The sequence below is a fragment of the Nanhaiella sioensis genome (assembly GCF_046557775.1).
GTDB lineage: Bacteria > Bacillota > Bacilli > Bacillales > SM2101 > Nanhaiella > Nanhaiella sioensis.
Genome location: NZ_JBKAEG010000001.1, coordinates 1,902,974 through 2,133,659, shown reverse-complemented (window position 1 = coordinate 2,133,659; position 230,686 = coordinate 1,902,974). Strand labels below are relative to the sequence as shown.

Annotated in this window: 228 protein-coding genes, 18 tRNA genes, 9 rRNA genes, 1 pseudogene, 1 riboswitch and 2 other annotated features (2 of these 259 cut by a window edge); of the genes and pseudogenes, 219 read left to right on the top strand and 37 right to left on the bottom strand. The window is 36.8% G+C overall.

Annotated features, from left to right (window positions below):
- From V1503_RS10130 to salA, 120 genes are all read left to right on the top strand, one after another.
- Positions 1 to 821, top strand: partial view of a ribose-phosphate diphosphokinase gene (locus V1503_RS10130; protein ID WP_320259594.1) — the 3' portion only. It extends 127 nt beyond the left edge of the window; 821 of the gene's 948 nt are visible here — the last part of the coding sequence; its start codon lies off the left edge, out of view; its stop codon occupies positions 819 to 821.
- An 86-nt stretch (positions 822 to 907) separates the two neighbouring features.
- Complete coding sequence (locus V1503_RS10125) at positions 908 to 1,534, top strand: 50S ribosomal protein L25/general stress protein Ctc (protein ID WP_214484082.1); 627 nt, start codon at positions 908 to 910, stop codon at positions 1,532 to 1,534.
- 330 nt (positions 1,535 to 1,864) lie between these two features.
- Positions 1,865 to 2,422, top strand: coding sequence for an aminoacyl-tRNA hydrolase (pth, locus tag V1503_RS10120; RefSeq protein ID WP_410626648.1), 558 nt, complete (start codon positions 1,865 to 1,867; stop codon positions 2,420 to 2,422).
- Between the two features lie 69 nt (positions 2,423 to 2,491).
- On the top strand, positions 2,492 to 2,722 hold the full coding sequence (fin, locus tag V1503_RS10115; protein ID WP_214484080.1) for an anti-sigma-F factor Fin: 231 nt from the start codon (positions 2,492 to 2,494) through the stop codon (positions 2,720 to 2,722).
- A gap of 399 nt (positions 2,723 to 3,121) precedes the next feature.
- Positions 3,122 to 6,655, top strand: coding sequence for a transcription-repair coupling factor (gene mfd, locus V1503_RS10110; protein WP_320259597.1), 3,534 nt, complete (start codon positions 3,122 to 3,124; stop codon positions 6,653 to 6,655).
- A gap of 183 nt (positions 6,656 to 6,838) precedes the next feature.
- A complete protein-coding gene (spoVT, locus tag V1503_RS10105; protein WP_410626645.1) occupies positions 6,839 to 7,375 on the top strand; it encodes a stage V sporulation protein T in 537 nt (178 codons plus the stop codon).
- A 312-nt stretch (positions 7,376 to 7,687) separates the two neighbouring features.
- On the top strand, positions 7,688 to 9,307 hold the full coding sequence (locus tag V1503_RS10100; RefSeq protein WP_410626642.1) for a putative polysaccharide biosynthesis protein: 1,620 nt from the start codon (positions 7,688 to 7,690) through the stop codon (positions 9,305 to 9,307).
- Positions 9,307 to 10,773 carry a bifunctional methyltransferase/pyrophosphohydrolase YabN gene (gene yabN / locus V1503_RS10095; RefSeq protein WP_410629422.1) on the top strand — a complete coding sequence of 489 codons (1,467 nt, stop codon included), beginning with the start codon at positions 9,307 to 9,309 and terminating at the stop codon, positions 10,771 to 10,773. Before V1503_RS10100 ends, yabN begins: the two co-directional genes overlap by 1 nt.
- Before the next feature lie 127 nt (positions 10,774 to 10,900).
- Complete coding sequence (locus tag V1503_RS10090; RefSeq protein WP_214484113.1) at positions 10,901 to 11,167, top strand: RNA-binding S4 domain-containing protein; 267 nt, start codon at positions 10,901 to 10,903, stop codon at positions 11,165 to 11,167.
- 151 nt (positions 11,168 to 11,318) lie between these two features.
- The gene (gene yabP, locus V1503_RS10085; protein WP_214484075.1) at positions 11,319 to 11,624 is read left to right on the top strand and encodes a sporulation protein YabP; all 306 of its coding nucleotides are present in this window, start codon (positions 11,319 to 11,321) and stop codon (positions 11,622 to 11,624) included.
- Positions 11,621 to 12,271: a spore cortex biosynthesis protein YabQ gene (gene yabQ, locus V1503_RS10080; protein ID WP_320259600.1), complete on the top strand. Its 651-nt coding sequence runs from the start codon at positions 11,621 to 11,623 to the stop codon at positions 12,269 to 12,271. Before yabP ends, yabQ begins: the two co-directional genes overlap by 4 nt.
- Positions 12,272 to 12,273: 2 nt before the next feature.
- Entirely contained in the window at positions 12,274 to 12,645 is a 372-nt protein-coding gene (locus V1503_RS10075) for an FtsB family cell division protein (RefSeq protein WP_214484073.1), read from the top strand.
- A 90-nt stretch (positions 12,646 to 12,735) separates the two neighbouring features.
- The gene (locus V1503_RS10070) at positions 12,736 to 13,140 is read left to right on the top strand and encodes a S1 domain-containing RNA-binding protein (RefSeq protein ID WP_214484072.1); all 405 of its coding nucleotides are present in this window, start codon (positions 12,736 to 12,738) and stop codon (positions 13,138 to 13,140) included.
- A gap of 563 nt (positions 13,141 to 13,703) precedes the next feature.
- A tRNA-Met gene (locus V1503_RS10065) sits at positions 13,704 to 13,777 on the top strand.
- Positions 13,778 to 13,807: 30 nt separating this feature from the next.
- A tRNA-Glu gene (locus tag V1503_RS10060) sits at positions 13,808 to 13,879 on the top strand.
- A gap of 379 nt (positions 13,880 to 14,258) precedes the next feature.
- On the top strand, positions 14,259 to 16,733 hold the full coding sequence (gene spoIIE, locus V1503_RS10055) for a stage II sporulation protein E (RefSeq protein WP_410626638.1): 2,475 nt from the start codon (positions 14,259 to 14,261) through the stop codon (positions 16,731 to 16,733).
- A 68-nt stretch (positions 16,734 to 16,801) separates the two neighbouring features.
- The gene (locus tag V1503_RS10050) at positions 16,802 to 17,539 is read left to right on the top strand and encodes a vWA domain-containing protein (protein WP_214484070.1); all 738 of its coding nucleotides are present in this window, start codon (positions 16,802 to 16,804) and stop codon (positions 17,537 to 17,539) included.
- Positions 17,508 to 18,488 (top strand): serine/threonine protein kinase PrkT, encoded by a 981-nt coding sequence (gene prkT / locus V1503_RS10045; RefSeq protein WP_410626635.1) that lies wholly within the window; start codon positions 17,508 to 17,510, stop codon positions 18,486 to 18,488. The genes V1503_RS10050 and prkT overlap by 32 nt, the downstream gene beginning before the upstream one ends.
- Before the next feature lie 102 nt (positions 18,489 to 18,590).
- Positions 18,591 to 19,976: a tRNA lysidine(34) synthetase TilS gene (gene tilS, locus V1503_RS10040; protein WP_410626633.1), complete on the top strand. Its 1,386-nt coding sequence runs from the start codon at positions 18,591 to 18,593 to the stop codon at positions 19,974 to 19,976.
- A 21-nt stretch (positions 19,977 to 19,997) separates the two neighbouring features.
- Positions 19,998 to 20,540, top strand: coding sequence for a hypoxanthine phosphoribosyltransferase (gene hpt, locus V1503_RS10035; protein ID WP_214484068.1), 543 nt, complete (start codon positions 19,998 to 20,000; stop codon positions 20,538 to 20,540).
- Between the two features lie 105 nt (positions 20,541 to 20,645).
- Positions 20,646 to 22,577 (top strand): ATP-dependent zinc metalloprotease FtsH, encoded by a 1,932-nt coding sequence (gene ftsH, locus V1503_RS10030; RefSeq protein ID WP_410626630.1) that lies wholly within the window; start codon positions 20,646 to 20,648, stop codon positions 22,575 to 22,577.
- Between the two features lie 408 nt (positions 22,578 to 22,985).
- Positions 22,986 to 23,765, top strand: a complete 780-nt coding sequence (locus V1503_RS10025) for a type III pantothenate kinase (protein ID WP_214484111.1) — start codon at positions 22,986 to 22,988, stop codon at positions 23,763 to 23,765.
- Between the two features lie 69 nt (positions 23,766 to 23,834).
- Positions 23,835 to 24,713 (top strand): Hsp33 family molecular chaperone HslO, encoded by an 879-nt coding sequence (gene hslO, locus V1503_RS10020; RefSeq protein WP_410626627.1) that lies wholly within the window; start codon positions 23,835 to 23,837, stop codon positions 24,711 to 24,713.
- Between the two features lie 414 nt (positions 24,714 to 25,127).
- Positions 25,128 to 26,054 (top strand): peptidyl-prolyl cis-trans isomerase, encoded by a 927-nt coding sequence (locus tag V1503_RS10015; protein ID WP_410626625.1) that lies wholly within the window; start codon positions 25,128 to 25,130, stop codon positions 26,052 to 26,054.
- A 104-nt stretch (positions 26,055 to 26,158) separates the two neighbouring features.
- Positions 26,159 to 27,082, top strand: a complete 924-nt coding sequence (gene cysK, locus V1503_RS10010; protein ID WP_214484064.1) for a cysteine synthase A — start codon at positions 26,159 to 26,161, stop codon at positions 27,080 to 27,082.
- 350 nt (positions 27,083 to 27,432) lie between these two features.
- A complete protein-coding gene (trpE, locus tag V1503_RS10005) occupies positions 27,433 to 28,848 on the top strand; it encodes an anthranilate synthase component I (protein ID WP_410626623.1) in 1,416 nt (471 codons plus the stop codon).
- 78 nt (positions 28,849 to 28,926) lie between these two features.
- On the top strand, positions 28,927 to 29,505 hold the full coding sequence (gene pabA / locus V1503_RS10000) for an aminodeoxychorismate/anthranilate synthase component II (protein ID WP_410626621.1): 579 nt from the start codon (positions 28,927 to 28,929) through the stop codon (positions 29,503 to 29,505).
- Between the two features lie 7 nt (positions 29,506 to 29,512).
- Positions 29,513 to 30,382 carry an aminodeoxychorismate lyase gene (gene pabC / locus V1503_RS09995; RefSeq protein ID WP_410626619.1) on the top strand — a complete coding sequence of 290 codons (870 nt, stop codon included), beginning with the start codon at positions 29,513 to 29,515 and terminating at the stop codon, positions 30,380 to 30,382.
- A 74-nt stretch (positions 30,383 to 30,456) separates the two neighbouring features.
- Positions 30,457 to 31,233: a dihydropteroate synthase gene (gene folP / locus V1503_RS09990; RefSeq protein ID WP_320259616.1), complete on the top strand. Its 777-nt coding sequence runs from the start codon at positions 30,457 to 30,459 to the stop codon at positions 31,231 to 31,233.
- Positions 31,226 to 31,585, top strand: a complete 360-nt coding sequence (gene folB / locus V1503_RS09985; protein WP_410629421.1) for a dihydroneopterin aldolase — start codon at positions 31,226 to 31,228, stop codon at positions 31,583 to 31,585. The genes folP and folB overlap by 8 nt, the downstream gene beginning before the upstream one ends.
- Positions 31,586 to 32,113: a 2-amino-4-hydroxy-6-hydroxymethyldihydropteridine diphosphokinase gene (folK, locus tag V1503_RS09980; RefSeq protein ID WP_410626617.1), complete on the top strand. Its 528-nt coding sequence runs from the start codon at positions 31,586 to 31,588 to the stop codon at positions 32,111 to 32,113. It abuts the gene before it with no gap.
- Positions 32,065 to 32,277 (top strand): helix-turn-helix domain-containing protein, encoded by a 213-nt coding sequence (locus V1503_RS09975; RefSeq protein ID WP_214484059.1) that lies wholly within the window; start codon positions 32,065 to 32,067, stop codon positions 32,275 to 32,277. The genes folK and V1503_RS09975 overlap by 49 nt, the downstream gene beginning before the upstream one ends.
- A 43-nt stretch (positions 32,278 to 32,320) precedes the next feature.
- On the top strand, positions 32,321 to 33,322 hold the full coding sequence (gene dusB, locus V1503_RS09970; RefSeq protein WP_214484058.1) for a tRNA dihydrouridine synthase DusB: 1,002 nt from the start codon (positions 32,321 to 32,323) through the stop codon (positions 33,320 to 33,322).
- 462 nt (positions 33,323 to 33,784) lie between these two features.
- Positions 33,785 to 35,269: a lysine--tRNA ligase gene (gene lysS, locus V1503_RS09965; protein WP_214484057.1), complete on the top strand. Its 1,485-nt coding sequence runs from the start codon at positions 33,785 to 33,787 to the stop codon at positions 35,267 to 35,269.
- A 645-nt stretch (positions 35,270 to 35,914) separates the two neighbouring features.
- Positions 35,915 to 37,465: ribosomal RNA gene (locus V1503_RS09960) — 16S ribosomal RNA — on the top strand.
- 355 nt (positions 37,466 to 37,820) lie between these two features.
- A 23S ribosomal RNA gene (locus V1503_RS09955) occupies positions 37,821 to 40,751 on the top strand.
- 83 nt (positions 40,752 to 40,834) lie between these two features.
- Positions 40,835 to 40,950, top strand: a 5S ribosomal RNA gene (gene rrf / locus V1503_RS09950).
- A 9-nt stretch (positions 40,951 to 40,959) separates the two neighbouring features.
- Positions 40,960 to 41,035, top strand: a tRNA-Val gene (locus V1503_RS09945).
- A gap of 34 nt (positions 41,036 to 41,069) precedes the next feature.
- Positions 41,070 to 41,142: transfer RNA gene (locus V1503_RS09940), tRNA-Lys, on the top strand.
- A 9-nt stretch (positions 41,143 to 41,151) separates the two neighbouring features.
- Positions 41,152 to 41,234, top strand: a tRNA-Leu gene (locus tag V1503_RS09935).
- A 17-nt stretch (positions 41,235 to 41,251) separates the two neighbouring features.
- A tRNA-Gly gene (locus V1503_RS09930) sits at positions 41,252 to 41,326 on the top strand.
- 5 nt (positions 41,327 to 41,331) lie between these two features.
- Positions 41,332 to 41,420, top strand: a tRNA-Leu gene (locus tag V1503_RS09925).
- Positions 41,421 to 41,433: 13 nt separating this feature from the next.
- Positions 41,434 to 41,510 (top strand) — tRNA-Arg (locus V1503_RS09920).
- 11 nt (positions 41,511 to 41,521) lie between these two features.
- A tRNA-Pro gene (locus V1503_RS09915) sits at positions 41,522 to 41,598 on the top strand.
- Positions 41,599 to 41,612: 14 nt separating this feature from the next.
- Positions 41,613 to 41,688 (top strand) — tRNA-Ala (locus V1503_RS09910).
- A gap of 69 nt (positions 41,689 to 41,757) precedes the next feature.
- Positions 41,758 to 43,308, top strand: a 16S ribosomal RNA gene (locus V1503_RS09905).
- Positions 43,309 to 43,663: 355 nt separating this feature from the next.
- A 23S ribosomal RNA gene (locus V1503_RS09900) occupies positions 43,664 to 46,594 on the top strand.
- Between the two features lie 83 nt (positions 46,595 to 46,677).
- Positions 46,678 to 46,793: ribosomal RNA gene (gene rrf / locus V1503_RS09895) — 5S ribosomal RNA — on the top strand.
- Together the 16S, 23S and 5S rRNA genes with 8 tRNA genes alongside form the textbook arrangement of a ribosomal RNA operon.
- 413 nt (positions 46,794 to 47,206) lie before the next feature.
- Positions 47,207 to 47,668, top strand: a complete 462-nt coding sequence (locus tag V1503_RS09890) for a CtsR family transcriptional regulator (protein WP_320259576.1) — start codon at positions 47,207 to 47,209, stop codon at positions 47,666 to 47,668.
- Between the two features lie 53 nt (positions 47,669 to 47,721).
- Positions 47,722 to 48,270 carry a protein-arginine kinase activator protein McsA gene (gene mcsA / locus V1503_RS09885; RefSeq protein WP_320259575.1) on the top strand — a complete coding sequence of 183 codons (549 nt, stop codon included), beginning with the start codon at positions 47,722 to 47,724 and terminating at the stop codon, positions 48,268 to 48,270.
- Between the two features lie 2 nt (positions 48,271 to 48,272).
- Complete coding sequence (gene mcsB / locus V1503_RS09880) at positions 48,273 to 49,370, top strand: protein-arginine kinase McsB (protein ID WP_410626612.1); 1,098 nt, start codon at positions 48,273 to 48,275, stop codon at positions 49,368 to 49,370.
- The gene (clpC, locus tag V1503_RS09875) at positions 49,367 to 51,817 is read left to right on the top strand and encodes an ATP-dependent protease ATP-binding subunit ClpC (RefSeq protein ID WP_410626610.1); all 2,451 of its coding nucleotides are present in this window, start codon (positions 49,367 to 49,369) and stop codon (positions 51,815 to 51,817) included. Before mcsB ends, clpC begins: the two co-directional genes overlap by 4 nt.
- Positions 51,818 to 51,944: 127 nt before the next feature.
- Positions 51,945 to 53,321, top strand: coding sequence for a DNA repair protein RadA (radA, locus tag V1503_RS09870; protein ID WP_214483880.1), 1,377 nt, complete (start codon positions 51,945 to 51,947; stop codon positions 53,319 to 53,321).
- 7 nt (positions 53,322 to 53,328) lie between these two features.
- The gene (gene disA, locus V1503_RS09865; RefSeq protein ID WP_214483879.1) at positions 53,329 to 54,399 is read left to right on the top strand and encodes a DNA integrity scanning diadenylate cyclase DisA; all 1,071 of its coding nucleotides are present in this window, start codon (positions 53,329 to 53,331) and stop codon (positions 54,397 to 54,399) included.
- Between the two features lie 158 nt (positions 54,400 to 54,557).
- On the top strand, positions 54,558 to 55,649 hold the full coding sequence (locus V1503_RS09860) for a PIN/TRAM domain-containing protein (protein ID WP_320211110.1): 1,092 nt from the start codon (positions 54,558 to 54,560) through the stop codon (positions 55,647 to 55,649).
- A gap of 99 nt (positions 55,650 to 55,748) precedes the next feature.
- Complete coding sequence (gene ispD / locus V1503_RS09855; RefSeq protein WP_410629420.1) at positions 55,749 to 56,423, top strand: 2-C-methyl-D-erythritol 4-phosphate cytidylyltransferase; 675 nt, start codon at positions 55,749 to 55,751, stop codon at positions 56,421 to 56,423.
- Positions 56,424 to 56,475: 52 nt separating this feature from the next.
- Positions 56,476 to 56,952: a 2-C-methyl-D-erythritol 2,4-cyclodiphosphate synthase gene (ispF, locus tag V1503_RS09850; RefSeq protein ID WP_214483876.1), complete on the top strand. Its 477-nt coding sequence runs from the start codon at positions 56,476 to 56,478 to the stop codon at positions 56,950 to 56,952.
- Positions 56,953 to 57,038: 86 nt separating this feature from the next.
- The gene (gltX, locus tag V1503_RS09845) at positions 57,039 to 58,496 is read left to right on the top strand and encodes a glutamate--tRNA ligase (protein WP_410626605.1); all 1,458 of its coding nucleotides are present in this window, start codon (positions 57,039 to 57,041) and stop codon (positions 58,494 to 58,496) included.
- Positions 58,497 to 58,653: 157 nt separating this feature from the next.
- Positions 58,654 to 58,893: a binding site (T-box leader), on the top strand.
- A gap of 414 nt (positions 58,894 to 59,307) precedes the next feature.
- A complete protein-coding gene (gene epsC / locus V1503_RS09840) occupies positions 59,308 to 59,973 on the top strand; it encodes a serine O-acetyltransferase EpsC (RefSeq protein ID WP_410626603.1) in 666 nt (221 codons plus the stop codon).
- Positions 59,954 to 61,351, top strand: a complete 1,398-nt coding sequence (cysS, locus tag V1503_RS09835; protein ID WP_410626601.1) for a cysteine--tRNA ligase — start codon at positions 59,954 to 59,956, stop codon at positions 61,349 to 61,351. Before epsC ends, cysS begins: the two co-directional genes overlap by 20 nt.
- 5 nt (positions 61,352 to 61,356) lie before the next feature.
- Entirely contained in the window at positions 61,357 to 61,779 is a 423-nt protein-coding gene (locus V1503_RS09830; RefSeq protein WP_320259567.1) for a Mini-ribonuclease 3, read from the top strand.
- Positions 61,779 to 62,522: a 23S rRNA (guanosine(2251)-2'-O)-methyltransferase RlmB gene (rlmB, locus tag V1503_RS09825; protein ID WP_410626599.1), complete on the top strand. Its 744-nt coding sequence runs from the start codon at positions 61,779 to 61,781 to the stop codon at positions 62,520 to 62,522. Before V1503_RS09830 ends, rlmB begins: the two co-directional genes overlap by 1 nt.
- A gap of 5 nt (positions 62,523 to 62,527) precedes the next feature.
- A complete protein-coding gene (locus V1503_RS09820; RefSeq protein WP_214483871.1) occupies positions 62,528 to 63,037 on the top strand; it encodes an NYN domain-containing protein in 510 nt (169 codons plus the stop codon).
- A gap of 57 nt (positions 63,038 to 63,094) precedes the next feature.
- On the top strand, positions 63,095 to 63,751 hold the full coding sequence (gene sigH, locus V1503_RS09815) for an RNA polymerase sporulation sigma factor SigH (protein ID WP_214483885.1): 657 nt from the start codon (positions 63,095 to 63,097) through the stop codon (positions 63,749 to 63,751).
- Between the two features lie 88 nt (positions 63,752 to 63,839).
- Positions 63,840 to 63,989 carry a 50S ribosomal protein L33 gene (rpmG, locus tag V1503_RS09810; RefSeq protein WP_214483870.1) on the top strand — a complete coding sequence of 50 codons (150 nt, stop codon included), beginning with the start codon at positions 63,840 to 63,842 and terminating at the stop codon, positions 63,987 to 63,989.
- A gap of 48 nt (positions 63,990 to 64,037) precedes the next feature.
- Positions 64,038 to 64,220 carry a preprotein translocase subunit SecE gene (secE, locus tag V1503_RS09805; RefSeq protein WP_214483869.1) on the top strand — a complete coding sequence of 61 codons (183 nt, stop codon included), beginning with the start codon at positions 64,038 to 64,040 and terminating at the stop codon, positions 64,218 to 64,220.
- Positions 64,221 to 64,715: 495 nt separating this feature from the next.
- Positions 64,716 to 65,249 carry a transcription termination/antitermination protein NusG gene (nusG, locus tag V1503_RS09800; protein WP_214483868.1) on the top strand — a complete coding sequence of 178 codons (534 nt, stop codon included), beginning with the start codon at positions 64,716 to 64,718 and terminating at the stop codon, positions 65,247 to 65,249.
- A 319-nt stretch (positions 65,250 to 65,568) separates the two neighbouring features.
- Positions 65,569 to 65,994 (top strand): 50S ribosomal protein L11, encoded by a 426-nt coding sequence (gene rplK, locus V1503_RS09795; RefSeq protein ID WP_214483867.1) that lies wholly within the window; start codon positions 65,569 to 65,571, stop codon positions 65,992 to 65,994.
- A 110-nt stretch (positions 65,995 to 66,104) separates the two neighbouring features.
- Positions 66,105 to 66,806, top strand: coding sequence for a 50S ribosomal protein L1 (rplA, locus tag V1503_RS09790; RefSeq protein ID WP_410626595.1), 702 nt, complete (start codon positions 66,105 to 66,107; stop codon positions 66,804 to 66,806).
- Positions 66,807 to 66,862: 56 nt separating this feature from the next.
- Positions 66,863 to 67,017 (top strand) — a sequence feature (ribosomal protein L10 leader region).
- 67 nt (positions 67,018 to 67,084) lie between these two features.
- On the top strand, positions 67,085 to 67,585 hold the full coding sequence (rplJ, locus tag V1503_RS09785) for a 50S ribosomal protein L10 (RefSeq protein WP_214483865.1): 501 nt from the start codon (positions 67,085 to 67,087) through the stop codon (positions 67,583 to 67,585).
- A 59-nt stretch (positions 67,586 to 67,644) separates the two neighbouring features.
- Positions 67,645 to 68,010: a 50S ribosomal protein L7/L12 gene (gene rplL / locus V1503_RS09780; RefSeq protein ID WP_214483864.1), complete on the top strand. Its 366-nt coding sequence runs from the start codon at positions 67,645 to 67,647 to the stop codon at positions 68,008 to 68,010.
- A 300-nt stretch (positions 68,011 to 68,310) separates the two neighbouring features.
- Complete coding sequence (locus tag V1503_RS09775; protein ID WP_410626592.1) at positions 68,311 to 68,913, top strand: class I SAM-dependent methyltransferase; 603 nt, start codon at positions 68,311 to 68,313, stop codon at positions 68,911 to 68,913.
- Between the two features lie 256 nt (positions 68,914 to 69,169).
- The gene (rpoB, locus tag V1503_RS09770) at positions 69,170 to 72,730 is read left to right on the top strand and encodes a DNA-directed RNA polymerase subunit beta (protein WP_410626590.1); all 3,561 of its coding nucleotides are present in this window, start codon (positions 69,170 to 69,172) and stop codon (positions 72,728 to 72,730) included.
- Between the two features lie 202 nt (positions 72,731 to 72,932).
- Positions 72,933 to 76,535: a DNA-directed RNA polymerase subunit beta' gene (gene rpoC / locus V1503_RS09765; RefSeq protein ID WP_320259561.1), complete on the top strand. Its 3,603-nt coding sequence runs from the start codon at positions 72,933 to 72,935 to the stop codon at positions 76,533 to 76,535.
- Positions 76,536 to 76,660: 125 nt separating this feature from the next.
- Positions 76,661 to 76,909: a 50S ribosomal protein L7ae-like protein gene (locus V1503_RS09760; protein WP_410626587.1), complete on the top strand. Its 249-nt coding sequence runs from the start codon at positions 76,661 to 76,663 to the stop codon at positions 76,907 to 76,909.
- 104 nt (positions 76,910 to 77,013) lie between these two features.
- Positions 77,014 to 77,436 (top strand): 30S ribosomal protein S12, encoded by a 423-nt coding sequence (rpsL, locus tag V1503_RS09755; RefSeq protein WP_320211095.1) that lies wholly within the window; start codon positions 77,014 to 77,016, stop codon positions 77,434 to 77,436.
- A 38-nt stretch (positions 77,437 to 77,474) separates the two neighbouring features.
- On the top strand, positions 77,475 to 77,945 hold the full coding sequence (gene rpsG / locus V1503_RS09750) for a 30S ribosomal protein S7 (protein WP_214483859.1): 471 nt from the start codon (positions 77,475 to 77,477) through the stop codon (positions 77,943 to 77,945).
- A 121-nt stretch (positions 77,946 to 78,066) separates the two neighbouring features.
- Positions 78,067 to 80,145 (top strand): elongation factor G, encoded by a 2,079-nt coding sequence (gene fusA, locus V1503_RS09745; RefSeq protein ID WP_214483858.1) that lies wholly within the window; start codon positions 78,067 to 78,069, stop codon positions 80,143 to 80,145.
- A gap of 115 nt (positions 80,146 to 80,260) precedes the next feature.
- On the top strand, positions 80,261 to 81,448 hold the full coding sequence (gene tuf, locus V1503_RS09740; protein WP_410626584.1) for an elongation factor Tu: 1,188 nt from the start codon (positions 80,261 to 80,263) through the stop codon (positions 81,446 to 81,448).
- Positions 81,449 to 81,608: 160 nt separating this feature from the next.
- Positions 81,609 to 81,794, top strand: coding sequence for a hypothetical protein (locus tag V1503_RS09735; RefSeq protein WP_320211092.1), 186 nt, complete (start codon positions 81,609 to 81,611; stop codon positions 81,792 to 81,794).
- Between the two features lie 25 nt (positions 81,795 to 81,819).
- Entirely contained in the window at positions 81,820 to 82,128 is a 309-nt protein-coding gene (gene rpsJ, locus V1503_RS09730; protein WP_214483856.1) for a 30S ribosomal protein S10, read from the top strand.
- Between the two features lie 34 nt (positions 82,129 to 82,162).
- Positions 82,163 to 82,789 carry a 50S ribosomal protein L3 gene (gene rplC, locus V1503_RS09725; protein ID WP_214483855.1) on the top strand — a complete coding sequence of 209 codons (627 nt, stop codon included), beginning with the start codon at positions 82,163 to 82,165 and terminating at the stop codon, positions 82,787 to 82,789.
- Between the two features lie 27 nt (positions 82,790 to 82,816).
- Positions 82,817 to 83,440, top strand: coding sequence for a 50S ribosomal protein L4 (gene rplD / locus V1503_RS09720; RefSeq protein WP_410626580.1), 624 nt, complete (start codon positions 82,817 to 82,819; stop codon positions 83,438 to 83,440).
- Positions 83,440 to 83,727: a 50S ribosomal protein L23 gene (gene rplW / locus V1503_RS09715; RefSeq protein ID WP_214483853.1), complete on the top strand. Its 288-nt coding sequence runs from the start codon at positions 83,440 to 83,442 to the stop codon at positions 83,725 to 83,727. The genes rplD and rplW overlap by 1 nt, the downstream gene beginning before the upstream one ends.
- Before the next feature lie 27 nt (positions 83,728 to 83,754).
- On the top strand, positions 83,755 to 84,585 hold the full coding sequence (gene rplB, locus V1503_RS09710; RefSeq protein ID WP_214483852.1) for a 50S ribosomal protein L2: 831 nt from the start codon (positions 83,755 to 83,757) through the stop codon (positions 84,583 to 84,585).
- Between the two features lie 57 nt (positions 84,586 to 84,642).
- Entirely contained in the window at positions 84,643 to 84,921 is a 279-nt protein-coding gene (rpsS, locus tag V1503_RS09705) for a 30S ribosomal protein S19 (RefSeq protein WP_214483851.1), read from the top strand.
- A 17-nt stretch (positions 84,922 to 84,938) separates the two neighbouring features.
- Positions 84,939 to 85,280, top strand: coding sequence for a 50S ribosomal protein L22 (gene rplV, locus V1503_RS09700; protein WP_214483850.1), 342 nt, complete (start codon positions 84,939 to 84,941; stop codon positions 85,278 to 85,280).
- Positions 85,281 to 85,283: 3 nt separating this feature from the next.
- Entirely contained in the window at positions 85,284 to 85,940 is a 657-nt protein-coding gene (rpsC, locus tag V1503_RS09695; protein WP_214483849.1) for a 30S ribosomal protein S3, read from the top strand.
- A gap of 2 nt (positions 85,941 to 85,942) precedes the next feature.
- Complete coding sequence (gene rplP / locus V1503_RS09690) at positions 85,943 to 86,377, top strand: 50S ribosomal protein L16 (RefSeq protein ID WP_214483848.1); 435 nt, start codon at positions 85,943 to 85,945, stop codon at positions 86,375 to 86,377.
- Positions 86,367 to 86,570, top strand: coding sequence for a 50S ribosomal protein L29 (gene rpmC / locus V1503_RS09685; RefSeq protein WP_214483847.1), 204 nt, complete (start codon positions 86,367 to 86,369; stop codon positions 86,568 to 86,570). The genes rplP and rpmC overlap by 11 nt, the downstream gene beginning before the upstream one ends.
- 20 nt (positions 86,571 to 86,590) lie before the next feature.
- Positions 86,591 to 86,854: a 30S ribosomal protein S17 gene (gene rpsQ / locus V1503_RS09680; protein ID WP_410626574.1), complete on the top strand. Its 264-nt coding sequence runs from the start codon at positions 86,591 to 86,593 to the stop codon at positions 86,852 to 86,854.
- A 43-nt stretch (positions 86,855 to 86,897) separates the two neighbouring features.
- The gene (gene rplN, locus V1503_RS09675; protein WP_214483845.1) at positions 86,898 to 87,266 is read left to right on the top strand and encodes a 50S ribosomal protein L14; all 369 of its coding nucleotides are present in this window, start codon (positions 86,898 to 86,900) and stop codon (positions 87,264 to 87,266) included.
- Between the two features lie 40 nt (positions 87,267 to 87,306).
- On the top strand, positions 87,307 to 87,618 hold the full coding sequence (gene rplX, locus V1503_RS09670) for a 50S ribosomal protein L24 (protein ID WP_214483844.1): 312 nt from the start codon (positions 87,307 to 87,309) through the stop codon (positions 87,616 to 87,618).
- A gap of 25 nt (positions 87,619 to 87,643) precedes the next feature.
- Positions 87,644 to 88,183: a 50S ribosomal protein L5 gene (rplE, locus tag V1503_RS09665; RefSeq protein WP_214483843.1), complete on the top strand. Its 540-nt coding sequence runs from the start codon at positions 87,644 to 87,646 to the stop codon at positions 88,181 to 88,183.
- Positions 88,184 to 88,215: 32 nt separating this feature from the next.
- Complete coding sequence (locus V1503_RS09660; protein WP_214483842.1) at positions 88,216 to 88,401, top strand: type Z 30S ribosomal protein S14; 186 nt, start codon at positions 88,216 to 88,218, stop codon at positions 88,399 to 88,401.
- A 31-nt stretch (positions 88,402 to 88,432) separates the two neighbouring features.
- On the top strand, positions 88,433 to 88,831 hold the full coding sequence (gene rpsH / locus V1503_RS09655; protein WP_214483841.1) for a 30S ribosomal protein S8: 399 nt from the start codon (positions 88,433 to 88,435) through the stop codon (positions 88,829 to 88,831).
- Between the two features lie 29 nt (positions 88,832 to 88,860).
- Complete coding sequence (rplF, locus tag V1503_RS09650) at positions 88,861 to 89,397, top strand: 50S ribosomal protein L6 (protein WP_410626570.1); 537 nt, start codon at positions 88,861 to 88,863, stop codon at positions 89,395 to 89,397.
- A gap of 34 nt (positions 89,398 to 89,431) precedes the next feature.
- Positions 89,432 to 89,794, top strand: a complete 363-nt coding sequence (rplR, locus tag V1503_RS09645) for a 50S ribosomal protein L18 (protein WP_214483839.1) — start codon at positions 89,432 to 89,434, stop codon at positions 89,792 to 89,794.
- Between the two features lie 20 nt (positions 89,795 to 89,814).
- The gene (gene rpsE / locus V1503_RS09640; protein ID WP_214483838.1) at positions 89,815 to 90,315 is read left to right on the top strand and encodes a 30S ribosomal protein S5; all 501 of its coding nucleotides are present in this window, start codon (positions 89,815 to 89,817) and stop codon (positions 90,313 to 90,315) included.
- 13 nt (positions 90,316 to 90,328) lie between these two features.
- Positions 90,329 to 90,511, top strand: coding sequence for a 50S ribosomal protein L30 (rpmD, locus tag V1503_RS09635; protein ID WP_214483837.1), 183 nt, complete (start codon positions 90,329 to 90,331; stop codon positions 90,509 to 90,511).
- Between the two features lie 31 nt (positions 90,512 to 90,542).
- Positions 90,543 to 90,983 (top strand): 50S ribosomal protein L15, encoded by a 441-nt coding sequence (rplO, locus tag V1503_RS09630; protein ID WP_214483836.1) that lies wholly within the window; start codon positions 90,543 to 90,545, stop codon positions 90,981 to 90,983.
- Entirely contained in the window at positions 90,983 to 92,278 is a 1,296-nt protein-coding gene (secY, locus tag V1503_RS09625) for a preprotein translocase subunit SecY (protein ID WP_214483835.1), read from the top strand. Before rplO ends, secY begins: the two co-directional genes overlap by 1 nt.
- Before the next feature lie 49 nt (positions 92,279 to 92,327).
- Positions 92,328 to 92,981, top strand: coding sequence for an adenylate kinase (locus V1503_RS09620; protein ID WP_320259553.1), 654 nt, complete (start codon positions 92,328 to 92,330; stop codon positions 92,979 to 92,981).
- Positions 92,978 to 93,724, top strand: a complete 747-nt coding sequence (gene map, locus V1503_RS09615; RefSeq protein WP_320211084.1) for a type I methionyl aminopeptidase — start codon at positions 92,978 to 92,980, stop codon at positions 93,722 to 93,724. The genes V1503_RS09620 and map overlap by 4 nt, the downstream gene beginning before the upstream one ends.
- 16 nt (positions 93,725 to 93,740) lie before the next feature.
- Positions 93,741 to 94,076, top strand: a complete 336-nt coding sequence (locus tag V1503_RS09610; protein WP_214483833.1) for a KOW domain-containing RNA-binding protein — start codon at positions 93,741 to 93,743, stop codon at positions 94,074 to 94,076.
- A complete protein-coding gene (gene infA / locus V1503_RS09605; RefSeq protein ID WP_003348578.1) occupies positions 94,054 to 94,272 on the top strand; it encodes a translation initiation factor IF-1 in 219 nt (72 codons plus the stop codon). The genes V1503_RS09610 and infA overlap by 23 nt, the downstream gene beginning before the upstream one ends.
- Before the next feature lie 33 nt (positions 94,273 to 94,305).
- A complete protein-coding gene (rpmJ, locus tag V1503_RS09600; RefSeq protein ID WP_017473641.1) occupies positions 94,306 to 94,419 on the top strand; it encodes a 50S ribosomal protein L36 in 114 nt (37 codons plus the stop codon).
- Between the two features lie 21 nt (positions 94,420 to 94,440).
- Positions 94,441 to 94,806 (top strand): 30S ribosomal protein S13, encoded by a 366-nt coding sequence (gene rpsM / locus V1503_RS09595; RefSeq protein WP_214483832.1) that lies wholly within the window; start codon positions 94,441 to 94,443, stop codon positions 94,804 to 94,806.
- Positions 94,807 to 94,825: 19 nt separating this feature from the next.
- Positions 94,826 to 95,215 (top strand): 30S ribosomal protein S11, encoded by a 390-nt coding sequence (gene rpsK, locus V1503_RS09590; RefSeq protein WP_214483831.1) that lies wholly within the window; start codon positions 94,826 to 94,828, stop codon positions 95,213 to 95,215.
- 194 nt (positions 95,216 to 95,409) lie between these two features.
- A complete protein-coding gene (locus V1503_RS09585; protein WP_320211083.1) occupies positions 95,410 to 96,354 on the top strand; it encodes a DNA-directed RNA polymerase subunit alpha in 945 nt (314 codons plus the stop codon).
- A 75-nt stretch (positions 96,355 to 96,429) separates the two neighbouring features.
- The gene (rplQ, locus tag V1503_RS09580; protein WP_214483830.1) at positions 96,430 to 96,792 is read left to right on the top strand and encodes a 50S ribosomal protein L17; all 363 of its coding nucleotides are present in this window, start codon (positions 96,430 to 96,432) and stop codon (positions 96,790 to 96,792) included.
- 364 nt (positions 96,793 to 97,156) lie between these two features.
- Entirely contained in the window at positions 97,157 to 97,996 is an 840-nt protein-coding gene (locus V1503_RS09575; protein ID WP_410626560.1) for an energy-coupling factor ABC transporter ATP-binding protein, read from the top strand.
- A complete protein-coding gene (locus V1503_RS09570; protein ID WP_320259552.1) occupies positions 97,972 to 98,847 on the top strand; it encodes an energy-coupling factor ABC transporter ATP-binding protein in 876 nt (291 codons plus the stop codon). Before V1503_RS09575 ends, V1503_RS09570 begins: the two co-directional genes overlap by 25 nt.
- The gene (locus V1503_RS09565) at positions 98,837 to 99,634 is read left to right on the top strand and encodes an energy-coupling factor transporter transmembrane component T family protein (protein ID WP_320259551.1); all 798 of its coding nucleotides are present in this window, start codon (positions 98,837 to 98,839) and stop codon (positions 99,632 to 99,634) included. Before V1503_RS09570 ends, V1503_RS09565 begins: the two co-directional genes overlap by 11 nt.
- Before the next feature lie 19 nt (positions 99,635 to 99,653).
- Positions 99,654 to 100,403: a tRNA pseudouridine(38-40) synthase TruA gene (gene truA, locus V1503_RS09560; protein ID WP_320259550.1), complete on the top strand. Its 750-nt coding sequence runs from the start codon at positions 99,654 to 99,656 to the stop codon at positions 100,401 to 100,403.
- 148 nt (positions 100,404 to 100,551) lie between these two features.
- The gene (gene rplM / locus V1503_RS09555) at positions 100,552 to 100,989 is read left to right on the top strand and encodes a 50S ribosomal protein L13 (RefSeq protein WP_214483825.1); all 438 of its coding nucleotides are present in this window, start codon (positions 100,552 to 100,554) and stop codon (positions 100,987 to 100,989) included.
- A gap of 20 nt (positions 100,990 to 101,009) precedes the next feature.
- On the top strand, positions 101,010 to 101,402 hold the full coding sequence (rpsI, locus tag V1503_RS09550; protein ID WP_214483824.1) for a 30S ribosomal protein S9: 393 nt from the start codon (positions 101,010 to 101,012) through the stop codon (positions 101,400 to 101,402).
- A 708-nt stretch (positions 101,403 to 102,110) separates the two neighbouring features.
- Positions 102,111 to 102,554 carry a YbaK family protein gene (locus V1503_RS09545; protein WP_214483823.1) on the top strand — a complete coding sequence of 148 codons (444 nt, stop codon included), beginning with the start codon at positions 102,111 to 102,113 and terminating at the stop codon, positions 102,552 to 102,554.
- A 157-nt stretch (positions 102,555 to 102,711) separates the two neighbouring features.
- Positions 102,712 to 103,425, top strand: a complete 714-nt coding sequence (gene cwlD / locus V1503_RS09540) for an N-acetylmuramoyl-L-alanine amidase CwlD (RefSeq protein ID WP_214483822.1) — start codon at positions 102,712 to 102,714, stop codon at positions 103,423 to 103,425.
- Between the two features lie 99 nt (positions 103,426 to 103,524).
- The gene (salA, locus tag V1503_RS09535) at positions 103,525 to 104,580 is read left to right on the top strand and encodes an iron-sulfur carrier protein/transcriptional regulator SalA (protein ID WP_410626555.1); all 1,056 of its coding nucleotides are present in this window, start codon (positions 103,525 to 103,527) and stop codon (positions 104,578 to 104,580) included.
- A 100-nt stretch (positions 104,581 to 104,680) separates the two neighbouring features.
- On the opposite strand, the gene gerD is transcribed toward salA, so the two are convergent.
- Positions 104,681 to 105,310 (bottom strand): spore germination lipoprotein GerD, encoded by a 630-nt coding sequence (gene gerD / locus V1503_RS09530; RefSeq protein WP_320259547.1) that lies wholly within the window; start codon positions 105,308 to 105,310, stop codon positions 104,681 to 104,683.
- 145 nt (positions 105,311 to 105,455) lie between these two features.
- Between gerD and V1503_RS09525 the strand changes: the two genes are divergently transcribed.
- Entirely contained in the window at positions 105,456 to 106,052 is a 597-nt protein-coding gene (locus V1503_RS09525) for a KinB-signaling pathway activation protein (protein ID WP_410626552.1), read from the top strand.
- Positions 106,053 to 106,133: 81 nt separating this feature from the next.
- Here the strand turns inward: V1503_RS09525 and pdaB are convergent, their stop codons facing one another.
- Positions 106,134 to 106,895: a polysaccharide deacetylase family sporulation protein PdaB gene (pdaB, locus tag V1503_RS09520; protein ID WP_410626550.1), complete on the bottom strand. Its 762-nt coding sequence runs from the start codon at positions 106,893 to 106,895 to the stop codon at positions 106,134 to 106,136.
- Positions 106,896 to 107,190: 295 nt separating this feature from the next.
- Here pdaB and V1503_RS09515 point away from each other — a divergent pair, with 295 nt between their 5' ends.
- From V1503_RS09515 to V1503_RS09420, 20 genes are all read left to right on the top strand, one after another.
- On the top strand, positions 107,191 to 107,418 hold the full coding sequence (locus tag V1503_RS09515; protein ID WP_214483817.1) for a hypothetical protein: 228 nt from the start codon (positions 107,191 to 107,193) through the stop codon (positions 107,416 to 107,418).
- A 348-nt stretch (positions 107,419 to 107,766) separates the two neighbouring features.
- Positions 107,767 to 109,317 (top strand): 16S ribosomal RNA (locus V1503_RS09510).
- 355 nt (positions 109,318 to 109,672) lie between these two features.
- Positions 109,673 to 112,603: ribosomal RNA gene (locus V1503_RS09505) — 23S ribosomal RNA — on the top strand.
- 83 nt (positions 112,604 to 112,686) lie between these two features.
- Positions 112,687 to 112,802, top strand: a 5S ribosomal RNA gene (gene rrf, locus V1503_RS09500).
- 7 nt (positions 112,803 to 112,809) lie between these two features.
- Positions 112,810 to 112,884 (top strand) — tRNA-Asn (locus V1503_RS09495).
- A 1-nt stretch (position 112,885) separates the two neighbouring features.
- Positions 112,886 to 112,958: transfer RNA gene (locus V1503_RS09490), tRNA-Thr, on the top strand.
- A 16-nt stretch (positions 112,959 to 112,974) separates the two neighbouring features.
- Positions 112,975 to 113,049 (top strand) — tRNA-Glu (locus V1503_RS09485).
- Between the two features lies 1 nt (position 113,050).
- A tRNA-Val gene (locus tag V1503_RS09480) sits at positions 113,051 to 113,126 on the top strand.
- An 11-nt stretch (positions 113,127 to 113,137) separates the two neighbouring features.
- Positions 113,138 to 113,213, top strand: a tRNA-Thr gene (locus V1503_RS09475).
- Between the two features lie 13 nt (positions 113,214 to 113,226).
- Positions 113,227 to 113,311 (top strand) — tRNA-Tyr (locus tag V1503_RS09470).
- 17 nt (positions 113,312 to 113,328) lie between these two features.
- Positions 113,329 to 113,403 (top strand) — tRNA-Gln (locus V1503_RS09465).
- A 17-nt stretch (positions 113,404 to 113,420) separates the two neighbouring features.
- Positions 113,421 to 113,493, top strand: a tRNA-Lys gene (locus V1503_RS09460).
- A gap of 169 nt (positions 113,494 to 113,662) precedes the next feature.
- Positions 113,663 to 114,565 carry an arginase gene (rocF, locus tag V1503_RS09455; protein ID WP_214483942.1) on the top strand — a complete coding sequence of 301 codons (903 nt, stop codon included), beginning with the start codon at positions 113,663 to 113,665 and terminating at the stop codon, positions 114,563 to 114,565.
- Between the two features lie 296 nt (positions 114,566 to 114,861).
- A complete protein-coding gene (gene sigW / locus V1503_RS09450) occupies positions 114,862 to 115,425 on the top strand; it encodes an RNA polymerase sigma factor SigW (protein ID WP_214483887.1) in 564 nt (187 codons plus the stop codon).
- Between the two features lie 17 nt (positions 115,426 to 115,442).
- Entirely contained in the window at positions 115,443 to 116,069 is a 627-nt protein-coding gene (locus tag V1503_RS09445) for an anti-sigma factor family protein (protein ID WP_214483888.1), read from the top strand.
- Positions 116,070 to 116,481: 412 nt separating this feature from the next.
- A complete protein-coding gene (gene cdaA, locus V1503_RS09440) occupies positions 116,482 to 117,303 on the top strand; it encodes a diadenylate cyclase CdaA (protein WP_214483889.1) in 822 nt (273 codons plus the stop codon).
- The gene (locus tag V1503_RS09435) at positions 117,296 to 118,561 is read left to right on the top strand and encodes a CdaR family protein (RefSeq protein WP_410626546.1); all 1,266 of its coding nucleotides are present in this window, start codon (positions 117,296 to 117,298) and stop codon (positions 118,559 to 118,561) included. The genes cdaA and V1503_RS09435 overlap by 8 nt, the downstream gene beginning before the upstream one ends.
- A 43-nt stretch (positions 118,562 to 118,604) precedes the next feature.
- Positions 118,605 to 119,951, top strand: a complete 1,347-nt coding sequence (gene glmM, locus V1503_RS09430; RefSeq protein ID WP_410626544.1) for a phosphoglucosamine mutase — start codon at positions 118,605 to 118,607, stop codon at positions 119,949 to 119,951.
- 527 nt (positions 119,952 to 120,478) lie between these two features.
- Positions 120,479 to 122,281: a glutamine--fructose-6-phosphate transaminase (isomerizing) gene (glmS, locus tag V1503_RS09425; RefSeq protein WP_410626542.1), complete on the top strand. Its 1,803-nt coding sequence runs from the start codon at positions 120,479 to 120,481 to the stop codon at positions 122,279 to 122,281.
- 611 nt (positions 122,282 to 122,892) lie between these two features.
- Positions 122,893 to 123,249: a winged helix-turn-helix transcriptional regulator gene (locus V1503_RS09420; RefSeq protein WP_214483894.1), complete on the top strand. Its 357-nt coding sequence runs from the start codon at positions 122,893 to 122,895 to the stop codon at positions 123,247 to 123,249.
- Between the two features lie 48 nt (positions 123,250 to 123,297).
- Here V1503_RS09420 and V1503_RS09415 read toward each other — a convergent pair whose 3' ends face one another.
- From V1503_RS09415 to V1503_RS09405, 3 genes are all read right to left on the bottom strand, one after another.
- A complete protein-coding gene (locus tag V1503_RS09415) occupies positions 123,298 to 123,825 on the bottom strand; it encodes an NAD(P)H-dependent oxidoreductase (RefSeq protein WP_410626539.1) in 528 nt (175 codons plus the stop codon).
- 716 nt (positions 123,826 to 124,541) lie between these two features.
- A complete protein-coding gene (locus V1503_RS09410; protein WP_410626537.1) occupies positions 124,542 to 125,267 on the bottom strand; it encodes a hypothetical protein in 726 nt (241 codons plus the stop codon).
- 243 nt (positions 125,268 to 125,510) lie between these two features.
- A complete protein-coding gene (locus tag V1503_RS09405; protein ID WP_410629419.1) occupies positions 125,511 to 126,455 on the bottom strand; it encodes a BMQ_0737 family morphogenetic spore coat protein in 945 nt (314 codons plus the stop codon).
- Between the two features lie 210 nt (positions 126,456 to 126,665).
- Between V1503_RS09405 and V1503_RS09400 the strand changes: the two genes are divergently transcribed.
- The 5 genes from V1503_RS09400 (at position 126,666) to V1503_RS09380 (ending at position 131,207) form a co-directional block, all read left to right on the top strand.
- The gene (locus V1503_RS09400) at positions 126,666 to 127,037 is read left to right on the top strand and encodes an S-Ena type endospore appendage (protein WP_214483898.1); all 372 of its coding nucleotides are present in this window, start codon (positions 126,666 to 126,668) and stop codon (positions 127,035 to 127,037) included.
- 528 nt (positions 127,038 to 127,565) lie between these two features.
- The gene (locus V1503_RS09395) at positions 127,566 to 128,228 is read left to right on the top strand and encodes a DUF3967 domain-containing protein (protein WP_410626534.1); all 663 of its coding nucleotides are present in this window, start codon (positions 127,566 to 127,568) and stop codon (positions 128,226 to 128,228) included.
- 727 nt (positions 128,229 to 128,955) lie between these two features.
- Positions 128,956 to 129,462, top strand: coding sequence for a GNAT family N-acetyltransferase (locus V1503_RS09390; protein WP_410626532.1), 507 nt, complete (start codon positions 128,956 to 128,958; stop codon positions 129,460 to 129,462).
- A gap of 708 nt (positions 129,463 to 130,170) precedes the next feature.
- Positions 130,171 to 130,773, top strand: a complete 603-nt coding sequence (locus tag V1503_RS09385) for a TetR/AcrR family transcriptional regulator (protein ID WP_410626530.1) — start codon at positions 130,171 to 130,173, stop codon at positions 130,771 to 130,773.
- A gap of 11 nt (positions 130,774 to 130,784) precedes the next feature.
- Complete coding sequence (locus tag V1503_RS09380) at positions 130,785 to 131,207, top strand: DUF3995 domain-containing protein (protein ID WP_214483902.1); 423 nt, start codon at positions 130,785 to 130,787, stop codon at positions 131,205 to 131,207.
- Positions 131,208 to 131,544: 337 nt separating this feature from the next.
- Here V1503_RS09380 and V1503_RS09375 read toward each other — a convergent pair whose 3' ends face one another.
- From V1503_RS09375 to V1503_RS09320, 12 genes are all read right to left on the bottom strand, one after another.
- Entirely contained in the window at positions 131,545 to 132,894 is a 1,350-nt protein-coding gene (locus tag V1503_RS09375; RefSeq protein ID WP_410626525.1) for a sensor histidine kinase, read from the bottom strand.
- A gap of 20 nt (positions 132,895 to 132,914) precedes the next feature.
- The gene (locus V1503_RS09370) at positions 132,915 to 133,376 is read right to left on the bottom strand and encodes a GAF domain-containing protein (protein WP_214483904.1); all 462 of its coding nucleotides are present in this window, start codon (positions 133,374 to 133,376) and stop codon (positions 132,915 to 132,917) included.
- Positions 133,366 to 134,019, bottom strand: a complete 654-nt coding sequence (locus tag V1503_RS09365) for a response regulator transcription factor (protein ID WP_284730479.1) — start codon at positions 134,017 to 134,019, stop codon at positions 133,366 to 133,368. The genes V1503_RS09370 and V1503_RS09365 overlap by 11 nt, the downstream gene beginning before the upstream one ends.
- A 100-nt stretch (positions 134,020 to 134,119) precedes the next feature.
- On the bottom strand, positions 134,120 to 134,761 hold the full coding sequence (locus V1503_RS09360; RefSeq protein WP_410626522.1) for a sensor histidine kinase: 642 nt from the start codon (positions 134,759 to 134,761) through the stop codon (positions 134,120 to 134,122).
- A gap of 65 nt (positions 134,762 to 134,826) precedes the next feature.
- On the bottom strand, positions 134,827 to 136,137 hold the full coding sequence (locus V1503_RS09355; protein WP_410626520.1) for an MFS transporter: 1,311 nt from the start codon (positions 136,135 to 136,137) through the stop codon (positions 134,827 to 134,829).
- Position 136,138: 1 nt separating this feature from the next.
- Complete coding sequence (locus tag V1503_RS09350) at positions 136,139 to 136,417, bottom strand: hypothetical protein (protein ID WP_214483907.1); 279 nt, start codon at positions 136,415 to 136,417, stop codon at positions 136,139 to 136,141.
- On the bottom strand, positions 136,404 to 136,715 hold the full coding sequence (locus tag V1503_RS09345; RefSeq protein WP_214483944.1) for a hypothetical protein: 312 nt from the start codon (positions 136,713 to 136,715) through the stop codon (positions 136,404 to 136,406). Before V1503_RS09345 ends, V1503_RS09350 begins: the two co-directional genes overlap by 14 nt.
- On the bottom strand, positions 136,705 to 136,911 hold the full coding sequence (locus V1503_RS09340) for a hypothetical protein (RefSeq protein WP_214483908.1): 207 nt from the start codon (positions 136,909 to 136,911) through the stop codon (positions 136,705 to 136,707). The genes V1503_RS09345 and V1503_RS09340 overlap by 11 nt, the downstream gene beginning before the upstream one ends.
- On the bottom strand, positions 136,901 to 137,422 hold the full coding sequence (locus tag V1503_RS09335) for a Rieske (2Fe-2S) protein (RefSeq protein ID WP_214483909.1): 522 nt from the start codon (positions 137,420 to 137,422) through the stop codon (positions 136,901 to 136,903). The genes V1503_RS09340 and V1503_RS09335 overlap by 11 nt, the downstream gene beginning before the upstream one ends.
- A gap of 12 nt (positions 137,423 to 137,434) precedes the next feature.
- Positions 137,435 to 137,995: a 4Fe-4S dicluster domain-containing protein gene (locus V1503_RS09330; protein ID WP_320210679.1), complete on the bottom strand. Its 561-nt coding sequence runs from the start codon at positions 137,993 to 137,995 to the stop codon at positions 137,435 to 137,437.
- On the bottom strand, positions 137,996 to 140,164 hold the full coding sequence (locus V1503_RS09325) for a molybdopterin oxidoreductase family protein (protein WP_410626516.1): 2,169 nt from the start codon (positions 140,162 to 140,164) through the stop codon (positions 137,996 to 137,998). It abuts the gene before it with no gap.
- Positions 140,151 to 141,233 carry a hypothetical protein gene (locus V1503_RS09320; protein ID WP_410626514.1) on the bottom strand — a complete coding sequence of 361 codons (1,083 nt, stop codon included), beginning with the start codon at positions 141,231 to 141,233 and terminating at the stop codon, positions 140,151 to 140,153. The genes V1503_RS09325 and V1503_RS09320 overlap by 14 nt, the downstream gene beginning before the upstream one ends.
- 618 nt (positions 141,234 to 141,851) lie before the next feature.
- On the opposite strand from V1503_RS09320, the gene V1503_RS09315 reads away from it, so the two are divergent.
- A complete protein-coding gene (locus V1503_RS09315) occupies positions 141,852 to 142,145 on the top strand; it encodes a hypothetical protein (RefSeq protein ID WP_410626512.1) in 294 nt (97 codons plus the stop codon).
- Between the two features lie 342 nt (positions 142,146 to 142,487).
- Here the strand turns inward: V1503_RS09315 and V1503_RS09310 are convergent, their stop codons facing one another.
- The gene (locus V1503_RS09310; RefSeq protein WP_410626510.1) at positions 142,488 to 142,748 is read right to left on the bottom strand and encodes a YesK family protein; all 261 of its coding nucleotides are present in this window, start codon (positions 142,746 to 142,748) and stop codon (positions 142,488 to 142,490) included.
- A gap of 450 nt (positions 142,749 to 143,198) precedes the next feature.
- On the opposite strand from V1503_RS09310, the gene V1503_RS09305 reads away from it, so the two are divergent.
- The 4 genes from V1503_RS09305 to V1503_RS09290 all read left to right on the top strand — a co-directional run bounded on the left by V1503_RS09305 (position 143,199) and on the right by V1503_RS09290 (position 146,911).
- The gene (locus V1503_RS09305; protein WP_410626508.1) at positions 143,199 to 143,963 is read left to right on the top strand and encodes a polysaccharide deacetylase family protein; all 765 of its coding nucleotides are present in this window, start codon (positions 143,199 to 143,201) and stop codon (positions 143,961 to 143,963) included.
- A gap of 475 nt (positions 143,964 to 144,438) precedes the next feature.
- Positions 144,439 to 145,545 (top strand): flavin monoamine oxidase family protein, encoded by a 1,107-nt coding sequence (locus V1503_RS09300; protein WP_410626506.1) that lies wholly within the window; start codon positions 144,439 to 144,441, stop codon positions 145,543 to 145,545.
- A 242-nt stretch (positions 145,546 to 145,787) separates the two neighbouring features.
- The gene (locus V1503_RS09295) at positions 145,788 to 146,006 is read left to right on the top strand and encodes a hypothetical protein (protein WP_410626504.1); all 219 of its coding nucleotides are present in this window, start codon (positions 145,788 to 145,790) and stop codon (positions 146,004 to 146,006) included.
- Between the two features lie 551 nt (positions 146,007 to 146,557).
- Complete coding sequence (locus tag V1503_RS09290) at positions 146,558 to 146,911, top strand: VOC family protein (protein WP_214483918.1); 354 nt, start codon at positions 146,558 to 146,560, stop codon at positions 146,909 to 146,911.
- Positions 146,912 to 146,997: 86 nt separating this feature from the next.
- Here V1503_RS09290 and putP read toward each other — a convergent pair whose 3' ends face one another.
- The gene (gene putP, locus V1503_RS09285; RefSeq protein WP_410626501.1) at positions 146,998 to 148,446 is read right to left on the bottom strand and encodes a sodium/proline symporter PutP; all 1,449 of its coding nucleotides are present in this window, start codon (positions 148,444 to 148,446) and stop codon (positions 146,998 to 147,000) included.
- Between the two features lie 348 nt (positions 148,447 to 148,794).
- On the opposite strand from putP, the gene V1503_RS09280 reads away from it, so the two are divergent.
- Positions 148,795 to 149,817: a serine hydrolase domain-containing protein gene (locus V1503_RS09280; protein WP_410626499.1), complete on the top strand. Its 1,023-nt coding sequence runs from the start codon at positions 148,795 to 148,797 to the stop codon at positions 149,815 to 149,817.
- Positions 149,818 to 150,232: 415 nt separating this feature from the next.
- Here the strand turns inward: V1503_RS09280 and V1503_RS09275 are convergent, their stop codons facing one another.
- Both V1503_RS09275 and V1503_RS09270 read right to left on the bottom strand, forming a co-directional pair.
- Positions 150,233 to 150,658, bottom strand: coding sequence for a VOC family protein (locus tag V1503_RS09275; RefSeq protein ID WP_410626497.1), 426 nt, complete (start codon positions 150,656 to 150,658; stop codon positions 150,233 to 150,235).
- Positions 150,658 to 151,647: a helix-turn-helix transcriptional regulator gene (locus V1503_RS09270; protein ID WP_410626495.1), complete on the bottom strand. Its 990-nt coding sequence runs from the start codon at positions 151,645 to 151,647 to the stop codon at positions 150,658 to 150,660. The genes V1503_RS09275 and V1503_RS09270 overlap by 1 nt, the downstream gene beginning before the upstream one ends.
- Before the next feature lie 299 nt (positions 151,648 to 151,946).
- Here V1503_RS09270 and V1503_RS09265 point away from each other — a divergent pair, with 299 nt between their 5' ends.
- The 7 genes from V1503_RS09265 to V1503_RS09235 all read left to right on the top strand — a co-directional run bounded on the left by V1503_RS09265 (position 151,947) and on the right by V1503_RS09235 (position 157,726).
- Positions 151,947 to 152,990, top strand: coding sequence for a DUF1835 domain-containing protein (locus V1503_RS09265; RefSeq protein ID WP_410626493.1), 1,044 nt, complete (start codon positions 151,947 to 151,949; stop codon positions 152,988 to 152,990).
- Between the two features lie 121 nt (positions 152,991 to 153,111).
- Positions 153,112 to 153,540: a YhfM domain-containing protein gene (locus V1503_RS09260; RefSeq protein WP_410626491.1), complete on the top strand. Its 429-nt coding sequence runs from the start codon at positions 153,112 to 153,114 to the stop codon at positions 153,538 to 153,540.
- Positions 153,541 to 154,040: 500 nt separating this feature from the next.
- The gene (locus V1503_RS09255) at positions 154,041 to 154,808 is read left to right on the top strand and encodes a VOC family protein (RefSeq protein ID WP_410626489.1); all 768 of its coding nucleotides are present in this window, start codon (positions 154,041 to 154,043) and stop codon (positions 154,806 to 154,808) included.
- Positions 154,809 to 154,831: 23 nt separating this feature from the next.
- A complete protein-coding gene (locus tag V1503_RS09250) occupies positions 154,832 to 155,590 on the top strand; it encodes a helix-turn-helix domain-containing protein (RefSeq protein WP_410626487.1) in 759 nt (252 codons plus the stop codon).
- A gap of 61 nt (positions 155,591 to 155,651) precedes the next feature.
- Positions 155,652 to 156,449 carry a helix-turn-helix domain-containing protein gene (locus V1503_RS09245; RefSeq protein ID WP_410626485.1) on the top strand — a complete coding sequence of 266 codons (798 nt, stop codon included), beginning with the start codon at positions 155,652 to 155,654 and terminating at the stop codon, positions 156,447 to 156,449.
- Between the two features lie 205 nt (positions 156,450 to 156,654).
- A complete protein-coding gene (locus tag V1503_RS09240) occupies positions 156,655 to 157,017 on the top strand; it encodes a VOC family protein (protein WP_410626483.1) in 363 nt (120 codons plus the stop codon).
- 220 nt (positions 157,018 to 157,237) lie between these two features.
- Positions 157,238 to 157,726: an SRPBCC family protein gene (locus V1503_RS09235; protein ID WP_410626481.1), complete on the top strand. Its 489-nt coding sequence runs from the start codon at positions 157,238 to 157,240 to the stop codon at positions 157,724 to 157,726.
- 276 nt (positions 157,727 to 158,002) lie between these two features.
- On the opposite strand, the gene V1503_RS09230 is transcribed toward V1503_RS09235, so the two are convergent.
- A complete protein-coding gene (locus V1503_RS09230; protein WP_410626479.1) occupies positions 158,003 to 158,566 on the bottom strand; it encodes a hypothetical protein in 564 nt (187 codons plus the stop codon).
- Positions 158,567 to 158,668: 102 nt separating this feature from the next.
- Positions 158,669 to 159,241 (bottom strand): hypothetical protein, encoded by a 573-nt coding sequence (locus V1503_RS09225; protein WP_410626477.1) that lies wholly within the window; start codon positions 159,239 to 159,241, stop codon positions 158,669 to 158,671.
- Positions 159,242 to 159,761: 520 nt separating this feature from the next.
- On the opposite strand from V1503_RS09225, the gene V1503_RS09220 reads away from it, so the two are divergent.
- The 3 genes from V1503_RS09220 (at position 159,762) to V1503_RS09210 (ending at position 161,420) form a co-directional block, all read left to right on the top strand.
- Complete coding sequence (locus tag V1503_RS09220; RefSeq protein WP_410626475.1) at positions 159,762 to 160,403, top strand: class I SAM-dependent methyltransferase; 642 nt, start codon at positions 159,762 to 159,764, stop codon at positions 160,401 to 160,403.
- A gap of 55 nt (positions 160,404 to 160,458) precedes the next feature.
- A complete protein-coding gene (locus tag V1503_RS09215) occupies positions 160,459 to 160,929 on the top strand; it encodes a DinB family protein (protein ID WP_410626473.1) in 471 nt (156 codons plus the stop codon).
- Between the two features lie 188 nt (positions 160,930 to 161,117).
- Positions 161,118 to 161,420, top strand: a complete 303-nt coding sequence (locus tag V1503_RS09210) for an FtsW/RodA/SpoVE family cell cycle protein (RefSeq protein ID WP_410626471.1) — start codon at positions 161,118 to 161,120, stop codon at positions 161,418 to 161,420.
- Positions 161,421 to 161,563: 143 nt separating this feature from the next.
- Here the strand turns inward: V1503_RS09210 and V1503_RS09205 are convergent, their stop codons facing one another.
- Both V1503_RS09205 and V1503_RS09200 read right to left on the bottom strand, forming a co-directional pair.
- The gene (locus V1503_RS09205; RefSeq protein ID WP_410626469.1) at positions 161,564 to 162,367 is read right to left on the bottom strand and encodes an EcsC family protein; all 804 of its coding nucleotides are present in this window, start codon (positions 162,365 to 162,367) and stop codon (positions 161,564 to 161,566) included.
- Between the two features lie 303 nt (positions 162,368 to 162,670).
- Positions 162,671 to 163,804 (bottom strand): MFS transporter, encoded by a 1,134-nt coding sequence (locus tag V1503_RS09200; RefSeq protein WP_410626467.1) that lies wholly within the window; start codon positions 163,802 to 163,804, stop codon positions 162,671 to 162,673.
- A 164-nt stretch (positions 163,805 to 163,968) separates the two neighbouring features.
- Here V1503_RS09200 and V1503_RS09195 point away from each other — a divergent pair, with 164 nt between their 5' ends.
- The 20 genes and pseudogenes from V1503_RS09195 (at position 163,969) to V1503_RS09100 (ending at position 181,818) form a co-directional block, all read left to right on the top strand.
- On the top strand, positions 163,969 to 165,729 hold the full coding sequence (locus tag V1503_RS09195; protein ID WP_410626465.1) for an ABC transporter substrate-binding protein: 1,761 nt from the start codon (positions 163,969 to 163,971) through the stop codon (positions 165,727 to 165,729).
- Between the two features lie 50 nt (positions 165,730 to 165,779).
- Positions 165,780 to 166,277, top strand: a complete 498-nt coding sequence (locus V1503_RS09190) for a GNAT family N-acetyltransferase (RefSeq protein WP_410626463.1) — start codon at positions 165,780 to 165,782, stop codon at positions 166,275 to 166,277.
- A complete protein-coding gene (locus V1503_RS09185; RefSeq protein ID WP_410626461.1) occupies positions 166,267 to 166,779 on the top strand; it encodes a GNAT family N-acetyltransferase in 513 nt (170 codons plus the stop codon). Before V1503_RS09190 ends, V1503_RS09185 begins: the two co-directional genes overlap by 11 nt.
- A gap of 367 nt (positions 166,780 to 167,146) precedes the next feature.
- Positions 167,147 to 167,587 carry a LytTR family DNA-binding domain-containing protein gene (locus tag V1503_RS09180; protein WP_410626459.1) on the top strand — a complete coding sequence of 147 codons (441 nt, stop codon included), beginning with the start codon at positions 167,147 to 167,149 and terminating at the stop codon, positions 167,585 to 167,587.
- A 12-nt stretch (positions 167,588 to 167,599) separates the two neighbouring features.
- Positions 167,600 to 168,070 carry a DUF3021 domain-containing protein gene (locus V1503_RS09175; protein ID WP_410626457.1) on the top strand — a complete coding sequence of 157 codons (471 nt, stop codon included), beginning with the start codon at positions 167,600 to 167,602 and terminating at the stop codon, positions 168,068 to 168,070.
- Positions 168,071 to 168,793 (top strand): ABC transporter ATP-binding protein, encoded by a 723-nt coding sequence (locus tag V1503_RS09170; RefSeq protein WP_410626455.1) that lies wholly within the window; start codon positions 168,071 to 168,073, stop codon positions 168,791 to 168,793.
- Positions 168,794 to 168,796: 3 nt separating this feature from the next.
- A complete protein-coding gene (locus tag V1503_RS09165) occupies positions 168,797 to 169,522 on the top strand; it encodes an ABC transporter permease (RefSeq protein ID WP_410626453.1) in 726 nt (241 codons plus the stop codon).
- A 505-nt stretch (positions 169,523 to 170,027) separates the two neighbouring features.
- Positions 170,028 to 170,681, top strand: coding sequence for a FusB/FusC family EF-G-binding protein (locus V1503_RS09160; protein ID WP_410626451.1), 654 nt, complete (start codon positions 170,028 to 170,030; stop codon positions 170,679 to 170,681).
- A gap of 343 nt (positions 170,682 to 171,024) precedes the next feature.
- Positions 171,025 to 171,990, top strand: coding sequence for a Gfo/Idh/MocA family protein (locus V1503_RS09155; protein WP_410626449.1), 966 nt, complete (start codon positions 171,025 to 171,027; stop codon positions 171,988 to 171,990).
- A gap of 357 nt (positions 171,991 to 172,347) precedes the next feature.
- Positions 172,348 to 173,322 (top strand): annotated as a pseudogene (locus tag V1503_RS09150) (quinone oxidoreductase family protein).
- Positions 173,323 to 173,668: 346 nt separating this feature from the next.
- Positions 173,669 to 174,493, top strand: coding sequence for an MBL fold metallo-hydrolase (locus tag V1503_RS09145; protein WP_410626447.1), 825 nt, complete (start codon positions 173,669 to 173,671; stop codon positions 174,491 to 174,493).
- Positions 174,494 to 174,540: 47 nt separating this feature from the next.
- Positions 174,541 to 175,206 (top strand): HAD family hydrolase, encoded by a 666-nt coding sequence (locus tag V1503_RS09140; protein WP_410626445.1) that lies wholly within the window; start codon positions 174,541 to 174,543, stop codon positions 175,204 to 175,206.
- A gap of 346 nt (positions 175,207 to 175,552) precedes the next feature.
- Positions 175,553 to 176,260 (top strand): MBL fold metallo-hydrolase, encoded by a 708-nt coding sequence (locus V1503_RS09135; RefSeq protein WP_410626443.1) that lies wholly within the window; start codon positions 175,553 to 175,555, stop codon positions 176,258 to 176,260.
- Between the two features lie 24 nt (positions 176,261 to 176,284).
- The gene (locus tag V1503_RS09130) at positions 176,285 to 176,854 is read left to right on the top strand and encodes a TetR/AcrR family transcriptional regulator (protein WP_320259205.1); all 570 of its coding nucleotides are present in this window, start codon (positions 176,285 to 176,287) and stop codon (positions 176,852 to 176,854) included.
- Positions 176,855 to 177,086: 232 nt separating this feature from the next.
- Positions 177,087 to 177,977 (top strand): 5'-3' exonuclease, encoded by an 891-nt coding sequence (locus V1503_RS09125; protein ID WP_214484197.1) that lies wholly within the window; start codon positions 177,087 to 177,089, stop codon positions 177,975 to 177,977.
- A 280-nt stretch (positions 177,978 to 178,257) separates the two neighbouring features.
- A complete protein-coding gene (locus tag V1503_RS09120) occupies positions 178,258 to 178,725 on the top strand; it encodes an NUDIX hydrolase (RefSeq protein WP_320259204.1) in 468 nt (155 codons plus the stop codon).
- Between the two features lie 64 nt (positions 178,726 to 178,789).
- Entirely contained in the window at positions 178,790 to 179,254 is a 465-nt protein-coding gene (locus tag V1503_RS09115; RefSeq protein ID WP_214484195.1) for an NUDIX hydrolase, read from the top strand.
- A 414-nt stretch (positions 179,255 to 179,668) separates the two neighbouring features.
- The gene (locus V1503_RS09110; protein ID WP_410626439.1) at positions 179,669 to 179,845 is read left to right on the top strand and encodes a hypothetical protein; all 177 of its coding nucleotides are present in this window, start codon (positions 179,669 to 179,671) and stop codon (positions 179,843 to 179,845) included.
- 345 nt (positions 179,846 to 180,190) lie between these two features.
- The gene (locus V1503_RS09105) at positions 180,191 to 180,805 is read left to right on the top strand and encodes an HAD family hydrolase (RefSeq protein WP_320259201.1); all 615 of its coding nucleotides are present in this window, start codon (positions 180,191 to 180,193) and stop codon (positions 180,803 to 180,805) included.
- A 296-nt stretch (positions 180,806 to 181,101) separates the two neighbouring features.
- Positions 181,102 to 181,818 carry a YebC/PmpR family DNA-binding transcriptional regulator gene (locus tag V1503_RS09100; RefSeq protein WP_214484193.1) on the top strand — a complete coding sequence of 239 codons (717 nt, stop codon included), beginning with the start codon at positions 181,102 to 181,104 and terminating at the stop codon, positions 181,816 to 181,818.
- A gap of 36 nt (positions 181,819 to 181,854) precedes the next feature.
- On the opposite strand, the gene V1503_RS09095 is transcribed toward V1503_RS09100, so the two are convergent.
- Together V1503_RS09095 and V1503_RS09090 are read right to left on the bottom strand one after the other, a co-directional pair.
- On the bottom strand, positions 181,855 to 181,998 hold the full coding sequence (locus V1503_RS09095) for a hypothetical protein (protein ID WP_410629418.1): 144 nt from the start codon (positions 181,996 to 181,998) through the stop codon (positions 181,855 to 181,857).
- Positions 181,999 to 182,060: 62 nt separating this feature from the next.
- Positions 182,061 to 182,282 (bottom strand): hypothetical protein, encoded by a 222-nt coding sequence (locus V1503_RS09090; protein ID WP_410626437.1) that lies wholly within the window; start codon positions 182,280 to 182,282, stop codon positions 182,061 to 182,063.
- 218 nt (positions 182,283 to 182,500) lie between these two features.
- Between V1503_RS09090 and V1503_RS09085 the strand changes: the two genes are divergently transcribed.
- The 12 genes from V1503_RS09085 to V1503_RS09030 all read left to right on the top strand — a co-directional run bounded on the left by V1503_RS09085 (position 182,501) and on the right by V1503_RS09030 (position 192,686).
- Positions 182,501 to 182,908 (top strand): VOC family protein, encoded by a 408-nt coding sequence (locus V1503_RS09085; protein ID WP_320259199.1) that lies wholly within the window; start codon positions 182,501 to 182,503, stop codon positions 182,906 to 182,908.
- 326 nt (positions 182,909 to 183,234) lie between these two features.
- Positions 183,235 to 183,747, top strand: coding sequence for an NUDIX domain-containing protein (locus V1503_RS09080; RefSeq protein WP_410626434.1), 513 nt, complete (start codon positions 183,235 to 183,237; stop codon positions 183,745 to 183,747).
- A gap of 137 nt (positions 183,748 to 183,884) precedes the next feature.
- Positions 183,885 to 184,514: an NUDIX hydrolase gene (locus V1503_RS09075; protein ID WP_320259197.1), complete on the top strand. Its 630-nt coding sequence runs from the start codon at positions 183,885 to 183,887 to the stop codon at positions 184,512 to 184,514.
- Positions 184,515 to 184,930: 416 nt separating this feature from the next.
- Entirely contained in the window at positions 184,931 to 185,194 is a 264-nt protein-coding gene (locus V1503_RS09070; protein WP_250886799.1) for an ArsR/SmtB family transcription factor, read from the top strand.
- Positions 185,195 to 185,286: 92 nt separating this feature from the next.
- Positions 185,287 to 186,153, top strand: coding sequence for a permease (locus V1503_RS09065; protein ID WP_214484187.1), 867 nt, complete (start codon positions 185,287 to 185,289; stop codon positions 186,151 to 186,153).
- A 284-nt stretch (positions 186,154 to 186,437) separates the two neighbouring features.
- A complete protein-coding gene (locus tag V1503_RS09060) occupies positions 186,438 to 186,770 on the top strand; it encodes a PadR family transcriptional regulator (RefSeq protein ID WP_410626431.1) in 333 nt (110 codons plus the stop codon).
- 14 nt (positions 186,771 to 186,784) lie between these two features.
- The gene (locus tag V1503_RS09055; protein ID WP_410626429.1) at positions 186,785 to 187,456 is read left to right on the top strand and encodes a hypothetical protein; all 672 of its coding nucleotides are present in this window, start codon (positions 186,785 to 186,787) and stop codon (positions 187,454 to 187,456) included.
- Position 187,457: 1 nt separating this feature from the next.
- Entirely contained in the window at positions 187,458 to 188,024 is a 567-nt protein-coding gene (locus tag V1503_RS09050) for a DUF4825 domain-containing protein (RefSeq protein WP_410626428.1), read from the top strand.
- Between the two features lie 342 nt (positions 188,025 to 188,366).
- Positions 188,367 to 188,606 (top strand): transcriptional regulator SplA domain-containing protein, encoded by a 240-nt coding sequence (locus V1503_RS09045; protein ID WP_410626426.1) that lies wholly within the window; start codon positions 188,367 to 188,369, stop codon positions 188,604 to 188,606.
- 111 nt (positions 188,607 to 188,717) lie between these two features.
- Entirely contained in the window at positions 188,718 to 189,746 is a 1,029-nt protein-coding gene (gene splB / locus V1503_RS09040) for a spore photoproduct lyase (RefSeq protein ID WP_214484182.1), read from the top strand.
- A gap of 242 nt (positions 189,747 to 189,988) precedes the next feature.
- Positions 189,989 to 191,203: an NAD(P)/FAD-dependent oxidoreductase gene (locus V1503_RS09035; protein ID WP_410626424.1), complete on the top strand. Its 1,215-nt coding sequence runs from the start codon at positions 189,989 to 189,991 to the stop codon at positions 191,201 to 191,203.
- A 436-nt stretch (positions 191,204 to 191,639) separates the two neighbouring features.
- Positions 191,640 to 192,686 carry an ATP synthase beta subunit C-terminal domain-containing protein gene (locus tag V1503_RS09030; RefSeq protein WP_410626422.1) on the top strand — a complete coding sequence of 349 codons (1,047 nt, stop codon included), beginning with the start codon at positions 191,640 to 191,642 and terminating at the stop codon, positions 192,684 to 192,686.
- Between the two features lie 215 nt (positions 192,687 to 192,901).
- On the opposite strand, the gene V1503_RS09025 is transcribed toward V1503_RS09030, so the two are convergent.
- Positions 192,902 to 193,828: a manganese-dependent inorganic pyrophosphatase gene (locus V1503_RS09025; RefSeq protein WP_410626420.1), complete on the bottom strand. Its 927-nt coding sequence runs from the start codon at positions 193,826 to 193,828 to the stop codon at positions 192,902 to 192,904.
- A gap of 188 nt (positions 193,829 to 194,016) precedes the next feature.
- On the opposite strand from V1503_RS09025, the gene iadA reads away from it, so the two are divergent.
- From iadA to V1503_RS08985, 8 genes are all read left to right on the top strand, one after another.
- A complete protein-coding gene (gene iadA / locus V1503_RS09020) occupies positions 194,017 to 195,186 on the top strand; it encodes a beta-aspartyl-peptidase (protein ID WP_320259191.1) in 1,170 nt (389 codons plus the stop codon).
- Positions 195,187 to 195,463: 277 nt separating this feature from the next.
- Entirely contained in the window at positions 195,464 to 195,865 is a 402-nt protein-coding gene (locus tag V1503_RS09015; RefSeq protein WP_214484177.1) for a DsrE/DsrF/DrsH-like family protein, read from the top strand.
- A gap of 28 nt (positions 195,866 to 195,893) precedes the next feature.
- Positions 195,894 to 196,133 carry a sulfurtransferase TusA family protein gene (locus V1503_RS09010; RefSeq protein WP_250886796.1) on the top strand — a complete coding sequence of 80 codons (240 nt, stop codon included), beginning with the start codon at positions 195,894 to 195,896 and terminating at the stop codon, positions 196,131 to 196,133.
- A gap of 38 nt (positions 196,134 to 196,171) precedes the next feature.
- Positions 196,172 to 197,311, top strand: coding sequence for an NAD(P)/FAD-dependent oxidoreductase (locus V1503_RS09005; RefSeq protein ID WP_410626417.1), 1,140 nt, complete (start codon positions 196,172 to 196,174; stop codon positions 197,309 to 197,311).
- A 14-nt stretch (positions 197,312 to 197,325) separates the two neighbouring features.
- The gene (locus V1503_RS09000) at positions 197,326 to 197,892 is read left to right on the top strand and encodes a hypothetical protein (RefSeq protein WP_410626416.1); all 567 of its coding nucleotides are present in this window, start codon (positions 197,326 to 197,328) and stop codon (positions 197,890 to 197,892) included.
- A 215-nt stretch (positions 197,893 to 198,107) separates the two neighbouring features.
- On the top strand, positions 198,108 to 198,473 hold the full coding sequence (locus V1503_RS08995; protein WP_410626414.1) for a hypothetical protein: 366 nt from the start codon (positions 198,108 to 198,110) through the stop codon (positions 198,471 to 198,473).
- Entirely contained in the window at positions 198,422 to 199,231 is an 810-nt protein-coding gene (gene yidC, locus V1503_RS08990; protein WP_410626412.1) for a membrane protein insertase YidC, read from the top strand. The genes V1503_RS08995 and yidC overlap by 52 nt, the downstream gene beginning before the upstream one ends.
- A gap of 125 nt (positions 199,232 to 199,356) precedes the next feature.
- Entirely contained in the window at positions 199,357 to 200,070 is a 714-nt protein-coding gene (locus tag V1503_RS08985; protein ID WP_410626410.1) for a hypothetical protein, read from the top strand.
- Between the two features lie 199 nt (positions 200,071 to 200,269).
- On the opposite strand, the gene V1503_RS08980 is transcribed toward V1503_RS08985, so the two are convergent.
- Positions 200,270 to 200,557, bottom strand: coding sequence for a hypothetical protein (locus tag V1503_RS08980; RefSeq protein ID WP_410626408.1), 288 nt, complete (start codon positions 200,555 to 200,557; stop codon positions 200,270 to 200,272).
- Between the two features lie 331 nt (positions 200,558 to 200,888).
- Here V1503_RS08980 and V1503_RS08975 point away from each other — a divergent pair, with 331 nt between their 5' ends.
- The 3 genes from V1503_RS08975 to V1503_RS08965 all read left to right on the top strand — a co-directional run bounded on the left by V1503_RS08975 (position 200,889) and on the right by V1503_RS08965 (position 203,067).
- Entirely contained in the window at positions 200,889 to 201,509 is a 621-nt protein-coding gene (locus V1503_RS08975; protein WP_410626406.1) for a DJ-1/PfpI family protein, read from the top strand.
- Positions 201,510 to 201,661: 152 nt separating this feature from the next.
- Positions 201,662 to 202,099 carry a GNAT family N-acetyltransferase gene (locus tag V1503_RS08970; RefSeq protein WP_410626404.1) on the top strand — a complete coding sequence of 146 codons (438 nt, stop codon included), beginning with the start codon at positions 201,662 to 201,664 and terminating at the stop codon, positions 202,097 to 202,099.
- 269 nt (positions 202,100 to 202,368) lie between these two features.
- A complete protein-coding gene (locus V1503_RS08965) occupies positions 202,369 to 203,067 on the top strand; it encodes an aspartate/glutamate racemase family protein (RefSeq protein ID WP_410626402.1) in 699 nt (232 codons plus the stop codon).
- 211 nt (positions 203,068 to 203,278) lie between these two features.
- On the opposite strand, the gene V1503_RS08960 is transcribed toward V1503_RS08965, so the two are convergent.
- Positions 203,279 to 204,334, bottom strand: coding sequence for a beta-propeller fold lactonase family protein (locus V1503_RS08960; protein WP_410626400.1), 1,056 nt, complete (start codon positions 204,332 to 204,334; stop codon positions 203,279 to 203,281).
- A 376-nt stretch (positions 204,335 to 204,710) separates the two neighbouring features.
- Between V1503_RS08960 and V1503_RS08955 the strand changes: the two genes are divergently transcribed.
- On the top strand, positions 204,711 to 205,760 hold the full coding sequence (locus V1503_RS08955; RefSeq protein WP_214484167.1) for an acyltransferase family protein: 1,050 nt from the start codon (positions 204,711 to 204,713) through the stop codon (positions 205,758 to 205,760).
- A 99-nt stretch (positions 205,761 to 205,859) separates the two neighbouring features.
- On the opposite strand, the gene V1503_RS08950 is transcribed toward V1503_RS08955, so the two are convergent.
- The 3 genes from V1503_RS08950 to V1503_RS08940 form a co-directional block, all read right to left on the bottom strand.
- Positions 205,860 to 206,513 carry a class II aldolase/adducin family protein gene (locus tag V1503_RS08950; protein WP_320259179.1) on the bottom strand — a complete coding sequence of 218 codons (654 nt, stop codon included), beginning with the start codon at positions 206,511 to 206,513 and terminating at the stop codon, positions 205,860 to 205,862.
- Positions 206,513 to 207,745 (bottom strand): MFS transporter, encoded by a 1,233-nt coding sequence (locus V1503_RS08945; protein WP_320259178.1) that lies wholly within the window; start codon positions 207,743 to 207,745, stop codon positions 206,513 to 206,515. Before V1503_RS08945 ends, V1503_RS08950 begins: the two co-directional genes overlap by 1 nt.
- A 108-nt stretch (positions 207,746 to 207,853) precedes the next feature.
- Entirely contained in the window at positions 207,854 to 209,383 is a 1,530-nt protein-coding gene (locus tag V1503_RS08940; protein ID WP_410626396.1) for a xylulokinase, read from the bottom strand.
- Positions 209,384 to 210,036: 653 nt separating this feature from the next.
- Between V1503_RS08940 and V1503_RS08935 the strand changes: the two genes are divergently transcribed.
- The 3 genes from V1503_RS08935 to V1503_RS08925 all read left to right on the top strand — a co-directional run bounded on the left by V1503_RS08935 (position 210,037) and on the right by V1503_RS08925 (position 212,590).
- Positions 210,037 to 210,597 carry a TetR/AcrR family transcriptional regulator gene (locus V1503_RS08935; protein ID WP_214484163.1) on the top strand — a complete coding sequence of 187 codons (561 nt, stop codon included), beginning with the start codon at positions 210,037 to 210,039 and terminating at the stop codon, positions 210,595 to 210,597.
- A 14-nt stretch (positions 210,598 to 210,611) separates the two neighbouring features.
- The gene (locus tag V1503_RS08930) at positions 210,612 to 212,072 is read left to right on the top strand and encodes an aspartate aminotransferase family protein (RefSeq protein ID WP_410626394.1); all 1,461 of its coding nucleotides are present in this window, start codon (positions 210,612 to 210,614) and stop codon (positions 212,070 to 212,072) included.
- Between the two features lie 188 nt (positions 212,073 to 212,260).
- Positions 212,261 to 212,590 (top strand): group-specific protein, encoded by a 330-nt coding sequence (locus tag V1503_RS08925; protein ID WP_410626392.1) that lies wholly within the window; start codon positions 212,261 to 212,263, stop codon positions 212,588 to 212,590.
- Between the two features lie 107 nt (positions 212,591 to 212,697).
- Here the strand turns inward: V1503_RS08925 and tsaA are convergent, their stop codons facing one another.
- The gene (tsaA, locus tag V1503_RS08920) at positions 212,698 to 213,162 is read right to left on the bottom strand and encodes a tRNA (N6-threonylcarbamoyladenosine(37)-N6)-methyltransferase TrmO (protein ID WP_410626390.1); all 465 of its coding nucleotides are present in this window, start codon (positions 213,160 to 213,162) and stop codon (positions 212,698 to 212,700) included.
- Between the two features lie 345 nt (positions 213,163 to 213,507).
- On the opposite strand from tsaA, the gene V1503_RS08915 reads away from it, so the two are divergent.
- The 9 genes from V1503_RS08915 (at position 213,508) to V1503_RS08875 (ending at position 225,865) form a co-directional block, all read left to right on the top strand.
- Positions 213,508 to 214,734 (top strand): MFS transporter, encoded by a 1,227-nt coding sequence (locus V1503_RS08915; RefSeq protein WP_410626388.1) that lies wholly within the window; start codon positions 213,508 to 213,510, stop codon positions 214,732 to 214,734.
- An 89-nt stretch (positions 214,735 to 214,823) separates the two neighbouring features.
- Positions 214,824 to 216,038 carry an MFS transporter gene (locus V1503_RS08910; RefSeq protein WP_410626383.1) on the top strand — a complete coding sequence of 405 codons (1,215 nt, stop codon included), beginning with the start codon at positions 214,824 to 214,826 and terminating at the stop codon, positions 216,036 to 216,038.
- A gap of 333 nt (positions 216,039 to 216,371) precedes the next feature.
- Positions 216,372 to 216,551, top strand: coding sequence for an ATP-binding protein (locus tag V1503_RS08905; protein WP_410626381.1), 180 nt, complete (start codon positions 216,372 to 216,374; stop codon positions 216,549 to 216,551).
- A 692-nt stretch (positions 216,552 to 217,243) separates the two neighbouring features.
- A complete protein-coding gene (locus V1503_RS08900) occupies positions 217,244 to 218,563 on the top strand; it encodes an MFS transporter (protein WP_410626379.1) in 1,320 nt (439 codons plus the stop codon).
- Positions 218,564 to 218,580: 17 nt separating this feature from the next.
- Positions 218,581 to 218,871, top strand: a complete 291-nt coding sequence (locus tag V1503_RS08895; protein ID WP_410626377.1) for a glutaredoxin family protein — start codon at positions 218,581 to 218,583, stop codon at positions 218,869 to 218,871.
- Positions 218,872 to 218,939: 68 nt separating this feature from the next.
- Positions 218,940 to 221,363 (top strand): heavy metal translocating P-type ATPase, encoded by a 2,424-nt coding sequence (locus V1503_RS08890; protein ID WP_410626372.1) that lies wholly within the window; start codon positions 218,940 to 218,942, stop codon positions 221,361 to 221,363.
- A gap of 501 nt (positions 221,364 to 221,864) precedes the next feature.
- A complete protein-coding gene (locus V1503_RS08885; protein ID WP_410626370.1) occupies positions 221,865 to 223,361 on the top strand; it encodes a Vps62-related protein in 1,497 nt (498 codons plus the stop codon).
- A gap of 304 nt (positions 223,362 to 223,665) precedes the next feature.
- Positions 223,666 to 224,127, top strand: a complete 462-nt coding sequence (locus tag V1503_RS08880) for a MarR family winged helix-turn-helix transcriptional regulator (protein WP_214484406.1) — start codon at positions 223,666 to 223,668, stop codon at positions 224,125 to 224,127.
- A gap of 487 nt (positions 224,128 to 224,614) precedes the next feature.
- Positions 224,615 to 225,865 carry an MFS transporter gene (locus V1503_RS08875; protein WP_410626367.1) on the top strand — a complete coding sequence of 417 codons (1,251 nt, stop codon included), beginning with the start codon at positions 224,615 to 224,617 and terminating at the stop codon, positions 225,863 to 225,865.
- 107 nt (positions 225,866 to 225,972) lie between these two features.
- Here the strand turns inward: V1503_RS08875 and V1503_RS08870 are convergent, their stop codons facing one another.
- From V1503_RS08870 to V1503_RS08860, 3 genes are all read right to left on the bottom strand, one after another.
- Positions 225,973 to 226,539, bottom strand: coding sequence for a histidine phosphatase family protein (locus V1503_RS08870; RefSeq protein WP_410626365.1), 567 nt, complete (start codon positions 226,537 to 226,539; stop codon positions 225,973 to 225,975).
- Positions 226,540 to 226,946: 407 nt separating this feature from the next.
- Positions 226,947 to 228,239 carry an MFS transporter gene (locus tag V1503_RS08865; RefSeq protein ID WP_410626363.1) on the bottom strand — a complete coding sequence of 431 codons (1,293 nt, stop codon included), beginning with the start codon at positions 228,237 to 228,239 and terminating at the stop codon, positions 226,947 to 226,949.
- Between the two features lie 99 nt (positions 228,240 to 228,338).
- Complete coding sequence (locus V1503_RS08860; protein WP_410626361.1) at positions 228,339 to 229,586, bottom strand: MerR family transcriptional regulator; 1,248 nt, start codon at positions 229,584 to 229,586, stop codon at positions 228,339 to 228,341.
- Between the two features lie 150 nt (positions 229,587 to 229,736).
- Positions 229,737 to 229,935: riboswitch (cobalamin riboswitch) on the top strand.
- Between the two features lie 229 nt (positions 229,936 to 230,164).
- Between V1503_RS08860 and V1503_RS08855 the strand changes: the two genes are divergently transcribed.
- Positions 230,165 to 230,686, top strand: partial view of an energy-coupling factor ABC transporter permease gene (locus tag V1503_RS08855; protein ID WP_320259333.1) — the 5' portion only. The gene runs 252 nt beyond the window's last position; only the first 522 of its 774 coding nucleotides appear in the window; its start codon is at positions 230,165 to 230,167; its stop codon lies beyond the right edge, outside the window.

The window sequence follows — 230,686 nt, the reverse complement described above, 5'->3', positions numbered from 1 at the left end:
AAATACAGATTAATATCGAAGAAAGCATCAGAGGCTGTGACGTATATATTATTCAGTCAACAAGCTCACCAGTGAATCAGAATTTAATGGAATTATTAATTATGATTGATGCTTTAAAACGAGCGTCTGCAAAAACCATTAACATTGTTATGCCGTATTATGGATATGCACGTCAAGATAGAAAAGCTCGTTCTCGTGAGCCGATTACTGCTAAACTAGTTGCTAACCTCATAGAAACCGCTGGAGCAACACGTGTTATAACACTCGATTTACACGCTCCACAAATACAAGGTTTTTTCGATATTCCAATTGATCATTTAATGGGTGTACCGATTTTAGCAGATTATTTCAACAGTAAAGGTCTTGAGGATATAGTGATTGTTTCTCCTGATCACGGTGGTGTGACCCGTGCAAGGAAAATGGCCGATCGTTTGAAAGCACCTATCGCAATAATCGATAAACGTCGACCTAAACCGAATGTAGCTGAAGTAATGAATATTGTTGGTAATGTTCAAGGTAAAACTGCCATTTTAATTGATGACATTATTGACACAGCAGGAACGATTACATTGGCTGCAAATGCACTCGTTGAAAATGGTGCTTCATCGGTGTATGCATGCTGTACACATCCGGTTTTATCGGGTCCAGCTATTGAAAGAATACAGAATTCAAATATAAAAGAGTTAGTCGTTACCAATTCTATTGCATTACATGATGATATGAGAATCGAAAAAATTGTAGAGCTTTCTGTTGCTCCTCTAATTGCAGAAGCGATTGTCCGTGTCCATGAACAAGAATCAATAAGTGCTTTATTTGATTAATTATTATTATTAGGTTTATCTCTACCCGGTTTTGGGGAAAGTTACTCATAGGACGAGTACACAAACCAAACGGGTAGGTGAATAGAATGGCATTATTGCAAGCAAATGAGAGGCAAGATTTTAAACATTCATCAATTAGGAAATTGCGGGAGGAAGGTAAAATCCCTGCAGTTATTTATGGTGAGAATTATGAGAGTAAGGCGATCTTTATTCACGGGGCAGATTTTCTGAAAACGATAAAAGAAGCTGGTCGCAATGGTATTATTACGCTCTCACTTAATAATGATCAACATTCAGTGATGTTGCATGATATTCAAAAAGACCCATTAAAAAGTGACATAGTGCATGCGGATTTTCAGGTTGTTAATATGAAGTCAGAAGTTGAGGTTGATGTAAATATTCAACTCATTGGTGATGCAATTGGTGTCAAGGATGGCGGAGTACTCCAGCAACCGTTACACCAAGTCTCTGTAAGGGCGTTACCTGCTAATATCCCAACTTCCATTGATATAGATGTGTCTAACCTGGAAGTTGGTCAAACGATATCTATTGGTGACATTCAAACAGTAGATAAATTTGACATTAATCATGATATGAGTGAAGTAGTTGCATCAATTTTACCTCCAAAACAAGAAGATGAAATAAATAGTGGTGAAGAACAAGAAACTGGGCAACCTGATAATGTTGAAGGTAGAGAGACAGATGACGAGTAGGTATGCTTACGCATAAAGTGATTAGCCAAAATTGAGTTGAACTTGCTCGAGATTAAGAAAACTTTATCTAGGGTTTGTCGAAGTTGCTTAACCCCATCCTTCAAAAGCATCGTTGTGCTTTTTGTAGGCATGGGGTTCTAGTGCTTGTTGGATGTGTATGAGAAGCTAGTGTGGTCTATAATGTCTAGCTACTACAGTGCCTATCCACCCGAGACAGCTTTAAAAATTCATCCGAAGGAAGGCAAAAAGCTCCTTCGTGTGAATTACATGAGTGTTTGTCTAGATGAGTCTGGTGCTTGCGTTTTTTATTATACATATGGGGGAATCTTGATGAAATTAATTGTAGGTTTAGGAAACCCTGGTAGAGAATATGCTCTAACAAAACATAATGTAGGTTTCATGGTTATTGATCAATTATCGACACGATTTAATATCGATATAGATAAATCTAAGTTTTCAGGATTATATGGAACAGGTATGTATAATGGTGAAAAAGTAATATTATGTAAACCGCTTACATATATGAATTTATCAGGAGAATGTATTGGGCCGTTAATGGACTATTTCGATATACCTATTGAAGATCTATTGATTATCTATGATGACCTGGATTTGCCAACAGGAAAAATTCGTTTAAGAACAAAAGGAAGTGCTGGTGGACATAATGGAATTAAATCCACAGTTAATCATCTTGGCACTCAAGAGTTTAAAAGAGTACGTATAGGAATTGGGAGGCCAACGAATGGCATGGCAATTCCAAATTATGTTCTTACAAAATTTGTTGATGATGAAATTGAAAAGATAAATAATGCTATAAAGGTTTCAACAGATGTATGTGAAGATTGGATTTCATCACCTTTTTTACAAGTAATGAATAAGTATAATTAATCAATGAAATTGAATAACTTCCTAGGATTGCGTAAATACTATCACTAAAACCAATTGGGAGGATAACAAATGTCACTCCATTATTATTGCAGGCATTGTGGTATAAAAGTTGGTAGTATTGAAAGAGTATCACTATATACTGAAAGTTTAGGATTTCAATTACTTTCTGATCAGGAACGTCAAGAGATGTTATCCTACGAAGATAACGGTGATATCAAAGTATTAACAATTTGTGAGGATTGTCAAGAAGCATTAAACCGAAATCCAGATTTCCATCTATATGAAACATTTATTCAGTGAGAAGCTTTGGTCAAATACCAAAGTATTTTCCTGTTTAATGTTGATTATTTTGTAACATTAAGTTGTTTTCCGTAAGCAAATAAACATATCATACAAATAGAGTTCTGAATATATTATCTTTTTTTACGATAATAACGCATACAATTTGATCTAGCATAAAATAGTAACGTATGCAATAAAGAAGTTTTTTTATTTATTTTGGCTGTTTGCGCATTGATTGTAGTTTTTCGTACTAAGATATAAAGTTCGATGCGTTTTTTCTTCTCATTTACAGATGAAAGTCGCACTAACTTTAGCAATAGCAACAAAGTTTTAAAAAAATTCGTAAAAAGTGTAACGCATTTTATATAACTAGAATATTATTAAACCCTGCTAAGTCATTCGAGAGGAGGGGGTTGAATGTTAGGTATACAAGAGTATTTTTTATATAATGATGATTTGGCTTCAATTGTAAACGGCATTGATGAAGGGCTTAAAGAGCAGCTTGTAGCTGGATTATCAGGATCAGCTAGATCTTTATTTTTTGCTTCAATCTATAAAGATACAAATCGCCCGTTACTAATAGTGACACATAACCTCTTTCAAGCGCAGAAGATTTATGATGATTTACTAGGGTTGTTAAGTAGTGATCATGTATTTCTATACCCAGTGAATGAAACAATTGCGTCAGAGATAGGAACTGCTAGTCCAGAATTAAAAGGACAGCGTCTAGAGGTATTGGATTATTGGTGTTCATCAAAAAAAGGTATTGTCATAGCACCTGTTGCAGCTATAAAAAGGTTACTTCCCCCAAAAGAAGTTTGGGATAGCTATCAATTAAATTTCTCAGTAGGAAATGACATAGACATAGATCAATGCTTAAATAAAATTGTATTAATGGGTTACTCAAGAGCATCAATGGTTACAGCACCCGGAGAGTTCAGTGTTAGGGGTGGCATTATTGATATATACCCATTAACTGAAGAGTTTCCAATTAGAATAGAACTTTTTGATACTGAGATAGAGTCAATACGTACATTTGCAATTGATGATCAACGGTCATTGCAAAAGATAGAAAAAGTAACGATTGGTCCGTCAACTGAAATTCTAATAAGTAACGATAAAATCGATCACGTAATTAACTCAATAGAAGATAAACTTGGAGAAAGTTTGAAAAAAACAAAGGACAGTGATGTAAAAAAATTATTAGTGGAAAACATTACTGCTGAAATAGAACAATTAAAAAATGACCAACTTCCGAGTCAAGTATTTAAATATTTATCTCTTTTCTATGAAAAGCCTGCAAGTTTACTAGACTATGTACCTAATAACGGTCTTATTTTATTTGATGAAATGAGCCGTATCCAAGATATTACGACAACCTTAGATAAAGAAGAAGCTGAATGGTACACGAGCCTACTTTCCGAAGGTAAAATTATTCATGATTTACAGCTGTCTCATCATTTTTCTACTCTTATACAAAAGATAGACAAGCCGCTTATTTATTTTTCTTTGTTTTTAAGGCATGTTCAGCAAACAAGTCCACAAAATATTGTCAATATTACTTGTAAGCAAATGCAAAGTTTCTTTGGGCAAATGCATGTATTGAAAACCGAATTAGAAAGATGGAAAAAAGGAAATTATACTGTTGTAGTTTTGGCTCCGAATGAAGAAAGACAGAAGAAGATACAACATGTTCTTGAAGATTATGATTTGAATTTTGCTACAACTGATAGCAATGACAAAATAATAACAGGTACAAATCAAATTGTTATAGGGGATTTAAACACAGGTTTTGATTTGCCTTTACAAAAGCTAGTAGTTATTACTGAAGAAGAATTGTTTAAAAATAGGACGAAAAAAACGAAACCGAGACAGAAGCTATCCAATGCAGAAAGAATTAAGAGCTACTCAGAATTAAAGGTTGGCGATTATGTTGTTCACATTAATCACGGTATCGGTAAGTATATTGGAATTGAGACGCTAGAAATCAATGGTATACACAAAGATTATCTTCATATTGAGTATCAAGGTAGTGACAAGCTATACGTTCCTGTCGAACAAATAAATCAAGTGCAAAAATACGTTGGCTCAGAAGGTAAAGATCCAAAAGTGTATAAGCTTGGCGGAACAGAGTGGAAACGGGTTAAGAAAAAGGTTGAGTCCTCAGTACAAGATATTGCTGATGACTTAATTAAGCTATATGCAGAGCGAGAAGCGAGTAAAGGGTATAGCTATAGCCCTGATGGTGATATGCAGCGAGAGTTTGAGTCGGCTTTCCCATATGAAGAAACAGTAGATCAACTACGTTCAATTGGGGAAATTAAAAAAGACATGGAAAAAGAGCGCCCTATGGATCGGTTATTATGTGGAGATGTAGGGTACGGGAAGACAGAAGTAGCAATCAGAGCAGCATTTAAAGCAATTGTTGATGAAAAGCAGGTTGCTATCCTTGTGCCGACAACGATTTTAGCCCAGCAGCATTACGAAACTATTCAAGAAAGATTTCAAGATTATCCAATTAATATAGGTTTACTTAGCCGATTTAGATCTCGTAAGCAACAACTCGAAACAATTAAAGGCTTAAAAGATGGAACGATTGATTTAGTTGTAGGTACTCATCGAGTGTTGTCTAAAGATATTTCATTTCGTGATTTAGGGATGTTAATCATTGATGAAGAGCAACGGTTCGGTGTAACACATAAAGAGAAGATTAAGCAAATGAAAGCTAATATTGATGTATTAACTTTAACAGCAACACCTATTCCTAGAACGTTACATATGTCCATGTTAGGCGTCCGGGATTTGTCTGTAATTGAAACACCACCTGAGAATAGATTTCCAGTGCAAACTTATGTAGTTGAATATAATGGTGCACTCATTAGAGAGGCCATTGAAAGAGAACTATCTAGAGGTGGTCAAATATACTTTCTTTATAACCGTGTTGAAGATATTGAACGCAAAGCCGAGGAAATCTCTATGCTCGTTCCAGATGCACGAGTTGCGTATGCACATGGAAAAATGACTGAAAACGAGCTGGAATCTGTCATACTTAATTTCTTAGAAGGTGAAATCGATGTCCTTGTTAGTACAACCATCATTGAAACAGGTGTTGATATACCAAATGTTAATACGTTAATTGTATTTGACGCAGATAAAATGGGCTTATCACAATTGTATCAGCTTAGAGGAAGGGTCGGTCGTTCGAACCGTGTAGCTTATTCATATTTTACACATCGTAAAGACAAAGTCTTATCAGAAGTTGCTGAAAAAAGATTGCAAGCAATAAAAGAGTTTACAGAGCTAGGCTCTGGTTTTAAAATTGCCATGCGTGACTTGTCAATAAGAGGAGCAGGGAACTTGTTAGGGTCGCAACAACATGGATTTATTGACACTGTTGGATTTGATTTATATTCCCAAATGCTGAAAGAGGCAATTGACGCAAGAAGAGGAAATGAACCAACTGCAACAGATCCAGATATAGAAATAGACGTAGAGGTTGATGCATATATCCCTGACCAATACGTTTCTGATGGTCGACAAAAAATAGACATGTATAAACGCTTTAGAGCTATTACTACACTAGATGATTTAGAAGATCTTCAAGAGGACATGACAGACCGTTTTGGGGAATACCCAGATGAAGTATCTTATTTATTTCAAATTGCTGAAATTAAAGTTTACGCAATACAACAAAAGATACTATCAATTAAACAGGTGAAACATGAAGTAACAATATTATTTAGTGAAGAGCAGAGTGGTAATGTTGAGGTTCAAAGGTTAGTTCAGCTTACACAACAATATGGGCGATTGATTGGGTTAGGTATGGAAGGTAAACAATTAAAAGTTGTTTTCCACACAAAAGGTATTCCTGCTCAGCAATGGTTAGCATCAATGTACGATTTCCTAAAAAAACTGGCTGACGTTAAGGAAGAGCAATTAAAAACTGTATAAATAGGTTTATTTGTAATATTAATTGGCGATACTGTATGTTTGTTTTTATTTTTAAAAATTATGCTGTCTTTATGTATAGTTCTTTGTTTGAAGAGGATACTAATGTCAACAATGGTGATTTATACATGGACAACACTTTAATCACCATCATTTAATCATCAGATGAAAGTGAGGCATCTTTAGATGAAAGCAACTGGAATTGTTCGTCGAATTGATGATTTAGGCCGAGTGGTAATCCCTAAAGAAATACGGAGGACATTACGAATTAGAGAAGGTGACCCGCTAGAAATTTTTGTTGACCGCGATGGAGAAGTGATTTTAAAAAAATATTCTCCTATAAGCGAATTAGGTAACTTCGCTAAAGAGTATGCAGAGGCTTTATTTGACAGTTTAGGACATAATGTATTAATATGTGATCGAGATGTGTTTATAGCAGTAGCGGGAGGCTCCAAAAAGGACTATATTAATAAAAGTATTAGCAGGATGATTGAGAAATCTATGGAGGATCGTAATACTGTACTTAATACCGAAGAAAAAGAAATATCCTTGATAAGTGACCAAGAAGAACAATTGTCATCTTATGCTATAGGTCCAATCATTGCAAATGGAGATCCAATTGGAGCAGTTATAATTTTTTCAAAAGATACAGTGATTGGGGAAGTTGAGCAAAAAGCTGTTGATACAGCAGCAGGTTTTTTAGCAAGACAAATGGAACAATAAAACAAACAAAAGGCGGCAAACATGCGGCCTTTTCTTATTTATTGGCTGTTGTGTTAAGCACTAACAAATAACCGCGTTTATAAATCTTTTCTTCTTCTTTACTGTTATAGTTTTGCAATATAACAACAAAGAGTAAGAAAAGAGGCTATTTAGATGATGAATTTTTACGCTTCAAGCCCCTATCCTCTCGAGATTGCTTCTCGTTTTAATTAAAGTACCTTCATGTGATATGCTCTCATTGCTCTCAATATCATTGAAGCAGTGAAAGTAAAGCATGACTTTCTTCAATTTTTTTCTTGAAGGGGTGAGTTGGTGAACATCCATTCCGATTTGCAAAAAAAAATTTTTTTGCAAGGAACAGTTATATTATCTATTGCAGGTATCGTTACTAAGCTACTTAGTGCGGGATATCGGATACCTTTCCAAAATATTGTTGGAGATATCGGGTTTTATATATATCAGCAAATATACCCATTTTATGGAGTGTTTTTAACGTTATCAACCTATGGGTATCCAGTTATAATTTCTAAGCTACTAATAATTTCATTTGAACAGCAAGATTATAAAAGAGTTAAAAAAGTTGTTGTGGTCTCCTTTTTATCCTTACTTGTTGCAGGAATCGTTTTTTGTAGTGTGTTATATTTTTTTGCTAATAAGATAGCGATTATTATGGGTGACCCGGAATTAACTATATTGATTAAAGTTATTGCTTTTTCATTTTTATTAATGCCATTTATCTCAGTATTAAGAGGTTATTTTCAAGGACAGAAGAATATGGTTCCAACCGCTGTTTCACAAATGGTTGAACAATTTGTTAGAGTCATAACTATTCTAATATTTTCTATTCTCCTCGTATCACATGGGTATGGCATGTATGCTACCGGTGCTGGAGCACTTTTCGGATCGATCACAGGTGGATTAACAGCAATTGTAATTTTGTTAATATATTATAAGCAAAATAATCTATTACATACAGAGCGCCCGTTAATATTTAATAAAAAGGAAAATAAAGAAATAATAAGGGTGTTATTTACGCAAGGGGGACTTATTTGTATTAGTGGGATGATCCTTATCCTCTTTCAATTAGTGGACTCATTTACGTTATACTCATTATTAATCTCAAGTGATATGAGTGACGTTATCGCTAAAGGTGCAAAAGGAGTCTATGATCGTGGATGGCCACTTATTCAATTAGGAACTGTTGTATCAACATCAATCTCGCTATCTTTAATTCCAATCATTTCTAGTGCATATATTCGTCATAATTTACAATCTATTAAAGAGAAGGTTAATTTATCAATCAGAATTAGCATTGTTGCTGGTGTAGGCGCATCAGTTGGGTTAGCTTTTATTATTGAACCGACAAATATTATGCTTTTTCAAAATAATCAAGGGACAGATGTGTTAAGGATACAAGGTTTTACTATACTCTTTAGTTCACTTATCTTAACAACTTCATCTATTTTTCAAGGTATGAACAATTACATAATTCCTGCAATTAGTGTTGTCGTAGCGTTAATTTTAAAAGGGCTGTTAAATGTTCTACTTGTTCCTATTTTAGGAACAAAAGGGGCTGCATTTGCAACTATCATTTCACTATTGATAACTGTGTTATTTCAGTATTATTTATTGTATAGGAAATTGCGAGGGTCTATATGCAGAATCAAGGATGTTGTCAAGATACTAGAAGCAGCCATAGTAATGGGCATAGGTTTATATGTATATATTCATTTTACAAATCTATTGTTGGTATTTATTAATAATCGGCTTTTTTCGGCTTTGCAAGCAATTACTGCTGTAATGATCGGTATCATATTATTTCTCTTCGTCATTATTAAAAGACAAGTTTTTACCCAAAGTGAGCTGTCAATCATTCCTTATGGAAATAAGCTAGCCTATTTTAATAGAGCAAATAAGAAGTTAGGTGATTAATAATGAAGAAAATAACTGTAATAGGTTTAGGAGCTGGCGATTTAGAGCAATTACCTCTAGGAGTTTATCGATTGTTACAAAAGGCTGATCATATTTATATACGAACAAATGAGCACCCAGTCGTACAGGATCTTATGAAAGAAGGACTACATTTTAATTCTTTTGATAATGTATATGAAAATTACGATCAATTTGAAGAAGTATACGAAGAGATAGTAAATGTCTTAATTTCAGAAGCGCTGCATAAAGAGATATTATATGCTGTACCTGGTCATCCATTTGTGGCTGAGAGAACAGTTCAACTATTAGTGGACAAGTGTAGTAAGTATGGTATTGAAATTAATATTGCTGGAGGGCAAAGTTTTCTTGATTCAACATTCACATCATTGCAAATTGATCCGATTGAAGGGTTTCAGTTTCTAGATGCAACGTCACTACAAAGGCAACAAATTCAATATAATCAACATATTATTATATGCCAAATGTATGATCAATTTATTGCATCTGAGGTGAAGCTAACACTTATGGAGGATTTGCCTGATGATTATGAAGTAATGATCCTTACAGCTATTGGTAGCGAGGCTGAGGAAGTAAGAAAAGTACCATTATATGAATTGGATCGTCAGTCTACCATAAGTAATTTAACAAGTTTATATGTACCTCCTGTAAATGATGAGAAATTGCTTTATCATACATTTTCTTCATTACGTTCTGTTATCGCAATTCTTCGTGGGCCAGATGGTTGTCCATGGGATAAAAAGCAAACGCATCAATCATTAAAGAAATATATTCTTGAAGAAGCATATGAGCTTGTAGATGCGATTGACAATGATGATGTTTGGAATACAATTGAAGAGCTCGGAGATGTACTTCTACAAGTTATGTTACATGCTCAAATTGGAGATGATGACGGATTATTTAACATTGATGATGTGGTTAGAAGTATAACAGAAAAAATGATTCGACGTCATCCACATGTTTTTGCAGGGGAAAGAGTAGTTGATAGTGATGAAGTAGTCTATAATTGGGAACAAATTAAGCAAGATGAAAAAAAGGGAATGAAACACCCTGCATCATTACTTGAGGAGGTCCCAAAGAGCTTACCGGGCATATTAAGAGCTTATAAATACCAAAAAAAAGCAGCTCAGGTAGGGTTCGATTGGGATGATGTTAGTCCGATGTGGGATAAAGTGAGGGAAGAAATAGAAGAGTTTCAAGTTGAGGCATCCAATCACAACCAAAAGAATATGCTTACTGAGTTTGGTGATATTCTTTTTGCCCTTGTAAATATATCTCGTTATTATAAAATTGATCCGGAAGAAGCGATAACAAGTGCAAATAATAAATTTTTTAAGCGGTTCCGTTTTATTGAAAACACTGTGAGAGATGAGGGGAAAGAGATTGAATCCTTATCTTTAGAACAATTAGATGAAATTTGGACATCTGCAAAGAAAAAAGGATTATAATGAGAACACTAGGACTAGGTAAATACGCTTACCCTTCATGTGGTTTTGAAAACGAGTATTTATGTTATAAGCTATCGACTTAAAAAAACATATACGAAATCTATGATATATGAAAGAAGTGAAAAATATGAGACTAGATAAATTTCTTAAAGTTTCTCGCTTAATTAAAAGGAGAACACTAGCAAAAGAGGTTGCTGACAAAGGAAGAATTTCGATAAATGGTATCCAAGCAAAAGCAAGTTCAACTCTTAAAGTGGGGGATGAACTAACCATTCAATTTGGTCAGAAAGTTGTAACGGTAAAGGTAGAAAAACTTGTTGAGACAAGTCGTAAAGAAGAAGCTAATGACTTATACTCGATTGTAAAGGAAGAGAGAAAAGAGGAGCAAAGCTGAAAAAATTTACCGTTGACCAACTTAATGAACATACATTGAGCAACTGGTTGCGTAAGTTTTATAGGCTTGTTCTAAAATGATTGTCCCTAACATACATTGATATAAATGTTTGCTATGAAGCATGTCTTCAGCATAAAAGCGAGGGATGATCATGGATCAATATTATGAAGGTAGCTCAAATCAAAAAGGAACGATTAAAGAGCACGACTTAGTAATGAGAGGACGAAGAATTCTTGACATAACAGGTGTCAAACAGGTTGAAAGCTTCGATAATGAAGAATTTTTATTAGAAACTGTGATGGGATTTTTAGCTGTTCGTGGCCAAAATCTACAAATGAAAAACCTAGATGTTGATAAAGGGATTGTCTCGATTAAAGGGAAAATATTCGATATTGTATATTTAGATGAACAATATGGGGAGAAGGCTAAAGGTTTTTTTAGCAAGTTGTTCAAATGAGTTTAACGACTCAATTTTATACAATGATGTCTATGATTGGTATTGGGAGCTTTTTAGGAGCAGCTCTCGATACTTATGGACGCTTCTTACAGCGGTCGTACCGAGCAACATGGTTAGTTTTTATAAATGATATTATGTTTTGGTGTATGCAAGGCTTTATTATATTTTATGTTTTGTTACTCGTTAATGAAGGTGAACTTAGGTTTTATATCTTTATTGCTATTTTATGTGGTTATGCTGCCTATCGTAGTCTATTTCAATCGTTATTTTTAAGATTGCTGGAATTTGTAATTAAATTAGTAATTTCGACATATCAAATTGTAAAAAAGCTCGTTCACTATATTATCATAAAGCCAATTCAAATATTGTATCATTTTATTGCTATACTGGTTATAGGGCTTTTAAACGTATGCTATACGACTATTCGTTTTTTGGTAAAAGTACTTATTTATTTTGTACAAGTATTGTTTATCCCAGTGAAAAAGCTAGTAAAGTTTGTGTTTCAACTACTCCCTAGCTCTTGGAGAAAGTTTTGTGTAGTTTTTTTAAAAAAACTTGCAGGATATTTTAAAAAAATAAAGAATGTACAACATATCATAATAAAATGGTGGAAATCAATCCTAAGTTTTTTAAGGAGGAAGTTTTAGAGATGAGTGCGTTACGAAAGCAGAAGAAAGTTATAGAGCTGCAAACGTCATACTCTAGTCAGCATGAGAATAATCAACAGGTATTAACTAATAAGCGTCGCGGTTTAATGAGACGGTTAGCGGCTTTGTCATGTCTAGCTGTAGTTGCCGCCTTTTTTATTAGTTCTACACTCATCTCTCAATCGAAAATAATTGAAGAAAAGAACGTTGAAAAACAAAAACTGGAATATGAGTTAGCTGATTTGAAAAAAGAGCAATTGTATTTAGAAGGTGAAATTGTTAAGCTTAACGATGATGAGTATATAGGAAAAATTGCTCGGAGAGATTTTTTTCTATCACAAGAAGGCGAAGTTTTATTTAATACATCTGAGTGAAGTTGGTTAGTCTTGTTGACACTCAATTTTTAAATTATGTATAATAAAAAAAAATGATTTTTTTATTTTTTAAGGAGGAACACTTTTTTTATGTCGATTGAAGTAGGCAGCAAGTTACAAGGAAAAGTAACAGGTATTACAAATTTTGGTGCGTTCGTGGAGCTGCCAGAAGGCTCAACAGGTTTAGTACACATAAGCGAAGTTGCTGACAATTATGTGAAAGATATTAATGAACATCTAAAGGTTGGCGACGAAGTTGAAGTGAAGGTAATAAATGTTGAGAAAGATGGTAAAATTGGCTTATCAATTAAAAAAGCAAAGGAGTCACCGCGACCTCCTCGTAAAGGCAGTAATCGCCCTCCAAGGGATTTCCGTCCAAAAGAGAATTTTGAGCAGAAGATGGCCCGTTTCCTAAAAGAAAGTGAAGACCGATTATCATCTTTAAAACGGAACACAGAGTCAAAACGAGGTGGACGAGGAGCACGAAGAGGATAACTTGCTGCTGATCATTTTATAGTGCGTATTCAAAAAGGATAAAGAATGAGGCAGTATACCTTGCATTTTTAGAAGAGCTATTTTACTGATAACTAATAAAGATACTATGTTTCGAATTGTTAACGTAGAAACATACGATACGTATGTGTCCCGCAAAATAGTGGGAAACCCCCTAACAATCGCAAGTGGTATCTTATTCAAGTTTAGACAGTCATTTCTTCTTACTTTTTGAGCAGCCTCTTACAGATAGCCTGGCAGGTAACATGTACATCAAGCACCCACGGGTGCTTTTTTGTTAGGCTCTCTTCGTAAACTTTGTTGCTATTGAGAACAATTTAGGACAACAACAAATAAATTTATACAAAACGAAAAGCAACAACAAATGTGAAAACAGCTTAAGATTTCTTAGTAAACTTTGTTGCTATTGTTATTATATTTGGCTCTCTAACTTTTAGTTGACGTCATTCGTAATTTCTTAATAAATGATATGAAATGAGTTTTTAATGTAATTAAGGTATTGACTAAATTGTTATTCCTTAGTATCATATTCTTTGTCGTATTATGGCGGTGTAGCTCAGCTGGCTAGAGCGTACGGTTCATACCCGTGAGGTCGGGGGTTCGATCCCCTCCGCCGCTATTTATAAAATGTCATATTATCATTTTTTTTGGCCCGTTGGTCAAGTGGTTAAGACACCGCCCTTTCACGGCGGTAACACGGGTTCGAATCCCGTACGGGTCATCGTAAAAGTCAGTTCTTTGATGAACTGGCTTTTTTTATTAGCTTATTTGCGTCAACTTTGTCGCATGAAGTTTATGTGATTGGCATTGTTTTAAAGAGCCAGGATGTGAACAGCTCTAGTTGAATTGTGTTCAATAAAAAAACAAATCCAATTTAACGTTGAAAAGATAATGATGGGATAAATTATCTGAATATTCGATATTATTGTTGCTGGTTTTTAAAAAATAGGCTTAAATTCTTCAGATTATGTATGCTTATTGTATGTTATTAAGAATTGAGTCGAACACTTTTTTATATCTGCATGTTGTTTTGACAAAAAATATTCTGGCTTAGAAGTATAATAACAACCAACTATAAAAAAGTTGGGGAGTGAATAAGTATGGAAAAGACTGAACGGAATGTCATTGAACCTATTACGAACGTGAATTTCAAAAGTACAAGGCTATCGTTTGACAGCTGGATTCAAAAGAACAAGCAAAAACTATTAAAAATAATAATAAACAGAGGGGTTCTTATTGTTTTTATAGGCTTTTTACTTGGACGAGCATTAATATTAGCTGAAGTTACACCATTCGCATTACCTTTTTTTGCTGCCGTATATGTCGTTCAAAAAAATAGAATCTGGTTAGCCCTGCTGGCATTGCTTGTAGGTGGAATTAGTTTATCTTTTCAAACTTCCATATTCATTCTTGCATCAATAGTATTATTTCTATTTTTAAATAACATAACGAGAAGGTTTAGTAAAGATACACTAAAAGTAGTTCCATTCCTCGTGTTCTTATCCTTATGTATGTCCAAGCTCTCAATCTTGTATTTTATAAACAACGAAATTGATCTGTATAATTTGATGTTGGTTGGTGTTGAGTCAGGTCTAGGTTTTATACTAACGTTAATATTTCTACAAAGTGTTACGTTAGTTGCTTTTCGAAAACGAAAACAAACTTTAAAAACGGAAGAAATTATTTCCTTAATTATATTATTGGCTTCTATCATGACAGGTTTGATTGGTTGGTCTATATATGACTTATCAATTGAATATATTGCTTCAAGGTATTTTGTTCTTCTACTTGCATGTGCTGCAGGTGCCACGATTGGAACGACAGTTGGTGTGGTTACCGGGTTAATATTAAGCCTTGCAAACATCGGAAGTCTGTTTCAGATGAGCTTGCTTGCATTTTCTGGATTACTTGGAGGTTTACTAAAAGATGGCCGGAAAATAGGCGTATCAGTTGGACTTCTCATTGGTACTCTTTTATTAGGAATGTATAATGATGCTAATCAGCTTCAAATAAGTGTTATTGAATCTTTATTAGCCATTTTTATATTTCTATTAACTCCTCAATCACTCATTTCGCAAATCGCAAAATATATACCAGGAACAATCGAAAATATGTCTGAGCAACAACAGTATTTACAAAAAGTAAGAGATGTCACTGCAAGTCGTGTATCCCAATTTTCATCAGTTTTTCAAGCTTTATCTAGTAGTTTCGAAAATTACAATCAATCAGCTAATCATATGGATGAGGAAGTTGAAGTTGATTATGTTTTAAGTAATGTCACTTTGAGGACATGCCAATTGTGCTATAAAAAAGATCAATGTTGGACGAACAATCTTAATAAAACATATGATTATTTGAAGAATATTATGCATGAATATGAGCAATCCACATTGGAAGAGAATTATCATTTACAACGTGAGTGGAATAAGCATTGTATAAAACCAGATAAGGTTATAAATGTAATTAAGGATGAGTTGACATTATATTACGCCAATCAGAAGTTAAAAGAACAAATTAGAGAAAGTAGGAAGCTGGTTGCTGAACAGTTGTTAGGCGTATCCCAAGTGATGGGGGACTTTGCTAACGAGATTAAACGTGAAAGAGATAACCATCATGTGCAGGAGGAGCAAATACTAGATGCTGTGCAAGGTTTCGGGGTTGAGATAGGTCATGTCGAAATTTATTGTTTAGAACAAGGGAATATCGACATAGAAATGAGCATTCCATTTTGTAATGGGCGAGGGGAGAGCGAAAAGTTAATTGCACCTATGCTTTCTGATATTTTAAAGGAGACGATCATTGTTACAAAGGAGGAATGTGCAGCTTATCCTAATGGCTATTGCCAGGCAACATTTGGATCAGCAAAGACATACAAAGTTGATACAGGTGTTGCTCATGCAGCGAAAGGTGGAGGGTTAATATCCGGTGATAGTTACTCAACGATTGAATTAGGAGCAGGGAAATTTGCAATTGCAATTAGTGATGGAATGGGAAATGGCCAGAGAGCCCATTCTGAAAGTAATGAGACTCTGGAGTTGTTACAAAAAATTCTAAAGTCGGGGATAGAAGAAAAAGTAGCGATTAAATCTGTAAACTCTGTTCTTTCTTTAAGAACAACGGATGAGATATTTTCTACCCTTGACCTAGCCATGATTGATTTACAAGATGCGAGTGCAAAGTTTTTAAAAATTGGGTCATCACCTAGCTTTATTAAAAGAGGAGAGAAAGTTATTAGTATTTGTGCTAGTAACTTACCTATGGGAATTATTCAAGACTTTGAGGTAGATGTTGTTAGCGAGCAATTGAAAGCAGGAGATTTATTAATAATGATGAGTGACGGAATTTTTGAAGGTCCAAAGCATGTAGAAAATTACGATATTTGGATGAAGCGAAAAATAAAAGATTTACAAACGAAAGATCCTCAACATGTCGCAGATTTAATTATGGAGGAAGTGATCCGTACTCGTTCAGGAAACATTGACGATGATATGACGATCGTAGTAGCAAAGGTTGATCATAACACTCCTAAATGGGCTGCAATACCTGCTCATATGTATGAAAAGAAAGCGCAGTAAAGGTACGAAGTATAAAAACTTTTTATTCAGTCGAAGATGGTAATAACCATTTGAGGAGGGAATAAAAGGTGGATAAAGGTACTTTAAAACAAATATTACTTATTACTGATGGGTGCTCAAATCATGGAGAAGATCCTGTGGCTATGGCAACACTTGCTAAAGAGCAGGGGGTGACAGTTAACGTTATTGGCGTAATGGAAGAGGATAAAATAGATAATCGTGGACTTGCGGAGATAGAAGGCATTTCAATGGCAGGAGGTGGGGTTAGCGAGGTCGTCTATACTAGGCAATTGTCACATACTGTACAAATGGTAACTAGAAAGGCAATGACACAAACATTACAAGGAGTGGTAAACAAAGAATTACAGCACATACTTGGTTCCGGAACTTCAATGGAAGACTTATCACCTGAAAAACGTGGAGAAGTGATGGAGGTGGTGGATGAACTAGGAGAAACTGCTGAGTTAGAAGTTCTTATTCTTGTAGATACGAGCGCTAGTATGAAGCATAAATTACCAACCGTGAAAGAAGCATTGTTGGATTTATCGATTAGTTTAAATGCACGTATTGGCTCGAATCGCTTTTCAGTGTTATCATTTCCAGGCAAAAAGAAAGATGTCGAGAAAGTCCTGGATTGGAATCCACATTTAGATTCATTAACTAAAATATTTCCTAAGTTAACATCAGGAGGAATGACACCTACAGGGCCTGCCATTAGAGAGGCATTGACTTATTTTAAAAAGAAACGATCGTTAAGGAGCTTGATTTCTCGAGATGAACAACCTTTCGAAGAAACAGGCATGTAGTGTACCAGTTGGAACGGTCATTGTCGGTAAGTGGCATAAAAATAAATATAAGATTAAAAGTTTACTTGGTAAAGGTGCTACGGGATCAGTTTATTTATCAGAAAGTCCTACCGGTTTAGTCGCTGTTAAGATTAGTGATAGTAGCATGTCAATATCATCAGAAGTTAATGTACTTAAACATTTTTTGAAGGTCCAGAGGTCATACTTGGGACCTTCTTTGCTAGATGTTGACGATTGGGAGCGTCGTGGCTTTGAGTCTCCTACAGCTTTTTATGTGATGGAATATATAAAAGGAGAGGCATTATTACAATTTATTAAGAGGCGTGGTAATGAATGGATTGGCATATTATGTTTACAATTGTTAGCTGAACTTGACATACTTCATCGTGAAGGATGGGTCTTTGGCGATCTAAAGCCAGATAACCTGTTAGTGACAGCTCCTCCTCCGAAAATAAGGTTACTAGATGTGGGGGGGACGACACTAATAGGGAGATCCATAAAAGAATTTACTGAGTTTTTTGACCGTGGTTATTGGGGAAAGGGTTCTAGAAAAGCTGAACCATCGTATGATTTGTTTGCAGTAGCGATGATCATTATAAATATAGCCTATCCGAATAGATTTTCTAGAAGTAGGAATGGAGGGGATCAACTTAAGAATGCTATAACATCAAATGTATTATTAAGGAAGTATTCAACTGTTTTAGAAAATGCAATAGAAGGGAAATATAGTAGTGCGTCTAATATGAGGAAGGACCTATTATTTGTAATGAATCAGCAATATGTTTCCAATAAGCAAACCACGACCAATCAATCAACTAAGAGTAGCTCAATAAATAATAGAAGGAAAGGCGGAAAAAGGAGTAAGAAAAAGAGCTTTTTAGAATTTACATTATTATTTCTAGTAATAATTGTTGTCTATTGGCTATACATATATAGTCAGTTATTATGAATATGAGTTGCTAGACATCTTTTTTGCAGAAACTTATATAATCATGTACGATAAGGGGACAAGATTCTGTAGAACGAAGAGTAGTAGAGGGTTGAATTGCGGATGATAAATAAGCTAAATGATTTTATTAAACGTCATGAGTTAATTACAGAAAATTCAACGATCATTGTAGGTGTATCAGGAGGACCTGATTCCTTGGCGCTTCTTCACTTGCTTATTGGAATGAAAAGGAACCTCGGTTTAAGGTTAGTTGTAGCTCATGTTGATCATATGTTTCGTGGTAAGCAGTCCGAGAATGAGATGCGTTTTGTTGAACAACATTGTAGCTCACTAGGAATTATTTGTGAAGCAAAACAAATAAATGTGAGTGACTATAAACAAAAAAAGAAAATAAGTACCCAAGTAGCTGCGAGAGAATGCAGGTATCGTTTTTTTTCATCAATGATGAAAAAATATGAAGCTCAATATTTAGCTCTTGGTCATCATGGAGATGATCAAGTTGAGACTGTTTTAATGAAGCTAGTAAGGGGAAGTACAGGGATAGGCTATGCAGGTATTCCAATAAAGAGGCGATTTAGTATTGGTCATATTATTCGCCCCCTATTAAGCTTAAGTAGGGAAGAAATTGAACATTATTGTCAAAGCATTGGGTTAGAGCCCCGTCGAGATCCAAGTAACGATAAGGATGATTACACCCGTAATCGGATTCGACATCATGTACTACCTTATTTAAAACGAGAAAATGAACGAGTACATGAAAGAGTTCAACAATTTAGTGAGATGATGATAGAGGATCAAAATTATTTAAAGGAATTAACAGAAAATGAATTGAATAAAGTAGTGAAGAAGAAAGACAATACTATTATTATTAGTAGAGAGTCTTATCTTAAGTTACCTATTCCTTTACAAAGGAGAGGGATTCAACTAATATTAAAATATCTTTATCAGGAGGTTCCACCTTCTCTTTCCTCAATACATATTAACGACTTTCTAACAGCCCTGAATAATGATCATCCATCAGGAACATTACATTATCCAATGGGTTTAAAAGTTGTTAAATCCTATGATGATTTTATCTTTACATATGATGAAAGAGCAATAAAAGCATATAATTACGTTCATGAGGTTCCTAGTCAAATTGAATTGCCTAATGGTGACCTAATACTTAGTGAAATCATTGAGCAATTACCGAATGGATTAAATGGGAACCATTCAATTGTCATTGACATAAACAGTGTCGAGTTACCGCTAGTTATTCGTACGAGGAAACCTGGCGATAAGATGACATTAAAAGGAACTGACGGGACAAAAAAGATTAAAGATATTTTTATTGATCAAAAAATTCCTTTATATGAAAGGGATGAGTGGCCTGTTGTTGAGGACAGATATGGAAGAATCATTTGGTTACCCGGCTTAAAAAAGTCTTCTTTTGAGACTGAATTTAATGGAAATAAACAATATATTTTATTACAGTTTAAGAAGCACTGATCTTCTAGGAGGAAAGTAGTCATGAATCATGATATTCAAAAAGTATTAGTTACAGAAAAAGAAATTCAAGAAAAAGTAAATGAATTAGGTGAAGTTCTAACAAAAGATTATCAAGAGAAATTCCCACTAGCTATCGGCGTGTTAAAAGGTGCAATGCCTTTTATGGCTGACTTATTAAAAAGAGTTGACACATACCTTGAAATGGACTTTATGGATGTTTCTAGCTATGGTACATCAAGAGTATCATCTGGAGAGGTAAAAATATTAAAGGATTTAGACACATCTGTAGAAGGACGAGATATCTTAATTATCGAAGACATTATCGATAGTGGCTTAACTTTAAGCTATCTAGTGGAATTATTTCGTTATCGCAAGGCAAAATCAATTAAAATTGTTACGCTATTAGATAAACCTTCTGGACGCAAGTCTGATGTAGAAGCAGATTATGTAGGCTTTATTGTACCTGATGAATTTGTTGTAGGTTATGGCTTAGATTACCTTGAGAAATATCGCAATTTGCCATACATAGGGGTCCTTAAACCTGAAGTATACACGGAATCATAAATAATATTTTTAAAAAGCAAAATAATAACAGTAAATTAATTGTATTGGTATGTTTTTCTATGATACTATTGAGTATAGTTTTTTTACCGTGGGAGGAGGTAAGGAATGAATCGGATTTTTCGTAATACTATATTTTATTTATTAATTTTTCTTGTTGTTATTGGTATAGTTGGTGTTTTCAATAATACTAATCAAACAACTGAGGAAATGTCATATGATGTATTCATAGCTAATTTAGAGGACAATAATGTTAAATCTCTTGCAATACAACCTGCACGAGGGGTATATGAGATTAAAGGTCAATTAAGATCTTATGAGAGTGAAGAGCAGTATTTTATTACATACACACCAACACCTTTTTCAGAGGCAATGTTACAACGAATTGATACAATTGCAGCAGAAAATAGTGTAGTCGATTTTGTTCCAGCAAAAGAAACAAGTGGATGGGTTACGTTTTTCACTTCAATCATTCCATTTGTGATCATCATTATTTTATTTTTCTTCTTGCTGAACCAAGCTCAAGGCGGTGGAAGCCGTGTGATGAACTTTGGTAAAAGTAAAGCTAAACTTTATAATGAAGAAAAGAAAAAAGCAAAATTCAAAGATGTGGCTGGTGCTGATGAAGAGAAACAAGAGTTAGTTGAAGTTGTTGAGTTTTTGAAGGACCCTAGAAAATTTGCAGAACTAGGCGCTCGCATCCCAAAAGGTGTTTTACTAGTCGGCCCTCCGGGTACAGGTAAAACATTATTGGCTAGGGCTGTTGCCGGAGAAGCTGGCGTACCTTTCTTCTCCATAAGTGGTTCAGATTTCGTGGAAATGTTTGTTGGTGTCGGTGCATCTCGTGTTCGTGACTTATTTGAAAATGCGAAGAAAAATGCTCCGTGTATCATTTTCATTGATGAGATCGATGCCGTAGGACGTCAACGTGGTGCAGGCCTTGGTGGAGGTCATGACGAGCGTGAACAAACATTAAACCAATTGCTAGTTGAGATGGATGGCTTTGGTGCGAATGAAGGAATTATTATTATAGCAGCAACAAACCGCCCAGATATTTTGGATCCTGCATTACTTCGCCCAGGTCGCTTTGACCGTCAGATTACTGTCGATCGACCAGATGTTAATGGAAGAGAAGCAGTGTTAAAAGTACACGCACGCAATAAACCGCTAGCAGATTCTATTGATTTAAAAGCAATCGCTATGCGTACTCCTGGTTTTTCAGGTGCTGATTTAGAGAACTTATTAAATGAAGCTGCTTTAGTAGCGGCAAGACGCGATAAAAAGAAAATTGATATGCTCGATATGGATGAGGCTACAGACCGTGTAATTGCTGGACCGGCTAAAAAGAGCCGTGTCATCTCTGAAAAGGAACGGAAAATTGTTGCTTACCATGAAGCTGGACATACAATTATCGGTGTTGTACTGGATGAAGCAGATGTCGTACATAAAGTGACGATTGTTCCTAGAGGTCAAGCCGGTGGTTATGCAGTAATGCTACCAAAAGAAGATCGCTACTTTATGACTAAGCCTGAGTTGCTAGATAAAATTACTGGCTTATTAGGTGGACGTGTTGCTGAGGAAATCATTTTCGGTGAAGTGAGTACGGGTGCTCATAACGACTTCCAACGAGCAACTGGTATTGCAAGAAAAATGGTAACAGAATATGGTATGAGTGATAAGCTTGGACCATTACAATTTGGTCAGGCTCAAGGAGGTCAAGTGTTCTTAGGTCGCGATCTTCATAACGAGCAAAACTATAGTGATGCTATTGCACATGACATTGATATGGAGATACAAAGGTTTATTAAAGAATGTTATGAGAAAGCTAAAGACATTTTGACAGAAAACCGTGATAAGCTCGAACTAGTAGCAAAAACCTTACTTGATGTTGAAACACTTGATGCTGAACAAATCAAGTATTTAATAGACAATGGAAGATTACCTGATCGTATTGAAGAGAGCAGTTCTGATGACGTGAAAGTAAACATTAGCTCTAAAAAAGAAGAAACTCCATCTGATGATCAAGATCAACAAGATTAATTTAGCTTTGTGATCGATAAATAGTAAAGATGAAGGGTTAAGAAGATGTCTCGGTTTTTCGAGGCATCTTTTTTGAAGGCTCTTTTCGTATAATTTGTTGCATTTATACAAAATTACGACAGTAAAAAGAAGTCTTGTATAATCATCTTCATATTATAGAAGGAAAAATGCCACGAAACTATAGTTGTATCCGTGTTATATCTTAGAATGAAAAGCAACAATCATTGCGAAAACAGCCTTTTTGAATATGCTTTGGCTCTTCTGTTGTTGGCCAAATCCGATACGTATACTAGCATAAGCTGACACCATGCGCTTTTGTAACCATTTGTGGTATGATGAGGAATATGTTGTTATTTTTATGTAGTGATAGTTTGAAATAACAGTTATTTTGATAAAAGTGGTGATGAAATGATTTTTGTCTTAGATGTCGGGAATACTAATACCGTTTTAGGTGTTTATGAACAAAATGAGCTTAAGTATCATTGGCGGATTGAAACGAGTAGAAATAAAACTGAAGATGAATATGGCATGATTATCAAAGCGTTATTTAAGCACGTAGATTTAGATTTTTCAAACATTGACGGCATCATTATTTCTTCTGTCGTTCCACCAATTATGTTTGCATTGGAAAGAATGTGTCACAAGTATTTTAATATAAATCCGCTAATCGTTGGCCCAGGAATAAAAACAGGTTTAAATATAAAAATAGATAACCCAAGAGAAGTAGGGGCAGATCGAATCGTAAATGCAGTAGCGGGAATGCATTTATATGGTAGTCCACTTATCATTGTCGATTTTGGTACTGCAACAACTTATTGTTACATTAATGAGCAGAAACAATATATGGGTGGGGCTATAGCTCCTGGAATTGCAATTTCAACGGAGGCGCTATATTCCAAAGCAGCTAAGTTACCTAGAATAGAAATTGCGCATACAGATCATGTTATTGGGAAGAACACGGTATCTGCAATGCAATCTGGAATATTGTACGGGTATGTTGGTCAAGTAGAAGGAATTGTAAAGAAAATAAAAGCTCAAGCAAATGTTTTACCAACGGTTATCGCTACAGGTGGACTTGCATCATTAATTGCTGATGAGTCAACTGTTATAGATATTGTCGATCCGTTCTTAACGTTAAAAGGTTTACAACTGATTTATCAAAAGAATCAAGATTCTTATAAAAACTAATGATTTTTTATCATACTTATTGAATCAATTATTATATAGTTGCATCATGTGAAAGGGGTATTAACAACCATGTCAGATTATCTAGTAAAAGCCTTAGCTTATGATGGGCAAGTCAGAATATATTCAGTAAAGACAACAGAAACTGTCGGAGAAGCCCAGCGTCGTCAATATACATGGCCGACAGCCTCAGCCGCATTAGGAAGAACAATGACTGCGGGCGTAATGATGAGTGCGATGTTAAAAGGTGACGAAAAAATTACGATTAAAATAGATGCTGGTGGGCCAATTGGAGCAATTATCGTGGATAGCAATGCATATGGAGAAGTGAGAGGGTATGTATCCAATCCACAAACACACTTCGATCTAAATGAACATGGCAAGCTAGATGTGGCAAGAGCCGTAGGGACAAATGGTTTTTTAACAGTGGTGAAAGATATAGGGTTGCGTGAGAATTTTACTGGTTCAGTTCCGATTGTTTCTGGAGAGTTAGGTGAAGACTTTACATATTATTTTGTAACATCTGAGCAAACCCCATCATCTGTTGGAGTAGGTGTTCTAGTTAACCCTGATAATTCTATTCTTGCTGCAGGTGGGTTTATTATACAACTCATGCCTGGCACAGATGAGGATACGATCGCTGCAATAGAAGAAAGGTTAAATACAATAGAGCCTATATCTAAATTAATTGAAAAAGGGTTATCCCCTGAGCAAATTATATATGAACTAATAGATAAAGAACATGTGAAGATATTAGACAAACAACCAGTAACTTTTAAATGTAACTGTACAAAAGAAAGGTTTGCAAATGCAATTATTAGTTTAGGTCCTAACGAAATAGAAGAAATCATTGTGGAGGAAGGCCAAGCTGAAGCGCAATGCCATTTTTGTAATCAAAAGTATTTGTTTTCAAAAGAAGAACTTGAGGCTCTTAAAAAAGAAGCGATGTAATTGAGTAAGACTCTTTCTAAATAAAGGTTGGTGGGTTTTAAATATGGCTCTTTTCGTGAAATGTTGTTGTTAATAATACGAATCAAGACAGTACAATGAAGACTTGTATGAATCCGTGTTTATTAGTATGAATAACAACAATCATTGCAAAAGCTGCATAAACAATTGTCGTATTCTTTTTAATAATAGCTTCACGGTAACTTTGTTATAGCATAGTAAAATATTTTATTGTGGGACTAACATCATTTACAGATGATAAGATGTTAAGAATATTTGTTGTATACGTGTTTAATTCATAGAACGATAAACAAAAGGTAGATGTCTCGAAAGTTAGCTATACGGATGTCTTGTCTTGTTGTAAAAAAACCATAATGAATACGAAAATAACCTTTAGCAAAATGGAGTGGGTTAACATTGAGTAAAAAAGCGTTATGGATACTTGTTTTTGGCCTTGTAATTGTAAACTGTTTTACAATCTTCATTTTGATTGGTGACAAGCAAGATGTAGTTGATGTTACAAAGCCTGTTAATTTCAATGAAAAGATTATACAAACAGGATCAGAAGAAGTTATCGCATCTGTAGGAAATGAAGATATCTATAGACAACAGTGGCTTAATGAGTTAGAAGCTGAATATGGAAAAGCAACTTTACAAAATATGATCGATAGAAAAGTAATTGAACTATTAGCTGAAAAATATAATATACAAACAGATGAGGAGTCCGTTGAGAGAGAGTTAAAGATGATAAAAAAATATTCCTCACTTGCTAATGATGATTGGGATGACGAGAAATGGAGAGAACAAATCCGTTTCAGCATGTTGCTCGAACAACTACTAACAAAAGATGCAAACGTTCAAGAAGACGAAATAAGAGACCTTTATGAAAAAAACAAAGAATTATATCATATTGAAACAAAGTATCATCTATCACATATCGTTGTAAAAACAAGGGCAGAGGCAGAACAAGTCAATAATGAATTAACAGAGGGGTCCAGCTTTGATGTGCTAGCCATGGAGAAATCTGTTGATGCATTTACCGCTAATTCTGGAGGGGAACTAGGTGTCCTTTCATCTAATAGTAAATTAGTACCTAAAGAGTATTTTGAAACTGCTGAACAATTAAAACAACATGAATGGAGTCAGCCGATAAAAGTAGAAGGTGGTTTTGCAGTCGTTCTTTTACATGAGAAAATAGACGGAATTAACTACACCTTTGAAAGTATGAAGGACCAAATAAGAAGGCAAATAGCACTTGAACAAATGGATGGCCCGATATCTGCACAACCATTTTGGGATGAGGCAGAAGTATCCTGGTTTTATGGTAAAGATGCAAATAAATAAATCTTTTTAAATGAGACTTGAAAATAATTGACAATTTCTATAATTTCGAGTACATTTATTGTATACAAAACAAATCAAAATACTCGGAATTAAGAGGTGATAAAATGAAAATTGTTAATTCTGTTAATGAGTTAATTGGCCAAACACCAATTGTAAAGTTAAACCGCCTTGTCGAAGACAATTCTGCTGAAGTATATTTAAAGTTAGAATTTATGAATCCTGGGAGTAGTGTAAAGGATAGAATTGCTTTAGCAATGATTGAAGCAGCGGAAAAGGAAGGGTTACTAAAACAAGGTGATACAATCGTTGAACCAACAAGTGGTAATACAGGAATTGGTTTAGCGATGGTTGCAGCAGCCAAAGGCTATAAAGCAATCTTAGTAATGCCAGAAACAATGAGTTTAGAAAGAAGAAATTTACTAAAAGCTTACGGTGCTGAAATCGTGTTAACTCCTGGTAGTGAGGGGATGGGCGGAGCGATACGTAAGGCTGGTGAATTACGTGAAGATCACGGATACTTTATGCCACAGCAATTTAAAAATGAGGCGAACCCTGAAGTTCATAAGCTAACTACAGGAGTAGAAATAGTTGAACAAATGGGTGATCAATTAGATGCATTTGTTTCAGGGATAGGAACTGGCGGAACAATTACTGGAGCGGGTTCAGTATTAAAAGATAAATATCCAAATGTAAAAATTGTGGCTGTTGAACCATCAGATTCACCTGTTTTATCTGGAGGTAATCCAGGACCGCATAAAATTCAAGGTATCGGTGCAGGGTTCGTACCAGATATTTTAAATACGGATGTGTATGACGATATTTTGAAGATTACTACTGAAGAAGCATTTGAATATGCACGTCGTGCTGCTAAAGAGGAAGGTATTCTAGGTGGGATATCGTCGGGTGCAGCAATATGTGCGGCATTAAAAGTAGCGAAGCAGCTAGGCAAAGGAAAAAAAGTGTTAGCAATTATCCCAAGTAATGGTGAGAGATATTTGAGTACACCACTTTATCAATTTGAAGAATAGAACTTCATAAGAAATAATTTTTATAAAAACAGCCCCTAACGGAGCTGTTTTTTTATGTTGTTTTCGGATTAAGGAGTGTTTCATATTAAGACATAAAAACGTATAATTTTACGTTCGTACCATCTGTGACAGTTGTCCTTAATTGAATGACGAAATTAACGAGAAGAGCCTTTATTAAGAGGGAAGGTTCTAGCTATAGAGATTAACAGGGAAGATATATTAACTATTATGGTCTTCATAACTCTTTTTTTACATTCATTCGAAATTTTAGATGCTGGAAGGTGAACTCTTAGTGACATTCTTGTACAATAGGCTTATCAGTTTTAGTTTGGAGTAAGGAGTGTGACACAATGCAACAAAGAAGACCTGTAGCTAGGAAATTACCTATCAAAGAAGATGAGTGGTTTAAAAGATATAAATACTTATCAAAAGATGAACCGTATCACATGCTACTTGAAAGTGGCCGTGGGGGGCAATATAGCATAATTGGTCTTAGGCCGTTTGCAACAATTAAAGGAAAAAATAATCAGGTTGAAATTATAGAACATGGTCAACGCTCTACAATAGAAGGAGATCCACTTGTGGTTCTTAAGGAATGGATGAGGAAATATAAAACTGAACATGTACCTAGCTTACCAGATTTTCAGGGTGGTGCTATTGGCTATATAAGCTATGATTATGTTCGGCAAATTGAAAAACTACCTACAGTGGCTGCTGATGATTTACTTACCCCTGATATTTATTTTTTTATTTTTGATGACATTTTTGTTTATGATCATAATGAGAATATATTATGGCTAATGACGATTGATAACGGAGATGATGAAAAAACACAGAAACGTTTAGATCATTATGAGAGGATGTGGAGTGTAGAGATAAGTCATGAACTAAATTTCGCTTACCCTACACAAGAAAGTCAACATCAAAATGTATCAATGTCTGAAGAGGAATTTAAAGAAGCAGTAGAGAAGGTAAAGAATTATATTGCGCAAGGTGATGTCTTTCAGATAAATTTATCCGTACGGCAATCAAAATCAATTACAAAGCACCCTATTGACATTTATGAACAATTACGTGAGTTAAACCCATCCCCATATATGGCATATTTGGAAATGGGTGATGTTCAAATTGTTAGCGGTTCTCCAGAACTTCTGATTAAAAAAGATGGAGAAGTAGTGAGTACGCGTCCAATTGCAGGGACCCGTTCTCGTGGAACAACTCATGAAGAAGATGTTAAGCTTGCCAATGAGCTTATTCAAAATGAGAAGGAACGGGCTGAACATGTTATGCTCGTTGACTTGGAGCGGAATGACTTAGGGAGAGTTTGTCGATATGGAACGGTAGAAGTTGATGAATTTATGGTTATTGAGAAATATTCACATGTAATGCACATCGTCTCAAATGTGAAAGGGAAGTTAGATAAAAATAAGAATGCGTATGATTTAATTAGAGCTGTTTTCCCTGGTGGAACGATAACTGGGGCACCTAAAGTGAGGACGATGGAAATTATAGAAGAGTTAGAACCTGTACGTAGAGGAATGTATACAGGGTCAATTGGTTGGATAGGCTTCTCAGATAATATTGAATTAAACATAGTTATTAGAACAATGGTTGTAAAGGATGGTATTGCTCACATTCAAGCAGGCGCAGGTATTGTAATTGATTCAAATCCAAAATATGAGTATAAAGAGTCATTAAAAAAAGCTAAAGCACTGTGGAAGGCTATTGAATTATGTGAAGCTAAGAAAGTAAACTCATTAGAGTAAATTTGAACATTGAAGCTTGCTAACTTCTCACTAGAAGGGATGCAAAAGCTCTAAAAAAATATTGATGAGGTGACGATAATGATTTTAATGATCGATAATTATGATTCTTTTACGTATAACCTAGTACAATACTTAGGTGAATTAGGAGAAGAGTTGGTAGTAAAGCGTAACGATGAAATAACGGTAAAAGAAATTGAGGAGCTAAACCCAAACTTTATTATGATTTCCCCTGGGCCATGTAGCCCTAATGAAGCAGGTATAAGCCTGGAAACTATTCAATATTTTGCTGGGAAAATTCCGCTTTTCGGAGTGTGTTTAGGACATCAATCGATTGCTCAGGCATTTGGTGGCGATGTTGTAAGAGCTGATAAATTAATGCATGGAAAAACATCTCAAATTTTTCATAATCAAAAAACAATTTTTACAGATATTGAAAATCCTTTAACTGCAACTAGATATCATTCTTTAATTGTGAAAAGAGAGACTTTACCTGATTGTTTTGAAATTACATCTTGGACTGAAGAAGATGAGATTATGGCGATTAGACATAAAACCCTCCCTATTGAAGGTGTTCAATTTCATCCAGAGTCTATTATGACTGCTTTCGGTAAACGACTACTTAAAAATTTTATTGAGCAATATAGGGAAGTAAAATAATCAGTTTATGTATATATACTTAGACGGCAAAATTATAAAAAAAGAAGATGCGAAGATCTCTCCATTTGACCACGGGTATATGTATGGAATAGGTTTGTTTGAGACACTTGCAGTATATGATGGACACCCTTTTTTGTTGGATGACCATCTTTCAAGGTTAAATGAAGGGTTAAACAGTTTAGCGATAGATATAGAGCTGCATCGAGATGAGATTTTCTCAATCATTACTCGTTTACTTAACAAAAATAACCTTTCAAATGCTTACGTTAGATTGAATGTTTCAGCTGGAGTAGGAGATATCGGTTTGTCGGTTGAACATTATACAAAACCTACCGTCATTATATATATAAAACCACTGCAAGTACCAGTTGCTGAAAAAGCTGGTGTATTTCTAAAAACAAAGAGAAATACACCAGAAGGAAAAAGTCGTTTAAAGTCCCATCATTTTTTAAACAATGTTTTTGGGAAGAGAGAGGTAGGAGTAGATGCGACAAAGGAAGGGATATTTCTATCTCAAAAGGGATTTATTGCAGAGGGGATTGTGTCGAACGTTTTTTGGGTAAAGAACGATAAAATCTACACACCTTCTCTGGAAACAGGGATTTTGAACGGAGTTACAAGACAATTTGTAATGACTCTTGCAAAACATAATGGTTTGCATATTGATGAAGGGTTATTTAAACCGGATGAAATGCTAATGGCTGATGAGGTGTTTGTAACAAATTCGATTCAAGAATTGATACCGATATATAAAATAGAACATAGATATTTTCAGGGAAATAAGGGCATGGTTTTTAATACTTTGAAGAAGCAGTACAATGAAACGAAAAAATCGTTATGGAGTAGGGTTGACCTACACAGTTTTTGGAAGGAGTGAAACGAGTGAAAGGTCAACCTTTACAGTTATCATGTGGACCTTATCATCTAGATTTTACAAAGAAGACCTCTATTATGGGTATAGTCAATGCTACACCCGATTCATTTTCAGATGGGGGCAAATATAATTCGATCGAATTAGCTGTAAAGCATGCTGAGAGAATGACTTCTGAAGGTGCTGATATTATTGATATAGGTGGAGAATCTACACGCCCTGGGGCAAATAAAGTGTTGTTAGATGAAGAATTATCAAGAGTTATTCCAGTTGTAAAAGAAGTTGCTGCAAATGTGAATGTGGCGGTATCTATAGATACGTATAAGGCTGAAGTAGCTAAGCAGGCAATTGAGGCTGGTGCTCATATAATTAATGATGTTTGGGGTGCTAAGGCTGATCCAAAAATGGCCGAGGTAGCTGCACATTATCAAGTTCCAATTGTATTAATGCATAATCGGACTAACCGTAATTACCAAAACTTTATTGTTGATGTGCTTAATGATTTGAAAGAGAGTGTGTCTATCGTTAAGTCTGCCGGAGTGAAAGATGATAACATTATTTTAGATCCTGGTGTTGGTTTTGCAAAATCTTTTGAACAGAATCTTGAAATCATACGACATTTAGATGAGTTAAACAAGCTTGGATACCCTGTGTTATTAGGGACATCTCGAAAGTCTTTCATTGGACAAATTTTGGATTTGCCACCAGCTGAACGTGTAGAAGGTACAGGTGCAACTGTTTGTCTTGGTATAGAAAAAGGATGCCACATCGTAAGAGTTCATGATGTTATGCAAATTTCTAGAATGGCCATGATGATGGATGCTTTGATAGGGAAAGGTGTGAAGAACAATCGATAAAATAGTTGTCAATGAAATGATGTTTTATGGATATCATGGGGTATTTACTGAAGAAACAAAATTAGGACAGCGGTTTTTGGTAGATGTTGAGCTTCAACTGGACTTATCAAGTGCCGGTAAAACAGATCAGCTACAAAATACAGTTAACTATGGTGAAGTATATGAAATTTGCCAACGGATTGTGGAGGGAAAACCATATAAATTAATAGAAGCAGTGGGCGAAAGAATTACTGCAGATTTATTAGCAACATTCGTCCAAATAGAAGAATGTACTGTGAAAATAACAAAGCCTGGCCCGCCAATTCCGGGTTATTATAAAGATGTAGCAGTATTCATAACAAGGAGTCGCTAAATGACACGAGAAGCTTATATTGCACTAGGTTCTAATCAAGGTGATAGACAATTATATATGTTTAAGGCTATTAAAAGTTTACAATTGCATCCTCAAATTACTATAACGAAAGCTTCATCAATTTATGAGACAAACCCTGTTGGTTACACGGATCAAGATCAATTTTTGAATATGGTAATTAAAGTTAATACAGACCTTTCAGCACTTGATTTATTAACGATTTGTCAACATACAGAAGAACAATTAGGAAGAAAAAGGGAAATTAGATGGGGTCCTCGAACAATTGACCTTGACATTTTGTTATATAATCAAGAAAATATTGAAACAGAGCAACTTATTGTTCCACATCCACGAATGCTTGAAAGAGCATTCGTCATGGTACCATTGTTAGAGATCGATCAACATGTTGTCCTTGGAAAAGGTGTTGATTCATCGTCGGTTAATATCAACAAATTAATTGATAGAGAAGGGGTACATGTATGGAAACGGAGAATTGGGGAAGACGTATTCGAGCTTTTCGAAAGCTAAAGGGCTATACCCAACAAAGTTTTGCAAAAGATCTTGGGGTTTCAATAACTTTGTTAGGAGAGGTAGAGAGAGGGAATCGATTACCTAGCGAAGAGTTAGTGAAAGATATTTCGGATAAACTTGAGGTAAGTATAGGTGAGTTATCGCCTTTTAGTGACCTATAAGTCAATTATATAGATTAGAAGTATATAACAAGGAGGGACAGATATGCTGAAGATTGGTGATTTACAAATGAAAAACCCTGTTGTATTAGCGCCTATGGCTGGTGTATGTAACTCAGCCTTCAGGCTAACTGTAAAAGAATTTGGTGCAGGGCTTGTTTGTGCAGAAATGGTGAGCGATAAAGCCATTCTATATAAAAATGCAAAGACGTTAGGTATGCTCTATATTGATGAACGAGAGAAGCCGCTCAGCTTGCAAATATTTGGCGGAGAAAAAGAGACTCTTGTAGAAGCCGCGAAATTTGTAGAACAAAACACAACAGCCGATATTATTGATATTAATATGGGGTGTCCAGTTCCCAAAATTACAAAGTGTGATGCAGGTGCAAAATGGTTGCTTGATCCAGCTAAAATATATGAGATGGTTGCTGCTGTCGTTGATGCTGTACAAAAACCTGTCACTGTAAAAATGCGTATGGGTTGGGACGATGAACATATATTTGCAATTGAGAATGCAATGGCAGTTGAACGTGCTGGAGGAAAAGCTGTATCGTTACATGGAAGAACACGTGAGCAAATGTATGAGGGTAAGGCAAACTGGGATATCATTAAACAGGTAAAACAAGCAGTTAATATACCGATCATCGGAAATGGTGATGTTGAATCTCCGCAGGATGCAAAAGCGATGCTTGAGCAAACAGGCTGTGATGGGGTAATGATAGGACGAGCTGCATTAGGTAACCCTTGGATGATATACCGTACAGTCAAATATCTTGAAACGGGTGAATTAATTGAAGAACCTGGAATTCGAGAAAAGATAGATGTTTGTATTTTACACCTTGACCGACTAATTGCTCTAAAAAATGAGAACATAGCGGTGAAAGAAATGAGAAAGCATGCAGCATGGTATTTAAAAGGGATCAAAGGCAATGCTAGAGTAAGGAATGCTATAAATGATTGTCATAATAGAGCAGACTTAGTAAATCTACTAACAAAGTTCGTTGATGATGTGGAAAATAAACAGCAAAGTGTAGCGAAAGTTGTTTGACATCAAGTATAGCCTGGAATATAATAACCCCTAAAAGACGTTTATATACTGCCAGTCTATCGCTGGCAGTTTTTCTAAAGGAAGGAAAGCATCACCCTTTCACCTAGAAGGCACGAGCAACTTCAGGGGAAGGGTTCCAACACTTTTTAGAAACTAAATTCTTTAGACTTAACTCAATTTCAGATTAACTCGGCACTGTCGGGTTTTTCTTTTTAACAATGGCTGTTTTCGTATAGATTGTTGTTTTCTTTCTTAAATAGCAACACGTATGCAACTATCGGGATATCTTATCCGCCTTTAATATTTATAAAAAATCCCTAAACCCATTACTTGCTACTCTATTTTGGTAAAGATAACAACTGAGTTAACAAGAAGAGCCCTTGAATAAGTAACGCTTCTTTTGAACTAGAAGTATATAAAATCTCTTTTTTTGTTAGAAAAATAATATTGGAGTTGATTGGTATGAGTACAGAAGAATTGAATGATCAGTTAGTAGTCAGACGTGAAAAATTACATAAGCTAGAAGAAAACGGGATTGATCCGTTTGGAAAACGCTTTGAACGTACTCACTCCGCTAAAGAGTTGATTTCCACATTGGATCATTACTCTAAGGAAGAGTTAGAACAAAATGAAGTACACGTTAAAATAGCTGGTAGAATAATGACAAAACGAGGGAAGGGTAAAGCTGGTTTTGCGCATATTCAAGATTTGACAGATCAGATCCAAATATACGTTAGAAAAGATGCGATAGGTGATGCACCGTATGAGACTTTTACAATCGCAGATATTGGAGATATCATTGGAATTTCTGGCACTGTTTTTAAAACAAAAGTTGGGGAGCTTTCTATTAAAGCAACTTCATTTGAATTATTAACAAAATCACTTAGACCATTACCTGATAAATACCATGGTTTAAAAGATATAGAGCAAAGATATCGTCAGCGATATTTAGATTTAATTACTAACCCTAAGAGTAAGCAAACGTTCATATCTAGAAGCCAAATTATTCAATCGATGAGACGTTATTTAGATAACAATGGATATTTAGAGGTAGAAACTCCGATGATGCACTCAATCGCAGGCGGAGCTTCGGCAAAACCTTTTATTACTCACCATAATGCACTAGATATCCCTTTATATATGAGAATTGCAATTGAATTACATTTAAAGAGATTAATTGTTGGTGGCTTAGAAAAAGTTTATGAAATCGGTCGTGTATTTCGTAATGAGGGTGTATCTACTCGTCATAATCCAGAATTCACAATGCTCGAACTTTATGAGGCGTATGCAGATTTTGAAGACATTATGTCATTAACTGAAAATATGATTGCTCATATTGCAGAGGAAGTACTCGGATCTACAACTGTTATGTATGGTGATGATGAAGTAGAATTAAAGCCAAAATGGAAAAGGCTACACATGGTTGACGCAATAAAAGAATATGTTGGCGTAGACTTTTGGAAAGAAATGAGTGTTGAAGAAGCACGTGCTCATGCGAAAGAGCATGGTGTTGAAATAAATGATAATATGTTATATGGACATATTGTAAATGAATTCTTCGAACAAAAAATAGAGGATAAACTTATACAACCGACATTTATTTATGGTCATCCAGTAGAAATTTCTCCTCTAGCTAAGAAAAACGCACAAGATCCGCGTTTTACTGATCGTTTTGAGCTGTTTATCGTTGGTCGTGAACATGCCAACGCATTTACCGAACTGAATGATCCTATTGATCAAAGGCAACGTTTTGAAGCACAAATAAAAGAACGTGAGCAAGGTAATGATGAAGCGCATATGATGGATGAGGACTTTGTGGAGGCGTTGGAGTATGGAATGCCACCAACAGGGGGATTAGGTATTGGGATTGACAGATTAGTCATGTTGTTAACGAATGCTCCATCCATTAGAGATGTACTATTATTCCCGCAAATGAGAAATAAATAGTTAATTCCCCCTAAACTTGTCGTTTAGGGGGTTTTTTCATAATGTTGTTTTTCCTATAAAGATCAAGATGTGTATATAACTAAATTTTTTGGTATTCATCTTTTCTTCTATAAAGACTGGTTTCGCAGTGATTGTTGATTTTCTTCTAAGATATATGGACTTATAAATCTAGCGTTCGTAATATCTTGTCAACTTTTACAATTATTAAGCTCTTTTAAAAGCTCATCATTCTGTATGTTTTTAGTAAAAATAGTAACGAGGTTTACGTAACGAGCCTATATATTAAAAGATGACTGTTGTGCAAAACAACAGCTTTATATTCTAGTTTAGTAAAAATAGTAACAGCGTTTATAAACGGGATCTTAAAAATGTTATAGATGAAGATTTAACATTAATTAAGTTTCTTTAAAATTTTATTAAAAAAACTATTGATTGTTATTAAAATAGATGATATATTATTATTTGTCGCTAAGAAACAACGACAATTATTGATGAAAGTCGACGAAAAAAGATGTTGACTTAGACAAGATTCGATGTTATTATAATAAAGCTGCTCCAAGAAAAACGCAGCTACAATGTTCTTTGAAAACTAAACAAAACAAAAGCGTCAACGTTAATTTTTTTGAACAAATGAGCAATCAAACTTTATTGGAGAGTTTGATCCTGGCTCAGGACGAACGCTGGCGGCGTGCCTAATACATGCAAGTCGAGCGAACCAAAGGGAGCTTGCTCCCGGAGGTTAGCGGCGGACGGGTGAGTAACACGTGGGCAACCTACCTGTAAGATTGGGATAACTTCGGGAAACCGGAGCTAATACCGAATAACAATAAGAACCACATGGTTCTTATTTGAAAGATGGCTTCGGCTATCACTTACGGATGGGCCCGCGGCGCATTAGCTAGTTGGTGAGGTAACGGCTCACCAAGGCGACGATGCGTAGCCGACCTGAGAGGGTGATCGGCCACACTGGGACTGAGACACGGCCCAGACTCCTACGGGAGGCAGCAGTAGGGAATCTTCCGCAATGGACGAAAGTCTGACGGAGCAACGCCGCGTGAGTGAAGAAGGTTTTCGGATCGTAAAACTCTGTTGTTAGGGAAGAACAAGTATCGTTCGAATAGGGCGGTACCTTGACGGTACCTAACCAGAAAGCCACGGCTAACTACGTGCCAGCAGCCGCGGTAATACGTAGGTGGCAAGCGTTGTCCGGAATTATTGGGCGTAAAGCGCGCGCAGGCGGTTCCTTAAGTCTGATGTGAAAGCCCACGGCTCAACCGTGGAGGGTCATTGGAAACTGGGGAACTTGAGTGCAGAAGAGGAGAGTGGAATTCCACGTGTAGCGGTGAAATGCGTAGAGATGTGGAGGAACACCAGTGGCGAAGGCGACTCTCTGGTCTGTAACTGACGCTGAGGTGCGAAAGCGTGGGGAGCGAACAGGATTAGATACCCTGGTAGTCCACGCCGTAAACGATGAGTGCTAAGTGTTAGAGGGTTTCCGCCCTTTAGTGCTGCAGCTAACGCATTAAGCACTCCGCCTGGGGAGTACGACCGCAAGGTTGAAACTCAAAGGAATTGACGGGGGCCCGCACAAGCGGTGGAGCATGTGGTTTAATTCGAAGCAACGCGAAGAACCTTACCAGGTCTTGACATCCTCTGCCAACCCTAGAGATAGGGCGTTCCCCTTCGGGGGACAGAGTGACAGGTGGTGCATGGTTGTCGTCAGCTCGTGTCGTGAGATGTTGGGTTAAGTCCCGCAACGAGCGCAACCCTTGATCTTAGTTGCCAGCATTAAGTTGGGCACTCTAAGGTGACTGCCGGTGACAAACCGGAGGAAGGTGGGGATGACGTCAAATCATCATGCCCCTTATGACCTGGGCTACACACGTGCTACAATGGATGGTACAAAGGGCAGCAAAACCGCGAGGTTAAGCGAATCCCATAAAACCATTCTCAGTTCGGATTGCAGGCTGCAACTCGCCTGCATGAAGCCGGAATCGCTAGTAATCGCGGATCAGCATGCCGCGGTGAATACGTTCCCGGGCCTTGTACACACCGCCCGTCACACCACGAGAGTTTGTAACACCCGAAGTCGGTGGGGTAACCGTAAGGAGCCAGCCGCCTAAGGTGGGACAGATGATTGGGGTGAAGTCGTAACAAGGTAGCCGTATCGGAAGGTGCGGCTGGATCACCTCCTTTCTAAGGAAATATGTGAAGCTAGACTTCATATAAAAAGACGCTTTTGTTTTTGTTTAGTTTTGAGAGAACATTCTCTCAAAATGAAGAAGGTAAACAACAAGCTGACGAAGAAATTCGATGGCTATTTTTTACCGATGTTCCTTGAAAACTAGATAATAACGACACATTCATTGAAGAAAGTGAAAATCTTTTTTCATTATTTGATGACGGTTTGACCGTTGGTCAAATAAAAAAAGCAAATTAGCAACGAGAAGGTCGAGGAAGTAAAGTTCTGGAGCAGCGGAGTGTATCTTGCATACATGAGCAGTGGAAGAACGAAGCTGACGATGAGATTCGAAGTTGATCATTTGTTTAAGGTTAAGTTAGAAAGGGCGCACGGTGAATGCCTTGGCACTAGGAGCCGATGAAGGACGGGACTAACACCGAAATGCTTCGGGGAGCTGTAAGTAAGCATTGATCCGGAGATTTCCGAATGGGGAAACCCACTGTTCGTAATGGAGCAGTATCAATATCTGAATACATAGGGTATTGAAGGCAGACCCGGGGAACTGAAACATCTAAGTACCCGGAGGAAGAGAAAGCAAAAGCGATTTCCTGAGTAGCGGCGAGCGAAACGGAATAAGCCCAAACCAAGAGGCTTGCCTCTTGGGGTTGTAGGACACTCTATACGGAGTTACAAAGGAACGAAGTAGACGAAGCGATCTGGAAAGGTCCGTCGAAGAAGGTAACAACCCTGTAGTTGAAACTTCGTTCCCTCCAGAGTGGATCCTGAGTACGGCGGGACACGTGAAATCCCGTCGGAAGCTGGGAGGACCATCTCCCAAGGCTAAATACTCCCTAGTGACCGATAGTGAACCAGTACCGTGAGGGAAAGGTGAAAAGCACCCCGGAAGGGGAGTGAAAGAGATCCTGAAACCGTGTGCCTACAAGTAGTCAGAGCCCGTTAATGGGTGATGGCGTGCCTTTTGTAGAATGAACCGGCGAGTTACGATCCCGTGCAAGGTTAAGTTGAAGAGACGGAGCCGCAGCGAAAGCGAGTCTGAATAGGGCGAAATAGTACGTGGTCGTAGACCCGAAACCAAGTGATCTACCCATGTCCAGGGTGAAGTTCAGGTAACACTGAATGGAGGCCCGAACCCACGCACGTTGAAAAGTGCGGGGATGAGGTGTGGGTAGGGGTGAAATGCCAATCGAACTTGGAGATAGCTGGTTCTCTCCGAAATAGCTTTAGGGCTAGCCTCAAGTGAAGAGTCTTGGAGGTAGAGCACTGATTGGACTAGGGGCCCCCAACGGGTTACCGAATTCAGTCAAACTCCGAATGCCAAAGACTTATACTTGGGAGTCAGACTGCGAGTGATAAGATCCGTAGTCGAAAGGGAAACAGCCCAGACCACCAGCTAAGGTCCCAAAGTATACGTTAAGTGGAAAAGGATGTGGAGTTGCATAGACAACCAGGATGTTGGCTTAGAAGCAGCCACCATTTAAAGAGTGCGTAATAGCTCACTGGTCGAGTGACTCTGCGCCGAAAATGTACCGGGGCTAAACGTATCACCGAAGCTGTGGACTGTCCTTACGGACAGTGGTAGGAGAGCGTTCTAAGTGCAGCGAAGCTAGACCGAGAGGACTGGTGGAGCGCTTAGAAGTGAGAATGCCGGTATGAGTAGCGAAAGAGGGGTGAGAATCCCCTCCACCGAATGCCTAAGGTTTCCTGAGGAAGGCTCGTCCGCTCAGGGTAAGTCGGGACCTAAGCCGAGGCCGAAAGGCGTAGGCGATGGACAACAGGTTGAGATTCCTGTACCACCTCCTCACCATTTGAGCAATGGGGGGACGCAGAAGGATAGGGTAAGCGCACTGTTGGATATGTGCGTCCAAGCAGTTAGGCTGACAAGTAGGTAAATCCGCTTGTCATAAAGGCTGAGCTGTGATGGCGAGGGAAATATAGTACCGAAGTTCCTGATTCCACACTGCCAAGAAAAGCCTCTAGCGAGGTGAGAGGTGCCCGTACCGCAAACCGACACAGGTAGGCGAGGAGAGAATCCTAAGGTGAGCGAGAGAACTCTCGTTAAGGAACTCGGCAAAATGACCCCGTAACTTCGGGAGAAGGGGTGCTTTTTAGGGTGAATAGCCCTGAGAAGCCGCAGTGAAAAGGCCCAGGCGACTGTTTAGCAAAAACACAGGTCTCTGCGAAGCCGCAAGGCGAAGTATAGGGGCTGACACCTGCCCGGTGCTGGAAGGTTAAGAGGAGGGGTTATCCGTAAGGAGAAGCTCTGAATCGAAGCCCCAGTAAACGGCGGCCGTAACTATAACGGTCCTAAGGTAGCGAAATTCCTTGTCGGGTAAGTTCCGACCCGCACGAAAGGTGTAACGATCTGGGCACTGTCTCAACGAGAGACTCGGTGAAATTATAGTACCTGTGAAGATGCAGGTTACCCGCGACAGGACGGAAAGACCCCGTGGAGCTTTACTGTAGCCTGATATTGAATTTTGGTACAGCTTGTACAGGATAGGTAGGAGCCGTAGAAACCGGAGCGCTAGCTTCGGTGGAGGCGTCGGTGGGATACTACCCTGGCTGTATTGAAATTCTAACCTACGGAGCTAATCGCTTCGGGAGACAGTGTCAGGTGGGCAGTTTGACTGGGGCGGTCGCCTCCTAAAAAGTAACGGAGGCGCCCAAAGGTTCCCTCAGAATGGTTGGAAATCATTCGAAGAGTGCAAAGGCATAAGGGAGCTTGACTGCGAGACCTACAAGTCGAGCAGGGACGAAAGTCGGGCTTAGTGATCCGGTGGTTCCGCATGGAAGGGCCATCGCTCAACGGATAAAAGCTACCCCGGGGATAACAGGCTTATCTCCCCCAAGAGTCCACATCGACGGGGAGGTTTGGCACCTCGATGTCGGCTCATCGCATCCTGGGGCTGTAGTCGGTCCCAAGGGTTGGGCTGTTCGCCCATTAAAGCGGTACGCGAGCTGGGTTCAGAACGTCGTGAGACAGTTCGGTCCCTATCCGTCGTGGGCGTAGGAAATTTGAGAGGAGCTGTCCTTAGTACGAGAGGACCGGGATGGACACACCGCTGGTGTACCAGTTGTCCTGCCAAGGGCATAGCTGGGTAGCTATGTGTGGAAGGGATAAGTGCTGAAAGCATCTAAGCATGAAGCCCCCCTCAAGATGAGATTTCCCATAGCGTAAGCTAGTAAGATCCCTCGAAGATGACGAGGTTGATAGGTCTGAGGTGGAAGCGTGGTGACACGTGGAGCTGACAGATACTAATAGATCGAGGACTTAACCAAGTTAGAAATGCAGAGCAAGCTTTGTTCAATGAATGTCTATTATCTAGTTTTGAAGGAATATTAACTTATTCCTATATATTATGTCTGGTGGCGATGGCGAAGAGGTCACACCCGTTCCCATACCGAACACGGAAGTTAAGCTCTTCAGCGCCGATGGTAGTTGGGGGTTTCCCCCTGTGAGAGTAGGACGTTGCCAGGCTTATATATTGGAGGATTAGCTCAGCTGGGAGAGCACTTGCCTTACAAGCAAGGGGTCGGCGGTTCGATCCCGTCATCCTCCACCATTAATACTCGTAAGAGTATATTGTTAATGATCATGAGCCATTAGCTCAGTTGGTAGAGCATCTGACTTTTAATCAGAGGGTCAGAGGTTCGAGTCCTCTATGGCTCATCATTTTCCGCGGGTGTGGCGGAATTGGCAGACGCGCTAGACTTAGGATCTAGTGTCCTTGTGACGTGGGGGTTCAAGTCCCTTCACCCGCATTAATTAAATAAAGCTTGCGGAAGTAGTTCAGTGGTAGAACACCACCTTGCCAAGGTGGGGGTCGCGGGTTCGAATCCCGTCTTCCGCTCCAATGCTGCCGGGGTGGTGGAATTGGCAGACACACAGGACTTAAAATCCTGCGGTAGGTGACTACCGTGCCGGTTCAAGTCCGGCCCTCGGCACCATTTATATATATAAGCGCCCGTAGCTCAATTGGATAGAGCGTCTGACTACGGATCAGAAGGTTATGGGTTCGACTCCTTTCGGGCGCGCCATTAATAAATAACGGGAAGTAGCTCAGCTTGGTAGAGCACATGGTTTGGGACCATGGGGTCGCAGGTTCGAATCCTGTCTTCCCGACCACTTATAAAAATTAAGGGGCCTTAGCTCAGCTGGGAGAGCGCCTGCCTTGCACGCAGGAGGTCAGCGGTTCGATCCCGCTAGGCTCCACCATGTTCTTTGAAAACTAAACAAAACAAAAGCGTCAACGTTAATTTTTTTGAACAAATGAGCAATCAAACTTTATTGGAGAGTTTGATCCTGGCTCAGGACGAACGCTGGCGGCGTGCCTAATACATGCAAGTCGAGCGAACCAAAGGGAGCTTGCTCCCGGAGGTTAGCGGCGGACGGGTGAGTAACACGTGGGCAACCTACCTGTAAGATTGGGATAACTTCGGGAAACCGGAGCTAATACCGAATAACAATAAGAACCACATGGTTCTTATTTGAAAGATGGCTTCGGCTATCACTTACGGATGGGCCCGCGGCGCATTAGCTAGTTGGTGAGGTAACGGCTCACCAAGGCGACGATGCGTAGCCGACCTGAGAGGGTGATCGGCCACACTGGGACTGAGACACGGCCCAGACTCCTACGGGAGGCAGCAGTAGGGAATCTTCCGCAATGGACGAAAGTCTGACGGAGCAACGCCGCGTGAGTGAAGAAGGTTTTCGGATCGTAAAACTCTGTTGTTAGGGAAGAACAAGTATCGTTCGAATAGGGCGGTACCTTGACGGTACCTAACCAGAAAGCCACGGCTAACTACGTGCCAGCAGCCGCGGTAATACGTAGGTGGCAAGCGTTGTCCGGAATTATTGGGCGTAAAGCGCGCGCAGGCGGTTCCTTAAGTCTGATGTGAAAGCCCACGGCTCAACCGTGGAGGGTCATTGGAAACTGGGGAACTTGAGTGCAGAAGAGGAGAGTGGAATTCCACGTGTAGCGGTGAAATGCGTAGAGATGTGGAGGAACACCAGTGGCGAAGGCGACTCTCTGGTCTGTAACTGACGCTGAGGTGCGAAAGCGTGGGGAGCGAACAGGATTAGATACCCTGGTAGTCCACGCCGTAAACGATGAGTGCTAAGTGTTAGAGGGTTTCCGCCCTTTAGTGCTGCAGCTAACGCATTAAGCACTCCGCCTGGGGAGTACGACCGCAAGGTTGAAACTCAAAGGAATTGACGGGGGCCCGCACAAGCGGTGGAGCATGTGGTTTAATTCGAAGCAACGCGAAGAACCTTACCAGGTCTTGACATCCTCTGCCAACCCTAGAGATAGGGCGTTCCCCTTCGGGGGACAGAGTGACAGGTGGTGCATGGTTGTCGTCAGCTCGTGTCGTGAGATGTTGGGTTAAGTCCCGCAACGAGCGCAACCCTTGATCTTAGTTGCCAGCATTAAGTTGGGCACTCTAAGGTGACTGCCGGTGACAAACCGGAGGAAGGTGGGGATGACGTCAAATCATCATGCCCCTTATGACCTGGGCTACACACGTGCTACAATGGATGGTACAAAGGGCAGCAAAACCGCGAGGTTAAGCGAATCCCATAAAACCATTCTCAGTTCGGATTGCAGGCTGCAACTCGCCTGCATGAAGCCGGAATCGCTAGTAATCGCGGATCAGCATGCCGCGGTGAATACGTTCCCGGGCCTTGTACACACCGCCCGTCACACCACGAGAGTTTGTAACACCCGAAGTCGGTGGGGTAACCGTAAGGAGCCAGCCGCCTAAGGTGGGACAGATGATTGGGGTGAAGTCGTAACAAGGTAGCCGTATCGGAAGGTGCGGCTGGATCACCTCCTTTCTAAGGAAATATGTGAAGCTAGACTTCATATAAAAAGACGCTTTTGTTTTTGTTTAGTTTTGAGAGAACATTCTCTCAAAATGAAGAAGGTAAACAACAAGCTGACGAAGAAATTCGATGGCTATTTTTTACCGATGTTCCTTGAAAACTAGATAATAACGACACATTCATTGAAGAAAGTGAAAATCTTTTTTCATTATTTGATGACGGTTTGACCGTTGGTCAAATAAAAAAAGCAAATTAGCAACGAGAAGGTCGAGGAAGTAAAGTTCTGGAGCAGCGGAGTGTATCTTGCATACATGAGCAGTGGAAGAACGAAGCTGACGATGAGATTCGAAGTTGATCATTTGTTTAAGGTTAAGTTAGAAAGGGCGCACGGTGAATGCCTTGGCACTAGGAGCCGATGAAGGACGGGACTAACACCGAAATGCTTCGGGGAGCTGTAAGTAAGCATTGATCCGGAGATTTCCGAATGGGGAAACCCACTGTTCGTAATGGAGCAGTATCAATATCTGAATACATAGGGTATTGAAGGCAGACCCGGGGAACTGAAACATCTAAGTACCCGGAGGAAGAGAAAGCAAAAGCGATTTCCTGAGTAGCGGCGAGCGAAACGGAATAAGCCCAAACCAAGAGGCTTGCCTCTTGGGGTTGTAGGACACTCTATACGGAGTTACAAAGGAACGAAGTAGACGAAGCGATCTGGAAAGGTCCGTCGAAGAAGGTAACAACCCTGTAGTTGAAACTTCGTTCCCTCCAGAGTGGATCCTGAGTACGGCGGGACACGTGAAATCCCGTCGGAAGCTGGGAGGACCATCTCCCAAGGCTAAATACTCCCTAGTGACCGATAGTGAACCAGTACCGTGAGGGAAAGGTGAAAAGCACCCCGGAAGGGGAGTGAAAGAGATCCTGAAACCGTGTGCCTACAAGTAGTCAGAGCCCGTTAATGGGTGATGGCGTGCCTTTTGTAGAATGAACCGGCGAGTTACGATCCCGTGCAAGGTTAAGTTGAAGAGACGGAGCCGCAGCGAAAGCGAGTCTGAATAGGGCGAAATAGTACGTGGTCGTAGACCCGAAACCAAGTGATCTACCCATGTCCAGGGTGAAGTTCAGGTAACACTGAATGGAGGCCCGAACCCACGCACGTTGAAAAGTGCGGGGATGAGGTGTGGGTAGGGGTGAAATGCCAATCGAACTTGGAGATAGCTGGTTCTCTCCGAAATAGCTTTAGGGCTAGCCTCAAGTGAAGAGTCTTGGAGGTAGAGCACTGATTGGACTAGGGGCCCCCAACGGGTTACCGAATTCAGTCAAACTCCGAATGCCAAAGACTTATACTTGGGAGTCAGACTGCGAGTGATAAGATCCGTAGTCGAAAGGGAAACAGCCCAGACCACCAGCTAAGGTCCCAAAGTATACGTTAAGTGGAAAAGGATGTGGAGTTGCATAGACAACCAGGATGTTGGCTTAGAAGCAGCCACCATTTAAAGAGTGCGTAATAGCTCACTGGTCGAGTGACTCTGCGCCGAAAATGTACCGGGGCTAAACGTATCACCGAAGCTGTGGACTGTCCTTACGGACAGTGGTAGGAGAGCGTTCTAAGTGCAGCGAAGCTAGACCGAGAGGACTGGTGGAGCGCTTAGAAGTGAGAATGCCGGTATGAGTAGCGAAAGAGGGGTGAGAATCCCCTCCACCGAATGCCTAAGGTTTCCTGAGGAAGGCTCGTCCGCTCAGGGTAAGTCGGGACCTAAGCCGAGGCCGAAAGGCGTAGGCGATGGACAACAGGTTGAGATTCCTGTACCACCTCCTCACCATTTGAGCAATGGGGGGACGCAGAAGGATAGGGTAAGCGCACTGTTGGATATGTGCGTCCAAGCAGTTAGGCTGACAAGTAGGTAAATCCGCTTGTCATAAAGGCTGAGCTGTGATGGCGAGGGAAATATAGTACCGAAGTTCCTGATTCCACACTGCCAAGAAAAGCCTCTAGCGAGGTGAGAGGTGCCCGTACCGCAAACCGACACAGGTAGGCGAGGAGAGAATCCTAAGGTGAGCGAGAGAACTCTCGTTAAGGAACTCGGCAAAATGACCCCGTAACTTCGGGAGAAGGGGTGCTTTTTAGGGTGAATAGCCCTGAGAAGCCGCAGTGAAAAGGCCCAGGCGACTGTTTAGCAAAAACACAGGTCTCTGCGAAGCCGCAAGGCGAAGTATAGGGGCTGACACCTGCCCGGTGCTGGAAGGTTAAGAGGAGGGGTTATCCGTAAGGAGAAGCTCTGAATCGAAGCCCCAGTAAACGGCGGCCGTAACTATAACGGTCCTAAGGTAGCGAAATTCCTTGTCGGGTAAGTTCCGACCCGCACGAAAGGTGTAACGATCTGGGCACTGTCTCAACGAGAGACTCGGTGAAATTATAGTACCTGTGAAGATGCAGGTTACCCGCGACAGGACGGAAAGACCCCGTGGAGCTTTACTGTAGCCTGATATTGAATTTTGGTACAGCTTGTACAGGATAGGTAGGAGCCGTAGAAACCGGAGCGCTAGCTTCGGTGGAGGCGTCGGTGGGATACTACCCTGGCTGTATTGAAATTCTAACCTACGGAGCTAATCGCTTCGGGAGACAGTGTCAGGTGGGCAGTTTGACTGGGGCGGTCGCCTCCTAAAAAGTAACGGAGGCGCCCAAAGGTTCCCTCAGAATGGTTGGAAATCATTCGAAGAGTGCAAAGGCATAAGGGAGCTTGACTGCGAGACCTACAAGTCGAGCAGGGACGAAAGTCGGGCTTAGTGATCCGGTGGTTCCGCATGGAAGGGCCATCGCTCAACGGATAAAAGCTACCCCGGGGATAACAGGCTTATCTCCCCCAAGAGTCCACATCGACGGGGAGGTTTGGCACCTCGATGTCGGCTCATCGCATCCTGGGGCTGTAGTCGGTCCCAAGGGTTGGGCTGTTCGCCCATTAAAGCGGTACGCGAGCTGGGTTCAGAACGTCGTGAGACAGTTCGGTCCCTATCCGTCGTGGGCGTAGGAAATTTGAGAGGAGCTGTCCTTAGTACGAGAGGACCGGGATGGACACACCGCTGGTGTACCAGTTGTCCTGCCAAGGGCATAGCTGGGTAGCTATGTGTGGAAGGGATAAGTGCTGAAAGCATCTAAGCATGAAGCCCCCCTCAAGATGAGATTTCCCATAGCGTAAGCTAGTAAGATCCCTCGAAGATGACGAGGTTGATAGGTCTGAGGTGGAAGCGTGGTGACACGTGGAGCTGACAGATACTAATAGATCGAGGACTTAACCAAGTTAGAAATGCAGAGCAAGCTTTGTTCAATGAATGTCTATTATCTAGTTTTGAAGGAATATTAACTTATTCCTATATATTATGTCTGGTGGCGATGGCGAAGAGGTCACACCCGTTCCCATACCGAACACGGAAGTTAAGCTCTTCAGCGCCGATGGTAGTTGGGGGTTTCCCCCTGTGAGAGTAGGACGTTGCCAGGCAATACAAAAGTCAGAGGAAGATATAATCCTCTGGCTTTTTTCTATACAATTTTTTAGCTAATTTGCTTTTGCCTTAATTAATTGCATCAAGCTAGCGTTTATGACATCTTTTCTTTTAGTTGTTTTCGTATTAATCTGTTGCAATTTGTAATAAAAACTAAACACGAATATAACTAACGTTCGGAGCATCTTCTTGTATAAAGACTATAAAAAGCATTTCATATCCATCTGTTTTTATGAAAAGGCGTTAGGCTTTTCTTGTTTTGATTTATTAAATAAATGGCAAGGATATATTTGTAGTCTATGGTCGGGCTGTTAAATTAGCTAATTCGAGTCTCTTGCGCTTTTTTCCAATTCACTATATAGTAAATGTAAAGTCAAATATAGTCAAAGTCAATGAAAGGAGGGGTTGAATGAGAAATATATCTGATGTTATTGAACAATATTTGAAAAGCGTTCTAGAAATGAATGATCAAGATATTGTTGAAATAAAAAGAAATGAAGTAGCAGATAAATTTCAATGCGTACCATCTCAAATTAATTATGTGATAAATACACGTTTTACAATGGAACGTGGTTATATTGTAGAAAGTAAACGCGGTGGCGGTGGCTATATACGAATAATGAAAGTGCAGTCTCATGATGATACCCACTTAATTGAACAACTATTAACGTTAATTGGTCCAAGAATCTCTCAAACAATAGCTGAAAATATTATAGGTCGATTAATTGAAGAAGAGGTTATTACTGAAAGAGAAGCAAAAATCATGTTGAGTACTGTTGATCGATCAATCTTATATATTAGCCTTCCAGATAGAGATGAATTACGATCTAGAATACTCATTGCGATGTTGACATCACTAAAATACAATTAATGGTATGAGGATTTCAGATGATATTAATAATCTAGACAGGAGAGGTGAAGTCATTGATATGTCAAGAATGTAACAAGAGACCTGCAACGTTACACTTTACAAAAATTATCAACGGAGAAAAAGCTGAAACCCACGTTTGTGAGCATTGTGCACAGGAAAAAGGAGAAATGTTTATGCTTGCAAATAATCAAGGCTTTTCGATTAATAACTTAATAGCAGGGCTACTCAATATGGAACCTTCTCTACAAGAAAAACAACGTAATTCATTTCATCAAAATGAGGTTATTCAATGTGACAAATGTAAAATGACTTATACTCAATTTTTAAACATTGGTAAATTTGGATGCTCTGAATGTTATAAAACGTTTAAAAATCATTTAACTCCTATACTCAAGAGGTTTCATAGTGGAAACACAATTCATTCTGGAAAAATCCCGACAAGGATAGGTGGAAATATACACTTACGTAAGCAAATAGAACAATATAAACAAACACTTCAGGAGTATATAGTCAGTGAGGAGTTTGAAAAAGCAGCAGAAGTTCGTGATAAGGTTAGGGCTTTAGAACGAAGTTTAAGTCAGATAGACATGGGGGAGGGATAACTATGTCACTTCAGCGGTTTCTACAAAAAGCAATAAGCTCCTGGATGAGTGAGGATGGCCCTGAATCAGATATCGTACTTTCTAGTAGAATTAGACTTGCACGAAATATAGAAAATATATGGTTTCCTACTGTCATAACAAACGAAGAAGCGCATAAGATCATTCAATTATTTAAATTGGTATGTGAAGAAAAAGCGCCGGAATCTTTTGGGAAGCTAGAATTATTAGCGATGAATGAAATGCAACCTATTGAAAAAAGAGTACTAGTTGAAAAGCATCTCATTAGCCCTCAATTAGCCGAAGATGCGCCTTTTGGAGCTTGTATTTTATCAGAAAATGAAGAAGTAAGTATCATGATAAATGAAGAGGATCATATACGAATTCAATGTTTGTTTCCTGGGTTTCAGCTTAGTGCAGCTCTGGAAAAAGCTAATGAGTTGGATGATTGGATTGAAACACATGTAGACTATGCGTTTGATGAACAGAAAGGGTATTTGACTAGCTGTCCAACGAATGTTGGTACTGGATTAAGGGCATCGGTCATGATGCATTTGCCTGCACTTATATTAACCCAACAAATGAGTAGAATTATTCCAGCAATCAATCAACTTGGTCTAGTTGTTAGAGGAATATATGGTGAAGGTAGCGAAGCATTAGGTAATATATTTCAAATATCAAACCAAGTAACACTTGGAAAATCTGAAACTGATATTGTGAATGACCTAGAAAGTGTGGTGCAGCAACTCATTGCTCAAGAACGCTCTGCACGAGAAGCATTAGTAAAAACATCTGGTATTCAACTAGAAGACAGGGTATACCGCTCATATGGTACATTAGCACATAGTCGCGTTATGGAGACAAAAGAAGCAGCTAAATGTTTGTCTGACATTCGTTTAGGCATTGATATCGGATATATAAAAGATATATCGAGTAATATTTTAAATGAATTAATGATTGTAACACAGCCTGGATTTCTTCAGCAATATGCAGGCGGTCCATTAAGATCACATGAACGTGATATTCGTAGGGCAACATTGATTAGAGAAAGAATAAGCTTGGAAAAAAGCAATCAAAATGAGTTTGGAGGTCGAGAATTATGATGTTTGGTAGATTTACTGAGCGAGCACAAAAAGTTTTGGCATTGGCACAGGAAGAGGCAGTTCGTTTAGGTCATAATAACATAGGAACGGAGCATATTTTATTAGGTCTTATTCGCGAAGGTGAAGGGATTGCAGCTAAGGCGTTAGTTGCTCTTGGTTTGGAATCTAATAAGATTCAAGAAGAAGTTGAAAAGTTAATCGGTAAGGGTCAAGAAACAACTCAAACGATTCATTACACACCTCGTGCCAAAAAAGTAATAGAATTATCTATGGATGAGGCTAGAAAGCTAGGGCATTCTTATGTAGGAACGGAGCACATTTTACTGGGGCTCATCAGAGAAGGTGAAGGAGTTGCTGCTCGAGTTTTAAATAACTTAGGAGTAAGCTTAAATAAAGCACGTCAACAAGTGCTTCAGCTGTTAGGGAGTAATGAAACTTCATCAGGTCATCAAGGAGGAGCGGCTACGAATGCTAATACACCTACATTAGATAGTCTCGCACGAGACTTAACAGCCATTGCCCGAGAAGGAAGCTTAGATCCTGTCATTGGTAGAAGTAAAGAAATTCAGCGTGTAATTGAAGTTTTAAGTAGACGCACAAAGAACAACCCAGTCCTAATAGGAGAACCTGGAGTTGGTAAGACTGCAATTGCTGAGGGGTTAGCTCAACAAATTGTAAATAATGAAATACCAGAAATCCTACGTGATAAGCGTGTAATGACTTTAGACATGGGCACAGTGGTGGCAGGAACTAAATATCGCGGTGAATTTGAAGATAGACTGAAAAAGGTAATGGATGAAATTCGCCAAGCAGGTAATATCATATTATTTATCGATGAACTTCATACATTAATTGGTGCTGGTGGAGCGGAAGGAGCAATTGATGCTTCAAATATTCTAAAGCCATCATTAGCTAGAGGGGAGCTTCAATGTATTGGAGCTACAACTATAGATGAATATAGAAAATATATAGAAAAAGATGCTGCGTTAGAAAGACGTTTTCAGCCTATACAAGTAGATGAACCAACGAATGAGGAATCAATTCAAATCTTGAAAGGTTTACGTGATCGGTATGAAGCACATCACCGTGTATCAATCAGTGATGACTCAATCATTCAGGCGGTAAAATTATCCGACCGCTACATTTCAGATCGCTTTTTACCTGACAAAGCGATTGATTTAATAGATGAAGCAGGATCAAAAGTTCGTTTGCGGTCTTATACGACACCACCAAATTTAAAAGAGCTTGAACAAAAATTAGATGAAATAAGAAAAGAGAAGGATGCAGCAGTACAAAGTCAAGAGTTTGAGAAAGCAGCCTCTCTACGGGACACTGAACAACGCTTAAGAGAACAATTAGAGGAAACAAAGAAAAGCTGGAAGCAGAAACAAGGTCAAGAAAACTGTGAGGTAACAGTAGAAGACATTGCTAAAGTTGTTGCAAGCTGGACAGGAATTCCTGTATCAAAACTTGCTCAAACTGAAACAGATAAATTGTTAAATTTAGAGGAAATCCTGCATTCAAGAGTAATTGGGCAAGAAGAAGCTGTGAAAGCAGTTGCCAAGGCTGTACGTCGAGCGCGTGCTGGATTGAAAGATCCGAAAAGACCTATCGGTTCATTTGTTTTTTTAGGCCCTACCGGTGTTGGTAAAACTGAGCTAGCAAGAGCATTAGCTGAATCAATGTTTGGTGAAGAAGATGCCATGATCCGAATTGATATGTCTGAATATATGGAGAAGCACTCGACGTCAAGACTAGTTGGTTCACCGCCAGGTTATGTCGGTCATGATGAGGGTGGACAACTAACAGAAAAAGTTCGTCGTAAACCATACTCAGTTATTCTTCTAGATGAAGTTGAAAAAGCACATCCTGAAGTTTTTAATATTTTGCTTCAAGTGCTAGAAGACGGTAGGTTAACTGATTCAAAAGGCCGTACAGTAGATTTTCGGAACACAGTATTAATTATGACATCAAATGTTGGTGCAGATGCGCTAAGACGAAATAAGTTTGTTGGATTTAATGTACAGGATGAAAATCAAAATTATAAAGATATGAAGGGGAAAGTGATGGATGAGCTGAAAAAAGCATTTCGTCCGGAGTTTTTAAATCGTATCGATGAAATTATTGTTTTCCATTCTTTAGAGAAAAAACATCTTAAAGAAATCGTGACATTAATGACAGAACAATTAACAAAAAGATTAGTGGAGCAAGAAATTGCCCTGGAAATTACAGACGCAGCAAAGGAAAAGCTAGCAGAAGAAGGAAATGACCTAGAGTATGGAGCACGTCCTTTGCGCAGAGCGATTCAAAAGCATGTTGAAGATTTGCTTTCTGAAGAATTGCTCAAAGGAACGATTGCAAAAGGTCAGAAAGTTACGCTAGATGTTGTTGAGAATGAGTTTACTATTCGCTTTGCTGAAGAAATTAGTGAATTAAACCACTTATAAAATACGATAAGTAAGAAAAGAGGTATACGTCAGCATGCAAAGTCGTATACCTTTTCTTCTTTAGATCTATTTATATTGTCATAAAATATGATACACATAGGTATTTTAAATAGAGGAGCTTAACATAATGGCTAAAAGAAAAACAAAGTTTAGTTGTCAAACTTGTGGATATGAATCAGCAAAATGGATGGGAAAGTGTCCTGGGTGTAATGCGTGGAATACAATGGTAGAAGAAATTGAACAGACAAAATCTGCTCGGAAGGGATCGTTTTATGTAGCACCTACTTCCACCAGTACAAAACCTACAGCTATAACAAAAATAGAAACGACGAACGAGCCAAGAATGTATACGGATTTTATGGAATTTAATCGGGTGTTAGGTGGAGGTATTGTTAAAGGATCGCTTGTATTAATAGGTGGAGATCCTGGTATTGGAAAGTCAACATTGTTATTGCAAGTATCATCAAAATTAGCCCATTCTGAACATAAAGTATTATATATATCTGGAGAAGAATCAATAAAACAAACGAAGCTTCGTGCAGATCGACTAGAGGTTAATGGAGAGAATGTATTCGTGTTAGCTGAAACTGACTTAGAATATATATCAAAAGCCATTGAAGAGATGGAGCCATCATTTGTTGTTATTGATTCAATACAAACTATTTTTCACCCTGAGGTTACATCAGCTCCAGGCAGTGTCTCGCAAGTAAGAGAATGTACCGCTGAGCTTATGAAAATTGCAAAAACGAAAGGAATCGCCACTTTTATTGTTGGTCATGTTACGAAAGAAGGCTCAATTGCTGGGCCAAGGTTACTTGAACATATGGTGGATACAGTTCTTTATTTTGAAGGTGAACGTCATCATACGTATAGGATATTAAGAGCTGTTAAAAACCGCTTTGGATCAACAAATGAAATAGGAATCTTTGAAATGAAGGAACTAGGTCTAACTGAAGTTCAAAACCCATCTGAAATTTTTCTAGAGGAGCGTTCCAAAGGAGCAGCTGGATCTACAGTAGTAGCCTCTATGGAAGGAACAAGGCCCGTTCTCGTCGAAATACAAGCACTCATTTCACCAACAAGTTTTGGTAATCCACGAAGAATGGCAACGGGAATCGATCATAATAGAGTATCACTGCTTATGGCTGTATTAGAAAAGAGAGTGGGGCTATTGCTGCAAAATCAAGATGCATACTTAAAGGTTGCAGGAGGAGTCAAGTTAGATGAACCTGCAATTGATTTAGCTGTAGCCGTCAGTATCGCTTCAAGCTTTCGAGACGAACTATCAAACCCTACAGATGTAGTTATCGGAGAAGTTGGCTTAACTGGGGAAGTACGACGCGTTTCTAGAATTGAACAGCGAGTTCAGGAAGCTGCGAAACTTGGCTTTAAGAGGGTTATTTTGCCTGACAAAAACTTAGGAGGATGGACTGTTCCAGCTGGAATTGAGGTGATTGGAGTATCATCTGTTAATGAGACCTTACAACATGCATTGGGAGGGTAGATAGTTAATGGAGAGAGTGCATAGCGAGCAAATTGTAGCAGACATATTAAAGCTTATTGCCCCTGGAACCCCTATTCGGGAAGGGTTAGATAACGTATTGCGTGCAAAAACCGGTGGCTTAATCGTTGTTGGCTACAACGATAAAATGAAAAAATTGGTTGATGGCGGCTTTCAAATAAATTGTCAGTTCTCACCATCATATTTATATGAATTAGCTAAAATGGATGGTGCAATTATCTTAAATGAATTAGGGTCGAAAATTTTAATATCCAATGCACAATTAGTTCCAGATTCTTGTATTGTTGTATCTGAAACGGGCATGAGGCACCGTACTGCAGAGAGATTTGCGAAACAAACTGGGAGCTTAGTCATCGCTATCTCACAACGCCGTAATGTTATTACTTTATATAAAGCTGACTTTCGCTATGTATTAAAAGATATTGGTGTCATTTTGACGAAAGCAAACCAAGCTATGCAAACACTTGAGAAATATCACTCTGTTTTGAATCAAAGCATGACCAATTTAGGTGCTTTGGAATTTGAAGAGCAAGTAACTTTTTCGGAAGTATTACAAGTTCTACATCGTATTGAAATGGTGTTGAGAATTCAAAATGAGATCATCAGCTATGTCACTGAGTTAGGTTCTGAAGGAAGGTTAATACGTCTACAAATGAACGAATTAGTTGCCCATATTGAAGAGGAAGCAATTTTACTTATTAAAGATTATGCATGTGAAGCTAAGGAAGATATTGATGCAATTTTACTTAAAATACAAAAGCTTTCGAGCTCGGAGCTTCTTGATGATTATCTACTCTTAAAATTACTTGGGTATCCTCAAAATACAAATATAGATAAAGGTGTAATACCTCGAGGGTATCGAGCCTTATATAAAATACCACGTTTGCCATCAGTCGTTATAGAAAATTTAATAGAAACCTTCAAAAATATGAATCAAATCGTGAAAGCAAGTGTAGAACAATTAGATGAAGTAGAGGGGATTGGAGAAGTTCGAGCACGAAAAATTAAAGAAGGACTTAAAAGAATACAGCAGCAATTGTTAATTGATCGTCAAATATAGTAGTCATTTGCAATCATCACATAAAGGATGATATGCTAAGTGAAAGATGTCTTTATTTTACAAATATATTTCATCGCGGTTACAAATAGAAAAAATAATAGTAATAGTACGTTTCAATTATTGCAAACTGTTTATAATGTATAGAAGGAGGTGAAAGAATGTTAAAAAGAATTGTTCAATTATTTTTTCTCATTATCGGTGGGATATTAGGTATATTTTATATTCCATATGTATTACCTTTAATGAATATTGATAACATTGCATTGTTAAGAGAACATTACATGCTAGCCATATTAGGTGCACTTATTTTCTTTCTTGTTACATTTTGGTTAGTAGATTATATAGTAAATTTAATACGTTGGTTAGAGGAGACTGTTGTCAAGGCTCCAGCAACTGATGTAGTCTTTGGGAGTTTAGGGTTAATCTTTGGCCTTATTGTTGCTTTTTTTATTAATATCCCAATACAAAAATTCCAATTTTTATTATTCAATACCATTATACCTATATTTTTGACTCTGTTATTAGGTTATTTGGGCTTTCAAATAGGTTTTAAAAAGCGAGACGACCTTATTAACTTATTTTCAATATCTAACCGTAAAGGAACAAAAAAAGGCAATGAAGAAGATTTTGAGCTGTATGATAAAAAATTAAAAATATTGGATACAAGTGTTATTATCGATGGTCGTGTAGCGGATATATGTCAAACAGGCTTTTTAGAAGGAACGATCGTCATACCCCAATTTGTCCTAGAAGAACTTCAGCATATCGCGGATTCAGCGGATGTGTTAAAACGTAATAGGGGTAGAAGAGGGCTTGATATTTTAAATCGCATACAAAAGGAATTATCAAATAACGTTGAGATATATGAAGGTGATTTTGAAGATATACAGGAGGTTGATAGCAAGCTCGTAAAGCTCGCTAAAATTACTTCTGGAGTAGTAGTTACAAATGATTTTAACTTAAATAAAGTTTGTGAATTACAAAATGTAGCTGTGTTAAATATTAATGATTTGGCAAATGCCGTGAAACCGGTTGTTCTTCCAGGGGAAGAGATGAATGTCCAAGTAATTAAAGATGGGAAAGAACAAAATCAAGGCATTGCGTATCTTGATGACGGAACGATGATTGTTGTTGAAGATGGAAGAGATTATATAGGTAAAAATCTTGATGTGTTAGTTACGAGTGTACTACAGACTTCTGCTGGGAGAATGATCTTTGCTAAGCCGAAGTTGTTAGAAAGAGCATTATAAGATATAATACAGAGTTTATATAAATGATAAGGTTATAGGTGACGTGAACACGTTCCTTAACCTTTATCATGCCTATACAAATGTTAGGAGAGCAACATGATGTTATATAAGGTAGTCATTCCTGCAGCAGGACAGGGGAAAAGAATGAATGTAGGTATGAATAAACTGTTTATGTCATTACAGTCAACGCCAATCATAGCCCATACTTTAAAAGTTTTTGAAAATGACCCCCATTGCGTAGGAATTGTCCTAGTTATTAATTCACTAGATGAGCAATATATGAGGGAAATTGTAGAAGAGAACAACTTTTCGAAAATAGAAAAAATCGTGTATGGTGGAGATGAGCGGCAGCATAGTGTACATATGGGCTTAAAAGCAGTTCATAATGTTGATATTGTGCTCATTCACGATGGTGCAAGACCTTTTATTAAAACCGAGCATATTCATTCTTTGGTTAATACCGCATACAAAGACGGGGCGGCTGTTCTTGCAGTGCCTGTTAAAGATACTGTGAAGCGTGTTCTGGATTTGAAAGTGGAGGAAACATTTGAACGATCTAGCTTGTGGGCAGTGCAAACGCCACAAGCTTTTCGTATATCATTATTGGAAGAAGCGCATGAGCAAGCTATTAAAGATAAATATATTGGTACCGACGATGCCAGTTTAGTAGAACGACTAAATAAACAAGTAATGATCGTCGAAGGTGATTATCAAAATATCAAAATTACTACACCAGAGGATATCAAATTTGCACATGCTATTTTGGGTGAGTAGTTTAAACGATAAGCGAGTAACATAGAGAGATAAAGTAACGGGAGTGAAGGTAATGATTCGTATTGGGCAAGGTTTTGATGTTCATCAATTTGCTGATGATAGACCTCTAATATTAGGGGGAATTGAAATTCCCCACGTAAAAGGTTTGTTAGGACATTCAGATGCGGATGTACTATTACATACAATTGCAGATGCCAGTTTAGGGGCCATTGCAGCAGGGGATATTGGCAAACATTTTCCGGATACAGACCCACAATATAAAAATGCTGATTCATCACTACTACTTCAACACGTTTGGAAGCTAGTAAAGAATGAAGGTTATGAATTGGGCAATGTTGATTGTACGATTATTGCTCAACAACCAAAAATGTCCCCATATATTGACCAAATGAGGGGGAGAATTGCTGAACTTCTTGAGGCTTCTATTGACCAAGTAAATGTAAAAGCTACAACTACTGAAAAGCTTGGGTTTACAGGAAGAGAAGAAGGAATAGCTGCTCAAGTAGTTATTTTACTAAAAAAAAGGTAGCAACATAGACATGCTTTGTATACAATCATGTTTGGTGATAAAATAACGATAAAACTTTGCTATGTACAATTATGGGGGTAACAATTATGGTGAAAGATATAAGGGTTCGTTATGCGCCAAGTCCAACAGGACATTTACATATAGGGAATGCGCGTACGGCATTATTTAATTATTTATTTGCACGAAATAATGATGGCAAATTTATTATCCGAATTGAAGATACGGATAAAAAGCGTAACATTGTAGGTGGAGAAGAAAGTCAATTAAAATATTTATCTTGGCTAGGAATTGATTGGGATGAAAGTGTTGATGTAGGTGGGAATTATGGACCTTATCGTCAATCGGAAAGAAATGATATTTATCAGCAGTATTATAATGAACTATTAGAGAAAGATTTAGCATATAAATGTTATTGTACTGAGGAAGAACTAGAAAAAGAGCGAGAAGAGCAATCCTTAAATGGAGGCATGCCACAATATTCAGGGAAATGTCGTCATTTAACGGATGAGCAACGCAAGTCTTTAGAAGCCGAAGGTCGAAAACCTAGCATTCGTTTTAGCGTACCATCTGAAAAGACATACCGTTTTCAAGACATGGTAAAGGGTGAAGTGACTTTTGAATCACAAGATATTGGTGATTATGTCATTGTTAAGAAGGATGGTACCCCAACGTACAACTTTGCAGTAGCAGTTGATGATTATCTTATGAAAATTTCACATGTTTTACGTGGTGATGATCATATTTCAAATACACCAAAGCAAATGATGATTTATGAAGCTCTTGGATGGGAGTATCCTACATTTGGTCATATGACTTTAATTGTAAATGAGAGTAGGAAAAAGCTTAGTAAGCGGGACGAAGCGATTATTCAATTTATTGAGCAGTATGAAGAATTAGGTTATTTGCCAGAGGCTTTATTTAACTTTATTGCACTTCTAGGTTGGTCGCCAGGTGGTGAAGATGAAGTATTTACAAAGGAACAATTGATTGATATTTTTGATGCTAAGCGTTTATCAAAATCACCTGCTTTATTTGATAAACAAAAATTGACATGGATGAACAATCAGTATATAAAACATCTAAGTGCCGATGACATCGTAAACTTATCCTTGCCTCATTTAACTAAAGCTGGGCTCATAGAGGAAAACATGGATGAAGAAAATAGAGAGTGGGTTCGAAAATTAATTTTATTACACCAAGAAAAAATGAGCTACGGGGCAGAAATTATTGGTTTAACCGAAATGTTTTTTAAAGCAGATATCAAGTATGATGAGGAAGCAAAGGTAGTTTTATCAGAAGAGCAAGTAAATGAGGTACTTACTGGGTTTCTATCAGAGATTGAACAGCTTGAATCATTTAAAGCAGAGCACATTAAAGCAGCAATGAAATCTGTTCAAAAATCTACAGGACACAAAGGTAAAAAGCTCTTTATGCCGATTCGTGTTGCGACAACAGGTCAAACACATGGCCCGGACTTACCAATGGCAATTGAGTTACTCGGTAAGGAAAAAATTAAAGAGCGGATAAAAAGCTTAATTAGTTAACTTTTTTTTAACTTTGTAATATAGTAAAGATATATGAATCGATGTTTAAATTTGTAAGTAAGGCTATTATGCATAGATGTTGCTAAGTATTAAGGATTAAATATGTAAATTACAATATATATTTTGGGAAACAAGCTTTTTACAAAATGAATGATACGTAATTACGTTGACGAGGAAAAGTAAATGAGCGGTTAAAGATATTTAAGAGAGAACCATCATCGGCTGAAAGTGGTTCATATCCCCGCTTTTTGAAATGCACCTCTGAGTATTCTAGGTGAACTAATCTTTGATTAACTAGCTTAGGACGGATTCCCTTCCGTTAGAAGGGTTGAGTTGGGGTAGGCTTGCAAATTTGAGCTACCTAAACAGGGTGGAACCGCGTGAAAACGTCTCTGTGCATAGGCATAGAGGCGTTTTTTCGTATATGGATATGTACACGTATACAACTTATGTCCATCGTGTCTTTTCTTTTATATAGGCATTTTCGTAAAAAACTTAACAAGAATATTACTAAAGTTTGGTGCATCTTTTCTTCTATAAAACGATGACACTTACGCAAATTAATATCTTTATTTTCTAGTATAGGTACATTAGCAACGAAGTTTACGAAAAGAGCATTGTTAGAAATTCAACACCTTTATTGATGAGTTATGGAAAATATGGCCCTTACAGTCATTTCAACCAAAAAGCATTTGATAGTATTGGCATTCTATACATTCGAATTGTCTTCTTTCAACACATGGTGGGGATGATTGAGGCTCTTGCACTTTTCTTGTCTTTTGAACAAATAATAAGAATGGAGGGGAACACCGTGTTTAAAATGTTTAAAGAAGATATTGAGGTGATTTTTGAGCAAGATCCAGCTGCAAGAAGCTATATTGAGGTGATCCTTACTTATTCTGGGTTACATGCTATTTGGTCACATAGGATAGCTCACGGATTATTTAAGCGAAAACTGTTTTTTCTTGCTAGACTCATATCACAAATAAGCAGGTTTTTTACTGGAATTGAAATTCATCCTGGTGCTCAAATAGGAAGGCGCTTATTCATTGATCATGGCATGGGTGTTGTCATAGGTGAGACGTGTGAAATTGGAGATAATGTTACGATTTATCAAGGTGTTACGTTAGGAGGAACAGGTAAGGAAAAGGGTAAGAGACACCCGACTATTAAGGACAATGCACTTATCGCAGCAGGAGCAAAAGTATTAGGATCTATAACTATTGGAGAGAATTCAAAGATTGGGGGAGGCTCTGTTGTCTTACATGACGTTCCTGACAATTCTACAGCAGTTGGTATACCTGGAAGGATAGTTATAAAAAATGGTGTGCGAGTTAAAAAAGACTTTAATCATCGAGATTTACCAGACCCGATTGCCGATCGTATAAGAGAAATTGAATTAGAAATGAATGAATTACGAAATGAACTAGCAGAAATGAAAGAGAGGAAAATAGAACATGCCAATTCAAATTTATAATACACTTACTAGAGCAAAGGAATTATTCATACCTATTGAAGAAAATAAGGTTACAATGTATAAGTGTGGACCAACAGTATATAACTATATCCATATTGGAAATGCACGACCTGATATTATATATGATACAGTTAGGAGATATTTTGAATATCGCGGGTATGATGTGAAATATATTTCCAACTTTACTGATGTTGATGATAAGATTATAAAAGCTGCTAACGAGTTAGGTGAGGACGTACCTACTGTCTCTGAGAGGTTTATTCAAGCATATTTTGAAGACGTTTCCGCGTTAGGATGCAAAAAAGCAGATGCTCATCCACGAGTCACAGAAACGATGGATATTATTATTGACTTTATTCAAGCTTTGATTGACAAAGGTTATGCTTATGAATCAGGTGGAGATGTTTATTACAAAACGCGTGAATTCGACGGATACGGAAAATTATCTCATCAATCAATTGACGAACTGCGAGTGGGTGCTCGAATTGAAGTCGATGAGAAGAAAAACGATTCAATAGATTTTGTTCTTTGGAAAGCAGCCAAGGAAGGAGAGATTTCCTGGGAAAGCCCATGGGGCTTAGGTAGACCTGGTTGGCATATCGAATGTTCTGCAATGGTGCGAGAATATTTAGGAGATACAATAGATATTCATGCAGGAGGGCAAGACTTAATTTTTCCACATCATGAGAATGAGATAGCTCAATCAGAAGCTTTAACAGGAAAACAGCTTGCTAATTATTGGATGCATAATGGATATATCAATATAGATAACGAAAAGATGTCGAAATCATTAGGGAACTTTGTTTTGGTTCATGACATTATTAAAGAGCATGATCCACAAGTGTTGCGCTTTTTTATGCTATCTGTTCATTACCGCAATCCAATAAATTATAATATTGAATTACTTCAGAGTGCCAAAAGTAGCCTCGAGAGATTACGTACAGCATATGCGAATTTAAAACATCGGATGAATAGCAGTGCTAATCTAACTACGAATGATGATGAATGGATTCAAAATATTAGTCAATACAAAGAAAAATTTATTGAAGAGATGGATGATGATTTTAATACTGCCAATGCAATTACAGTATTATTCGACCTTTCTAAGACTGCAAATCTATATTTAATGGAAAAAAACACTTCCAATCAAGTTATTCAACAATTTGTATTGCTCTTTGAAGAAACCTTTACCGTGCTTGGACTCACATTAGAAAATAACGAGCTACTTGATGATGAAATAGAAGAACTGATTCAACAAAGAATAGATGCTAGAAAGAATAGGGATTTTGCATTATCTGATCAAATTCGAGATGAGTTAAAAGAACGAAATATTGTACTTGAAGACACAGCTCAAGGTACAAGATGGAGAAGAGGGTAAGGAAGATGTTACATTCACCTAATATTATTGATGTGAAACAGTTAAACAGTCTAGCTTTAGCATATATGGGTGATGCTGTATACGAAAGTCATGTGCGGCATCACCTATTACTAAAGGGTAATATTAGACCTAATCAGTTACACAATATTGCTAAAGCATATGTGTCAGCAAAAGCGCAAGCGAATGTTATACACTTCTTTCTCCAAAATGATATCCTTAGTATTGAAGAGCAAACAATCGTAAAAAGAGGGCGTAATGCAAAATCAGGTACCATTCCAAAAAATACAGATGTACAAACATATCGATATAGCACAGCGTTTGAAGCTTTATTAGGGTACCATTATTTAATGGGAAATGAAGATAGGTTTGAGGAGCTTGTAAGAGAATCTTTTCAATTTATTGAGAAACAAAAGAAAGGAGGTAAATGATGAATCAGGAATATATTATTGGCAAAAACCCTGTGTTAGAAGCGCTAAAATCAAAGCGTGAAATTAATAAGATTTGGATTGCTGAAGGATCACAAAGAGGGCAAATGCAACAGGTTGCTCAGCTTGCAAAGGATAAGCAAGTACCAGTTTCGTTTGTCCCAAAGAAAAAGATAGACCAAATGAATGATGGCAATCATCAAGGTGTTATTGCTCAAGTGGCTGCATACGAATACGCAAGCCTAGATGATCTATACCGTAAAGCAGAGGAAAAAGGAGAAATGCCCTTTTTTATCTTACTCGATGAAATTGAGGATCCACATAACCTCGGTTCTATCATGCGAACTGCAGATGCAGTTGGTGCTCATGGCATTATTATTCCGAAGAGAAGAGCGGTAGGATTAACTGCAACTGTTGCTAAAGCTTCAACCGGAGCGATAGAGTATATTCCAGTAGCTAAGGTGACTAATTTGTCTCGCACAATAGAAGAGCTTAAAGAAAATGGCATATGGATCATTGGTACAGATGCAAATGGTCAAGATGACTACAGGAGCATTGACGGAAATATGCCTTTAGGACTTGTCATTGGTAGTGAAGGAAAAGGGATCGGAAGACTTATTAAAGAAAAATGTGATTTTCTCATTAATCTTCCTATGCGTGGGAAGGTAACATCTTTAAATGCATCGGTTGCTGCTGGCTTACTAATGTATGAGGTTTACCGTAAACGAATCCCGTTAGGGGACTAACCTTTATGGATATCCTGATTGTTGATGGATACAACATTATAGGGGCATGGCCAAACTTAAGACCTTTAAGGGATAAAGATTTTAACTCAGCTCGCGATAACTTAATCAATCAGATGGCTGAATATCAAGCTTATACTGGTTATAGAGTAATCATTGTTTTTGATGCTCACCTCGTTAAAGGCATTGAAAAGAAATTAAAAAACCACAAAGTAGAGATCATATTCACACGTGAGAATGAAACTGCAGATGAACGCATAGAGAAGCTAGTGAAAGAACTTAATAATATTCAAACGCAAATTCATGTTGCAACATCGGATTATATGGAACAATGGACGATTTTTGGACAGGGTGCATTGAGAAAATCCGCACGAGAACTATACAATGAAATGACCGCTATTAAACAGCGAATTGAGAAGAAGGTCAAAGTGACACAACAAAAAAAGCCAAAGTCTAAAATACATCTTAGTGAAGAAGTTGCAGAAATTTTCGAAAAATGGAGACGTGGACAACGATGAGTGGTTGACGTTGAAAAAAATCGTGCTGTATAATATTTCTATATAACGGTCGGAGGGATCTGTGTGGTTTCGAACTTCAAAGGGAAGACAAGGGGAATATATGAGCAGTATGAGGATGAACATATTGTAGAATTAGTTCACAGTGGCAATAGTGAAGCGCTTGATTATTTGATCAATAAGTATAAAAACTTTGTCCGTGCAAAAGCGAGATCGTATTTCTTAATTGGAGCAGATCGAGAAGATATTGTCCAAGAAGGCATGATAGGCTTATATAAAGCAATACGTGATTTTAGAGAGGACAAGCTTACATCATTCAAGGCTTTTGCGGAATTATGTATAACGAGACAAATTATTACTGCTATTAAAACTGCTACTAGACAAAAACACATTCCGTTAAATTCCTATGTATCACTGGACAAGCCTATTTATGACGAGGAATCGGATCGAACACTAATGGACGTAATTTCTGGTACGAAGGTAATGAATCCAGAAGAACTCATTATAAATCAAGAAGAATATGATGATATTGAAGTGAAAATGTCAGAGCTATTAAGTGATTTAGAAAGAAAGGTTTTAGTTCTTTATTTAGATGGAAGGTCTTATCAGGAAATTTCCGAAGATCTAAATCGTCATGTGAAATCTATTGATAATGCACTACAAAGAGTAAAAAGAAAGCTTGAGCGTTATTTAGAGTTGAGAGAGATAAGCTTGTAGCTTTGCTCCATTTGTTAACAGTTGTTGACATAGAAAAGAATGGTATGATAATCTTTTAAGGACATGTATGTCTATGGTAGGTGTTATCATGAGTAAAAAAATAGTCCTTGCATGCAGTGAGTGTGGAAGTCGAAACTATATAACTATGAAAACTGATGCAAAAACAGAGAAAAGACTTGAAATAAATAAGTTTTGTAAAACTTGTAATACACATACAACCCATCAAGAAGCAAAATAATTTTTAACAACCTAGATTATATAAAAACCGGCGCTGGAGGTTACGTATATGAAACGTTTAACAACATTTTTGCGTGATGTTGTACGTGAAATGAAAAAAGTAAGTTGGCCTAAACAAAAGGAATTGACTCGCTATACTATTACGGTACTTTCAACTGTAGTATTTTTTGTGTTGTTTTTTGCTTTAACAGACCAAATTATTTCTTTTTTAATTGAATTAGTAGTTGAATAACAATTGCATTGTCATGGTATAATGATTGATAAAGTTAGTAGATGAAAAGCCCGGTAACGGGTTTTTTGATTTGGGAAGAAAAAATGTATTTATGGCAGACGCTTTAACAAGAAGACGGAGATAACCAGGTATATAACCTGCTGATGAATGTTTTACGTCTGAGAGTGCCTTTATGAAAATTGACGAAACGTTAACTCTTTAGGTGTAGGAATTTTAACCATCCCCATGAGGCCACTATACCTTATTACTAGAAGGCAAAAAAGCGCCTTCAAGTGAGGTGGCTCCAGTGCTTGTGTGGGATGAATGAGACGTTTGGTCTTTGCTGAATGACTAGCTTCAACAGCCGTCAGCTCGAGGTTATAACCGACTCGTCAATAAGGATAAAAAGCAATCTTATTGATGGTTCGCCATATGCTTGTCACCAGTGAGTGCGCTGTTTGCGCTTTCAGGTCTATTTTATTGTTGGGGAGGGAAGGACATAATAAGTCCTATCGAATGGAAAAGAATTGGTATGTTGTTCATACGTATTCAGGTTATGAAAACAAGGTAAAAGCAAATTTAGAAAAACGTGTTGAGTCAATGGGAATGCAAGATAAAATATTTAGAGTTGTAGTTCCTGAAGAAGAAGAAACAGATGTGAAGAACGGAAAAAAGAAAGTCGTTAAGAAAAAAGTATTCCCAGGATATGTGCTGGTAGAAATTATAATGACAGATGACTCTTGGTATGTTGTGCGAAACACACCTGGAGTAACAGGCTTTGTCGGATCATCAGGCTCTGGATCAAAACCAACTCCGTTGTTACCAGATGAAATTACTCATGTATTAAAAAGAATGGGTATGGAAGAAAAAGTCGTTGAGGTTGATTTTGAACTTAGTGAAACGGTAAAAGTGAAGGATGGTCCTTTTGCTAACTTTACAGGTAAAATTGAAGAGCTTGACGTTGATAAGAGTAAAGTTAAAGTCCTTGTAAATATGTTTGGACGTGAAACGCCAGTTGAACTAGACTTTGACCAAATAGAAAAAATATAACCAATTAAACTTGAAATGACACAAAAAAAGTGGTAATATTTCAAAGTCAGTATGTCTCAAAAAATATGGGGCTAGATGATAATATATCTTTATTATAGTGAGTGTTCAAAAAAGGATGAAGAAGTAATAGTGGGCTATGCTACTAAATTTCATGTACATATGCATCGTACATGAGAAGTGGTAAAGTATGCTGACTTAAGTCTCTTGACGGTTCCTTCTCTCAGACGATTTGGACATCCTCGAATAGATAATAAAGGTTTACGATGAGTGGGAGGGAATACCCTATTACCACATCACGGACTTTAAGGAGGTGTGTCTCGTGGCTAAAAAAGCAATAAAAGTTGTTAAGTTACAAATTCCTGCTGGTAAAGCAAATCCGGCACCACCGGTTGGACCAGCCTTAGGGCAAGCAGGTGTAAATATCATGGGATTCTGTAAGGAATTTAATGCTCGTACAGCTGATCAAGCTGGTTTAATTATACCGGTTGAAATTACAGTTTTCGAAGACCGTTCATTTACTTTTATTACTAAAACTCCACCTGCAGCAGTATTACTTAAAAAAGCTGCTGGAATTGAGTCTGGTTCAGGTGAACCAAACCGTAATAAAGTAGCGACTGTAAAACGTGACAAAGTACGCGAAATTGCTGAAACAAAAATGCCTGATTTAAATGCAGCAAATGTTGAATCAGCAATGCGAATGGTTGAAGGTACAGCCCGCAGTATGGGGATTGTTATTGAAGATTAATCGCGTGCGCATATAGGTGTTGGGAGGTTGCGGCTATGAGTGCATTCTCATTCGCAACCTTTATTCGTGGGAGGTTGTTCCGTTAAAACCACAAATAAGGAGGAAATACAATGGCTAAAAGAGGTAAAAAGTACGTAGAGGCTGCTAAATTAGTAGACCGTACAAAAGCTTACCCAGTGGGAGAAGCGATTGAACTAGTTAAGAAGACAAACACAACAAAATTTGACTCAACGGTTGAAGTTGCTTTCCGTTTAGGAGTTGACCCTAAGAAAGCAGATCAACAAATCCGTGGTGCTGTCGTACTACCACATGGTACTGGTAAAGTACAACGTGTGTTAGTTTTTGCAAAAGGTGAAAAAGCAAAAGAAGCAGAAGCAGCGGGTGCTGATTTTGTTGGTGATAGCGACTACATTAATAAAATCAATCAAGGTTGGTTTGATTTTGATGTGATCGTTGCAACTCCAGATATGATGGGTGAAGTAGGTAAATTAGGTCGAGTATTAGGACCTAAAGGTTTAATGCCTAACCCTAAAACAGGTACTGTAACATTTGATGTTGCAAAAGCTATTAATGAAATTAAAGCTGGTAAAGTAGAGTACCGTGTAGATAAGCAAGGTAACATTCATGTGCCAATTGGTAAAGTTTCCTTTGAAGAAGGGAAGTTAGAAGAAAACTTCACTACAATTTTTGACACAATGGTAAAAGTGAAACCTGCAGCAGCGAAAGGTACGTACATGAAAAATGTATCAGTAACTTCAACGATGGGACCTGGAATTAAAATTGACCCTTCAACAGTAACTGGTGCAAACTAATTAATAAATAATTTGACAAACAGGTTATGATTCTATATAATCATCCTTGTTGTTTAAATAGAATATAATTTATACCGTAGACAGTAGGTGCTCATAATGAGCTTAATTTCCCACCGAGGTGTTTTGTAAATATACAGTGTAATAACAGAATGTTAATTATTGTATATCAAACCTCCGTGTCTTATAGATGTGGAGGTTTTTTGCTGAAAGAGAAAGATAAATTTCGGCATACACCAAGCGGTATAAGTAACCAGAGAAAAATCATAGGAGGTGTAGGGATGAGTAACGCAGTTGAACAAAAACAGCAGATCGTTACGGAAATTGCTGATAAACTTCGTGGTAGTAAATCAACGGTAGTAGTAGACTATCGTGGTTTAACTGTTGCAGAAGTAACAGAACTTCGTAAGCAACTTCGTGAAGCAGGTGTTGAATTTAAAGTATATAAAAATACTTTAACACGTCGTGCAACAGAAGAAGCTGGTTTAGAGGGGTTGAACGAACATTTAACTGGACCAAATGCAATTGCTTTTGGTGTTGAAGATGTAGTAGCTCCTGCGAAAATTCTTAACAACTTTGCGAAGGACCATGAAGCACTTGAGATTAAAGCAGGTGTGATTGAAGGTAATATCGCATCAGTAGAAGACGTTAAAGCTCTTGCAGAACTTCCATCACGCGAAGGATTATTATCTATGTTGCTTAGCGTACTTCAAGCACCTATTCGCAATCTTGCTCTTGCAACAAAAGCTGTTGCAGATCAAAAAGAAGAACAAGGCGCATAATTTAAGTAAACAAATAGTATTTGTATAAAAAATTACAACTTTTCAAGGAGGAAATTATAATGACTAAAGAACAAATCATTGAAGCAGTTAAGGAAATGACTGTTTTAGAATTAAACGACTTAGTAAAAGCTATTGAAGAAGAATTTGGTGTAACTGCTGCTGCTCCTGTAGCTGTAGTAGGTGGAGCTGCTGGTGGAGACGCTGCTGCTGAAAAAACTGAATTTGATGTAGAACTTACAAGTGCTGGTTCACAAAAAATTAAAGTTATCAAAGCTGTTCGTGAAATCACTGGTCTTGGCTTAAAAGAAGCTAAAGAATTAGTTGATAACACTCCAAAAACACTTAAAGAAGGCGTTTCTAAAGACGAAGCTGAAGAACTTAAAGCGAAGCTTGAAGAAGTTGGAGCTGGCGTAGAAGTTAAGTAATTTTGTTGAATAATAAAAAAGCTCGCTAATAATATTAGCGAGCTTTTTTTAAGACTCATAATATTAGATATGCTGTTTGTTATTTTTAACATGCATTTGAGTATCTGATGGCTTTAGAGGAGAAAAGATGCCACGATCGTTAGTTATATTGGCTTTTAGCTCTTTTGACGAAAAGCAACAATTATTAAGAATGAAACTTTAAGATAAGATGCTGTGAATGGTTAATTTCTAAGGGTGTGAAACAATAATTCATGCGAAAGAAGTTAATGCAAAATCTTAAGAAGGACAGGGGGTCGTTTTTTGGGGGATCATTATTTTACAGATAAGCCTAAAGTGAATAGCAACCCACAAACTTGGAGTTATGAATTAAAGGGCTTTATGTTTTCTTTTATTACAGATAATGGTGTATTCTCGAAAAGTGAAGTTGACTTCGGTTCTAAATTATTAATACAACATTTTGAGCCTTCTGAAGCAGATGGTTCTATACTTGATATTGGCTGTGGTTACGGGCCGATTGGTCTTTCGATTGCAAAAGCATTTCACAAACAACGGGTGGAAATGGTTGATGTTAATGAACGGGCACTTGAGTTAGCTGAAAAAAATAAGCAATTGAATGGTGTTTCAAATGTAACCATTTATAAAAGTGATTTGTTTGAGGGTGTAAATCAACGGTGTTTTTCTGCGATATTATCAAATCCACCTATTCGAGCAGGGAAAAAAGTAGTTCATACGATATTAGAAAAAAGTATCGATTATTTAGATGATGGTGGAGAGCTATGGGTTGTTATTCAGAAAAAGCAAGGGGCTCCCTCAGCAGTTGAAAAGCTTAAAGCAATCTTCAGGGAAGTAGAGATAGTTACTAAGAAAAAAGGCTATTATATCATAAAAGCAAAAAAAAGTTGACGGTTATTTTTTGTTGTGTTAATATTATAAAATGCCAAATATGTATTTTTTCTAATATAATTGAAAAAAATATCATATTAGTTGTATATTGTTTAGTTTGAATGGAAAAACTAAAAAAATCAATAGTTCGTGAGTAAAATGTGGTTTTCTAAAAAGAAACCCTTTTATTTTTTGCCTTATGACTGATGATTTTTCAGTTCGTAAGACAAATATATATGCAGTAATAATAAAACGCTTGATTTGAGGGGTGAATCAGTTGACAGGTCAAGTAGTTCAGTTTGGACGACACCGCCAACGAAGAAGTTACGCTCGTATTAGTGAAGTATTAGAATTGCCAAATCTTATTGAAATTCAAACCTCTTCATATCAGTGGTTTCTTGATGAGGGTCTTAGAGAAATGTTTAGAGATATTTCTCCAATTGAAGATTTTACAGGTAACCTTTCACTTGAGTTTATTGATTATAGCTTGGGTGAGCCTAAGTACCCTGTAGCAGAATCGAAGGAACGCGATGTTACATATTCTGCTCCACTGCGCGTAAAAGTACGCTTAGTGAATAAAGAAACAGGTGAAGTGAAGGACCAGGATGTATTTATGGGAGATTTCCCGTTAATGACAGAAACAGGTACGTTTGTTATTAACGGTGCTGAGCGAGTAATTGTTTCTCAGCTTGTACGCTCACCTAGTGTTTATTACAGTGGCAAAGTTGATAAAAACGGTAAAAAGGGTTTTACAGCAACTGTAATTCCAAACCGAGGAGCATGGTTAGAATATGAAACTGATGCGAAGGACGTAGTATACGTGCGTATCGATCGTACTCGGAAGTTACCGGTTACGGTTCTTTTGCGTTCGTTAGGGTTTGGGTCTGATCAAGAAATCATCGATTTAATTGGTGATAACGAATATATCCGCAACACCCTTGAAAAAGACAACACCGAAAGTACTGAAAAAGCATTACTAGAAATATATGAACGTCTACGACCAGGTGAACCACCTACAGTAGAAAATGCAAAAAGCCTACTAGAGTCTCGTTTCTTCGATCCGAAGCGTTATGATCTAGCTAGTGTAGGACGCTATAAAATTAACAAGAAGTTGCATTTGAAAAATAGATTATTTAATCAGCGCTTAGCTGAAACACTTGTTGATTCTGAAACTGGTGAAATCATTGCTGAAAAAGGAACTTTGTTAGATCGTAGGACACTAGATCGCATACTTCCTCAGCTAATCGATGGAGCTGGGTTTAAAAGCTTCCATACAGTAGGTGGAGTAATAGAAGAAGAGATTTTACTGCAGTCTATTAAAATTTATGCACCTAGTGATGCAGATGGTGAGCAAGTAATTAATGTGATCGGCAATGCTTATATTGAGGAGTCTGTTAAGAATATTACTCAAGCTGACATTATTGCTTCTATTAGTTACTTCTTTAATCTATTACATCAAGTAGGAGATACGGATGATATTGACCATTTAGGTAATCGTCGTCTTCGCTCGGTTGGAGAATTACTCCAAAATCAATTCCGTATTGGGCTATCAAGAATGGAACGTGTTGTGCGTGAAAGAATGTCTATACAAGATACGAATACAATCACGCCACAACAACTTATTAATATAAGACCTGTTATCGCATCTATAAAAGAATTCTTTGGAAGCTCTCAGCTTTCTCAGTTTATGGATCAAACAAATCCGTTAGCTGAATTAACTCATAAGCGTAGATTATCAGCGCTTGGACCAGGTGGTCTGACCCGTGAACGTGCCGGGTTCGAGGTACGAGATGTTCACTACTCACATTACGGTCGGATGTGTCCTATTGAAACACCAGAGGGTCCGAACATCGGGCTAATCAACTCATTATCATCTTTTGCAAAGGTAAATCGATTTGGTTTTATAGAAACACCATATCGAAAAGTTGATCCTGAAACTGGTAAAGTGTCTAGCAAAATAGATTATCTTACTGCAGATGAAGAAGATAACTATGTAGTTGCACAGGCTAATTCTAGGTTAACAGAAGACGGGACTTTCGTAGATGATGATGTGTTTGCCCGTTTCCGTGGTGAAAATATCGTTGTTAAAAGTGAACGTGCAGACTATATGGATGTATCTCCTAAACAAGTTGTTTCTGCTGCAACAGCTTGTATACCGTTCTTAGAAAACGATGACTCTAACCGTGCATTGATGGGAGCGAACATGCAACGTCAAGCTGTACCGTTGATGCAACCTGAGGCACCAAGAGTTGGTACAGGTATGGAGTACGTATCTGGTAAGGATTCAGGGGCAGCTGTAATTTGTAAACATCCTGGAATAGTAGAGCGTGTTGAAGCGAAAGAGGTTTGGGTAAGAAGGTATGAAGAAGTAGACGGTCAAAAGATCAAAGGTAACCTTGATAAATATCGTTTATTAAAATTTATTCGTTCAAACCAAGGTACATGCTACAACCAACGTCCAATTGTAGCTGTTGGTAATGAAGTGAAAAAGGGAGAAATCCTTGCTGATGGACCTTCGATGGAGTTGGGAGAATTAGCGCTAGGTCGTAATGTACTTGTAGGATTTATGACTTGGGACGGCTATAACTATGAAGATGCGATCATCATGAGTGAACGACTAGTGAAAGATGATGTCTATACTTCAATTCATATCGAAGAATACGAATCAGAGTCACGTGATACAAAGCTTGGACCTGAAGAAATCACTCGTGATATTCCTAATGTTGGTGAAGATGCACTTCGTAACTTAGATGAACGAGGTATTATCCGTATTGGTGCTGAAGTGAAGGATGGAGATCTGTTAGTGGGTAAAGTAACGCCTAAAGGTGTAACGGAGCTTACTGCTGAAGAACGTTTACTCCATGCGATTTTTGGGGAAAAAGCTCGTGAAGTTCGTGATACTTCACTCCGTGTTCCTCATGGAGGAGAAGGAATTATCCTTGATGTAAAGGTGTTTAATCGCGAAGATGGCGATGAATTACCACCTGGAGTTAATCAGCTTGTTCGAGTATATATCGTTCAAAAACGTAAGATTTCTGAAGGTGACAAAATGGCAGGGCGCCACGGAAATAAAGGTGTAATTTCAAGAATTTTACCTGAAGAAGATATGCCATATTTACCAGATGGTACGCCGATTGATATTATGTTAAACCCATTAGGGGTTCCTTCTCGGATGAACATCGGTCAGGTATTAGAATTACATCTTGGGATGGCTGCTAGAAAACTCGGAATACATGTTGCGTCAGCGGTATTTGATGGTGCCCGTGAGGAAGACGTTTGGTCAACATTACAAGAGGCAGGTATGGCTCGTGATGCAAAAACAGTCTTGTATGATGGACGTACGGGAGAGCCATTTGACAATCGTGTATCAGTCGGTGTTATGTATATGATTAAACTAGCGCATATGGTTGATGATAAACTACACGCTCGTTCAACGGGTCCTTATTCACTAGTAACTCAACAACCTTTGGGTGGTAAAGCTCAATTCGGTGGTCAGAGGTTTGGTGAAATGGAGGTTTGGGCCCTTGAAGCATACGGTGCTGCTTATACACTACAAGAGATTCTAACTGTTAAGTCAGATGACGTCGTAGGTCGTGTGAAAACGTATGAATCTATTGTCAAAGGTGAAAATGTACCTGAACCTGGTGTTCCTGAGTCATTTAAAGTATTAATTAAAGAGCTACAAAGTTTAGGTATGGACGTTAAAATGCTCTCTAGCGATGAAAAAGAAATAGAAATGCGTGATACTGAAGATGATGATGATCAACAAAATGCTAGTGTATCTGTAGATGAAGAAGCCCCTGTAGAACAAGAGGTAGACGCAGTGGTGAAAGAATAAGACAAAGATAGTAAAAGCATTACTTTTTTCAAAGGGGATATCCCCTTTGAAATTCTATATTAATACGTGTTCAAAAAAGGACGGCGAAGACATCTTGTGTTAGTTAGTTTAACAGTTGTTCTTCACTAGTTTTTTGAGCATCTAGGTATAATTGAGTTTGGGTGTAAAGGGAAAACCTGAGACTAAAAGGGAGGTAGGCCCCTTGATAGACGTAAATAACTTTGAATATATGAAAATTGGACTCGCTTCACCAGATAAAATTCGCTCTTGGTCATTCGGTGAAGTAAAAAAACCTGAAACGATAAACTATCGTACTCTTAAACCAGAGAAGGACGGTTTATTTTGTGAACGCATATTTGGTCCTACAAAAGATTGGGAATGTCATTGTGGAAAATATAAACGTGTTCGTTATAAAGGTGTAGTTTGTGACCGATGTGGAGTAGAAGTTACGCGTGCTAAAGTTCGTCGTGAACGCATGGGACATATTGAACTCGCTGCACCGGTAACGCACATTTGGTATTTTAAGGGTATTCCAAGTCGCATGGGACTTGTATTAGATATGTCTCCTCGTGCACTAGAAGAGGTAATATATTTTGCGTCTTACGTAGTAACTGAATCAGGGGATACGCCGTTAGACAAGAAACAGTTACTCTCTGAGAAAGAATTTCGTGTGTATCGAGAAAAATATGGGCAAACATTCCAGGCTTCAATGGGAGCAGAAGCGATTAAAAAGCTTCTTCAGGATATTAATTTAGAAAAAGAAGTAGAAAGTTTAAAAGAGGAATTAAAAACAGCACAAGGCCAGCGTCGTACACGTGCAATTAAACGACTTGAAGTGCTTGAGGCATTTAGAAATTCAGGCAATCATCCATCGTGGATGATTTTGGATGTGTTACCTGTTATTCCACCTGAACTTCGTCCAATGGTACAGCTTGATGGTGGAAGATTTGCTACATCAGATTTAAACGATTTATATCGTCGTGTCATTAACAGAAACAATCGCTTGAAGAGATTGTTGGACCTTGGTGCACCTAGCATTATTGTACAAAACGAGAAACGAATGCTGCAAGAAGCTGTTGATGCACTTATAGATAATGGGAGACGTGGAAGACCTGTAACAGGTCCAGGAAATAGACCTCTGAAATCATTATCACATATGTTGAAAGGGAAGCAAGGGCGTTTCCGTCAAAACCTACTTGGAAAACGTGTTGATTACTCAGGGCGTTCTGTAATTGTCGTTGGACCAAATTTAAAAATGTATCAATGTGGTCTACCTAAAGAAATGGCAATAGAGCTTTTTAAACCATTTGTTATGAAAGAGCTAGTAGAAAAAGGTCTTGCTCATAATATTAAAAGTGCCAAACGCAAAATTGAGCGTTTACAGCCAGAAATTTGGGATGTATTAGAATCAGTTATTAAAGAACATCCAGTTTTACTAAATCGAGCACCAACATTGCATAGATTAGGTATTCAAGCATTTGAACCTACTTTGGTAGAAGGTCGAGCAATTCGTCTCCATCCGTTAGTTTGTACAGCATATAATGCTGACTTTGACGGTGACCAGATGGCAGTTCATGTACCTTTATCATCAGAAGCACAAGCTGAGGCACGTCTTCTTATGCTAGCAGCTCAAAATATCTTAAATCCTAAGGACGGAAAACCAGTCGTTACACCATCGCAGGATATGGTTTTAGGTAATTATTATTTAACGATGGAACGCGAAGGAGCCGTTGGAGAAGGAATGATATTTAATGATACTGATGAAGCACTTCTAGCGTATCAAAATGGCTATGTCCATCTTCATACGAGAGTAGCTGTAAATGCAGGTACATTAAATAATCCAAACTTCACGGAAGAACAAAATAATCAATTACTTATAACAACAGTAGGTAAGTTAGTTTTCAATGAAATTTTACCTAAGTCGTTTCCGTACATTAATGAGCCAACCAAGTCTAACTTAGAAGAAAAAACACCAGAGAAGTATTTTATTGAGAAGACGGTTGATGTTAAGGAAGAGATTAAAAAACGTCCAATCATTGATCCGTTCAAGAAGAAAATTCTTGGTAATGTCATTGCTGAAGTGTTTAAACGATTCAAGATCACCGAAACATCCAAAATGCTTGACCGCATGAAAGATTTAGGCTTTAAGTATTCTACAAAGGCTGGTATTACAGTAGGAGTATCAGACATTGTCGTGTTACCTGAAAAACAAGAAATATTAAATCAAGCTCAGAACAAAGTAGATACTGTCATAAAGCAATTCAGGCGCGGACTTATTACAGATGATGAGCGTTTTGATCGAGTGATATCTATTTGGAGCTCAGCTAAGGATGTTATTCAAGGGAAATTAATGGCGTCATTAAATAAGCGTAACCCAATCTTTATGATGAGTGATTCAGGTGCTCGTGGTAACGCATCTAACTTTACTCAGCTTGCAGGGATGCGCGGACTCATGGCCAACCCAGCTGGTAGAATTATTGAATTACCGATTAAATCAAGTTTCCGTGAAGGGCTGAACGTACAAGAGTACTTTATTTCTACACACGGTGCTCGTAAAGGTTTAGCAGATACAGCGTTAAAAACAGCTGACTCTGGATACTTAACTCGTCGTCTAGTTGATGTTGCCCAGGATGTTATTGTACGTGAAGACGACTGCGGCACGGACAGAGGATTGTTTATTCGTTCATTAATGGAAGGTACTGAAGTAATTGAGAAGCTTGAAGAGCGTTTGATTGGTAGATATGCTCGTAAAGCAATTAAACACCCAGAAACTGGGGAAGTGTTTGTTGCAGAAAATGAACAAATTGATGAAGATCTTTCGCGTGTAATAGTTGAGGCGGGTGTAGAAGAAGTTTGGATCCGTTCAGCATTCACATGTAATACTCGTCATGGTGTATGTAAGAAGTGTTATGGACGCAATTTAGCTACTGGCTCGGAAGTTGAAGTTGGGGAAGCTGTTGGTATTATTGCTGCTCAATCAATTGGAGAACCAGGAACACAGTTAACAATGCGTACATTCCATACAGGTGGGGTTGCAGGAGACGATATTACCCAAGGTCTCCCTCGTGTTCAAGAATTATTTGAAGCACGAAATCCAAAAGGTCAAGCGATTATTTCTGAAATCGATGGAACTGTCGTCGAAATCAAAGAAGCGCGTGATAGACAGCATGAAATTGTTATACGAAATGATGTAGAAACAAGAAATTATCTTGCACCATATAACGCAAGGTTGAAAGTAGCGGAAGGTTCGGTCATAGAGCGTGGCCAAGAGCTAACTGAAGGTTCAATCGATCCTAAAGAGTTGTTGAAAGTAAAAGATATGACTGCTGTTCAGGAGTACTTACTCAAAGAAGTTCAACGCGTATACCGTATGCAAGGTGTTGAGATTGGTGATAAACATATCGAAGTAATGGTAAGACAAATGCTTCGTAAAGTACGTGTCCATAATGCTGGTGATACAAATGTGTTACCTGGATCGTTACTAGATATTCACCAATTTACAGATGCAAATGAAAAAGTGCTATTAGAAGGTAAAACACCTGCAACTGGTCGTCCAGTACTATTAGGTATTACGAAAGCGTCATTAGAGACAGATTCTTTCTTATCAGCCGCTTCATTCCAAGAAACAACGCGTGTGTTAACGGATGCAGCTATTAAAGGTAAACGTGATGATTTACTTGGGTTGAAAGAAAATGTAATTATTGGTAAATTGGTTCCTGCTGGTACTGGAATGACACAGTATCGCAAAGCCACACCAGAATTACCATCGATTATTGAAGAAGAAGCTGCAGTAATTGTTGACTGAAGTTTATAGAGGAGTGTTTGTAACCTCCTCTATAAGCAAGTTTTTTTCTTGTTGACATTTGTTGAACAGAATGTTATTATAGCAAAGGTGTTTCAAATAACCTGTTACTTTGGAGGATATTAAAGTTGTCTTATGAAAAAGTATCACAGGCAACAAAGATTATTATAGGTACAAAGCAGACGGTTAAAGCTCTCAAATCGGAAGCTGTGAAAGAAGTGATCGTTGCTGCTGATGCTGATGAACGCATAATTAGTAAAATTATGTATGTAGCTAAAGCGAACGATGTGCCTATTAATAAAGTAGATTCAATGAAGCAGCTAGGTAGAGCTTGTGGAATTGAAGTGGGAGCAGCAACAGTTGCAATTATTTATTAAAACTGTTTTTGTGGAAATGTCATTTTCTACAAAAACTTTGTTTTTGTAAAAAAATGAACCACCTGGATGTGTGGTCTTAGCAACATACGGAAGGAGGAAACAAGATGCCTACTATTAATCAATTAGTACGCAAAGGTCGCGAGACGAAAGTTAAAAAATCAATGTCCCCTGCTTTGAATAAAGGGTACAATAGCTTCAAAAAGTCACAAACTAACGTTTCATCTCCACAAAAACGTGGTGTATGTACACGTGTAGGTACAATGACACCTAAGAAGCCGAACTCAGCACTTCGTAAATATGCTCGTGTTCGTTTAACGAATGGAATTGAAGTTACAGCATATATTCCTGGGATTGGACACAATCTACAAGAACATAGTGTTGTATTAATCCGTGGCGGACGTGTAAAAGACTTACCAGGGGTACGTTATCACATCGTTCGTGGTGCGTTAGATACTGCTGGTGTTGATAACCGCATGCAAAGTCGTTCTAAATATGGAACGAAAAGACCTAAAGCAGCAAAAAAATAACAACATAGTAAGAACAATGACTGAAAGGAGGAATATCAATGCCTCGTAAAGGACCCGTTGCAAAAAGAGACGTGTTACCAGATCCGATTTACAATTCAAAGCTAGTAACACGCTTAATTAATAAAATGATGGTTGATGGAAAAAGAGGAAAGTCTCAAGATATTCTTTACAAATCGTTTGAATTAGTAAAAGAACGTTCTGGTAAAGAAGCTATGGAAGTTTTTGAGCAAGCTCTTAAAAACATCATGCCAGTATTGGAAGTTAAAGCTCGCCGTGTTGGTGGATCTAACTATCAAGTACCAGTTGAGGTGCGCCCTGATCGTCGTACTACATTAGGACTTCGTTGGTTAGTAAACTATGCACGTCTTCGTGGAGAAAGAACGATGGAAGAGCGTTTAGCTAACGAAATTTTAGATGCAGCTAACAATACAGGTGCTGCAGTTAAAAAGCGTGAAGATACGCATAAAATGGCTGAAGCGAATAAAGCATTTGCTCATTATCGTTGGTAATCCAATAAACTGGATCGACCTAATAAAGAGCAATGTGAATCATTATAAGATCTCCATTGACTCTTTGATGGTCAACTAATAATTATAATACGATACTTTATAATGGAAGGAGAAAGACCCAATGGCAAGAGAGTTCTCCTTAGAAAAGACTCGAAATATCGGTATCATGGCACATATTGATGCTGGTAAAACAACAACAACTGAGCGTGTACTTTATTACACTGGTCGTATTCATAAAATCGGTGAAACTCATGAAGGTGCATCTCAAATGGACTGGATGGAGCAAGAACAAGAACGTGGTATTACTATTACTTCTGCTGCGACAACTGCACAGTGGGAAGGTCACCGCGTTAATATCATCGATACACCAGGACACGTAGACTTCACTGTTGAAGTTGAGCGTTCACTTCGTGTACTTGACGGAGCAGTAGCAGTTCTTGATGCTCAATCAGGCGTTGAGCCTCAAACTGAAACAGTTTGGCGTCAGGCGACTACTTACGGAGTTCCCCGAGTGGTGTTCGTTAATAAAATGGACAAAATCGGTGCAGACTTCTTATATTCTCTAAGCACTATTCACGATCGTTTACAAGCCAATGCAGCTGCAATTCAACTACCAATTGGAGCGGAAGATGAATTCCACGGTATTATTGATCTAGTTGAAATGAACGCTGTATTTTACGGGAATGATTTAGGAACTGATATAGAAGTTCGTGAGATTCCTGAAGAGTATAAGGATCAAGCAGAAGAATACCGTGAAAAGTTAGTTGAAGCGGTTGCTGAGCTTGATGAAGAGTTAATGGAAAAATACTTAGGCGGCGAAGAAATTACTAAAGAAGAGCTTAAAGCTGCAATCCGTCAAGGAACAGTTAATGTTGAGTTCTATCCAGTAATTTGTGGATCAGCTTTCAAAAACAAAGGTGTTCAATTAATGCTTGATGCAGTTGTTGATTATCTTCCATCACCATTAGATGTTCCGGCTATCAAAGGTACTCTTCCTGATACTAACGAAGAAGTTACTCGCCCTTCTAGTGACGATGAGCCATTCTCAGCACTTGCATTTAAAGTTATGACAGACCCATTTGTTGGTAAATTAACATTCTTCCGTGTTTACTCTGGAACGTTAGACGCGGGTTCATATGTACAAAACTCAACAAAAGGTAAACGTGAACGTGTAGGTCGTATTTTACAAATGCACGCAAACTCACGTGAAGAGATATCAAAAGTTTATGCTGGTGATATCGCAGCTGCAGTTGGACTAAAAGTTACAACTACAGGTGATACGTTGAGCGAAGAGAAAAATCAAGTTATTCTTGAGTCTATGGAATTCCCAGAGCCGGTAATTTCACTTTCGATCGAACCAAAATCAAAAGCTGACCAAGATAAAATGACAACAGCTCTTCAAAAACTCCAAGAAGAAGATCCAACGTTTAGAGCGCATACTGACCAAGAAACAGGCCAAGTAATTATCGAAGGTATGGGTGAATTACACCTAGACATTCTCGTTGATCGCATGCGTCGTGAGTTCAAGGTAGAAGCAAATGTAGGTGCTCCACAGGTTGCATATCGTGAAACTTTCCGTGCTGCTGCTAAAGTTGAAGGGAAATTCGCGCGTCAATCAGGTGGACGTGGACAATTCGGTCACGTTTGGATCGAGTTCGAACCAAACGAAGAAGGTAAGGGCTTTGAGTTTGAAAATAAAATCGTCGGTGGTGTAGTTCCACGTGAGTACATTCCAGCCGTTGGAGCTGGATTAGAAGATGCAATGGGCAATGGTGTACTTGCTGGGTATCCACTAGTTGATGTGAAAGCTGCTCTTGTAGATGGTTCTTATCATGATGTTGACTCATCTGAGATGGCCTTTAAAATCGCAGCATCTATGGCATTGAAAAATGCGATCTCTAAATGTAACCCAGTCATCCTTGAACCTATTATGAAGGTTGAAGTTGTAATGCCTGATGAGTACTTAGGAGACATCATGGGTGACGTTACATCACGTCGTGGTCGCGTTGAAGGTATGGAAGCTCGCGGTAACGCACAGGTCGTTCGTGCGATGGTTCCATTATCTGAAATGTTTGGGTATGCTACTGCATTGCGTTCTAATACGCAAGGACGTGGTACATTCTCAATGCACTTTGATCACTACGAAGAAGTACCAAAAGCAATTTCAGAAGAAATTATTAAGAAAAATAAAGGTGAATAATTGATTTATTCCATTTATTAAAGTATAACTACTTATGTAAGAAAGAAAGTAGTTCAAGATAGCAACTACTATCTTATATAAATTATGATATGTATATTAAGGAGGATAAATTATAATGGGTAAAGAAAAATTCGATCGTTCCAAAACACATGCGAATATCGGTACAATTGGTCACGTTGACCACGGTAAAACAACTTTAACTGCTGCAATAACAACTGTTCTTGCTAAAAAAGGTGGAGCAGAGGCACAAGCATATGATCAAATTGATGCAGCGCCAGAAGAGCGTGAGCGTGGAATCACAATCTCTACTGCACACGTTGAGTACGAAACTGACAGTCGTCACTATGCACACGTGGACTGCCCGGGACATGCTGACTATGTTAAAAATATGATCACTGGTGCGGCGCAAATGGATGGAGCTATCCTAGTTGTTTCAGCTTCTGATGGTCCAATGCCACAAACTCGTGAGCACATCCTTCTTTCTCGTCAGGTTGGTGTACCTTACATCGTTGTTTTCTTAAACAAATGTGATATGGTAGATGACGAAGAATTACTAGAATTAGTAGAAATGGAAGTACGTGACTTATTATCTGAGTATGACTTCCCTGGTGATGACATTCCTGTTATCCAAGGTTCAGCTCTTAAAGCTCTTGAAGGAGACGCTGCATACGAAGAAAAAATTCTTGAGTTAATGGCTGCAGTTGATGACTACATCCCAACTCCAGAGCGTGACACTGAAAAAGATTTCATGATGCCAGTTGAGGATGTATTCTCAATCACTGGTCGTGGTACAGTTGCTACTGGTCGTGTAGACCGCGGTAAATTAAATGTTGGTGATGAAATCGAAATCATCGGTTTAGCTGAAGAGTCAAGCAAAACTACAGTTACTGGTGTAGAAATGTTCCGTAAGCTTCTTGATTATGCTGAAGCTGGAGACAACATTGGTGCATTACTTCGTGGTGTATCACGTGAAGACATTGAGCGTGGGCAAGTTTTAGCTAAGCCTGGTTCAATTACTCCACACCAAAAATTTAAAGCTGAAGTTTACGTATTATCAAAAGAAGAAGGTGGACGTCATACTCCATTCTTCACAAACTACCGTCCTCAGTTCTACTTCCGTACAACTGATGTAACTGGTATCGTTAATCTTCCAGAAGGCGTAGAAATGGTTATGCCTGGAGATAACATTGAAATGACAGTTGAGCTTATCGCTCCTATCGCACTTGAAGAAGGTACTAAATTCTCTATTCGTGAGGGTGGACGTACTGTAGGTGCTGGAGTAGTAGCTACTATCACTGAGTAATAATAGAAAAGAAGCAGGTTTGCGTTTATACGTAGACCTGTTTTTTTATGGAATGGCACTTCGTCAAGCAACTTGAAGAACAAAAAGGCCCCTAAAAGAGCATTAACAAAAACTGCTAACAGTATGTTGTACTAGAGTAATTGAAAAGAGACTGTAAGGCGTGTATACTAAGTCGTGGGTTAAAAAAATTGATAGATTAAAATTTGCTATTGCATTAGGTGCAATTTTTTTATATAATAGTGAATGTTGGTCTTTGACTGCGATGATGTGGAAGGTTGCTGACACACCCGGCCGCTTTGCCATGGCGAGTGTGGGGAAATTTCCACGGAGAATGTCTATTAAATAAAATAGGCGATAAAGGAGGGAAAATAATGGCAAAAGAAAAAATTCGTATTCGATTAAAAGCTTACGATCACCGAATTCTTGATCAATCTGCAGAAAAAATCGTAGCAACAGCTAAGCGATCAGGTGCAAATGTCTCTGGTCCGATTCCGTTACCAACTGAAAAGTCTGTTTATACGATTCTTCGTGCTGTTCATAAGTATAAAGATTCTCGTGAGCAATTTGAAATGCGTACACATAAACGCTTAATTGATATCGTAAATCCTACTCCAAAAACAGTAGATTCACTAATGCGTTTAGACTTGCCGTCAGGTGTAGACATTGAAATTAAACTATAATAAATAATAAGTTAGATAACAGGAGGTGTGACGAATGACCAAAGGAATCTTAGGTAGAAAGATTGGTATGACACAAGTGTTCGTTGGAGATGTACTTGTACCAGTTACTGTAGTTGAGGCTTCACCTAACGTAGTTCTTCAGAAGAAAACTGAAGCAACAGATGGTTATGAAGCTATACAACTTGGTTTTGATAACAAGCGTGAAAAGCTTGCTAACAAACCAGCTAAAGGACATGTTGCAAAAGCGGATACTACGCCTAAGCGCTTCATCCGTGAATTCCGCGGGCTGAACGTTGAGGAATATGAAGTTGGTCAGGAAGTCAAAGTTGACGTCTTCTCTGAAGGCGATGTAGTAGATGTTACAGGTATTTCAAAGGGTAAAGGATTCCAAGGTGCAATTAAGCGCCACGGACAATCACGCGGCCCTATGTCACACGGTTCGCGCTATCACCGTCGTCCTGGTTCAATGGGACCTGTTGATCCAAACCGTGTATTCAAAGGAAAGCTTTTACCTGGACGTATGGGTGGAGAACGTATAACTGTTCAAAACTTAGAAGTTGTAAAAATTGATGCTGAACGTAACATTTTACTTATTAAAGGTAATGTCCCAGGACCAAAAAAAGGTCTTGTAACTATTAATAGTGCGGTTAAGGCACAGTAATTTTTGTAAGAAAGGAGGAATATACCAATGCCTAAAGTAACATTATATAGCCAAAATGGTTCTACAGTAGGTGAAGTAGAGCTTAATGAATCTGTATTTGGTATTGAGCCTAACAAGAGTGTATTATTCGATGCAGTTATTATGCAAAGAGCTTCCTTAAGACAAGGAACTCACAAAGTAAAAGGTCGTTCTGAAGTACGTGGCGGTGGACGTAAACCTTGGCGTCAAAAAGGTACTGGACGTGCTCGTCAAGGATCAATTCGTTCTCCACAATGGCGTGGTGGTGGAATAGTATTCGGACCTACACCTAGAAGCTACAGCTATAAGCTACCTAAGAAGGTACGTCGCTTAGCACTTAAATCAGCACTATCAACAAAAGTGCTTGAAAATGATATCGTTGTATTAGAGAGCCTAGCATTTGAAGCTCCTAAAACAAAAGAAATGGTAAACATTTTAAACAGTCTTTCTGCAGATCGCAAAGCGTTAATCGTAACTGCTGATCAAAATGAGTTCGTGACTCTTTCAGCGCGTAATATTCCTGGAGTAACAGTTATATCTGCTACAGGTGTGAACGTACTGGACTTATTAAACCACGATAAACTTGTGATCACTAAAGATGCGGTGGAAAAAGTAGAGGAGGTGCTTGCGTAATGAAAGAACCTCGTGATATTATTAAGCGCCCCGTTATTACAGAACGTTCTACAGATTTAATGGAAGAGAAAAAATATACGTTTGACGTTGATGTGAAAGCTAATAAAACTGAAGTCAAGGATGCTGTTGAGGCAATTTTTGATGTGAAAGTAGAAAAAGTAAACATCATGAACTACAAAGGTAAGTTCAAGCGTATGGGTCGTCATAGTGGTTATACTAATCGTCGCAGAAAAGCAATCGTGAAGTTAACTGCTGATAGCAAAGAAATCGAACTTTTTGAAGTATAAGTTTACTAGTGAAGGAGGGAAATAGAGATGGCGATTAAAAAGTATAAACCTACCTCAAACGGTCGTCGTGGTATGTCGGTATCTGATTTTGCAGAAATCACTACTGATACTCCCGAGAAGTCGTTATTGGCTCCTTTGAATAAAAAGGGTGGACGTAACAACCAAGGTAGATTAACAGTACGTCATCAAGGTGGCGGTCATAAGCGTCAATACCGCATCATTGATTTTAAACGCGACAAAGATGGTATACCAGGACGCGTTGCTACAATCGAATATGATCCAAATAGATCAGCTAATATTGCGTTAATAAACTATGTTGATGGTGAAAAGCGTTATATTCTAGCTCCGAAAAATTTAGAAGTGGGCATGGAAATCATGTCTGGTCCAGAAGCGGATATTAAAGTGGGTAATGCATTACCGTTAGTTAATATTCCTGTTGGTACAGTTATTCATAACATTGAACTTAAACCAGGTAGAGGTGGACAATTAGTACGTTCAGCTGGAACATCTGCTCAAGTTCTTGGTAAAGAAGGAAAATACGTTTTAGTACGTTTAACTTCAGGTGAAGTTCGTATGGTATTAGCTGCTTGCCGTGCTTCTATTGGTCAAGTTGGTAATGAACAACACGAACTTATTAATATCGGTAAAGCAGGTCGTTCTCGTTGGTTAGGTAAACGCCCAACTGTACGTGGATCTGTAATGAACCCGGTTGATCACCCACATGGTGGTGGTGAAGGTAGAGCTCCTATCGGACGTAAGTCACCAATGACACCTTGGGGTAAACCAACACTCGGTTATAAAACGCGCAAGAAAAATAAGAAGTCAGATAAATTCATCGTGCGTCGTCGTAAAAAATAACGGGGTTGTGCTACGGTTCACAGGAACCGTATGCCAATCGCGAAGGGAGGTTCACATATGGGACGCAGCTTAAAAAAAGGACCTTTTGTAGATGATCATTTAATGAAAAAAATCGAGGGCTTAAATGAAACCGATGGTAAGCGTGTGGTTAAAACATGGTCTCGTCGTTCAACGATTTTCCCTCAATTTATTGGTCATACAATTGCAGTTTATGATGGTCGAAAACATGTGCCTGTATATATAAGTGAAGACATGGTTGGTCACAAGCTTGGAGAGTTTGCACCAACTCGTACGTATAAAGGTCACGCTAGTGATGACAAGAAAACAAGACGTTAAGAGAGGAGGCATCCTAAATGCAAGCAAAAGCTGTTGCAAGAACAGTTCGAATTGCGCCTCGTAAAGCTCGCTTAGTAGCGGACTTAATTCGAGGAAAGCAAATTGGTGAAGCATTAGCAGTTTTACGCTTAACAAACAAAGCGGCTTCTCCAATAGTAGAAAAAGTATTAAAATCAGCTGTTGCAAACGCAGAACACAACTATGAGATGGATGTTAATAATTTAGTTGTTGAAGAAGCGTATGTGAACGAAGGCCCGACTATGAAACGTTTTCGCCCTCGTGCAATGGGACGTGCTAGTCAAATTAATAAACGTACGAGCCACATTACTGTAGTGGTATCAGAAAAGAAGGAGGGATAATCAGTGGGACAAAAAGTAAATCCAGTCGGTTTGCGTATAGGAGTCATCCGTGATTGGGAATCAAAGTGGTATGCTGATAAGGACTATGCAGACTTGTTGCATGAAGACCTTAAGGTTCGTGAATACATTACTAAAAGATTAAGTGACTCTGCTGTATCAAAAGTGGAAATTGAACGCGCGGCTAACCGTGTAAATATTTCAGTTCACACTGCAAAACCAGGAATGGTTATTGGTAAAGGTGGATCAGAAGTTGAAGCACTTCGTAAAGCGTTAAATGCGTTAACAGGTAAACGTGTCCACCTTAATATCGTAGAAATCAAGAGAGCTGATTTAGACGCTAAATTAGTAGCAGACAATATTGCTCGTCAATTAGAAAACCGTGTGTCCTTCCGTCGTGTGCAAAAGCAAGCAATTCAACGTGCTTTACGCGCTGGAGCAAAAGGGATCAAAACAATGGTATCTGGACGCTTAGGTGGTGCAGATATCGCTCGTGCAGAATATTACAGTGAGGGAACAGTTCCACTTCATACACTCCGTGCTGACATAGATTACGGTACAGCTGAAGCTGATACTACTTATGGTAAATTAGGCGTTAAAGTATGGATTTATCGTGGAGAGGTCCTTCCTACAAAGAAGAATAAAAAGGAAGGAGGAAAATAATCATGTTAATGCCAAAACGCGTTAAGTATCGTCGCGAACACCGCGGGAAAATGCGCGGTCGTGCAAAAGGCGGCACTGAAGTAAACTTCGGTGAGTTCGGCTTACAAGCGCTAGAAGCGTCTTGGATTACTAACCGCCAAATCGAGGCTGCTCGTATTGCGATGACACGTTATATGAAACGTGGCGGTAAAGTATGGATTAAAATATTCCCATCCAAGCCATATACAGCTAAACCTTTAGAAGTCCGAATGGGTTCCGGTAAGGGTGCTCCAGAGGGCTGGGTTGCTGTTGTAAAACCAGGTAAGATTATGTTTGAAATATCAGGTGTACCTGAAGAGGTAGCACGTGAAGCACTTCGTCTTGCATCACATAAACTTCCAGTAAAATGTAAGTTTGTAAAACGAGAAGAAATTGGTGGTGAATCTAATGAAAGCTAATGAAATTCGTGACCTTACCACTGCCGAAATTGAACAAAAAGTTAAGTCTTTAAAAGAAGAGTTATTCAATTTGCGTTTCCAGCTAGCGACTGGACAACTTGAAAATACAGCTCGTATACGCGAAGTACGTAAATCGATCGCTCGTATGAAAACTGTGATACGTGAAAGAGAGATCGGTGTGAATAATCGATAAATGAGGGGAGGTTTACTTAAATGAGTGAACGCAACCAACGTAAAGTATATACAGGTCGTGTTGTATCTGACAAAATGGATAAAACAATTACTGTATTAGTTGAAACATACAAAACTCATTCGCTATATGGTAAACGTGTTAAGTATTCGAAGAAATTCAAAGCACATGATGAGCAAAATGTTGCAAAAGTTGGCGATGTAGTTAAAGTAATGGAAACACGTCCACTATCTGCAACAAAACGTTTCCGTTTATTAGAAGTAGTTGAAAAAGCGGTAATTATATAATACAAGGTCGGATGAATTTTATATCCGAAGGGAGGTTTCGTGAATGATTCAACAAGAATCTCGGTTGAAAGTTGCTGATAATTCTGGGGCTCGTGAAGTGTTAACGATTAAAGTTCTAGGTGGCTCTGGACGTAAATATGCAAATATTGGTGATGTAATTGTTTGTACAGTGAAACAAGCAACACCAGGAGGCGTTGTCAAAAAAGGTGAAGTAGTTAGGGCTGTTGTTGTACGTTCAAAAAAAGGAGCGCGACGCCCAGACGGTTCATACATCCGTTTTGACGAAAATGCATGCGTGATTATCCGTGACGATAAAAGTCCACGTGGTACTCGTATTTTTGGGCCGGTAGCTCGTGAATTACGTGATAGCAACTTCATGAAAATTGTATCATTAGCTCCTGAAGTTCTTTAATTTGAAAAATGAAATGCCTTATCAAGGAGGTGCAGATAAGATGCATGTAAAAAAAGGTGATAAAGTACTTGTGATTTCAGGTAAGGATAAAGGTAAACAAGGAGTTATCCTTGCTGCATTCCCAAAGAAAAGTAGAGTTCTTGTGGAAGGTGTGAATATTGTGAAGAAGCATTCTAAACCTTCACAAGCTAATCCCCAAGGTGGGATTAACAGCCAAGAGGCACCTATCCATGTATCAAATGTTATGCCATTAGATCCAAAGTCGGGTGAACCTACGCGTGTTGGACATAAGCAAGTTGATGGCAAAAACGTACGCTATGCAAAAAAATCTGGTGAATTATTAGATAAATAATTAGTTGTAGAAAGGAGGTACTATTATGAACCGCCTAAAGGAAAAATATCAAAAAGAAATTACTCCTAGTGTTATGAGTAAGTTCAGTTATAAATCAGTTATGCAAACACCTCAACTTGAAAAAATAGTTGTAAATATGGGTGTTGGAGATGCAGTTGCAAATTCAAAGGCATTAGATAATGCTGTTGAAGAATTAACAACAATAACTGGTCAAAAGCCTGTAGTTACAAAAGCAAAGAAATCTATCGCTGGTTTCCGTCTTCGTGAAGGAATGCCAATTGGTGCGAAAGTAACTTTACGCGGTGAGCGTATGTATGAATTTTTAGATAAACTAGTGTCTGTTGCACTTCCACGTGTACGTGACTTCCGTGGTGTATCTAAAAAATCATTCGATGGTCGTGGTAACTATACATTAGGGATTAAAGAACAATTGATTTTCCCTGAAATTGAATATGATAAAGTTTCGAAAGTTCGTGGTATGGATATCGTTATCGTAACCACTGCAAATACTGATGAAGAAGCTCGTGAATTATTAACTCAAATGGGTATGCCGTTCCAAAAGTAATCAGTGCCATCTAAATATAAGGAGGCGAAAATGTGGCTAAAAAATCAATGGTCGTAAAACAAAAACGTGATCAAAAGTTTAAAGTGCGCGAGTACACACGTTGTGAACGATGTGGTCGTCCTCATTCAGTGCTAAGAAAATTTAAACTTTGCCGTATTTGTTTCCGTGAATTAGCATATAAGGGACATATCCCAGGTGTAAAAAAAGCAAGTTGGTAAAACCCAGATATGGGAAGGAGGTAAAAATATTATGGTGATGACAGATCCTATTGCAGATTTGCTTACTCGTATTCGCAATGCGAACATGGTACGTCACGACAAATTAGAGGTTCCTGCTTCAAACATGAAGAAAGATATCGCTGATATTTTAAAACGTGAAGGTTTTGTTCGTGATGTGGAATTTATTGAAGATAACAAACAAGGTATTCTCCGTATTTTCTTAAAGTATGGTGCAAATAATGAACGTGTAATTACTGGATTAAAACGTATTAGTAAACCTGGTTTACGCGTATACGCTAAAGCTGATGAGGTACCTCGTGTACTTAACGGTTTAGGTATTGCGATTGTGTCTACTTCTCAAGGTGTGTTAAGTGACAAAGAAGCTCGTCAAAAGCAAACAGGCGGAGAAGTACTAGCTTACGTTTGGTAAAAAGTTTTTTTAGAATGGAGGTGTAATTTATGTCACGCGTTGGTAAAAAACCAATTCTTATCCCTACAGGTGTAACAGTAACTGAGGAAAACAAAAACGTTATTGTTAAAGGACCGAAGGGTGAATTAACTCGTACAATCCATGCAGATATGGAATTAACAATAGAAGAGAACGCTGTAACAGTTGTTCGACCATCTGATTCAAAAGAGCACCGCTCATTACATGGAACGACTCGTAGCGTACTTGCTAATATGGTTGAAGGTGTTTCTAAGGGCTATGAAAGAGGACTAGAATTGATCGGGGTAGGTTACCGTGCACAAAAGCAAGGTAAAAAGCTAATCCTAAATGTTGGTTACTCTCATCCTGTTGAAATCGAACCTGAAGCAGGGATCGAAATAGATGTGCCTGCGAATACAAAAATTGTTATTAAAGGTACTGATAAAGAACGTGTTGGAGCTTTAGCTGCTAACATTCGTGATGTACGTCCACCAGAGCCTTATAAAGGTAAAGGAATTCGTTATGAAGGCGAATATGTACGTCGTAAGGAAGGTAAGACTGGTAAGTAATACCGCCTAGTGTATAAGAAAGGAGTGGCATAGTATGATTACAAAACCTGATAAGAATGCAGTTCGTAAAAAAAGACACGGACGTGTTCGTGCGAAAATTTCAGGAACAGCTGTACGCCCGCGTTTGAATGTGTTTCGTTCTAGCAAACACATATATGCGCAAGTAATCGATGATGTGAATGGTGTTACACTTGCAAGTGCATCTACTTTAGATAAAGAATTAAGCATTGAGTCAACAGGTAATGTTGACGCAGCGCAAAAAGTTGGCGAGTTAGTTGCTAAACGCGCGTCAGAAAAAGGTATTAAAGAAGTGGTTTTTGATCGTGGAGGATACCTATTCCATGGACGTATTAAAGCGTTAGCTGATTCAGCTCGTGAAAATGGCTTAGAATTTTAATTGTCAAAGGAGGGATACAGATGGTCCGTGTTGATCCAAGTAAACTAGAACTTGAAGAACGTGTTGTTACCGTAAACCGCGTAGCAAAGGTAGTGAAAGGTGGACGTCGTTTCCGTTTTGCTGCACTTGTTGTTGTTGGTGATAAAAACGGTCACGTTGGTTTTGGAACTGGTAAAGCTCAAGAGGTTCCAGAAGCTATTCGTAAAGCTATAGAAGATGCTAAGAAAAATCTTGTTACTGTACCTATGGTTGGTACAACAATTCCACATGAAGTTATCGGACGATTTGGCGCTGGAGAAATCTTGTTAAAGCCTGCTTCTGAAGGTACTGGAGTTATCGCAGGAGGTCCTGTACGTGCAGTATTAGAGTTAGCTGGTGTACATGACATCCTATCAAAATCTTTAGGTTCAAATACACCTATTAACATGATTCGTGCTACAATTAGTGGTATTCAGGATATGAAACGCGCTGAAGACGTTGCAAAGTTGCGTGGAAAATCAGTTGAAGAATTGTTAGGATAAGGGGGGAAATGAAATGTCAAAGAAATTAGCTATCACCCTCACAAGAAGTGTTATTGGCCGTTCTAAAGATCAAAAAGTTACTGTTCAAACTTTAGGTTTGAAAAAAATGCATCAAACGGTCGTACATGAAGATAATGCTGCAATTCGCGGCATGGTAAACAAAGTTGCACATTTAGTTACGGTAAAAGAACAATAATTTTAACATGAGTAAATAAGGAGGTGCCCTGATGAAACTTCATGAACTTAAACCAGCTGAAGGGTCTCGTAAAACTCGTAATCGTGTAGGACGTGGTATTGCTACTGGTAATGGTAAAACATCTGGTAGAGGCCAAAAAGGTCAAAAGTCTCGTTCTGGCGGTGGCGTACGTCCAGGATTCGAGGGTGGTCAAACACCTTTGTTTCAACGACTACCTAAACGTGGTTTTACGAACATTAACCGAAAAGAGTATGCGGTCGTTAATCTTGAAACATTAAACCGTTTTGAAGATGGTACGGAAGTAACACCTGAATTATTAATTGAAACAGGTGTAGTAAGTAAGCTTAAATCGGGTTTGAAAGTCCTTGCAAAAGGAAAAGTTGAGAAAAAGCTTACTGTTAAAGCTCACAAATTCTCTTCTGCTGCAAAAGAAGCAATTGAAGCTGCAGGCGGTAAAACTGAGGTGATTTAATGTTCCGAACAATCTCCAATTTTATGCGCGTTGGTGATATAAGAAAGAAAATAATATTCACCTTGTTAATGCTAGTTGTGTTTAGAATAGGGACGTTTATTCCTGTTCCCAACATCAATGCTGAAGTACTACAGGTTACAGGAGAAAACAATCTATTTGGAGTATTGAATACATTTGGTGGAGGAGCATTACAGAACTTTTCCATCTTTGCAATGGGAATTATGCCTTATATCACTGCTTCCATTATCATTCAATTACTTCAAATGGATGTTGTTCCAAAGTTTACTGAATGGTCAAAACAAGGTGAGGTTGGTCGTCGTAAATTAGCTCAGTTTACCCGCTACGGCACAATAGTTCTTGGATTTATTCAAGCTATTGGTATGTCCATTGGCTTTAACACTATGTCGAACGGGGCTTTAATTGAGAATCCTGGCATTCCAACTTATTTGTTAATAGCATTAGTATTGACGGCTGGAACTGCCTTTTTAATGTGGTTAGGTGAACAAATAACAGCTCACGGTGTTGGTAATGGAATTTCCATCCTCATCTTTGCTGGGATTGTGGCAGGCATTCCTAATATCGCTAACCAAGTGTATGCAACACAATTTGAAGGTGCTGGAGAACAGCTATTCTTACGTATCGTTACGGTAGTATTATTACTACTCGCGATCGTTGCAATCGTCGTTGGTGTTATTTTCATCCAACAAGCATTTCGAAAAATTCCAATTCAATATGCAAAACGCTTAGTGGGTCGTAGTCCAGTTGGAGGACAATCTACTCATTTACCTTTAAAAGTAAATGCTGCGGGTGTAATACCTGTTATCTTTGCAGTATCGTTTATTATTACACCACCAACAATTGCATCTTTCTTTGGACAAAACGATGTTACTATGTGGATTGAAAATACATTCAGGTATACCGAACCTGTTGGTATGACAATATATGTTGCATTAATTATTGCATTTACCTATTTCTATACGTTTGTTCAAGTTAATCCTGAGCAAATGGCAGAAAACCTTAAAAAACAAGGTGGGTATATTCCTGGAATTCGTCCAGGGATAAATACGCAAGAATATGTAACTCGGATACTATATCGTCTTACATTTGTAGGTTCTATTTTCTTAGCTGCAATTTCTGTTCTTCCTATTATTTTTATTAAATTTACAAGCCTTCCGGAATCAGTACAAATTGGTGGAACAAGCTTGCTCATCGTTGTTGGTGTTGCACTTGAGACAATGAAACAGCTTGAAAGCCAACTTGTAAAACGTCATTACAAAGGATTTATTAAGTCATGAGGTTTTGGGGTTCTCCCATTTCCTCATTGTTAGATGAGGGTGAACACATATGAATCTCGTATTAATGGGGCTCCCTGGTGCTGGTAAAGGTACGCAGGCAGAGCAAATTGTTAGCAAGTATAATATTCCTCACATATCAACAGGAGATATGTTCCGTGCTGCTATAAGTGAAGGAACTGAATTAGGCTTAAAAGCAAAGGCTTTTATGGATGAGGGCAAACTTGTTCCTGATGAAGTTACAATAGGTATTGTTCGTGAAAGATTAGGTAAAAATGATTGTAAAAATGGCTTCCTGTTAGATGGTTTCCCTCGAACAGTCGCTCAAGCAGAGGCGTTAGAACAATTGCTACATGCCATGAACAGTACGATAGATTTTGTTATCAATATAAATGTTGATAAATCTATACTATTAGATCGTTTAACAGGTAGAAGAATTTGCAAGAACTGTGGTTCCACATATCATCTAGTATTTAATCCACCACAACAAGAGGGCGTTTGCGACAAGTGTGGAGGAGAATTATATCAACGTGCTGATGATAATGAGGCTACTGTAGAAACTCGCCTAGAGGTAAACATTAAACAGTCAGAGCCTTTATTAAATTTCTATAAGCAAAAAGGTTATTTACAAAACATTGATGGACAACAAGCAATTGATAAAGTATTTGTAGATATAGATAAATTGCTTGGAGGCATATCTAAATGATTATTTGTAAGACCCCACGTGAGATAGAAATAATGCGTGAAGCAGGCCGTATCGTTGCTTTGACTCACAAGGAATTACAGAAACATATTAAACCTGGTATTACTACTAAGCAATTGGATACAATTGCTGAAGAGTTTATTCGGAAACATGATGCAATACCATCATTTAAGGGGTATAATGGTTTTCGCGGGAGTATATGTGCTTCAGTCAACGAAGAGTTAGTTCACGGTATTCCTGGTGATCGTGTCTTAAAAGATGGAGACATCATCAGCATAGACATTGGGGCTAAATACAATGGATATCACGGTGATTCTGCTTGGACATATCCAGTCGGGAATATTACTGAAGAAACACAGAGGCTCTTAGATGTGACTGAGAATTCATTATATGAGGGTTTAAAAGAAGCTAAGTCTCATGTAAGGTTATCAAACATCTCTCATGCGATCCAAACGTATGCTGAAGAAAATAATTTCTCAGTCGTTCGTGAGTATGTAGGCCACGGTGTTGGTCAAGATTTGCATGAAGATCCTCAAATACCACATTATGGTCCACCAAATAAAGGGCCGCGATTGAAACCAGGGATGGTATTGGCGATTGAGCCGATGATAAATGCAGGTAGTCGATATGTAAAAACGCTAGCAGATGACTGGACAGTTGTAACGGTTGATGGTAAAATGTGTGCACATTTTGAGCATACGATTGTTATTACAGAGACTGGTTATGAAATTTTAACAAAAGCCTAAGTGAAGGTGATAATAGTTGAACGATTCTGATTCGAGTCCGCGCATAGGTCAGTTTGTTTTAATCACTCAAGGCAGAGACGCTGGACAGTATGCAATAATTATAAAAAGTGTTGATGAGCGATTTGTTTTACTTGCGGATGGAGAAAAGCGAAAATATGATCGGCCAAAAAAGAAGAATATTCAACACCTTGAGTTTTTTGATTACGTATCTCCGGAAGTTCAGAACAGTATAAGTGAAACTGGTCGTGTGACAAACGGGAAATTGCGCTATGCATTAACAAAGTTTGTCAATGAGCAAGTTACTGATTTGAAGAAGGGAGAGCTTTTAGATGGCGAAAGACGATGTAATTGAAGTTGAAGGTACTGTCGTAGAAACATTACCAAATGCAATGTTTAAGGTAGAACTTGAAAACGGACATACAGTATTAGCACATGTTTCAGGTAAAATTCGTATGCATTTCATTCGAATCTTACCAGGAGATAAAGTTACTGTAGAATTATCACCATATGATTTAACTCGCGGACGGATTACGTACCGCTTTAAATAATTAAACTCCGTTATTACCAAGGAGGTTAGAACAGTGAAGGTAAGACCATCAGTTAAACCTATTTGTGAAAAATGTAAAGTTATTCGCAGAAATGGAAAAGTAATGGTTATTTGTGAAAACCCAAAACATAAACAAAAACAAGGATAAGCATAAGGAGGTGCACGTATAATGGCGCGTATTGCTGGTGTAGATATTCCTCGTGATAAACGTGTTGTAGTATCATTAACATATATTTTTGGTATTGGACGCACAAAAGCAGAGAAAATTCTAGCTGATGCAGGAGTTTCAGAAGATACTCGTGTGCGTGATTTAACTGAAGAAGAATTAGGGAAAATCCGTGATATCATCGACGGCTATAAAGTAGAGGGTGACCTTCGTCGTGAAGTATCATTAAATATTAAACGTCTAATCGAAATCGGTTCATATAGAGGAATTCGTCATCGTCGTGGATTACCAGTTCGAGGACAAAATTCTAAAAATAATGCTCGTACACGTAAAGGTCCACGTCGTACTGTAGCGAATAAGAAGAAATAGTAAAGGAGGTTCTTAAGAAATGGCACGTAAAACAAATACACGTAAACGTCGTGTGAAAAAGAATATTGAGTCTGGTATTGCACATATTCGTTCAACGTTTAATAATACAATCGTTACGATCACTGACGTTCATGGTAACGCGATTTCTTGGTCTAGCGCCGGTGCATTAGGTTTCAAAGGTTCTAAAAAATCTACTCCTTTTGCTGCTCAAATGGCTGCAGAAACGGCTGCTAAGACTTCTATAGAAAATGGCTTAAAAACACTTGAAGTAACTGTAAAAGGACCTGGAGCTGGACGTGAAGCTGCTATCCGTGCACTTCAAGCAGCAGGACTTGAAGTTACTGCAATTAAGGATGTTACACCTGTTCCACATAACGGATGTCGTCCACCAAAACGTCGCCGTGTATAATTTCTCTGTATAGATTTTGAATTCATGTCAATAATGGGTTATGATAAATCATTTTTATTGCGAAACAGATTAATTATTTTAGTTGTTGTGCACATTCGGGAACTTATTATTGGGGAATTTCGGTTAGACATCCATAGACAAACTAACATTAAATTGTCTAGCCGGGGTTTCGACGTTTTGAAGGAGGGTTTGTAATGATAGAAATTGAAAAACCAAAAATCGAAACGGTTGAGATCAGCGATGATGCCAAATACGGTAAATTCGTCATCGAGCCACTTGAGCGTGGATATGGTACAACTTTGGGTAACTCCTTACGTCGTATTCTATTATCCTCACTACCTGGTGCAGCTGTCACATCTATTCAAATAGATGGTGTACTGCATGAGTTCTCAACAATTGAAGGCGTCGTGGAAGATGTAACGTCTATTATTTTACACGTAAAGAAACTCGGATTGAAAATTTATTCAGACGAGGACAAGACGCTTGAAATTGATATACAAGGTGAAGGAGCTGTAACAGCTGCTGATATTACACATGATAGTGATGTGGAAATTCTTAACCCTGACCTTCATATCGCTACTTTAGCAAAAGATGGTCATTTGCGTATGAGATTAACCGCAAGACGTGGACGTGGATATACTTCAGCTGATGCAAATAAAAGTGAGGATCAACCAATAGGGGTGATTCCAATTGATTCGATTTTCACACCGGTATCTCGTGTTTCATATCAAGTTGAAAACACTCGTGTAGGTCAGTTGTCAAATTTTGATAAACTAACATTTGACGTATGGGCAGATGGAAGTACAGGTCCTAAAGAGGCTATTGCTCTTGGATCGAAAATTTTGACTGAGCACTTAAATATTTTTGTTGGTTTAACTGACGAAGCACAAAATGCTGAAATCATGGTTGAAAAAGAAGAAGACCAAAAAGAAAAAGTGCTTGAGATGACAATTGAAGAATTAGATCTTTCAGTTCGTTCTTATAATTGTTTAAAACGTGCAGGTATTAACACTGTACAAGAACTAGCTCATAAAACCGAAGAAGACATGATGAAAGTACGAAACCTAGGTCGTAAGTCTTTAGAAGAGGTTAAAGCAAAGCTTGATGAGTTAGGGTTGGGATTGCGAAAAGATGACTAGTTATGAGACTCTTAACTAGCCATTTTCATGTTTTCCTTACTGCTATGATAACACTCTAAAAAGGAGGGACATCTCATGTCATATCGTAAATTAGGACGTACAAGCGCTCAACGTAAAGCGTTACTACGTGATTTAACTACTGATTTAATTATCAATGAACGCATTCAAACAACAGAGACACGTGCAAAAGAATTACGTTCTCTTGTAGATAAAATGATAACTTTAGGTAAGCGTGGAGATTTACATGCTCGCCGTCAAGCTGCAGCATTTATTCGTAATGAAGTTGCGAATGAAGAAACAGGTGACGACGCTCTTCAAAAATTATTTGGCGATATTGCACCACGTTATGAAGAACGCCAAGGTGGTTACACTCGTATTATGAAAATGGGACCACGTCGTGGAGACGGAGCACCAATGGTTATTATTGAATTAGTTTAATACTACTGAATGTTCAAAAGGAGATTTTTGAACATCTTTGTATGAGTAAATGAGGGCAGGACAGTTTTAATGACTGAATCTATGCCCTTTTTTGCTATTGTTTTTATACTATCAATAAATGTCTAAACTATGATGCTTCATATTTTTCTCTTTATAATGATAGCAGGGGCCAACAAGGGGCATTACAATTACCCTTGAAAATTATTAGGCGGATTGAGGTAAATCGAGAGTCTACGCTTAACGAACTGTCCACCCTCAGTGCATATCTTCTTTAAGTCTCCTCATCTTACCATCAGAACTAATGATGCAATAAAGTTTTTTTTATTTCTTAGGAAATATGTCGAATAATAGAGGAGGAAAGGATATGGGGAATGAACTATTATCAGTCAAAGGTGTTTCCTTTCGTTATAATGACCAATCACATTATGCGTTAAAAGATATATCATTTTCACTTAAAAATGGTGAATGGTTAGCAATTGTAGGCCATAATGGTTCTGGAAAATCAACACTAGCGAGAATATTGAATGGGTTGTTAATACCAGAGTCTGGAGAAGTATCAGTGGCCGGTATCACACTTACAAATGAGTCGATTTGGGATGTTCGTAAGAAAATTGGTATGGTGTTCCAAAATCCAGACAACCAATTTGTTGGTACAACTGTCATTGATGATGTAGCTTTTGGGTTAGAAAATAATGGGGTAGAACGTTCGGAAATGGTAGATCGCGTGGAAGAAGCAATTAATAGAGTGAAAATGGAAGCGTTTGTTGATCAAGAGCCACATAATCTCTCCGGAGGACAGAAACAAAGAGTTGCAATTGCTGGTGTGTTAGCTGTGAGGCCTGATATTATTATTTTAGATGAAGCGACATCTATGCTTGATCCTAAAGGGAAAGAAGAAGTCTTGAGAACAATTAGAAAACTTAAAGATGAGCAAGTTATATCTGTCATTTCAATTACGCATGATTTGGATGAAGCAAGTAAAGCTGATCGTATATTGGTTATGAATAAGGGTAATATTTTCACGGAGGGACGACCCGAAGATATTTTTGCTTTAGAGAAGGAGCTCGTTAATATAGGTCTTGATCTTCCTTTCTCCGTTAGACTTAGTAAAAAAATGAGGCGAGCAGGTATTCCTTTGACAGTTGATCATTTAACAGATGAAGGATTGGTGGATGAATTATGGACATTACAATACAAAATGTAGAACATAAATATCATCAACATACGCCTCTTGAACGATTAGCACTTTACGATATTAATTTAGCTATTAATTCAGGAACTTTTCTAGCAATCATTGGACACACTGGTTCAGGAAAATCGACTTTGTTACAACATTTGAATGGGCTATTAAAACCGACAGTAGGAAGTTTAACCGTTGGTGATATGACAATCGACTCTGAGAAAAAGAATAAAAAGATAAAGAAGCTTAGACAAAAAGTTGGCATTGTATTTCAATTTCCTGAACATCAATTATTTGAGGAAACAGTAGAAAAAGATATATGTTTTGGTCCAACTAACTTTGGTGTTTCAGAGAAAGAAGCGAAGAAGAAGGCACAGGAAGCGTTGGAGTTAGTTGGATTACCAAGTGAATTTTTGCAAAGGTCACCCTTTGACTTAAGTGGTGGTCAAATGAGAAGAGTAGCAATTGCTGGAGTTTTAGCAATGGAACCAGAAGTTCTTGTGTTAGATGAGCCAACAGCTGGGTTAGATCCTAGAGGGCGTACAGAGATAATGGATATGTTCTATAAACTACATCAACAGAAGAAGATAACGACGGTATTGGTAACTCATAGCATGGAGGATGCAGCAAAGTATGCTGATGAGATTGTTGTCATGGATAATGGTACGATTAGAATGAAGGGGAAACCAGAAGAAGTATTTTCTCAGCCACAGGAGCTAGTCAAGCTAGGGTTAGATGTTCCGGAAGCATTAAAGTTCAAGATGAAGCTAGAAAGCAAATTTGGTATTCAGCTATCGTCCACATGCCTTACGATCGACGATGCACTAGAACAAGCACAATTGATTATGGGTAAGGTGAAGCAGCATGATGGATAAAATTATAATAGGTAGGTATGTACCAGGTTCTTCAATTGTCCATCAGTTGGACCCTCGGTCGAAATTATCATTAATATTTCTTTATGTCATAGTTGTTTTTTTAGCAAATAATGAGCTTACATATGGGATTTTATGTTTATATACAATAGGTATGATGTTGCTAACTCGAATACCTATTCGCTTTATTTTGAAAGGGCTAAAACTCATATTTTGGATTATTATTTTTACTTTCATATTACATATTTTTGTAACTAAGGAAGGTGCACTATTATTTAGTTTAGGATGGATTGAAATCTATGAAGAAGGCATCAGGCAAGGTGTATTTATCTCCCTGCGTTTTTTAAATTTGATTTTAATGACGTCTATGCTTACGTTAACGACAACACCAATAGAAATTACAGATGGGATGGAAAGTCTATTAAACCCATTCAAACGGTTTGGTTTGCCTGTTCATGAGATTGCTTTAATGATGTCTATATCACTTCGGTTTATACCGACATTAATGCAAGAAACAGAAAAAATAATTAAGGCTCAAACAGCTAGGGGAGCAGACTTCACAAGTGGACCAATAAAAGATCGAATAAAGTCAATTGTTCCTTTGTTAATTCCTCTGTTTATTAGCGCGTTTAAGAGAGCTGAAGATTTAGCAACAGCCATGGAGGCAAGAGGTTATCGTGGTGGTGAGGGTAGAACGAAATTTCATCAATTGCAGTGGCATAGTAGAGATACCATTGTAATTATTAGTCCTTTATTAGTATCTGTTTTGTTATTTTTATTAAGAAGTTAATGGAGAAGGTAGAAAAATCATGCAACGTTTAAAATGTACAATAGCCTATGATGGGTCACAATTTAATGGATTTCAAACTCAGACTCTACCAAATCAGCGGACCGTGCAAGGTTACCTTGAGAAAGCCTTAATGAAAATTCATAAGGGACATCATGTTGCAATCTATGCTTCAGGAAGAACAGATTCGGGTGTTCATGCTTATGGACAGGTCATCCATTTCGACTCACCATTAGATATTCCTGCGAACAGGTGGCCCGCTGCATTAAATTCGATTGTCCCTGGTGACATTGTTATTAAGGAAGTCGTGCAGGTAGACCCAACATTTCATGCGCGCTACGATGTAACTTCAAAGGAATATAGGTATAAAATACTAAGGTCAAAACAATATGATGTATTCACTAGAAAGTATGTATATCATTATCCATATCCCCTTGATCTTTCAGCTATGAAAATGGCGAAAGAATATTTAATTGGTACTCATGATTTTACAAGCTTTTGTTCAGCTAAAACAGCAAAAGAAGATAAAGTTCGAACAATTTATTATATAGATTTGTATGAAGAAAACGATGAGCTGATTTTGCACTTTAATGGGTCAGGATTTTTATATAATATGGTGAGAATTCTTGTCGGTACATTATTAAAAGTAGGTCAAGGAAAAATAAAGCCTCAGGATATAAAAACTATTTTAGAGCAAAAAAATCGGATGCTAGCGGGGCAAACGGCGCCATCTCATGGATTGTATTTATGGCAAGTGAATTATGACAACTAAACCTGGTGTAACATTTTCTTGACAATAGTCTCATAAAGATTTATTATATCATATGGTATGTATTTTAAAACCACGATTAGCCCCGGAAAAATCGTGTTGAATAATATATGTAACCAATCATGGATTTTTTTATTTAGGAGGGAAAATCATGCGTACAACTTTTATGGCAAAGCCAGCAGAAGTACAACGTAAATGGTACGTGGTTGATGCTGAAGGAAAGACTTTAGGTCGTCTTGCAAGCGAAATTGCATCGATTTTACGTGGTAAACATAAACCAACTTATACACCACATGTTGATACTGGTGATCATGTAATCATCATCAATGCAGAGAAAATTGAACTTACAGGTAAGAAATTAACTGACAAACTATATTACCGTCATAGTCAACATCCAGGCGGATTAAAAGTAAGAACTGCGCTTGAAATGCGTACGAACTATCCAGAAAGAATGCTAGAAGGCGCAATTCGTGGTATGTTACCAAAAGGCTCATTAGGTCGTCAAATGTTTAAAAAGTTACATGTATATGCTGGTAACGAACATCCACATCAAGCACAACAACCTGAAGTTTACGAACTTCGCGGATAATATTTTAGGAGGGTATTAATTTGGCACAGGTACAATATTATGGCACAGGCCGTCGTAAAAGCTCTGTTGCTCGTGTACGTTTAGTTCCTGGTGACGGACGTATCGTGATCAACGATCGTGATATTGAAAACTATATTCCATTTGCAGCATTAAGAGAAGTTGTAAAACAACCACTTGAAGCAACTGAAACTACAGGTGCTTATGACGTTTTAGTTAACGTTCATGGCGGTGGATATACTGGGCAAGCTGGTGCAATTCGTCACGGTATCGCACGTGCGTTACTACAAGCTGATCCAGAATTTCGCCCAACATTAAAGCGTGCTGGTTTATTAACTCGTGATGCTCGTATGAAAGAACGTAAAAAATACGGTCTTAAAGGCGCTCGTCGTGCACCACAGTTCTCAAAACGTTAATTTTATTTACGTTTCAAAGACTCTCAACCAAATTGGTTGGGGGTCTTTTTTATTGACTGTTTCTACTGATTATTGTTTTTTGAATTAAGTAATACATACACTGCTAGAGTGTATGACACCAATTACTTCTGTTGAAAAATCGATAATAACAACAAAGGTTACGATAAAAAAGCCTTTTGTTCAACTATTTTTAATTAACATACTCACTAAATGTTATGACTAACTAGTGTTCAGATGAATAAACCCTTAAAACGATGGGAATATCAAAAAAGTTCGATCACATGCAGTTTCGCCGCATGTCCTCAGGAAGTCATTCCACCTCTTTTCATTAAGACAAAAAACACTATCTAACGTTTGTCGTTGTCAAACAGCAGGGCATTCTTTTCTAATGGCTGTTTTGTGTTAATTGGTGTTTTTCGTTCATAGGTAGAAGCACGTATACACTAGCCTTCGTGGCACCTTTTCTTTAAACACATCAGTTACTTATATGTAAATGAAAAAAGCAACAAAGTTTACGAATAAAGCCTTTCGTACTACTTGATATACAGATATATGGAGCGCCTACTTTTAGCTAAAGAAGATCAGCAGTGCCTACTGAATGGGAGCATGTTATAAGAGATGTCCTCAACATTTCTTAATTGGTAAAGACAGTAACGTATGAAGCTTTTAGGGAAGTGTAAACTACTTTCAAAAGGGGTTGAATAAGAAATGAATGTTATAACAACTTTTGCTGCAAAGCAGAAGGAAAAGCAAGTCATTTACGAACGGAAAATGCTAAGAGAGCTATCTCTTGAAATTATAAAAAAACAAGTTGAACAAACTTTTAGTGATTTTTACAAGCTAGGTGTTGTGGCGATTAGTGCTATTGAGGATGGATGTGTTGACGTCGCTGTAGAATCATATTTGCTGGGAGCAAGCTATAGTCGATTTGGTTATTTTGGTGAACCTTTAGAAAAGGTAAAGCTAAGGTGTATAACAGAAGAAAAGTATTTAATTAATACTTTGTATGATTACGTTATATATTGGGGTAACGTGGATGATTTTAGTTTAATGAATGAATCAATGTATTACACATGCGAACATTTTGTTAGTTATTGGTTTAATGAAGGTTTTTATAAAGGGGAAAAACGGTATCGAATGAAATTGCACTAGCAAACGGTGATAGGTGTCTATAACATAAAAAAATAAGTTGATCATGTTCTTCTCTGCTCATCTTGCATTTTTAACGATAGGCATAAAGCTAGATGGTCTATTTTTACCTCTTGTCCCATATAGTGTTTACAAGGAAAAAGTGGGAGGCAGAGAAAAAGTGAAGAAAAAACTGAAATTTGCTGGATACTTAATAGGCTTTATTATCCTACTAATAATCGTTCAATACCAGTTTACAGAAAATGCTTCATGGAAATCGTGGAATTTACCTCTATCTGGTAAGATAATTATTTTAGATCCTGGCCACGGTGGCCCTGACGGAGGGGCAGTTGGTGGTGATGTGCTTGAGAAAGATGTAGCTTTAAAGGTTAGTATTTTATTGAAAGATCTTCTGCAGGAACAGGGTGCGCTCGTTATTTTGACCCGTGAAGATGATCACGACCTCGCATCTAGCGGTACAAAGGGCTATAGCAAAAGGAAGACTGAGGATTTGAAAAAAAGAGCAGAAATGATTAATGAGTCGCAAGGGGACTTATTTATCAGTGTTCACTTAAATGCGATACCTTCATCAAAATATAGGGGGGCACAAACGTTTTATAACCCCAATTATATTGAAAATAAGGAAATCGCAAGGTTTATACAAGATGAGTTTCGAACAACTCTAGAGAATACTACGAGAAAGGCTAAGGCAATTAGTGGTGTGTACTTATTGAAAAATGCAAATATACCTGGTTCCTTGGTCGAAGTAGGGTTTTTGTCTAATAGTGCTGAAAGGGATTTACTATCTGATGATATATATCAAGAAAAACTAGCATTTTCCATATATAAAGGGATTATTAGATATTTCTCTAACGAGGGGAAGGCTCCTGAGTAATAGTTAATTATTGTGAATTCTTTTAGCCGTCATATGTAATTATGGTATACTAACAGGTGAACGTATGAAAACGAATACACAAAAAGGACGGTGTAATAATTGATAACGAAAGATCAAGTAGTTGAGCTATTACGTCAATTAAAAGATCCATTTTTACATAAAACTTTTGAAGAAACCGGTGCTATCCAGGACATAAATATTAAAGAAGAGAAAGGGCATGTAAGTGTAAAAATTGCATTATCAAAGATTGGTACATCGGAGCAGTTGCAAATACAAGGACATATCGTACAAGTATTAAAGGATGCCGGTGCTAAATCTGTTGGGCTGCGTTTTTCAGAATTACCGAAGGACAAAACTGCCAAGTCGGAAAGCCCATCACCCTCTGAGGAAGGTAGTAATTCACCATTATCAACAGGTAGCAACACTAAGTTTATTGCGATTGCAAGTGGTAAAGGTGGGGTTGGGAAATCAACTGTTTCTGTTAATTTAGCTGTATCTTTAGCACGGATAGGGAAAAAAGTAGGCCTAGTTGATGCTGATATATATGGATTTAGTGTACCAGACATGATGGGTATTACAAAGAGACCAGTTGTTAGAGGCGAGAAAATCATTCCTGTTGAAAGATTAGGAGTAAAAGTGGTTTCAATGGGATTCTTTGTCGAAGATAATGCACCTATTATTTGGAGAGGCCCAATGTTAGGAAAGATGCTTAATAGCTTTTTTCAAGAGGTAGAATGGGGCGAGTTGGATTATCTATTGTTAGATTTACCTCCTGGAACAGGGGATGTTGCGTTAGATGTCCATGCTATGCTACCTTCTTGTAAGGAAATTATTGTGACAACACCACATCCTACTGCCGCTTTTGTAGCTGCTCGTGCAGGTGCTATGGCTCTGCGCACTGAGCATGAAGTTATTGGTGTCATTGAAAATATGTCTTATTTTGAAAGCAAGCTGACAGGGGAAAAGGAATATGTCTTTGGAAATGGCGGTGGCACGAAATTAGCGAAGGAGCTACAAACAGAACTGCTAGGACAACTCCCGTTACAGCAACCAGATTGGGATGATGATGATTTTGCACCTTCTATTTATGCTGAAGATCATCAACTTGGTAAAATTTATATGAACATGGCTGAAAGGGTTACATCGATTGTATAAATGGTCGTAAATTCTTATTAGACAGAGGGTCAACCCTACAATTTTTTGTAATTGTAAGGTAGACCCTTTTTATTTGCTTCCTTCAAACACTTGTAAGAGGTTACCCTCCCCCTCCATTACCTCCTGAATCATCTCCACCTTCTTCATTATCAGCGCTTTGTTCTTCATCGTCGCCCTTTTCACCGCTTTGTAATTCCTCCGCACCTTTTAATAGAATTTCTTGAATCTTAACTTTAAATAAGGGGCTTTCTATTGTTTCTGTTATTACCTTTTGTAGGTGAGTCCGATATTCTTTACCTTTAAGCACAGTTAAAGTTTGCTGTTCCATCTCTGGATTTTGAAATAGTTCTAGCATCATTCCTTGGTATTCAGGATCTTTCATTAATTCCTTTATTAATTTTTCCTGTTCTTCTTGCAGGCCCTTTGCAAAGCTTTCTGCAAATTCAGGATCTGATAGACTTTCTTTCCAAAAATCAGTAGCTTCTTTAGAAGTAAGTGATTTTTCAATTGCAGCTGTAACAATTGTTTGGTCCATAATTAATTGTTGCTTCATGCCGTCCTCAGACATAATGTCTTGAATCGCCTTTTTTCCTTCATCTGTCTTTAAAATATCAACAATCATTTTTTTTGATTGTTCATAATCCAATTCTTGTGCTTGTTCCTGCTGTCCGCACCCACTAGCTGTTAAAATTGTGACTATGATAAATAGGAGCAACACGTTTGTTTTCATTGCTCACTAACTCCTTTCAGGGTTGTCCTATACTTTAGGATAGTTTATCTACAAAAAATTATACGTTGTTAATACTGAAAATGTGGTATTTTCACCAGTCGATTGGTACAATCAGTAGGAGAATGTGTAATGGAGGAGTCTTGCTGTGAATAGTCGAAATTGGGTTCGTTTATTTATGTCGACCTTAGCTGTTGGAGGAATTAGCGCAGGTATTATAGGATTTATTGTAAAGTGGAGTGAATACAAAGAACTATTCTCTTCGTTTGAATTTATGGATATTGTATTGGCATTTATTTGGTTTGTTGGTGTAGGCCTTATATTTAGTGTTATTAGTCAAATGGGATTTTTTGCTTATTTAACGATCCATCGTTTTGGCTTAGGGATCTTTCGGTCGGTGAAGTTATGGAATGCAGTACAAATTGTATTAGTTGTATTTGTGTTATTTGATCTTATATATTTTAGATATAAATTGTTTGCAGATGAGGGAGATTCAATATTCTCGTACATCGTTGTAGCTTTAATCATTGCTATTGTAGGCATTGTTGTTGCATTGTTAAAAAAGCAACAAACAAATAAACAGGCATTTGTCCCAGCTATGTTTTTTATGATAGTCGTAACAATTATAGAGTTAATACCAGCGGTTCAAGCAAATGATGATAGTTGGTTATATTTGATGCTTTTTCCCCTATTGCTATGTAACATGTACCAGCTACTAATATTACCGAAATTAACTAATAGCTAATAATTGGTTTCAAAAAAATGAGTGGAGGTTTAACCCACTCATTTTTTTTCAAATAGAGAGGAATTTCTTATTCCCGTCATCTCAATTAATTTCTCCGCTTTTTGTATCTGTGTTTGTAATAAGTTCAGTCACTGTAACATTTTTGTATCCTTTCTTTTTTATAAATTGAATAATTGATGGAAGTGCCTCAGCCGTTTGACTGGCAGAGTCAGAGGCGTGAAGTAAAATAATGTCTCCACCATTAAGGTTTTTTGTAACATTTTTAGTTATTTCTTTCGTACCAGGCCGTAGCCAGTCTTGTGAATCTATGCTCCAATGTACAACAGTGTATCCAACTTCGGATGCGGTAGCAATCACTTCTTCATTTATATTCCCAGTAGGTGGTCGTAGTAGCGGGGCAGCTTTTACTTGTAATACCTTAAATACGTCCTTAGATTTTAAAATATCTGTTTTAATCTCACTAGCTTCTAGCTCTGAATAATCTTTATAACTATATCCTTTGCTGCCTATTTCATGTCCGTCTTCTGCAATTTGAGTTACGACTTCAGGATGTCGTTCAGCCCAATCTGCTAAAATGAAAAAAGTTGCATTCACTCTTTCTTTTTTTAATACCTCTAGGATGTTTAATATATGTTCGTCACCCCAATTGACATCAAATGTTAAAGCTATTTTCTCCCCTCGTTCATCTCCTTTATAAATAGCTCTAGGACCATCCTCAGTCGAAAAAACTGTATTATTTAGCGCGTTTTCAAGATAAAGAAAAATAGCTGTAAATAAAGCAGCAACAATAATTATTAGTGCTTGTTTTCCCTTTTTACCATTTACAACGACAAAGAAATTCACATAACCCCCTCCTCTTTTCTTACAGCTGGTTCGTATTCATTGTTGTTTTTTGTACTAAGAAATAAATATGTAACCTATTAAGATGCTTATCATCCTTTTTGCTAGAAAACGATACACGATCTAAAAACCTAATAACAACAAAGATTACGAAAAAAGCCTAGCTTACACGATTACTTGTCTACATACTATGCTCCCTAATAGAAGATATGAATAAAAGACTGACTACTAAAGAAAAAATTTCATAAAACTGTTTCACAGTGGAAATAACTAGAATAACTAATAGTGAGGTGACATTATGCTTGGACTTTTAGTAACAAAAAAGGAAATAAAAGAAATTGAATACTTAATAAAAAGAGAGTTAGAAGAATTACTACTTGATTTTCAAGATTCTCGAATTGACTATGTAGTTAAGCGTGCAATGGAAGAAAGATATCAAATATTGTTTCAACTATTTAGAAAGGTTGCAACACCGTCAGAGTGTAATCGGTATGTTCGCTCAAAAAAAGCATATTTTTCAGAATGATAAGTGATGATATAAAAGCATTGAAGACCTTTTGAAATATAAATAAATAGCGTTCATAGCCAATGTTTATTATTTAAATCTTGTTACGACATTTTGTTCTTTTAAAAAAGCAAAAAACATATTGACATCATAGTATGAGGGTGATATATTAATAAACGTCGCTGATAAACAACGCGATAACATAGATGACAGCATGAAAAAAACATTTAAAAAAATGTTGACATCAATAAAGAAAAATGTTAAATTAATAAAGTCGCTTCTGAGCGATAGCAACAAAAAATGTTCTTTGAAAACTAAACAAAGCAAAAGCGTCAACGTTAATTTTTTGAACAAATGAGCAATCAAACTTTATTGGAGAGTTTGATCCTGGCTCAGGACGAACGCTGGCGGCGTGCCTAATACATGCAAGTCGAGCGAACCAAAGGGAGCTTGCTCCCGGAGGTTAGCGGCGGACGGGTGAGTAACACGTGGGCAACCTACCTGTAAGATTGGGATAACTTCGGGAAACCGGAGCTAATACCGAATAACAATAAGAACCACATGGTTCTTATTTGAAAGATGGCTTCGGCTATCACTTACGGATGGGCCCGCGGCGCATTAGCTAGTTGGTGAGGTAACGGCTCACCAAGGCGACGATGCGTAGCCGACCTGAGAGGGTGATCGGCCACACTGGGACTGAGACACGGCCCAGACTCCTACGGGAGGCAGCAGTAGGGAATCTTCCGCAATGGACGAAAGTCTGACGGAGCAACGCCGCGTGAGTGAAGAAGGTTTTCGGATCGTAAAACTCTGTTGTTAGGGAAGAACAAGTATCGTTCGAATAGGGCGGTACCTTGACGGTACCTAACCAGAAAGCCACGGCTAACTACGTGCCAGCAGCCGCGGTAATACGTAGGTGGCAAGCGTTGTCCGGAATTATTGGGCGTAAAGCGCGCGCAGGCGGTTCCTTAAGTCTGATGTGAAAGCCCACGGCTCAACCGTGGAGGGTCATTGGAAACTGGGGAACTTGAGTGCAGAAGAGGAGAGTGGAATTCCACGTGTAGCGGTGAAATGCGTAGAGATGTGGAGGAACACCAGTGGCGAAGGCGACTCTCTGGTCTGTAACTGACGCTGAGGTGCGAAAGCGTGGGGAGCGAACAGGATTAGATACCCTGGTAGTCCACGCCGTAAACGATGAGTGCTAAGTGTTAGAGGGTTTCCGCCCTTTAGTGCTGCAGCTAACGCATTAAGCACTCCGCCTGGGGAGTACGACCGCAAGGTTGAAACTCAAAGGAATTGACGGGGGCCCGCACAAGCGGTGGAGCATGTGGTTTAATTCGAAGCAACGCGAAGAACCTTACCAGGTCTTGACATCCTCTGCCAACCCTAGAGATAGGGCGTTCCCCTTCGGGGGACAGAGTGACAGGTGGTGCATGGTTGTCGTCAGCTCGTGTCGTGAGATGTTGGGTTAAGTCCCGCAACGAGCGCAACCCTTGATCTTAGTTGCCAGCATTAAGTTGGGCACTCTAAGGTGACTGCCGGTGACAAACCGGAGGAAGGTGGGGATGACGTCAAATCATCATGCCCCTTATGACCTGGGCTACACACGTGCTACAATGGATGGTACAAAGGGCAGCAAAACCGCGAGGTTAAGCGAATCCCATAAAACCATTCTCAGTTCGGATTGCAGGCTGCAACTCGCCTGCATGAAGCCGGAATCGCTAGTAATCGCGGATCAGCATGCCGCGGTGAATACGTTCCCGGGCCTTGTACACACCGCCCGTCACACCACGAGAGTTTGTAACACCCGAAGTCGGTGGGGTAACCGTAAGGAGCCAGCCGCCTAAGGTGGGACAGATGATTGGGGTGAAGTCGTAACAAGGTAGCCGTATCGGAAGGTGCGGCTGGATCACCTCCTTTCTAAGGAAATATGTGAAGCTAGACTTCATATAAAAAGACGCTTTTGTTTTTGTTTAGTTTTGAGAGAACATTCTCTCAAAATGAAGAAGGTAAACAACAAGCTGACGAAGAAATTCGATGGCTATTTTTTACCGATGTTCCTTGAAAACTAGATAATAACGACACATTCATTGAAGAAAGTGAAAATCTTTTTTCATTATTTGATGACGGTTTGACCGTTGGTCAAATAAAAAAAGCAAATTAGCAACGAGAAGGTCGAGGAAGTAAAGTTCTGGAGCAGCGGAGTGTATCTTGCATACATGAGCAGTGGAAGAACGAAGCTGACGATGAGATTCGAAGTTGATCATTTGTTTAAGGTTAAGTTAGAAAGGGCGCACGGTGAATGCCTTGGCACTAGGAGCCGATGAAGGACGGGACTAACACCGAAATGCTTCGGGGAGCTGTAAGTAAGCATTGATCCGGAGATTTCCGAATGGGGAAACCCACTGTTCGTAATGGAGCAGTATCAATATCTGAATACATAGGGTATTGAAGGCAGACCCGGGGAACTGAAACATCTAAGTACCCGGAGGAAGAGAAAGCAAAAGCGATTTCCTGAGTAGCGGCGAGCGAAACGGAATAAGCCCAAACCAAGAGGCTTGCCTCTTGGGGTTGTAGGACACTCTATACGGAGTTACAAAGGAACGAAGTAGACGAAGCGATCTGGAAAGGTCCGTCGAAGAAGGTAACAACCCTGTAGTTGAAACTTCGTTCCCTCCAGAGTGGATCCTGAGTACGGCGGGACACGTGAAATCCCGTCGGAAGCTGGGAGGACCATCTCCCAAGGCTAAATACTCCCTAGTGACCGATAGTGAACCAGTACCGTGAGGGAAAGGTGAAAAGCACCCCGGAAGGGGAGTGAAAGAGATCCTGAAACCGTGTGCCTACAAGTAGTCAGAGCCCGTTAATGGGTGATGGCGTGCCTTTTGTAGAATGAACCGGCGAGTTACGATCCCGTGCAAGGTTAAGTTGAAGAGACGGAGCCGCAGCGAAAGCGAGTCTGAATAGGGCGAAATAGTACGTGGTCGTAGACCCGAAACCAAGTGATCTACCCATGTCCAGGGTGAAGTTCAGGTAACACTGAATGGAGGCCCGAACCCACGCACGTTGAAAAGTGCGGGGATGAGGTGTGGGTAGGGGTGAAATGCCAATCGAACTTGGAGATAGCTGGTTCTCTCCGAAATAGCTTTAGGGCTAGCCTCAAGTGAAGAGTCTTGGAGGTAGAGCACTGATTGGACTAGGGGCCCCCAACGGGTTACCGAATTCAGTCAAACTCCGAATGCCAAAGACTTATACTTGGGAGTCAGACTGCGAGTGATAAGATCCGTAGTCGAAAGGGAAACAGCCCAGACCACCAGCTAAGGTCCCAAAGTATACGTTAAGTGGAAAAGGATGTGGAGTTGCATAGACAACCAGGATGTTGGCTTAGAAGCAGCCACCATTTAAAGAGTGCGTAATAGCTCACTGGTCGAGTGACTCTGCGCCGAAAATGTACCGGGGCTAAACGTATCACCGAAGCTGTGGACTGTCCTTACGGACAGTGGTAGGAGAGCGTTCTAAGTGCAGCGAAGCTAGACCGAGAGGACTGGTGGAGCGCTTAGAAGTGAGAATGCCGGTATGAGTAGCGAAAGAGGGGTGAGAATCCCCTCCACCGAATGCCTAAGGTTTCCTGAGGAAGGCTCGTCCGCTCAGGGTAAGTCGGGACCTAAGCCGAGGCCGAAAGGCGTAGGCGATGGACAACAGGTTGAGATTCCTGTACCACCTCCTCACCATTTGAGCAATGGGGGGACGCAGAAGGATAGGGTAAGCGCACTGTTGGATATGTGCGTCCAAGCAGTTAGGCTGACAAGTAGGTAAATCCGCTTGTCATAAAGGCTGAGCTGTGATGGCGAGGGAAATATAGTACCGAAGTTCCTGATTCCACACTGCCAAGAAAAGCCTCTAGCGAGGTGAGAGGTGCCCGTACCGCAAACCGACACAGGTAGGCGAGGAGAGAATCCTAAGGTGAGCGAGAGAACTCTCGTTAAGGAACTCGGCAAAATGACCCCGTAACTTCGGGAGAAGGGGTGCTTTTTAGGGTGAATAGCCCTGAGAAGCCGCAGTGAAAAGGCCCAGGCGACTGTTTAGCAAAAACACAGGTCTCTGCGAAGCCGCAAGGCGAAGTATAGGGGCTGACACCTGCCCGGTGCTGGAAGGTTAAGAGGAGGGGTTATCCGTAAGGAGAAGCTCTGAATCGAAGCCCCAGTAAACGGCGGCCGTAACTATAACGGTCCTAAGGTAGCGAAATTCCTTGTCGGGTAAGTTCCGACCCGCACGAAAGGTGTAACGATCTGGGCACTGTCTCAACGAGAGACTCGGTGAAATTATAGTACCTGTGAAGATGCAGGTTACCCGCGACAGGACGGAAAGACCCCGTGGAGCTTTACTGTAGCCTGATATTGAATTTTGGTACAGCTTGTACAGGATAGGTAGGAGCCGTAGAAACCGGAGCGCTAGCTTCGGTGGAGGCGTCGGTGGGATACTACCCTGGCTGTATTGAAATTCTAACCTACGGAGCTAATCGCTTCGGGAGACAGTGTCAGGTGGGCAGTTTGACTGGGGCGGTCGCCTCCTAAAAAGTAACGGAGGCGCCCAAAGGTTCCCTCAGAATGGTTGGAAATCATTCGAAGAGTGCAAAGGCATAAGGGAGCTTGACTGCGAGACCTACAAGTCGAGCAGGGACGAAAGTCGGGCTTAGTGATCCGGTGGTTCCGCATGGAAGGGCCATCGCTCAACGGATAAAAGCTACCCCGGGGATAACAGGCTTATCTCCCCCAAGAGTCCACATCGACGGGGAGGTTTGGCACCTCGATGTCGGCTCATCGCATCCTGGGGCTGTAGTCGGTCCCAAGGGTTGGGCTGTTCGCCCATTAAAGCGGTACGCGAGCTGGGTTCAGAACGTCGTGAGACAGTTCGGTCCCTATCCGTCGTGGGCGTAGGAAATTTGAGAGGAGCTGTCCTTAGTACGAGAGGACCGGGATGGACACACCGCTGGTGTACCAGTTGTCCTGCCAAGGGCATAGCTGGGTAGCTATGTGTGGAAGGGATAAGTGCTGAAAGCATCTAAGCATGAAGCCCCCCTCAAGATGAGATTTCCCATAGCGTAAGCTAGTAAGATCCCTCGAAGATGACGAGGTTGATAGGTCTGAGGTGGAAGCGTGGTGACACGTGGAGCTGACAGATACTAATAGATCGAGGACTTAACCAAGTTAGAAATGCAGAGCAAGCTTTGTTCAATGAATGTCTATTATCTAGTTTTGAAGGAATATCAACTTATTCCTACATATAATGTCTGGTGGCGATAGCGAAGAGGTCACACCCGTTCCCATACCGAACACGGAAGTTAAGCTCTTCAGCGCCGATGGTAGTTGGGGGTTTCCCCCTGTGAGAGTAGGACGTTGCCAGGCTCATTGTTCCACAGTAGCTCAGTGGTAGAGCTATCGGCTGTTAACCGATCGGTCGCAGGTTCGAATCCTGCCTGTGGAGCCATGCTTCCATAGCTCAGCAGGTAGAGCACTTCCATGGTAAGGAAGAGGTCACCGGTTCAAGCCCGGTTGGGAGCTTACAATGAAAAGTATTGGCCCGTTGGTCAAGTGGTTAAGACACCGCCCTTTCACGGCGGTAACACGGGTTCGAATCCCGTACGGGTCACCACGGAGGATTAGCTCAGCTGGGAGAGCACTTGCCTTACAAGCAAGGGGTCGGCGGTTCGATCCCGTCATCCTCCACCATTAAATATTAAGCCGGTGTAGCTCAACTGGTAGAGCAACTGACTTGTAATCAGTAGGTTGGGGGTTCAAGTCCTCTCGCCGGCACCATCTATAAACATATGGAGGGGTAGCGAAGTGGCTAAACGCGGCGGACTGTAAATCCGCTCCCTGAGGGTTCGGCGGTTCGAATCCGTCCCCCTCCACCATGTTTTTTGAATAATAATGGGCTATAGCCAAGCGGTAAGGCAACGGACTTTGACTCCGTCATGCGCTGGTTCGAATCCAGCTAGCCCAGCCACTTTAGTTTTTTGTTTTGAGCCATTAGCTCAGTTGGTAGAGCATCTGACTTTTAATCAGAGGGTCGGAGGTTCGAGTCCTCCATGGCTCACTCTTAAGACGATATCTTTTTGATAGGTAAAAATACATACTACCAGAAACATCTAAATCATGTGATTTAGATGTTTTTTTGTATATATATACAAAATGTTGTTAAGTTGAATCATTGATGCTATTACAGATAAAATATAAGTATAGTCTAGAAGGGGGAAAATGTTGTGATGAAACAAGTATCAATAATTGGGGTACCTATGGATTTAGGACAAATGCGTAGAGGGGTAGATATGGGACCTAGCGCAATTCGTTACGCAGGTGTTACAGAAAGACTTGAGAATTTATCTTATGAAATAGAAGATTTAGGGGATATTGAAATTGGTAAACCTGAGAGAGCAAATGCTATCGTTGAAAATCATAAACTCCGAAACTTGAAAGCGGTTGCTGAAGCGAGTGAACGTTTAGCAGATAAAGTCCAGGGGGTAATTAAAGAAAAACGTTTTCCATTAGTTCTTGGTGGAGATCACAGTATTGCCATTGGAACATTAGCTGGAGTTGCGAAGAGTTATAATAATTTAGGTGTGATATGGTACGATGCTCATGGAGATCTAAACACAGAGGAAACCTCTCCGACAGGAAATATCCATGGAATGCCGTTAGCAACAAGTATGGGTATTGGTCATAAGACCTTAACAGAGATAGCAGGATATACTCCAAAGGTTAAACCTGAAAATATCGTTATTATTGGTGCAAGATCACTTGATGACGGAGAAAAAGAACTTATTAAAGAAAAAGGTATAACTGTTTATACAATGCATGAGATTGATCGTTTAGGTATGGCTAATGTTATGGAGCAGGCTATTAATTACCTTAAAGATCGTACTGATGGTGTACACTTGTCATTAGATTTAGATGGCTTGGATCCACATGATGCTCCAGGTGTAGGCACACCAGTAATTGGTGGGATAAGCTATCGTGAGAGCCATTTAGCAATGGAAATGTTAGCAGAAGCAAATATTATTACATCTGCTGAATTTGTTGAAGTAAACCCTATACTTGATGAAAGAAATACTACAGCTACTGTTGCAGTAGCATTAATTGGCTCGCTATTTGGAGAAAAACTACTTTAATGAATAGATGTATGGACTGTGTTTTTAGGTGGAGTGAAATCTCCACCTAATTTTATTAAGAAACACGTTGACTATAGATAATATAATATATTAGAAATGATTGCTTACTATAAACTCTCTCTTTATTACGAACTTTCCCTTCCTATATCATCGAATTTTGTAATCCTCATGGAAATTATACTATTTTAAACACACCCCTCCTTAATTTTGTTAAAATATTTATATGCATATTTTGAAACCTTTTATAAGTTAGAGACGTAAATAAGCTAGCCGCATGGAGCGGGGGTATGAATAATATGGAAACAATTGTAAAAAAAAGAATAAAACAAGTTATTAAAGGAGATCAAAACGCATTTGCAGAAATTGTAGAGATTTATAAAGATAAAGTATTTCAATTATGCTATAGAATGCTCGGAAATCGTCATGAGGCTGAGGATATTGCCCAAGAAGCTTTTATTCGTGCATATACAAATATTCAAAGCTTTAATCAAGATCTCAAATTCTCGACTTGGTTATACCGAATTGCTACAAATCTTTCAATTGATAGAATTAGGAAAAAGAAACCAGACTATTATTTAGATGCAGAAGTTTCTGGAACAGACGGGCTGACTATGTATTCTAATGTAGCTGCCGATGAAGCTTTGCCTGAAGAAGAGCTTGAGAGACTAGAATTACATGAAACGATCCAAGGCGAAATATTGAAGCTTCCAGAAAAATATCGTACAGTCATCGTATTGAAATATATTGATGAATTACCTTTGAAAGAAATTAGTAAAATATTGGATTTACCTATAGGTACGGTAAAGACACGGATTCATCGTGGTAGAGAAGCATTAAGAAACCAACTTCGAAATGTATAATGAAGGGGTGATTAAAAATGAAATGTCCTGAGAACATTGTTTATTTAATGCATGAATATTTAGATGAAGATATTTCACTAGAAGATAAAAACTTGTTAATTGATCATGTGAAAAGTTGTGAAGACTGTGAGGCGCACTTCCATGAACTTAAAAAATCAATTGCGCTCGTCCAAAGTATTTCACATGTAGAGGCACCTAGCAATTTCACAAATAACGTCATGCAAAGTTTGCCTAAAGAAAAACGATCAGCTGGCGCAAGGCGTTGGTTGAGAAATCATCCTTTTCTAACAGCGGCATCGCTTTTTATCGTCTTAATGGCAGGTAGTATTTTTTCAAACTGGACAGAGGATGACCAGTTTTCTGTATCTAAGCAACCGAATCTAATTATCCAAAACACTACTGTGACCGTTCCAGAAGGTGAAATAGTTGAAGGGCCAGTCATTGTAAAAAATGGTACGCTCAAAATAGAAGGGGAAATTAACGGTGATGCAACAGTGATTAATGGAGATCAGTATCTTGCTTCTGCTGGTAATGTTACGGGCGAAATTAAGGAAATTAATGAATTATTTGAATGGTTATGGTATCATCTAAAGGATATTGCAAAGGATACAGTAAATCTATTTGACCAAGATCAGTCAAAGTAGATACAGAATAATGAGGGTCATCTTAATAAAGATGCCCTTTTTTTCTAAGGTTGTTTTCGCAGTAATTGTTGGTTTGTGCAATAAGAGTTAAACGCGAATACCTCTAAGCGAGGAGCATCTTTTCTCCTCTAAAACCATGTAAACCATATAATATTCACCAGTTACTCAAATTAAAGTAGAAAAAGGAACAAGGTTTACGAAAAGAGCGTCTATTTTTTTATGAAATGAAGGCCCCATATAGCTTTTTTGTAAATTTCACGTTGGCTACAACGTTTGCGAAAAAACTTAATACTAATAATAATATATAATACATTATTTTAGGTTTAATTAGGTTTAGTATGATATATGCTATAATAGTCATATTTATATAGAAGAGTAAGTCAAGTACTTGAATAATGGAGGAAGTGTGAGAATGTCTTCAGAGGGTCTCTCAATCTTTAATTATCTAGGTATTATCGTCGATATTCTCGTTGTTTGGTATGTTATCTATAAGCTAATAATGGTCGTACGAGGAACGAGAGCTGTACAGCTTCTCAAAGGAATCACTGTTATTATAACCATTCACATATTAAGTCAGTATTTAGGCTTAAAAACGTTAGGATGGTTAATGAATCAAGTGATAACATGGGGATTTTTAGCTATCATTATTATTTTTCAGCCTGAGCTACGTCGTGCACTAGAACAATTAGGACGAGGTAGATTCTTTTCAAGAATTACGATTAATGAGGAAGAAGAACAAGCAAACTCGATTGAAGCCATTGTAAAAGCTACAGATTATATGGCAAAACGTCGTATTGGCGCTTTGATTACGATTGAGCGTGAAACAGGGATGAGCGATTATATTGAAACAGGAATACCACTTCATGCTAAGGTTTCTTCCGAATTGCTTATCAATATTTTTATCCCAAATACACCACTTCATGATGGCGCGGTCGTGTTACAAAATAATCAAGTGTCTGCAGCTGCGTGTTATTTACCATTGTCAGAAAGTCCATTTATATCTAAAGAGCTTGGAACGAGGCATCGAGCAGCGCTAGGTGTGAGTGAAGTAACGGATAGCCTTACGATCGTTGTTTCAGAAGAAACTGGTAGTGTTTCTCTAACTAAGAATGGTGAATTACATAGAGATTTAACACAAGATTCTTTTCGAGAACTTCTTACAAATGAACTAAAACCAACTCAAAACCAAGCTACTTCTACTCGTTGGCAATGGAGGTGGCAAAAAAATGGATAAGTTCATGAACAATCGGTGGTTTATGAGGATTATCGCCTTGTTATTGGCGTTGATGTTATATATGTCTGTCTATATTCAGGAACAGAAAGAGCAGAGTGATGGAAGCCTCACACTCCCTCTTTTTGATGATTCAACTGAAATATTAGAAGATATACCTGTTGAGGTTTTATATGATCAAGAGCGATTTGTTGTAACAGGTGCTCCTCAATCAGCTGATGTGAGATTAGAAGGGCCAACAAGCAAAGTTAAAACGATAATAGCACTAAGAAATATAAAAGTTTACGCTAACCTAGAAAACAAATCAGAGGGTAATTACTTAGTAACGCTTGAATATGAGAATGTGGATGATAAGGTAAACGTTACATTTGAACCCACATCCCGATATGAGGTAGCATTGCATGAAAAAGTAACGCAAGAATTCGCTATCAAGGTGGATTATAACGAATCTTTAGTAACAGAAGGGTATACTGTAGAGAACTTGGTACCTGAACCTACTATAGTCTCCATAACAGGAGCAAAAGAAGAGGTTGAAAGAACTGCAATCGTAAGAGCTTATATTGATTTACAGGATGTTATTGATGATGTAACGCTTGAATCATCAGTGACAGTACATGATAAAGACGGGCAACCATTAAATGTAGAGGTTGAACCAGCAAACATTAGTGTTGGGGTCTCTATTATAAGTCCAAATAAAGTAGTACCCCTTAATTTTATAGAAGAAGGAACATTACAAGGTATATACATCAAGAACATTGAAATGGTTCCGGATAAAGTAACAGTCTATGGACCGAAAAACGTCATTGATAGTATTACGAAAGATGATGTCATCGACATTCCTATCGATCTTAATAGTATAACTAAAGATGAAGAAATCATCATCCCTATTAAGGTACCTGAAGGAGCTACGAAAATAGACCCTGTAGAAGTGAAGGTTGCGATTGATGTAGAAGAAGAGGTTACAGAAACTTTTACCGATATACCGATCGTTTCTGAAGGGTTAGGAGAAGGCTTAGCACTAAGCTTTTCTGACCTAGAAAACGGAGCACTAGATATAACGGTAACAGGTAGAAAGAGCTCTATTGAAAATATAAGCAACAGTAATATTAAAGTAACGATTGATGTAGCAAATTTACCTGTAGGAGATTATGAAGTACCTGTTGAGGTGTCTATTTTAAATGAAGAAGGCATTGAACCAGTTGATATTTCTTTGGAAATACCTATAGAAAATGTGAAAGTTAATATATCTGGTATTGAGTAAACATATAAACGGTAATTGTCCTAAAAAGGAGCGAATAAAGGAAATGAGTAAATATTTTGGTACAGATGGAGTGCGCGGGGTTGCTAATAGTGAGTTGACGCCTGAATTAGCATTCAAAATTGGTCGTTTTGGAGGGTATGTCCTAACAAAGGATGAAGAACGTCCTAAAGTTCTTATCGGGAGAGACACCCGTATTTCTGGTCATATGCTTGAAGGGGCTCTTGTCGCAGGTCTACTATCAATTGGAGCTGAAGTGATGAGATTAGGAGTTATCTCTACACCAGGTATTGCTTACTTAACGAAAGCGCTAGGTTCTCAAGCAGGTGTAATGATTTCTGCCTCTCATAACCCTGTTCAAGATAATGGGATTAAATTCTTTGGTCCTGATGGATTTAAATTGTCAGATGAACAAGAAGCAGAGATAGAAGAATTGCTGGATCGACCTGAAGATGAGTTGCCACGTCCAATCGGAGGCGACTTAGGGCAAGTGAATGACTACTTTGAAGGTGGACAAAAATATTTACAGTTTTTAAAACAATCTGTTGATGAAGACTTTTCTGGCATACACGTCGCACTTGATTGTGCGCATGGTGCTACTTCATCATTAGCGCCGCATCTTTTTGCTGATTTAGAAGCAGATATATCAACGATGGGAACTTCACCAAATGGTGTGAATATTAATGATAACGTGGGCTCAACACATCCAGGAAGTTTGTCAGATCTCGTTAAAGAAAAAGGGGCTGACCTTGGTCTTGCATTTGATGGTGATGGAGATCGTTTAATTGCTATTGATGAGAACGGTGATATTGTTGATGGCGATCAAATTATGTTTATTTGTAGTAAATATTTGAAAGAGCAGGGACGCCTAAAGCATCAAACAGTCGTTTCTACTGTAATGAGTAATATTGGTTTCTATAAAGGATTAGAAGAAATTGAAGTACAAAGTATACAAACATCGGTAGGTGACCGTTATGTTGTCGAAGAAATGAAGAAAAATGGTTATAGCCTAGGTGGAGAACAATCAGGTCATATAATCTTTTTAGACTATAACACGACTGGTGATGGTTTATTAACAGGGATTCAGCTCGTTAACATTATGAGAGCAACACAAAAGCCATTGTCTCAACTAGCGAATGAAATGAAAAAGTTTCCTCAGCTACTAGTGAATGTGAGAGTTACTGATAAAAATAAAGTGCTAGAAAATGATAAAATCAAACAAGTGATCGAATCTGTTGAGCGTGAAATGAATGGAAATGGTCGAGTTCTGGTCCGTCCATCTGGTACTGAACCACTCATTCGTGTGATGGCAGAAGCATCGACAGAGGAATTGTGCCAAGAATATGTTGAACGCATTGTTGCTGTCGTGAAGGAAGAGACATCAGAGGTATAAGCTTGCTAAACGTTTGAAGAATATGTGTACAAGTTCGCTCTTAATAATAGCTGAAAACACCCTCACAAGAAATAGATATGTGAGGGTGTTTTAGTATGCTATCCTCTCATGGGCGCTTAACTAACACGTAATGTGTTTATCATGCATATTTTATAAATAGAGCAATAGCTTAAGATTAGAGGTCAGTGGTGAAAATATACAGTTAAATTTGACGATACGAATGGAAATCATGTAAGATATTAGGTATAGCTTTATTCAAGGACAGAAAGGTAGGGTAGGAAAACGACATATTTAAGCGCCTGAACTAAGTAAAGGACGAACAGCTTAGTTGACGAGGAGGAGGTTTATCGATTTATCGGCGGATACCTCCCGGTTGCACTGATTACGACCGCAAGCATATACGAAAACAAAGAGGTGACTTTTTGCACAAGCGTATGTGTATAATCAGCAAAAAAAACAACTTGGCAAGGGGGCGAGTAAGTCCCCATACTTCCTTGCCCCCTTATTATTAGGGAGGACGAAGAAACATGTGCGGAATTGTAGGATATATTGGTCAACAGGATGTAAAGGAAATTTTATTAAAAGGGCTTGAAAAACTCGAGTATCGTGGTTATGATTCAGCTGGAATAGCAGTTGTAAATGAATCTGGTGTACACGTATTTAAAGAAAAGGGACGAATTGCTACATTACGAGAAAATGTAGATAGTCACGTAGACTCATCGATGGGGATTGGCCATACAAGATGGGCTACACATGGTGTACCTAGTAAAACTAATGCACATCCTCATCAAAGTGCATCTGGTCGATTCACGTTAGTGCATAATGGTGTAATAGAAAACTACTTATTGTTAAAGAATGCATATTTACAGAATATTACTTTGCAAAGTGAGACAGATACAGAAGTTATTGTCCAAATGATTGAGCAATTTGTCGTTGAAGGTTTATCTGTAGAAGAAGCCTTTAGTAAAACAATGAGTGCACTGAAAGGTTCATATGCGATTACAATGATAGATGCAGAAAATGATGAGACGATTTATGTAGCCAAAAATAAAAGTCCATTATTAGTTGGAGTCGGTGACAACTTTAATGTTGTTGCAAGTGATGCAATGGCGATGTTACAAGTAACAGATCAGTTCATCGAATTAATGGATAAGGAAATTGTTATCGTTACGGCGCAGCAAATGGTTATTAAAAACTTACAAGGTGTCGTCAAAGAACGTGAGCCATTTACTGCAGAGCTTGATGCGAGTGATATAGAAAAGGGAACATACCCACACTATATGTTAAAAGAAATCGATGAACAGCCACTTGTTGTGCGCAAAATTATTCAACAATATCAAGATGACCGTGGAAAATTGGCTATTGATCATCATATTAGTGAGGCATTAGACGAAGCAGATCGCATTTATATTGTAGCTTGTGGCACGAGTTATCATGCCGGTTTAGTCGGAAAACAATTTATTGAAAGAATGGCTAAAGTACCAGTTGAGGTACACGTAGCAAGTGAATTTTCTTACAATATGCCACTGTTATCGAAAAAACCACTGTTTATTTTTATATCTCAAAGTGGTGAAACAGCCGATAGTCGAGCTGTCCTTGTCCAAGTGAAGGAACTTGGTCATAAAGCCTTAACGATTACAAATGTACCGGGATCTACACTATCACGTGAAGCGGATTACACATTATTGCTACATGCTGGACCTGAAATAGCAGTTGCATCAACAAAAGCATATACTGCCCAAATCGCTGTACTGGCGATATTAGCTGCAGTAACAGCTGAACGAAAAGGTGAACGCTTAGATTTTGACCTTGTGACAGAGCTTGGAATGGCTGCAAGTGCAATGGAAGTGCTATGTAATGAAAAAGAAGAATTTGAACAAATTGCACGTGAGTACTTGTCAACAACGAGAAACTGCTTCTTTATAGGTCGTTCAATAGACTATTATGTAGGACTTGAAGGTGCACTTAAGTTAAAAGAAATCTCATACATCCAAGCAGAAGGCTTTGCTGGCGGAGAGTTAAAGCATGGAACAATTGCCCTTATTGAAGACGGTACTCCTGTCATTGCACTTGCCACGCAAGACCTTGTCAACTTAAGTATTAGAGGAAACGTAAAAGAAGTCGTTGCACGTGGTGCTAATCCTTGTATTATCACTATGAAAGGTTTGGAGAGTGATGATGACCGTTTTGTCATCCCTACTGTTCACGAGCTACTCACACCACTCGTATCAGTCATTCCTTTACAACTTATTTCTTATTACGCGGCCCTACACCGCGACTGCGACGTTGACAAACCTAGAAACCTTGCCAAATCAGTAACTGTTGAGTAGGATTGATTAAATTTTAGAAAAGAGTTTTCAAATTACAGCTTAGCTTTATTAGTATAATATTGAATGGTCGAATTCGAACAATGATTTTATAATAAAAAACTGGTTAGTTATAGTGCTAACCAGTTTTTTTGCATATATTTGAAAATGTAATCAAACAAGTCTATGTTTTAGCGCGTTTGTGAAACAAAAAGTAAAAGGGATGGTACAGTAATGGGCATGTGGAGAATGTATTATCCTTATTTTTAGACTTTTTACTATTTAGATCTTGATTATTTTTACTACAACTGAATTTTTTCCGACTCTTTTAATCATTGATAAAAACAGCAGGTGAAAAGGCCATATCAATACTTAAATTGCCATTCAAGCTCCAGAGACTGGACTTTAGTATCATTTATCTACGTGAAAAAAGTAAACAAATAAAGAGCCAAGCAAAGCTTGATCAATCGGTTGTTGCTGAAGAGGGGTTATAAGCCCTTAAATAGCTTAGCATTGTAAATCCACATGTTCGGGACTGAACCCCTATTTGATGAATAATGAATAATGACTATGATATATTATTAAATATAGCTACTTAGAGGATGTACTATTTGATCAGAAGGAGGATATAAGTTGTGAGTGAAACATGCGTTCCAACTGGTGTTGAGTTAAAAAGTACTGATTTTGGTTATACACTGTCCTTGATAGGCGGTAAATATAAAATGATTATTATGTATTGGCTTTTTGAAAATAAAGTTATGCGTCATAATGAGTTGAAAAGGTGTATTGCTACAATTCCATTTAAAACGTTAAGTGTCATGTTGAAAGAGCTTGAAAGAGATGATCTCATTATACGAAAAGAGTTTCCCCAAATACCTCCAAAAGTTGAGTATTCATTATCTGAACGAGGACTTTCCCTCATTCCGTTATTAGATATGATGTGCGAGTGGGGAGAGAAAAATCGTTTGTCAGTCTCCGAAGTTGGCAAGTAGGAGTTATAACAAAAAAGTATTCTCTGAATTAGAGAATACTCTTTTTTGTTATAGTGCCTTAAGAAATTCTAGATAATCATGCGCACTTTGTTCAATTTCACTCTTGGATGGTTCATATTCTGCGCCATAAAATGCAAAGAACGAACGATAATCTGCTTTGCAATATAAAGCAGTTGTTTTAAATGGAACTAAAATCTGATCAAGTGTGAATTGATATCTTCCATTATCACTGTAATCTTCATTTCTTATTCCGGCAGATACAGCAAGAGCAAGCTTACGACCTTGTAAATTATCTCCTCCTGGACCAAAGGCCCATCCGTGAGCTAAAACATCGTCCATCCATTGTTTAAGAAGAGGTGGGCAATTAAACCAAAAGATAGGGAACTGAAAAATAAGATTTCCATGAGATTCAACCAATTTTTGTTCTTTTTCTACATCTATTTTCCCATGAGGATAAACTTTATATATCTCATGGATAGTATATTGTTCAGGGTGTTTTTTTAATTCTTCAACCCATCTATTATTAACAACGGATGTTTCTATATTTGGGTGTGCTATGACAACAAGAGTCTTCATGTCATCCTCCTAAATTTTATTTATTTTAACCTCGGAATTTATTATAAACTCAACAGCACATATATGTAAGTACGCACAATTAGTACAGGTACTTACCTAAAGGTAAGTATTATTGATCTTACCTTCTTTGTGAGAGAGGTGGTTTTTCAAAACGGAAGTCACCCTCAAGGTAAATACCAATTTATGTTTGTTTGAATCTCCTACATGATAAGACATCACACCTAGATTGTGACACCATATGATTGTTCCATCTTTTAGTATTACAAAATGATACCCAATTCTAGGCCATTCCAACTCAGCCTTGACCTAGTGTTGGATTAAATCATAAAAAGATAAGCTTTATTAGTATAATATTGAACGATTGAAGTCGAACAATAATTTTGTAATAAAAAACTGGTTAGTTATATTGCTAACCAGTTTTTTGCATGTATTTGAGAATGTTATTAAACATATCTTTTTTCTATTAGATAGATCATACTAAAATCCACAAACTTATTTAAATTTCATATAATTATTAAAATTATTAATCGGCTAGAAAAATTTGTTCTCAATTATAAAGAATGAACATCCTTTCGAATGCATAAATCCGTTGTGTATGCTAAAAAGAAAAGATAATGTATTTCTTGTACTCTTATTAATTAGAAGGAGACAATTCACCAATAAATTAACTAATGGAGAACATGAGGTTTATTATAAGATATATATAGAAACAAAGCTTATTTAGATTTGTTTGAACCTAATAACGTACATATTGTGTATACCAAATTAACAACCTCATCAGAAGCGTTATTTACATTAATCTCCACTACATCTTCAAAGGGGACAGTTATTCCTTGGTCACTATTTACCATGATAGGTATTGTAACTCCTGTTTGAAGTTCAAAATTTAAAGTGATCAGTTCTGAAACACCTCTTAACGAGATCATTCCTGTTTTGCCTATATTATTCGGTGAGTTTTGGTAAATGATGTCTGGTTGCATTTGATTAGGTTCTATTTGAGTACTTAGAACTGGATCAGTTTGGGAGCACAATATTTCACAACAATTATCTTTTGCATCTAGCAATGTGCAAATTTGATATGAGTATTCTCCAGAAAATTCTTCTATTGTACTTGCTTGAATTCTTATCAGATCTTCAAAAGATATTGATTGAATTTCCCCTGGGTTTATGGTGATATCTGGAGGTGAGGGTCCGACATGAGGTACTAAGGTTAAATTTATAGGTCCGTTTCCTCCATTAGGGATGTTATGGAATGTAAGCATCCCTGTTTTACCAATATTATCTGGGATTGCTTCATAAATAACTCGCATTGTACCACTCGGTATAGTGCCGGTAATATTTGGAGAGTTAATATCTCCTTGAGAACATAGTTGTTTACAACATTTTGTTTCTTTTTTTGTGCAGCATGAAAATCCTGTGTAGCCTGAGACTATTGGTTTCATTTTATCATCTACCTTAAAATTATATTTTAATACATTATTTTATGGAATCCTTAACAAGAAAAGTGTGTATGTTTGTCCTAATTTTAATCATGATATTGGTACATTTCAAAGAATTACAGAACTTCATACATGTATGTTAAGTAGGAGAAGAATAATATAATATCTTTATATTTACTATTAATCTATAAAGTGGTTTCTGAATCAATTCAGACAGTCAATAGAATAAAGAACTATTTGCCCCCACTAAAAAAACGGGCAAGCTGGGGGCTCGGGTTCAACTTGACAAATTTCTTCCGGTATCACATTATCTCGCGGATTACATTTCTCAGCTAGTATTTTTAGTTTGACCGCTCCTGTTACTTTTATGTTTTGGCAAATATCAAGTCTTATAAATACCTCAAAACAGTTAGGTAGTTTTAAAGATGGAACAAGGAAAGCTTCACACATAACATCATCAATTTTACAGTCAACGGTTGTGCCAACAGGTGCACATAATAAAAAGGTTTCAATTTCACAAAATGGGAATACTTTACAAGTGCTTTCCTCTCCCTTTTTATTAAAAATTACAACTGTTACAAAGCCTTGTTTTAAAACAACTACTTTTTGTAATGTAGTTGTTTTCCCATTAGCAAGTTTGACGATTACTTCTTTTCTATTTTTAGGGTCGGAAAGTTCTTTACACTTAATAAAACAGGAACTGTGTGGCTCTAGTCGTTTTCCATAACTGTCTGAAATAGAACATTTTACGTTTTTAATGTCGATTTCGTCATCAGTAGGTTTGTGCTTAATATTTAATTTCAGCTCACCTTTACAAACTCCTTGTTCCCCTGTTTCATTGCGACAAAGAACTTCAATTGACTTCATATCAGCAAATGTTGCACAAAATTCTTGTCCCTCATTAATAGTATTAATTTCTTCTCCATTTACGAACACTACTAATTCACCGTCACAACCACTTTGGAAAAAGATAGAGAAATTACCCGTCACATTTTCCACTCCGATGCTCTTCCAGACTGTAAAGGGGCTGTCACTATTACATGGAACACTGAAATCACAGCATACACAATCTTCAAAGAGGTTGTCTTTAATATCAATCGCTTCTTTAATCGTTATTTTAAGCAAGGGAGTAATCCAATCGAATACTTTGTTGGCTTCTATACAGTGTTTTAGTTGATTATTAAAAGACATCGACACAATGTGTTCTCACCTCTCTTTTCAAATTTTTCTTAGAGTTTAACAATAATTTATGTTATGTAAATTTTTCACTCTACGTGCTGAATATATAACCCATATCACTTTGCTAACAAAATAAGGGCCTCATCAGTTAGAAATATACCTATACCAAAAGCTGTATAACTGCATTAACTATTATAAATAATGGTTGAGGGGGTGAAATTTGTGTCATGTTCATGTAAAGATAAAAAAGGTGTTCACAAAGATTGTTGTTTTTCATGCTGTTCTACAAGTGAATTTTTTCAAGATCAATCCTGTTGTAACTTCACATTAACAGCTAATGCAGTTCAAGAAGTTTATGTAACGAATGTATTGGTTACAGCTACTGGAACTATCTCAATCACTGCAGGTCAAGTTGCAACATTTATAGTAATGTTCAGAAGAGGTGCAACTGTCGTTGACTCAGTAAACGTATTCGCTGACAGCTGTGTCGCGTTCACCGTAACTGATTTTGATAATATTCAAGTTACTGCACCAGCACTTGATAATCCTGCTTCTGGTGAAATTTGCATTACTCCTAGATATAAACTTCGTTAGTAGAACATAATAAATTCGTTCATTGATAATGCTTGAGGGCTCTACCATAAAGTTTTAAATTTTTCCGATACTACGTAAAAATGAATTTAAGTTTATCCCGATACTATTCAACGTTATTTCTATATTTGTGTTTAAACCTCTTATTGTAGTTAAAGCACTCAAATATGGGTGCTTTTATAATTTATATTCATTTTCCATTTGTTTTGTTAAGGCTCTTTTCGTAAACTTTGTTGCTATTTTTATTAAAAATGGACAGTTTGACGAGTTTTAGGAGTGCTCAATAATTGTTTAAGTAGTAAAGATGCCACGAATGCTATATGTTTACGAGCTTATATCTTTGAACGATAAGCAACAATCAATGCGAAAACAGCCTTTGTTAAATACAACACCAAAACTCTTGATAATTGAATTTATAAAATCAGGAAATGAATGATACATACACACATATACAGTTAATTGAGAATACACACACGTCTATACATACTAATTTCAATCCTCATAATATAAAGAAAAAATGAGGTGAAAATGATGTATAACGATGAAAAAGATAACGTTTGTAACAGCTATAAGATCATACCGCCACCACCACAAGGAAAACAGGGGCCAGAAGGACCACGTGGGCAACAGGGATCACAAGGGCTGCAAGGAGAACAAGGACCTCAAGGAGAACAAGGACCGCAAGGAGAACAAGGACCGCAAGGAGAACAAGGACTGCAAGGAGAACAAGGACTGCAAGGAGAACAAGGACTGCAAGGGGAACAAGGACTGCAAGGAGAACAAGGACTACAAGGAGAACAAGGACCGCAAGGAGAACAAGGACCGCAAGGGGAACAAGGACTGCAAGGAGAACAAGGACTGCAAGGGGAACAAGGACTGCAAGGAGAACAAGGACTGCAAGGAGAACAAGGACCGCAAGGGGAACAGGGGCCACAGGGGAATAATGCGGGCAGTCAGGTTGTCCTTTTGCAATCATTATTGGCAACAAAGAGCAATATCGAAGCGGTTGTGGAAAAGGAAGTCTCCAAAATAAGTGATTTATACAACGTTATGAAGTTTGAAGAACAGCAGAAACTATTAGACGAAACATTAAAGATGATTGATGAAAAGCTAATGGTGTTGTTGAGTCAAAGTATGGAAGCAAAGAAACAAGTCGCAGCCAAGAAAAAAAAGTGGTGGAAATTTTGGTCATAATTATTTTATAATTGCACATTAAATCCTCATAAATCCGAGTCTACAGTAAACATTTTAAGATAATGAGGAGCACTTTTTCATCCTAATTATCTCATGCCTTCCTATGTTAACTATGGGGTGTGTATGTGACGATTATTGACTAATGCTTTTAAATGAAATTATCTTTTCTTTTATGAACTATGCTATGTTATAGATAAAAATAAATAAATTAGAGCAAGCAATTGAGAAGCCGGAGCTACAATCCCATCCAGTCGTAAACTTTGTACCCTGTCCTAGAAATTGTGGGCAGGGGAAGATTAGAGATAATTAATCCAAATGTTGTTATAAATTCTGTGCTAAACTTTGTTTTTTTCGCTTACATTATAGGACATGATGTGTATTTAAATAATTTGTATAGAATGCTAGTTATGTTCATGCTTAGTTCTTATTACGAAAGGCAACAAGTAATGCTAAGCCTTTTTATATAATGCAGTTACTTCTTCTAAGTAATTGTCGCGTGCTGGTACGAAAGTACATACGTATTGTACTTTACTCAAAAGTAAACGCCGAAATAGCCTATGATATGAGTGTTTCCTTAATCAATATAATGTGTATCTCATAAGCAAAGAACCTTGTAGAAAAAAAGTAAACCGAAAAAGAAGTGACTCCCAAGTTGCATGACGTCATAAGTTAGGTCGAAATGTTATACTATTTAATAGAAATCGAGATCATAAACGAGGTGATTCGAGTGAAAGTAATCGAAACTGATAGATTAATTCTTCGGTGGGTAGAATACAGTGATGATGCATTTATCCTATCATTATTGAATGAGCCTGGATGGCTTCAATATATAGGAGATAAGGGAATTAAGACATTGGATGATGCGAAAAATTATATTGCATCTGGACCTCGAGCGATGTATGAACGAGAGGGTTTTGGCCTTTTCTTGACAGAGACGAAGGAAGATCACACTCCGATTGGTTTATGTGGGCTGATTAAGAGGGTCGGTCTTGAGGATGTGGATATTGGTTTCGCATTTTTGGCTGACTATCAATCTAAAGGATATGCGTATGAGGCAGCTAGAGGGACTGTGGAATTTGCTAAAGGACTGAACTTAAACCGTCTTGTAGCAATCACCTCGAAAGATAACTATTCGTCTGCCAAATTATTAGAGAAGCTTGGTATGGAGCTTGAAGGGTATATGACACTTCCAAATGATACTGAAGAGCTTAAATTATTTGCTTTAAATATATAAGACTACCATGACTCATTAGAAAATGTTATTTATGTGATTGTTTTGGCCTTGGTAGGTGTTAGAAAATATCCTCTTTACTAAGTACGAATGATGGATTACTCTATGAAAGCCTTTAAACACAGTAGAGGAATGGTCAGAAAAAATATATATGATTACTGGGTATGATAAGCAATTTCTTATTGAAGCATTAGAAATATATAAAGGTTTATCTGAGTTAAACTCTCGGTGATCTTATTAAAAAAGTGGCGCTTTTTTCTATAAAAAGCGTCTTTCTTTATGATTTGTCCGAGATTGTTGAGTAACCATACTAGCAGTCTCAGTGTTGGTTGTTAAGTTAATGATTAAGTCATTCAAGAGCTGATCATTCATTTTAGTTCATTATTGACTGAACAGTATTCATAATTGGTGAAGAATAAAACTGCACATATTAGCAATGTTATTCATTGTGAAGGAAGTGACCATTGATCTAGATGAACTTTTTTCCGACAAAAACCTCATTAGGTGGTAAACAATGATATCATTGAGCAGCGGTTGAAAAAAATCACGTGTAAGGGTCTAACAATTACGTAAACGGATGAGGAAAAAGAAGTGTTTGGAGTTGAATGTGAGATCATTAAATGTATTTATTTGTAATTTAAAGGAGTATGTGTTAATATGACTATAGTCATAAATTGACCATGGTCAATTTAATAGAGAGGAGGAAAATCTATGTTACGAGAAGAGCGAAAAAAAGAATTAAAAAAACAGATATTCCTTAAATCAATTGAATTGTTTAAGGAATATGGGTATGACAATGTGACAGTTGAAAATATTGCTTCTTCATGTGGAATCGCTAAAGGAACATTTTTTAATTACTTTCCGAAGAAGGAACACGTTTTATTGTATTTGGGTCATTCTCAGAATGATTTACTTCAAGAGATCATAAAAAAACATCAGGATTTAAAAATTAAAAAAAAGCTTCTACTTATTTTTAAGGAAGTATTATCCGTCTATTTGGAAAATACTGATCTCCTAAAGCTTACGCTATCTGAAACCATTAGATCAGCATTAAAGGATGAAACAAGGAATATTGGATTTTTTAAAGAAAGCTTAGCTGAATTGCTTGAAGACGCTATAACAAACGACATGTTACCTACACATTTTTCCTCAAAGACGATTGCCTCAGTACTAATAGGAATCTATTTTAATACTTTAATTAGTTGGTCTGTTAATGAAGGCCAAAGTAACGATATCTTTACTATTTTCCAAGATCAGTTTGAAGTGGTTTGGCAAGGAATTGATGGAGGCTCGAATTACGAAAACCTACATTAGGAGGTAATATGGTGCAGCTATTGTTTATTTACTTACCGGTAACGATTTTAGGTTTAGTTAGTTTGTTGCATTTTTATTGGCTTTTTGGTGGTACATGGGGATTTCAAGCTTCATTACCAGAAAAAACAGAGGGAGGCACATTGTTTACCCCTCGATGGTTTGAAACCCTCATTGTTGCAGTCGGGTTAATTTGTGTGGGGGTTATATTATTAGGTCAAAATGAACTCATTCCATTTTGGGAGTTAAATTCTGGGGTGAAATGGGCGAGTATCATTCTTACATTCATTTTTTTGATTAGAGCAATAGGTGATTTTAAATATTTGGGGTTCTTTAAGAGAGTGAAAAATACAACCTTTTCAAAGTACGATACAATATTATACTCCCCTCTTTGCTTGTATTTAGGAATTTCTTTCATGATTTCATGGCTACTATAATGTTTGAGATACTAAGTGAAGTAAGGGGATGTGTATGTTTATTAAGAAGCAATAAATTGATATGGGCCTTTCAAGAAGAAGGATGTCATTTTATAAGGTTGTTTTCACACTAATCATAAACACGATCGTGGCATGGCTTCTTCTTTATGGTAATGACAACAAGAAACAAAAGGTTACAAAAACAGTTTTAGTAGAGGTTTAATAAATACATTAGCAGTGCATTTAGATCATTTTTTTAAAGCAATTTTTCTTTTGGCTGCTTAACTTTGTTTCAATCAACATATACATTAAATAAACAAAGGGGTTTTATGACGTTATTACATTAAAGTGTTGGGGGTCAGACCCCCAGCGGAATTTCTAAGACAACTGTCGTTCCTTTGCCTTCGGTGGAATGTATTCGAATAGAACCTCCAGCGGCTTTTGCTCTTTCCTTCATACTGAACAGTCCTACTCCACGCGAAATATTATCAATATTAAAACCTTTACCTTTGTCTTCAATGACTACACGGATTTCTTCATCCATTTCTCTAATGGTAACAGTTGCGTCTTCGGTATGAGCATATTTTCTAATGTTCGTAAGTGCTTCCTGAATAATTCTATAAATAGTGATTTCTTTGTTTGAGTTTAGTCGATAATTTAAAAAACAATCAAAATGGACGCTAATTTGATAGTATTCTGTATAACGGACTAAATACGATCTAATGGCAGGGATGAGACCTAAATCATCCAGAACAGATGGACGCAATTCCCAAGAAATATCACGAAGCTCTTCAATAATTTCAGTCGCTTCATCTTGAAGTTGGTCAAGAAGTGGGTGGTTTATTTCTTCCTTCAGCCTATTTATCGTTATGAGGTGGCTATATAAATTTTGTCCTATGCCATCATGAAGCTCTCGTGATAGGCGTTTCCTTTCATCTTCCTGTATATCAATGATTTTTGTCATCATTTTTTTAAGCTCTTCTTCAGCATTTTTTCTTTGAGTCACCTCATGGCGAATGGCTAAATGCTGATAAGGTATCCCATCCTCATTTAAGAACGGTACAATAGTAGTATCCACCCAATAATACGTACCATCCTTCGCTTTGTTTTTTAATTCGCCTTTCCAAACATGACCTGAGGAAATTGTTGTCCAAAGCTCTTTAAAAAACTCTTTGGAATGATGGCCAGAATTAATAATTTTATGATCTTTCCCAAGAAGCTCGTCCCTTGAGTATTTTGAGATCTTACAAAATTGATCATTAACATAGTTAATGATACCTCTTTGGTCAGTGATCGCGACAATGGAGGAGGCATCGAGTGCAAATTTAAGGTCAACAAGTTCATTCAATTGGTAGCTTTGTTGCTCGTTTAATCTCGACCTATCTTTTACAGTGTATAAGTTCATGAGGAAGAATAACTCGTTATGTAGTTTAAAAGAGCTTATTTTAATAAAAAGTGAAAATGTGTGACCATCACGGTGTCTCCCGTATTGGTGTATGATCTTACCTTCACGATTTTCATTTATAACTAAGTCAGGAAGTATGTATGACAGCGTCTTTCCGATTAATTCTTTTGCCTTATAACCAAAATTGTTACATCCGTGCTGGTTTATATATGAGATGATGCCAGAACCATTAAGGAGAATGGTAGCATCTCTTGAACCAGGATCAATCTTAGTAGGATCAAGTGAAAGATGATTCCTGTCCATATTATTGGCCTCCAGTTGCATTAAATTAGTCTGTTTAATTTCTCTTCCAATATTTTCGCTGTTTCTCTAACTGTTGCTTGTTCGGGTTCATTTATAGCTCTTTTTTCCCTGTTACCTGCCAATATGACTCCTTTAGGGATGTTATTTAAAAAAATCGGGACAGCATACGCAAAAAGAATATTTTCAGCAAGCATAATAGGATACTCAAGCGCCTTTCCCAATATTTTTTCTGGGAAATTTTCTATATACATGGGCCTACCTGTAGAGATCACTCTCCCAGCTATCCCTTTGCCAAACCTAAGTGTTATGCGTTTATATTTATCGTTGCTGTTTCCAGCAGCATAATGCCATTTTATGTTGGGCCCTTCAGTATTTTGCAGGGCTAAGCCAATAAAATCGCATTTTAATTGTAATAATAATTTTTCACATACTTGATTAATCTGCTCATCGCAGGCTGCCAACCTACTTACTTTATATTCCATAGCCTAATAACCCCTTTTTTAATGCATAAGCTACAAGCTCTGGACGAGTTTTCATTTTAAGTTTTTCCATCAGATTTCCTTTATGCGTTTCCACAGTTTTAACACTGATGACCAATTTTTCACCAATATCCTTATTAGAAAAGCCTTTAGCAATCAATGTAAGGACCTCTTTTTCTCTATTTGATAATAAGTTAAAAGTGTCGGCATTTCCATCTTTCACATTTCCGAGATATTCTTCCATCAATCGTTTCGTAGCATTAGGGTGCAAATAGGCGTCGCCAATCGCAACAGAGCGAATAGCAGCAACCAACTCATCATGTGGCGCACTTTTTAAAATACAGCCTGATGCACCTGCTTGGATAGCTCTGAATAAATATTCTTCGTCATCATGCATTGTCAAAATGAGAATGGCTATATTAGGCATAAGCTTTTTTAATTCTGATGTCGCGGATAAACCATCTTTACCATGGGGCATACTTAAGTCCATAACGACAACATCTGGATTAAGTTCAAGCGCCTGTTGAATGCCCTCATTCCCTTCAGAAGCCTCACCAACAACCTGCATATCCCCTTGGTTGTTTAATAGCATTTTTAATCCCATTCGTACGACAGCATGGTCATCGCATAGCAAAATTGTAATCAATCCCGCTCCCCCTTACTAATGTTTGCACTTATATTATAATCATTATGTTAAAAAAGAAACAAGGGAATATGCTATGCACACCCCTTGCCTATATGTTTCTCTATAACGGAAGGGTGATGTCTATTGAAGTCCCTTCTCCTATATTAGAAGTAATGGTGCACGTGCCTCCGATTAACACTAATCGTTCGATCATAGCTGCAAGACCTGTGGATTTTTTCATGCCGGTGTTCACATCAAAGCCTTTGCCAGAATCGTGAATGTTTATTTTTAACACCTTAGGTTTCCACATGAAAGTAATATGAGCTTTCATTACATCTGCGTACCTTGCTATATTAGCTAAGGCTTCCTGACACACTCGAAATAGCGTAATGTTCGTTCGTTCATCCATTCTCATTTCATCACCTTCGCTTACTACCTCAACAATAACTCCATATGTTGAAGTATAAAGCTTTAAGTAGCTTTTCAAAGCAGGCAGTAAGCCAAGAGTAGGAAGGGTAGGTGGATGCAATTCGACAGCAAGAATACGCATTTCATTTATTGTTTTTTCTAGCATTTGCGTCATATCATCAATATATTCTTTCATTCCTTGTTGATCTATTGCCGTTCTTAAAAATTCCATACTCGTATATAAGCTATAGAGGTTTTGACTCACTCCTTCATGCAATTCTAGAGCAATTCGTTTAATTTCATCCTCTTGAGACTGAATAATATATGATGAAACATTCTTTTGCTTTTTAGGCATGTCTTTCATGCACCCCCCTTATTTCTTTAACATGTAAAGTATGATTGCAGCACACCAGGTCTTATTTATGATGCTTTTGCAACTTCTTTATCTTTTGAGTGTACCTTTCGCTGATAGTAATACCAGTTTAATACTAATGAAACGACATACAATCCAATAAAGATATAAAAAGCATTGACTGGTGTTCCTGTTGATTCAACAGACCACCCAAATAGTTTTGGAATAAAGAATGAACCATATGCTGCAAATGCAGCCGTAATTCCTAAAACAGGAGCTGCTTCTTTAACAGGGAAGATACCAGGTATCATTTGGAACGTTGATCCAGAACCGATTCCAGATGCAATAAATAACAGTAGGAATGATGCAAGGAAACCAGAGAAAACTTCCATATTTGTAAAATAGATTACACCTAAAGATCCAGAGATCATTGATATAAAAACCCAAGCGGTAACAATTGCTCCTCCGAATTTATCAGACATCCATCCCCCAACTGGTCTTGCTGCTGCAGCAAGAAATGCACCTAGGAAAGCGACAGATAGATATTCTGGGAATTGAGCTTTTAATAGTAAAGGAAAAGCTGCTGCATAACCGATAAATGAACCGAATGTTGCTACGTAAAGAACGGTCATAACCCATGTATGCTTGCGTTTAAGAACAACAAATTGATCTGACACAGATTGTTTTGCAGTAGGAATATTATCCATTCCGAAATATGCAACAATGGTCAATATGACGATAGGTACAACCCAGATAAATGCAGCATTGTGTAGCCATATTACTTCACCGTTTGTGAGTTGTTGCCCTTTTCCTAAAAACGCTAAAGATCCAGTTGCAATAATAAGTGGTGTTACAAATTGTACTACAGACACACCCATATTACCTAATCCACCATTAATGCCTAAAGCTGTTCCCTTTTCTTTCTTAGGGAAGAAGAAGCTCATATTAGCAGAGCTTGATGAAAAATTCCCGCCACCAAGTCCACAAAGTGCTGCTAGCAATAGCATAACTGAATATGGAGTTTCGGGATTTTGAACCGCGAACCCAATTCCGATTGCAGGAATTGCAAGGATTGCTGTTGAGAATACTGTCCAGTTACGTCCACCGAATGTTCCTACCGCAAAAGTATAAAAGAATCGTAATGTTGCGCCTACAAGTCCAGGAACTGCAGCTAGTGTAAATAGCTGCTCAGCCGTAAAGTTAAAACCGATATCATTTAAGCGTACAGCTACTACTGACCAAATTTGCCATACAATAAAAGCCATCATTAATGTTGGAACTGATATCCACAAATTTCTTGTCGCATGTTTTTTTCCTTCTTGTTGCCAAAACTTGTCATCTTCTGGGTTCCACTGGGTAATTCGTTTGTTCTTACTCATGTTAGGCACTCACCTTTCTAATTACGTAATATAATTCTTGCTCTGAATCAAAAGCTTTCCATTCATTATCGTGTTTGTTTACATGTGAACTTAACGGGACTGCAAAGAAGTTCATATGATCAAAATAAATGCGCAAATGAGTCTCATCTGGACACAAAGCTGTTTTTTGAATGATTCTAGGTACAAAGGGAGCTTTGTCATCATCTTGATCACCGAAAATAGCTACCTCCACATTTTGTAGGACAAAAGAATTCAAGTCGTTTTTGTTAACGAGTTCCACAAGTGCTGCACCCTTTCTTAGGAGGATATATATACATTTTGTATCCTTGTAAATATTCCCAAAATTGGTCGCGAGCGTGGTCTTCGATATAATGGATTGTTTCTTCTTCAGATTTCCATCTGCTCATACCCTTAACCTCTGCTACGACGATATCGATGCCTTGCTCGTTCTTTTCTTCAAGATACCAGTTTAAGTTAACCTCATTGAATAGCTCGGTTAGCATAGGCTCAACAACAGCTATAAAGTTGCCAGTTGACTTCCTTACGAAACAAAAATCAATATAAGTTTCACTGTTCATCACACTCACGCCTCACGTTAATCGTCTTTTTATAAGCTAGTATTGCTAAGGGGAATGATACAAAATTTAAACCGGCAAAAATCAACACATTCACGTAGTTTTCATAATAGTATTGATGAACCATATACTGGGTAAAGACAATATTTAACAATAAAATAGCGCTTAAGATGATTACACCTATATAGCTACGTTTCATAACGCTTCACCCTTTCTGCATAAATTGCACCGTTTTCAACTTTGACCTTTATTTCAGGCAGAGGTCTTCTTGGAGGTCCTGCAGTAGGTGCACCTGTTTCAACATCAAATTTGCCATGATGGCAAGGACAAATCATTTCACCTTCCTCCTTCACCCAGAAAACTGGGCAGCGTAAATGTGTGCATGCATTCTGATATGCAACATATTTGTTTTCTGCCAAGCGAATCAAAATGGCGTCATCATGCTCACTAGGGAACTTGAATTCTACTGCATCACCAATTGGTAAGTTGCTTACGTCAGTTATTTTCTTAAGTGGATATTCTTTGTCTCCTAGACCCATTAATTCTTTAGCTGCTACTGCTCCCCATGGAAGGGAAGACACTGCGAATACACCTGCAGCTCCAACCAATGTTTTCATAAACCCGCGTCTGTCCAGTCTTCTTTCATTATTCCGCTCTATATTATGAGTATAATTATCTTCATTAAAGGGAATTTTGTTGTTATCAGACATCCCTCATCCCTCCTAATATAACTTTGTAATGCCTTGCAAGATCCCAGGAAGATTTACTTTCACGTTTGTTTCACCTTCTAGGTATGGCATGCTTGTAACCCATTTGTCGTTATCTAGGTTAAACTGCTTCTTTTTGTTTGCAATTTCTTCTTCTGTCAGCCATTGAAGTGTGTTGGAAGGGCATACGCTAGCACACATAGGTGGAATGCCGTCTTTTGTCCGATCTATACATAAATCGCATTTATACATTAAGTTCTGTTCTGTATCAAATTTCGGTATGCCATAAGGACATGCGATTGTACAGTTTTGACAGCCGATGCATTTCTCAACAAGTGCTGATAATACTGCCCCTGTTTCATGTATTTGGATAGCCTGGGCTGGACAGCTTCTTGCACATGCTGGATTTTCGCAGTGTAGACACATAAGAGGCATCGTCTGCCGGTTAACAAGAGGGTTAACATCATAAACGTAGTTCCTGTTACGTTCTTCATGCCCACCACATTGCGTACATGCAGCGAGGCATGAACGGCACCCTATACAGTTTTCAAGTTCTAAGTACAGCCTCTTTTTCATTTATTGCACCTTCTTTATTTCGACTTTTTCCAATTGTGCAGCACACGCCTTAAATTCTGGCATACGGGACATAGGATCTAGTGCTGCAATTGTTAATAGGTTAATAGAATCCTCGTTACCAAAGTGATACGGAACAAAAACGGTATCCTTTCGAATCGCTTCTGTTATTTTAACTTTATAAATTGCTTCGCCTCTTCTAGTAAACAAGCGGACTTGTTCCTCATGGTCCATATTGTATTTAGCTGCTGTTTCCGGATGAATCTCCACAAATGGCTCTGGGCACATGTCATGCAGGAACGATATTCTCCTTGTTTGGTTTCCTGATAGATAGTGATAGACAACTCGTCCAGTTGTTAAACGAAGAGGATATTTATCACATGGCTCCTCTGCAGGAGGACGATAAGGAAGTGCACATATCTTTGCTTTTCCATCTGGATGATAGAATTTCTTATCTAAAAACATATGTGGAGTACCCTCATCATGCTCATCCTTACAAGGCCAAAACACTCCATCCTGCTTATCGATTTTGTCCCATGTTGCACCATAGTAGTCTGCATTACCACCTTTTGTTGCCAATCTGAACTCATCTGCAATAGCTTTAGCTGTTGTCAAATGAGAGAAATATTTACCACGTCCTAGGCGTTCAGCAAGTTCAACTTGTATTTGCCAATCAGGCTTCGATTCTCCTACAGGCTCCTGAGCTTTATTAATCTTGATAATACGCCCTTCAATATTAGTAACTGTTCCTTCATCCTCTGACCAAGTGACTGCAGGAAGAACGACATCGGCAAATTGTGCTGATTCTGATAGATAGAAATCCGCACAAACCATAAAGTCTAAATTCTTTAATGTTTTGCGAACATAATTTAGATTTGGTGCAGAAACTGCCGGATTAGAGCAGAGGAGGTACAAACCTCGAATCGTTTTCTCCTCCATCAGCTCGAACATTTCATAAGCTGATACACCAGCTTGTGGCATTTCATCAGGTGTAATATTCCAAACCTTGCATATTTCTTTCACATGTTCAGGGTTAGTAATCTTACGGTATCCTGGAAGCAAATCTGATTTCTGTCCATGCTCCCTGCCACCTTGACCGTTCCCTTGCCCTGTAAAAGTTGCGACACCTGACTTCGGACGGCCAATTTTCCCTGTAACAAGCGCCATATTTGTATAACCAGAAACATTATCTACCCCTTTGTGTTGCTGTTCCACTCCACGGGCAAACATAACAACTGCATTTGGTGCCTTACCGTACAGCTCTGCTGCACGAATGATTTTTTCAGGTGCTACACCTGTCAGCATGCTCGTGTATTCTGGTGTGTAATCTTTCACAAGTTCCTTCGTTTCTTTAAAGCCATTTGTATGGTTATTGATAAAATCTTCATCTATATAGCCCAATTGGATTAGCTGATTTACAATGCCATTAGCAAGTGCCAGGTCAGTACCAGGCTGTAGATCTAGGTGAAGGTCAGCTCTTCTTGCAATCGGTGTTTCACGCGGGTCAACTACAATGATATAGCCGCCTCTTTCTTGCACGTTCCAAATCCTAAACATAGATGTTGGGTGACATTCAGCAGTATTGCTTCCAGCGATAAATAAGCAGTCTGTTTCATGGATATCTGTCCATGGAAGCGTAGAGCCTCTATCAACACCAAATGTACGGAGGAACCCTCCAGCTGCACTTGACATACAAAAGCGACCGTTATAATCGATATAGCGCGTTCCGAGAGCTACCCGAGCGAATTTCCCTGTTAAATAACACTTTTCATTTGTCATGGACACGCCACTGAATACCGATAAAGTATCTTTACCATACTCTTTTTGAAGCTCTATGAATTTCTTTGAAATCAGCTCATACGCTTCATCCCAGCTAGCTTCGCGAAAACCTTCCGTAGTACCTTTGAGTGCAGCATTATCACGGATCAACGGCTTTAACAAGCGGTCTTTATGATTTGTTTGCTGATAGGCTGTTACACCTTTTGGGCACATTTTTCCGACCGTAACTGGCCAATCATAACGAGGTTCAACCCCAATTATTTTATTTGTTTGGGTATTAACACGTAGATTCATCCCGCATTGCATACCACAATAACTGCAATGTGTTTTGACTAATGTTTCATTTGGATGGTATACATTCTCAACTTCCTTATAAAACTTATCCCTTTGCATTCTGGTTTGCCTCCTTGACCTTCACTTCATGGGTAGGGAACCCTGAAAATTGTGAAATCCGATACTTTCTTCTGCATGGAAGACACAATTCTGCTAGATGATGACCTTCCTTCGTTGTGAATTGAATATCATTCACGTTAAGCACATCGACGACATCTTGCGATTGTTCTGATGACACAAATTGATCTCCACAAACTTTACATTCTTTCATCGATTGCTCAGCATAATGCTCTCTATAGTTTCTTGCGAGAACACTCATTGGACGGAAAGGAATGTGTGCTAGCTTACCGAATGGTAGATAGATTAACGTAATAATGACTGACCACTGATGAATTAATGACATTGCTGGCTGTCCAGCACCGTCTAAAAAGATGTTCATAAACGTTAGAGATAAGCCTGTTATGCTCACAAGAAGTAGCATGTATAGAGGCATGAAGTCATAAAGGAATTTCTGCTCTGCTCTTGCTTGCATATTTTTTAGGCGACGGTACAATGCCATACATACGCCCGTAATGACCATAACCGCAGTGATGTTTAGTGCATTGTAAGAAAGGTTTGCGATGATGCCCTCAGCAGGGACAGTCATTACTTTTATGCCGAACGCAATAATGTTATAGAAGCCATTGTCATCCATCGTAAAATACATCCATCCAAAAACGAGAGGAAAGGTGACGAGGCAAGATAGAATACATCCCCATCCAATTAACACATGTTGAGTCCATCGGTAAATTCCCCTATTCCAGATGAAATTGTATGTTGCAAGATGATCAACGGAAGTTTTTGGTGTAGACTTTCTAAATAACAATTTCAGCCCTTTTTTCAAAATGATCTTTGTTGGTGGACGTTCTCCCCAAGCAATAAATCGATAGAAGAAGCCTCCTAGAAAGACGATTGTTCCAACCATATATCCATAGAGGTTCAAATCTATATGTGTAAACATCCTAGTCCCTATGAAAGATAAAATTGCAAGTGCTGTTACTGATAAGAACATTGACTTAGCAAAGTTCGATGCAAACGCATTGTTTAGATGGCTTCCTGTTTTTTGATTGACTGCAGCTTTTGCTTGCATGTAAACTCCTCCTTATTCACGAACAATTACCATAATTCAATTGTAAATGAGGGAAAGGAGATTACATATCGGGGAACTTCTCTATTCGAAGAGGGAAATTCCCCTATTTTTCTAAATAAGTATCTGTTAAGCAAAACGAATCGTTTGCCAAAAGGATAGTAAAGAGAAGGAGGTTAGGGGAGTGTACAAGTAATGACATTGTAAAAATGCCATCACCCTATGGAGATTTACTTTTGCGGTTTGCATTTGGATTGTTATTTTTCGGACTATTAATCATGCCATTGTTCCAATTGTTTTGTTATATTTCTTCATATAAATAAGACCTTTCAGTAAAATAGCAAAATCGGTGAAACCTTTGTAGCAAGAAAACGTATTACTTTTTAAAGGATTTTATAATAAAAATGGACAGTGTGATGAGTTTTAAGAGATCTCAATGATTATAAAAGTAAAAAAGTACGAAATCTAGAAGTATAAGTACTTATATCTTAGAACGACAAGGAACAATCAATGCAAAAACAGCTTATTTACTTAAGTATGGTGCAATTATATGAGGTCCTTCAGGTGGGGGGCTACAGTATCTAATACAAACTAAAGTGTAATACTCATGGAGGAGACTGTATGATTACAGCGATTTTAACAGTAATTTTTATGATTCCTATATATGCTTTGCTAATTTGGACTTATATTTCTCCTGAGGAAAGTATGTTATTTGGAAATAGATGGATGTACAAGGAAGAACCAGAGCTTTCAGAAGAAGTGATTCGCTATAGGAAATTTGTATCTCTTATGATTATGATTGGACTACCTATTGCAATAATTAGTTTTATGTTTGAGCTCTATTTCCTCAGATTCATCTCCATTATTGGATTAGCTATTACTTTCATGTTCGGGATATTAAAAATATTTAAATGAAATGAGATGTATAAACGATTAGATGCAGTAGCTTAGGAAGCTGCTGTTTTTTTGATGTTTATGAATTTATAGTGTGAAAAATATCTTAAATGTAAGTATGGGCCGGTTAATTTTGCTAGTATGATGAGGGACGGTTTAACCCCGCTAAAATTGAGAACCTTCTATTGAAGGTTCTTCATTAATATCTTTAGTTGCAACTTATGCTTCATTAGAACAGCTAGACTAGATTTCAGTGCTAGATTGTTTGTATATATAGAGGGAATATTTCTTGTATGATAGACAGCAACCTTACAAAAACAGCTATGATGAGAAATTAAAATGCGTATAGTTAGCTACTGTTTGTTAATGTATCGTCGCTTTCTTAAACTTTGCAATGAATGTTCCTATTACGGAGCCAAAAAACACACTAATAAACATAAAGAACAAGCCCATAGCATCCCAGCCATTAAGAGTAAAAAAACTAATTATCGCGAATGCCAAAGTAATAACGGATAAAACTGTTCCTGGTAACCAGTACAATGTTGGCTTCCGCTTGCTAAGCATGGTAGAAGAAAATCCAACGGTAATCATAACTGCAACAAAAGAATAAAAAAAGATTTGCACAAATTCACCTGCTTTCCTTTTTATAGGAACGTGTTTAGCTTCCTTACCCATCAGTCTTGCAATTTCGCTACATCACCAGAAAATGAATGATGAAGTGAGCATCTATTACTATTCTTATGCAGATCGTTGCTAATTTTATTAACAGAAAGAATACCGATAAGTGTCTTTAAATTACTGTAGCTGTTTTCGAATTAATTGTTACTTTTCATTCTAAGATTTAAGAACATATCACCCTAGCGTTCATCGCATCTTTTCTACTAATATACAATAATTGAAGTTTCATAAATACTCTTCATACTGTCCATTATTTAAAAAATAGCAACAAAGTGGTCTTAGTAAAAATAGTTACAAAAAGATTGTTTATATAGTTGAAAATATATTTTTTGTACGAGGATAATTGGTCTGTTAATTGTGGAAGAATATAGATAATAACAAGGGAGGAGAAGGATAGTGAATCAACATTATACAAAGAAGCTTTGTATTAAACCATTTTTTACGTTAAACATCGTCGTTATATTTTTCAGGGTTTTCATGATTCTTTTCATTCTACTTTCTTGTTTATTCTATGCGGTTAATCCTGTAAAAGCTGAGCATGATGATACAGAGGAAACTACATCGAAAAGTAAGGTGGCGTATATAACTATAGATGATGGCCCTTCGGAATATACTGAGCAGTTTTTAGATCTTTTTGATAAATATAATGTAAAAGTAACCTTCTTTATGCTCGATGGCTATATGAGACAATATCCAAACATTGTTAAAGAAGTAATAAAGAAAGGTCACAGTATCGGCCTTCATGGTGTGACCCATGATGCTCGTCATGTATATGCATCATTGGAAAATGTTATTAATGAAATGGAGAAAGAACGAATAACCCTCCAAACAATAACCGGTATTGATACTACATTAATTCGTACGCCATATGGAAGTAAACCTTTTTTTGAGGAAGGGTGGAAGGAAACGATTCAAGATATCGGCTATCAAATATGGGATTGGAATATAGATAGCGAAGATTGGGTTACCCAAGATGAAAGAATGGTTGAAAACGTTATTAATGATGTCAAGAAACTTGAGCTAAAGAATGAACAACCCGTTATTTTATTTCATGATACAAAAGCTACAAGTGAACATATAGAAGCAGTAATTGTTTATCTGCTTGATCAAGGATATGATATACGCTCCATTGATGATTCCATACCACCATTCACTTGGTGATATGGAATCAGCCATGTTGTTATACTTTTTGCTGAGCGTACGCTAAACTAAATATTCAAATGAATTCTAAACGTTTAGCTTAGGGTTGGTTGATGGCTGTAATCATTTCTGTTGAAAATTTACCTATTAGTAGATAAAATATATTAATAGTAAATAAAGCTTCATTTGAATGAAAGCTATAGATTACATGTTTGTGAATGAAATTATACAAATAACTCTTTTCTAGTACACATAGTTGCTGTGTTTACTAAAATTAGCTTAAAAGAGCTTTTACGGTTTTCATAGTGTTACAGAAGAAAGGTACAACGAGTACTGAGGTATATTTATTTCATAGTACGAAAACCAAGAAACGTATGAGACGGTTAGCCTGATCTTGTTGGTAATTAAGGTTTTTTGGGCACGATGGTTCAACATATAATTCTAGGGCTTTTAATATTATTTCCTGTGAAAAGTTTAGGAATGGAGGTAAAAGAAGATGAACGATCCTATCATAATTGTGGGTGCTGGCTTAAGCGGTCTACGTGCTGCGTCTTTATTAATTGAGCAAGGTATCAATTGTAGGGTTTTGGAAAGTAGAGGGAGAATTGGAGGTAGAGTTTTAAGTAGTTTGGGTTTAGGTAGTCGGGGTCTTGATAAGTTTGATTTGGGGCCGACATGGTTCTGGCCGCACTATGAGCAGGTTATAACTAGGCTTGTTAAAGAGCTTGGATTACATACATTTCATCAGCACATCAAAGGAGATAATCTTTTGGAAAGGTTTAAGAATGAACCAGCACAGAGATATTTGTTACCTGAAGGGGCTGTTGAGAGGTCGACCCGCTTCAAAGGTGGAGTACAATCTCTCATTGATGCCGTGGCAGCTACGCTACCTCCAGGGACAATCGAGATGAACACGCGTGTAACGACAATTCGACGGGAAGATGAAGAAAAAATTACTGTTGAAGCGCTCGTAGGAAACAAAAAGATATATTTTCGCCCAAGAGCTGTCATTCTTGCATTGCCCCCAAGACTTGTAGCAAATCATATTGATTTTTCACCTTCTCTTTCACCTGAACTTATGGGAAACCTCCTTAATAAGCCTACGTGGATGGGAGGACAGGCAAAGGTGATTGCGGTTTATGACCGACCTTTTTGGAGAGAACATGGACTTTCTGGTCAAGTTACGAGCTGGATTGGTCCCTTGCAGGAAATACATGATGCGTCACCTCAATCGGGTTCAGGGGCACTCTTTGGTTTTTTTAGGATCCCTGCGAAAATGCGCCAAGGACTAGGGGAGGAAAAGGTATTCAAACTAGTCGTGGAGCAGTTGACTCGGCTATTTGGAGCATCAGCGAATAAGCCAGTAGATTTGCTATATAAGGATTGGTCAACTGATAATGAGACGGCGGTAGCAGAGGACATCACTTCACTTTGCGATTTTCCAAGGTATGGTCCTCCGACAGGAATTCGTGCGTGGGAAAAGAAGTTATTTTTTGCTGGTACAGAAACTGATTCAGAGTTTGGGGGACATCTTGAAGGCGCCCTACGATCAGCTGAGCGTGTGGTGTCTGAAATTAATGAAATATACAAAGCTCCCTTATAACCCTCTATAATCTATACTTTCTCATTTCAACATAGCACAGTAAGCCATGATCTGTGCTTTTTGTATTAAAGATTTTAAAATAATGATGATGGTTCTTAAGAAATTCTTCATTTTTATTATACTTTAGATTTAAGATTTAGCTTGTACAATATGTAGTAAGTAAAGCAAATGATTAGAATCATAGAGCAATAATAATATGTAGCAAATCAAGCTAATCCCAAATTTACAAGGAGGAATAAGTCATGGAAACTGCCAAACAATATATGGTATCGCCATCAGACCCATTTCGTAGATATGCACAGGATTTAGGGATTGATTATACAAACAAAACAGTAGATGAGATTGAAGACTTGATTGTTGAGACATTAGCTGATCTTGAAGAATCGAAAAAAGTATTCCGGCTTGTTCATTTCTTTAAAATGATCAGGTTTCGTTTTCATACGCTGGTTTTAAGAACTTAATCTCATGTTACAATTTTTCATGTATCATTCTTATAATTTTAATAAAAATATTGACATAAGAAACAACAAATCCCTCTTTCCAAGCTTACCAAAACGTTTGACGGCTTCTCTTCTAAAAATCTAGCCTTTCATCACCCACTTTTCTTTATTACTGTAATTTGATTATAAGAGCCATTTTCTCTTTTAAAACAGGCTGTTCTCGCATGATCGTTGTTCTTATTCTACTGGTAGAGGGCTTCGCAACAATAAAAATTACGTAGAAGGAACAAGTAGTTAAAGTAAGTATAAATTACTATAATATTATTCGTAGTCATTGTTGATAGTATTTGTTTAATACTAAAAAATATATTGTAAAAATTCTTATTATTTGAAATAATTGTATTTATGGTATCTTAACCTAGAGGGTGATTAAGCGTTATTTTCGCATTAATTGATATTTTTCGTGGTACTGTAAAATCAAAGCTATAAAGTCTATCTTATTTCTTTTGATTTAGGAACAATAGCAACTACGTTTAAAAAATGAGTCTTTTAAAAAAGTAGGAGGTATGGTTATGAGTATTCCTGTTTTAAATGAAATTGGGACCGTTTTTATACCAGTAAGTAATATAGAAAATGCACGTGATTGGTATTGTGACATTTTAGGTTTAACTGTAGACGGAGAAGTACAATTTGGCCATATATATGTAATACCTATGAAAGGTTCAGGTATTGTATTAGACAGTAAAATATTTTCAGAGGATAATATTTTTACAACGCCTTTATTCCATTTTAATACTGAAGATATTGAGGCAGCTTATACATATATGAAACAAAAAGGGGTTCAGTTAACTTCTGAAATTGAACATAATCATTATTTTAATTTCAAAGATCCTGACGGAAATCACTTAATGATTTGTAAGTGTTAATTTTATGAAAATATTTCTCTAGAGGTTAAATGAAAAACTACTCCCTTAGGATATGAGAGTAGTTTTTTAATATTTTATACGATAATTCATTTTACTTGTTCAAATTCGTTTTCAATTTCTTTAGAGGGCTTTTCTCCTACTAAACTTACGATCACAATGGCTAATGACGCAAAAATAAATCCTGGTACAATTTCGTAAAGATCAAACAGGCCACCTTCAGCATTTTTCCAAAGCATAACAGTCAGTGCCCCTACAAACAACCCAGCAACTGCTCCACTTCCATTCATCCGCTTCCAAAATAGCGAAAAGAGGATTACTGGACCGAATGCAGCACCAAAGCCTGCCCAAGCGTAGCTTACTAGCTCTAGTACTGAGCTCTCAGGATTTGAGGCTAGAAGGATGGCAATAATAGCGATGATTACAACAGATAATCGACTAATCCACACTAACTCACGATCGCCAGCTTGCTTTTTGTACAACGATTTATAAAAGTCTTCAACGACTGCGCTTGATGATACGAGTAACTGAGAGTCAATTGTACTCATAATTGCAGCTAATATTGCAGCTAATAAAAACCCAGAAACCCAAGGATCAAATAATACTTGCGTAAATTCGATAAATACAATTTCGGGATTTGCTAAAGACACATCTGCAAAATAGGCAATTCCGACAAAGCCGGTAAAAACTGCACCTAACGCAGCTAGTATCATCCAAGTCATCCCTATTAACCTAGCTGTGGGAATATCTTTTACTGACTTTATAGCCATAAATCTTGCTAAAATATGTGGCTGTCCGAAATACCCAAGTCCCCAAGCTAATAAGGAAACAACTCCAATAAAGGTTGTATTGGCAGCAGCATCTAAATATGTTGGATCAATCGATGCTACTCGGTCTATCGTTTCACCGATCCCCCCCATTTCGGTGATGGCCACTATAGGGACAATAACCAAAGCAAGAAACATTAAAATACCTTGCACAAAATCTGTCCAACTAACAGCAAGAAAACCACCTAAAAATGTATATGAAACAATGACGAGTGCACCAATCCATAAAGCAGAGCTATAAGATAAACCGAATGAGTTTTCAAACAAAATGGCTCCGCCAACCATTCCTGAAGATATGTATAAGGTGAAAAATATGAGGATGACAACAGCAGACGTGATGCGTAAAATCTTTGATCGATCTTTGAAGCGGTTTTCTAAGAAATCTGGAATCGTAATTGAGTTGTTGGATATTTCAGTATAGGCTCTAAGTCGCCGTGCCACGAATTGCCAATTTAAATAGGCACCGATGGCTAATCCTACTGTAATCCATAGCGCATTCATACCTGAAATGTAGGCTGATCCAGGTAAACCTAATAACAACCAGCTACTCATATCAGAAGCCCCAGCGCTAAGTGCCGTTACTCCTGGACCTAAATTTCTCCCACCTAATACATAATCTGATAAGTTTTTTGTTAAACGGTAGGAGATAAAACCGATAACGAGCATTAAAATGAGATATACAATGAAAGTAATAAGAGTTGCTTCATGCATTATGAATTTCTCCTTTCAAGTAGATAAGTCAAAAAAGATAATGCGATTAACAAAGGCATACTAAATAGTAATAGATAGGATGTAATTGATAAGCTTGCCATTGATTACCCTCCTTATGTGCTATGTAAAATTATGCTACCACGGTATTGAATGCGCTTTCAATAAGCTTGAACAATATTAGGAGTATATTAACGAAATAGTAAGTATCTGGTATTAATAATGATTATATATCATCTAAATAGCGTCTTATCGACATATAAAAGCGTTTATCGTAATTTTTGGATATTTACACCAACATATAATACTGGTGTAATAAAGGGATATTTTATTGAAAGCAGGGAATCAAGTATGAACATTGATAAAAAAATCACTAACCAGTTCAACTCTTTGCTCACTCATGTGAGAAATTCCTCCAATAATGTAAATTGTACAGGTTCAAGTGTGATGGTTATTCACAAGAATAAAATGGTTTTAGAAAAATATTGGGGTAAGCATTCAAAAGCTCCGACTGCAAGACTAATTCAAGAAGATTCTCAATTTCATGTCGCATCTGTGCGAAAATGCTATATTGGTTTTGCTGTCGCGTATGCAGTCTATCACGGGTTCATAAAATCAATAGATGATGAAGTGACAAAGTACCTTCCAATGAAGACTTCAAAGTCATTACAGCACACTTTGATAAGACATTTGCTTACACATACACATGGTTTAATGGAAACTGTTAACGGGACGATCGTTAGAGAATTTCTACCGGGTGAAAATTGGGCTTATCGAAATATAGGGGTAAATTTATTAACGCAAATTGTCAAAAATACTACAGGAAAAACAGTTGCTCAAATTCTTAATGAACAAGTGTTCCGTCCTTTAGAACTAAATGAAACAGGGTGGTATGGAGAATATAATGACAAGTTAGTAGAAGTAATTAGAGATAGTGACAGACATTGGTCATCTCACAAAAGTGAAGACGGCGACAAAATGAATATGTATGTATCTACGAGAGAGCTTGCATATTGGGGGTATATTCATTTAAAGCAAGGTGAAATAAATGGGAAACAGCTAATTGATAAAGAGCTTTTGAGGTTAGCTACATCCCTTCAAAGTCCAAAATTAATACATGATGACCTTCCGCAGAACGGCTTTTTATGGTTTGTTAAAGATTTGCCCGCAAAAAAGACAGAGATTGGAGCACTTGTTCCACAAGGGTCGTATCAGATTTTAGGATACACAAATGTTGCCGTGTTGGTTATTCCTAAATATGATACTGTAGCAGTCCGTATGTTTAATAGTTTTGGTTCATCCCCTGGGAACGACTACTTAGCGGATATTAGGTCTTTCGGTGATACAGTAATGAAGTGCTTAGGTGAAGGCTAGTAAAGCTATTGTTGTGAAGCAATAATGGCAAGGAGTACTTGGGCATGATGAAAGAGGGTGAGGTATCGATATGGTGGAAACAATGAAAGATTAAAAGAGAGAAACGGTTTAGTTGAATGTTTGATAGCAGGATAGCTTAGAGGGAAATTCGATCAATAACTTATATTTTGTAAGACTGTTTACGCAGTAGGTGTTGTTTTTGTACTAATTTTCTCTGACAGAACTTATTGAATGAAAGTGCAACAAATGTAGTTCGAAAAGCTTTTTAAAGGTTTATAAGCTTTTCGACATAAGTGCTAAACACGTTCTGCATCTTTTTATCAGTCACAAATATAAGTGAAAAAACAACATAGTTTACGAAAAGAGTCTTATAAAAAACCATGTGGGGTAGGCTCTCCACATGGTAATCCTTTAACTATGCGTTTTCACTTCTTTCTCCAAATCCTATTAAATTCCCGTTACAGTCTTTGATATGGAATTCTTCCATACCGTACCAAGTTGTGTATAAGTCTTTTACAACTTCAACTTTTGTTTTGATTTCTTCGTAGAATTCTTTCACTCCCTCTATTTCTAAATAAAAGCAGGCAGATGTCCCAAATGTTATGTCTTTAAATGCAGGCACATCTTCTGCCATACTTTCTGGTGTTTGAAACATAAGCTGTATTTGATCCTTGCTCATAATGGAAAAAACATAGTCTTTATCTTCATTTATTTGATTGTCGGTATTTTGATTACGATCTACGATCATCTCGATCTGAAAACCTAAAACATCTCGATAGAATATTATGGATTGGTTAATATTTTTTACAATAAAGTTTGTTGTAAATTTTTTTAGTTTCATTAGATTTGCTCCTTTAAATTAATTTCTGATGTATCATTCTCAATGGGATTCTTTTTAGCTGAATAACGATGACACATGTTCTGTCCAAGCTGGAAAATTTCATTTCGCATAGCTTCAGGTTCTATCACATGAGCATTTAATCCGAGAGAGAAAAAGTAGTTCACAGTATAATTCCACTCTGTTGCTGGGCACATGTAATCAATTTCCCATTCGTTGTCTGTGATGTTTTTTACTAGATGTCCGATATGAGGGTCTTGCTCCAATTGTAATGCACCTTGATAAGTTAACTTTGCAATAACTCGTATAGGAGGGGCAGGTCTTGTTGTGTCCTTTCCACTAGGTTTTTGACTAGGTGTCATGTTATCTGTTGATTCAATGACTTCAATGTTGTCCATGCGATCAACTCTAAAAATGCGATCTTCTTGATGCAAATGAGAGTAGGCTTCGCAATACCAAAATCCGTGAGCAGTGTATACTCTTTTAGGGAGGATTTCGACCCAGCGGTGATGATTTTTGGATCTATATTTTATGTTCAACCACTGTGAGTTTACCGTATATTCTAGCAATGACATTAACAAAGGGGTTTTATAATTTCTATTAGGAACTTCTAATTCGACATGATTAAGAATCGGGTCTATTTGTTCCAATGTTTCATCAGGTATGATTGCTTTAATTTTATCCAGTGCTGTCCATCGTTCTTGATTAAAAGGAGTGTCTTGTATTTTGGTCATTGCACGAAGAGCGAATAGTATAGCTAACCCTTCTTTTACATCAAATTGTAGTGGTGGTAGCTGATAGCCATCCATTAAATGAAAACCTCCACTAGGACCAGTCATAGAATATAGAGGGATGCCGATTTCGGATAATGCTTGCATGTCTCGTAAGATGGTTCTTTTTGATACTTCAAATTTATCTGCTAAAGATTGTGCAGTTTCTGATTTATGCTGTAATGCAATGAGTATTGCCATCAGCCTGTCAGCCCTTTTCACATGGTGTCACCTCCTTAACAAGTATCTAAAGACATTATAACAATGAATTAGTGACACTATGTTTGTCACCAATTATAAAAAACTTGAAAGAGATTTTTTATGGGTCAAATATAAGGTTTTATAGGTCAACTTTCGCATTAATTGGGTCAGTTTTGAATATATACAGGTCAAATTCGTATATTATTAGGTCAAAATCTAATAGATATCGGACAATCTACAAAATTCTACCAAAATGTTTGTGTAACTTTGAAAGGAGATATTCTTCTTACATAGAATAGCTTTACTTAAGGGGCGATGAAATGATGTTAGAGCTAAAAAACATGATAGAAAACCTACCAGAAAATGAAGCAAAATCATTTTTGTATTTAATGTTGCGTAGAATTGAATTGGAAAAAGAACCAAGCAATGAAGAGGCACAGCATCTCATAAAATATCTTCAACAGACTATTGATGACTTTATTCGAATAAAAAGAGAACAATCTATAGATTATAAAGAGTTTGAAAAAGTACATATCGTCTTTGGTGTCTCTGCTGGAGGTAGTCTTAAAAATGGGTTGAAAAATTTAGACAAACATCATACTGAGAAGATTATCTCTTTCCGAGACACTTTCTCTGTAGGTCCATTAACGGATTTAGGGGATTCTAGCGGTGTAGGCAATAGATATCACTGGTTAGAAAATCATTTAATATTAGAAGATGGGGAAATAGAGAAAGATATTATACGCTTTAAAGATACAATACGCGAGTTGAATGCAATTCCTATACATATTCCTATCGTTATTTGGGCTGGAGAAAATGCTCATGAACAAACTGGATTAAGATTTGTTTTGCACTTGTTAAAAGATAAGCGTAACCCTATATTTTGTATAAATTCTTCCTTATCTTATATAGACTTATATAAAAATCATGAAATTAATTATAAGCCATTGCATACAGGAGAACTTGATGCTGATAAATTGTTAGATATTTATGAGAAGAATAATGAGCTTCAGCCTATTTCTAAAGAAGAACGAATACAGCTCGTAGAAGAATGGGTAGGTTTATCAACGACTCAAGAAGTACTAAGAATATGGGAACAAGGCAAAATACTTAGTGTTAATGAAGATTATTATGATGAATATATTATTAATACCGCAAAAGAATTACATCAAAAACAACAACATACTAATTTCTTGAAGTGTGCACGAGTGATAGGTCATGTAATGGGTCATTTAGAGCAATACCACGGTGATTTGTTCTTTGAATATCGAGTGAGACATTTAATCATGAATGGTGTGTTTGAGATTCAAGGTGTACCTAAAGCAATGAGGTTTTATAGTGTGAAATTACGTGAAATTTCTTAAAGGACTGTTAATAAAAAATCCAATTCCTTCGAGCGGAATTGGATTTTTTCTAGTTAACTTTAATTTGTAACGTTTGATGATGAATATCGTCTATAAAAAATAAAAGATAGGAGGCAATGAAATGACCTTTCATAGATATACGTTGTTTTCTGTTTTGATATTCACCTTTGCTTTAATAGGTTGTAGCGAATCACAAAGAAACGAACAACCCAACGCTTCGATTGTAACATTAGATGGCAGAACGATTTCAAGTGTATTAGTCACCATTACGAACAATGTGAACAAACCACAAATTTATTACACATCAGAAAATATCATTGCTATTCAAACATTTGTGGCAGCAATTAAAGGTGCAAATAGAATGCCTGGTATAGTTAATGTTAGTCATTCTGACTATGTGGTTTCATTAAATTTTGAAGATGAATCGACTGAGCAATATTTTTTATGGCTAGATTCAGATAGTGGATCTATTATGAATCGAGCAGACACACATACATTGTATACATTACCTCTCCATGCTATAGAAGAGCTAAACGAATATATTAAGTAGAATTTTTGATATCTTACCTTTATCTATAAAAGAAGGACTTATTGAAAAAAAGTAGAAAATTTATGATGGAGACTTCATTACTTGGACTCGCACAAAATTGAGAGATGATTTGCCAACCTGTTAGAGAGATAGTATCTCTTCTACAAGATCGTTTATAAAGTACATTGACCTTAAACCAACTTCAACCTTTATGATATATTTCAATAAGAGATAAAAATTTCTAATATTGTATGTGGAATAGGCTTATTTCGTAAACTATGGTTGCTACTTTTACTAAAAATGGACAATATGAATAGTTATTTTGTGAACTCAATAATTTTAAAAGTATGCCACGAGCACTAGATGTATTGCTAATAGCTATGTACGAAAAACCTATAATCTACCCATTCTTTCTCTTATGAAAATGTCTTTTTTGAAAGAGGTGCTCAATATGTTATGTTCATCTATTGGTTGGGACGGTGGTTTCATTATGGTCGATTCTGATAAATTTGAAGAGGGCGTTGAATGGTATACGCAGTATATGGGGGGGGGAATGTATCGACCAATTCCAAACTCATGTAGGAAAAAAAGCATTCTTTCGTCTTCCTATTCGTGATCATTTTGAACAAATTACATTGAAATCGTTTGAATCAAATACAGAGCATTTTCAAAAGGATGCTCAAAATGAAGGTCATGCTCGGCTAACATTCGATGTTGAAGATATTAATAAGACGCTGGATTATTTTCAAACAAACAACATTGTTGTTTCTGGTGTAATGAAATTCGCTATTGGGATAAAAACATTTGATATAAGCGCTTTTAATGGCGCGAGATTAACAGCTATACATAACCCCGAGCTTGAAGGAGAGTATCCTCATGCTAGGTTAATTAAATTTGGAACTGCAATATCTACTATTATAGGAGTTTCTAATCTTGAGTTATCAGCAAACTGGTATATAGATAATTTTGGAATGGAAATAATAACTAGCTTTCCAGATACTCGAGGGGTCCTTATGCACGCTTTTACTTCATCATGGAATGAGAAGAGAGAACGAATACCAATATTATTAGAAGAAATGATAGACAGTGATTTTGAACATTCTAACCCATCTGTAAGAGTTTATTTTGATTTAAAACAAAAGAACATGTTCTTCAACACGTATGAATTGTTTAAAGAAAGAGGAGTAATAACGTCCCAAATTGCTGGGGATCCAAATATGTGGGCTGGTTTTCATGTGTATGATCCAGATGGTAACCGCATAAATCTGTGGACGTATCAGATGAGCTAACTTTAATTGGGATGTGAATATAGATGAAGATAAACGATTTTGCACAAAAAACAGGTATACCATCTAGTACTTTACGTTTTTATGATCGGAAACAAGTTCTTGTCCCTGAAGAAAGATTAGCTAACGGATACCGTATGTATACGGAAAATCAAATTAAGCAAGCTCAGTTTATACATTCACTTCGACAGGCAGATGTTTCTATCACTGATATCCAACTATACTTAACAGCTGATCATGAAACGAAATCAAAGCTTGTTAGGGGTTGGAGAGAAAATATCGAATCAAAGCTTTCTGCATTACATATTGCACAAAAGTATTTAGGAGGCTTTCATCCCGAAAATGAAGGCATTTACTTAGTTAAATGGAATGAACCTAGAGATTTTATATGGTTTACACATACTGTTGAACGCAAAATGAACCCATTTCACGCATTTATTGAGTCTGATCGACATAAAGCTCTACAACTTGGCTTGACGATTATGCCTGAAATTTACATAAGAACACATGAAACAAATAACACTCAAATGACAGGAGAAATTGGCTTCCAAATTAAGAGTTATTATAATGAAGTAAGCGAAGAAGGAATTAATTTCGAATCTTATCCACCTACGCTTTTCACTACGATCAAGTATCCTATTCATAATGAGTATATTTGTTTTCATTATATGAAAGTTATCCAGCAGTATGGGTTTATTCCTAAGGGTCAAAAAATGGAGCGTTACGAAAGTGAGGATGCAACATATTTTCAGTTAATGATACCTGTAATGCATTCTGTCAACTAGAAGAAATGATGTGATGTAGAAAACTCATACTAAAAAAAGAAAAATAGATTTTTTAAAGCAGGTGAACAACTTGACAAGAAATGGTGATCATGTCAAAGCTGTTGTCCAAGCGGTAGAATATATGAAAAAAAACTTAGATAAAGAGATTACGACTGAAGAATTAGCGTCACTTGTAGGCTATAGCTCTTTCCATTTTTCAAGGTTTTTTAAAGAAGTGACAGGAATATCACCTCGTCATTATTTGTCTGCGCTACGCATTGAGGCGGGTAAGCAAATGCTTGTCAGACATTCCTCTCCATCTATTATCAAGACGATGATGTCCATAGGTTTTAGCAGCCTAGGAAGCTTTAGTGCAAAATTCAAACAATTTGTAGGTTTACCACCGAAGCAGTTTCAGGTAACTACAAACGACTTATATCATTTTGTTAATCAATACACAGAAGGAGAAAATTCAGTTATTCAATACTTTCATCCACCAGTTCTAACGTGTCATATAGAAGCACCAGCGCAATTTAAAGGATTCATATTTGTTGGCTTATTTCCTCGACCGATCCCTGATGAAAGACCAGCTATTGGAACTGCATTTACCCAAAAACAATCGAGTTGTATATTTTCTCAAATCCCTACTGGGACCTATTATGCTCTTGCTGCAGGTATACCGCTAAGTATGAATCCTAAAGATTATTTCTTGCTAGAACATTCTTTCCGTGGGATGTACGATGATCCGATTCACGTTACAGGTACTACAGATAAGGAGATACACATTAAGTTAAGGAGCCCTTTGCCGTTCGATCCACCGATCTTAATCAACTTACCACAATTATTATTAGAACAGGTACAAAAGGTGCGGAAAAAATGACTGTAATCACTTGAAAAGGATGTGCATATCAACACGTTTATTCATAGACTTTATCTACTTATGATGAGGGGGGCATACTCCATCACCCTCTACTGCACAAGATAAAGAATACCTTGTCTGTAGTTACAATAAAAAGCAAACTAGGAGAAATTTTAGCTCTGTATTATTGTTAAAATAAGGATGTGAACAATAAGGAGGTCATGTTATGTTAAATAAAGTATGTGTCATTACGGTTAAAGTAGACAATATGCAAGAAGCAATTCACTTTTATACAAAGATGTTGGACTTTAAAGTGTCTGAGCATTATGGTGACAAAATAGTTAGTTTAGTACAAGATGAAGTACCGATTGTTCTAGAGGAAACAGGGATGAAAAATACCGCATCAAACCAAAATGTGCTATTTGGTATTATATCAGAGGATCTTGATAACGATTTGACGGAGTTAAAGTCCAAAGGGGTAAGGCTCCTATTCAGTGAACCTAAACCATGCCCGCCGGGTCGTTACCTTGTCATAGAGGATCCAGCAGGAAATCAAATTGAACTTGTTGAGTTTTCAAACTTTAATTGATTATATTTGTGCATTCAGAAAGGTCAAGGAATTTTGTTTTCCATGAGCTTCACAATTCAACCTTTTTATTTTCCTGAAGCAAGTGTACGTTATGATTAGAAAAACAACAATCTATGCGAAGACAGGCTAAACTAAATTCAATGGTGCTTGAGGGTATAGTATTACATGAAATTCTCGCAATCAATAAAATAAATTCCATATTTATAAGGAGAGGGTTTTGTTGAAAACATCTACAGGAAAAAGTATCTTGAAAAAGGATGTTCTTATTAATGCTTCATTAAATCTTGTGTGGCATGCATGGACGAATTCCGATAGAGTTTCTAAATGGTTTGCACCAATAACCGTTGTTGAACCTAAGGAAGGTGGGGCATTTGAGTTATATTTTGACCCTGAAAATGTTGAAGGTATGAATACGAAAGGTTGCAGAATAAAAAGGTTTGTTCCAACAAAGCAATTAGAATTCACTTGGAAAGGTCCTGATCAGTTTGCTTCCATTATGAACAACCAAGATGATCTTACACTTGTAAATGTTCTTTTTGAAGAAGAGGAAGAAAAAACTAAGGTTACACTTGAGCATTTTGGATGGGGATTCGGAGCAGCTTGGGAAGAAGCATTTAAATGGCATGAGGTGGCATGGCATGGGGCACTCGTAAGTCTGAAATCTGCATTAGAGAAGGGTGAAGGCGAACTTTGTTGTCAGCCAGAATAAGCGTATATAAATAGTAAAGTATGATCTTGCTAGTCTTCTTTTATAATCATTTGAATGTTACATAATATAAGAAAAGATGCAATTTGGAATATTATAGCGAATGATTAGATAGAAGGGGATTTAACTTCGGCATTAATTTTCTTTACTACGTTAGAGATTTACGAACGAAATTAAGATTAGGTGATGACATTGTATAGAGTAATTCATAATGTACCTGTAAGAGCGTTGCCTCATAAGCTATTTGGCTTATGAGACAGCACCTTAAATGTCCCAACATTATTTGCTATTGTTAATGAACTCTACTACAACACCGTTACCTCTTAATATATGGTTGATCATTTGACCGTTGTGGATATAAACCCTATCACGGAATTCATTTACATCACCATTGCTATATTTAAATTCTATCACTCTTTTTCCATTTTCTTTCAAAATTAAATTAGCAGTTTCAACATCTTCCCATTTGTATAGTTTCTCTTTTGTAGAGGTGGTTTGATTGACTACGATACCATCATTTGTCATATAAAGATAATCATTCATACCAAAGAAGATCAAGATTGCAGATATAACAGTTACAATCAGCATCATACTGTTTGTAATAAGCTTCTTCACCTTTTTACTTGATAAAAAAACATAAAGCATCAAGGCTAGCCCTATAAGGCCTAAAGCTATTCCGGTTAGAAAGTATGCTGATAGGTTCGGCGCAAAATACCATGAATATTCCAAACCTTCAACAAACAATGATTGAAAAATCCGAATAATGAAAAAAGGAGCTAGCCAGCAAGATAATAATAAAATGACTCCTATTGAAAATAGTATAGTGTGTTTAGATGAATACATATTATCCCCCTTTTCAAAGCTATAAAAAATTTACCATTTTTCTACTATTTTTGCAATATAGTAGTGAAATTCATAATGAGAAAAGTAGAAAGCAAGGACGAACTATTTACTATCATTTTCATTACTGACTCCGATTGCTACTTCATGTTTCTTTAAAATTTCATTAATAATCTTCATATTATTTTTGTAAACTGTATCCTGAAGCTCAAGCTCTACTCCGTTCGTGTATGTAAGCTTAATAACCTTATGACCATTACCAATGCCAATAAAAGAAGCAGCTTCAATATCCTCCCATCTATATAACTCTTCTTTTAATGAAAATTTATCATTTAATAATACCCCATCAGTCGTCATATATAAGTAACTATGCAAACTAAAGTACATTAAAATGATTGAGGCAGTAGTAAAGATAACTAGTACTGTTCTTGCAACTATCTTATTGACTAATTTACTTACTAAAAAGACATAAATGAGTAGCCCCACTCCAATCAGTACAAATCCTATGACTAGCATGATGTACCCTGAAGTAAGAGGAGTAAAATACCAAGAATAGTTTAAATTGTCAGCAACACCAAATAACCTTTGGAAAAAATAAAGATAAACAGGAGCGATTATACTAGATAAAGTGAACATCAACCCTATTGCAAACATCAAATTGTGCCTTTCCGAAAACATACTATCCCTCCAATTTGTAGTAATTACGTTGAAATATAGGTTATTAAACAACCATATGATTATAAATATTATGTATTGCTGATTATTTTTACGGAACTAAATAGAAAAAGTTACATAATATTAAAAAAATTACAATATTTTTAACAAAATAAAAGAGCAATAGTATATTCACCAATAGTCTGTGCTGAGTGACATTATCCGTATACAATAATATTCCATAGCATCTTTTCGTTTAAACAAACATTGATTGTTGCTTTCGATCTAATATATAAACACATATAAACATAGCGTTTATGGCATTTTTTCTACTTTTATAATTAATGATCATTCATACAAAAACATTTTATTGTAAATTTTTCAGATAAAAATAACCAAAACAAAACAATGGGCAGCTGTTCTAATTTGAGAAAAAAGCAGCAAGTTAAGAACTTAAATAAAATCAAAATTAAAGAGATAGCTGTATTGAAATAACCTTATTGTTATGTTAAAATAAACCAATTTGTGTAAAGGGGGAATTCAATTGAACTTATATTATAGTAATCGTGCTCAAGAGTATGAAAGGGTATATTATAGAAATGATGAAGTACGGCAGAAGGAGCAAGCGGCGATTCGTGAATCGATGAGTACACTATTTGTAAACAAACATGTGCTAGAAGTTGCGTGTGGAACGGGTTATTGGACGCAGTTTGTTGCTCATGATGCATCCCATATTACTGCTATTGACTTTTCCGATGAAGTATTAGAGATAGCAGTAGAAAAAAATCTACCATCTAATAAAGTTCTGTTTCAGCAGGCAAATGCGTACGAGTTGAATAAAGTTCAAGGAAATTTTAATGCGAGTTTTGCTAACTTTTGGTTCTCTCATATTCCTAAAAATCAGATTGAAAAATTCTTAAAGCAACTTCATGCACGAGTTGGTACAGGGGCACAAATTTTTATGGCAGATAATGTGTATATTGAATCGATTGGTGGATCCTTAATTGAAAAAGCAGGTAGTAAAGATACATATAAATTAAGAACATTAGAAAACGGTTCACAATATGAAGTAATTAAGAATTATTATAACGAAGCTGAATTGCGTGAAATTTTTACACCTTATGCTAGAAATTTAGACATAACGATTGGTCAATGTTTTTGGTGGATATCTTATCTAGTAAAATAACACGTAGTTACTAATATATAGACACTCAATTAAGGGAGTCAGTTGAGGTGAGGTTATGAATCTATTTTGTGAAAGTGCCTTTAGGCAAATAAATGTTCTTGCTCAATCAATATGTGACATAATTGACAAGCTAGAGGATAATAATTTAGCAAGAAGACCTACTGAAAATAAACATTCAATCGGTGAACTACTGAAACATATCGCAATGATTTGTGAGGCTGATTTACATATTTCAGATGAAAAGAAGATAGAAGAAATGGAAAGTTATTATTCATCAAAAGTAATTAGTAGTAAAGAGGAAATTAAACAGGAGTTAATGAATAACGTTCAGTTATTGCAAGAAAGGTACGCATTTTATAGTGAGAAAGAATTAATGCAGATGACTACTTCATACTGGGGAGTTACATATACCCGTTTTGATTGGTTATTAGAAATTGTCGCTCACCTATATCACCATAGAGGACAACTACATGCGATATTAGTTCATTATTACAAACAAGATCCAAATATTAATTTGTTTGAATAAATTGTTTTTTAGGCACCTTGTGTGCTTTTTTTATTATCGGTCCCAAAAACTATTTGAAAACTTTATTTGTTCATTAGAGAGTATTGGTCAAATGCTGGTTGGCTTGGTCAGATAAATGAAAGTGGTAAAGAGTTTGTACCGTTTGCACACACTGATTTTGCCTTTTTAGATGTAGCATAGGAGTTTGGGTGGATAATTGCTATTATACTAGGATTATACTTTCGTTCTTGATTTCAAGAATGGTCGCTGTTTACGATAAAATATCGGACAAATTTGGAAGAATGCTAGTCGTGGGTGACATTTCTATCTTTACTGTTCAAGCTGTCTATAATATTTCTATGGTGCTAGTTTTTTTACCTTTAACTAGTATCCCATTGCCATTTATAAGCTATGGTTTAATGCCCACTGTACTAAATACAACGGTTGTAGGTATTGTACTGAGTGTGTATCGAAGGAAAGATTTAATCTTTGTAACAGCGACATTGAAGTAAATTTAGTAAACCAATCAATAAGGAATTTTTATTTTTAATTGTAAAAAAATATTTGTTCAAAAGTTTAAGGAAACAGTGATTATGATACGAAATTACTATTAATATAGAAGGAAGCCGTTGAGCTACTTTACGCTCTCCGGCCGTTATTCTGATTCAATTAATTGTAAACGTTTAAGGATCGCCCTTTTTCTATACATCATTACTCCTGCCTCAGCTATATCATTTACTGCAGAGCGGTTAATAAATGCACCAATTAACAGTCCAGCAATTGGTATTATTTGAAAAAGTTTTTTCCAGCCAATTTGATCCCGATAGGAAAATACGACCTCTCTCCACCCTTGAAGCTCTGCTGCAACCTCTCTTTTTGACTCATTTTGATCGGACTCGAACATGGTAAGCTGCTGTAATATTGCCTTTTTACCAACAATATCAGAGGAAATGAATTGTAATACTTTCACGATGAAAATTCTTTCATTTTTATCTGTTGGGTCAAATCCATAACAAATAGCTATGTCTTGAAGAGTTTTCAGTTGGATGCCGAGTAAAATGGGTATATCAATAGTAAGAGTGAAAATACCTCCAACTCCAGTGCTTGCCCCTTGGAAGGTGGCCACTTTTTTGCGATTTAAAGATAGCTTGGCAGCAGCTTCATCCATGCTAGCAATTGGCAGATTATCTACATCTTTTAAAGTGTTGATTTGTTGATTTGGATAGTAATTTTTCACGGCAGAAATGGAGCTCAAATATCTGCCTCCTGACTGGATGTATGTGCCTAGTTCATCAAGGATTACGCCAACTTTGTTTTGTATGAACTTTGGAGTGAATCTGTCAATCAGTTTGAAAGGAAGCCGTCCGAGCTTTTCCCAAAACCATAAGTCGCTCTGGTCTTTTTCCCAATCCTGACAATTCTTTAACTCATTTTTTAAATGCTCTATCGTTTCGTTCATTATTAGCGCCCTTTCATAGAATGTGGTAGTAGAAATACGTATTAAAATAATAAAGGTTTCACAAATATTAATAATATCTTTGTGAATATAGTGATAACATAAACATTTCCACTTTTGGAGCGACTATATGAGGAATAGGTGGAAGATATAAATTCCACCTGATAGAACTAGTTGTAAATACAAAGTCTATGTGCAATACACTGCTGTTTAGACTAGCTTTCGAAAAGAATGAAAATAAAGCCTTATAAACATAATTAGGATAATTAGTGTTGAGAAAACAAATAAAATTCTTACTGAAAACCACTATGCCCACAAACCTGCAATGAATAAACCAAGAGGTAGTGTAAGTTTCATAAGCATTGATGACGTTCCTGAAACACGACCTAATAGGTGATTAGGTGTAAATTCTTGTCGGATTGTAAAATATACAATATTACTCATTGTAATTGCAAACGTGCGGATGGCTAGTGAAATTCCAATTGCCCACCATGTTGGAGCAACTATAAGTGCCCCCATTGCACATGCATCAATGAGTAAACAAAATGTAAAAATGTTTCCTCTTCCAAATTGTTTACGAATGTGGTTAATAATCGCAGCACCTAGTAACCCTCCAATAGCAGAAATGCTAAACATTAACCCGACTTGAGCAGATGTAGCTCCTAGTTGATATTTTACATAAAAAATAAGTACCCCTGTTATAAGACTCGCTGCGAAATTTACAAATAGTATGGTAATCGTTGGTGTTAATAACGTCTTATTAAAGAACAGTTCATCAATACCTTCTTTTATATCACGTAACATTGAATTATGCGGTTTTGTAGTGTGGTTATCTGCAGGCAAACGGATGAACTGTACACAAATGTATAGTATGAATAAACATACCATGTATACCATCAAAGTTGAGGTGTAAGAAAATACTAGTAGAGCAGCACCTGCTAATCCAGGACCGATCATTTGGATAAAAGTATTAACGAAAGTCATTTGTGCATTTGCAGAAGTTAATTGTTCCTTTGTAACAATTTGTGGTAAAACTGAATGGTTAGCATTTCCAAATGTATATCCTGCCGAAGAAAGAATAAATCCTAGTATGTATAAATGCCAGATGGCCAACTGATCGGTCATGAGTAGTAAGATAATTCCAGTGATTGATGCAACTTGTATAAAACTCGTCCAGGCCATCATTTTTTTGCGATTAAATCGATCTACAAACACGCCCACAATCATCCCAATAAAAATATTTGGGAAAAACTCTATCGCACGCATAGTACTCATCGCTAGTGCTGATTGACTTATATCATAAATGAGCAATGGGATTGTAATAATATACATTTGCATGCCGAAATTTGAAATCATTGAACCAAACCAAATAAGTAGAAAATTTTTATTTCTCCATAATGTAAATGGTGCGCTCCGCTGTTGTGCGGTTTGAACAGCCATTCATATCCCCCTTATCGTTTAATAGTAGTTGAGGGGTTCGACCCCTTTCTTACGCAGTGCTGTTGTCCTCTTTTTTAAACACGCATTAGTAGTGTAAAATATAAAAAGGTGAATAAAAAGTGAGATGTTTACATTAAACTGTTCACCTTTTATTGGGGGAAAAGATGAAATACTTTGATTATTTAATAAAACTTACTGAACACTTTAAACCTGGAGTTGGGAATGAAACAACCATCTTTGACATATCTGAGCTTTTAACTTGTTCAGAACGTCATGTGAAAACGATTGTTCAGTATTTAAATGACGAAGGTTACATTAAATGGAAAGTCCAGAGAGGGAGAGGAAAGAAGCCAACAATTACGATTATTTATTCTAAGGAGCAGCTTTGTCTTAATTACGCAAAACAAAAAATTCAACAAGGTCAATATCAACAAGCCTTTCGTATTGTGGAAAGTTTAGGTGATTCTTCACGAACTGATATCCAAGAGTGGTTTATAAAGCATGTAGGCTTTTCACGACTACAAAAAAGAAATAAAGCTGGTGAAAATCTAGATATTCTGACATACCCTTTTTATGAAACGGATTTATCGATGGATCCACTACATATTCAATCCCGTCACGATTCCCATATGGTACAACAAATTTTTGATAGGCTGGTAGAATATGATCCAAATACATGTCAACTAATGCCAAGTATTGCCCATAGCTGGGAAAGTGTTGATGGAAAGCTATGGACCTTTTATTTACACAAAGGGATAAAGTTTCATCATGGTAGAGCGTTAACAAGTGAGGATGTAAAATTAACTTTTAGTAGGTACCCGAAAGAGGATATCCTTATGGCTAACATGGAATGGATAGAAATAATTGACAAGGATGTTATCCAGTTTCAATTAAAGAATGTTGATTATTTATTTCCGCGTCATTTATCGGGAATGAGATTCTCCATTGTACCTCTAGAAGTGGTTAAAAATAATCATGAGAACTTCCGTCGATTTCCGATCGGAAGCGGACCTTATAAAATTACGCAACACAATGAAAATAACATTCGGTTAGAGGTATTTGCTAAATATTTTGGAGTTAGGCCGTGGTTAGATAGAATAGAAATTATTAAAACACCAACGCCATTTAAAGGGGAAGAGGGAATTCAGTTACTATTACATTCTTTAGACGAATCATGGGAGCAAGTAAAAATGCTAGAAAAAGGAGCAACCTTTATTGCATTTAACTGTAAGAAAAATGGACCATTGAGAGATCAAGATTTTCGTGAGGTAATCAGTAGCTCGTTAAATCAGCAGGATTATTTAGCCGAAAAAGAAAATAGACGAGCTGCGTGTAGTTTTGTAACTGATCGGTCTATTGAAAACAGTGTTACTGGTGTTAAGAATTGTAGCATGGTAAGTGATACAGAAATAATACTGAAGATTGGAGTGCAGCAAATTCGAGATGGAGTAAACTTTGAAGAGGAAGCCAAGATCCTACAAAAGCAATTACTTAAAGTAAATATCACTTCACATATTGAACTAGTAGATTTTCATTGTTTTAGCGGATATGAAGAGTTTCAAGATTTTGATCTATTTGTCGGAGGGATTGCACTTGCAGATGACCAGCTATTATCAGTAATTACTGCACTTCAATCACAAGTCATAAATATTTATCACTTTCTAAATCAACCAATGAGACAATACGTTGACCGACAGGTTTCCTACATAAAACAATTAACAGATGAAACTGCCCGATGGAAAACGTACTTTCAAACAGAAGAGTATTTGAAAGGAAACTACGCTATCTATTTTTTATATCATCGTTATCATACAGTGTACAAGTCTAAAAACAGCCGATATGTAAATTTAGAACTCGATAGTAACGGAAGAGTCGATTATCGGAAGGTATGGAAGAGAACTGGTCAACTTGGGAATCCAACATAGGTCATGGTACTACATAATTTAAGTTATATTTTATTCAAAGGGGAATAACATTGATTCGAAGTTATAAGCTTGAAGATATCAATTATATTATTAGTACTCATTACGAGATTTATCATAAGGAATTCCATTATGATGAATCATTTAAAGAATTTATTCAGAAAAAAGTTTGGGATATCGTCAATAGATCCCATGTTAGAGAAAATATATGGGTAGTAGAAAAAGAGGGAGATCTGAAAGGTTCAGTTTGTATTAATCAGTTTGATAGCGAAATTGCTCAGCTAGGTTTATTTCTTATAGACCCCCTTTCAAGAGGTTTAGGTATAGGTAGTCAACTAATAAAGACAGCCATCACATTCTCTACAGAAAAAAAGTATAAGAAAATAATTTTGTGGACAAATAGTGACTTAATAGCTGCAAGAAATCTATATAAAAAGTTTGGATTTGAAATAGTAGAAACACAAGAAGTTTTTTTATCTAACATTGCTATGGTTGAGGAACGTTGGGAGCTAATACTGAATAGTGAGGGGGAGAGAAAAGGTGAAAATTAGAAAAGCAGTTTTAAAAGATGTAAAGTCTATTGCAAAAGTACATGTAGACAGTTGGAAGACTACATACAAGCATATTGTACCAGACGAGTATTTAAACAAGTTATCCTACAAAAGTCGGGAACAACTATGGGAAGAGATTGTCCCAAGTAGAAATGTATATGTAGCGGAAAATAATCAAGGTCAAATTGTTGGCTTTGCAAATGGTGGAAGGGAAAGGTCAAGACAGTATGATGGCTACGAGGGAGAGTTATATGCCATCTATCTGTTACAAGAATATCAAGGATGTGGCATAGGGAAACAACTTATAATGCCAATTATCGAACATCTAAAACAATTAAAGATACATAGTATGGTTGTGTTCGTCTTGGAAGATAATAGCGCGTGTCAATTCTATGAAGCTCTTGGTGGTAAAAAAATGGACTCGTTGGAAATTGTAATAGCCGGGAAGAAGCTGAATGAAGTCGTTTATGGTTGGAGTGACATAAGTTATATTCTCTCATAGATTTTATGTCGAGTTAGGCGCGCTTCAATCAGCTGAGCGAGCTGTGTCTGATATGAACGAGATTTAGAAGTCAGTTATTATATTATCAATCCTAAAAAGTACAGTCAAAGATGGCTGTGCTTTTTTAAAAGGTAAGAAAATATAGAAATAATTTTTTGTTCTTTCACTGTATGAGAACTCTATGTCCAGCTTCAGCGTCTATCTCTTTGAGGTCACTTCGCAAATTTACCCGAAGGCATTTGGGCTGTTTAAATTTAATAATGCGATTATGACCAGTTATTATGCAAAAACAACCGATTATCGAAATTCCATTTACAGGATGATGGATAGTTTTTATAGTTATATTGAGTGAAAGGGATGTGGTGAAATGAAATTGGAAGTTTCGATAGATCCATCTTATAAAGAGCCGAAAGTCATTATCCTAACTGACAAAATGACAGATGAAATAGCTGATATTATGAAGCGACTTTCAGAAACAAAATTGGATTCATTAGCTGTATTTTCTGATAAGGGGGTTGAAGTTATTGAATGCCAAGACATTATCAGAGTTTATGCAGAGAAACAAAGGGTATTTCTCCAAACTGAAGCTGGCATCTATATTGTTCGTTCAAGGATATATGAACTAGAGGATATGCTAGATAGTAAGATTTTCGTACGCATCTCAAATTCAGAGATTGTTAACATAAAAATGATAATGAATATGGATATTAGCATGACTGGAACAATTGGTGTGTTATTAAAAGGCGATATCAAAACATATGCTTCGCGACGCTACGTATCAAAAATTAAGAAAAGGTTCGGAATATGAGGTGAACACAAAGTGAAAAAAATACTTAGTAGAATTGTTGGTGGTTTTGTCATTGGTGTAGTAATTGGACAAATCGTACAGGTTACAATTTCTTTCAAACTAGGCCATGGAGAATATATCCCGGTTTTGGACCATTTTAGCTCCTACTTTAATAAGGAGATAGTAGCTGTCATCTTGCAAATACTGTTAACAGGTATTATCGGTGTAGCATTTGCAATAAGTTCACTCATCTTTGACATAGCCAAGTGGAGTTTACTTAAACAGTATATCGTACACTTTTGTATCACAGCACTAGTATGGGTACCAATAGTAATGCTCATTTGGACACCAAGAACAACCTTAAGCACAATGATTTTCTTAATAAACTTTTTAGGGACATATGTTATTACTTGGGTTATTCAATACGTCATTTCGAAAAAGGATATTAAACAAATTAATGCTGCAATTCAATTAAAGCAGTTAGAAAAGGAGGGAAATGATTAAATGTCCATTCAAATAAAAAATCTATCGAAAATATTTAAGGATGTTGCTGCAGTCGACAATCTTTCTTTAACAATTAAGGAAGGGGAGTTTTTTGCACTGTTAGGACAAAATGCTGCTGGGAAAACAACAACGATCAAAATGCTAAGTTGCTTAAGTACTCCAACGAGTGGTGATGCACTAATGTTTAAAGATAGTATTGTCAAAAACTCTACAGCAGTGAAACAAAAAATCAACATTTCACCGCAAGAAACTGCAGTAGCCCCAAATTTATCAATAAAGGAAAATTTAGAATTTATTGCGCAAATCTATGGCAGCGATAAAAAAGAGGCTGAACAAAAAACTGTGGAATTAATGAAGAAATTTGGACTTTTGGAGCGAGCAAGAAATAGAGCAAAAACATTATCAGGCGGGTTACAACGTCGATTAAGTATTGCAATGGCACTCATTACAAATCCGCAAATTATCTTTTTAGATGAGCCGACACTTGGACTTGATGTTCGTTCTAGACGTGACCTGTGGAATCTTTTACTAGACTTAAAAGGAAAAATTACAATTGTGTTAACGACGCATTATCTCGAAGAAGTAGAAGCACTTGCTGACCGTGTAGGCATTATGCATGGAGGAGTGTTGCATGAAGTTGGAACGATCGAGGAGCTACAAGAAAAAACAAAGCAATCTACTTTAGAAGATATTTTCCTTACACTTACTTTAGAGGGGGTATAAAGAATGAGATATTTAGCATTCGCTTCACGTAATCGTAAGGAGCTATTACGGGACCCTTCAACACTCCTAGTAGGAATAATTCTCCCAATTATTATTATGGGGCTTTTTTCAATGATGCAGAAAAATATGCCTTTCGAGCTTTATAGCATAGAAAGCTTAACACCAGGTGTAATTGTTTTCAGTTTTTCTTTTATTACGTTATTTTTAGGGATGCTGATTGGAAAGGATAAAAGCAGTTCGTTCTTAATGCGGATTTTTGCTTCACCTATGTCAGCATCTGAATATATTATTGGATATGCTCTTCCCCACATCCCTATTGCGATTCTTCAAATTATTATGAGCTTCATATTAGCATTCTTCTTAGGTTTGTCCTTTAATGTGCACGTATTTGGCACCATTATCTTACTTATTATTATAGCTATGCTTTATGTTGGATTCGGTCTACTATTTGGCACTTACTTTTCTGACAAGCAAGTTGGTGCAATTTTTGCGATCTTTGTTAACTTTACAACATGGTTAAGTGGTACTTGGTTTGAGCTAGATATGATTGGTGGAGTATTTAAAACGATCGGTTATACATTACCATTTGTGCATGCAGTCGAAGCTACACGACATGCTTTAGCAGGCGAGTACGTTGAGCTAGTTATACCATTATTATGGGTAGTAGGATACACGACAATTATCTTCCTAATTGCTATATGGGGTTTTAAGCAAAAAATGAAAGGTTAACCATCATATACTCATTATCATGGTAGAAAAAGGATTTCTGTCCGTTCGTGGTATAAGTTTGTTTTCTACAAAAGTGGAGCATTTAACATTCAACTTTAATTACTATATAACAGATTGGTGGTCATGGTTTAGGTTCATGGAATAGTATCTTAACCCACTGGAGTTTTAACGCAGTCAAATCTTTATTCCTTTGATATAATACCAAATAGTAGAGAGATTTGTATGATCGAGTAAAAGTTTTTAAGAATGATGTATGAAGACTGAATTTTATATATAATGAACAATTAAGGGGGTGGATGAAAAATGGCAAACGAATTATGCTTGCCAAAGTTAAAGATATCCCATGCAAAGCCTGCGGCTGGGGGCGATTCTTTGCATGGGTGGACATTGAGGTAACTAGAGTGTTCAAAGCTTAAGCAACCTCTTTACGTCGCCCGTATAAGCTCGTTCCTAAATGTGGTTTTGCACCTTCATTTTATTTTTAAAATAAGGAGCGGAAGATATTATGAGTAAACCATTTATTAGGAACCATCAATATAATCTAATTAAGAGACAAGTAAGCATTATTCAACATGCTTTAAAGACTACAGCTGATCTAAATGTAATGGAAGTAGCGAAATATAGTGCGCTATCTAAAGTTCTTGATGCTATTTCTCATACGACGGATTCACAAGATCAAATGTTAAGGAAAATGACTGATTTAGAAACAGCTGGGGAGTTTCAACAGTATATAAATGCATTAGAGCCATTGCTGTTAGAATTTCCACAAGTGACTAAAAAACAATTAACAAAACTATTCTCAAAAAATAAAAAACTTAAGCTACCTGATTTAGCAAGTATAGATTTTCAATTCTTGACCTATCTAGGTTGGCTTGATATATCAAAAAATAAACTGTTTATCGTTTATGAACTAGACAATGAACTAATGGGTATAGAAGGTAACTTTACTATAACCAACAAAAAGGATATATGCTCGTTATGTAAAGGATTCAGCAAGGTTGTGTTCGTTTCAGCAATATCTAAAACAAAACCTAAAAATGCTTCACCTGATTATTATAAATCTTATGGAAACTATATGTGTATGAACAGTGAAGAGTGTAATCAGAACATAACAGATGTATCAAATTTAGAAAGCTTTATTCGAAATGTAAGAGGTTAACCTCCAATGTATTTGAAACCACGGGAAAAGTGAGGAAGGTGTTATGGATGCTCACCGACCGTGCTGTGGAAAGTGAGCATCAAGGGGCAGAAATCTTCTGCCCTTTCGTATCTTTTAGCTAAAGGCTGTCTTCGCATAAGTTGTTGTTGTTCGTACAAAAATTAAAAATGAATACAACTAGCTTTCGTGGCATCTTTTCTTTTTTTAAAACGATAACTGTTCCGTTAAACAACATCTTTACCTTCAAATTTAGGAACAATTGCAACAAAGCTTCCGAAACGAAAGCCTTACTAAATAGCAACAAAGTTAACGAAAAAGCCCTAATAAAACAACGAGACAGAAGGTGACGGTTTTGAGTGAAAAAATAAAAGTAGGTTTAATTGGCATGGGAGCGATCGGTGAAAGAGTGTTACGACAATTTCAACAGCATAATGAAATTGATATTGCGGCGCTTTGTGATCGAAACGCAGATAGTTTAAATAAATTTAAGGATGAATTGCCAAATGTATCTCTATACTTGGATCATTTAGATATGCTTAAGGATGAAAGTATTCAGTTAATTTATGTGGGGGTTCCTCCTAAATTCCATCATAAAATAGCAATAGATGTAATAAGAAACGGCCGACACCTGCTATGCGAAAAGCCGCTTGCAAATTCTACTGAAGAAGCATTGGAAATGGTAGAAGAGGCTGAAAAAGCTAATATTGTGCATGCCATGAATTTTCCAATGGTATATAGTCAGGAATTCCAAGTATTCAAAAATAAGATCATGAATGGTGAGCTCGGGTCAGTAAAAAAAATTGAGCTTAACTTGCACTTTACGGAGTGGCCTCGAAAATGGCAGCAAAACGAATGGATTTCTAGTAGGGAACAAGGGGGATTTATTCGAGAAGTTGCTCCTCATTTTATTCAAATCATACACGACGTTTTCGGGGAAATGAGCATTGTACGATCAAGTGTTGAATATCCTGAAAATGAAGACTTGTGTGAAACAAGCTTTATCAGCTCTATGAAGCTTTCAGGTGGAATTCCCGTTCTATTTAACGGGTTAGCAGGTATTGGTCAAAAGGAGCATCTTTCTCTAAAAGTTTTCGGAGACCAAGGAACATTGGAAATTGAAAATTGGGGAATCCTTTCAGAAACTAGAGCTGATGACAATGGAAGTATCATTCCAGTTGATAGTGTTGACAAAGAAAACGTAGTGGACGAACTGGTGAAGGCGATCAAAGGCGATTCAGCTAAGCTCGTATCTTTTAAGGAAGGTTATGCAGTTCAAAAGGTGTTAGATGAAATTTTATTGGCGAAGTAGAGGCACTATTGTGTCTCTTTTTTTTTTATGCCAGATATAGCATATCTACATGGTTAAAGTCGATCATCGCGGTGCATATCGACAAACCACTATGGAGCATCTTCTACAATAGTTAGTGAAGAATTCATTAGTGCTTGAATACACACCTAATAAAGATAGCAAAGAACGAGGAAACCACCCTGAAAACCGGTTCAGACTCCCACAATATATACCCTGTCTCTTTTTTTTCATAAAAAAACGTATAATAATTAATTCTTATCCGCTGTAATAACATATTGCTATTATAGATTTTTTATAGTGTAAGATAAAATAATTGATGTGGTATTCTATGGAAATTGATTATAGAGGTGGATAGAAATGAGGAGTATTGTTATTAATCAATTTGGTGGTCCTAAAGTACTTGAATTAACAGACGTTGAAATTCCTGTCGCAGGTCCACATGAAGTATTAATTCGCGTAGAGAAAACGAGTGTTAATTTTGCAGATATAAAAAAAGGAAAGGGAACAAAGGTCATGGAAGCTTTCCATTATCGATCGGTTTGGATGTAGCAGGAAACGGTGGAAGCTGTTGGGGATGAAGTTGAGAGGATATTTGTTGGCCAAAGAGTGATCGCGTTTCCTTCAAATGGCTCCTATGCTGATTACGTGGTGGCTAAAGAATTATTAACCTTTGTTCTTCATGAAGATATTGATTTTTCAACAGCTGCAGCTTGCCCAACAGTTTCAATCTTAGCGTATAAGCTACCTCATGATATTGCTAGGGTTCGAAAAGAGGAGACGGTCCTTATACATGCGGCCGCGGGAGGAGTAGCGACAACTGCTATTCAATTGGCAAAGTTACTAGGTGCAGGCAAAGTGATTGGTACGGTTAGCAATGAGGCTAAATTTTCAGTTGTGAGAGAATCTGGGGCTGATGAGGTCATGTTATATGATGGGTTTTCAAACAAAGTAAAAGAGCTTACGAATGGGACAGGTGTAGATATTGTTTTAGATTCTATCGCAGGTCGGATTACTGAACAAAGTTTAGCATGCTTAGCGAAGTATGGCAGGCTGATCCAATTTGGAAATTCCAGTGGTGAAGTAGGACATTTTCAAACAAGTGAGCTTCACTCAAGTTGTAGATCTGTACTAGGGTTCAGTTTAGGTACCACACGAAAGGAAAGGCCTCAGTTGTTAGAACAAGCATCTAAGCAAATCATAAGATATTTATCAAACAAACAATTAACGATGAAAATTGGCAAAGAGTTTCCTTTACAAGAAGCAAGGAAAGCCCATGAATATATTGAATCAAGAGAGAATATAGGAAAGATACTATTAACCGTCAGAGGATAACCTTATAATAGTAAGAGATTGTCAATTGTTGCATTTGTTTTGGTACTAGCTTACAAGCATAGGGGTTTATTAATAGAGTATTTTCTCATTAATTTTAGACTGTTTTCGCACCGATTGTTGCTTTTAGTCCTAAGAAATAAGTACGTACAAATCAAGTCGTTCTCATTAAACATATAGTCAAAGTTTATTTGCTGCTGTCCTAAGTTAGTCTCAATACAACAAAGTTTACAAAAGGAGCCATAATTATATTGTATTAAGAGCGATGTACAAATCAATTTGAGTGTTCGTTTAAAACAATGACTATCAGATAAACGTATAGGAAGATAGATTAACGAGGGGGAGTTAGATGATAATATATAAAAATCAATATATTACAGTGTTTCAAAGTTCATTATTTCAAACGACATCAACAGTTATTGAACTTCCAGAATTTGTATTAGTTGTTGACCCGACATGGTTACCAGCTGAGGTAGAACAAATAAAAGAATATGTTTATCGAAATAAAGGCGATCGAAAGTTATATCTATTATTTACTCACTCGGACTGGGACCATATTATCGGATATGGGGCTTTTCCTGATGCAACGATCATTGCTAGTTTTGAGCTAGTAAACAAAGACCATAAGGAAAAGGTACGTATTCTTGAACAAATCTATTCTTTTGATGATAGGAACTACATTGAGAGAGGGTATGAAATTACTTATCCGAAAGTTAACCACGTCATTCAAGTGGATGGAGAGCAATTGACTATAGAAGGTACAACACTTACTTTTTATAAAGCGCAAGGTCATACTGATTGTGGATTATTCACAGTTATTGAACCTCTAGGCATTTTTCTAGCAGGTGATTATCTTTCAGATTGCGAATTCCCTCTCATATACCATAGCAGTAAAGCGTATGAACTCACGCTAAATAAAATAGACGGAATTTTAGAGCAGCACGATATCAAATTAATGATTCCAGGGCATGGGGCTGTAACTGAAGATAAGTCCATTATCAAACAAAGAAAACTAGAATCAATGACGTACATAAAACAGCTTAGAGCGTTGCTCCAGGAAAACAACAAGGAACAAATTGAAAAAATGATTGAGAAATATCGCTTTCCAAGAATGATGAAAGATTTCCATAAGGAAAACCAACAATTATTAAGTAGAGAGCTAGGAATCTCATAACGTTAACAGCATAGAACAAATACAGTGTGCTAAGAAAGGACTTGAACATGGGTAATTACAAAGTAATTCTTTTTGATTTAGATGGAACACTTTCAGATCCTAAAATAGGCATAACCAAATCAGTTCAATATGCATTGAAGAACATGAATATTGTTGAGAATGATCTCGATAAGCTTGAATGCTTTATTGGTCCACCTTTACAAGTTTCTTTTGCAGATTATTATCATTTTGATGAGGAGAAAATTGAACGAGCAATTGAATTATATAGAGAGAGGTTCAAGGACAAGGGGATGTTTGAGAATGTCCTATATCCAAATGTTCCTCGCCTGTTAAGTCAACTTAAGGAACAAAATTATAAGTTAGTTGTAGCAACCTCAAAGCCAACAGTATTTGCAGAAAAGATAATCAACTACTTCCATATAGAACAGTTTTTCGACCTAGTAGTTGGTAGCAATCTTGATGGATCAAGGGCATCAAAAACAGAAATTATTCAGCACGTTTTAGATGAGTACAACGAAAATGAGCTGAATGATTTTATTATGATTGGTGACCGTAAGCATGATATTATCGGCGCGAATAATACCGGAATTGATTCCATAGGCGTCACATATGGTTACGGCTCATTTGAAGAACTGAGTATTGTTAAACCTACTTACATTGCAAATAATGTTGAAAAGATTAGGGAGATTTTTTTAGCGAATAAAGTTATATAAAACTCTTTCAAAAAGGTAAGACTCATCGGATATATGGAGTCCTACCTTTTTTAAAATTATTTTCTTTATGTCGGAAATATTGCTCTAAATGACTGGAGATTATAGAGCTAATATGCTCATTTTATTAAAGGCTCTTTTCGAAAATTTGTTGCTATTGTTATCAATTTAGTACCAAAAAAGTGGTTTTATATTGTTAGTCATCAATGTACAGAAGAGAAGGTGCCAACTAGTTGAGTATGGTTTATTTATAAAACAGCCATATTAAATATTAATGTTTGACAAAACTAATAACGTTAGTTATTATAAAACTAATATTATTAGTTTATGAATATGAGGTGAGAATGAAATGAGGAAAAAGCAAGAAAAATATTTATATCAGTTGACGTTTTTACCCCGTTTAATGCCTGTGAATAGCTATCTTGTCGAGGAAGATGATGAATTGACATTAATTGATGCAGCTTTGCCATACAGTGCCAAGGAGATTTTGCGTACAGCTGAATCAATTGGTAAACCCATTACAAAAATATGTTTAACCCATGCCCATGATGACCATGTTGGTGCTTTAGATAACTTGAAAAATAAACTCCCAAATGCCAAGGTTTATATCTCAAGTCGTGATGCTAAACTATTAGCTGGAGACAAATCTTTACACGCTGATGAACCAAACACTCCTATTCGAGGTGGAGTTCCTAAAGGTATTCAGACAAAACCAGATGTGCTACTTAACGAAGGAGATGTAATTGGTTCATTACTAACAATTTCAACTCCTGGGCATACTCCAGGGTCCCTGACCTTCTTAGATACGCGTTCAAACACATTAATTGCTGGAGATACATTTCAAATAAGGGGAGGAATAGCTGTTGCTGGACAATTAAGAGTTTTGTTCCCCTTCCTCGCAATGGCAACATGGAACAAAGAACAAGCACTTCAAAGTGCAAAGAAGCTAATGAAGTATAAGCCAGCACTACTAGCAGTCGGTCACGGAAATCTACTAAATAATCCCGCCTCAGCAATGAATCATGCTATTCAAGAAGCTGAAAGAAAGATTGGCTAATTCAATTGACAAAGGAGAAAGAGCATGTCACCTAGAACAGGTTTAGATTTACAAACAATATTACAAGCTGCAGCAGAGATTGCAAATGAACAAGGGCTTGAAGCAGTAACATTAGCTATATTAGCAAAGAAGCTGAACATTCGTCCTCCTTCATTATATAACCATATTGATGGGTTACCTGGATTAAGAAAACAGCTAGCCATTTTTGGACTTGAGAAACTTCATAATGAACTGACAAGTGCTGTAATAGGGATCGCAGGGGAAGATGCTGTACATTCATTAGCGAAAGCCTACGTGAACTTTGCTCGTTCTAACCGTGGATTATATGAAGCAACATTAATGGCACCTGATGCATCTGATGAAGCAGCGCAAAAGGCAAGCCGTAACATCGTTAACCTTGTGTTAGCTGTCCTGCAAACTTTTCGATTAGAGGATGAAGCCGCTCTTCATACCGTTAGAGGCTTAAGGAGCATCTTACATGGATTCTCTTCATTAGAGCAGCATGCTGGGTTTGGTTTGAATCTGAGCCTTGATGATAGCCTATATTATATCGTAAGCACATATCTTAATGGTATTAACAAAATGCAGAAATAACAGTGATAGATGATTAGGCTTGGTTGTATGGAGTATGGAGGGGGACTCTATGTTTTGTCATACCAATGCCGAAAAATTTTTTATCCATTCAAGGTGAATTCTTCGTCTGATACGTAATGATTGAGTTAAAAAGTCTCTGGATTTTCCAACATCTTAGCAAGTTATATGCAACATCGTTATGATAAAATGATAGGAAGTAAGTGCTGTTACTGAAAGGGTGTATGACGATAAAATGGAAAACCATAGTTTACTTTTAATAGATGGATTCAATATATTAAGCAGGTGTTACTTTGCAACTTCCTATGGTAGGGATGAGGATCAGCTTGCAAAAAATAGCCAAGGATTATACATTAACGCGTTACGAGTCAAGTTTAATAAAATCTTTGCGTTAATTGAAGATCTACGAGCGACACATGTAGCAATCGTATGGGATGTAAAGCGTGATGAAGTCATTAGGCGTGACATGTTTGAAGATTATAAAGCGACGAGAGGCGAACTCCCAGACCCTCTCATTCAGCAATTCGAAACGTCAAAAATAATACTTGATAAAATTGGGATTTCTCAAATTTCTGTAGATCGCTATGAAGCAGATGATGTAATAGGCGCTTTAGCAACAAAATGGAGTCGTGAGCATCAAAAGCAGTGCTATATATACAGTAATGATCGTGACTTATTACAATTATTAGATCAAAATATTTCGCAAGTTATTGCAATTAAATCTAAAGGTGATACCATTTACAGATTACAAGACTTTCATAATGAATACGAAATATCTCCAAGTCAATGGGTTGATGTGAAGGCACTATTAGGGGACAAAAGTGATAACATTCCCGGCGTCACTGGTGTTGGTGAAAAAGCAGCACTTCCTTTAGTGAAAATGTATGATGGCATAGATAAACTATATGAACAAATTGATGACTTAGATAAGTCCTTCAACCGATATAAGAAAAAATTAATTGCAGGCAAGGAAATGGCTTTTTTAAGTAAGAAGTTAGCTGAAATTATTGTCGATATACCACAAATCAATGAATTTGAGATTTCTGAACTTCTCCTTCAATTAGAAGAAGAAATAATTCACGAAGAGTTTGAAAAATATGGATTGAAAGCAAAGGTTAAAAGATAAGTAGAAAAACTGTTGCAATAGCATACTTGTAAGAAAGCACATGAGATGTAATAAATTTTCATGTGTTTTTATTTTTATTTGGCTCTTTTTGGTAACTTTGTTGTAGAACAGTAAAATGAGGTGATATGTGCCATAGAGAGTTAAAGGTACCATGAGTACTTTTTGGTGTGTCTTTATTTCTTAGTATGAAAACCAACCTCTTTGTTATTAAATCTAGTATTAAAATATGATATAATTACTAATATTTAGAAAATTAGTACCATGTTAGAGGAGAAAAAATATGGGCTATATCATGGATTTGAGAAAGTTAGTAGGTAATTGTCCTCTGATTATGGTAGGTGCATGTGTCATTCTTTTAGATAAAAGTAATAGAGTATTATTACAATTGCGCAAAGATAATCGACGTTGGGGGTTGCCAGGAGGCTCTTCAGAGATGGGAGAAACGCTAGAAGAAGTGGCAAGGCGTGAGCTGTTTGAAGAAACAGGGTTAACAGCAAATTCTCTTAAGCTATTTAATGTTTTTTCAGGTGAAGAATTTTATTATAAATATCCAAATGGTGACGAAGTATATAATGTAGTTTCAGTATTTATATGTACTTCATATGATGGAGTGTGTAAGAAGGATGTAAGTGAAGTAGCTGATCTACAATTTTTTCATCTTAATGAACTTCCGGAAAAAATAAATCCACCTGATTATCCCATTATAAAGGAGTATTTGCAAAAAGAAGCTCTTTATAAAGGAGAATAACAATTTAAAAATTTTATGAAGTAACATCAATTATGCATACAACACAAAGGAAAGTTAATCGCAGATGAATTATATTAAGGATATGAGAAAGCTCATCGGTCACCAAACTCTTTTTACCGTTGGCTGTGGAGTAATTATCGAAGATGGAGAAAGAATTTTACTGCAGCATCGAACTGATGAGGATAATTGGTGTATCCCTGGTGGGGTTATGGAAATAGGAGAGTCGTTTGAACAAACAGCTAAAAGAGAAACGTTTGAAGAAACCGGCTTACAAGTAGAGAAATTAGATTTATTCGGTATATATTCAGGTGAAGCATGTTTCGTTAAATATCCTAATGGTGATGAAGTTTATAGCGTGCAACTCATCTTTAAAACGAGCTGTTATAAAGGAGAATTAAAGCAAATGGATATTGAAAGTCGGGAGCATAGATTCTTTTTGAAAGAAGAGCTGCCCCAAAATTTAAATCCACGTCAAAAAGCTTTTATTCTCGATTGGGCGGAGAAAAAGCAGTTACCTGTTATTAGTTGATTTTGATACTTTTGAATATAGAAAACGCCTTAGCCTCATTGTGTTTAACGAATGGGGTTTTGTGTGATTATGATCCTTCTAAACAGTCATGTAATCGATTTGTCAGCTTATTTAGTTAAGGGTGTAATAAACAATAAACAGAAAACCCAATATATCCGATGGCTGTTAGAAATAACATAAATGTCCCGATGTAATCCTCTTATTACACCACCTGCAAAATATCCTAAAGGGCATAAAGTACCTAACAGTGACGACAGAAAGGAAAATCCAGTTCCAATAAAGTGTTCGGGTAGATTTATTCGTATGCATGTTTGGATATAGCCCAAGCAAACCTAAACAAAACATAAGGAATGATAAGTCTCTTAATTGTGGTTATAGATAATAACCAGAGAGCACCTGGAAATATAGAAACGATTGGAAAGACTCAGTTTAAGTGGAAATTTATTTTGTATACTAGATAAGGTAGTGCCAGCTATTATACCAATTGATATAGATGTTAACCATAACCCGTACTTTGCTAAGTTAGAGGAAACGACTGGAAACATTGAAATTCCCATCGTTGCCATAACTGCTCCTTTTAATTATATTTAATGGTAATTATTTCATAAATTTAATAAAATTTCTATTTATGCATTGAATAATAAACGAAAGTATTGTAGAATAATAATTGGATTTTTTAATAGAAGGGTAGGGTAGAATGATTGGTGTGAAATAGCGCCTGGACTAGGTAAGGTAACTCTAGTTGACGAGGAGGAGGTTTATCGATTTTTCGGCGGATACCTCCCGGTTGCTTCGACTACAACCGTAATCATATACGAAAACAAAGAGGTGACTTTTTGGACAATCGTATGTGTGTAATCGACAAAAAATATTAACTTGCAAGGGGACGAGAGCAGTCCTCTATAATTCTTGTCCCTTTGTATTGGAGGGCATTATATGGATAGCATTATTTTTGATTTGGACGGTACACTTTGGGATTCTAGTCGTGAGATTTTAACTTGTTGGAATGATGTATTAGCCAGGTATGATGAAGTTAATTACAGTATAACAGTAGACGATTTAACTGGCACGATGGGCTTGCAATCGAAGGAGATTGGGGAGAAGCTATTCCCTCATCTTGGGGCAAGTTTGCAACAACGAATATTAGCAGATTGCTGTCAAGTTGAATGTAACCACTTAGCAAATCATGGTGGGGTACTATATGACCGTGTGGAAGAAGTCCTTAGTGAGTTATCTCAAACTTACAAATTGTTTATCGTTAGTAATTGTCAAGACGGCTATATCGAAGCATTTTACAAATATCATAAGCTAGATAAGTATTTTATTGATTATGAAAATCCTGGAAGAACTGGGCTATCAAAAGGTGAAAATATCAAGCTGGTCATCAACAGAAATCAATTAGTAGACCCGATTTATGTAGGTGATACTGAAGGTGACCGAACAGCAGCGAAGTTTGCGGGAATACCGTTTGTATTTGCTAAATATGGGTTTGGTGAAGTTACTCAATACGATTATAGTATCGATACATTTGATGCAATAAAGGAACTATGAAATGTTTCTTACTAATGATATAGTCTGCTGAAATCAATTTTGATTCAGCAGGCTTTTTCACAGCTAATTTAATCTAATTTAGTATTGAGCAATGCCAATAATTCTTCAATATGTAATCAAAAATCACTTACTTAATTATGCTATAATCAATATAAGTGCTAAATTGGATGTTACTGCAAATAATTAAAACTAATTTAAGTGGTAAGAATGTCTGTGTAAAATTATTGACTTCTATCATTTAAAGAGCTTAATTAGTTATATTGTATAGATTCAAACATGAAAGAGAGTGAAAAGAAATGGGTCGTAAGTGGAACAATATTAAAGAAAAAAAAGCATCAAAGGATGCGAATACGAGTCGTATCTATGCTAAGTTTGGTCGAGAAATTTATGTGGCTGCCAAGCAGGGTGAACCAGATCCTGAAGCAAACCAAACTTTAAAATTTGTTCTAGAGCGTGCAAAAACCTACAATGTGCCGAAAGCCATTATTGAACGTGCCATTGAAAAAGCTAAAGGTGGTTCTGATGAAAACTATGATGAACTTCGTTATGAAGGTTTCGGACCAAATGGATCTATGGTCATTGTAGATGCTTTAACGAATAACGTAAACCGCACTGCATCAGATGTACGAGCTGCCTTCGGTAAAAATGGTGGTAATATGGGTGTCAGTGGGTCAGTTGCATATATGTTTGATGCAACAGCTGTTATTGGTTTAGAAGGTAAAACAGCTGATGAGGTACTCGAACTATTAATGGAAGCTGATTTAGATGTTCGTGACATATTAGAAGAAGATAACGCTGTTATCATTTATGGAGAACCTGATCAATTTCATACAATACAAGAAGCTTGTACAAATGCAGGTATCACTGAATTTTCAGTAGCTGAAATTACAATGCTTGCACAAAACGAGGTAGAACTTCCACAAGATGCACAGGTGCAATTCGAGAAGTTAATAGATGTATTAGAAGACTTAGAAGATGTTCAACAAGTTTATCACAACGTTGACATTAAATAACAAAGGGGGACAGACCCCCTTTTTTGCTTTGACGTGTTAACGTTGAGGGGACAGACCCCTTGTTATTTCATCCATTGATTTGTCATTGTTTATTTGCATAGAAAGTGTGATCGTGTAGTCATTTGGATCTTTTAAAATGAGTTCACGTGCATTCCATGGTTGGTCAATGGGACCTTCAATTACTTTAGTATTCGCTGCTAAAGCTCTTTCGAAAAATTGATGAACATCCTCTACTGATAGGTTTACAACGATACCCTATTACTGCACTTATCTTGGCTATTATCCTTCAGCAACAAAATATCTTGATACTTTTCACCACGAATATGAGCCATAATTGTGTTACCATCCTTATCTGGTAGCTCGAATATTGAGTTAAAGTTGATAACCTCGTTGTACCATTTCAGTGAATCATCCATGTTTTTTACTGAAAGTTTGACGAATAATGGCATTGGATAATATTCCATGTTACTTCCTCCTTTGACTAATGATAATTCAAAGATACGCCATCACGTTACGTGAGGGTCAAGAAGTTAAAAGTAACTTAGTATCATCTCTTCAATGATTATTTCTTCCCTAAACAATATTTACATCCTTCAAATTAGTAGTCGATAAAATAGTTGAAGACTTATTGTATGGTATCGTACTATTTAAATATATTAATAATTTTAAGGGGGCTTTTAAATTGATTAAAGGGATAGGTCACACCGCTTATACTGTTAAGAATATGGAAAAATCGCTCCATTTTTACTGTGATATTTTGGGGTTTCAAAAGTTATTTGAATTAAAGAATAGTGATGATGAACCTTGGATTGTTTATTTAAAAATAAGGGAAGGGCAGTTTATTGAGTTATTTTATGGTGGTAAAAAAACGAATGAAGTAGATGGAAGTACAATTGGTTATGCTCATTTATGTTTAGAAGTTACTGACATCCATGAAATTGCAAATCATTTAAAGAAAAATGGCTTAAAATTAGATGTAGAGCCTTTGCAAGGGTTAGATTTGAACTTTCAATGTTGGGTTAAGGATCCCGATGGTAATGCAATTGAATTTATGCAAATGAACCCTGATTCGCCACAAATGAAGAATTAAGCTGTGTAGTTATTTTTTATTACAATGTTTTTTTTCGTAAACTTTGTTGCTAATTTAATTAAAAATGGACTGTATGATGAGTTTTATAAGAGCTCAACCATTGTAAAAGTAGCAAATGTGCCACGAATGCTAGATGTATATGCTTAATGAAAAACAACAATCAATGCGAAAACAGCCTTACATATTGACGCAAAATGGAGATTTCATCCCATCGAGGTTGATTTTAAAGAAGAAAAGATGTCGCAAACATTAGTTATATACATATTTAACTTTAGTACGAAACAGTCAATACGAGAATTACCTTTTAAATAGAGAAGGGTGAGCTTTTGAAACTACGGCAAATGGCAGTGGCTTTTCTAATCAATGAGGAGCAACAAGTGTTATTTCTTCAAAAAAAGCCAAAAGACACATTTCTAGCAGGCTTGTTAGTGCCAATTGGTGGCCATATTGAAGGAGAAGAAATATGTGATCCTAAATCTGCCTGTATAAGGGAGATAGCAGAAGAAACAGGTCTATCTAGTAGTTGCATAGATAACTTAACTTTGCGATACATTGTTCATCGATTGAGTGAAACTAAAGAAATAAGGATACAATATGTGTTTTTTGGCAATGTGTCTAAAGACTCTAAGTTAATCGATAGCGATGAAGGGTCATTATGTTGGACAAATTATAATGAAATTTCTAACATTAATGTCTCAGTGACAACTAAAGAGATTGCTAAGCACTATGAAAAAACTGCAAAACTATCAAAGAACGTATATGTAGGTTCAATGAAATCATTAAATGGAGATCCGGTAGTCACATGGGGGTTGTTAGAAGACTGGGAAAAACCTCGTTAACTTAACAGATCAAAGGTAGGGAACGATAGTAATAGAATTATAGCTATTTAAATGGCTGAAAGTTAATTTGCAGTCGAAAAAGTAGTAGGAAGTTCACTTAGTCAACTCAAAAAATTTATACATAAGCGGGAGTAAATATGGAAAAAGAATTAATTAAGGTCTTTGACGAGTCCCAAAATGAATGTGGTGTAGCTACTAGAGATGAAGTACATAAATTTGGTTATTGGCACGAAACATTTCATTGCTGGTTTATTAGTAAAGATAATGGAAAAGATTATATTTATTTTCAAAAACGGAGTGCAATTAAAAAGGACTATCCTAACCTTTTAGACATTACAGCTGCTGGACATATATTAGCTAATGAAACGATGAGCGATGGAGTGAGAGAAGTTCATGAAGAGCTTGGTATTCAAGTAACGATGGAAGAACTTGTTTCATTAGGAATCTTCAAATATTGTGTGATTCATGAACAATTAGTCGATAAGGAAATAGCAAATGTTTTCCTATTCGATTATAAAAGTAATATGGAAAACTTCAAACTACAAAAGGAAGAAGTATCAGGAATTGTGAAAGCCGATTTTAATCACTTCAGTGAACTGTGGTTAGGAGGTAGAACACATTTAAACATAGTTGGATTTGAAATTGATGAGAATGGGAGAAGATTGCCTATAGATCAAATTGTGAGTAAAGCCGAATTTGTGCCACATGAGCAGGTGTATTATGAAAGTATTATTTCGAAAATAAATAAATACATCAAAAAAAATTGATTTAATCATTGACATTTAATAACATCGCATATATGATGATTATATCAAAAAAAATTGTTTTAATAAGTCCTTAGTAAATTTTTTGTATATAGATGGCTGTTTTCGGATTAATTGTTGCTTTTCGTAATAAAGCTAAGCATAAATAAAACTAATTTTCGGTTGCACCTTTTCTTCTCTAAAGACTATAACAATTATATTAAGTAGAAACTTAAATACAAGTGAAAAAAAGCAATAAAGTTTACGAACAGAAAGACAACGCTTATCATCGTCATATAGAAGAAAAGGTGCTAGCAGTATAAGAGTTGATGAAAAACAATAAGCAATATTTAGAACAATATATAAAAGGGAGTGGTAATGTGGAGAACATTATTCCATTAAATGATATATCAGCAGAACGAACATTTGAGACTTATGAAATGAAGTTTAAAGCACTTGCGGACAAAAAAAGGTTACAAATTATGAATATTTTAACGCAAAAAGGGGGTATGTGTGTATGTGATTTAGCCCCATTAGTAAATATGACTCAATCTAAATTATCATATCATCTGAAAATATTATATGATGCAAACATTTTAACAAGAGAAACGAGAGGAACATGGAGCTACTATGAGCTAAATATGGAAGAAGTCAACCATTTGCTTTCTGAGGAACTATGTTGCTTATTTAGGCCAAAATCTTAATTTTTTTAGACTATTAATCAACTTTTTTTGATTAATATATCAATTTTTTTTGATTTATATAAATATATAAGCCAATTATAAGGAGGAAGAAAATGTGGATTAATACATTACATAGCTTTTTGTATATTGCATTAGAATTAACAGTTTTATTTGTCGTAATTTCGTTTGTCATTAGTTTATTACAAGGCTTTATTCCATACGAAAAAATTGAGAAAAAGTTAATAGGAAAAAACAAAATAATCGCAGCTTTTTCAGCAGTCATATTTGCATTTATAACACCGTTTTGTTCATGCTCGACAATTCCAATTGTAGTTAATATGTTAAAGAAAAAATTACCTTTTGGGATCGTAATGATCTTCTTATTTTCTTCTCCTGTTCTTGACCCGACTATTTTAACGGTGATGGGAGTTATTCTAGGTTGGAAGGTAACGATTATTTATACAATCGTCACAACAATGATCTCGATTATTATTGGATTTATTCTTGAGGCACTAGGTTTTGAAAAGTATGTCAAAAATGTTGTGATGTCTGGGTATGAGGAACGACAGAAAAAATTTAACTTTAAACTAGCAATAAAGGAAACAATTGATCTTATGAAAAATGTATACCCATACCTTATTATTGGTGCTGCAATTGGTGCAGTAATTCATGGTCTTGTACCTACAGAATGGATTTCTAGTGCATTTGGTAATGAACACTGGTGGTTAATTCCTATTGCAGCTATCGTTGGAATACCGTTATATATAAGGCTTTCTAGCATGATTCCTATTTCACAAATATTAATAATGAAAGGGATGGCGTTAGGTCCAGTAATGGCAATGATGATCAGTTCAGCAGGAGCCAGCTTACCAGAAGTCATTTTATTAAAAACAATCTTTAAAAAAGAGCTAGTTACAACGTTTGTACTATCTGTAGTCATTATGTCAACCATTTCAGGCTTTATTTTCTATATGATCTAACAATTCAGGTAGGAGTATCCGAGTAAGGAGGTGAAGTCGGTGTTACGTTTAATAAATAAATTGATAAAGAGTGATAAAGCTGAATCAAACTGCTGTACTGTAAAGATTAAAGAAGCTAGTGACAACAAAATACAACAAGCTAAGTAATATGACATACCACATATAAACGTGTGGTATTTTTTTATTGGAATCCATTTACAATTTATAGAAATTGTATTATTATTACTTATAATAAAGTACTACGTTATACATAGTAATATTGTTGTAATTGCGAGGTGAGTGCAATGAGTGAGATAAGCATTAGTCGAGAGTTGATTCGTGGAAATATTGATACGATTATTCTTTGCGTACTGTTGGAACACGATAATTATGGTTACGAAATAATAAAAGCAATTGCAAAGAAAAGTAATGGAACATACGAATTGAAGGAAACTTCATTATATACAAGTTTGAAAAGACTGGAATCACAGAAGCTAATTCAATCTTATTGGGGAAATGAAAGCCAAGGGGGGAGAAGGAAGTATTATAAGATAACCTCATTGGGAGCAGAAACTTATCGAAAGAACCTTAGCGCTTGGAAAACTGCAAAAACGCTAATTGATCAATTAATTGAGTGAAAGGAGGCGTCAAGGTGAATGATTTAGAAAAGCATGTAAACCGCTTATTTAAAGGGTATGTGGAAAGTGCACAAATTAGAGAATTGAAGGATGAAATATTAAGTAATCTAGAAGCGAAAGTAACAGATCTTACTAACGATGGTATAGCTTATTATCAAGCAGTTAAACTTGCGACACAAAATATTGACAGTATCCAAATGTTAATTGGAGATCACAAGGATGTTTTTACAAATCAATATAAAACTGAAATGCTCCAGTACGGTTTGTTGTATGTCATTATCTCTTGGATCGTCACGATACCTATGAGTATTGTTGGAATGGGTAAGCTACTGTCGACTGTTTTGCTCATTTCCTTGTTCATCATCGGGATATTGTTCTTACTATTCAGTAGTATGAAAGATGAGGCTTTCATTAATAAAGTATCAAGATTCAATTTAAAATCAGCATTTTTATATAAAAAAATTGTTTGGAATATATGGATATTATTTATAGTTGTTTGCTCAATAAGTACAATTGGCATGCAGTTTGGAAGTGATATTTGGTTTGGGAGATCTATTGATATTAATGGACCATACCAATTTATAATTTTAGTTATCAGCCTTGTATTACCGGTCGTTTCAATTATTATCCCTTTACTTTTCAGTAAAGCCGTAAAGCTTATTCAAAAATATGAAGTAGGTGGCTGAAATGAATGTTAGAAGCAAATTAATTATATTGTTATTAATTTCAGGGTTAGGGCTGTATGGAGTAGTTAATGTGATCGTATTGCCAAAAATAAATGCAAATGAAAAACAATATGCCATAGAACAACAAGACCCACTAACACATGACTTTGACCGTATTCTAAGTTATAAAAATCAATACATGGGAAATGCTGCGAATCTGGGTATGCTTTTTGATCACTTACCATTAAACGATATTCAAAGAACTTATCAATCGTATCCAGAGTTACTTACTTTTGAAATTATCTATCAGGAAAAAATATTAAATAGTAACAAAGAAAATGTTGAAAGAGCTTTTATTTACAATGCGACAGCTGCTTTTACGCTCATTGATAACTTAGAAGGTTTATATTTTTCACTTGATGATGAAAGATATAAAGTTTCACGTACAAGTCTTGAGCAATGGTATGGGATAGATTTGAGAAGTTTAACGCATAAAAGTATATGGGAAGAAAAAATCCAAAACAGGTTAGTTCATAATAATAATATTAAAGAAGGAATAACAACGGTATTTGAAAGAGAAACATATTGATTGTTCTTATACTCATGAGAAGTGTTGATTAAAGCCGAATAGTAAGCTTTAACAGAAAAAGCAAGTCGATTCCATTAGTGAAGGAATCGACTTGTTTTGTTTTATGCATTAATTACTACTTCATAATTTGGTAATAATGATCTTTCTCTCATAATTATTATTGATTCATATGAATGGAATACAAACTGGTTCATAGTTTTCATTGCAAAACAATAAGCAAAGCAATTTTGTAACTTTCTGATGGTGGTATTGCCTACAAAAAAGTGATAACACCTTGTTTAAAGGATAATACATAGATTCAGCATGGAAGGAAACGATATTGTTTAAAAGGAGGTTAACTGTATGGACAACAAACATGTTAAAGCAGGAGATCAGGTGTATGTGATATATCGCAACCCTCATACCCCAAATGTAGCAAATATTGAGCAAGCTGAAATAGTAGAACATCCAGAAAATAACAATGATGTTGCACTTTTTCTTCATGAATCTTTTCATTTAATTGACGAGGATGATGCAGTTTATCCTACGTATGAAGAAGCAGAAAAAGCGTTCAATAATATATTTGATTACGAACAAGACTAAACTAACATGACTATTGGATTTACGGTAGGTTATAACATTAATTATTCATGGGACTGAGACTTATATTTTATGAAGTTACAATTCGGACATTACGATAAGGAAGTGAAATATATGGTAAAGCCCTTTATGCCACAGCTTGTCTACTATGAACCTAATGCTATAACTTACAAGCTTGGTGAAGAGCTTTTAGATAAATTTAACGACTTAGGCGTCGAAATAAGAAAAACGACCTCTCATAATCAAGTAAGGAATATACCAGGTGAAGGTCATTTGCAACAATATCGTAACGCTAAATCAACGTTAGTGATAGGTGTTAGAAAAACGTTAAAATTTGATTCATCAAAGCCTTCGGCTGAATATGCACTTCCTTTGGCGACTGGATGTATGGGACATTGTCATTATTGTTATTTACAAACGACAATGGGAAGCAAACCTTATATTAGAACGTATGTCAATGTAGAAGAAATTCTTGATCAAGCTCATCAATATATGGTTGAGCGTTCACCAGAGGAGACAAGATTTGAAGCCTCTTGTACTTCAGATATTGTAGGGATCGATCACTTAACACATACTTTAAAACGAACAATAGAGTATTTTGGACAAAGTGATTTAGGTAAATTACGGTTCGTCACAAAATTCTCCCACGTAGATCATTTGTTAACTGCTAACCATAACGGAAAAACTCGCTTCCGCTTTAGTATCAATGCAGATTATGTCATAAAAAATTTTGAACCAGGTACGTCGCCATTATCAGATCGAATTGATGCAGCTAAAAAAGTTGTAGATGCAGGGTATCCATTAGGTTTTATTGTAGCCCCTATTTACTTGCATGAAGGGTGGAAAGAGGGATATCGAAATTTATTCATCAAACTAGATGAACAGCTACCAAAAACACAAAGAGATGATATTACCTTTGAGATGATTCAACATAGATTTACGAAGCCAGCTAAACGTGTGATCGAAAAAAACTATCCAAAATCAAAGCTCAAAATGGAGGAAGAAGATAGAAGGTATAAATGGGGGAGGTATGGAATCGGAAAATATATCTATCAAAAAGATGAAGAGGCAGAACTTAAAGATACATTGGAAAGTTATGTAGATCAATTTTTTCCAGAAGCAAAAATTGAGTATTTTACTTAAGCTGTTTTCTGATGGATAAATGTAGAACCTTAACTAGCAATAAAACATGAGAGTTACAATAAGTCTTCGGTGTTGATCTAGCTTGCAATATTACTTTTATGCCATGGGCCTTTTCTTAAAAAGTTTGATAAAGTCTTGCTTTTTCCGTAGCATTTCTGGTACCTTCTCTCTTTTAAAACTGACAATTGTAGTAAAGAAGCCTACGAAAAGAGCCTAAGAAAATATATATGAGGAGCTATTTTATGGACTTGCAAAGTGGTAAATTTTATTGGCCGACAACTTATAACAATCCTCCATCATATCCTGTGTTAGAAGAAGACATCAATTGTGATGTTCTTATTATAGGTGGAGGGAGTTCTGGTGCACAATGTGCTTATTTACTCAGTGAAACTGATTTAAAGGTGGCTGTTGTCGATAGAAGACAAATTGGACAAGGCAGTACAGCTGTAAACACTGCTTTAATACAATATTTGGGAGATAAAATGTTATTCGAACTAGTCAATAGTTTTGGTGAACAATCGGCTATTTTACATACAAAATTATGTGAAGAAGCAATGAATGACATCGAAAAAGCTGCAATGCAAATGAAAATAGACCCGGAATTCAACCGTAGAGATAGCCTTTATTATGCTAGTGATGAAGAAGGAGTAAAAAAGTTAAACAAAGAATATCACTTTCTTCATAAACATCACTTTCATGTCGATCTATTAACTGAAAGTCAGATTAGTGAGCGGTATCCTTTTGCTAAGAAGTTAGCTTTGCATATTTATGATGATGGGGAAATTAATCCTTATAAATATACACATGGTCTGCTAATGGAGTCTCAACAGAGAGGAGTTCAAATATATGAGCGAACTAGAATTAACGGTCATAAGTTAGATAACGGTTCAACAACTTTTTTTACAGCAAATAAACATGCTATTAGGGCAAAACATGTGATTATTGCTGCTGGATATGAAGGATTAGAATTTAAAAAAGAAAAAAATGGGTACTTAACTAGTTCCTATGCTATCGTAACTAATCCTGTAGATGACTTTTCAGGCTGGTATAACAAAACATTGATTTGGGAAACTGCTCGCCCTTACATTTATATGCGGACAACACCTGACGGTCGAATAATTATTGGAGGCTTGGACGAGAATGCCCACTATGCTAATGATCGTGATTCGAAAATTATTCATAAAAAGAAGAAATTAGTAGAGGAATTCAATAAATTGTTCCCAAACATAGCAGTTAATCCAGATTATTATTTAGGTGCTTTTTATGGTGGCACCCGTGATGGATTACCTATGATTGGACAATATGAAGAATTCCCAAGCTGTTATTTTATATATGCATATGGTGATAACGGAATGGTTTATAGCGGAGTGCTAGCAAACATATTAAGAGATGTCATAACAAAGGGCTCACATCCAGCGATGGAGCTGTATGGAAAACATCGAGCTTCATCTATGTAGACTGTTGTAAATAAGGGCATAAGTGCATCTAGTTTTAATTATTTTGTCTGAAGTGTCAGGAATGTTTAAGCTAACTAAGAGCTGTGTAGTAAAAGGGTTCGTATGCTACACAGCTCAATTGTTTTGTGAAGGCTGTTTTCGCACTAATTGTTGCTTTACGTAATTAGAGATAAATACGATTATAACTAACGTTCGTGGCATCTTTTCTTCTGTCAACGATGCAAACAGTATAATACTATTTTTTTATGATACTAATTTGCACAATAGAGAAAAGTTTGGGAAAAGAGCCTTTGTAAATGACATAGGGCAATATGATATTATGCGTTGAAAATTATACATTACATAATCTAAACGAAAAATAAATTACTCTTAAGAGTAATTTATAGTTGCTTTTAAATGGAATAAATATTACTATATAAAGTAAGGAGGTGTTATTATGGAAAATTTAAGACTAAATGTCGCTTTATTGCGTAGAAGAGTTCCGAATTTAACGAGTGCTGCAAAATCTGTAGGTTTACGGCCAGCTACTGTCTCTAATTTATGTACCGGAAAAATTCCTGTAGGGCGTTCTGAAGTTCGTACGTTGGTTGCACTTGCATCATTGGCAGAATGTAGTTTAGACGAATTAATATTAAGAGGGGAGAAGGTTAACATGGTTGAAACGGGAATAAAAGCATTAGATTTGTTTGCACCGTTAACGAAAGGGGGAACTGTCGGTTTAGTAGCCCGTCCTGGAATGGGGCAGCTAGTCGTCATTGCTGAAATGCTCGAGCGACTAAAAAAAGAAGGCTATTATTCAATTATGTTAAAACCAGAAGGCGAGCACCCAGAAATAAATGATATCGAAAAGATTGTGGATCTCGTAATAAATTCAATCGATGATGCTTATGAAAAGATGGTTAGCATAGGGAAAACGAAAGAAATTACTTTTGTATCAGACCGCTCTCATGTTATTTCAGGTGAAATACATCGTTTGCAAGAACGACTACACGATGTAGGTGTAGAATCAGTAACTACTTTCCTTGTTGATCTAAAGGGTGAGGCAGTCGATGAAGACTTACCGTATGGTCCTTTAGAAACATTATGGCAATTTGACGCTGACCTTGCAGCAAGGCGTAAGTTTCCAGCAGTGAACCCCATTTTTTCAACATCCTCAGTTCTTGAAGGAGCACATATTGATCCAACCCACCTTACGATTCAACAGCGTGCAAGAAAATTATTACGTCGCTACCGTGAATTGCGTTCAATAGTAAATATTAAAGGAGAAAAAAGCCTACCAGCCTTTGAAGTACAGACGTATAAGAGAGGACAACGACTTGAGGCGTATTTAACTCAACCATTCTATGTTGCTGAGTCTTATAGTGGACAGAAAGGAATGACGGTAAGTCTTCAGGATACGTTAAGTGATGTTAGAAAGATACTAGATGGATCATTTGATTCAGTTGACGTTGAGAAGATGAACTATGTAGGGAAACTTATTTAATTAGAGTAACTAAATTACTCATAAGAGCAAAAGTTGTAGAAGTTTAATCTATATTGTGTAAGTGTTAGATTGAAAAAAAGCTGTTTTAAGCATGCCAACAAGTGACGTGCAAAAAACAGCTTTTTATAGGTTTAAAAGTATAAACGTATTGGTCCGTGCTTACACTTTACATTTTTCGTAAGTGAGATTCCTTCAGCATGTTACTTAGGTATTTCTTAAGATAATGCTTCAGTTAATTGAGGAACAACTTGCTTTTTACGTGAAACAACACCTTTGAGAATAGCAGTATTGTCTTGTAATGATACATTGAATGCTTTTTCTACAGCATTAGCAGATTCACCTAGTGCAATAGCAGTTGAATCATTCGTTAAAATGTCAGTTACAACGAATAAAAACAAGTCTAAATCTTTATCATTAATAACATTTGACATCGCTGTTTCTAAGTCGTTTTTACGAGTAAGAACATCAGCTGTATCTACTGTGTTTACTTGTGCAATTTCAACTTTAGCAGTACCCATTTGGAATTCTTTTGCATCAAGGGATATCATCTCACTAGGAGATTTATCACTCAAATCTGCACCAGCCTTCAGCATGTTTAAGCCGTATTCTTCGAGATTCACCTCTGCAATTTCTGCTAATTCACGAGCAGCAGCTACATCTTCTTCCGTGCATGTCGGTGATTTGAATAATAATGAATCAGAAATGATTGCAGATAACATTAATCCAGCAATTTCTTTTTTAATTGAAACACCGTGCTCTTTATATAGCTTGTTTAAGATCGTAGCTGTACAACCAACTGGTTCAGCACGATAATACAAAGGGTCACTCGTTTCAAAATTAGCAATACGGTGATGGTCAATAACTTCGAGTACACGAACGCTATTGATATCATCCACACTTTGCTGACGCTCGTTGTGGTCAACTAAAATGACACTGTTTACTTCATTTGAAACTGTTTCAACTAAACGTGGGGCATCTATATGGAAATGGTCTAAAGCAAATTGTGTTTCTCCATTTACTTCACCAAGGCGTACAGGCTCAACGTTCATTCCAATTTGTGTTTTTAATTCCGCATAAGCTATTGCAGAACAGATTGTATCTGTATCTGGATTTTTGTGTCCGAAAATGAGTGTTTTTTCCATTCATATTCTCCTTCACTTATTCATTATTAATTGGATTCCAGTCGAAATCCTTTATTAAAATATGAGATATATATACTAACAACATATTTTATCATATATGAATACTTACAATAAAGATTTATATCGATAACGGTAGGCTGTTTTGTAAATTATGTTATGATTGGTGAAAATTAGATAGGAGAGTAGAGATGTCATACATATTAATTAAAAATGGTAAAATATACAATCCTAACTATCACGGAAAAGCAGACATATTAATGATTAACGATAAAATCGTAAAGATAGCTGAGGATATTTCTGTAGAACATGATCTATTTGATGTTGAAGTCATTGATGCAATGGGCAAGGTCGTCGTTCCAGGGTTTATTGATCAACATGTTCACTTAATAGGTGGTGGTGGCGAACTTGGTTTTTATAGTAGAACACCTGAGGTGGTGTTATCTGATCTTGTGCAAAATGGAATCACTACCGTCGTTGGATTGCTCGGAACAGATGGTGAAACAAGGCATATTGAATCCCTCCTCGCAAAGGCTCATGGTTTAGAACATGAAGGAATAACGACATTTATCCATACAGGTTCATATACAATACCGAGTGTCACAATTACAGGTAGTGTGAAGAAGGATATTATGTTTATTGATAAAGTAATAGGTGTGAAGGTTGCGCTTGCAGATCATCGGTCTTCACAAATGGCTGATCAAGAAATAATTCGTTTAGCTTCTGAAGCAAGAGTAGCAGGTATGTTAAGTGGCAAAAGTGGTATGGTGCATATCCATGTAGGAAGTGGAGGCGCTCGACTTGATCAGTTATTACGAATTGTAGAAGAAACTGACATTCCTATTACTCAATTCATGCCTACACATGTTTCAAGAACGAAGGCGCTACTAGAACAAGCTATTCAGTTTGCACAAGTTGGTGGTCGTATTGATATATCAACATACGCAGAGGTCTATAACAATGACGAAATCACACCGAGTGATGCTGTTGTAGAATGTTTTAATCATAAAGTTCCGGTCGAAAACATTACGATAAGCTCTGATGGAAATGGAAGCTTACCTGTTTATAATGAAAACAGTAACATCATTGGGTTAGATGTAGGTAAAGTGGATACTCTATACACTGTTTTTAAGCATTTAGTTACGAAGAAAAATATCGACCTTGCTGATGCTTTAAAAATCGTAACCTCTAATGTTGCTAAAGCAATTGGTGCGTATCCACAGAAGGGTTTGTTAAAAGAAGGTAGTGATGCAGACATTGTTATTCTAAATGAACAAACTCTTAATATTGAACATGTATTTGCAAAGGGACAACAGATGGTCAAGGATAGGCAAGTAATTGTGAAAGGAACATTTGAATAATTAGATATATGTAAAAAGGTACTAAGCATAATATTGTTTAGTGCCTTTTTCGCTGTTTTTGTATAAAGGTGAATGAAATAAGAGTTGAAGACAGCTCTGTTAATGGCGAGTTATACATAAATGACGTTTAAGTTTTTTACTTCCAGCAACTTTAGTTACAGTTGTTGGAAGAAAAAAGATAAGAAGTATACTGTTCATGAAGTTGTAACACTTATACGGGTATGGGTAATATATAATATAGTTGTAAATAAAATTTTTAAGTAAGGAGGAATAAAAAGTGAGTGCGCAGCAACCATCTATAGGCATTATTCTAATGAGTGACGAGCTTGAAAAATTACATGCAGGTGCATTAGTCGGATCAGTAGCATCGATGTCAGGAATGAAGGTAAATGTTTTTGTAACAATGAATGCGTTGACGTCGTTTCGTATTGACCAATTCAAGAAGCAAGAATTCAAAACAGGAGTTGTTGGTAAAGAACTGCTATTAAAAGATATTCCTTTATTTGATCATTTATTAAAAGAAGGAAAAGATGTAGGGGACTTGCATATTTACGGCTGTGCGTTAGCAATGGATATTATGGGCTGGCAGCAAGATGATATGATTAACGTTTTCGATGATATTATAGGGGTCACCAAATTTTTAACAATGACACAAGGTTCACAAGTCATAACTATGTAAGAAAATATTTATTGGAGGTGTTATTCCTATGGCAGATGTTATGATCACAAGGTCTATTGATGCTCGTGGCTCATATTGTCCAGGTCCATTAATGGAGCTTATTAAAACGATTAAAACAAGTAAGGTAGGTGACATTATTGAAGTTCTTTCATCCGACAAAGGATCGGCTGTTGACATTCCCGAATGGGCCAAAAAAATGGGTCACGAAATAGTTTATTTAAAAAGAATAGAAGAAGAGTACAAAATAGCGGTCAGAAAAATGAGATAATTTTATGTAATTTGAAGGAAGGAGAGGTGTTTTTCTCCATGAAAAAAAGGATTGTTATCATCGGTGCAGGTAGTGGTGGCATGATGGTAGCGAATAAATTAGCACGGCAGTTAAATGATGAAATAACAGAAGATAAAGTTGAGATTCAATTAATTTCTAATACAGAACAGCATATTTATCAGCCTGGTTATTTATATGTTGTATTTAATGAAAAAGCCCCTGAACATTTCATCCGTCAGCAAGACACACTCGTCCATAGAAATGTTCATTTACAATTTGATGATATTGAAAAAATTATCCCTGAAAAAAATATGATAAAGTCAAAGACAACTCAATATTCCTATGATTTTTTAGTTATTGCTACTGGCTCTCACCCTAATTTTAATAGTATCCCTGGTTTACAAGAGGGAGCAGATAATTTCTACACACTTGAAGGGGCTATTAAATTACGAGATAAGCTAGTAGATATGAAAAAAGGTAAAATTCTTATTACGATTGACGTTCCTCATAAATGTCCTGCAGCTCCTCTAGAATTAGCCCTAATGTTAGAAGATTATTTTAGCAAGAGGGGTATAAAAGACGATATTACGATTAAATACACATATCCAATAGGTAGAATTCATTCCTTGCAACCAGTGTCAGCTTGGGCAGAACCGGAATTTGAGAAACGCAAAATAGAATTCGAGTCATTTTTCAACGTAGAATCAGTTGATCCACAACGCAAGGTTGTAATGACGATGGATGGTGAGGAGCATTCTTATGATCTACTCATTTCTATTCCATCTCATGAAGGGGCACCAGTGATTGTAAATTCAGGACTAGGTGATGAGATCGGCTTCATTCCGACAGATCGTTATACATTAAAAATGGCAGGATCAGATAATATTTATGTGATAGGAGACGCCACTAACTTACCAATTAGCAAAGCTGGCTCCACAGCACATTATCAGACAGAAGTGTTAGTACCTAATATTGTGAATCGTGTTAAAGGTTTACCTGAAACTCATAGATATAATGGTAAAGTCGCGTGTTTTTTAGAAAACAGTTTAGAGGACGCAAGTATGATTACATTCGACTATCATACACCACCTAAACCAGTTGCCACTTCTGATTTTCTACATTGGTTCAAGCTAGTCTATGGTGAGTTATATTGGCTAAACGCAAGAGGAATTTTGTAAAGAAGGTGTTCATATTGAGTACTAGTGAGCAAGGAGAACACTTAGTGGTTGATCAAACGAGTGATAAAATAAAGCAATTAATGGATGCTGTTAGTCAAGCAACAACTGGAGAAATGGTTTCAGAGCTAGCTCATAAAACGGTAAAGATTACTGAAGTAGCTGATCAAATAATTCAGCCTGAAACGATAGAATTATTGACAACTCTCGTTGAAGTAAGTAAAAGTTTACAACAGACGTTAGTTGAAATTAAGCAGCTAGAAGAAAATGGCGTATTAACAACTTTAGCTCAATTGGCTGAGCTGATAAATGGTATGAAACAAGCTATGACTAGTTCTATGGTTAGTGATATGTTTGAAAAATCAATAAAAATGATCGAAGTAGCTGATGTGATGTTACAGAATGGTTCAATTAATATGGCTGAAGGTGTAGTTAACGCTTTTAACAAAGCACAATTAGATCGTAAAGGAAAAGATCCATTAACTGCAATGCAACTGTCAAGATCAATGTTTGATAGAGAGACAAGAGAAGGTTTGAGTTTACTGTTGTTTTTTTTGAAGTCCCTTTCTACAGAACTGAAATAGTCTCAAAATCCTTAAGGCGACATATCCTGTATGTTGCCTATTTTATTAGTACAAAAAAATAAATACATATATAACAAATCTACGTGGTATCTTTTGAAAGCAATCCTTTATGGTGATTCTAACAACAAAGTAAATATAAAAGCCGTAATATAAAATGAAACCTTTTAGGTTGTAGTCCGTATACAAAGATACATTCAAGCAGGAGGTGAATACAGATGTTCGTTGAATTGATAAACAATATCTTCCCTTATATATTTTCACTTAGTTTACTTATTACTACTGCACTTGTAGTGTCAGCAGTCCTTTATATTTCTAAGAAATATGTAAATAAACATCAATTTTCAAATAAAGAATACTTACAATCCATTCAGCTATCTCCTTTACTTGATCAACAAAAATCAGGAGAGGTTAAGCTTATACAACATTGGATCAATTCAAAAGTAAAACGGAAAGAAGCTCCTGATGACGATTCAGATTGTTTTCCGGTCTCATTAAGAACAAAATTACAAATGAGACGAGGAGGAAAACTGTGGTACGTCAGTCTGTATTCACAATTCTTAAGAAAAAGAGTAGTTTATTAGTTATTATTGGATTGGTCTTGTTAAGTGGCTGCCAAGCAACGGCAGAGCCAATAGATGCCAATACATCTGGATGGTTTAATCATTATTTTGTGTATACATTTTCTTATTTAATTCAATATATTGCAGCCCTGTTTAAAGGTAGTTATGGATTATCTATCATTGTGATAACAATCATCATTAGGCTAATTTTAATGCCTATGATGATTAAACAATACCGTAACCAATTGAACATGAAAGAGAAGATGAACATGATTCAGCCTGAAATGGAGGAAATACAACAAAAGCTTAAAGACAAAGCTATGAAGCCTGATGAACAAAGAAAGCTGCAACAAGAGATGTTAGAACTTTATCAACAGCATGGGATTAATCCTTTATCGATTGGCTGTCTACCAATGATCATACAATTCCCAATTTTAATTGGCTTCTACTATGCGATTCAGCGCACACCTGAAATCGCTACCCATTCCTTTCTATGGTTTAACCTCGGGCAACCGGATATAATTATGGCGCTCATAGCAGCATTCGTTTATTTGATTCAGTATAAAGTATCGAAAATGGGCATGAACTCACAACAGCAACAACAATTTGCGTTTATAGGTTATGTGTCACCAATTTTAATTGGCTTATTTTCGTTAACTGCTCCAGCAGTTTTACCTCTGTACTGGACAGTCGGTGGAGTATTTATGATTTTTCAAACTGTCATTGCGCATGTTCTTTTTAACAAGAGGCTAATGCCAAATGGCAATGTTGTAGAATAATTAATGATAGACAGATTTTTATCTCGTCTCTTGCCAAATAATACTGTGGTATACAGGGTTTATAATCTTAACATTCTCATTTATAATTATCGTAATCTTATTAGGAGAATAGAGGGGGGAGATTTATGAAGGAAGTTTATATTTTATTAACGGATACCGGTACAACACTTAATAGAACAATTAAACTTGTCACACATGCCCCATATAATCATGCTTCAATAGCATTAGATAAAGAGTTGAATGAAGTATTTAGCTTTGGACGTAAGCAACCAATTAACCCTCTATACGGTGGATTTGTACAAGAGGACTTTGTGAAAGGTACTTTTAGTTGGTACCCTGAAACAACGTGTGCTATTTATAAATTAGAAGTAAATGAACGTATTTATAATAAAATGCTGCGACTTATTGCAGCTTTTAAAAAGAATAGGAAATGGTACTATTACAATTTTATAGGATTGTTTGGTGTACCTATTAACCATCCAATTGAAGTTCCTTCATCCTATTTTTGTTCGCAGTTTGTTGCAGAGATTTTGAGACGTAGTGGTATAAAGCTTTTTAATAAGCCTAGTTCACTAGTCTCACCAAATGATTTCCGCAGCGCTAACAAACTAGATTTAGTCTATGAAGGAAAAATCTATGACTATCCTGAATTAAAGCTTAGTTATAATCCGAAAAAATATAATAGTTTTCCATTTCGAAAGTATGTAGCTCAACAATTTAAAGCAGCCTTTGATGGAAATAGTGATGAAAGAGAATATTATTTTCGAGATGGATTTGTCAAACCGAAAAAGATATTGTTTGAAAGAAAGATAAGAGACGCTTCATCTATCATTAAATAATAAAGGCACTTCTTGAAAGATTTGTTAATATAATGGCTAAATAAGGACAGATGAAACGATTGCTAGCTGTTCATTTCGGATTTAATTATAGCTGCTATCACAGCCTATGAACATCAAACTACACCTCCAATGTTACTGATTAGTAATAACAGGAGGTGTAGTTTTTTTACGGTAATAAATATAGAAAGAGTGCTAATATTTAATCAAATACTTTGACAGTAGACGCTTCAAAATCTAAGAGTTCGTTAGTTGTTTGTTCTAGTAATGCAACATTAAATAGATATTCCTCAGGTTTGTTGAATGTACCAATAATGTTGGCACATGTGTTTAGTATAACAGGGTCAAAGATATGAACACCTACTTCATTAAACTCTATTGGAGTCCCAACACTAAATACAAATTCTATATCATTAGCTTGATCGTGATCTCCTAGTGCTATTAATACTTTTGTATCTATATCTGCATCAGTAGTAGAGAAGGTACACACTTGAATAAATTCTTGTACCCCAACTTCTGCATTTATAGGCTCTCTAAGTCGGACACAAAACGCCAGTTTTCATACACCTCCTTATATAAAACTACTTTAGTATATGAACTGATCATTTAAGAGGTTGGACAAAATGTATAATTTACAAAAAAAGTATGTGTCTTGGAGCATAGGTCTACTTGTATAGAGTAGGAATATAGTTTGTAGTTTGTAAAGGTGGGTAAGATAAGTTTTTCTTATGTTTACATATAAAAATTTAAGAATTTTCTTATGTTATAATCGAGAGTAAGATATAACTAGAATAACATTCATCGTGATTTGAGGTGTATAAATGGTTATACAAATTATACTATTTAACGGTTTTGATGAATTAGATGCAATTGCTCCTTATGAAGTTTTAAAGCGTTCAAATGAAATCAAAGATTATTTTCAAGTAAGTCTTGTCACGTTAGATGAGCAAAAGGAAGTAAAAGGCTTTTATGGTTTGAAGGTAAATGTAGATGCTACAATCTCCGTTGAAAAACGTCCAGATATGTTAATAGTTCCGGGGGGTGGATGGAACCATAAAGGGGAGCAGGGTGCTAGAAAAGAAGCGGAACGCGGTGTTTTACCTCAGATAATCAAACAATTTTACGAACAAGGTACGATTATTGGTGGTGTATGTACAGGTGGAATGTTAATGGCGGTTTGTGGGATAACAAAAGGTCGTACAACTACAATGCATCACCTAGCATCAAAAGAAATGGCCGCCCTAGGTTGTGAAGTGATCGGTGCAAGAATAGTAGATGATAATAAGTTACTTACTGCAAGAGGAGTCACGTCAGGTGTTGATTTGGCTTTATGGTTAATAGAACGGTTTGTTGGATCGGATGTAGCCTATGCAGTGGAAAAGAGATTAGAGTATGAGAGAAGGGGAACGGTGTGGAGGACGAGTGGGACTGATAGCAATTAGACTATCATCTTTGTTTTAGCATAAGTTTGAAGGGAATTAGAAGTATACCTAACCGATACGAATTAATCTTGTGTAGTATTATATGTTACTTATCACTTTACATTCTTCTCGACAATAATTGAGTGTAAATTTATGTAGAAAGGGGCTTAATCATGATAGCTGTAAAACAGATAAACCCTGGAGACACTTATGAAATACGTAATGAAGTATTGCGCCCTCATCAAACAATAGAGGCATGTAAGTACGAGCATGATCATCATCATCAATCATTTCATTTAGGAGCTTTTGTAAATAACAGCATAGTAAGTGTAGCCTCGTTCTATAACGAGTGTCACCCGTTGATTGACGGTCATGTACAGTATAGGCTAAGAGGGATGGCGACTTTGAAGAAATATAGAAATAATAATGCAGGTAGTAGTTTGATTAATTATGCAGAAGCATTGATGAATGAAAAAAATGTGGACTCTTGGTGGTGCAATGCGCGTGTATCTGTATGTGATTACTACGAGAAATTAGGCCTTTTACCACAAGGTGATATATTTGAAATTTATCCAATTGGCCCTCATAAATTAATGTATAAGGTTTTTTAATAAGGTTGTTTTCGTAACAAGTATACAGCTAGGTTTAAGGCATATTTTCTTCTGTACAACGATGGCTGTTGAGTAAAAAGACGTTTTTATCTTCTATTTTAGGAACGATAGATTTTAAAATAGAAACTAAAATATATAATCTTTGTTACAATTGCATTATTTTGAAAGTAATTAGTTAATCCACTATGATTTATCTCATAAGGTGTTAAAATAAACTTTAATTATCTGAATGTTCAAATGATTATGCTGATGAGGGGGGAAGAAATATAATGAAAACAATCGGGCTGCTTGGTGGAATGAGCTGGGAATCATCCTCTATATATTACAAATTAATTAATGAAAGAGTAAAAGAAAAACTAGGAAAACACCATTCAGCAAAAAGTTTAATGTACTCTGTAGATTTTCAACATATCAAAGATCTTCAATTTGCTGGGAAATGGGATGAAGCGACCGTCGAACTTATCAATGCAGCAAAGTGTATAGAAAAAGGTGGCGCAGATTTTTTACTTATTTGTACAAATACGATGCATAAAATGGCTGAGGATATCCAAACAGCAATTACAATGCCAGTGCTTCATATTGCAGATATGACGGGAGAAGCAATAAAGCAATGTGGGATAACAAAAATTGGACTATTAGCAACGAAGTTTACGATGGAGCAGGAATTTTATAAAGGGCGATTACAATCGAATGATAATATAGAAGTGATTGTACCTAATGAACGAGAGCGCAACATTATTCATAATATTATCTATAATGAGCTTTGTTTAGGCAAAGTAAGGGATGAATCCAAGCGTCAATATGTAGAGATTATTGATAAGTTAATTGAGCAAGGAGCTGAAGGCATTATACTCGGTTGTACAGAAATAACGATGCTTATAAAGGAGCAAGACATACCAGTTCCTGTCTTTGATACGACAAAGATCCATGCTATTAAAGCAGCTGATTATGCTATGAATGAGGAATAAGAGCAATAGGTAGGAGGGGTTTTAGAAAAATTCATCTAAGAATATTTGAGTAATATAATATTACAAATGATTGTATAGCGTGACGTCTTTATTGTGTAGAAGGACGTCTTTTTATAATGTTAAAAAAGAAGTTGGATGAAAGTTAAACCTTGTCATGCTATCACATATTTACTTAAAGGTCATAGTGGCTTGTGAATCTACGATAATGCTATTAGATAAGAATTTGAGTCACATAAGCTAGCTTACCATCTGGTGTGAATATAACAGTGCTAGGCCGAAAATTAATTTGAACTGTAGCAATCACCGTATGGGTCTTAACATCAACCACTGAGACAAACTCATCATTTTGATGAGTCACATAAGCTAGTCTTCCGTCAGGGGTGAATGTAACATCGGATTGTCCGAATGGAATCATGATATTCGCAATAACTGAATGGGTTTTCACATTGATGGCAGTTAAAAAATTATCAGAGGTCTCACTGGTTACATAAGCCAACTTACCATCAGGACTAAAATCAATATTACCTGATAAGGCATTCACAGGTACAGTTGCTATGACTGTATGAGTTTTCACATCGATAACTGATACTGATGCACCTCCTCTGTTAACGACATAAGCAAGTTTGCCATCGGGGGTAAATTTAAGGCTAAATGGAGAATCACCAACTACAATTGTAGCAATGACTGAGTGTGTGTCTGTATCAATCGCAAAAACAGTTGAGTTAGGTGAGTTTCCAACAACATAAACGATGCTACCATCAGGGTTGAATGCAATATCCAATAAGTTATCAGTAACTGCAAATTCTATTGTGTTAATCAATGAATGAGTTTTTACGTCAATAACAGATATTGTGTTCGGCTCTACAATTTGAATATCTTTATTTGTAACATAAGCAAGTTTGCCATTTGGAGAAATATCTACGATGAAAGGATTTCTACTTACTTGAATTGAAGAAATAACTGAATGAGTTTTTACATCTATTATGGAAATTTTCTTGCTGAAAGGGTTAGTCACGTAAGCTAATTTACCGTCGGGTGTAAATGCAATATCAACTGGGAAGTCATCTGCCAAATCATCAACTGCAACCGTAGCAGTGATTGAATGTGTTTTCACATCAATGACAGATATTGAGTCAGGTAAAGTTGTTACATAAACTAGTTTTCCATCGGGAGTAATAGCCATCCCATAAGTATCAAAAAGACCAGTACCTACAGGGATTGTGGTGATCAGGCTATGTGTTTTCACATCAATGACAGCTATGGTCAATATGAATCACCTCTTCAAAAGTATGGATAATACAATCATATGAAGCTATAACTTGTTTTTTTCCAGTTCCTAGATTTTTTTGTAGGAGAAGAGTATAGCGCTACAGAAGGAAGTAGCTGTTGGAGAAACCTGTTAAGTAATGAAAAAAAGTTGATTCTCTGTTATGGTAGAGAGTCAACTTTTTTAACGGCGAGATGTCGGTTAAAACAAATAAATAGAGTGATTCAGAATGATTCCATACTTGATTTTTTCCTAGTTGTTTTATTGGTAGTAAATAACAACATATATATTGTAACGATTTAGGGTTTAAGGACGTCTAACAGTAGTAAATGTATTGAAACTAATATTTTGTTAGTTAGATTATTGATAATTAATGATGGGGTGTTTTGCTATCAGCAAAGATATTACACAAAAGAAGAGTAGAGACCCTTTTTTTGATAATGCAAAATTTATTCTAGTTTTGTTGGTTGTATTTGGTCATTTAAGCAGTATGTTTAGGACGCAAAATGAATTTCTAAATGTAATGCTCAATTTCTTGGCTGCTTTTAGAATGCCTGCTCTAATATTGATTGCAGGATATTTTTCTAAAAGCTTTTATAAAAAGGGATTCATAAATAAGGTTATTAAAAAGACGCTATTTCCATATGTTTTATTCGAAATCATTTATTCTTATTACAATTATGTTTTATACGATTACGATACATTTCAACTGTCATTATTTATGCCAACGATGGGTATGTGGTTTTTGTTGAGTATGTTTTGTTGGAATTTAATGTTGTTTATATTTACGAAAATTCCATATTCACTCGTATTTGCTTTTCTATTTGGAATTGGAATTGGTTATGTAGATAGTGCAGAATCATACTTTAGTATTTCAAGAACTTTTGTGTTCTTTCCGTTTTTCCTTATTGGCTATTATATGAAACCAGCATATTTCCATTGGGTAAAACAAAGTTATGGAAAGATCATATCTATTACATTATTTATTTTTTGTTTGGCTATATTTCTAGTTTTGGATCCATCTACAATGAGAATGTACCTATTAGGTAAATATTCTTTTGATACAATTGGACATTCTGCTTTGTATGGGTCATTCTTTCGCATGATGGTTTATGTAGTTATGCTTTGTGGTATTATTTCTTTTTTACCTTGGGTTCCAAAAAAACAGATGTTTTTTACGCCTTTAGGTCTTAGAACTTCGTATGTATTTATTTTGCATTTCTTTTTTATTAAATTCATTAAAACACTAGATTGGTACGCTACTGGAAGTGTATGGCATATTATTATTATTCCGTTGTTAACGATAATCATCACATTTGGATTGAGTTCTAGGCCAGTCTTGTTCTTGACAAGATCGGCCATTGAATGCAAATTTGAAACAATGAATGTTAGGAAGCCATATGATTCCGTTAACAAAGCAGCTTAAAAATGCTGAACGAAAGTGTGGAAATATACGTTCTTATTATAGCAATGAAAGGGGCTGATACAATCACTTACATGTATCAGCCTCTATGTTATTAAAGTGTTATATTGACTGTCTTTTAGAATATTTTTTTAAATAATATTGGTGCATTGCAATGGCTTCTACTTTATTTATTTGAGCCGCACCACCGATACTTTGTACATCAATAAATATCCGACATGCTTTTTCAAGTACTTGACACGTAACGAATGCTTCGTCAATCGATCTGCCTACACAAATTGTACCGTGATTAGCTAATAGAGCACCATTTCTGCCTTTAAGTGCTTTAATAACGTTTTTTGTGAGTTTTTTTGTGCCTGATATTGCGTAGTCAGCCACTCTAATACTCGGCCCTACAATTTGTACCATATCATCTAATATTGGAGGGATTTCTTTACGAGCAGCGGCAACTGTACACCCGTGAAGGGAATGAGTATGAATAACGGAATTTACATTTTTTCTTTCCTTATATATTTCCGCATGTAAGCCACATTCTGTGGAAGGTTTTAGCTCACCTTCATATGTTAAATCCTCCAAATTGACAACGACCATATCATCAGGTGTTTGATCTGCATAATTTTTACCACTTGGTGTGATAACCATTGTGTTCTCATTAACTCTTGCACTAATATTTCCCCAAGTTCCTTCTACAAGTCCGCTGGAAAGTAGTCTCTTTCCTGCGTCACAAACCATCTTCTTCACTTCAGTAACTTCCATTACATTTCCTCCTTATGTTCACTTGATAAAATCATGGTTGATTCATTTAGTTTAGACGTCAGAAATAACCCAATTAACATTAAACCTATAAGTATGATCATGGCAGGCGTTAGTGATCCAGTTGAACTAACTCTAAATGCATCCATACTATAAGTGAATATCACACCTGAAATTTGCCCCATTAGCATAAGCATGCCATAGGATGTACCTTCTGGGATTGGATTAGCGATCTCTGCGCCATATTGAAAAGCGATTGGACCAACTCCCATCATGAAAAATCCTAGAAATGCACAAGACAGAAGGATTAAGCTATATTGGTGAAAAAAAGTAAGCCCAATAAAACCAGGTATAGATGCAATTAATGGAATGATTAAAAGTAAACGGCGTTGATGGAGACGATCTGAAATAATTGGGAGGATAACAGCTCCAACGAGGCCTAATATAACTAATACACCGCCAGCGATACCTGCTTGAGAAGGGGTGACACCTCTAGGACTAAGGATATTTTCAATCCAGGTCATCACTGCATTGAATACACCCATTACGATAAAAACACACGCCATTAACACGATAAAATCTCTTTTGTATAACATCTGCTGTAACCCTTTAAATGAAAAGGTTTGTTCAGTCTCTTTATCGATACTTGGAGATGTCGGCGGATGCTCTTTGGATAAAATTAAAAATATGCAAGCAGAGATGAGCGCAACAATACCATATATGCTCAACATACTTTCTAAGCCGTACTGGTCAGTAAGAATTGGGGTTAACACTAAGGCTATGATCATCCCGATATAAGTAGCCATAGATGCAATTCCTGTAGCGGTAGCCCTTTCATCAACAGGAAACCAACGTGCAGCAGCCTTTGTTATGGAATTCGTTAGAAATGGCTGACCGATAGCAACACCGATTTGTGAAATAACTACTATAGTAAAGCTTGACGACATAAACCCTCTTGATAGGCCAAATACGGCAGTAATAATAGCGCCAACTGCAACAGCGATGCGAAAACCATACGTATCAACGAGCCAAGAAGCTGGTAAGGTCATTATGATATACACAACCATAAAACATATTGATAAAAATGCAATGCTAAGACTAGAAACGTTGTAATAATCTTCTGCGATACGAGTTATTGGAGCGAAAGTTAACCAAAATAAATTGGTTGTAGCAAGAATTGGAATCATTGAAACAAGAATAACCCATCTGTAACGGTAGATTTTAGGTTTTTCCATACCAACCTCCATATCATTTTTTATTAGGTAGATTTTCTAGTTATCTTTTCTATAACTTGAGTAGTATTGTGGAAATAGCAAACGATGTAAACGGAAAAGAGTCTTCTGTTAGAATCGAGCCGAATTTAAATCGGCATAAGATTGTTTTAAAGAGTAGTAGATTGATTTATAGGATGATAATAACTGACTATAGATTTGAGCATTTTGTACATTGGGTTCATAATGTTTATCCGTTTTTATTAAATCATTAACACAGTTAAAATCATCATAGATACCAAGTCCAATCGCTGCACAAATTGCTCCACCAACGGCACCGGCCATTTGTGGTTGTAACACTGTGGTGACAGGCTTTTGTGTTACATCTGATAATATTTGCATCCATTGGTTGTCAAGGGAGCCTCCTCCAATTAACTTTAATGTTGAAACATCAAACCCGTAATCACGTTTGAAGTTTTCTAAAATCCAACTTAAGTTGTAAGAGACACCTTCATAGACAGCTCTCATCATATGTTCCCTTGTATGTTCTAGGCTTATATTAAATAATGTGGCCCTAGTGGTAGTAGTACTCACTGGACATCTTTCTCCTAGCATCCAAGGAGTACAAACTAAATAGTCAGAACCAGGAGGGATTTTCTTTACATCTTCATCCATAAGATCAAATATATTATCAACATTCGGATCTTGCTGTTCGTGAGAGTAGAATTGATCAGCAATCCATTGGATACAAGATCCAGCAGCTTCAGTAATACCCACAACATGAGCCATGTTGGGATCGGCACTTTGAATAACAGCAGCACCATTTTTATGCTTTAAGTTTTTTGAAGTTGAAACACATACCCATGCAGAAGTCCCGAGGTAAATATGGGCTTCCCCTTCACCAACTGCATTGGCACCAACTGCAGCACTTTGCACGTCATCACAACCACCGAAGACAGGGGTCCCTTGAAGCAATCCCATTGCATCAGCAGCCTCTTTAGTAAGGCCACCAACATTATCTATTGAGCGCACAAGAGGTGGAAGTTTATTCGTATCAATACCGCAAAGTTGAAAGAAGAACTTTAACCAATCTTTTTTCTTTAAGTCAAACCCATAGGATGATGCACCAGACCAATCAATGACTGGATTGCCGGTTGATTTAAATTTAAGAAAGCCATTTACGTCTAAAAAATACTTCGTTTCATGATATACCGTAGGTTCCTTTTCTTTGATCCATAGAAGTTTTGGGATCACATCTTTGCCCATTAATTTTACGCCAACAACCGCTTTAAAAAGCTGTTCCCCTAGAAATTTCCTCATAATTCTTTTTGCTTGCAGTTCAGCTCGACCATCTACCCACGATATATTAGGTCGTAATACTTGACCATCGCTATTAATGGGTATTATACCCATTGCTTGAGTCGTGAAAATGATTCCTAATACTTCTTGTGGTGATACGCTTGCTAATTCTAACACTTGTTTTGTCGTTTTAATGATTGCGTTCCAGTAGTCTTCAGGTTGTTGCTCTACCCAATTTGGGTGTGGTGTGAGTAAAGGATAGGAAGCAGTAGCACTAGCAATGATTTTTCCGTTTGTATTTACAAGAACTGTTTTATTGGAACTCGTACCTACATCATGAGAAATTAAGTATTTCCCCCCCATACAAAACCTCCACTAATAGATTAAAGGCTACATTCGTATTGATTTGTGTTACTAAGAAATACACCGTAGCCAATTAAATTACAGCATCTTTTCTTCTACTGATAATTTTTCGATCTTGTAATGACAATAAGTAATTAATGCTACAAAGTTCATGATAAAGAGTTTGGAAAATAATAGATTCCTGTAGTTGTAAGCGCAGTGGTGATGCATATTTTACTTTTAATATGGAGTCATGGTAGATGAAGGTGGCATAAAAAGTACTGAAAATTCAGAAAAATACACATGATAGAAAAGCCTCTAACTATATTATATATGCTATTCCAAATATGGAAATAGTTTTTTCTGAGAAAAGTATACCTTAGTACGATTTAATAATCAAGTATATAATTAGAATATATTTTATATTCAGACTTTACAATAAAAATAGACTGATATATAATACCGTTATTAGGAAAAGGCTGTTTTCGTATGAAGGAATAAACACGTATCCTCATCTTAAATACAATGATTATCCTATACAAACCCATTGAGCACTTAAAAAGATAGTTATAGCTTCAATGTATACGAAAAGAGCCTAGGAAAAAGCGTAACTAGGAGGAAAAAACATTAACAATCATAGTTCGTATAACCTATCCAGGCGAGAGCGTAAGAAAATGAAAACCACAACAAATATTCTCAAGTCAGCGCGTTATTTATTCCGAGATAAAGGCTATGAGAAAACATCAATAGAGGACATTACAGAAATGTCAGATATCGCAAAGAGTACTTTTTTTAAGCATTTTCCGAATAAAGAAAGTTTGTTGATTGGAATTGCAGAAGAAGAAGTAGCTGATCTATTAGATTTAATGGACGACCCACTTTATAAATCCTCGCAAACAATTGAAAAGATTAGAACCATTATGCTTAGACTTCTAGAAGATTCTTTACCCTATTTACAGCTTACAGGGCGTGTAGTTTTCTCATCAATTATTAATAAAAGTGATAAGGAAACTCCTTACTTGCAAATTAGAAGAATATTAGAAAACTTAATTAGAGAAAGTCAGGAAAAAGGTGAGATCAAAGCAACTTTTTCACAAAGTGAGATCGTTACGTTAATTATGGGTAGTTATTATGGGCTCTTATTCAGGTGGCTTGAAGAAGATTCTAAAGTAGGTGCAACTTCGGAATTAGATCACATTTTAGATATGATTTTTAAAGGAATTACCGAAGAATAAAGGGGTGTCTTTCTATGGAAAAGAAAGGATACGCAATCTCAACATGGCACGATACAGCGGAAATTTACAACAAACTTGATCATTTAATGCAACAGCCGATAAGGCCGATTAAACGTGAAGCGATGAAAGAATATCTAGATTACTATGAAACTAAATGTAGTAAATCTAAAGAAATGATTACAGAGGCAAAAAAATATATTCCTGGTGGTGTGCAGCATAATTTAGCGTTTAATTATCCATACCCTATTGTCGTAAACAAAGCAGAAGGAGCTTATTTGTGGGATATTGATGGGAATAAATATATTGATTTTCTACAATCAGGTGGGCCCATTATTTTGGGGAGTAATTATAAACCAGTTAGAGAAAAAGTAATTGAATTATTAAATGATTGTGGACCTGTTACTGGACTATTCCACGAATATGAATTTAAGATTGCAAAGTTAATTAATAAACACATGCCTGCAGTAGAAATGTTTCGTATGCTAGGAAGTGGTACAGAAGCCGTGATGGCTTCAATCAGAATTGCTAGACTTGCAACTGGGAAGAAAAAGGTTGTCAAAATTGGCGGTGCGTATCATGGCTGGAGTGACCAAATGGTTTATGGATTAAAGATCCCAGGTACAGGTAGATTTGAAGCACACGGTATACCTCGAGCAAGTACTAGGCATACGCAAGAAGTAAAGCCAAATAACTTAGGTGCATTAAGAAGGCAGCTACAGCTTAATAAGCTAAAGGGTGGTACAGCTTGTGTAATAGTTGAACCAGTTGGTCCAGAGAGCGGTACGAGACCGATATACGAAGATTACAATCATGAAGTTCGCAAACTTTGTGATGAGTTTGGAGCTCTTCTCATATTCGATGAGGTTGTAACTGGTTTTCGCATAGGTTTAGGAGGAGCTCAAGGCTATTTTGATGTAAAACCAGATTTGACGGTGTTTGGAAAAGTAATTGCTGGTGGGTATCCAGCTGCGGGCGGTGTTGGAGGTCGAAAGGATTTAATTGAACGACTTGCTGCAGGTTTGGAAAGTGGTAAAAAAAGAGCATATGTTGGCGGAACATTAGCTGCAAATCCGTTAAGTGCGCTTGCTGGCTACTATACAATACTAGAAATTGAAAAAACAAACGCATGTGAAGTTGCAGGAAGGGCAGGGGATCGTTTAACGAAGGGGCTTAATGAACTTATTAATAAATATAATCTACCTTTTGTCGCCTTTAACCAAGGATCTATATGTCATCTAGAAACTGCGGCAGCGATGTTTGTCAAATTAGGAATCAATATTTTAAGTGCACTCGGCGAAATTAAAAAACGGAAGCACATGATGGAGGAGATGGGTGCTGCTTATATGGCGGAAGGAATCGTTTCGCTGGCAGGAAGTAGACTATATACTAGCTTGGCAGATACTGATGAAGTGATTGATGATGCACTTAATCGTTTTGAGCGAGTTTTTCAAAAAATTGAAGGTGCGCATGTTTAACTGTTAATTGGATGAAATAAGATGAAGATGAGGGGTGTCTTATAATTAACGTTAAGAGACACCTTTTTTGTATGTACACCCTTAATAATCTGTGCTTATGTAATAACTAGCGTTATCGTAATGTTTATTGAAGATATTACTGTAGTTTTAGTAGGTTATCGCCAAACACGCATGGCTTTGTGAAGTATGTGAGTGAAAAACTAATAGCTAAAGGCAATACTCAAACGTATGATTGGACTAAAAATAACAGGGCATTGACTATTGATCAGCTTAGGCATATTGGTCAAAAAGAGAAAGATGCAGTATGTGAAGCTGATTTTTTAGTAGTTTTATTCCCAGCAGGTAAAGGTAGTCATGTTGAATTAGGTATCTCACTTGGCAGAGGGAAAAAGGTTTATCTTTATTCAGAAAGTGAAGATATAAATGACTTTGAAACTACAACTACCTTTTATCACTTAAATGGCATAGAGAAATGCATAGGTACTATAGATGATTTAATAAGGCTGGTTTCGGCGTAGGTTGTTGTTTTTCGTATTTACATATAAGGGTAAGTGATCTCACCTTTTCCTAGAGCTGTTGTCGAATGACCATGTCTCTACATATTAAAAGCCTTCATTTCCTCTTGTTATTGTTCTTTCCAATAATTAGTCATTAAATCTATCGACCACCTCGGCTGTTTAATTGTTCCTTTAGGTAAAAACTCTTCCATAACAGGTTTGATGTCTATGACTGGTGTGTTATGAATTGCATCTAGACCTGTTACAAACAGTGTCTTGCCTTCTCGTTTTACTAACTTTACAGTAGTTAAGCCGAGTTTGTTCGGGCGGTTTTTACCACGCTGAGCAAAGATGCCGACCTTTGGATAGTTCTGATTATTGCGGGGATGTCTTGCTGAGAAGTGGGTGTCACTATCAGCCACCTTGTCGAATAAAAAAATGACGTCAATGTGAGAAAATTCTTCAATTCCTAATAAGCTCTCTTCTGAAAAATCTTCTGTTAGTTCTATTAATGATAATACATCTCCCCAATTGTCATCTGCTATTTCTTTTCTATTATTTTTAACGTAAGCGATCGGCTTTAATGAATACATATATTCTCCTTTCTTACTTCATAGTTTTAATGGATTACTCTTAGATAGTTATTGATATATATGTAATTGCAACGCGCAGTTTTAGTTCATGCTTTTCGCTTAGTTATTAGTACGACAGTAAGAGTTTAATCAAACGTTTGTTTAAATGATGGTTTGGGCAATGGTGCTAAGATGTTATGTCATATAAATGCATAATTGTGTTATATTAGTAATTATATAAAAATTTTAATAATTATGAAATATGATTGTGACCTAACAATAATACATTACAGGAGCTAAGTTCAATGTGAGAGGAAGTTTATTTCTAATATAAAAATTGAATAGAAGTTTGTTAGAGGTGTTAGGATGTTCAAAAATAGAAACTTTCTACTGTTATGGTCAGGTCAACTCGTTTCGATATTTGGAAATCGTTTTAGTGAGCTTGTCATACCATTAATTATTTTACAAGTGACAGACTCACCGTTGAAGGCTGGAGTTGTTGCGGTAAGTACTCACATTGCACCGCTATTATTTTCTATACCGGCAGGTGTATGGATTGAGCAAAGATCAAAGAAAGCAGTTGCGTTAGTAAGTGAGCTTATTCGAGCATTGACGATGTTTATGTTAGTTGCCACCATCTTTTTCGGAACGTTTAATTTATGGTACGTATCTGGTATTCTGATTTTGACTGGTTTAGCAGGAGTTTTCTTTCGAATTTCATTTAATGCGATGCTACCACGTGTAGTACAACGTCAAAATTTAGTTGACGCACATAATTATTTGGAAGGTGCAGATGCGGTAAGTACTTTAGTAGGTCCTGCTCTGGCTGGTATTGCTTTAACTGTCATTGGTGGAGCATGGACGCTAAGCATTGATGCTTTTTCATTTTTACTATCTTTCATTGCAATATTTTTTCTCGTTGTAAAAGAGCAAGTTGAAAAGGCTGCTCGTAACGTGAGTGGAAAACAGAAGGTCAATGAGGGGCTACAAGGTGTTAGGTTTTTGTTTGGAAATCGTCTTCACAGGTTTATAACACTTAACCATACTGTGCTAAACTTTTCATCCTATGCGGTCGTTTTATTGGTCATTGTATATGCTTCACAGGTTTTACACTTAAATGATGTACAAACGGGTCTGTTGCTCTCAGCAGCTGGTTTAGGGAATATATTTGGTGTTATTCTCATGCGCAAAGTGAAATTAGTTAATTGGAATATGCTATATGGAAGCCTTATACTTACATCTGGAATAGGAGTTTTATTAATTGTATTATCAACCAGTTTTGTTCCTGCATTTATTGGGATGTTCATCTTCGATGGTGCATTGTCAATGGCATTCGTTATTAATGGTGCAGGTAGACAAACAGTAACTCCAACAGCTTATTTGGCAAGGGTAAGTAGCGCTGGATTATTTATTTCAAGTTTAGTAGCAATTGTAGCTAATCTGTTTGCTGGTGGAGTCGCGGAATTTGTTAACGCAAATTTAGGACTTGTAATCTGTTCAATGATCTTAGTTATGAATGGCCTCATAGCGTATAACCAGAGGAGCTTAAACAAACCCGTTTCTGCCTTTGAAGCGAGTAATGAATTGATATAATACATATTTTATTAATAAGGAACGGAGTGAAATGAATGTAGGTGACTACCCCAAACTAATAAAATTTGAAATACAAAGGGGTAGTAAAAATGAAAAGTAAATCATTTAAGTATTTATGGGTAGGTCAATCATTTGCAGATATTGGCGATGTCCTTTATATTGTTGCGCTAATATCTTTACTATACAGTTCCACTGGATCGCCATTCTATTTAGCCTTCTTACCTTTTGCAATTACTTTTGCCAGGTTTATAAGTGGAATTTTTGCACCAATATTAATAAATCGTTTAAAGTTAAAATCATTACTAGTAAGCTCTCAAGTAATTAAAACAGTGTTGTTATTATTATTGTCGCTATATGTGTATATACAAATTGAAGCGATGTCTCCATTTATTGTTATCACATTTGCTTTTACCATTTCTTTCTTTGATGGATGGGCTAATCCGGCTCGGGATGCTATGTTACCGAGGCTTGTAAGTTCTAAAGAACTGGTTAGAGCAAATAGCTTTCTTGCAAGTGTAGATCAGATTATACAGTTAGGTGGCTGGGCTTTCGGAGGCATTTTGGTAGCAGCAATAAGTGGCTCATATGTGATATGGCTGACTTTGTTGTTATATTTCGTATCGACATTGATGATGTTTGGTATTATTGACGAAACTCAGCACGAAATAAGTAAGGATAAAGAGAAAGCCTTTTGGTATGTGCTAAAAGAAGGATGGGCAATCATTTGGAGGAATCCTTCTCTTAGAAATATTCATGTTATGTTGTTTATAGAATCAATTGCTCATGTAGTATGGATTGCTGCTATTCTTTACGTGTTCGTCTATGAAGTCTTACAAGAATCTGAAAAATGGTGGGGCTATATTAATGTAAGTTTCTTTGTCGGTCTTTTCATTGGTGGTGTAGTTGGAATGAAATTCTCTACTATGATCGAAAAACATATGACAAAGACAATTATTATGACATCATTTGTAGTAAGTGTCATGCCATTTCTTTTTGGGGTTAATTCGAATGCTTGGATGGCTCTTATTATATCAGCTATGTTTGGATTATTTGAACAAATAAAGGGAATCAGCTTACAAACAGGCATACAACAAAGTACCTCAGCAGATATGTTACCAAAGGTATACGCAGCTCAAAGTGCGTTAACTGCGATAACATTTGGTTTATCAACACTATTTTTTGGTTATATTTCAGAGCATTACAATATAAGGGTTGTTTTTATTTTAGCAGGTATATTATTGGTTATGTCAGCAATATATGCGCTGAAAAATAAAAATTCCTTAGAGGTTAAGAAGGTAGCTTAATTATATAAATCTGTCATGAAAGTTTAAAGCTGTTGCTATGGGTATGTACACCATAGCAACAGCTTTTTCTTTGTGTTAAAGAAATATCTTTATTTTAGGCTCTTTTCGTAAACTTTGTAACTATTGTTACCAATGTAGAACCGTAAAATAGTAGGACAATGATTGGTTAAAAGAATTACGAATTAAATAGATATTATTGTTCTTTCTTGGAATGTGAGAAGCGTTGTTTCTTTGTGGGTGCATAAAGGTGGCTAGTTTCTCTATTAAAGAAAAAGTTGAAAACCAACTGAATCAAACACCTGTTCAAATTATTGAGAAATGGATGATGCTACGGTGCTAAAGTTGTTTGAAAGCAGAGGGGTGAATACAGACGAACAGATAGAAGGAGTTGGGTTAGGGATGAGTATTGCAAAAGAAATTGTAAACTCTCATCACGGTGAGATTAAGGTTGAATCAACAGTTGAGGTAGGAACTAAAATTACGTTAATTTTCCCTGTATACCCTAATGAGTAAAAGTATTAACTGCAAGTAAGATTTATAACATTCGCTGAATGAGCTTTATGATCAGTAAATTAAAACCTCCATAGTCATTATATCTTCTAGCCTCAGGATTAAGGTCCAGAGGCTACTGTTATATCTCCGTCTTCCACGAAAACTTACCTTTTGAGGGAAAACGTTTAGTTGAAAGCATATAAAAACATCGTGTTAAATATCTATATTTACGATATGGGTAGTCGAAATAATCCAAGTAGCATCTTTTTTTACATTTTTAAACATTCTGAAAAAAGATATAATCAACCGTAACAATTATAGGTAGCCTTTTAATGCTGACAAGTAAGTTAATAATCTAGAAAACTTAATGTAAAGTAAATTAAGATGAAATTGGGAATTTAAATGTGAAAAATTGAAAACTTTTTATTGACATTATACCATACAGGGGTATAGTATATAGTTAAAGAGGTGATTGAAATGGATAATGATTGTCAAGCGATGATGGGGAAGGATATTTATCTTCACTGTTAATAAAAGGCTGTTTTCACATTAATTGTTGTTGTTTGTTCTAAGTATAAGGAGGTATACATCAAGCATTCGTGGCTCTTTTCTACCTTCACTAATGTTGATCAATCTCTAAGAATAGCAACAAAGTTTACGAAAAGAGCCTAATAATATGAATAAAAATGAGGTCGCATTTGGAGGTAAATAACATGGAAGCTACTTTAAAAAAGCCAATAGTAAGTAAGAATGAAAGAAAAATAGCAATGACTCTGTTTTTAATTGGGATATTCATGGGAGCACTTGACCACGGTATCGTTGGTCCTGCTCTAAGCTCAATTGTCTTCACTTATAATATTGATACCTCGTGGGGAGTCTGGAGCTTTACGATATATACATTACTATTTGCTGTAAGTATACCCCTCATGGGTAAATTCTCTGATCGATTCGGGAGAAAGTTAATCTTTATTGTTGGTATTGGACTATTTGGCATTGGATCATTGTTTGCTGCATTAGCACCTAACTTTGTTCTGTTTTTAATAGGGCGAAGTATTCAAGCTATTGGAACAGGTGGAATATTTCCAATAACTGCAGCATTTATAGCGGTAAGTTATCCAGAAGAAACTCGTGCAAAGGCTATGGGTATGATAGGGCTCATTTTTGGATTTGGAAGCATTCTCGGCCCAATGGTAGGAGGATATATCATTCAAAACTTTGATTGGCAGTGGATATTTTTAATCAATGTTCCAATTGCAATTCTAGTGGTAGTACTCATGAGTTTTGTGAAGATACAACAACAAATAATAAAAAATCCAATTGATTATAAAGGTATTATGCTTCTGACAGCTATCATTCTGTCAATCATGCTTGGGATTACAACAGTAAATATATATGTCCTAATTATAGGTGTCATATTAATACCAATTATGATATTCGTAGAAAAAGCTGCACCAGATCCAATTATTAAAATACATTTCTTTAAACAAAAGAATACTCTTATTATTTTATTCTACTCAGCGGTATCAGGGGTAATTATGGCCTCTACAATTAATTTATTACCTATATTTATAGAAACTGAGATGATGATATCCAAAGCAAGTGCAGCTTTAGGTGTTGCGCCATTAGCTATTACATCAATGATTGCCTCAGTAGTTGGAGGTCAAATGGTTACAAAAATTGGCGCAAAGAAAGTATTGTTTATTGGCTTTCTTCTGACAACCATTGGAACACTACTGTTAATAAACCCTATAAATTATAGCTATGTTTTAGTAGTTTCTGCGATTATTGGCTTTGGAATTGGAATTATTATCGGTGCTCCTTTAAATATTTTGATTATACAAGAGACACCTATATCTGAGGCTGGTACATCAGTAGGGTTTCTTAGTTTATTCAGATCTCTTGGATCAACTGTCGGTCCAACAATAGCAGGAATAATGATTGCTTCTTCTGCAGATGGTTTTGCTTATATTAGTATCTTTTTAGCTAGTGTTTCCATCATTTCATTAATCATATTCGCAATTTTTAAAAAATAATAGAAAGGTAGATATTTATGACTGATAAATTAATACTTGAACTTTATACAAGGCCTACATGCTCAGATTGCCAACAAGCGAAGGAATTTCTAGCGTTACATCAGATCCCGTATGTTGATAAAGATGTTAGTAAAGATTTGAAACTAGAAGATGATTTGAAGACTATTTCTGGTACAAGAATTGTTCCTTCCTTCGTCTTTTATAATAAAAATATATGGGGTAAGAAAAAAATTCACAAAAATATTATTGGTTTTGAACCAAATAAACAGGAGATTATGGAGCTGTTAAATGTACCAGTTGTACAATAAAAATTTTTATAGTGTTAGTGTAGTTTCGTAGTTTGTAATATATAAATCATTAAATGGAGATGATCAATATGAGTGGATTAACAGAATTAATAGCAAATCCTGCTCAAGAACAAATACAATTAGGAATAACAGGGATGACATGTGCATCATGTTCTACACGAATTGAAAAAATGTTAAACAAAATGGACGGTGTAGAGGCGAATGTTAATTTAGCAATGGAATCTGCAACAATTAAGTATAATGCTGATACAGTGAAGCCGGAAGATGTAGTGTCAAAAATTAATAAACTTGGCTACGGTGTACAGACTGAGAAGGTAGATCTTGATATATACGGCATGACATGTGCTGCATGCTCCACGCGAATTGAAAAAGTGGTAAATAAAATGGACGGTATTGAAGCTGCAACGGTTAATTTGACAACTGAATCTGCTGCGTTATCGTTACAACCAGGTGTAGTTAGTGTTGATGACGTAATTGGCAAAATACAAAAGCTCGGCTATGATGCTAAAGTGAAGGAAACAAGAGAAGAAAAGGCATCTCATAAAGAGGAAGAAATTAAGGAAAAGAAAACGAAACTATTCATTTCTATATTATTATCATTACCACTTCTTTACTCGATGGTCGGTCATGCACCGTGGGATCTTGGGATACCGATGCCATCATTTATTATGAACCCTTGGTTTCAATTTATACTTGCTACACCCGTTCAATTTTACGTCGGTTGGCAATTTTACGTAGGTGCTTATAAATCACTTAGAAATAAAAGTGCGAATATGGATGTTCTTGTGGCACTTGGAACGTCAGCAGCTTATTTTTATAGCGTAGTGGAAGCATTAAGAACGCTAGGTAATCCACAGTATATGCCGCATTTATACTTTGAAACGAGTGCAGTTCTCATTACACTCATCTTAGTCGGTAAACTATTTGAGTCATTGGCAAAAGGAAGAACGACAGAAGCCATTTCAAAATTGTTGAATTTACAAGCGAAAGAAGCGACTGTCATAAGAAATGGCATCGAAACGAAGGTTCCGATTGAGCAAGTTGTCGTAAACGATATCATTATCGTAAAGCCTGGTGAAAAGATCCCTGTTGATGGGGAAGTCGTTGCTGGACGATCTTCAATTGATGAATCAATGATTACTGGTGAATCAATTCCAGTCGATAAAACTGAAGGAGATCGTGTGATTGGTGCAACGATTAATAAGAATGGTACGATTCAAATGAAGGCGACAAAAGTAGGAAAAGATACGGCGCTTGCAAGTATCATTCGTGTCGTGGAAGAAGCACAAGGATCAAAAGCTCCAATTCAAAGAATGGCAGATATTATTTCTGGCTACTTTGTACCAATCGTCGTTGGAATAGCGCTCGTCACCTTTTTAGTATGGATCATGGTTGTTGCTCCAGGGGATGTGCCGCAAGCAATTGAAGTAGCGATTGCCGTTCTAGTTATCGCTTGCCCGTGTGCATTAGGGTTAGCTACCCCAACTTCAATTATGGTTGGAACAGGTAAAGGAGCCGAAAATGGGATCTTATTTAAAGGTGGAGAGCATTTAGAAATTGCTCATAAAATCGAAGCAATTGTGTTAGATAAAACAGGAACAATAACAAAAGGTAAGCCTGTTGTTACAGATTTTGAAGCAGACAATACAGATGTTTTAGCGTACTTATATACAGCAGAAAAATCATCTGAACATCCTTTAGCAGAAGCCATCGTTGAATATGGTAAAGAAAAACAAGCTAAAGAACTAGCAATCGACCATTTTGAAGCAATACCTGGTTATGGCATCGAAGCCCGTATTGAAGGGAAAGATGTTCTAGCTGGAACACGCAAGCTTATGAACAAACATCAAGTAGACTTCCATTCTTATAATGAAAAGCTAGAGACCTTTGAAAAAGAAGGAAAAACAGCGATGATGATCGCGATAGAAGGACAGCTGGCTGGTGTGATTGCAGTGGCGGATACAGTAAAAGAAACAGCAAAAGAAGCTATCGACAAACTACAATCACAAGGTATTGAAGTATATATGATGACAGGAGACAACAAAAGAACGGCACAAGCTATCGCTTCACAGGTAGGGATACAACATGTATTTGCAGAGGTACTTCCTGAAGAAAAAGCAAACCACGTGAAGGAACTACAGCAACAAGGGAAGAAAGTTGCCATGGTTGGTGATGGAATTAATGATGCACCAGCTCTAGCAACAGCAGATGTCGGTATTGCCATCGGTACTGGGACAGATGTTGCCATTGAAGCAGCCGATATAACCCTAATGGGTGGAGAACTAACGTTAATTCCGAAAGCAATCGACCTTAGTAGAAAAACGATGAGAAACATTCGTCAAAATCTATTTTGGGCACTAGCTTACAATTCAGCAGGTATTCCAATTGCAGCCATCGGCTTATTAGCACCTTGGGTAGCAGGAGCAGCTATGGCATTTAGCTCAGTATCAGTTGTGACAAACTCACTTCGCTTGAAAAGAGTCAAAATCTAACGGTACTTATGTGGAGATTTTGTTTAGTATTTATTGATGAGATCTTTAGCGTTATCCAATAAGATTCTATGTTGTTACTAAACTATGTTCACATGATATCTAGTGTCGTGCATCTTTCCTACCTTAAAGGACGAGGCTTGGATAAAACCATAATAATAACAACAAAGTTTAAGAAAGAAGCTTTAATTAAAGAAATTCTGGCTATGGAGCTACCGCTACCTACCAATAATCAATGATATTGTAACCTCGTCATCAGCTAATGACGAGGTTTATTGTGTTAGTCAAAATATATAGGAAAAATAAATATGTTGATTTACAACTATAAAAAAGCTCGAGTGGCTAAGGAATATTTAGAATATATTGTCGAAATAGGGTGATACATGTCATTCTGTAAGTTTGATAAAAGATAAAATTCTTGTAGTATACAAGAAACTAGAATTGCTAGCGATCATAGTCAATAGCATGGTCTAGAAAAATATGTGAAAAGGGAGTGGAAGTGAAATGGTCAATAAAAGAAAAAAAACCTTCATTATTATGTTAATTGTTCTACTGTTCTCTCCTTTTGTAACCTTCAATACTGCCAATGCAGCAGAATCTGATCAATACCTTAAGATGGACCCTAGTATCTTTGTTAGAATGGGTAACTTACAAACAGCAAAAGCGTATGTCCAAGTTCTAGAATATGAAGATTATATAGGTTTAAACTACCGCTTTTTTTATCCATATAATGGTAGTGTAGGAGGGCTAGGTATTATTCCAAGTGGTGCTCATGCTGGTGACTGGGAAGGGGTAAAGATACTGGTTAATAAAGACACAAGCGAAATTGAAAGTATACTTCCTTCAGCTCATGATAATGAACATGATTGGACTGACTCATCTAAGTTTGAATTTCAAAATGGTCCTACTCACCCTGTTATATATTCTGCTGAGCAAAGTCATGCAAACTATTGGACTGAAGGGAAGCATAGTAGATTAAGTGAGTTTGGAAATGATTATACAAATAGAGGACATAAATGGGATATCGCTGACGATAACTTTATTATTTTCAATCAACAAAATACGCCATGGATGGATTTTAAAGGAAGATGGGGTGAAAGTGGAACGTCTGATGCCGTGGATCTGTGCAATCTTTCGTGCCCAGATAGTCCAAAAGGGCCAGGAGTGTCAAAAGGGTGGTTTAGGGATGTGATAGGTGCAAGTCATAATAATGATATTACGGACTTAGGAGCGAATCCAGAAAAATTACAAAAAGCAGAAGAATATGCTGAAAAATACGCTCCTACAGTTTATTTGCATAGTAATGAACTATACTTTCCTTCAACAGTAGAATGGCTTCTTCCTCAAGTGCAATTAAAAGAAAACGGAGAAGTACTATTGGACAAAGGACAAGTTACACCATGGACTCTAGTAGGCAAAGAACCACCTGCAGCAATGATTACGGATTTATCTCATACTACTAGTATGATGAAGCTGAATTTTGCAGTAAGCATAAGCGGTGGCGATACTGTGACCTTAAGACGTGAGAAATTATATGAAGATGGGATATGGCGTTATACTGATTATGACGTGACTGGTAAATCAACTTGGGAAAGAGAATCTGTATGGGATACGCAATACAGAATGAAACTAACGATTACAAATTCAGTGGGTAATGAGAAATATGCTTCCCCTTGGAGCTATTATCTAATGCCAAAACCAGTTGAAATTAAGGGGATCTATAGTAGCGGTAATCTAATGATTGTTGATTTACTCGCAAATGTTGACGATGTAGGTGGCCCAGAGTATGTTTATTTACGACGTGAGAAATTATATCCAAATGGACAATGGGGTTACACGGATTATAAACTTTTAAACCCGACTGATTGGAATGATGTTTGGACAAAAGAAGCGGATTTTGACACAGAATATCGAGTTAAAATGCTTGTTAAATGGGGGATAGCTCAAGACCAAATTACTTATGAATCAGACTATGTTTACTTTACAATGCCTTCAGAATAAGGTCATACTAAGTAAAGAGCGTAAAACCGTAGATAATGCTCATCTACGGTTTTTCCATGTATAAAAAAGGTTAACTTCAATTTTATTTTAATTCAATTAATATTTAAGGTTGCTTAATTGTTTTTGTTAGTTTATAATAAAGGTGAAATTAAAAGGATCTTTTCGTAAGCTTTATCGCTATTGATAGTAAATTAGCATTATAAACAATGAGGCTATACGAGAGACCATGCACTCTTTATGGATGAAAAGAGTCTTAGTACGAAAACAACAATAAAAGTCAATTTCAAACTTCAAAGGTGATTATATGGATGACATTACTGCTATTTATTATAAAAAATTGAAACACTCCTCAGATGCTTTAAATACTATATTTCTGGAAGAATATCATGGATTTGCTAATAAAGAATTTCTAAATTTAACTACAAAGCAAAGTATCTTATTGGAACTGTTAAACGCAAATTCACTAACAAACAATGAGATTTCAAACCATTTTTCCATCACACCTAGTGCCGCAACTCAACTCGTAAGTAAACTTGAGAAAAAAGGCTTTTTGAAAAGAGAGATCAATGTTAATAACCGAAGAGAAATCATTGTCCATCTAGACGAGAAAGGAAAAGAATACAATCAAATAATGGCTAATTTCGAGTTATATATCATCAAAAAATATTATTCAAAACTAAATGAAAATGATTTAGAAAATTTAGTTGATTTACAACAGAAGCTTTACAATATTGCTACAGAAATTCAACAAAAAGAAAAATATTAACTATATATTTTTATATTATAGTTAAGTATAATTAAATATTTATATAATTTAAATTTTAAGTTACTTAGGCTTTTTGCCCGTCGATTGTTGTTTTTGGTGATTTGGCTCATATATAACTAAGTATTTGCTGTAAATATTGTGATTTGACCCATATAACTAAGTAATTGACCCGTAAATATTATGATTTGACCCATATAACTAAGTAATTGACCCGTAAAAATTGTAATTTGACCCATAAATGTGGTTAGGAAAAAACACGTGCAAACTAGAGTTCCTGGCATCTTTCTTCTGTAACATGATGACTCACTTATAAAGCCACTTCTTATAGTACATAAGTGGTCATAATAGCAACAAGTCTTACAAAAATAGCCTTTAGGTTCAATAAATGTTGGTCAAAAATTAATAATTTACAATTTTTTTCATTAAAATTTAAGTATGCTTAAATTTTAATTTAATTAAACAATTAAATTATAGGAGGTTTTTATTTATGAAGTTATTATCAAATAGAGTTTTCCAAATCATTCTTTTCACGGATTTAATTCAGCAATGTGCTATTTGGATTCGAAACATTGCATTATTGTTTTTTGTAATGGAATTAACTGATAATAATGCAATTTATGTTTCATTGCTAACTGTGATTGAATACACCCCGATTTTTCTTTTTTCTTTTGTTGGAGGAGCGTTAGCAGACAGGTGGAATCCTAAAAAGACAATGATCTTAGGGGATTTCGCTAGCGCTTTATCCATATGCATCATCATCTTATTTGTGAATAACGGAAATTGGCAGGTTATTTTTCTAGCTACACTTGTCTCTAGTGTTGTTAGCCAAATATCACAGCCTTCATCTTCCATAATATTCAAAAAACATATTCCAGAAGATATGGTTGCTCCTGCAATAGGAATTATTCAAAGCTTGCAAGCACTATTTTTAATCATTGGTCCAATTATCGGAACGTTAATCTACAGTTGGTTTGGCATTACCGCTTCCTTAGTAAGTATCACGATTGCATTTTTCATTTCGTCTATCACATTATTGTTCCTACCAACACCGCATAAAGAGCACTCACATAGCTCTTCTAGGTTTATTAAAGAATTGAAAGATGGAGTTCGATACGTAAAGAACTCAAGAAATTTAAGTATTATTGCAATTGCTTTTGTTTTCATTGGATTAGGAGCAGGTATTGTTCAACCGTTGGACATTTTCATTGTTATTGATCGTTTAGGCCTGGATAAAGAGAGTATTCAATGGCTTTATATGCTAGCCGGCATAGGAATGTTTGTTGGAAGTATTATGGCTGCTATATTAGGCAACAAGTTTAAGGTGAAAAGGGTAATTGTCGGAGGGTTATGTTTCTTGTCTTTCTCACTTATCATAGAGGTTTTGTCTGTATGGTTTGTATTAACAGCGACAATGAATTTTATAACAGGCTTAATATTAGCCATGTGGCAAACGATGCTTGGAATGCTCATCATTAAAATGATAGATGAAAAGTATATAGGGAAAACAAATGGAATATTAACTCCATTATTTATTGGAGGAATGCTAGTGGGATCGGCTGTTGCTGGACCTTTGGTCACTTACACATCATTAATCGTTACTTATTTTACAGCTGCAATCATCATAATAGTCGGTGCTATGGTTAGCATTAAGCTTAATTTAACGAACTTATCTGTTAATCAGCCAAATGAATCTAAAGAATTACCTTATGAAACTAAAATTAGTAATGAGTTCAATTAACAAATGCTCATGTTTTAGTAAATAACCGTAGATACAAATGCATCTACGGTTTTCATCTCTTTTGATACAACGGGTGAAGCAGCGAGTCTATTTAATGAGGGATCCTGTTAATGATTTTGAGAACTCCACAATCTATAGACATCTACTAACTCATGTCCATCAAAGGATAATTTATAAATATCTGGCATGGTGAGTTGTTTCCAAAAGGCAAAATCAAATTGTGGGTCAAAGTAATTCATGATTAATACCATAATATTGCCATGTGTACCGACAACTATATTTTTACCTTCATATTTTGATAATATCTCTTTAGTTACCTTTACACCTCGTGCCTGAGCAATTATATTTGATTCCCCACCTTTGAATGAAAGCTGCTCATTTTCCCAAACGGCTGTTATAGCCTGTAGGAAGTTATCAACTGGTCCGTCAGACAATAATCTCTCCATAAAGTCGTCTTTTAGTACTATCTCCATACCTCTAAGCTGGGCAATACCGTCAACTGTTTGTATCGCTCTTTTGTAAGGGCTAGATATGACGATATCGATTTTTTCGTCTTTAAGAATGGATGTTACGTTAGTTGCGTCAAATAGACCTTGTTTAGACAGAGGCCTACTTAATTCATCAGGTGTATAAGTAGCATGAGCATGGCGCACAAAAAATAAGTTTGTTTTCATATAATCACCTTTATTTATGTTTGATATTGTTTTTTCCACAGCTCGTTTCTTTTCTTACTAAGATATAAACACGGATAAAGCAGTTAGTTTAACCTTTTCTTCTTCTAAGACTATTAAAACCATATTCAACATATGCAACATATCAGTTACTCGAATTTAAGTGAAATAAAGCAACAAAGATAACAAAAGGCTGTTTTAATATAGTTTGCTGTTATATCAATATTTTTTTAAAAAAAAGATGCCCCAAAGCTTGAGTTGTTCTCATGTGTATTTGTTAATAGGAAAAACAACCGAAAACAGCCTAACAAAAAGTGCCTATTAAATTAGCATTCCTTTGCTGCTAAAATGCAAATAGCTATTCCTTAGCTGATATGCAGTAACTTAATCGCATACAGCTTCAAAACTTATTAAGGTGCTTCCGCATTCTGTGTATGGTGTCTCAACGATATTGATCTTATTTCTTTCGTGAAATACATATATAAACTTATGCTTAACAGTGTTGATCCTCCGACTAATGGTAGCCAATAAGGTGAGATGATGTTTAGAAGTGTTCCTGACAGAATCATAGCAATCGGTACAATGGCCTTAACAATAGTTAAGCCAGTACTTATAACTCTCCCTCTTAACTGATCAGGAACCATTTGTTGAATAAACGTCATGATAGGGATATCGACAAATGATGAAGAAATCCCAAAGCCTATATTTAATACACAATAAAATATTGTGTAAAAAATAGGGTGATAAGTTTGGTTAAAGAGCAATGGTCCACTAATGAGGATTGTTAAACTGGAGATGATCATAGTCATAAGTATTAAAAACTTATGATAATGTAACTTTGAAATAAATTTTCCAATGAAAATAGATCCAATTAGCATACCAATTGGAAATGCCGCTTCAATGATTCCAAATGCAGTAGAATGAAGCTTTAAAACATTTGTAATAATAAACGGAACTGGAATGGTTGATGATAAAGTAATAAAAAAGTTAACAAGTATTGACAGAACGATAATGCCTCGTAATTTTTTTTGAGAAATAATATAGGAAAAACCTTCTTTTAGCTCTATGAAAAAGTGGTCTTTTTCTTTGTTAGGAGAATTTTTTTCATTGAATCGGAAATTAATAAAGCACTCACTTATACTTGAAATGATAAAGGAGATAGCATTTATTAATATAAAGGTTTTTATATTAACAAAAGCAAATACCATTCCTCCTATAATTGGTCCTAAAGTAAAAGAAATTGAAAAAATTATTCTTGTGATCGCGTTGATCTTCATCAAGTTATTTTCATGAACAATATTTGGTTTAGATGATTCGATGCTCACACTAGCAAATGTACTGAAGACATTTAAAATAAATGTTATTGCATAAATCCAATATAAATGGAGTTCATGAAGACTAATTACATATAAAACAAGAAGCACCACGCCACTTAATACATCACTAAAAACTAGTATGAATTTACGGTTCAGACGGTCTGTGATAACTCCAGCTACAGGTCCTAAAATAATGGTCGGTATAATAGATAATATTAAGTTTGTTGCAAATGAAAGCCCCGAACCTGTTACTGTCAAAACATATAAACTGATAGCAAATGAGTAAACGAAAGATCCAAATAACGAGACAATGCTTCCAAATGAAAGTAAGATCAAATTTTTTACATCAGATTTTGGATCAAACATTTGACTTAATTTATTCCTCAATATTTCCCCCTCCTTTATAGTAATCCTAATTCATCGGGAAAGGGCAATAGCAAGGTAGTATTTACGTTTTTTTTACGATGAAATTTACAAAAGGTCGGGTTAACCCAACCTTTTTCCATAATAAAGATAAGTATACATCTTCTCGCCATCTAGTAATTGCAATTCATACTTTCCAGGGGATTGATCAACTGGAATAGAGACCATATCGTCGACAAGGTCATAGCGTAAAGTTTTTAATTTCTCTTTGATGTTATTAAGTTGAAAGTTTTGTCTATAAGACGGATTGATTTCATTTTTTTTATGATAGTTTTCATACGTCAAATATGCACCGATTAAATTACTTTCTTCTTTTAAATAAAGCTGTACTTCCTCTATTAAAAAGTTTTCATGTTGAAAGCTATGCTCTGAACTGCCTGTATCAATTAAAAAATCGACTGCTTCTTTTTTTAATGGAATATGTAGGAAATCAGAACAAATAAATAAGATATTTTTCTGTTCTTCATAAGTTTCTAAAATACTTTTTAATACGTAATGTCGTTGGTAATCATGATCAACCGCAATATAGAGGCAATCTTTAGGCAAGGAGTTATAGATATGCCTTAATGAGAAACCAATTCCGGTACCAAGATGGAGCAATATTTTATGCGTTAATTGTTCAAAATTAACCCTTTTATAAAACCAGTCAACAGCCTGATATAGATGATCTAAATATTTTTCATCTGTTTCCTTAATGTAATCTGATATAAAATAGTTGAATTCATTCATCATATGACTTGGACTTTTAACGTGGTGAGCATGATGAATGGTTTGTGGGGTGAAGAGAATTCCGTCTTTAATAAAGTGTTGATGCTCACAGTTACATTGAAGAACACCATGTAAGATTTGATTGTTAACGATGTCTCCATTTTTAATGCTTAGAGCAGCGCCGCATTTTTTACATTCTAAAAGTGGGAGCACTGATAAGCTCATACCCATTTTAAGCTGTTTAGGTTTATTCGTTGTATTTAAATGGGTAAGTTCATTTTGCAAATTTTGTCTCGTTTCTTCGTATTCGACTATTTTATGTTCTATCGTATGTAGCTTTTCTACAAAAATCTCTTTGTAAAATTCGTTATTTTCTAGTGCGGATAATTTGCCAAGTCTTTTATATTGAAAGATTGTTTTTATTTCACTTAACGAAAAGCCGAGGTTTTTTAAGTAAATAATATCCTTTACATCTCTGTGACACTGTTCATCAAATTGATACTGTCCGGATGCTTTCTCAGGTGTTATTAAGCCAAGGTCTATGTAGTGTCTAGTTGTATTTATGCTTATTTTATTTTCTTTAGAAAATTGTCCTATTTTCATAGTTAGTCACCTTAACTTTGTTTTATTAGAAATCAAATTAATATTTATTATATTATACACGTACTATTAGAAATTTCCTTTCACAAATATACATGATATGAAAAAAGCTAGACTCATAATTTAATTTAGAATATACTGAATTATAACAACTGAATGATGAAATAAACAGGTGTTGTGCATAAGTAAAAGCTGTGTACAACTTAAAAGGGAAGTTCGGTGTAAAGCCGACGCGGTTCCCGCCACTGTAAGTCTGAGCAACCTGCATATGTGTCACTGTTTCGAAAGAAATGGGAAGGCGCAGGAAGTGTTGAAGATAAGTCAGGAGACCTGCCTGTTTAAGTAACACGATTGTAACCTACGGGAATATAGGGAGGTGTTGTTAAGAATTAGTATGTAAACATATAGTTAATACTGACTTTTTCTGAGCACTCGATCCTTTATGGTTTGAGTGCTCTTTTTATTTTACATAAAGGCTCTTTCGGAATCTTCTAATTTTGTTTAGTAACCACGAGCTATATTCGTGTGTATATCAATATATTTCGAATCAGCCTTTATAAACATGGGGGAGAGCTTCACTGATGAAAAGAAAACATGCTTGGCTATTCGTAACAATTATTATTGGTTTGACTAGTTATTTTTGGCTGAATTCATTTCGGCCAGTATATGCGATGCACATAATGGAGGGCTTCCTGCCGGTTGGGTGGGCTATTTTTTGGTGGGTTTTAACCATTCCATTTTTGGCTGTTGGGATGTACTCCATCCGAAAAAAAGTGAAAGAAAACCCCGAGGTGAAGACGATGCTTGGGCTATCAGGGGCGTTTGCATTTGTGTTGTCAGCATTAAAAATCCCTTCTGTAACTGGAAGTAGTTCACATCCGACTGGTGTTGGGCTAGGTACTGTGCTTTTTGGTCCAACAGTCATGAGTGTACTAGGGACGATTGTATTAATGTTTCAATCATTATTGCTCGCTCATGGCGGTATCACAACACTCGGTGCAAATGCATTTTCGATGGCTGTTGTAGGACCAATGGTTACATATTTCGTATTTAAAGCAGGCTTAAGAGTAAATTTCTCTTTTGCAGTCTCAGTTTTTTTAGCA

What these genes read in the sequence shown, in the direction of transcription:
- V1503_RS09340 (WP_214483908.1), bottom strand. Translation starts at nt 136,911, where the DNA reads ATGAAACGTAGCTATATAGGTGTAATCATCTTAAGCGCTATTTTATTG.
- V1503_RS09260 (WP_410626491.1), top strand. Translation starts at nt 153,112, where the DNA reads ATGACCTTTCATAGATATACGTTGTTTTCTGTTTTGATATTCACCTTT.
- V1503_RS09120 (WP_320259204.1), top strand. Translation starts at nt 178,258, where the DNA reads ATGGGCTATATCATGGATTTGAGAAAGTTAGTAGGTAATTGTCCTCTG.
- rpsE (WP_214483838.1), top strand. Translation starts at nt 89,815, where the DNA reads ATGGTCCGTGTTGATCCAAGTAAACTAGAACTTGAAGAACGTGTTGTT.
- V1503_RS09370 (WP_214483904.1), bottom strand. Translation starts at nt 133,376, where the DNA reads ATGGAATATAAAGTAAGTAGGTTGGCAGCCTGCGATGAGCAGATTAAT.
- V1503_RS09300 (WP_410626506.1), top strand. Translation starts at nt 144,439, where the DNA reads ATGAACGATCCTATCATAATTGTGGGTGCTGGCTTAAGCGGTCTACGT.
- hslO (WP_410626627.1), top strand. Translation starts at nt 23,835, where the DNA reads ATGTCAGATTATCTAGTAAAAGCCTTAGCTTATGATGGGCAAGTCAGA.
- V1503_RS09145 (WP_410626447.1), top strand. Translation starts at nt 173,669, where the DNA reads ATGATAATATATAAAAATCAATATATTACAGTGTTTCAAAGTTCATTA.
- radA (WP_214483880.1), top strand. Translation starts at nt 51,945, where the DNA reads ATGGCTAAAAGAAAAACAAAGTTTAGTTGTCAAACTTGTGGATATGAA.
- V1503_RS09820 (WP_214483871.1), top strand. Translation starts at nt 62,528, where the DNA reads ATGGATATCCTGATTGTTGATGGATACAACATTATAGGGGCATGGCCA.
- V1503_RS09230 (WP_410626479.1), bottom strand. Translation starts at nt 158,566, where the DNA reads ATGTATTCATCTAAACACACTATACTATTTTCAATAGGAGTCATTTTA.
- V1503_RS08965 (WP_410626402.1), top strand. Translation starts at nt 202,369, where the DNA reads ATGAAAACAATCGGGCTGCTTGGTGGAATGAGCTGGGAATCATCCTCT.
- V1503_RS08975 (WP_410626406.1), top strand. Translation starts at nt 200,889, where the DNA reads ATGGTTATACAAATTATACTATTTAACGGTTTTGATGAATTAGATGCA.
- folK (WP_410626617.1), top strand. Translation starts at nt 31,586, where the DNA reads ATGACACGAGAAGCTTATATTGCACTAGGTTCTAATCAAGGTGATAGA.
- fin (WP_214484080.1), top strand. Translation starts at nt 2,492, where the DNA reads ATGTCACTCCATTATTATTGCAGGCATTGTGGTATAAAAGTTGGTAGT.
- ispF (WP_214483876.1), top strand. Translation starts at nt 56,476, where the DNA reads ATGATTCGTATTGGGCAAGGTTTTGATGTTCATCAATTTGCTGATGAT.
- truA (WP_320259550.1), top strand. Translation starts at nt 99,654, where the DNA reads ATGCAACGTTTAAAATGTACAATAGCCTATGATGGGTCACAATTTAAT.
- gltX (WP_410626605.1), top strand. Translation starts at nt 57,039, where the DNA reads ATGGTGAAAGATATAAGGGTTCGTTATGCGCCAAGTCCAACAGGACAT.
- V1503_RS09050 (WP_410626428.1), top strand. Translation starts at nt 187,458, where the DNA reads ATGAATGTTAGAAGCAAATTAATTATATTGTTATTAATTTCAGGGTTA.
- sigW (WP_214483887.1), top strand. Translation starts at nt 114,862, where the DNA reads ATGGAAACAATTGTAAAAAAAAGAATAAAACAAGTTATTAAAGGAGAT.
- V1503_RS08970 (WP_410626404.1), top strand. Translation starts at nt 201,662, where the DNA reads ATGATAGCTGTAAAACAGATAAACCCTGGAGACACTTATGAAATACGT.
- folP (WP_320259616.1), top strand. Translation starts at nt 30,457, where the DNA reads ATGGGTATAGTCAATGCTACACCCGATTCATTTTCAGATGGGGGCAAA.
- cysK (WP_214484064.1), top strand. Translation starts at nt 26,159, where the DNA reads ATGAAAATTGTTAATTCTGTTAATGAGTTAATTGGCCAAACACCAATT.
- V1503_RS09375 (WP_410626525.1), bottom strand. Translation starts at nt 132,894, where the DNA reads ATGGACAGGAATCATCTTTCACTTGATCCTACTAAGATTGATCCTGGT.
- dusB (WP_214484058.1), top strand. Translation starts at nt 32,321, where the DNA reads ATGCTGAAGATTGGTGATTTACAAATGAAAAACCCTGTTGTATTAGCG.
- ispD (WP_410629420.1), top strand. Translation starts at nt 55,749, where the DNA reads ATGTTATATAAGGTAGTCATTCCTGCAGCAGGACAGGGGAAAAGAATG.
- V1503_RS09435 (WP_410626546.1), top strand. Translation starts at nt 117,296, where the DNA reads ATGGATAAGTTCATGAACAATCGGTGGTTTATGAGGATTATCGCCTTG.
- rpsH (WP_214483841.1), top strand. Translation starts at nt 88,433, where the DNA reads ATGGTGATGACAGATCCTATTGCAGATTTGCTTACTCGTATTCGCAAT.
- V1503_RS08995 (WP_410626414.1), top strand. Translation starts at nt 198,108, where the DNA reads ATGTTCGTTGAATTGATAAACAATATCTTCCCTTATATATTTTCACTT.
- V1503_RS09565 (WP_320259551.1), top strand. Translation starts at nt 98,837, where the DNA reads ATGATGGATAAAATTATAATAGGTAGGTATGTACCAGGTTCTTCAATT.
- V1503_RS09070 (WP_250886799.1), top strand. Translation starts at nt 184,931, where the DNA reads ATGAAGTTTAAAGCACTTGCGGACAAAAAAAGGTTACAAATTATGAAT.
- V1503_RS09225 (WP_410626477.1), bottom strand. Translation starts at nt 159,241, where the DNA reads ATGTTTTCGGAAAGGCACAATTTGATGTTTGCAATAGGGTTGATGTTC.
- V1503_RS08870 (WP_410626365.1), bottom strand. Translation starts at nt 226,539, where the DNA reads ATGAAAACAAACTTATTTTTTGTGCGCCATGCTCATGCTACTTATACA.
- V1503_RS09395 (WP_410626534.1), top strand. Translation starts at nt 127,566, where the DNA reads ATGTATAACGATGAAAAAGATAACGTTTGTAACAGCTATAAGATCATA.
- splB (WP_214484182.1), top strand. Translation starts at nt 188,718, where the DNA reads ATGGTAAAGCCCTTTATGCCACAGCTTGTCTACTATGAACCTAATGCT.
- trpE (WP_410626623.1), top strand. Translation starts at nt 27,433, where the DNA reads ATGCAACAAAGAAGACCTGTAGCTAGGAAATTACCTATCAAAGAAGAT.
- V1503_RS09205 (WP_410626469.1), bottom strand. Translation starts at nt 162,367, where the DNA reads ATGAACGAAACGATAGAGCATTTAAAAAATGAGTTAAAGAATTGTCAG.
- V1503_RS09315 (WP_410626512.1), top strand. Translation starts at nt 141,852, where the DNA reads ATGATTACAGCGATTTTAACAGTAATTTTTATGATTCCTATATATGCT.
- V1503_RS09975 (WP_214484059.1), top strand. Translation starts at nt 32,065, where the DNA reads ATGGAAACGGAGAATTGGGGAAGACGTATTCGAGCTTTTCGAAAGCTA.
- V1503_RS08885 (WP_410626370.1), top strand. Translation starts at nt 221,865, where the DNA reads ATGGTCAATAAAAGAAAAAAAACCTTCATTATTATGTTAATTGTTCTA.
- V1503_RS08935 (WP_214484163.1), top strand. Translation starts at nt 210,037, where the DNA reads ATGAAAACCACAACAAATATTCTCAAGTCAGCGCGTTATTTATTCCGA.
- V1503_RS09125 (WP_214484197.1), top strand. Translation starts at nt 177,087, where the DNA reads ATGGAAAACCATAGTTTACTTTTAATAGATGGATTCAATATATTAAGC.
- V1503_RS09100 (WP_214484193.1), top strand. Translation starts at nt 181,102, where the DNA reads ATGGGTCGTAAGTGGAACAATATTAAAGAAAAAAAAGCATCAAAGGAT.
- pabC (WP_410626619.1), top strand. Translation starts at nt 29,513, where the DNA reads ATGTATATATACTTAGACGGCAAAATTATAAAAAAAGAAGATGCGAAG.
- mcsB (WP_410626612.1), top strand. Translation starts at nt 48,273, where the DNA reads ATGTCACTTCAGCGGTTTCTACAAAAAGCAATAAGCTCCTGGATGAGT.
- infA (WP_003348578.1), top strand. Translation starts at nt 94,054, where the DNA reads ATGGCGAAAGACGATGTAATTGAAGTTGAAGGTACTGTCGTAGAAACA.
- rplA (WP_410626595.1), top strand. Translation starts at nt 66,105, where the DNA reads ATGGCTAAAAGAGGTAAAAAGTACGTAGAGGCTGCTAAATTAGTAGAC.
- putP (WP_410626501.1), bottom strand. Translation starts at nt 148,446, where the DNA reads ATGCATGAAGCAACTCTTATTACTTTCATTGTATATCTCATTTTAATG.
- V1503_RS08940 (WP_410626396.1), bottom strand. Translation starts at nt 209,383, where the DNA reads ATGGGGGGGAAATACTTAATTTCTCATGATGTAGGTACGAGTTCCAAT.
- V1503_RS08890 (WP_410626372.1), top strand. Translation starts at nt 218,940, where the DNA reads ATGAGTGGATTAACAGAATTAATAGCAAATCCTGCTCAAGAACAAATA.
- V1503_RS10090 (WP_214484113.1), top strand. Translation starts at nt 10,901, where the DNA reads ATGAGACTAGATAAATTTCTTAAAGTTTCTCGCTTAATTAAAAGGAGA.
- V1503_RS09045 (WP_410626426.1), top strand. Translation starts at nt 188,367, where the DNA reads ATGGACAACAAACATGTTAAAGCAGGAGATCAGGTGTATGTGATATAT.
- spoIIE (WP_410626638.1), top strand. Translation starts at nt 14,259, where the DNA reads ATGGAAAAGACTGAACGGAATGTCATTGAACCTATTACGAACGTGAAT.
- tsaA (WP_410626390.1), bottom strand. Translation starts at nt 213,162, where the DNA reads ATGTATTCATTAAAGCCGATCGCTTACGTTAAAAATAATAGAAAAGAA.
- V1503_RS09130 (WP_320259205.1), top strand. Translation starts at nt 176,285, where the DNA reads ATGTCACCTAGAACAGGTTTAGATTTACAAACAATATTACAAGCTGCA.
- V1503_RS09090 (WP_410626437.1), bottom strand. Translation starts at nt 182,282, where the DNA reads ATGGAATATTATCCAATGCCATTATTCGTCAAACTTTCAGTAAAAAAC.
- V1503_RS09280 (WP_410626499.1), top strand. Translation starts at nt 148,795, where the DNA reads ATGAACATTGATAAAAAAATCACTAACCAGTTCAACTCTTTGCTCACT.
- rplJ (WP_214483865.1), top strand. Translation starts at nt 67,085, where the DNA reads ATGAGTAACGCAGTTGAACAAAAACAGCAGATCGTTACGGAAATTGCT.
- V1503_RS10070 (WP_214484072.1), top strand. Translation starts at nt 12,736, where the DNA reads ATGTCGATTGAAGTAGGCAGCAAGTTACAAGGAAAAGTAACAGGTATT.
- V1503_RS10075 (WP_214484073.1), top strand. Translation starts at nt 12,274, where the DNA reads ATGAGTGCGTTACGAAAGCAGAAGAAAGTTATAGAGCTGCAAACGTCA.
- rplM (WP_214483825.1), top strand. Translation starts at nt 100,552, where the DNA reads ATGCGTACAACTTTTATGGCAAAGCCAGCAGAAGTACAACGTAAATGG.
- V1503_RS08930 (WP_410626394.1), top strand. Translation starts at nt 210,612, where the DNA reads ATGGAAAAGAAAGGATACGCAATCTCAACATGGCACGATACAGCGGAA.
- nusG (WP_214483868.1), top strand. Translation starts at nt 64,716, where the DNA reads ATGGAAAAGAATTGGTATGTTGTTCATACGTATTCAGGTTATGAAAAC.
- V1503_RS09135 (WP_410626443.1), top strand. Translation starts at nt 175,553, where the DNA reads ATGAGGAAAAAGCAAGAAAAATATTTATATCAGTTGACGTTTTTACCC.
- rplO (WP_214483836.1), top strand. Translation starts at nt 90,543, where the DNA reads ATGAAACTTCATGAACTTAAACCAGCTGAAGGGTCTCGTAAAACTCGT.
- V1503_RS09165 (WP_410626453.1), top strand. Translation starts at nt 168,797, where the DNA reads ATGAGATATTTAGCATTCGCTTCACGTAATCGTAAGGAGCTATTACGG.
- lysS (WP_214484057.1), top strand. Translation starts at nt 33,785, where the DNA reads ATGAGTACAGAAGAATTGAATGATCAGTTAGTAGTCAGACGTGAAAAA.
- V1503_RS09140 (WP_410626445.1), top strand. Translation starts at nt 174,541, where the DNA reads ATGGGTAATTACAAAGTAATTCTTTTTGATTTAGATGGAACACTTTCA.
- V1503_RS08910 (WP_410626383.1), top strand. Translation starts at nt 214,824, where the DNA reads ATGAAAAGTAAATCATTTAAGTATTTATGGGTAGGTCAATCATTTGCA.
- secE (WP_214483869.1), top strand. Translation starts at nt 64,038, where the DNA reads ATGAAACGTTTAACAACATTTTTGCGTGATGTTGTACGTGAAATGAAA.
- rplL (WP_214483864.1), top strand. Translation starts at nt 67,645, where the DNA reads ATGACTAAAGAACAAATCATTGAAGCAGTTAAGGAAATGACTGTTTTA.
- mfd (WP_320259597.1), top strand. Translation starts at nt 3,122, where the DNA reads ATGTTAGGTATACAAGAGTATTTTTTATATAATGATGATTTGGCTTCA.
- V1503_RS09250 (WP_410626487.1), top strand. Translation starts at nt 154,832, where the DNA reads ATGAAGATAAACGATTTTGCACAAAAAACAGGTATACCATCTAGTACT.
- V1503_RS09200 (WP_410626467.1), bottom strand. Translation starts at nt 163,804, where the DNA reads ATGGCTGTTCAAACCGCACAACAGCGGAGCGCACCATTTACATTATGG.
- V1503_RS08955 (WP_214484167.1), top strand. Translation starts at nt 204,711, where the DNA reads ATGGGGTGTTTTGCTATCAGCAAAGATATTACACAAAAGAAGAGTAGA.
- V1503_RS08875 (WP_410626367.1), top strand. Translation starts at nt 224,615, where the DNA reads ATGAAGTTATTATCAAATAGAGTTTTCCAAATCATTCTTTTCACGGAT.
- pth (WP_410626648.1), top strand. Translation starts at nt 1,865, where the DNA reads ATGAAATTAATTGTAGGTTTAGGAAACCCTGGTAGAGAATATGCTCTA.
- V1503_RS09065 (WP_214484187.1), top strand. Translation starts at nt 185,287, where the DNA reads ATGTGGATTAATACATTACATAGCTTTTTGTATATTGCATTAGAATTA.
- V1503_RS10025 (WP_214484111.1), top strand. Translation starts at nt 22,986, where the DNA reads ATGATTTTTGTCTTAGATGTCGGGAATACTAATACCGTTTTAGGTGTT.
- rplC (WP_214483855.1), top strand. Translation starts at nt 82,163, where the DNA reads ATGACCAAAGGAATCTTAGGTAGAAAGATTGGTATGACACAAGTGTTC.
- rpsQ (WP_410626574.1), top strand. Translation starts at nt 86,591, where the DNA reads ATGAGTGAACGCAACCAACGTAAAGTATATACAGGTCGTGTTGTATCT.
- V1503_RS09075 (WP_320259197.1), top strand. Translation starts at nt 183,885, where the DNA reads ATGGAAAAAGAATTAATTAAGGTCTTTGACGAGTCCCAAAATGAATGT.
- yabP (WP_214484075.1), top strand. Translation starts at nt 11,319, where the DNA reads ATGGATCAATATTATGAAGGTAGCTCAAATCAAAAAGGAACGATTAAA.
- V1503_RS09320 (WP_410626514.1), bottom strand. Translation starts at nt 141,233, where the DNA reads ATGCAAGCAAAAGCTGCAGTCAATCAAAAAACAGGAAGCCATCTAAAC.
- V1503_RS09010 (WP_250886796.1), top strand. Translation starts at nt 195,894, where the DNA reads ATGGCAGATGTTATGATCACAAGGTCTATTGATGCTCGTGGCTCATAT.
- map (WP_320211084.1), top strand. Translation starts at nt 92,978, where the DNA reads ATGATTATTTGTAAGACCCCACGTGAGATAGAAATAATGCGTGAAGCA.
- fusA (WP_214483858.1), top strand. Translation starts at nt 78,067, where the DNA reads ATGGCAAGAGAGTTCTCCTTAGAAAAGACTCGAAATATCGGTATCATG.
- spoVT (WP_410626645.1), top strand. Translation starts at nt 6,839, where the DNA reads ATGAAAGCAACTGGAATTGTTCGTCGAATTGATGATTTAGGCCGAGTG.
- clpC (WP_410626610.1), top strand. Translation starts at nt 49,367, where the DNA reads ATGATGTTTGGTAGATTTACTGAGCGAGCACAAAAAGTTTTGGCATTG.
- iadA (WP_320259191.1), top strand. Translation starts at nt 194,017, where the DNA reads ATGTCATACATATTAATTAAAAATGGTAAAATATACAATCCTAACTAT.
- V1503_RS09105 (WP_320259201.1), top strand. Translation starts at nt 180,191, where the DNA reads ATGGATAGCATTATTTTTGATTTGGACGGTACACTTTGGGATTCTAGT.
- rplP (WP_214483848.1), top strand. Translation starts at nt 85,943, where the DNA reads ATGTTAATGCCAAAACGCGTTAAGTATCGTCGCGAACACCGCGGGAAA.
- rplW (WP_214483853.1), top strand. Translation starts at nt 83,440, where the DNA reads ATGAAAGAACCTCGTGATATTATTAAGCGCCCCGTTATTACAGAACGT.
- rpsG (WP_214483859.1), top strand. Translation starts at nt 77,475, where the DNA reads ATGCCTCGTAAAGGACCCGTTGCAAAAAGAGACGTGTTACCAGATCCG.
- V1503_RS09415 (WP_410626539.1), bottom strand. Translation starts at nt 123,825, where the DNA reads ATGAAGACTCTTGTTGTCATAGCACACCCAAATATAGAAACATCCGTT.
- V1503_RS08860 (WP_410626361.1), bottom strand. Translation starts at nt 229,586, where the DNA reads ATGAAAATAGGACAATTTTCTAAAGAAAATAAAATAAGCATAAATACA.
- V1503_RS09215 (WP_410626473.1), top strand. Translation starts at nt 160,459, where the DNA reads ATGAATCTATTTTGTGAAAGTGCCTTTAGGCAAATAAATGTTCTTGCT.
- hpt (WP_214484068.1), top strand. Translation starts at nt 19,998, where the DNA reads ATGAATCATGATATTCAAAAAGTATTAGTTACAGAAAAAGAAATTCAA.
- V1503_RS09620 (WP_320259553.1), top strand. Translation starts at nt 92,328, where the DNA reads ATGAATCTCGTATTAATGGGGCTCCCTGGTGCTGGTAAAGGTACGCAG.
- rplD (WP_410626580.1), top strand. Translation starts at nt 82,817, where the DNA reads ATGCCTAAAGTAACATTATATAGCCAAAATGGTTCTACAGTAGGTGAA.
- rpmC (WP_214483847.1), top strand. Translation starts at nt 86,367, where the DNA reads ATGAAAGCTAATGAAATTCGTGACCTTACCACTGCCGAAATTGAACAA.
- V1503_RS09330 (WP_320210679.1), bottom strand. Translation starts at nt 137,995, where the DNA reads ATGAAAAAGAGGCTGTACTTAGAACTTGAAAACTGTATAGGGTGCCGT.
- V1503_RS09410 (WP_410626537.1), bottom strand. Translation starts at nt 125,267, where the DNA reads ATGAAACCAATAGTCTCAGGCTACACAGGATTTTCATGCTGCACAAAA.
- V1503_RS09025 (WP_410626420.1), bottom strand. Translation starts at nt 193,828, where the DNA reads ATGGAAAAAACACTCATTTTCGGACACAAAAATCCAGATACAGATACA.
- V1503_RS09830 (WP_320259567.1), top strand. Translation starts at nt 61,357, where the DNA reads ATGTTACATTCACCTAATATTATTGATGTGAAACAGTTAAACAGTCTA.
- V1503_RS09060 (WP_410626431.1), top strand. Translation starts at nt 186,438, where the DNA reads ATGAGTGAGATAAGCATTAGTCGAGAGTTGATTCGTGGAAATATTGAT.
- rplB (WP_214483852.1), top strand. Translation starts at nt 83,755, where the DNA reads ATGGCGATTAAAAAGTATAAACCTACCTCAAACGGTCGTCGTGGTATG.
- rplX (WP_214483844.1), top strand. Translation starts at nt 87,307, where the DNA reads ATGCATGTAAAAAAAGGTGATAAAGTACTTGTGATTTCAGGTAAGGAT.
- V1503_RS09385 (WP_410626530.1), top strand. Translation starts at nt 130,171, where the DNA reads ATGTTACGAGAAGAGCGAAAAAAAGAATTAAAAAAACAGATATTCCTT.
- gerD (WP_320259547.1), bottom strand. Translation starts at nt 105,310, where the DNA reads ATGAAAACAAACGTGTTGCTCCTATTTATCATAGTCACAATTTTAACA.
- V1503_RS08880 (WP_214484406.1), top strand. Translation starts at nt 223,666, where the DNA reads ATGGATGACATTACTGCTATTTATTATAAAAAATTGAAACACTCCTCA.
- rocF (WP_214483942.1), top strand. Translation starts at nt 113,663, where the DNA reads ATGAAACAAGTATCAATAATTGGGGTACCTATGGATTTAGGACAAATG.
- V1503_RS09005 (WP_410626417.1), top strand. Translation starts at nt 196,172, where the DNA reads ATGAAAAAAAGGATTGTTATCATCGGTGCAGGTAGTGGTGGCATGATG.
- cysS (WP_410626601.1), top strand. Translation starts at nt 59,954, where the DNA reads ATGCCAATTCAAATTTATAATACACTTACTAGAGCAAAGGAATTATTC.
- secY (WP_214483835.1), top strand. Translation starts at nt 90,983, where the DNA reads ATGTTCCGAACAATCTCCAATTTTATGCGCGTTGGTGATATAAGAAAG.
- rpsK (WP_214483831.1), top strand. Translation starts at nt 94,826, where the DNA reads ATGGCACGTAAAACAAATACACGTAAACGTCGTGTGAAAAAGAATATT.
- cdaA (WP_214483889.1), top strand. Translation starts at nt 116,482, where the DNA reads ATGTCTTCAGAGGGTCTCTCAATCTTTAATTATCTAGGTATTATCGTC.
- rplN (WP_214483845.1), top strand. Translation starts at nt 86,898, where the DNA reads ATGATTCAACAAGAATCTCGGTTGAAAGTTGCTGATAATTCTGGGGCT.
- rplF (WP_410626570.1), top strand. Translation starts at nt 88,861, where the DNA reads ATGTCACGCGTTGGTAAAAAACCAATTCTTATCCCTACAGGTGTAACA.
- V1503_RS09570 (WP_320259552.1), top strand. Translation starts at nt 97,972, where the DNA reads ATGGACATTACAATACAAAATGTAGAACATAAATATCATCAACATACG.
- V1503_RS09515 (WP_214483817.1), top strand. Translation starts at nt 107,191, where the DNA reads ATGCTTGGACTTTTAGTAACAAAAAAGGAAATAAAAGAAATTGAATAC.
- disA (WP_214483879.1), top strand. Translation starts at nt 53,329, where the DNA reads ATGGAGAGAGTGCATAGCGAGCAAATTGTAGCAGACATATTAAAGCTT.
- prkT (WP_410626635.1), top strand. Translation starts at nt 17,508, where the DNA reads ATGAACAACCTTTCGAAGAAACAGGCATGTAGTGTACCAGTTGGAACG.
- V1503_RS09355 (WP_410626520.1), bottom strand. Translation starts at nt 136,137, where the DNA reads ATGAGTAAGAACAAACGAATTACCCAGTGGAACCCAGAAGATGACAAG.
- rpsJ (WP_214483856.1), top strand. Translation starts at nt 81,820, where the DNA reads ATGGCAAAAGAAAAAATTCGTATTCGATTAAAAGCTTACGATCACCGA.
- V1503_RS09575 (WP_410626560.1), top strand. Translation starts at nt 97,157, where the DNA reads ATGGGGAATGAACTATTATCAGTCAAAGGTGTTTCCTTTCGTTATAAT.
- V1503_RS09335 (WP_214483909.1), bottom strand. Translation starts at nt 137,422, where the DNA reads ATGTCTGATAACAACAAAATTCCCTTTAATGAAGATAATTATACTCAT.
- rplE (WP_214483843.1), top strand. Translation starts at nt 87,644, where the DNA reads ATGAACCGCCTAAAGGAAAAATATCAAAAAGAAATTACTCCTAGTGTT.
- V1503_RS09360 (WP_410626522.1), bottom strand. Translation starts at nt 134,761, where the DNA reads ATGCCTAAAAAGCAAAAGAATGTTTCATCATATATTATTCAGTCTCAA.
- V1503_RS09035 (WP_410626424.1), top strand. Translation starts at nt 189,989, where the DNA reads ATGGACTTGCAAAGTGGTAAATTTTATTGGCCGACAACTTATAACAAT.
- rpmG (WP_214483870.1), top strand. Translation starts at nt 63,840, where the DNA reads ATGAGTAAAAAAATAGTCCTTGCATGCAGTGAGTGTGGAAGTCGAAAC.
- yabQ (WP_320259600.1), top strand. Translation starts at nt 11,621, where the DNA reads ATGAGTTTAACGACTCAATTTTATACAATGATGTCTATGATTGGTATT.
- rplQ (WP_214483830.1), top strand. Translation starts at nt 96,430, where the DNA reads ATGTCATATCGTAAATTAGGACGTACAAGCGCTCAACGTAAAGCGTTA.
- V1503_RS09325 (WP_410626516.1), bottom strand. Translation starts at nt 140,164, where the DNA reads ATGCAAAGGGATAAGTTTTATAAGGAAGTTGAGAATGTATACCATCCA.
- V1503_RS09445 (WP_214483888.1), top strand. Translation starts at nt 115,443, where the DNA reads ATGAAATGTCCTGAGAACATTGTTTATTTAATGCATGAATATTTAGAT.
- V1503_RS09295 (WP_410626504.1), top strand. Translation starts at nt 145,788, where the DNA reads ATGGAAACTGCCAAACAATATATGGTATCGCCATCAGACCCATTTCGT.
- V1503_RS09115 (WP_214484195.1), top strand. Translation starts at nt 178,790, where the DNA reads ATGAATTATATTAAGGATATGAGAAAGCTCATCGGTCACCAAACTCTT.
- rpsS (WP_214483851.1), top strand. Translation starts at nt 84,643, where the DNA reads ATGGGACGCAGCTTAAAAAAAGGACCTTTTGTAGATGATCATTTAATG.
- V1503_RS08985 (WP_410626410.1), top strand. Translation starts at nt 199,357, where the DNA reads ATGAAGGAAGTTTATATTTTATTAACGGATACCGGTACAACACTTAAT.
- V1503_RS09160 (WP_410626451.1), top strand. Translation starts at nt 170,028, where the DNA reads ATGAGTAAACCATTTATTAGGAACCATCAATATAATCTAATTAAGAGA.
- V1503_RS09585 (WP_320211083.1), top strand. Translation starts at nt 95,410, where the DNA reads ATGATAGAAATTGAAAAACCAAAAATCGAAACGGTTGAGATCAGCGAT.
- tuf (WP_410626584.1), top strand. Translation starts at nt 80,261, where the DNA reads ATGGGTAAAGAAAAATTCGATCGTTCCAAAACACATGCGAATATCGGT.
- V1503_RS09170 (WP_410626455.1), top strand. Translation starts at nt 168,071, where the DNA reads ATGTCCATTCAAATAAAAAATCTATCGAAAATATTTAAGGATGTTGCT.
- rpsM (WP_214483832.1), top strand. Translation starts at nt 94,441, where the DNA reads ATGGCGCGTATTGCTGGTGTAGATATTCCTCGTGATAAACGTGTTGTA.
- glmM (WP_410626544.1), top strand. Translation starts at nt 118,605, where the DNA reads ATGAGTAAATATTTTGGTACAGATGGAGTGCGCGGGGTTGCTAATAGT.
- V1503_RS08950 (WP_320259179.1), bottom strand. Translation starts at nt 206,513, where the DNA reads ATGGAAGTTACTGAAGTGAAGAAGATGGTTTGTGACGCAGGAAAGAGA.
- V1503_RS09860 (WP_320211110.1), top strand. Translation starts at nt 54,558, where the DNA reads ATGTTAAAAAGAATTGTTCAATTATTTTTTCTCATTATCGGTGGGATA.
- pabA (WP_410626621.1), top strand. Translation starts at nt 28,927, where the DNA reads ATGATTTTAATGATCGATAATTATGATTCTTTTACGTATAACCTAGTA.
- V1503_RS08900 (WP_410626379.1), top strand. Translation starts at nt 217,244, where the DNA reads ATGGAAGCTACTTTAAAAAAGCCAATAGTAAGTAAGAATGAAAGAAAA.
- rpmD (WP_214483837.1), top strand. Translation starts at nt 90,329, where the DNA reads ATGTCAAAGAAATTAGCTATCACCCTCACAAGAAGTGTTATTGGCCGT.
- V1503_RS08915 (WP_410626388.1), top strand. Translation starts at nt 213,508, where the DNA reads ATGTTCAAAAATAGAAACTTTCTACTGTTATGGTCAGGTCAACTCGTT.
- V1503_RS09240 (WP_410626483.1), top strand. Translation starts at nt 156,655, where the DNA reads ATGTTAAATAAAGTATGTGTCATTACGGTTAAAGTAGACAATATGCAA.
- V1503_RS08945 (WP_320259178.1), bottom strand. Translation starts at nt 207,745, where the DNA reads ATGGAAAAACCTAAAATCTACCGTTACAGATGGGTTATTCTTGTTTCA.
- tilS (WP_410626633.1), top strand. Translation starts at nt 18,591, where the DNA reads ATGATAAATAAGCTAAATGATTTTATTAAACGTCATGAGTTAATTACA.
- V1503_RS09890 (WP_320259576.1), top strand. Translation starts at nt 47,207, where the DNA reads ATGAGAAATATATCTGATGTTATTGAACAATATTTGAAAAGCGTTCTA.
- V1503_RS10125 (WP_214484082.1), top strand. Translation starts at nt 908, where the DNA reads ATGGCATTATTGCAAGCAAATGAGAGGCAAGATTTTAAACATTCATCA.
- V1503_RS09195 (WP_410626465.1), top strand. Translation starts at nt 163,969, where the DNA reads ATGAAATACTTTGATTATTTAATAAAACTTACTGAACACTTTAAACCT.
- glmS (WP_410626542.1), top strand. Translation starts at nt 120,479, where the DNA reads ATGTGCGGAATTGTAGGATATATTGGTCAACAGGATGTAAAGGAAATT.
- V1503_RS09180 (WP_410626459.1), top strand. Translation starts at nt 167,147, where the DNA reads ATGAAATTGGAAGTTTCGATAGATCCATCTTATAAAGAGCCGAAAGTC.
- V1503_RS09545 (WP_214483823.1), top strand. Translation starts at nt 102,111, where the DNA reads ATGAATGTTATAACAACTTTTGCTGCAAAGCAGAAGGAAAAGCAAGTC.
- V1503_RS09030 (WP_410626422.1), top strand. Translation starts at nt 191,640, where the DNA reads ATGGAAAATTTAAGACTAAATGTCGCTTTATTGCGTAGAAGAGTTCCG.
- rplV (WP_214483850.1), top strand. Translation starts at nt 84,939, where the DNA reads ATGCAAGCAAAAGCTGTTGCAAGAACAGTTCGAATTGCGCCTCGTAAA.
- V1503_RS09405 (WP_410629419.1), bottom strand. Translation starts at nt 126,455, where the DNA reads ATGTCTTTTAATAATCAACTAAAACACTGTATAGAAGCCAACAAAGTA.
- rlmB (WP_410626599.1), top strand. Translation starts at nt 61,779, where the DNA reads ATGAATCAGGAATATATTATTGGCAAAAACCCTGTGTTAGAAGCGCTA.
- V1503_RS09265 (WP_410626493.1), top strand. Translation starts at nt 151,947, where the DNA reads ATGATGTTAGAGCTAAAAAACATGATAGAAAACCTACCAGAAAATGAA.
- V1503_RS09290 (WP_214483918.1), top strand. Translation starts at nt 146,558, where the DNA reads ATGAGTATTCCTGTTTTAAATGAAATTGGGACCGTTTTTATACCAGTA.
- ftsH (WP_410626630.1), top strand. Translation starts at nt 20,646, where the DNA reads ATGAATCGGATTTTTCGTAATACTATATTTTATTTATTAATTTTTCTT.
- V1503_RS08895 (WP_410626377.1), top strand. Translation starts at nt 218,581, where the DNA reads ATGACTGATAAATTAATACTTGAACTTTATACAAGGCCTACATGCTCA.
- V1503_RS09275 (WP_410626497.1), bottom strand. Translation starts at nt 150,658, where the DNA reads ATGAAACTAAAAAAATTTACAACAAACTTTATTGTAAAAAATATTAAC.
- V1503_RS09345 (WP_214483944.1), bottom strand. Translation starts at nt 136,715, where the DNA reads ATGAACAGTGAAACTTATATTGATTTTTGTTTCGTAAGGAAGTCAACT.
- rplR (WP_214483839.1), top strand. Translation starts at nt 89,432, where the DNA reads ATGATTACAAAACCTGATAAGAATGCAGTTCGTAAAAAAAGACACGGA.
- rpsL (WP_320211095.1), top strand. Translation starts at nt 77,014, where the DNA reads ATGCCTACTATTAATCAATTAGTACGCAAAGGTCGCGAGACGAAAGTT.